Consider the following 174932-nt stretch of genomic DNA (forward strand, 5'->3'; position numbering starts at 1 on the left):
AACTTACAAATATGGGAAAGAAACCGAGTGTATCTTGTGATATGATTCAATGTTTTGAGGGGAAAGTTTATATTAAGTATAGTTTTAATGAAAAAACATATAATGAAGCTGGATTTAAAGATGCTAAATCTTATTCAGATTGGCATACTAGTGACGATTTTTCGATGAAAGAGGATATTGATAGATTAGGAAAAAAACAAAATTATTATGTATATGATTTGAAAAATAACAAACTGGACAAGTTAGATATTGAATTTCAAAGTACTTTGGAGGAATACAAAGGAATTGAAGATAATGATTGTTACTACATAATATGTGTAAAGGGTAATAAGTTGTATTATCAGGATCCGGTACTTGCGAATAGAACCATAGTTTCCTATGATTTTAATACTAAAGAGAAGAAAGAAATATTAAATGCCTACAGTATAGTTTATAAATATATAGATGATAAGATATATATGGTAAGTACATACATGAATGAAAATACTAAAGATGAAGTAATACCTAAAGCCGATTTAAATATATCGCCTAAATATTATATATACGATTTGAATAAAGAAGAATTAATAGAGCAACATTATGGAGTTGATGGAAAAATTTTGTATGTAATTGATGAGAATGATGAAGGATTATTAACATATGAGAAGGCATTTGACGAAAACTATGATTTTATAGATGAACATAGCTTTTATGAAATTCAAAAAAACAGTATAAGTAAAAAATAGAATAATAGGGGGTGCTTTATGCTTATTAAAGAATTAAAGAAAATAATATCGAATAAATGGATATTATTTTTACTTTTTGTTCTAAGTATATTTAATATATTTTTTTGCATTAATTCTCAAAGCAAAGAGTTAAAACAAAGTAATGAAAAAATAGAACAACAACAGGAAAAGATAAACAATTATTCAGAATATATTCAAAGTATGCAGGAAAATCTGAACAAAATATCTTCATTTAAAATGTTTAACGGAAAAAATAATTATCATAAAAAAAGTGCGGAAAAAGTAATCAATGCATATGATAAAGTGAAAAATGTTAAGCCTGAATTTGGAAATTATTCAGTAATTGATAATATTACAAAATTAGGATTTTCAGATGTTGTAATTTTTATAATTATTCTACAGTGTGTGGTTGTGTCTATAAATTGTGACAGAAGGAATGGTATGATGAAACTTATAAAATCCTGTAAAAAGGGAAGAGTTTCTCTAATCATTTCAAAAATAGGAGCGATAATTGTTTCAGATTTAGCTGTAGTCTTACTGATATATATTCCATTATTTGTTGCTTCTATTAATATTATTGGATGTGATATACTAAATGTCCCGATTCAATCGGTACCTGGATTTTATGAGTCAGCTTTTAATGTATCGGTAATTCAGTATTTGATTTTTTATATTGTATTTAAATATATAGCTGCTATAGCATATTCAGTTATATTATTAGTATGTGTGATATTATTTGAAAATATAGGAATATTGTATACATTAATTGGAATAATAATGACTTTATCTATATTAGCAAAACAATTTATAAATTGGGATTATAAATTAGCAGTATTAAAGATATTAAGTCCGGTAACTCTGATTGACACAACATCATTAACTTATAAATATTACAATATGAATATTTTGGAACAACCATTCAATATAACAGGCGTAGCTATAGTAACTATATGTATTTATTTCATAGCATTTGCCACAATGGGAATAATATTTTTTTCAAATAATGTTGATATAAATATCAAGCTTAAAAAAAATAACAAAGCCTTATCCCAAAAATTCAGAGTTAGAACAATGACATTTATGGAATATAAAAAAGTGTTAGTAATTAATAAGGGAATATTTATACTAATTGCATTAGCCATAACTCAGATATACATGATGAATAATATAGATACACAGATGGACGAAACACAGAAATATTATTCAGAGTATATGCAGAAATTAGAAGGAACAACAAATGACAGCAAAGATTTATATATAAAACAGGAACAGGAAAGATTTGATAATATTCAGAAAGAATATGATGAAAACACAAAACTTTATATGAATAATCAAATAAGCTATGAAAGTTTTATGATAATAAGCAGTCAGTATAGTTGGGATATATTACCTAAAGAAGCGTTTGATATGGTAAAAAATAATAACGAATATGTAAAGAAATTAAAGCGTGAGGAAAAAATAAACGGCTGGTTAATTGATGATATAGGTATAAAATATTTAATAGAACCAAAAAAGATTTATAACGAAATCATCGCATGGATATTTATGATTTCAGCTATAATTTTAATTGTAGTAAGCTGTTTTGCATATGAAAGTGAAACAGGTATGAAAAAATTGACGGATTCAATGCTTTACGGTACTGAAAAGCTTAATAAAAAGAAATGGGGTGTATCAATTGTAATAACAACATTAGCATTTGTTATTGCTAATGTGCCATTCATATTTGTAATAGTAAATAATTTTAGATTATCAGGTGTATTAGCCCCGGCAAAAAGTATGCAAATGTTTTCAGAGATTCCAATTAACGTAAATATACTTACAGTATTAATTGGAATATATTTACTTAAATACATTGTAGTTTTAATAGCGATGATTGTAATAATACTAATTTCAAAACTATGTAATGGACAGATAAAACAAATGGCAATATCTTTTATGGTTTTAGTTATTCCATTAATTGTATATCAGTTATATATAGGGTAAAGAAAAGGAAAATTAATATGGAGGGAATATAGTATGTTGGAAATAAAGGGACTTACAAAAAAATATAAAGATAAACTTGCATTGGATAATTTTACATATACATTTGAAAAAGGCGTGTATGGATTGCTAGGGCCTAACGGTGCCGGAAAATCTACTTTAATGAATATACTTGTTGATGGCATTAAAAAAAGTGGTGGTGATATTCGATATAATGGTGAGAATATTACGAAACTTGGATATAAATATAGAGATATAATCGGATATGTGCCGCAACAACAAGGAATGTATGATTCGTTTACAGCTGAAGAGTTTTTGAATTATATAGCAAATTTAAAAGGCATAAATAAAAAAGAAATTTCTGATAAAGTTACAGAAATGCTTGAGTTTGTTAATTTAGAAAATGTTAGAAAGAAAAAATTAGGCGGATTTTCAGGTGGAATGAAACAGAGAATATTAATAGCCCAGGCATTGATTAATGATCCTGACATTTTGATTTTAGATGAACCGACAGCGGGATTAGATCCAAATGAAAGAATAAGAATACGAAATTTAATAGCACAAATAAGTATAAATAAAATAGTTATTATAGCAACACATATTGTTTCGGATATAGAATTTATTGCAAATAAAATAATAATGCTTTCAGCAGGTAAGATAATCAAAAACGGCAGTCCGTCAGAACTTCTGTCAGAAATTGATGGATATGTATTTGAGGAAATGATTGAAAAGTGTAATGTTGAAATGTATAATCAGAAATATTTGGTAAGTGGACTTATGGCAGGAGCACAGCAAGTTAAAATCAGATATATATGCAATGAAAAAGCGTGTAATGGGCATAAAGTAGAACCCAATTTGGAGGATTATTATTTATATAATACAATAAAGTAGTATAGCTATTTGAAGAAAAATAGGTATATAATAAGAATAGCAGAATTATTTTGAGAATGTTATGTTGCTGTTAGTTTTTTTGTTATATAAGGTAAGTAGAAAGCATAAGAAAGTGAATCAAATGTATGAATTTATTAATGGTGCTGTCGCATTAGCGACAGCACCATATCTGTGTAGGGCAAAGCCCTGATTATGCAATTAAGTTTTATTTTTTCTAATCTATCCCGCAGGCTTTTTTTGCAAGCATATCAGCAAGATCATTATATTTGTCACCGGAATGACCTTTAACTTTACAAAATGTAATGTCAACTTTTTTCTTTGCCTGTTCATAGTATTTTTTATAGGCAATTGTGCCGGGCTTATTTGCACGCCAATCGCCTGTACACCATTTTTCTATACCGGCATAATCGTGGTAAATTGCGATATGTTTTATGCCGTGTTCTATAGCAAAATCCATTGCTGCCATTGAACCAAATATTTCACCTGAGACATTTCGCATAGAAGCGAGTTCAGGGTCATCAAAATCTTTAGAAAGATGAAATTCCTCTCCATTATAGAAAATAACACAACCATATGAAAAATGCTTTGTAGCAATATTATAACTTCCGTCTACATAAGCAACGGCTTTTACGGAATTAGAAAATGGTTTGTCATCATCTTCAACAGATTCTTTTATGACAGGAAAATCAGAATCATCAACAGAATCGTCAGATGGCATATCGAAGAGAGACATCTGCTTACTTTCCAAATTAAGATATGCGTAAGCGTCAGCCATATTTGTGAAACTTTTATACAAGGCACCGGGATATCCGTTTACACTTGCTTTACATTCATCCCACGTTTCAAATATTCCGTTTGTTCTTCCAACTTTAACAGCGTATATTTTTTTTGCCATAAAACATATTCCTTCCGTAATTATTTTGTGGTTGTTTCTAAATCCTTTTTGGATGTAGTTTTAGAAACTGATTTATCTTTAACTTTAGAAGTAGTTTCTGAATTGTTTTTAGAAGTAGTTTCTAAATTATTTTTATTAGAAGTAGTCTCAGAAGGATATTCCATATATTCTTCGCTTTCATCAGTCTCTTTACCATCTTTCCAAGGATTTCCTGCAACCGGGTCAGTAGGGTCCCAATTAGCTCTCTCATCGTTTAAGTCGATTTTTTTTACTTTTTTAATTTTTACAGGTGGAACTTCTGAATCTGAATCGTAAATTGTAACAGGAGTTCCTTTTGGACAATTATCATATATCCATTTTATTCCGTTAATGTTAAGTCTTACACAGCCAAGGGAAGCGTTGCTTCCAAGTTTATTATATTCTTCACTTTCCAAATCATCGTTGTGTGCACTGTAATATGGAATAGAATGAAGCATGATTGAACCGTTGATACGGATTGCATATTGGGCATAAGAACCATCAACCATTAGTCTCCAAGGATAATAATCGCTTGTTTTAAATGAACCTGTAGGGGTGTCTTTTACATCTTTTCCGACAGAGCACATAAATCCTTTATAAGGAATGGAGTATCTTCCGTTCTTGTCAATTCCATATATAATTACATAATTCTGAGTTCTGTTAACTCTTATCTGATAAGGAAAATCAGCATCAAAATCAATCAAATGCTTTGCAGCATCGCCTGAAGGAGCTGTACTCATCTCTTCTATGGCAGAATCAGCAGGATTGTATGATGTTGTTTCTTCAAATAAAGATGAATTTTCGGTATTTTTTGTTGTAAGTTTTTCGGTATTACTTTTATTATTCATATTTGCATCAGACCTGTGTTCGGTTATTGATATTAAGAATATGCTGATTATTGCAAATAATGCTAAAAATATTATTACAAGTACGTATTTGTTTATTGGATTATTTTTTTTCATGTGTATTAATTCTCATCTTTCAAGTTTTGTCATATACAGTAAATAGAAAGGCACATATTAATCATAATATGATGTCGGGATTAAAAGTCCCCGACTTTGAAGCCTGTTTTCTCACATAATTCTATTGTAAAAACGGAGTAATTGCAATAGGCGGATTTTGTAAATTTAATTAAATTTTATTAAATTTTATTTATGAATCTAACGTTGACTATCAAATTGTGGTTTGTTATTATTTTATAAGGGTTAGACACCACATACTTTGTTTGGTGAAAGGAGAAACACATGAGATATACAAAACAAGAAATTATTAAAATTGCAGATGAAGAAGATGTTGAATTTATACGTCTTCAGTTCACAGATTTATTTGGGACATTGAAGAATGTTGCAATAACAAGAAGTCAGTTAGAAAAAGCATTGGATAATAAATGTATGTTTGATGGTTCTTCAATTGAAGGATTTGCCAGAATCGAAGAGTCAGACATGTATTTATATCCTGATTTAGATACATTTGAAATATTACCTTTCAGACCGCATCAGGGAAAAGTTGCAAGACTTATTTGCGACGTATATAAAACAGACGGAACACCTTATGAAAGTGATCCAAGATATGTCTTAAAGAAAGTATTAAAAGAAGCAGAAGATATGGGCTATACATTTAATGTAGGACCTGAATGCGAATTCTTTTTATTCCACACAGATGACAATGGATGTCCAACAACAATTACACATGAAAATGCAAGCTATTTTGATTTGGCACCTACAGATTTAGGTGAAAATGCAAGAAGAGACATGGTTCTTAATCTTGAAGATTTAGGATTTGAAATCGAAGCATCACATCACGAAGTAGCACCTGCACAGCATGAAATTGATTTTAAATATGATGAAGCATTAAAGACTGCTGATAATATTATGACATTTAAGCTTACAGTAAAGACAATAGCTAAGAGACATGGACTATATGCATCATTTATGCCTAAGCCAAAATACGGAGTATGTGGTTCAGGAATGCATACTAATATGTCATTGTTTAAAGAAGGAAAAAACATTTTTGCAGATGAAAATGATGAAAGAGGATTAAGTAAGGAGGCTTACAGTTTCATAGCAGGTATCATGGAACATATGAGAAGCATTTCAGCAATTACAAATCCTATCGTAAATTCATACAAGAGGCTTGTACCGGGTTATGAAGCACCTACATACATTGCATGGTCAGCTACTAACAGAAGCCCGCTTGTAAGAGTACCGGCAGCCAGAGGTGTAGGTACAAGAGTTGAACTTCGTTGCCCTGACTGTGCAGCTAATCCATACTTAACATTAGCAGTATGTCTTGCAGCAGGACTTGATGGAATTAAGAGAGGATTAGTTCCGAAAGAAAGTGTACAACAGGATATTTACTCAATGACAAGTAAAGAAAGAGATGAGGCGGGAATTGAAAACCTTCCAAAGAATCTTTATGAAGCTGTTAAGGAAATGAAGAAATCTTCATTTGTTAAGGATGTTTTAGGAAAAGAAACATTTGATAAATATGTATATGCAAAAGAATCAGAATGGATGGAATACACATCTCAGGTTACAGATTGGGAAATTAACAAATATTTAGACAGAATTTAATATTATAGTTTAAACTTAAGTAGATTTTGTAACAGAAACCGGAGGAATGAACGTGGTTGGAATTATAGTAGCATTTCCAAAACCTGAGGACAGCCGGGCAATCAGAAGTTTGTTATCCCGAAATGGGTTTAATGTAGTGGCCAATTGTACTACGGGGGCCAGTGCAATAAACAGAGCTGACGATATTGGTGAAGGCATTATTATAACAGGATATAAACTGCCTGATATGTTATACAGTGATATTGTAGACAATGTAGGAAGCAGTTTTGAAGTGATATTACTTGCTTCTAAAAGCAGACTAATGGAAGATAATACCGGGGTAGCAACTCTTGAGATGCCATTAAAAGTTAGAGATTTGATTAATTCTGTTGAGATGATGGAGAATCAGATACTGGCAAAAAGACATAAGAAAAAAGGTAAGCCGGGAGCTAGGAGCCCGAAAGACCAGGCGATAATAAATCAGGCCAAGGAGGCATTAATGACGGTACAGAATTTAACAGAAGAGCAGGCCCATAGATACTTACAAAAGAACGCCATGGATAGTGGTTGTACAATGGTTGAAGTGGCAAAGATGGTTTCAGTTATGTTGTATCGCGATTAACATATATTAATTAACATTAGGAGGATTGAAAAAATGTTTAAAATTAATGAAAATTACTTGAAACTTAGGGGAAGTTATCTTTTCTCAACAATTGCAAAAAAAGTTGCAGCTTACCAGGAAGCGCATCCTGATAAAGAATTAATCAGATTAGGAATTGGAGATGTTACATTGCCATTAGCACCGGCAGTAATTGACAGCCTTCATAAAGCAGTAGATGAAATGGCATCTGCTGAAACATTTCATGGATATGCACCTGATTTAGGATATGAATTTTTGAGAAAAGCAATTGCCGACAATGATTACAAGGCAAGAGGTGTTGAGATTGCGCTTGATGAAATATTTGTAAGTGATGGTGCTAAATCAGATTCAGGTAATATTGGAGATATTTTCTCACAGGATAATAAGATTGCAGTATGTGACCCTGTTTATCCTGTATATGTAGATACAAATGTAATGGCAGGAAGAACAGGAGAATTTCTTGAAGACGAAGAAAAATGGAGTGATGTAATTTATATGCCATGCACAGCAGAAAATAATTTTGTACCTGAACTTCCAAAAGAAGCACCGGACATCATTTATCTTTGCTATCCAAATAACCCAACAGGTTCTACAATTACAAAATCACAGTTACAGGAATGGGTTGATTATGCAAATAAGGTTAAGGCAGTTATTATTTATGATGCAGCATATGAAGCTTATATTTCAGAAGAAGATGTTCCGCATACAATCTATGAATGTGAAGGTGCTAAAACATGTGCCATTGAATTAAGAAGCTTTTCAAAGAATGCAGGATTCACAGGAACAAGACTTGGATTTACAGTAATTCCTAAGGAATTAAAGCAGGGAGATGTAATGTTAAACAGCCTTTGGGCAAGAAGACACGGAACAAAGTTTAACGGAGCTCCATACATTATCCAGAGAGCCGGCGAAGCAGTTTACTCAGAAGCAGGAAAGAAGCAGACAGCTGAGCAGGTAGCTTATTACATGAACAATGCAAAGACAATTCGTGAAGGTCTTTCTGAAGCAGGATATAAAGTATCAGGTGGTGTTAATGCACCTTATGTATGGCTTCAGGTACCTGAAGGAATGACATCATGGGAATTCTTTGACTACTTATTAGAAAATGCAAATGTAGTAGGAACACCTGGTTCAGGATTTGGACCAAGCGGTGAAGGATACTTCAGACTTACAGGATTTGGAACATATGAAAATACAGTTAAGGCTATTGAAAGAATTAAGGCTTTGAATAAATAGAGGATGTATCGTAAGGTTGAAAGTATAAAACTTTAGTAAGTACAACTATAGAATAAATTGAAATAAAAATATGGACTATTAATTGATAAGTTTTCTTACAGTAGGCAGGCAAAATAGTATAGCCTGAAACTTAATAAATATTATTAATTGATAGTCCTTTTATTGTTGCTTTTGTGAAAAAAAGTAGTGAAAATAACCAAAAATACAAAAAAAGGTTGATTTTATAAAAAGAAAATTTGTATAATGTATTTAATATAGATACGTGATAAATAGTTAGTTTATTTATTTTTGTATGGAGGGTTAAACAATGGAGAGGTTTTTAGGAAATCGTAAAGATAGAGACGAAGAAGGATCAGTTATAATTCTTGTTGCAGTTCTTATGGTTGTATTTCTTGGAATGGCAGCATTAGTTGTTGATTTAGGTGCAGATTATGTGTATAAGGCAAAGATGCAGACAGCGTGTGATACTGCATCAAGAGCAGCAGCTTCAGCCTTGCCGGATACTACAAAAGCTACGGAACTTGCTAAGTATTACATGAAGGAAAATGGGTTCACGGACACAAGAAATGTGCAGGTCGAATTTCAGGACTCTAATTCAAAAGTGCAGGTATATCTTAAAGAAGAAAGAAAGACAACATTTGCAAGAGCCCTTGGTATTAAGAGTAATAAGATAAGTACGGTTGCAGTTGCTACAAAAGGTGGTTCAAGTAGTCCGAGAGGGTTTAAATATGCTATATTTTCTGGAGATAAAGATGCAACATTGAAACTTGGAGCAGTTTATAAAGTTGATGGAGCAGTGCATGCAAATGGAAAGATTTGGTCTAGCCCAGGAAGTGGATATGCATTTTCTTTTGAAGCTTCAAAAGGATTTGAAGAATTGAATTCATCGACAACAAAGATTGGCGTTAAAAATGGAGATAATGTAAATCTTTTAGATGTTACTTCTGATGAAGCTAAGAGCCATATAAATTCAAATGCACGATATGAAGAAATGCCTACTTATTTAGGAGAAAACATTGAAAAGTTAATTGTAAAGCCTTCAGTTCCGGAGAACTTTGATTTGACAATAGCTGAAGTTAATAAAAAAGGAAGTGAAGGTTATAAGAGCATTAAATATATAGGAAATGAGACGTGGTGGGGAGGCACTTGGTCATTTGGAAATGATTTGTTAATAGATAATAGTTCTAGAAGTGGAGACTATAATTTAGGAGGAGGAAAACTGATAATCAATGGAGATTTGTATATAAATGGAGATGCAAACAAAAACACTACATTATCTTTTTATTCGGGAGGAATAGAGATAAATGGAAATGTATATTGTGCTGGCAAATTAAAACTAGCCGGCTCAAAAGTACATATTAAAGGAAATGTATATTGTGTTGGAGATTTGTATTTAGAATCAGGAGATGTAAAGTTTGACTCTACATATATATATGCAAATAGTTTTACAGCCACTAATGGTTTTGTGTTGTCAGGAGCGTTGGTAACGGAAAAAAATATAAACATTACTGGTGCCATGGCACAGATAAATAGTAGTTCTGATTCTACAATGACTATGTATTCAAAATATGGAAATATAAATGGTGGACAGGCATCATCAGAATATCACGGACTTGTATTTGCACCAAATGGAGATATATCATGGTGTGGTAATTCTATTAAAATATATGGTAGCATTATTGGAAAAACAATTAGTGGAATACCGGCAGATGTTATTATTCATCCATTGGATAGAGATTTAGAATATGACACAAATAATCCTAATGGTTCAGCTACGGGTAGTGGAATAATGTTGATTAAATAGTTATATTAAAAATAACACTTTGGCAAAATGACTTGTCAAAGTGTTATTTTTTATCATCGAAAACCTGAACTTAGAAAAAATTACACCATTCATATTTAAACTCTTGTAACCTGTTCTTCTAATTCTTTATAATTCATATCGTTAGGATTTGTACATGAAAAATCATGCATGAGTCTTCCAATCGCATCATTTCCCCGATATGCTCCATTAACATATATTATATATCGTAGAGCCTGTAGGCGTTCTAAATCTTTATTGTTTTGTAGTTGTTCACTTATGCTCAATCTTTTATTACCTTTCATTATAATTGTTCTTTTGTTCATTGACAACTATATAAAAATCTAAATTATGCAGAAATAATACTTTATTACGTAGATAATTTGATTTATACCATAGTTTTCACTGGCTGTACACATACTGTATGTGTACAACTAATTATACATCACAATTTATCAAAATGTCAATAACAACAATATGTTGCGTATTGCTAGCTGGAATAATATTAAATATTAGCAGAGAAAAATAAGATTTTACATAAAAAGGTATTGCATTTAGTCGATGCAATACCCTTAAAATATTATTACTATTCAGTTTTATATTTCGTATAGTAGTCTGACCTTTAAGGCAAAGATTACATTACAATTCACTATACCCATATCCGTTAACAATGGCTTCAATTTTTTCATTTGCCTTGCACATAGGGCAATCATTGTGAGAGTAAATGTTGTATCCCGGAATATCATCTGCCTTAAACAGAGAATCGATGTGGTAACCGTCAACGTTATCAACGGCACTGAATATAGCGGATATACCCTGCAAAATTCCTCCGTAGTAAGAAACACATTCAATACAGTTCTTTACTGTAGTTCCGGTACTTGCAGAAGCAAGTAATAAAAGAACGTTTCTATTCTTAATTTCATGCTTAAGATTGTCTCTGAATATCATAAGGCCATTAGAATCATATTCAGGTGAAACGACGTAAATAGTCTTGTGTGCATTCATGGATAATACTCCGGCCTTAGTAAGTTCGCTTGCTAAGAAAGCTCCAATGACCTCGCATCCGTCCATACATACGATTGTGTCAATAGGTTTCCCCATAACGTTGTAGTAATCCTTCATTGCGACTGCAATCTGCTCAGCTTCACGTTGTCTTGTTTTCATTGTAGTCATATCAAGATAATGACTAACGTGTGAATGAGTAGTAGCAAAATGTCCCTTTATAACTTTAAGGGCAATGTTAGGATTTTTTGAAGCATAATATTTTACAATTCTTCCCTCGTCCATAATGTGTCTACCTCCTTGTAGTAACAGAGCATTATGCTCTTTATTATTTATAAAATCTGAGAAATTGTTTCTACTCAAATTTATTTGTCTCCGCTCAAAAATATACTAATATTATACATCACAAAGCTGACAAATGAAATAATTAAGTGTAATTTAAAGGTTAAAAATCGTTATAAATTTAGTGGAAATATTTAAAGGAATAATAATAAAACCTGCAATATGAATAAAAATAAAGAAATTAGTGAAACTATTTGCAAGTAATACGGTGATTATGCTATATTGAAGAGTAGATGTTTATGGTTAAATGGAGATAGTCTGTGTGTATATTATAAATTTAAAGCATATTTATTTTAGCAGAACAGACTTTTCATTGCGATAATCATAACTTAAAGGAATGCTAGAGGAGGAAGATATGGCAAATATAATTTCAGACGAGACAATAGAGTATGTTGGAATTTTAGCAAAGCTTGAACTTTCAAATGATGAGAAAGAAAAAGCAAAAAGTGATATGGGCAGAATGCTTGATTATATTGATATGTTAAATCAGTTAGATACAAGTAATGTTGAGCCAATGAGCCACATATTCCCTGTAAACAATGTATTTAGAGAAGACGTTGTTGTAAACGGTGATGACAGAGAAAATATTCTTGCAAATGCACCGGAGGAAAGAGGCGGAGCATTTGTTGTTCCAAAGACAGTAGAATAATTTACTTACAGCAAATGAAAGGATATAGTGTTATGAATTTAATGAGTTTAACAGCCGTTGAACTTGGGAAAAAGATTAAAAGCGGCGAGGTTAAAGTTGTAGATGCGGTAAATGATGCATTTGCTCATATAGAAAAGCAGGACAAGACAATTAATAGTTTTGTTACTGTAACGAATAAAGAAGAGGCATTAAAGAAGGCTGAAGAAGTTCAGAAGTTAATTGACGAAGGAAAACTTACAGGACCATTAGCAGGCGTGCCTGTAGCTATTAAGGATAATATGTGTACTAAAGGCATGCTTACAACATGTAGTTCTAAAATTTTAGGAAACTTTGTTCCTACTTATACAGCTACAGCAGTTGAAAATCTTGAAAAAGCAGGAGCAGTTATAATTGGAAAGACTAACATGGATGAATTTGCCATGGGAAGTACTACAGAAACTTCTGCATTTGGAGCAACAAAGAATCCTTGGAACACAGAACATGTACCGGGTGGTTCATCAGGTGGTTCATGTACAGCTGTTGCATCAGAAGAATGCTCATATGCTTTAGGTTCAGATACAGGTGGATCAATCAGACAGCCAAGTTCATTTTGCGGAGTAACAGGAATTAAACCAACATACGGAACGGTTTCACGTTACGGACTAATTGCATACGGTTCATCATTAGACCAGATTGGACCTGTTGCAAAAGATGTTACTGATGTAGCTACAATACTTGAAACAATAGCGGGTCACGATGAGAAAGACTCAACATCAGTTAAGAGAGACGATTATAACTTCACTGAAGCATTAGTTGATGATGTTAAGGGATTGAAGATTGGTATCCCTAAAGACTATTTTGGTGATGGATTAGATAAAGAAGTAAAAGATTCTATTTTAAATGCAGTAGAAGTTTTAAAGAGCAAAGGCGCAATCGTAGAAGAATTTGATTTAAGCCTTGTTGAATATGCAATTCCTGCATATTATGTAATTGCCAGTGCGGAAGCAAGTTCAAACCTTGAAAGATTTGACGGTGTAAAATACGGATACAGAACACAGGAATATGAAGGTCTTCATAACATGTATAAAAAGACACGTTCAGAAGGTTTTGGTGAGGAAGTTAAGCGTAGAATTATGCTTGGTTCATTCGTATTAAGCAGTGGATATTATGATGCGTACTATTTGAAAGCATTAAGAACAAAAGCGTTAATTAAAAAGGCATTTGACGAAGCATTTGCTAAATATGACGTTATCATCGCACCGGCTGCACCTACAACAGCTCCTAAGATTGGAAGCAGTCTTGCTGACCCAATTAAGATGTATCTTGGAGATATTTATACAATATCAGTTAACTTAGCAGGTCTTCCTGGAATTACAGTTCCTTGTGGAAAGGATTCTAACGGACTTCCGATAGGAATGCAGATTATTGGAGACTGCTTTAAGGAAAAGACAATCATAAGAGCAGCATACGCTTATGAACAGACAAGAGAATATGAGCATTGCCCATCAGTAGAAGCATAAGGAGTGAAGTAAATGAAACAGTACGAAACAGTCATTGGACTTGAAGTTCATGTAGAATTAGCAACAAAAACAAAGATTTTCTGCTCCTGTTCAACAGAATTCGGAGGAGCACCAAATACACATACATGTCCTGTCTGTACAGGAATGCCGGGTTCACTTCCTGTATTAAATAAGCAGGTTGTTGAATATGCAGCAGCAGTAGGACTTGCAACAAATTGTACAATCACACAGAATTGTAAATTTGACAGAAAGAATTATTTTTATCCTGATAATCCACAGAATTATCAGATTTCACAGTTATATCTTCCAATCTGTAGAGATGGATATGTAGAAATCGAAACAGAAGAAGGAAAGAAAAAAGTAAGAATCCATGAGATTCATATGGAAGAAGATGCAGGTAAGCTTGTACATGATGATTGGGCTGACTGCTCATTAGTAGACTTTAACCGTTCAGGTGTACCTCTTATTGAAATCGTATCAGAACCTGATATGCGTTCAGCAGAAGAAGTAATTGCATACCTTGAAAAATTGCGTATGATAATTCAGTATTTAGGAGCTTCTGACTGTAAGTTAAATGAGGGTTCAATGAGAGCTGACGTTAACCTTTCAGTAAGAGAAGTTGGAGCAGCTGAATTTGGAACAAGGACAGAAACAAAGAACCTTAACTCATTTAAGGCAATTGCAAGAGCAATTGAAAATGAAAGAGAAAGACAGATTGATTTATTAGAATCAGGACAGGAAGTTGTTCAGGAAACAAGAAGATGGGACGATACAAAAGAGTATTCTTATGCAATGCGTTCAAAAGAAGATGCACAGGATTACAGATATTTTCCGGACCCTGATTTGGTTCCAATCAATATCAGTGATGAATGGTTGGAAAGATTAAAGTCAGAACAGCCTGAATTCAGAGATGAAAAGAAAGAAAGATACATTGAGGAATATGGACTTCCTGAATATGACGCAAATCTTTTAACGTTATATAAGCCTTTAACAGTTTTATTAGAAGCAGCAGTTGCAAATGGAAGCAAACCAAAAGAAGCCAGCAACTGGTTGATGGTAGAAACAATGCGTCTTGTAAAGGAAAAAGGAATTGAACCTGACGAGGTTAAATTCTCTGCCGAAAACTTTAGTAAGTTCTTAAAACTTATTGATGATAACGTAATTAACAAAACAGTTGCCAAAGAAGTATTTGAGGCAATGTTTAATGATGACATAGACCCTGAAAAATATGTAGATGAACATGAATTGAAGATGGACAACAATACAGATGACCTTAAGAAGATAATCGAGGAAGTCATTGCTAACAACCCTAAGGCAGTTGCAGATTATCAGGGTGGAAATCAGAAGGCGATTGGAGCATTAGTAGGTCAGACAATGAAAGCTACACAGGGTAAGGCTAATCCGCAGATGATAAATCAGATGCTTAGAGAGTTGCTATAGTTGTCGCATTGATATATAATGCAATGGAAAAATATAAAAGTTAGTATACGTAGGTGGAGAAAAGAAAATGAATAGTATCGAGCTTCAACAAAATTGGGAAGATGATGGACTGCATGAAGAATGTGGTGTGTTTGGTATGTATGATTTAGATGGCAATGATGTTGCATCATCAATTTATTATGGATTATTTGCACTGCAGCACAGAGGACAGGAAAGCTGTGGTATTTCTGTATCAGACACGTTTGGACCTAGGAAAGTGGATTTGTTAAAAGGAATGGGACTTGTAAATGAAGTATTTAACAGCGAAAATTTGTCAAAACTTCACGGAAATATCGGTGTAGGACATGTTCGTTATTCTACAGCAGGTGAAAGTATTCCTAGTAATGCACAGCCACTTGTAATCAATTATGTTAAAGGAACATTGATGCTTGCTCACAATGGTAATTTGATTAATGCAAATGAACTTCGTGATGAGTTAGCATATACAGGAGCAATTTTCCAAACAACAATTGATTCGGAAGTTATTGCTTATCTTGTTGCAAGGGAAAGAATTAATGCAAAGACAGCACAGGAAGCAGTTACAAATGCGATGAAGAAATTAAAAGGTGCTTATGCACTCGTAATTTCAAGTCCTCGAAAACTTATTGGTGCAAGAGATCCATTTGGTTTTAAACCATTATGTATTGGCAAAAGGGACAATGCTTATATTTTAGCATCTGAAACATGTGCCCTTGATACAATTGGTGCTGAATTTGTAAGAGATGTACTTCCGGGAGAAGTTGTAACTATTGACAAAGATGGAATTAAATCAGATACATCAATGTGTCTTCCTAAAGCAAAAGAAGCAAGATGTGTATTTGAATATATTTACTTTGCAAGACCGGACAGCAATTTTGATGGAGTGAGTGTATATCATTCAAGAATTATGGCAGGAAGATTCTTAGCTATGGATTCACCGGTTGAAGCAGATATTGTTGTGGGTGTACCTGAATCCGGAAATGCAGCAGCCATGGGTTATGCAATGGAATCAGGAATTCCTTACGGAACGGCATTTGTCAAAAACAGTTATGTTGGCCGTACATTTATTAAGCCTCAGCAAAAGAGCAGGGAATCAAGTGTTAGAATTAAATTAAATGTTTTAAAAGAGGCAGTTTGTGGTAAACGAGTAATAATGATTGATGATTCAATTGTAAGAGGAACCACAAGTGATAGAATTGTTCAGATGTTAAAGGATGCAGGTGCCACAGAGGTACATGTAAGAATCAGTTCACCACCATTCTTATATGAATGTTATTTTGGAACTGATATACCATCAAGAGATCAGTTAATTGCCCACAATAGAACAATAGAAGAAATCAACGAAATAATCGGTGCAGATTCATTAGGATACCTTAGAGTTGAAAGATTAAAAGAAATCGCAGGCGGACTTGGGATTTGCACAGGATGTTTTGATGAAAAATATCCAATGGAGCCACCAAAAGAGGATATCCGTGGAGAATATATAAAATAAGGTCAAATGTTAAGGAGGAATTTATGAACGACAGATACCAAAGCCCATTATCAGAAAGATATGCAAGTAAGGAAATGCAGTATATTTTTTCACCTGATATGAAGTTTAAAACATGGAGAAAATTATGGATTGCATTAGCAGAATCTGAAATGGAATTAGGATTAAACATTACACAGGAACAGATTGATGAACTTAAGGCTCATGCAGATGATATTAACTACGATGTAGCAAAAGAAAGAGAAAAATTAGTTCGTCATGACGTAATGTCTCATGTTTATGCTTATGGTCAGCAGTGCCCTAAGGCAAAGGGAATTATCCATTTAGGAGCAACATCATGTTACGTTGGTGATAACACAGATATAATTATAATGACAGAAGCATTAAAACTTGTTAGAAAGAAATTAATTAACGTTATCAATGAACTTGCTAAATTTGCTGATAAATATAAATCTCAGCCTACATTGGCTTTTACACATTTTCAGCCTGCGCAGCCTACAACAGTAGGTAAGAGAGCAACATTATGGTTAATGGAATTAAAATTAGATTTAGACGATTTAAATTACATGATTGACAGCATGATGTTGTTAGGTTCTAAAGGAACAACAGGAACACAGGCAAGTTTCCTTGAATTATTTGAAGGAGATCATGAAAAGATTAAAGAACTTGAAAATAAGATTGCAAAGAAAATGGGATTTGAAAAATGCTTCCCTGTTTCAGGACAGACTTATTCAAGAAAGATGGATACAAGAGTATTAAACGTTGTTGCAGGAATCGCAGCAAGTGCTCATAAATTCTCAAACGATATTCGTTTGTTACAGCATTTGAAAGAAATTGAAGAACCATTTGAAAAGAATCAGATAGGTTCATCAGCAATGGCTTACAAGAGAAATCCTATGAGAAGTGAAAGAATCGCATCTCTTGCAAATTATGTTATGGTTACAGCACTTAACCCTGCTATTACATCAGCAACACAGTGGTTTGAAAGAACTTTAGATGATTCAGCAAATAAGAGATTAAGCGTTCCGGAATGCTTCCTTGCTATCGATGGAATTCTTGATTTATACTTAAATGTAGTAGATGGTTTAGTTGTATATCCAAAGGTTATTGAAAAGAGACTCATGAGTGAACTTCCATTTATGGCAACAGAAAATATTATGATGGATGCCGTTAAAGCAGGTGGCGACCGTCAGGAAATGCACGAAAAGATTCGTACACTTTCAATGGAAGCAGGAAAGAACGTTAAGGAAAAAGGCTTAGACAACAATTTACTTGAACTTATTGCAAATGACCCATCATTTAATATGAGTTTAGAAGACTTACAGAAGACAATGGACCCAAGTAAGTATGTAGGACGTTCACCTGAACAGGTTGAAGAATTCTTGAGAGATGAAATTCAGCCAATTCTTGATGCAAATAAAGAAATCTTAGGATTAACAGCAACAATTAACGTATAAATTTAGTTGTGACGTAATTGTGAATAAGTAATAAAGTCTTTAAATATTAAATAAAATGTGATAAAATCGGTTGTATGTGTGTGACACGAAATACAACTGATTTTTTCAGTTATGAAAAGAGGAGAACAAGATGTTTAAGAAAAGTTTAGCAGTGGCAATGGCTGTGATGATGACAGTATCATTAGCAGGATGCGCCGCAGGGGAAAAGATAGCAGACGCTACAGGAAAGAGAAGCGACTATGATAAATGTAAATCAAGTTACTATGGAACAGTTAAGTTAGCTGATTACGATGAATTTGAAATGTACTCAGATGAAGTTAGTTTTTCAGACGATGATGTAGATAGTGAAATTAACTCAGTGCTTGAATCAGATAAGTCATACGAAGATACAGATGAAACAGATGTTACAGATAAGTCAATTGTTGACATCAGTTATGTTGGAACAATTAAGGTAAAGAAAAAAGATTTTGCATTTGATGGTGGTACAGCAGATAACCAGACATTAGATATTGCAAACAGCTCATATATTGAAGGATTTGCTGAAGGTTTAGTTGGACATAAAGTAGGAGAAAAGGTTGAATTAAACTTAACATTCCCTGAAAACTATACAAATTCAACAAAAGATGCTGATGGTAACGAACTTAAATTAGCAGGAAAGAAAGTTAAATTTGAAGTAACAATTAATAAGATTGTAAAAGAAGTTACACCTGAACTTACAGATGATTATGTAAAGAAGAATTTAAAAGACAAATATGGTGTAGAAACAGCCGACGGCTTAAAAGAGTATTTTAAGAATCAGTTAGAAATTTCAAAAGTTGGAAGTACAAATGCATTAGCTGATTACGTTGAAAAATGTGATGTCAAAGTAGATGAAGATGGTGTAAAGAAAGAGGTTGATAAACAGCTTTCAAGCTTTAAGGATACATTAGAACAGCAGTCAATGACAATGGATGATTACCTTACACAGTATGGTAATGGAGAATCAGAAGCAGATTTAAAGAAAAAGATAAAAGAAAGCATTACAAATCAGTTTAAGACATACGCGGTTATTTGTGCAGTAGTTGAAAAATCAGGAACAGTATTAAAAGAAGAAAGATACAATAAATGGTTAAAGCAGATTGCAGCACAGAGCAAGTATGAAAAGGTTGATGACTTTATCAGTGCTTATGAACAGTACTATAAATCATATTACGGACAGGAAATTGATGCCGAAGATACATTTACAATTCAGTGCACATATCTTGACGCAATGGAAATCTTAATTGATAAAGGAAATGTTAAGGAAGGTACAAGACCAGAAGAAACAACAACAGAAGCAACAACAGCAGCAGAAGATGCATCAGTAGAAGAGACAACAGAGGCAGAAGAAACAACAGCTGAATAATTGGTGGGATTACTATAAAGGAGCGTATTACAATGAAAAAAGCTATAGCATTAACACTTACATTAGCAATGGCAGTAACAATGGCAGGTTGTGGTAATAACCAGAAGGGAACTGTTACCAGTGCCAGTGGTAAAAAGATTTCAACAGATTTAATAAAGGGTTCAATTAAACTTGCTGATTACAAAGGATTAGAAGTTTATGAAGATGAAATTAAAGTTGAAGATACAGAAGTTCAGAGTCAGATAGACAACCTTTTAAAAGAAAAGCAGGACAGCAATGTAGTTACAAAGGGTAAGGTTGTAGAATCTGATACAGTTAATATTGACTATACAGGAACAATTAAGTTAAATGGCGAAGATTTCAAATTTGATGGTGGTTCAGCAACTAATTATGATTTAGACATTGACAACAGTCAGTTTATAGATGGATTTGCAGAAGGGCTTGTAGGACATAAAGTTGGTGAAGAAGTAACTCTTAACCTTAAATTCCCTAAAGATTATTCACAGACATCTAAGGATGCAGACGGCAATGAATTAACTCTTGCAGGAAAGAAAGTCAAATTTGTAGTAAAGATTAATTCAAGAAAAGTTCTTCCTGAACTTACTGATAAATTTGTAAAAAAGAATTACAAAAAACAGTACGGAACAAAGACAGTAGATGAATTAAAGAGCTATATAAGCAATCAGCTTAGAACAAATAAAATTGTAAATGCAGTATTTAGTGATTATGTTGATAAATGTGATGTTGCAGCTTACGATGAAAAAGAAGTTGAAAGCATAGAAGATTTCAATAACAGCGCAATGGCTTCACGCCTTCAGTCTAAGTACAAGACAAATCTTGACACATATCTTAAAGCATGCAAGATGTCAAAGAAAGACTGGAACAAGAAGATGGAAGATTCAGCACAAAAAACTGCTAAGCAGGCAATGGTAATTGAAGGAATTGCAATTAGTGAAGGTCTTTGGGCATCAGAGAAAGATTACAATGCAGGACTTAAGAAAGTAGCTACATCAATGGGATATAAGTCTGTTGATGAATTAGAATCATATTTTACACAGTATCAGGCATACTATGGACAGGTTATTATTAAAGAATCAGTTGCATTTAACGAAGCTGTAAATCAGCTTATCGCAGATAATGCAAAAATATTAGAAGGTTCAAGACCGGCAGACGAGACAACAACAGAAGAAACAACAGCTGAGTAGAATAAATAAGGTTAAGGAAGTTAGATGAAGAATATATCATTAGAAAAAGTTAAGCCTCAGATTCGAATTATTTTAGAAATTGCATTTGCAATAATTATTGCAGTTGTAATTGAATTTGGGATGAACTATCCTTCCCTGACAAAAAGCTATGAAGCAGTTTTGTTTAGCAATTCAGGTGAAGTGAATGAAGATGGCGATTTAGTTTATTCACAGAATATGGACAAGGCTGTTTACGTAAACAAATTAAAAATTAAAGCTGAGACTTTGGAGAAAAATTCATACACGGTAGTGGCTACTGTTGTTAATGATTTTGGAAAGACAAAGTCAGTTGAAATTACAGATAAGGCATACCCGGAATTCGGGTATGCCTATACGAATGTTAGGGAGAAAGTTTCAAAACTCCAGGTAATATTTACTTCTCCGGAAAAAATCAATGTAAGTGAGATATCATATTCAAATAAGGCGAATTTTAACGGCTATAGAATGGCATTTTTTGCTTTAGTCATTTTCTTAGGCCTGATATTAATTTTTGAAAGAGAAATATATTTGAAAAAAGTCCAGATTTTCTATCTTATATTTGCACTTGGATTTGGAAGTCTGATTATTATGGCTTCAGGTCCTGTGTCAACGACATGGGATGAAGAAGTTCATTATAATTCAATTTACACATTAAATTTTCATCAGAAAGTTAAGTGGAATGAAGCATCAAAGTTAAATTGCACAAGAGAGGCTCCGGTAGCAAATACAAGAGAAGAGCTTAAAATGTTAAACAAGTACATGAATAACATTTCTAATAATGCATTAAAACAGCAGAAACCGGTTGGACTTATCAATAAAGGATATATAGTTTATCTGCCGATGATTGTAAGTTATCATATTTGTGAGGCGATAGGATTGCCTTATACGATGCAGTATACAATTGGAAGATTTGGAAATCTTATATTCTGTGCATTGCTTAATTGCTTTGTTATTTATGTGGCAAGGAGAAAGAAGTTACTTGTTGCTACATTAGCATTAATGCCTACTTTATTATTTCAGGCAAGTTTATACACTTATGATGGAGTAATATTTGCATGTATGAATCTTGGATTTGTACTTTGGATGAATTTAATGGATGATACAAATAATGACAAAGAAACTACATGGAAGCAGATTGCAATTGTGGCAGTATTGCTTGGCATAGGATGTATTGCGAAACCTGTATATTTTCCTGTTATGATTTTAATGGTTCCTATATTGTGGAAAATGATAAAGGACAGAGTGAAAGAATCCGCTAATGGAAAGAGGACAATAGTTCTTATAGCAGTTGCAGTAATTGCTGTGTGTATGGTTATGGCACTAATTTCCATGAGACATGTAATCATAAATTTATTACATGGTAATTCAGGTTATGGTGGAGACACCAGAGGTGGAAATACGGGAATTATCGGTCAGTTAGTTTCAATAATTAAACATCCGATAGCATTTATTAAGATGTTTATCCATGAGATATTTACTTTTGATAATTTTAGAAACTTTGGAGATAAGACGAAAAATCAGTTTTTACCAAGTAATTTAATGTTTTTAAATTTATATGGACTTGGAATGCTAAAAGATGCATGGTCATTTGTTCTATTGCCTGTTCTTGCAATGTTGTTTCTGACAAATACAGATGATGAACAAAATGAACCTAAAAATATAAAGACAATTAGAGTTGTAAATGGAATTGCAGTTGTATGTAGTGTGGCTTTGGTATGGCTTGCTATGTATCTGGCATTTACACCTATTGGAGCGGATGCAATAGAAGGAGTTCAGGCAAGATATTTTATACCGCTTTTGCTTCCGGCTGCGTACACTTTATGGAATAACAGAATTCAGATAAAGGTATCAAAGCAGCGATATTATCAAATTGTGCTAGGAGCAGCATTGGTGTTAGCCGGTGTATGCTTTTATCAAACGTTAATCTGTGGTAGATTAATATAAACTTTAGGAGGAAAAAATGAACAAAAACGAGAAAAACACAATTGGTGAATACGGTATTTACGATGCCAGTGTTCTTGGAGTACCAAAGATGCTTGTACTTGGTTTACAGCATACTTTCGCTATGTTTGGCGCAACAGTATTAGTTCCGCTTCTTACAGGGTTGGATGTTGCAACAACATTATTGATGGCAGGTTTAGGAACTTTATTATTCCACTTTATTACAGGTAGAAAAGTTCCTGCATTCCTTGGCTCATCATTCGCCTTTTTAGGTGGATATGCAGCTGTAGCCGGATTGAAGCCTGAAGGCTCAGATATTAATATGCTTCCATATGCATGCTTAGGTGTTGCTGTGGCAGGTCTTTTATATTTGGTAGTTGCAGCATTGTTTGCAATATTTGATATAAAGAAGATTATGAAATTTTTCCCACCTGTTGTAACAGGACCAATTATTGTAGCAATCGGTTTAAGTCTTGCAGGAAGTGCAGTTTCAAACTGTCAGACAAACTGGGTTATTGCTTTAATTGCATTAGGTGCAGTAATTGTATTTAACATTTGGGGAAGAGGAATGGCAAAAATCCTTCCAATTCTTTTAGGTGTATTAGTAGCAATTGTAATAGCAGTTATTTTAGCTATCACAACAGGAAGCCATGTATGGGTTGATGGAAATGAATATGTGGCAATGTTTGGAAATCCAAACTTCTTATTAGTATCAATTGATAAATGGGTTAACTTTAAAAATGCAGCATGGATTGGATTACCAATTCATGGTAATGAAATTGTATTTGGTAATGTGCCGGATGCTAAATTAGCAGTAAGTGCAATTATCGCTGTTGTTCCAATCGCTATTGCAACAATGATGGAACATATCGGAGATATTTCAGCAATCAGTGCAACAACAGAAAGAAACTTCCTTGCTAAGCCTGGTCTTAAGAGAACATTAGTAGGAGATGGTCTTGCAACAACTCTTTCAGCTTTATTTGGTGGACCGGCTAACACAACATATGGTGAAAACACAGGTGTTCTTGCTTTAACAAAGGTTTATGATCCAAAGGTAGTTGAAATTGCAGCAGTATTTTCAATCTTACTTTCATTCTCACCAAAGGTAGCAGCAGGAATTAACCTTTTACCAACAGGTATTATCGGTGGTATTTCATTTGTACTTTACGGAATGATTTCAAGTATCGGTATCAGAAACATGGTAGAAAATAAAGTTGATTTAACAAAGAGCAGAAACCTTATGGTTGCCGCAATTATTTTAGTATGTGCATTAGGTATTACATCAATTGACTTCTCAATAGGAAGCTTTGACATCAGCCTTACATCACTTGCAGTAGCAGCGATCGCAGGTATTTTATTAAATGCAATTCTTCCTGGAAATGACTATGAATTTAATGATGAAGAATTAGTTAAAAAAGAAATTGAAGAAGTTGCAGCACAAAAGGCTGAGCAGAAATAGAAACGCAGAAAAATAGATTACAGATAAATTAAAACCTTCAAAATGGGAGAAATCTTATTTTGAAGGTTTTTTATTTTGTAAAGTATGCTTTTTTGTACAAATAAAGAAATATACCGATTTTGACTTCAGTATTTGTATTGTTATATATAGGCAATGTAATTTTTAATTAAATTGATAAATCATTTTATTATATTAATGAAAAAAAGGATATATTTATTATTATTTATTATTACACGAATAATAAAATATAAAATATACAAATATATCATAGAAGAAAGCATATGTTGACAAAAATATTGCTAATGATATAATTGAATTAAAAATATATAGTAACAGGAGGTAAGAATATAATGAAAGAAAAATTGTATGGAGCGAAGAAGGTTTATTTAAAAGCTATTTGTTAAAAATGAATATGAATAAAAAAATTGATTACATAATAAAAGGGATAAATATAAAAAATGATACTAATAGTGGAACTATTAGTTGTGAAATAGCTGATAAGGCGACATATACCCCGGAATTTCTCAATACAGCAAGTAATGTAGTTGTATGTGGATTGTTTAATCAACAAGGGCAAGGAAAATATGGATTATGTTGGGCGGCATCTGTTGCAACTATAGTAAACTATAGAAATGGAACGGCATATACAGCTAAAAATGTTGCGGATAGAATGGGAATAGAATATAATACAGGTGGAACATTAGAAAATGCGTCTTTAGCATTAAATCTATATGGAGTTATGTATAAGGCAATATATAACCAAATTAGTTGGACTCTGGTAAAAAAGAATATTGATCAGAAGAGACCTATTTATGTTGCAGCAACTTCGAGTGGAAACGGACATGCGGTTGCATGTTTTGGATATAAAGTTAATAATCAGAAAAAGTATGTATATTTTTGGAATCCTGGTACACAGAGTACTTCTATTGTATTATACAAAACGGCCGGAACAACGTTTTCATATAATAATAGTGTATGGACTTGGAAATATACAGCTGCTAGAAATGGATAAGAGTAATGAAGATAAAAGTATATATATTTGGTATAATAATTATAGTTGGATATTTACTCACAGCATGTAGTAATGATGAAATAAATACAAAAAATGAAAAAACTGATAAAAATAATATTCTTAACAATAAAGAATATAATAAGATTGTTTATTGGATAGGTGGGCAAGGTATTGAAATAACTGATAAAGTAGATGTAGAAAATATAGTAGAGATTTTATCAACTGTTCCGGTGGAACGTAAAGAAAAAGCAGAAGAACGGGCAGGTGGAATTTTCTTGGATTTAATAAGTGATGGTAATCAAGAGGAAAGAATAGTAATATTAAGCGATTATATTTCTTACAATAATGAATATTATTATACAAAATATGATGTTATTCCAAGTGTTGAAGAAATTATTGAAGATGAAGCAAAAAAAAATGGACTAGAATATTTATTTGAAGATACATCGACTGGTCATCAGGGGAAAAAGAAAGTTAAGTAAATAATTTATATAATATATTTCATAAAAATAAGATAAGTATTATATTTTTATATATTATATGAATTATAAAAAAATAGTTTAAGATAACAAAAATAGATAATGTTAATATTTGTAAAAAAGATAATCGATTCGTATAATTGATTATCTTTTTTCTTGACAATTTTACAATATAACTTTAAAATAAAAATAACTTTATAATATAAAGTGAATGAAAGGAGAAGGTATGGAATTAACGCAAAAAAGAATTTACAAAGATATTGAGGAAATTAAGAACACAATTTAATGTTCAAAAAGAAACTATACAGGGCCATATAAGTTATTTTTGCTATATGGAATATTACAGGGAGTTTTATTAGTACTAAATTTATTTAGTGCGGTAATATGGGGTGCAAGTGACAATGGAGCAATGTTCAATTTCGCATCACAAATGATATGCTCAGCAATTATTGGTATATTTTATTTCCTAATATACAAGAATGAAAGAAGGGCAAGTAATAGATACTATTTATCAACTCTTAGTATCTGGGGAATATTAGCAATATCAACACCATTTATATTGTTTGCAACAAGATTAGTGCTGGCTTTAAGTAAAAGTGAATTGGTAACTGATAACTTAGTATTCTTAACAGATTATGAGAACTTAATTAATATAGTGTTAGTTTGCATTGCAATAATTACTGTTGGATATATAGTAAACAAAAGAGGGTTAGTGGGATTGGCAATTTTAATTCTGTTTTGTTTTATAACTATTAAAGTATTGCCAACTGTAAATATTTATATTAAATTAAATTTGGATAACCAATTACAAATAAGCATATCCTCCATATTTTATTGTGTAGTTAATATATTTGGATATATCGGTCTAGGTTTAATATTGTTACGTCAGGAGAAAAAAAGTGCAAATATCTAATATACCGGAAGCATTTAGTTTATCGATAAGATTAAAGTTAATAAGTTGTTTGCTTAATGGAGAAAAGACTTTTAAAGAATTAAAGCAGATTACAAAAGCTACAGATGGTAATATCAGTGTGCAATTATCCAAATTGGAAGAATGGGGATATATTGAATCGAAAAAAACTATATGCGGAAAAAGACCTAAAACAAGTTATAAGATAACAGAATTTGGAATAGAACAATTTGAAGCCTATGTTAATTTATTAGAGAAAATACTCAATGGTACTTTTATTAATAATACAGAGTGATTCATGGAAAATTGTATAAGTAAATAAGATTCTTACTAAACATTAATAGTGGTTATAATAGAAAAATAAAAACAGATAGTTGTTACAGTGTGCCAATCTTCAAAAGTTAGAACAGAAGCTAACGATTGAAAGGTGGCACTTCGTAATAAAGACTATCTGTTTTTATTTTTCTAAAGTATGCTTTTTTGATGGCGTTTTGATGTATAATTAATTTCAAAATATACGAAAAATACATAAAATGCAAGAAAGCATGGCAGGAGTAATATAACAAATGATTAATATATTAGTAGTCGAAGATGATAAACCAATTTCAGATTTAATAAAGATGAGTTTAAAAAGAGTGGGGTATTTATGTGATACAGCATTAGATGGTGAAATTGCAATAGATAAAATAAATGAAAAAACATATGATTTAATTTTATTGGATATTATGTTACCTAAAGTAAATGGTTTTGAAATTTTAGAATATATAGAACCACGTAAAATACCTGTAATTTTTCTGACAGCAAAAAATTCAGTTGAGGATAAGGTTAGAGGACTTAGAATGGGAGCAGAAGATTATATAGTAAAACCATTTGAAACAACAGAATTGTTGGCAAGAGTTGACGTTGTACTTAGAAGATATAATAAGACAGACAATGTAATTAATATAGCAGGATTGCAGATAGACATGATTTCAATGAAAGTGAGCCGCGATGGAAAGGAAATTTTGCTGACACCAAAGGAATATAATATACTGTTATTATTTGCACATAATCCAAATGTGGCACTTTATAGGGAAACAATATATGAGAGAGTTTGGGGAGAAGAATACGAATATGGTACAAAAACTGTTGATTTGCATATACAAAGATTGCGAAAAAAAGTTGGATGGCAGAAAGAATTAAAAGCAGTTAATAAAGTAGGATATAGATTAGAAGTATAGAACAAATTTAAAATAAAAGCAGGACTAGGTTACAAATGAAAAATATATTTTTAATCAAAGAAGTATAGATAAAGGATAAAGATTGGAATAACGGAATGAAATTTAGAACCAAAGTAGTTGTATGCATGATAAGTATACTTTCAATTATATTTGGTGCAGGCTCAAGTGCACTGATATTGAACTCATTTAACAGCGCATTGGATAGGGAAAAGAAAAGTGCAATCCAGTCATATGAAATGATATTAAATACACTAAAAGTAGTAAATGGTGTAGAAGCGTGGGCTGACAGCAAAGATATATCAAATACAATTAAGGAAATGTCAACTCAAAGAAATACATCATGGGCTGGAATACATATTTATACAGAAAAAAATGAATTGTATAAAGATGGAAAAATGAAAGATAAATCGGGAAGTTTATTAGAAAGTACAAAATCAAAGAAAAATGTCGACGAGAAAAGTTGCATTACAAAAGTAATAGCAGGAAATGATAAAGAAAAATATCTTAAAGTTTCAGGGGCATTAAAAGTAGGAAAAGAAAAATGTTATTTAGATGTAGCATATGATATTTCACCGATATATGAAGAAAGGGATAAACTACAGCAAATATATTATGAAGTATTTGCAATAATGATTGCTTTATGTGGAATACTTTCGTACAGCAATTCATTTATAATGACAAGACCATTAGTAAGATTGTCAAGAACATCAAAAGCAATTGCCGCAGGTAATATTTCGTATCGTTCAAGAATAAAGACAAAAGATGAAATAGGAACAATGGCAAGGGAATTTGATAAAATGGCGGACAAACTGGAAAATAATATAATTGAATTGAAGGATACAATGGAAAGTCAGAATCAGTTTATAGGAAATTTTACTCATGAACTAAAGACGCCTATGACCTCAATTATAGGATATGCGGATTTGTTACGAAGTCAGGCACTGACAATGGATGAACAGGTAGAAGCAGCAAATTATATTTTTTCAGAGGGCAAGAGATTAGAAAGATTGTCACTAAAACTATTGGACATATTTGTAACTGAAAATAGTGAGGTGAAATTGGTTTTAGTTTCGCCGGGGAAAATAGTTGAACAGTTAGTAGAAAATCTTAAAGCTGATTATTTGAAAAGAAATATTACATTAAAATATAACTACGAAAAAGGAGTCTGCCTATTAGAACCGGACCTTGTGCGTTCCCTTATAATTAATTTAATGGATAATAGTAGAAAAGCAATGACTGATAACGGGCATGGCATAATTAGTGTAGAAGTTAAAATGACAGATAGTGGTTGTTCAATTATCGTAAAGGATAATGGGAAAGGAATGCCGCCGGAAGCATTACAACACATAACAGAAGCTTTTTACAGAGTTGATAAATCACGTTCAAGAAAACAGGGTGGAGCCGGATTAGGATTGGCGCTGTGTGCAAAAATTGTAGAAGTTCATAATGGCGATATTAAATTTGAAAGTAAAGAAAATGAAGGAACAACTGTAACGGTAGAACTGAAGGGAGGAAGAGCATAAATGTGGTATAGAATTAAAACAATAGCTTTGGTTGCCATAATGATAACTGTCGGTGCTCTTTTTCCAAAAACAGTTTTAACATATCAGGATAAAATTCTTCAGGGAAAAGTATCTAAATATAACATAAATCAAATTGAATTTAAAACTGAGAATGAAATATTTAATATATTAAACAATATAGCAAATAATAATTTTTACTATTCGCGCGAAATAGTAAGTGGTATGGAAAAAAGCAGAGCTGAAATATACGAACAGGAAAAAGCATTTTTGAAAATTATAAAACAATACTGTTCTCTCGATTTAGATTTTGAGAATATAGAGTATCATAATGAATCAGCAGATTTATATATAGAGGACTCACAAAATTCAATATATGTAAATGATAATTTGAATTATGGAATATCAGGAACATCCAATGCAACTGCTAGTGATGAGAACAAAAAAAATAGTAAGATGCAGAAAAAAATTATGAGTGAAGCAACTGCAACTAAAATGGTTATATGGAATTGTAATTTAGAAGGTATTGAGGGAATTAGTATAAACATGCAGATAGAGGATGCAACAGGGCTTGTATGTGGATTTTCAATAGATTATGAAAACGTAGAATATACACCATTTTTTACGGATGTAGAGGAGATTGTAAAAGCACTTGGAAAATATTATGGAGTGGAAGCACAGATTAATAATAAAAATGACGGGCAGATAGAAATAATGTTATCTGATAATAATTCAAAAAAACAGATTATAGTGTATATGAATGCCGATAAATACGGAGTTTATTTTAATCAGTAAATGATGCCAAAACGATGCCAAAACATAGCCGTTTTTTAGAAACACTTTACTATGATGATTTAGAACAAAAAATCATAGTGAGGTGTTTTTTATGTACACAAGTGAAAATGGATACAAAATAAGAAAAGAAAAGGAAAGGGACAATAAAATAAAAAAATTAAGAAAAATTAAATTGAAAAAGTGCATAGGTGTATTAGGAATATTAATAGCATTGATTATTATTACAGGGTGTGTGAATAACTTTGGAAAATTTGTGATTACTAAAAATAATGTAAGGGCTGCAAATAAAAATGAGAAAACTATAGAAACAACTAAGCTATCTAAAAAATCAGATTGGAAATTGCTTCTTGTGAATTATCAAAATAAAATTAACAGTGATGCAAAAATTGATGTGGTGCAATTGAAGAATGGACAGGCAATAGATAAGAGATGCTATGAAGAATTACAGCAAATGATGGATGATTGCAGAGATGAAGGACTTGATCCTATTATTTGTTCATCATATAGAAGCTATAGAAAGCAAAAGATTTTATATGAACAGAAAATTTATGATCTTTTAAATGAAGGTTATTCACAAACGAAAGCAAAAAACGAAGCCGCAACCGTAGTGGCTATTCCGGGAACAAGTGAGCATGAAATCGGGCTTGCAGTAGATATAGTAGATGATAACTATCAAATGTTAGAGAACGAACAGGAGAATACACCGGTTCAAAAGTGGTTGATGAAAAACTGTTGGAAATATGGATTTATATTGAGATATCCTGAGAATAAGAAAAAGATAACAGGTGTAATATATGAACCATGGCATTACAGATATGTTGGTAAAACAGCAGCAAAAGAAATAATGAGTAAAGGAATTTGCTTAGAAGAATATTTAGATGAATAATAACAGGTTGAGAGTGAAATAGAAGAGTAAAAACAACCTTCAAAAATAGAAATGTTTCTTATCTTTGAAGGTTGTTTTATTTCTGATAATCATAAATTATATAACTTAAGTGAATCTAAAATAGTCTTAACACCATTTATAGTATTGTTGTAATTATTTGATAATTGCTCAAGATAATTAATACCTTCATCTTCAATGTGATAGTAAATTCTAGTTCTCTTTCTACCAACTAATTTAGAATATTCACTAATTTTTCCTTCATTCTCAAGCTTGTATGTAGCTGTATAAATAGTATTTTGAGAAATAGAAAGAAGTCCACCTGATTTCTCTTCAATGCTTTTAGTAATCTCATATACATAAGCATCGTGATTCTTTAAAAAAGATAAAATAAGTAATTCAGTTATTCCATTAATAAAATAATTTCGTTCAGCCACAATTACACCTACTTTCAAATGCTGTGATAAGTATAATATATTTAATTATATAAATCAATATTTTGAACAACAAATTATAGAGGTTATAAGAATAACATTGAAAGATGGCAGGCTATTCTTATTTTAAGGCTATATATTTTTTCTATATTTAAAAGTTCAAAATGTAGATACCCTTGCGAAATTTTTGTAATTGTGATAGAGTGTCTCGAGGAAAGACCACAGTTATATTGTGGCTAAATGGATGGTATTCGAAAGAAACTATACCAAAAGACAATTTCTTATATTAATAATTTGAGTGTGCATAGCCGATATTTCATTTTAGAAAATCGGACTCATTATCCCGTAACTAAGGTTAGGAGGGATGCCATGAAAATTGGATTTATAGGAGCAGGGAAAGTTGGCTTTTCCCTTGGAAAATATTTTGCTGAAAATGGTCAGAATGTTTGTGGCTATTACAGTGAATTTGAACATGATGCTGTGGAAGCAGCAGAATTTACAAACAGTAAAGAATACAAAGAAATCAATGATTTAATAGCGGATAGTGATGTGATTTTTTTGACGGTATCTGATGGGCAGATTAAGTCTGTATGGAATCAGTTGAAAAGTCAGCACATTAAGAATAAGATTATTTGTCATTGTAGTGGCGCTATGTCGTCAGATGTCTTTTCGGATATAACCGACATGAATTGTTACGGTTACTCCATCCATCCACTCTTTGCAGTAAGTAATAAATACGATTCTTACAAAGAGCTTTCCAATAGTTATTTTACAATTGAAGGTGATACAAAATATTTAGACCGGATGATTAGTCTATTTGAAAATCTGGGAAATAAAGTTATTACCATAGACAAAAAAGATAAAGTCAAATATCATGCTGCGGCAGCTGTTTGCAGTAATCTTGTGGTAGGACTTATTAACATGAGTGAAAATCTGCTTAAGGAATGTGGATTTGATGAAAAAAGTGCTCATGAGGCAATTACGCCTATCGTTATGGGAAATATCAAACATATTATTAATGACGGAACGGTTAATGCACTTACAGGACCTATTCAGAGAAATGATATAGGCACAGTAAAAAAACATTTGGAATGCCTTAATGATGATGAAAAAAGAACATATAAGGCAGTGTCTTTGGAAGTTTTAAAAGTTGCAGAGAACAGAGATAAAAATATTGATTATAGTGAGATGGAGGAAATATTAAAATGAAAACTACAGTAACAACACTTCAGAATATGAAAGCAGAAAATAAAAAAATTGCAATGCTTACATGTTACGATTATTCAACAGCAAAGCTTATGGACGAGGCAGGAGTTGATACAATTTTAGTAGGTGACTCTCTTGGAAATACAATGCTTGGTTACGAAGATACAATCAGCGTAACAGTGGAAGATATGATTCATCACTGCGCAGCTGTTGCAAGAGGGGCAAAGAACCCGTTAATCGTTTGCGATATGCCATTTATGTCATATCAGTCATCAGTATATGATGCAGTTGTAAATGCAGGTAGACTTATGAAAGAGGGACGTGCGCAGATGGTAAAATTAGAGGGCGGAAAAGAAGTTTGCCCACAGATAGAAGCTATTGTTAAAGCATCAATTCCGGTTTGCGCTCATTTGGGACTTACACCACAGTCAATTAACGCACTTGGTGGATATAAGGTACAGGGAAAGACAGAAGATGCAGCTCAGAAATTAATAGATGATGCAAGAGCAGTAGAAGCTGCAGGAGCTTCAATGCTTGTACTTGAATGTGTTCCTGAAAAGCTTGCTACAAAGATTACGGAAGAACTTTCAATTCCTACAATTGGAATTGGAGCAGGAGCAGGTTGTAGCGGACAGGTTTTGGTATATCAGGATATGCTTGGAATGTTTACAGATTACGTTCCAAAGTTTGTTAAGAATTTTGCAAATGTTGGTGAAGTAATGAAAAATGCATTCAGACAGTACAAAGAGGAAATTAACAATCAGACATTTCCTGCTGCAGAACATTCATATAAAATAGATGATGAAGTAATCGGAAAATTATATTAAAGAATTGCAAAAAGCGAATAGCCGCCGACCGAAGGGAGGGGCAATACAGAATACAGGAGGAAACAAAATGAACGAAGTTCATTTTCTATAAATGTTTCCGACGAATAGCCGCTGACCGAATGGAGAGGCAATACAGATTACAGGAGGACGAACAATGAAAGTAGTAAAAACAATTAAAGAAGTTAGAGAAAATGTAAAGACTTGGAAAAAGGAAGGACAGACAGTTGGATTTGTACCAACAATGGGATATCTTCATGAAGGACATGGAAGTCTTATAAAGAAAGCAAGAGAAGAAAATGATAAAGTTGTAGTCAGCATATTTGTAAATCCAATGCAGTTTGGACCAACAGAAGATTTGGAAAGTTATCCAAGAGATTTAGAAAAGGATAGCAAATTCTGTGAAAGCCTTGGCGCAGATTTGATTTTTAATCCTGAACCTGAAGAAATGTACAAAGATGGTTTTAGTTCATACGTTGATATGTCAGTGTTGACAGAAGAATTATGTGGACTTAGCAGACCTGTTCATTTCAGAGGTGTATGTACAGTAGTAAGCAAATTATTTAACATCGTAAACCCTGACAGAGCTTATTTTGGCCAGAAGGATGCTCAGCAGTTAGCGATTATTAAGCATATGGTACAGGATTTAAATTTTGATATTGAAGTTATCGGTTGCCCTATTGTAAGGGAAGAAGATGGACTTGCAAAGAGTTCAAGAAACACATATCTTTCAGCAGAAGAAAGAAAAGCAGCTTTAATTTTAAGCAGAACAGTTAAGCTTGGAAGAGAAATGCTTGAAGCAGGTGAAACTGATGCGGATAAGATTGTTGAAGCTATGAAGAAAAATATTGAAACGGAACCACTTGCTAAAATTGATTATGTTAAAGCGGTTGATGGCTTAACAATGCAGCAGGTTAAGAAAGTACAGAAGCCAATGCTAGTAGCTATGGCAGTTTACATCGGAAAGACAAGATTAATAGACAATACCATATGGGATTAAGCCAAGCCATGCACCTGCAAATAATTTTTTCAGATGAGAGCTTGCTCTCAAATATGAAAAAAATTATTTGCAGGTATACGGCGCAGCCGTCCATGATAAAATGCGGAGCATTTTAGAATGGGGCATGGCAGAAAAATGCAGGTATACGGCGCAGCCGTCCATGATAAAATGCGGAGCATTTTAGAATGGGGCATGGCAAAAAAAATGCAGGTATACGGCGCAGCCGTCCATGATAAAATGCGGAGCATTTTAGAATGGGGCATGGCAAAAAAAATGCAGGTATACGGCGCAGCCGTCCATGATAAAATGCGGAGCATTTTAGAATGGGGCATGGCAGACGGAATACAATGTAAAAATAAAAGCGGAAGGAAATAAAAATGCAGATAGAAATGTTAAAAAGTAAGATACACCGTGCAACAGTAAAACAGGCAGAATTAGATTATGTAGGAAGCATAACAATTGATGAGGATTTATTAGATGCAGCAGGAATTTTAGAATATGAAAAAGTTCAGATTGCTGACGTAGATAATGGAAATAGATTTGAAACTTATGCAATTGCCGGTGAACGCGGTTCAGGAATGATTTGCTTAAATGGAGCAGCAGCACATTGTGTATCATTAGGCGATAAGGTAATTATTATGTGTTATGCACAGATGACACCTGAGGAAGTTAAAGAAAACAAGCCAAAGGTTGTTTTCGTAGATGATGACAACAAAATTACAAGACTTACAAATTACGAAAAACATGGAAGATTATTTGACTTGGAAAAATAGAAAACATGGGAGATTGCCTGATTTAGAAAAATAGGATAAAATAGGGAAGAATATTTGATTTAGAAAAATAGGAGAACCGTTATGTTAAAAGGAAAAACAGTAGTGTTAGGCGTAACAGGAAGCATAGCAGCATACAAAATTGCAAGCTTGGCAAGCGCTTTAGTAAAACTTCATGCAGATGTAAATGTTATAATGACTAAAAATGCAACAAATTTTATAAATCCTATTACATTTGAATCGCTTACGGGAACAAAATGCCTTGTAGATACATTTGACAGAAATTTTGAATTTCAGGTTGAACATGTGTCATTAGCACAGAAAGCGGATATATTTATGGTGGCTCCTGCCAGTGCAAATGTAATTGGAAAGATTGCAAATGGAATTGCGGATGATATGCTTACAACAACTATTATGGCAGCAAAATGTCCTAAATATATTTCTCCTGCAATGAACACGAATATGTTTGAAAATCCTATTGTTCAGGACAATCTTAAAAAGCTAAAGGATTATGGCTATGAAGTTATTGAACCGGCAGTAGGATATCTTGCATGTGGAACTACCGGCAGTGGAAAAATGCCTGAACCTGAAGTGCTTCTTTCATATATTATGAAAGAACTAGCATTTGAAAAAGATTTGAAAGGCAAAAAGATTTTAGTTACTGCGGGTCCTACGAAAGAAAAAATTGATCCTGTTCGTTTCATCAGCAATCATTCTACAGGAAAGATGGGTTATGCAATTGCAAAAAATGCAATGCTTAGAGGTGCAGATGTAACTTTGGTTAGTGGACATACTTCTATAGAAAAACCTGATTTTGTTAAAGTTGTGGATGTCGAAAGTGCACAGGATATGTACGAAGCAGTAGCAGCTGAATTTGACAATCAGGATATTCTCATAATGAGTGCGGCAGTTGCCGATTATCGTCCGGTTAATCCTGCGGATAACAAGATTAAGAAAAAAGAAGGAGATTCTTCAATAGAATTAGAGAGAACAACGGACATCATTGGAACGCTTGCTCCTAACAAGAAAAAACAGTTTGTATGTGGATTTTCCATGGAAACTGAAAATATGCTTGAAAATTCAAAAGCAAAACTTGAAAAGAAAAATCTCGACATGATTGTTGCAAACAACTTAAAAGTTAAAGGTGCCGGATTTGGAACAGACACAAACATAGTAACAATTATTACTAAGGATGAAGTAAAAGAGTTGCCAATTATGTCTAAAGACGAGGTAGCAAATGCTTTGCTTAATGAAATAGTTAAAAAACAGAAATGAAAATAAACATATTTCAGACAAAATACTTTTAGTGTTAATACGAAAGGTATTTTTATGAATTGAAACAAACAACGGGTAAATAGCTTGACTGGCTATTTACCCGTTGTTTTATTTATTTTAATTAAGCCTGTTACCGTTAAAGTCATAATGGAATCTTGGTGACAAAGCAACTGAACCGGACAATACTTTTCTGTAGTTTTTTATAAGTGATACAGCCACAGGAACAGAATCTCTTAACATTTTTTCTAATTCAATTGTATTTTTACGACATTTCTTATTTGCCTCAGGTTCAATCATGTGACCTTTAAAAGATTTATAATGAAATGTTCCACGCATGAGAATGTCAATTATTTTTTGCTTTGGCTTTCTAGGAGCAACAAATAAATGCTTAATAAGTCGCATCCATCGCATGCATTTATGTGAAGCAATTGTTGAAAGTCCTTTATAAAATACAGCAGCACTTTTGGCGGTGGCATAATCTGTAGAAACAAGTTTGTGCATTGGGTAGCGTTCAGGTTTAAAACCATCTTTTGAAAGCAAAAGATTCTCCAAATCACCTTCAATTTCTATGTGACCGCAACCTGTTTCATTCATACTTAAATTAACATAGGGATGACAAATGCTGTCCAATGTAAAATGGCATATAAATCCCATGATATAACTGAATTCTGCACTGTGAATTCCATATTTATGTACTACATCAATGGAATTAAGCATAAATGTGTAAGCATCGGATTTGTGAAGCTTAACACCATATTGGTTAATTTTGTTCATTGAAAAGGCTCTGTAGAAAAATAGATAATCAGGGCCCTGAAGTCCAAGTCTGAATGAATTTGGATATCTTCTGATAATTTCTTTATATTCAACGGGCAAATTTTTAATTACAAGTTTGCCAAATTTGTTATGAGCATATAATGAGGGCATAGTAATTCCTCCTTCTTAAGTCTAAAACTTTTGTATAAATTCTTCTGTAGTTAGCCGCCCCAAGTTTTTCCAACCGAGTATGAGTAAACTCAAGTGGGCTTAGAAACTCCAACGTTGATACCTACGGATTGTTTCGTGCTACGCACTCTTTACCCTAGCCTCGTATAATTTTATTTTAGCACAAATTAAAAAAAAAATAACATTATGAATATTAAATTTTCATTAATAATGTATTACTCAATAAAAAAAGTTACAGAATTTGGCTATTGCAAATTGTGCAAAAGGGTGTTATTATCATATTAGAACATATGTTCGAGAAAGAGAAAGGCGGTGACACATACATGGATAGCATGGAATTGAGTAATAAATCAGACGTAATTAGTATTGACAATTTAAGTAAAGATCTTAATGATGCTACATATAATAAAACCAGCGTTATTGATGACAGTAAATTTAATACAGATTCCGTGGAAGTTAATGTTACTCATAATCTTAGCATGTCAGAGAAGTTAAGAATATTGACAGATGCTGCCAAGTATGATGTGGCGTGTACAAGTAGTGGTGTCGACAGAAGCAATAAGGGAAGTGGACTTGGAGATACTCATGCGTGTGGAATATGTCATACATTTGCGGCGGATGGAAGATGTGTGTCACTGCTTAAGATATTATTTACTAATGAGTGTATATATGATTGCAAGTATTGTGTTAACAGAGTTTCTAATGATGTGCCGAGGACAACATTTACACCTGATGAAGTTTGTAAATTAACCATAGAGTTTTATAGAAGAAATTATATAGAAGGGCTATTTTTGAGCTCGGGAATAGTTAAGAATCCTAATCATACAATGTCACTTATTTATGAAGCAATTTGGAAATTGAGAAATATACATCATTTTTATGGCTATATACATGTAAAAGTAATTCCGGGTACATCACCTGAAATTATTGAAAAATTGGGTTTTCTTGTTGATAGAATGAGTGCCAACTTAGAATTGCCAACGCAGGAAAGCCTTTCTGAACTTGCACCGAATAAGCATCATAAGAATATAATTATACCCATGAAGCAGATTAAAGATGGAATGGGTCATTTGCTTCCGGGGAAGAATGACGGATATCATTATCCAATGAAATATGGAGGCTATAAGAGTTCTAAATTTGTCCCGGCAGGGCAGAGCACTCAGATGATTATTGGAGCAACAAGAGAAACAGATTACCAGATATTAAATGTAACAGCTACATTGTATGAGAAGTTTAAACTTAAGAGAGTGTTTTATTCAGGATTTGTAGATGTGAATCATAATATAGAGGCACCATCTTTGGGAGGTCATAGCATTTTACTTAGAGAACATAGATTGTATCAGGCGGATTGGTTGTTAAGATATTATGGCTTTACGGCAGGTGAATTATTAAGCAAAGAGAAGCCTAATTTTAATATGGCGTTAGATCCTAAGTGCGACTGGGCTATTAATCATATAGAACAGTTCCCTGTGGAGATTATGAGGGCAGATTATTATACGTTGTTAAGAGTTCCGGGAATTGGTGTAAAGTCTGCAAAACGAATTGTGTCAGCAAGACGATATGGTAAGTTGGAGTTTTCTAATTTAAAGAAGATGGGTGTTGCATTAAAAAGAGCAGCATTTTTTATAACATGTAACGGAAAGACAATGATGCCTCTTAATATGAATCAGGATTATATAGCACGTTCAATAGCGGATAGTGACAGAAAGAATACTTATGCCATTGATAATAATATTACTTATACGCAGATGAATATATTTGATATGGGGGTGAACTGATGAATGAATTTAAGGAAATAACTCTTGTATGTGATGACTCATTTGATGGAATTATGACTGCTGTATATGACGGATGGGTTTTAATGCTTAAGGGTAATAAAGTAAAGATTTATCCGGGAGATGATTATGCATATGAGTTGTTTTGTGAGAACATTAATTGTAAGACTAACGTAAAGAAGGCAATTAGTGTTGCACAGGCAATTCAGCAGAAGATATCGGTTGAAGCATATGAATATGTTTTCAGGGCAGCACATCATTATGATAAGAATCGCGGGAATGCTATTTTGGAATTCCTTAAAGTGGGATTTAGAGCAGGTAGTAGAACTACTAAGATGCTTAGTGAAAATAGAGTAATGACCGTAATGGAATTGGCAAGAAAGGCTTCTAATGAGGCGAATGTATTCAGAGAAATATTAAGATTTAAAGAAATTAACGGTAAATTTTTATTTGGCACAATAAGTCCTAAGTGTGATGTTTTACTATTAATTGAGAATCATTTTACATGCAGATATCCTGAAGAAAACTGGATTATATATGATGATATTAGAAAAAAAGCGCTAGTTCACAGGTATAAAAGTGAAACAATAGTTGTATCCGGAGAAGAGCTAGATAGAGTGATTGACCAGATTGATATAGATGATGATTATGAGGAATTGTGGAAAGTATTTTTTGATGCGATAGCGATAGAAGAGAGAAGAAATGAAAAGTGTCAGATGAGTCACGTCCCTAAATGGTATAGAAAACATATGAATGAATTTAATTAAAACATTTTTAAAGTGTACTTATTAAAAAAAAAGTGCTATACTATCGAATAAGTATGGGTTATGTCGCAATGACATAATCCATAATAAAACTACTATTCAGGAGGAACTCATGAGCAAGGTAAAGAGAGTTTATGTGGAAAAGAAACAGCCATATGCTGTTAAAGCCAAGGAACTTACAGAGGATATCAAGGGTTATTTAGGAATCAACACATTGGATGCCGTAAGAGTTTTAGTAAGATATGATGTTGAGAATTTATCTGAAGACACTTATAAGAAAGCATTAACAACAGTATTTTCTGAACCACCGGTTGATAATGTTTATGAAGAAAATTTTCCGTTTAACGAAACAGACAGAATTTTTAGCGTGGAATATTTGCCGGGACAGTTTGATCAGAGAGCTGATTCTGCAGAACAGTGTGTTAAGTTTTTAAATGAAGACGAGAAGCCTGTAATTAAAAGTGCAACAACATATGTTTTAGAAGGACATATGAGCGATGAACAGTTTGAACAGGTTAAGTCATATTGTATTAACCCTGTAGATTCAAGAGAAACAGGTTTAGAAAAACCTGAAACACTTGTAACAGAATTTGAAGAACCTGCAGACGTTATTATATTCGATGGCTTTAAGGATATGGAGGAAGCACCACTTAAAGAATTATATGATTCTTTAGGACTTGCTATGACATTTAAAGATTTTCTTCACATTCAGAATTATTACAAGAATGAAGAAGACAGAGATCCTTCAATAACAGAAATAAGAGTATTAGATACATATTGGTCAGATCATTGCCGTCATACAACATTTAATACAGAACTTACAGATGTTACATTTGATGATGGATATTTTAATAGTCCACTTGTTAAGACATACGAAGAGTATATGGAAACAAGAGAAAGTGTTTTCAAGGGTAGAAAGGACAAGTTTGTCTGCTTTATGGATTTAGCACTTATGGCTATGCGTAAGTTAAAGATGGAAGGTAAATTAGACGACCAGGAAGAATCAGATGAAATAAATGCATGTAGTATTGTTGTGCCTGTAGAAGTTGACGGCAAGGAAGAAGAATGGCTTGTTAACTTTAAGAATGAAACACACAACCATCCTACAGAAATTGAACCATTTGGTGGCGCTGCAACATGTTTAGGTGGAGCAATCAGAGATCCATTGTCAGGACGTACATATGTATATCAGGCAATGCGTGTAACAGGTGCAGCTGATCCAACTAAGTCAATGAGCGAAACTTTAAAGGGTAAATTACCACAGAAGAAGATTGTTCAGGGAGCAGCTAATGGCTATAGTTCATATGGTAACCAGATTGGTCTTGCAACAGGATATGTTAAGGAAATTTATCATCCTGATTATGTTGCTAAGAGAATGGAAATCGGTGCGGTTATGGGAGCAGCTCCTAGACGTGCAGTACAGAGATTAAATTCTGACCCGGGTGACATTATCATCTTATTAGGTGGTAGAACAGGAAGAGACGGTTGTGGTGGAGCAACAGGTTCTTCAAAGATTCATACAGAACAGTCAATTGAAAGCTGTGGAGCAGAAGTTCAGAAGGGTAATGCACCTACAGAACGTAAATTACAGAGATTGTTCAGACGTGAAGAAGTAAGTTATTTAATTAAGAAATGTAATGACTTTGGTGCAGGTGGTGTATCTGTTGCTATAGGTGAATTAGCAGACGGATTACATGTAAACCTCGATAAAGTAACTAAGAAATATGCAGGTCTTGATGGTACGGAAATTGCAATTTCAGAATCACAGGAAAGAATGGCAGTTGTTGTAGATCCTAAAGATGTAGAACAGTTCTTAAAATATGCTAACGAAGAAAATCTTGAAGCAACAGAAGTAGCATATGTAACAGAAGAACCTAGACTTGTATTAGAATGGAGAGGAAAAGAGATAGTTAATATTTCAAGAGCATTCCTCGATACAAACGGAGCTCATCAGGAAACAACAGTAGAAGTTGAAATGCCGGATGAAGATAAGAACTTCTTCAAGAAACCTCAGGTTGATGATGTTAAGGAAAAATGGTTAGAAACATTATCAGATTTAAATGAGTGTTCACAGAAGGGATTAGTAGAAAAATTTGACGGCTCAATTGGAGCAGGTTCAGTATTTATGCCATTTGGTGGTAAATATCAGTTAACAGAAACTCAGACAATGGTAGCTAAGCTTCCTGTACTTAAAGGTAAATGCGATACAGTAACAATTATGAGTTACGGATTTGATCCATATCTTTCAAGTTGGAGCCCATACCATGGTGCAATTTATGCAGTAGTAGATTCTGTAGCTAAGGTAGTTGCAACAGGTGGTGATTATAAGAAGATTAGATTTACATTCCAGGAATACTTCAGAAGAATGACAGAAGATCCAAAGCGTTGGAGCCAGCCATTTGCAGCACTTCTTGGTGCATATGACGCTCAGATGGGATTTGGTCTTCCATCAATCGGTGGTAAGGATAGTATGTCAGGTACATTTAATGATATTGATGTTCCTCCAACACTTGTTTCATTTGCGGTAGATGTTGCAAAAGAAAAAGATATTATTACACCCGAATTTAAAGAAGTTGGAAGTAAGATTGTTAAATTTGAAATATGCAGAGACCAGTACGAAAAGCCAAATTACGAATGTATGATGAAGTTATATGATGCAATTCATGAAATGATTCAGAATGGAACTATAATTTCAGCATATGCATTAGATAGTAAAGGTGTTATTCCAGCAGTAAGTAAGATGGCATTTGGTAATAAGATTGGTGTTTCTGTCAGCGGACAGATTCCTGGAGCAGATTTATTTGCACCTGGATATGGTGATATAATTGCAGAAATACCTGCTGATAAGATTGATGATGTAAATGTAAGTTATGTATTAATCGGTGAAACAACAGATGATGCTACACTTAAATATGGAGAAGAATCAATTTTATTAGATGATGCAATTAAGACATGGGAAAAACCACTTGAAAAAGTATTCCCAACAAGAAGTCATAAAGACACATCAGTTATCGATACTCCTGTATACGATAAAGGAAGTGTTTATGTATGCAAGAATAAGATTGCTAAACCTACAGTATTTATTCCTGTATTCCCAGGAACTAACTGTGAATATGACAGTGCTAAGGCGTTTGAAAATGCAGGCGCAAAAGTTATTACAAAGGTATTTAAGAATCTTACACCTGAAGATATCAGAGATTCAGTAAAAATCTTTGAAGAAAGCATTAATCAGTCACAGATTATTATGTTCCCAGGTGGATTTAGTGCAGGTGATGAACCGGATGGATCAGCTAAGTTCTTTGCTACAGCATTTAGAAATGAAAAGATTAAAGAAGCTGTTCATAAACTTTTAAATGAAAGAGATGGATTAGCACTTGGTATATGTAATGGTTTCCAGGCTTTAATTAAGTTAGGATTAGTTCCAAATGGACAGATTACAGGACAGAATGAAAATTCACCAACATTAACATACAACACAATTAACAGACATGTATCTAAGATGGTTTATACAAAGGTTGTGTCAAATAAATCACCTTGGTTACAGTTAGCAGAACTTGGTGGAACATATGTAAATCCTGCTTCACATGGTGAAGGAAGATTTGTTGCACCGGAGGCATGTATTAAAGAATTATTTGCTAACGGTCAGGTTGCTACTCAGTATGTAAATGAACAGGGACAGCCTACGATGGATGAAGAATGGAATGTAAATGGTTCATATTATGCAATTGAAGGTATTACATCTCCGGACGGACGATGCTTAGGAAAGATGGCTCATATCGAAAGAAAAGGAAACTCAGTAGCTATGAATATTTATGGCGAACAGGATCTTAAGGTATTTGAAGCCGGAGTTAAGTATTTTAAATAATAAAAACACTTATATTGTAAATAATAAAAATAAACAAAATTATGGGCCCGGAGTAATCCGGGCTCATATTGAAAAGGAAGATGCGATATGAATTATTTGAAAAGTCTTAAATGGGAAATGGTAATTTATGCTTTGTTATGTATATTAATGGGCATTTTGATGATGATTTATCCAAGTAGCATATTGAATACAATTTGTTATATAATAGCGGTTATATTTTTACTTTTAGCAATAAGATATTTACTTGAATATAGAAAAAGAGATTTGATAAATGATTTTTATAAATATGAACTTGTAGTTGGAATTATTTTTATAGTTGCTGCAATATTTGTTCTTGTAAAAAAAGATTTTGTTATATCAATCATTCCGTTTATAGTTGGAATAATTATAGTGATAAGTGGAATTATGAAAATTGAAAATGCTTTGGATTTGAAAAGAATGGATTCACATTGGGTATTTTTACTTATAGTGGCAATTGTTAATGTATTATTAGGAATTGTAATATTAATTAATCCTCAGAACACAGCAGTATTTGTTACAAGAATTACAGGAATAATTTTAACATACTCAGGAGTTGTAGATTTAATTACAACATTAACTGTATCAGGTAAAATTAGAAGATGGGTAGATGATAATGCAATTATAGATACAGAAAGCAGAGATATAGATGAATAAAACCAAAAGCCTCGCAAATTGCGAGGCTTTTGGTTTTATTGGCTCTTTGTAAAGAATGGGGGTAACCCAAGTTTTATTGTGCTCCTTTTGGCACATGCTTTGAATCTTTGTAAAATATGGTGAACCCCAAGTGTATAAACATTTACTTCTTGTAATATATATCTATTTTAAAGTTTCGTATTTCTGAATAATACCTACACCTATAGGATAAGGACCTGTGTGAACAGCGGTTGTCATACCGATATCAACATTAAGTTCGTCTAAGCATTTTACTCCAAGTGTGCTTTCAGCATCTTTTAAGAATTCAGCTCCTTCCTCTTTATCATATCCCCAACCAACGTTGAAGTTGTAATCATCTTTACTTAAATTGTTGTCAGTAAAGTGCTTGTTAACAGTATCCAAAACAGCTTTCTTCAACTTAGCACGACTTCTGCCGATTCCGCCTAAACCTAATTCACCGTTTTTAAGTAAGATGATAGGTTTGATTCCTAATTTACCTGTTGCAATTGAAGCAAGCTTTCCAATACGACCACCGATTCTAAGATAATCAAGAGAACCAACAGTAAAGAAAATGATTGCTGTAGGAATTAATTTGTCAATTTTTTCAACAGACTCTTCAAAACTAAGACCGTCATTTTTCATCTTTACAATTTCATTTACTAATAATGCCTGTGTAACAGTGTTTTGCTTAGAATCAAATACTGCAATCTTTGCATCAGGGTAGTCTTCCTTAATTAAATCAGCAGCTGTTCTTGCTGAATTATAAGAACCACTAAGAACAAGAGAAATTGTTAAACATATAACAGGAATATCCTGTTTAACATATTCTAAAAATGTATCCATATATTCTTCAACTGATGGAAGTGATGACTTTGGAAAAACATTTTCATTAACAAGCCTTGTGTAAAACTCATCTCTTGTTATATCAATGCTGTCTTTTAAATAATGTTCCTGGTCAAAAGAAACAGAAAAAGGAACAACTGTAATGTCATTCTTTTCAACATATTCTTTTGATAAATCACATGCGCTATCGCTAATTATTTTATACATAAAACTAAACTCCTTAAGATAAAAGAATCTTTTGTAAAAAAACATATAGTTATCAATACTAGATGAAGTATAACACTAAACTATCATACTGGCAATAGATAAAATAATAATAACATAAAATAATGCAAAATAGCTATGAACTTTATATATTTCATTTTCTTTTACTTGCCTTGAAACGAATACATTTATTTGATATACTTTTAGATGGCGTATTCTGCCTGAAAACAGGCGGCCGGAAAGAGGTATATATGACAATTCTTATTAAGAACGGAAGAGTAATTAATCCGTCTGAGAAAATGGACAAAGTATTAGATGTCTATGTTAAGGACGGAGTAATTGTTGAAAAAGGGGAAAACATCGAAAAAGAAGCTGATAAGGTGATTGATGCTAAGGGATGTTTTGTAATGCCGGGACTTATAGACTTACATGTTCATTTTAGAGACCCAGGGCTTACTTATAAAGAAGATATAATAACAGGAAGTATGGCGGCAGCTAATGGTGGATTTACATCTGTATGTTGCATGCCAAATACAAAACCTGTTACTGACAATGCAGAAGTGGTCAGATATATTATAAATAAAGGAAAAGAAGCAGGATATACAAATGTACTTCCTGTAGGTTCTGTCACAAAAGGAATGGCAGGAAAACAAATAACAGACGTATTTGAACTTAAAGAGGCAGGTGTTTGCGCAATAAGTGAAGATGGCAAATCTGTTATGGATTCTAATGTATATCGTGATGCAATGAAAAATGCAGTTAAAGCGGATGTGCCGGTATTAGCTCATTGCGAAGATATCAATTTAGTAAATGGCGGTGTAATGAATATGGGCGACAAATCAGAAGAATTTGGAGTTAAGGGTATTAGTAACGCTGTTGAAGATATAATTGTGGCAAGAGATATTTTGCTTGCAAAAGAAACAGGGGCTAAATTACATTTGTGCCATTGCTCAACAAAAGACAGTGTAACAATGGTTAAAAAAGCAAAAGAAGACGGAGTTAAAGTTACTGCAGAAGTATGTCCACATCATTTTGCCATGAGTACAGATGATATGGATAGTGCAGATGCAAATTATAAAATGAATCCTCCACTTAGAACAAGAGAGGATGTTGACGCACTTATAAAGGGACTTAGCGAAGATGTTATGGATGTAATTGCAACAGATCACGCACCACATAGTGCAGAGGAAAAAGCAAGAAGCATAACAGAAGCACCTTTTGGAATTGTAGGATTGGAAACAGCAGTACCATTAACAGTGACTCATTTGCTTAAACCAGGATTTATCACACCTATGCAGATGGCTGAAAAGATGAGCTATAATCCTGCTAAAGTATTAGGAATAGACAAAGGTTCATTGGACGAAGGAAAAGTAGCCGATATTACAATTATCAATCCGGATGAGGAATACATTATTGATGTAAATGAATTTAAGTCTAAAGGAAGAAATACTCCATTTGGAGGAACAAAAGTATCAGGAAAAGTTAAATGGACAATTTTAGGTGGAAAGATTGTTAAGGAGCCTGAAGAAGAAAGATAAGTAAATTAATATAAAGCATAAAGGAGCAGAATAGAATGATTAACAAACTTGTAAAAAAGATTAAAGAAACAAATGCACCTGTAGTTGTAGGATTAGACCCAATGTTATCTTACATACCAAAGCACATTACAGATAAGGCATATGCTGAATTTGGAGAAACACTTGAGGGTGTGTCAGAAGCACTTTGGCAGTATAATAAAGGAATTATCGATGCAACATACGATTTAATACCTGCAGTAAAACCACAGATTGCAATGTATGAACAATTTGGAATTCCGGGATTGGTTGCATTTGACAAGACTGTAAAATATGCAAAAGAAAAGGATTTAGTAGTTATTGGAGATGTTAAAAGAGGAGACATCGGTTCAACTTCTGCCGCTTATGCAACAGGACATCTTGGAAAAGTTAAGGTTGGCAATAATACATATTCATTATTTGATGAAGATTTTGCTACAGTAAATCCTTATCTTGGAACAGATGGTATTAAGCCGTTTGTGGATGTATGTAAAGAAGAAAAGAAAGGTTTATTCATTTTAGTTAAAACATCAAATCCATCAAGTGGAGAATTTCAGGATAGAATGATTGATGGAAGACCACTTTACGAATGGGTTGGTGAACAGGTTGCTAAATGGGGCGAAGACATAATGGGAGATGACTACAGTTATGTTGGAGCTGTTGTAGGAGCAACATATCCTGAAATGGGAAAAGTTCTTAGAAAGGTTATGCCAAAGAGTTACATTCTTGTACCGGGATATGGTGCACAGGGTGGAACAGCAGACGGATTAAAACCATACTTTAATGAAGATGGATTAGGAGCAATTGTAAATTCTTCAAGAGGTATAATTTGTGCATACAAGCAGGATAAATATGCTAAATTTGGAGAAGCAAATTACGCAGATGCTTCACGTCAGGCTGTTGTTGATATGATTGAAGATATTAATTCAATTTTCTAAAATAGCTTATAATTAAAAGAGTAGTGGAATTGTATAATGCAAAAATGCATACCGGATTTCTACTCTCAAATTAAAATATACAAACACAATCTAAGAAAGGTGCTGTTTAGATGAAACATAAAGAAATCGCAAAAGTAATTTCACAGGAATCCATAGCAACAGGAGTTTACAGTATGTGGATTCAGACAAAAGATATTGCAGCAAAAGCTGTAGCAGGACAGTTTATATCTGTTTATTGTAAAGATGGAGCAAAGCTTTTACCTAGACCAATCAGTATTTGTGAAGTTAATAAAGAAGAAGGAACTTTAAGAATCGTATATAGAGTAGTAGGTGGAGGAACCACCGAAATGTCCGGATATGTGTCAGGTGATGATATTGACATTTTAGGACCACTTGGAAATGGATTTATGCAAAGAGAAGGCAAAAAAGCGATTCTTATCGGAGGAGGTATAGGTATACCTCCAATGGTTCAGTTAGGAAAAGAATTAAAAGAAATCGCAGAAGTTCAGACAGTTGCAGGATATAGAGATGAATTGTTTCTGATTGACGAACTTGAAAAAAATGGTGATGTTTATATTGCTACAGAAGATGGAAGCACAGGAACGAAAGGAACAGTTATAGATGCGATTAAAGCATGTGCTGTAACAGGCGATGTAATTTATGCGTGTGGACCAACACCAATGCTTAGAGCGATAAAAGAATATGCTTTGGCAAATGACATTGAGTGCCAGATTTCATTAGAAGAAAAGATGGCATGCGGAATTGGTGCATGTCTTGGATGTGTATGCAAGTCAAAAGAAAAAGACCATCATACAAATGTAAATAATAAACGAATTTGCAAAGACGGTCCCGTATTTTTAGCACAGGAGGTTGAATTATAATGAATACAAAGGTTAATATTGCAGGCGTTGAATTCAAAAATCCTGTTATGGAAGCATCAGGAACATTTGGTTCAGGAGCTGAATACAGCGAATTTGTAGATTTAAATAAATTAGGAGCAGTAGTTACGAAGGGTGTGGCCAATGTACCATGGCCGGGAAATCCTACACCTAGAATTGCAGAAACTTATGGTGGAATGCTAAATGCAATCGGTTTACAGAATCCGGGATTTGATTTATTTGCAAAAAGAGATATCCCATTTCTTAAACAGTTTGATACAAAGATTATTGTAAATGTGTGTGGCCATTCTACAGAAGAATATATTGATGTTGTAGAAAAGCTTGGAAACGAGCCTGTAGATATGCTGGAAATCAATATTTCATGTCCTAATGTAAAGGAAGGCGGAATAGCTTTTGGACAGGACCCTAAGGCAGTAGAAGCAATCACTAAAGAAGTTAAAAAAGTTGCAAAACAGCCAATTATCATGAAATTAAGTCCAAATGTAACAGACATAACTGTTATGGCAAAGGCAGCAGAAGCAGGTGGTGCAGATGCATTATCACTTATTAATACAATTACAGGAATGAAGATAGATGTTGAACGTCAGAAATTTGCTTTGGCAAATAAGACAGGTGGTCTTTCAGGCCCTGCAATAAAACCGGTAGCAGTTCGTATGGTATATCAGGTTGCAAATGCCGTAAATATTCCTATAATCGGAATGGGTGGAATTAAAGATGCAAATGATGCGATGGAGTTTATATTAGCCGGTGCAACAGCAGTTTCAATAGGAACAGCAAATTTTACAAATCCATTAGTAACAGAAGAAGTTGTTGCAGGAATTGAAGACTATATGAGAAGACACAATGTTGAAGATATTAATTCATTAATTGGATTAGTAAAATAATAGAGGAGGAAACAAAATGAACGAAGTTCATTTTCTATAAATGTTTCCGACGAATAGCCGCTGACCGAAGGGAGGGGGCAATACAGATTGGTAAAGGAGAAACAAAATGGAAGCGTACAAGCAGGAATTTATTGATTTTATGGTAGAAAGTGATGTTTTAAAATTTGGAGAATTCACATTAAAGAGTGGAAGAAAATCACCATTTTTTATGAACGCAGGAGGATATGTAACAGGTTCACAGCTTAAAAAGTTAGGAGAATATTATGCAAAGGCAATCCATGATACATATGGAGATGATTTTGACGTATTATTCGGACCTGCATATAAGGGAATCCCTATCAGTGTTGTAACAGCTATTGCATATAGCGAATTATATGGAAAAGATGTACGTTACTGTTCAGACCGTAAGGAAGAAAAAGACCATGGTGCTGACAAGGGAAGTTTTCTTGGAAGTAAGTTAAAAGATGGTGATAGAGTTGTCATGATTGAAGACGTAACAACATCAGGAAAATCAATGGAAGAAACAGTACCAAAGGTAAGAAATGCTGCTGATGTTGAAATCGTAGGATTAATGGTTTCATTAAATAGAATGGAAGTTGGAAAGGGTGGCGAAAAATGTGCCCTTGATGAAATTAAAGAATTATACGGATTTGATGCAAATGCAATAGTAACAATGGAAGAAGTTGTTGAACATTTGTATAATAAAGAATGCAATGGAAAAGTAGTAATTACAGATGAGATTAAGGCAGCGATTGACGAATACTATGACAAATATGGAGTAAAATAGTCGGGAGATTTTAAAGTAGTGACAAAGACTCAAAAAAGGATACGGCTTTGGGGTCGTATCCTGTTTATATTGTATTTATTATGTGCTTTGTATGTAATGTTTTTCTCTGAAAGTTTAGATAGAGAGCTGGTTAGTGATACATACAGATATAATTTAACATTATTTAAAGAAATTAAGCGCTTTTGGAATATGCGCTACACATATGGCTGGAATGTTACACTTATAAATCTGGTAGGAAATGTAGTATGTTTTCTGCCGTTTGGATTTTTGCTACCAACCATATCAAGAAAACCAATATTTAAAAATATAATAACAGTTACAATTTGGGCAATGCTGCTTAGTTTTGGAATAGAGACAGCACAGTTGCTGACAAAAGTAGGTGCTTTTGATGTTGATGACATTTTCCTTAATACATTAGGCGGATGTTTAGGATATATAATATTCAGATTAACAAAACTTCACAAACATGTTATGTAGGAGAAACAATGGCGAAAAGAAATAAAAAAGACAAAAAACAAAGAATAGCATTAAGCAGTTATACAAAGGGCGGAAGAATATCTTCGCTTATAGCACTTGAAGCTTTTATATTATTTGTTTTAACAGTTGCGTTATGCATAGTGCAGAATGGAAACGCAGGTATATATGTAGGAATTTTGGCATGGGCTATATTTGGACTTGCGCTTGCCGGATTTGTAATAGGTTTAAAAAGTTATCAGGAAGAAACAAAGTTTTTAAAATACACATATATAGGAACAATTTCTAATGCAGTAATATGGATTGGAATTTTGTGCGTATTTTTAATATATGTATGATGCCAGGGTGAAATTGTGGGAGTGCGTAGCGCGAAACAATAAAAATGATTTAGTATTTTACTTAAAAAAAATGATTTAGTATTTTACTTAAAAAAAATGATTTAGTATTTTACTAAAAAATATAAGAAAGGATGCTTTGCACAGCAGTAATGGTAAGACAATGTCGGATAAAGAAAGATTTGAAAAGCAGATGGAATTTATCAGAGAAGTAGATAAATCAAAAGAAATTTTTAGACAATCATATGTGACAAGTGGCAGTAGACATGAAAATGATGCTGAGCATGCATGGCATCTGGCTATGATGGCAATGATAATGAATGAGTATGCAAATGAAAAAGTAGATTTGCTTAGAGTTATAGAGATGGTACTTGTACATGACCTTGTTGAAATAGATGCAGGTGATACATATGCATATGATAATAAGGGAAATGAAACAAAGAGAGAGAGGGAGTTAGTTGCCGCAGACAGAATTTTTAATATACTTCCAAATGACCAGGCAAAAATGATTAGAGGACTCTGGGATGAATTTGAAGCCGGAGAAACAAAAGAAGCAAAATTTGCAATAACATTAGACAAAACTCAGCCAATAATGTTAAATGATGCTACTGACGGAAGGGCATGGATGGAGCATGGTGTAAAAAAAGAACAGATTATGGCTAGAAACAAAAAAACACCGGATGGTTCCGTCAAAATATGGGATTATTTTGAAAATATAATTAATAAAAATGTAGAAAAAGGCAGAATTAAAGAATAGCCTTTAGGAGTAAATCTATGATTAAAGAAAGATATGATATTGCTATAGAAAGAATAAAAGAAATAATTACTGAAGATACAGTAGAAGAAAAATTTCTACCTTATTTTGTTGCAGCAGCACAGTTTATACTTAAAATAGATAATTTACTTGGGCTAATAGAAAGCAAAAAGATTGAAGAGTTGACTTTAGAACAGTTGACATTCCTTAATAAAGATTTATATGAAGATGAAACGGAAATTGTATATGGAAAATGCTTCGCAAATCCTAAATTTGCAGTAGAAAAATTAGGAGAAGAATACGGACAGTTATTATGTTATGTATTTACGACAAACAGAAATATGATTTCTAATGCATTTCAGGGCAAATTAGAAGAAATAACATTGAGAATGGAATTGTTTATAGAAATATATAATCAATTTGAAGATAGAGAAAATCTTACAAAGAAATCAATTCACGATATGATTTATTCTTTTGAAAAAGATAATTCAGAAATTTTTATGACTAACAGAATAGATGAAATAATAAATCCTGAAAATGATTTTGCAGTTAAGATTGTAATGGAAAGTGATTTAGAAGATTTAAGATATTTATACAAATATGGTGAAAGTATTAGTGAAAACGAAATAGAAACAGCAAAATTTTTAAATACACTTTCACAGGAAAAAATAGATAAAATTGCAAGTGTTTATACGGAAGGATACAGACTTGGATTTATAAACACAGGAAAAGATTTATCTATTAAAAGTGCAGTAGATATAAGATATTATATTGGATTTGAAAGAATAATCCGTGCTGCCATAAAGCAGTTTGAAAATATGGGATTAAAACCGGTTATTTATAAAGGAGGATATGAATCTACCAAGATAAATAAACAGTATTGGTTTGACCATAAGTTTGATGATGCATTATTCTTTGACAAAGGTTATGTACAAAGAAAGTTAGAGGTTGCAACTACAGCATTTGAAAATAGAAAGAAAACAGCAGCACTTATGGCAGGACCGGCGGTTATAGAAGTATTTGGAGAAAATCCATTTGAGCCGGAAAATAAAAAAGAAGCTTTACAGTTAAGCAAGGAGCAACAGAAATTAAAAGTTGAATATGCAAGAGAATATACTCAGATAGTTCAAAAATATATTAAGGGCGATGAGAGAAGCTTTACGATTATTGCGTTTCCACTTCCTGAAATTGGAATGGATTATGAAGAATTATTCGAAGAAACAGTTAAAATTAACTGTTTAGATCAGGATAAATATCGCAAGGTACAGCAGAGTATAATAGATGCCCTTGATAAGGCAGATTTTGTAAGGGTCGAAGGAAAAGGAAGCAATAAGACATACATTACGGTTAATATGCATGAATTGAAAAATCCTGAAAAAGAAACTAATTTTGAAAACTGTCTGGCAGATGTAAACATTCCATTAGGAGAAGTGTTTACTTCGCCAAAACTTACAGGAACTAACGGAGTGTTACATGTGAGTCAGGTATATTTAAATGAATTAAAATACAATGATTTGGAAATTACATTTGAAAATGGATGCATAAAAGACTATACATGTAAGAATTTCGATACTGAAGAAGAAAATAAAAAGTATATAAAAGAAAATGTTATGTTTAATCATGACACTTTACCTATAGGGGAATTTGCCATAGGAACAAATACAACAGCTTATGTTATGGCAAATAAATACGATATAGTATATAAACTTCCAATTTTAATAGTGGAAAAAATGGGACCTCATTTTGCAGTAGGTGATACATGTTACAGTTGGGAAGAAGATGTTAAGACATTTAATCCTGATGGAAAAGAAATTGTAGCAAAGGAAAATGAAATCTCAGCTTTAAGAAATGAAGATTTGTCAAAAGCATATTTCAGTTGTCATACAGATATAACGATACCTTATGATGAACTTGGAGAAATTACAGCCGTAACTAAAAATGGTGAAGAAATTGTCATTATAAAGGATGGAAGATTTGTTCTTCCGGGAACAGAACTTTTAAATGAAGCTTTTGATAAATAAAATAAACATAAAAATGTAAATAAATGTAATAAAATTGTTAATTTAGTACCCCATTTATTGACGTAATAAGTCTTAACAGTTACAATGTAAGTGTTTTTATGATTTAAGAAGCCAGGGGAGGATTGTGTGAGTGCGTAGCACGGAACAATCCGTAGGCATCAAAGTTTAATACAATACTATAAGAAATTATGAAGGAGAAGAGCAATGGCAAAAGTAGCAATTGTAATGGGCAGCGATTCAGATCTGCCGGTAATGAGCAAAGCAGCAGATTTTCTTGAAGAGATAGGAATTGATTATGAAATGACAATCATCTCAGCACACAGAGAGCCGGACATCTTTTTTGAATGGGCTAAGGGCGCAGAAGAAAGAGGAGTAAAAGTTATTATTGCAGGAGCTGGTAAGGCAGCTCATCTTCCGGGCATGTGCGCAGCTTTATTCCCTATGCCGGTAATAGGTATACCAATGAAAACATCAGATTTAGGCGGAGTAGATTCATTATACTCAATCGTTCAGATGCCATCAGGTATTCCGGTTGCAACAGTTGCTATTAATGGTGGACAGAATGCAGGTATTCTTGCAGCAAAGATTCTTGCAACATCTGATGCACAGTTGCTTGAAAAGTTAAAAGCATATACAGAAAAAATGAAAAAAGACGTTGTAGCAAAAGATACAAAGTTGAAAAAAGTAGGATATAAAAACTACTAAAATTATATTAAAAAACGTAACGGTATTATATTTTCATATAATCGGTACTAAATTTTAATATGAAAAATAAAAAACATATTTATTATAATTTGTTTTTGCATTATATGATTAAAAATGATTTAAGAAACCATTTGAAAGTAAGAGGAGAAAAGAATTATGGATTACAAGAAGGCAGGCGTTGATATCGAAGCAGGTTACAAGTCAGTTGAACTTATGAAAGAGCATGTAAAAGGAACTATGAGACCTGAAGTTTTAGGAGGTCTTGGAGGATTTGCCGGAGCTTTCAGTTTAGATTCTATTAAGAAAATGGAAGACCCTGTTTTATTATCAGGAACTGATGGATGTGGAACAAAAGTACAGTTAGCTTATATTATGGATAAACATGATACAATCGGTATTGACTGTGTTGCAATGTGTGTAAATGATATTGCATGTTCAGGTGGAGAACCACTTTTCTTCCTTGATTATATCGCATGTGGAAAGAACTATCCTGAAAAGATTGCTACAATCGTAAGTGGTGTCGCAGAAGGATGTAAACAGTCAGGAGCAGCATTAGTTGGTGGTGAAACAGCAGAACATCCGGGACTTATGCCTGAAAATGAATACGATTTAGCAGGATTTGCAGTAGGTGTAGTAGATAAAAAAGATTTAATTACAGGAGAAAATATTAAACCGGGAGATGCGTTAATTGGTATCGCATCATCAGGTGTACATAGTAACGGATTTTCTTTAGTAAGAAAAGTATTTGAAATGTCAGAAGAATCACTTAATACATATTATGATGAATTAGGAAAGACATTAGGAGAAGCTTTACTTGCACCAACAAGAATTTATGTTAAAGCATTAAAGAATGTTAAAGATGCAGGAGTAACAATTAAGGGATGCAGTCATATTACAGGTGGTGGATTCTATGAAAATATTCCAAGAATGCTTCCTGATGGAGTAAAGGCAGTTGTAAAGAAAGACAGCTATGAAGTACCTGCAATTTTTAAACTCCTTGCTAAGACAGGAGATATTGCAGAAGAAATGATGTACAACACATACAACATGGGTATCGGTATGGTATTAGCAGTTGACCCTGCAGATGTAGAAAAGACAATGAAAGCATTAGAAGCTGCCGGAGAAACATGCTATGAAATCGGAAAGATTGAGGCAGGAGAAAAAGGAGCTGAATTATGCTAAGAGTTGGGGTTTTAGTTTCAGGCGGAGGAACAAACCTTCAGGCAATCATTGATGGAATTAAGAATAAAGTAATTACAAATACAGAAATCGAAGTAGTAATAAGCAATAAGAAAGATGCATATGCGCTTGTAAGAGCAAAGGAAAATGGAATTAATGCAGAATGTATTTCACCTAAAGATTTTGCTGAAAGAAAAGATTTTAATCAGGCGTTAATTGATACTTTAGATAAGTATAAATTAGATTTAATCGTTCTCGCCGGATTTTTGGTTGTATTACCTCCTGAAATGATTTCAAAATACAGAAATAAAATTATAAACATACATCCATCTCTTATTCCATCATTCTGTGGAAATGGTTTTTATGGATTAAAGGTTCATGAAAAAGCATTAGAAAGAGGTGTTAAGGTAACAGGAGCTACAGTTCATTTTGTAGATGAAGGAACAGATACAGGTCCTATAATTTATCAGAAGGCGGTAGACATTTTACCGGGAGATACACCTGAAGTGCTTCAGAAAAGAGTTATGGAACAGGCTGAATGGAAGATTATGCCACAGGCGATTAATGATATTGCCAATGGTAAAATCAAAGTTGTAGACAATAAAGTAATATATCAGTAGACAATATAAGGAGAAGACAATGAAAGTATTAATTGTTGGAAGCGGTGGAAGAGAACATGCCATTGCAAATGCAGTAGCAAAGAGTTCAAAAGTTGATAAGATTTATTGTGCGCCCGGCAACGCAGGAATTGCAGAATATGCAGAATGTGTAAATATCGGTGCAATGGAATTTGATAAGTTAGTTTCATTTGCAAAAGAAAAAGAAATTGACTTAACTGTAATTGGTATGGATGATCCGTTAGTAGGCGGTGTTGTAGATGCTTTTGAAGCAGAAGGGTTAAGAGTATTTGGACCAAATAAGGCAGCAGCTATTTTAGAGGGATCAAAAGCGTTTTCTAAAGACTTAATGAAGAAATACAATATTCCAACAGCAGGATATGAAAATTTTGATTCTCCTGAAAAAGCATTAGAATATTTGGAAACTTCAAAATATCCAATTGTATTAAAGGCAGATGGACTTGCTTTAGGAAAAGGTGTATTAATTTGCAATACAAAAGAAGAAGCAATTGAAGGCGTAAAGAGCATAATGCTTGATAAGAAATTTGGCTCAGCCGGAAATACAATGGTTGTAGAAGAATTTATGACAGGAAGAGAAGTTTCTGTTTTATCTTTTGTTGATGGGAATACAATAAAGATAATGACAAGTGCTCAGGACCATAAGCGTGCAGGAGATGGTGACACAGGTCTTAACACAGGAGGAATGGGAACATTTTCACCAAGTCCTTTCTATACAAAAGAAGTTGATGAATTCTGTAAGAAATACATTTATCAGGCTACTGTTGACGCTATGAAAGCTGAAGGAAGAACATTTAAGGGAATTATCTTCTTTGGATTAATGATTACAGAAGACGGACCAAAGGTATTAGAGTATAATGCAAGATTTGGTGACCCGGAAGCACAGGTAGTTCTTCCAAGAATGAAAAATGACATAATTGATGTATTTGAAGCATGCATCGACGGAACACTTGATAAGATTGATTTGCAGTTTGAAGATAATGCAACTGTATGTGTAGTTCTTGCAAGTGACGGCTATCCTGTAAGTTATGAAAAGGGATTTGAAATAAAAGGATTAGATACGTTTAAGGATAAAGATGGATATTATGTATTCCATGCAGGAACAAAGTTTGATGACGATGGAAAGATTGTAACAAACGGAGGACGTGTATTAGGCGTAACTGCAAAGGGAAAAGATTTAAAAGAAGCCAGAGCGAATGCATATAAGGCAACAGAATGGATAGATTTCGATAATAAGTATATGAGACATGATATCGGAAAGGCTATCGACGAAGCTTAAAAGTAAGGGAAAGAGATGAAAAAAATATGTGAGAAAGGAAAATTGCAAATCATATAAGCCTTTGATTTGCACCTTTTAAACACAAGATGCTTGTGATTAAAGGAATGGGTACGAATAATGAGAAAAAGTAAATCATTATTATTAAGTTTAATTGTGGCTGCAGGATTAACAACATTAATGGGAGCAAATGTTTTTGCCGATTCTTCTTTAAAAGAACTGACAGTTAATGGTAAAACAGATTCAGGAGATAGCACGGTAGTAAATTTAAGCCCTTCATTTTCAGAAGATGTAACTGATTATGAAGCTACAGTAAAAAACAGTGTTAAGAAATTAGACATTAATGCCGTTGCAACTGAAAGTTCAGCAAATGTAAAAGTTTCATGGGACACATTAGATGAAGGTGACAATAAGACATATGTTGAAGTGACAGATTCAAATGGTCAGAAAACTACATACACAATTAAAACAAAAAGACTTACAACAGATGAGGAAGAAACTTATAAAGAAGATACAGAAACTAAAAAAGATAGTGGAATTAAGGTTACTGTTAACAAAACAGAATTGACTATATCTTCAAAAATTAAAAAAAGTGATATTCCTGAAGGATTTGAAGAAAGCACATTTACATATAATAAAAAAGAAGTGCCTTGCATTGTAGGTAAAGTTAAACAACTCACAGCAGTCTATATGACAAATGAGGAAGAAGGCATAGCAGGATTTTATATTTATAATGAAAAGAAGGATACTTTTTATCCGATGAGAAACATTCTTATTAAGAGTAGAATGTACACTGTAGTAAGACCGGAAAAAAGAGATTCATGCCTTAAGAATTATACAAAAAAAAGAATAACAATTTATGACCAGGAAGTTAGTGCATGGGAACTTGATTCAGAAGAAAAACTGTATCTTGTATATGCAATGAACTGGGATGGAGATATAAATCTTTATTGCTATGATGATCAGGAAAAGGTATTCCAGAGATACATAGCTACAAGTGATGTTAACACACAGCTTGAGGCAGCAAATACTGCATACGGAAAATTACAGGATAAGTATAATAGTATTGTTGACAGATATAATATCTTAGTGAAAGCGATTGCAGGATTAATTATCTTAATTGTTATTCTTATATTTGCAGTGCTAAATCTTATATTGTCAAATAAAACAAAAAAGATAAAAAAGTCAAAAGATGAAGAAACTAATAATTTTGGAATCAATGTAGAAGGTCAGGATGATGATGTTAAAGCAGATGATTCTGAAAACGAAGAAAATCCTGAGACTACAGATAGTGATGATACTACAAAAGAAACTCATGAAAAGACAGAAGAAGATGAAATAGAAGAAGCTATTTCAGAAGTAAATGAGGATTTAAAATTAGCTGTGGCAATGGAAACAGGTATATTTGACAATACAGATGAACAGAATGAAGATAATGATGCTGATAATGGAATCAATATCTTAGAAGAAACAAATGAAATCGAAGAAAATGAAAATAGTATTCTGATGGAGAATGAAAAAGATATTCAGACAGAGAGTGATAAGAAAGACAGCACAGGAAAATCAGATGATGATGATGAAGATTTTGTTTTCGTAGATTAATAACAAAATAGCAAGGATCCGGAGTGTTGCAAGATGTAGCTTTCGGGTCCTTTCTGACATATAATAAAAGTATTTTTTTAATAATCACAGTTTTATTAAATTATTAAAATAATGATAATAAAGATATTTGCAAATAAATCACAAATGTCTGATACAATAAATACAGAATAGGAGGGAAAGCAATGGAGGACAAAAAATATACAAAACAGACTTTACAGGCTTTAGAATATGCAAAAGATATTGCTGTATATTTTGAGGCTGATTATATAGAAACAGAGCATCTTCTAGGTGGGCTTGCAAAGGTTACTGACGGTGTCGCTGCGAATATATTATACAATTATGAACTTGAAGCTCACGATATAATCAGGGCAATAGGCGAAGACATTACAGAGCAGGATATTTTAAAAACGAAGAGAAGAATTTCAAGAAATAATTTAAAATTTACATCCCGAAGTCAGGGAGTTTTAGATAGAGCAAAACTTGAAGCAGGAAGAATGGGAGTAAATGAAGTCGGTACAGAGCATGTTTTACTAGCAATAATTGCTGACTCAGAATGTCAGGCAAATAGAATGTTAACAAGTTTTGGTCTAAATTTAAAGAATTTATGCATAGATATTTTAAAACTTACAGATAGAGACCCTAATGAATTTAGAGCATATGTTAAGCAGGGAAGAAAAGAGCCGGTTAGAAGGTCAGATGTGCCTACATTAGAACAGTTTGGACGAGATTTAACAAGAGATGCACATGAAAAGAGATTAGACCCTGTAGTAGGAAGAGAAACAGAAATCCAGAGAGTTATACAGGTTTTAAGTAGAAGAACAAAGAACAACCCATGTCTTATAGGTGAACCGGGTGTAGGTAAGACAGCAATCATAGAAGCAATTGCACAGAAAATTGAAGCAGGTGAAGTTCCTGAAACAATGCTTGATAAGAGAATATTTATTCTTGATTTGACTAGCACAGTTGCCGGATCAAAATACAGAGGTGAATTTGAGGAAAGAATTAAGAGGATAATAAGTGAAGTTCAGGCAGCAGGCAATATTATTCTTTTTATTGATGAAATTCATACAATCATAGGGGCCGGAAGTGCAGAAGGCTCTATGGATGCTTCAAATATATTAAAGCCATCACTTGCAAGAGGTCAGATACAGATAATTGGAGCAACAACAATAAATGAATACAGAAAAAATATCGAAAAAGATGCAGCATTAGAAAGAAGATTTCAGCCTATAATGGTGGATGAACCATCAGTAGAAGATACAATTACAATTTTAAATGGTTTGAAAGAGACTTATGAAAAATATCATAACGTTGTAATCTCAGAAGAAGGAATTGATGCAGCAGCAAAATTATCTGAAAGATATATTAATGACAGATACCTTCCTGACAAGGCAATTGATTTAATTGATGAAGCATGTGCAAAGGCAAGACTTAAAGGAACACCAAAAACAAAAGCAGTTATTAATGCTGAAAACAATGTGGAACTTTACACAAATATGTTGGAAGACTCCATAAAGAAGGGTGACTTTAAGACGGGAAGCGAAGCTAAGATTAATTTAGACAAAGCAATGACTAAGTTAGATAAAGTTACTGAAAAATGGAACACAAATAAATATGAAAATAAACCTGTAATAGGTGAAAGTGAAATAGCGGAAGTTGTTTCAATGTGGACCAGAATTCCGGTAAGCAAATTAACAAAAGATGAGACAAAGCATTTGATTAAATTAGAGGAAGTTCTTCATAAGAGAGTGGTAGGTCAGGATGAAGCAGTAAAAGCTGTAGCCAAGGCTGTACGAAGAGGAAGAGTAGGATTGAAAGATCCAAACAGACCTATTGGTTCATTTTTGTTTTTAGGACCTACAGGTGTAGGAAAAACAGAATTGTCAAAAGCACTTGCAGAATCTGTATTTGGTTCAGAAGAAGCAATTATCAGGGTAGATATGTCTGAGTACATGGAAAAGCACAGCGTTTCTAAAATGGTAGGTTCACCTCCGGGATATGTAGGATATGATGAAGGTGGACAATTAAGCGAAAAAGTAAGAAGAAATCCATATTCAGTTATACTATTTGATGAAATTGAAAAAGCACATCCGGATGTATTTAACATATTACTTCAGGTACTTGACGATGGTCACATTACTGATTCTAAAGGAAGAAAAGTAAGCTTTAAAAATACAATTCTGATTATGACAAGTAATGCCGGTGCTTCAAGAATTATGGAACCTAAAAAATTAGGATTCAATTCAGAAGAAAATGAAAAACAGGATTATGAAAAAATGAAAGCAAATGTCATGGAAGATGTTAAACGAATTTTCAGACCTGAATTCATAAACAGAATTGATGATATTATTGTGTTCCACAGTCTTGGAAAGAATGAAGTAGGAAAGATTGTAAACATCATGCTTAACCAGTTTAAACACAGAGTAAAAGAGCAGATGGATATAGATATCAGATTTGCAGATTCTGCCAAAAAGTATATAACACAGGAAGGTTATGACAAGAAGTATGGGGCAAGACCACTTAGAAGAATGATTCAAAATAAAATTGAAGATACATTGTCAGATGAAATATTAAATGGAAATGTTACAAATGGAGACAGTATTACTATTTTAGTTAGAAATAAAGAGGTTATTATTCTAAAGAAATAATTGAACGAATAGTGATAAATTTGTAATAAAAATTTAATAAATTATATACGACTTTTGGAAGAAAAAAACGGACAAGTATGTTATAATGAAAAAAACACTAGGACGCCTGACGGAATTAACGGGCGAAAATAACAGGAGGATAAGATGGCAGTAGTAAGCGAATTGATTAGAAAAGAAAGCGATGGTTCTATTAGCTTTGGTGATTATACATTAGATAAGAAGACAAAGCTTGCAGATTTTGAAGTTGCAGGTGATATGTACAAAGTAAAGACTTTCAATGAGATTACTAAATTAGAAAGAAACGGAATGTTTGTATATGAATCAACACCGGGAACAGCAGTAAATGCATTCAAAGCAACAGCTGATGAAGTAAGTTTCTTTGTTGAAGGATTAGGACAGACTCAGATAACACTTGAATTAACAGCAGAAAAAGAATATGAAGTTTTCATCAGCAATAAAGCAGTTGGAAAGATGAAAACTAACTTAGGTGGAAAGCTTACAATTAGTGTAGATGCTGATAAAGAAGCTGTAACACACGTAAAAGTTGTAGCAATTTAATAATCAATAAGCACAATAATAAAATAAAAATAAACTAAAAAAGTGTCAAACAACATGACACTTTTTTTGTTATACGCAATGAGCCAAATACTATCTGCTTTTTGCTTGCAAAAAAAGCAGATAGTATTTGGCGAATGCATAATCACTGAGAAGAAGCGAAGCGGATTCGAAGTGATTACATGGCGGAGCCATGGGTATAACAAAAAAAGATAAAGAGTAAGAGTTGGCGAATGCATAATCACTGAGAAGAAGCGAGAGTTTTAAAGCCCGGAAGGTGAAGCAGGATAAATTTGAATAAAGAGCATTTGCCGCCGTCGGTTCAAATCTTTCGCCATATTCTGACAGAAACCAATGGTTTCGAAGTCAGAATGTGGCGGAAGATTTAGAACCGCTACGAGCGGCAAGCAGCGCGAGCGTACTTTAGTCAAAATTATCCTGCTTCACCCCCGGGGAATGAAAAAGGAGAAATATGGCAAAAGGAAAGACAACAGCATTTTTTTGCAAAGAATGCGGATATGAAACAAGCAAATGGTTAGGACAATGTCCGGGATGTAAAGAATGGAACACATTTGTAGAAGAATTAGTCACAAAGAAAACAAAGGGACTTACGGGAAGAAATATACTTGAAAGTAAACCGGTAGCAATAAATGAAGTTGATGCAGCAGATGAAGAAAGAATTTCAACAGGATTTTCTGAATTAGACAGAGTGTTAGGTGGGGGTATTGTGCCTGGAGGAATGGTACTTGTAGGTGGAGATCCGGGTATTGGAAAATCAACGTTATTGTTGCAGGTATGCAGAAACCTGTCAAATGATGGAAAAAAAGTGCTTTATATATCAGGTGAAGAATCAGTTAAGCAAATAAAATTAAGAGCAAACAGAATAGGAAAATTTAATGACAAAATGCTTCTTTTGTGCGAAACAAGTCTTGATACCATAGAAGAACAGATAAAAGTATGTAATCCGGATATTGTTGTTATTGATTCGATTCAGACAATGTATCGTGAAGAAGTAGGTTCGGCACCGGGAAGTGTAAGTCAGGTAAGAGAATCTACAAACGCTCTCATGCAGGTCGCAAAGGGAAGTACAATTCCAATGTTTATAGTAGGTCATGTAACAAAAGAGGGGGTTGTGGCAGGACCAAGAGTGTTAGAGCATATGGTAGATACAGTTCTTTATTTTGAAGGAGACAGACATGCTGCTTACAGAATTATAAGAGGTGTAAAGAATAGATATGGTTCTACAAATGAAATAGGAGTATTTGAAATGAGAAGCGAAGGATTAGAGCAGATACTTAATCCTTCAGAATTTATGCTTGAGGGAAGACCTACAGATGCTTCGGGTTCAGTTGTAGCCTGCCTCATGGAGGGAACACGCCCTATTTTAGTGGAAATACAGGCACTTCTAACAAGAAGCAATTTTGGTATGCCGAGAAGAACTGCGGTGGGAACTGATTATAACAGAGTAAATCTTTTGATGGCAGTTTTAGAAAAAAGAATTGGAATTCAAATGGGAGACTTCGATGCTTATGTAAACGTTGCAGGCGGAATGAAAATATCAGAACCCGGTCTTGATTTAGCGCTTGTAATTGCCATGCTTTCAAGTTACAAAAACAGAGTTATTGAGGCAGATACAATATTTTTTGGCGAGGTAGGTCTGGCAGGTGAAATAAGAGCAGTTGCAATGACAGATCAAAGAGTTGCTGAGGCAAAAAAATTAGGATTTAAACGCTGTGTTCTTCCAAAGGTATCAATGGATAGCTTAAAAGATACTAGTGGAATAGAATTAATAGGCATTAGTAATGTAAAAGAAGCACAGGATTTAGTTTGAAGTAACTAAAAGAGTTAATAAGGCAAAATTTATAGAATAAAAGTTAAAATTACAAATTAGCAATATATACGATAGAAATTAATAATTAATTTTGAATAAGATAATAATTAATTGTTAAATAATAATATTAGTAAATTGCACTCGGAATTTTAATACAATAAAGTTGAGAAATGTCACATATTAATGTATAATATTTTGTGCGGTTCTAAATAATATGTACATTATGCATTAAATTTGTGAACTTATAAAGTAACAAAACAGATAAATGAAGGGAGAGTACAATGAGACAAAATGTAAAACGAACAATTGCATTTGCTGAAACTGTAGCAATGATTGCAACATTGACAGTAGGAATTACATTTGGCAACGCAACACAAGTAAAGGCGGATATAACATCCAGAACAAATAATATTCATATTGATACTTCAATTCCAATTTCGTCTCAGGGTGAAACAGTAGGTTATGAATTTACAGTTGAAAAAGATGGGTACTATATGTTGTACACACAGGGAGAGGATGATACATACGGAACTTTGTATGTAAAGGAAGGAACAACTTGGAAAGAACTTATCCATGATGATGATGGTGATGACGGCGATTCAAACAACTTTCTTTTAACAGCTACATTATATAAGGATAAAGAATATAAGATAGATGTTAGAGAATATGATAATAACAATTTTAGCACAGAATTATTTGCAACAGAATATACACCAATAATTAATGGGGTAAATTGTAGTTCTAATGTATATGCCAGGGTAGGTGATACAGTTGAATTGAAAACATATGCTGAAGATCAATATGGAAATTATATTGAGGATTTAGGAGATCTTGGAATAACATATAGATGGTATATGGAAGATGATGAGACAAGTAAAATTGACGAGTTAGGTACCGGAAGTTCTTATACAGTTAACAACGTAACGGAGCATATATTTAATGAAGTTACATACAAAGTTGATTGGCGTTATGGCGAATATAATGATACGCTTGAGTTTTATATATATGATATAGAATATTCTTATAAAATTAACTCAGATAATAGTGGCAATATATACGCAAGCCAGGGAGAATCTGTTTCATTAAATATTAAAGTTGAAAATTATAAAAAAGAAGAAGTTGACCCGGATGAAGAGGGAATTACTTGTACTTGGTATAAATGTAATGATGATGAAAGAAAAGAAATAGGAAAAGGAAAAAGCTATACAATTGATAGCGTTGAACAAAATGATTTATATGATGAAGATTCAAATATAAGATATCGTTGTATAATCAAAAAAAATGATAAATTTATTGATGCAACTACATTTTATATTTACGACAGAGTTTATGCATATGAAACACAGAGTATATGGATAAGAACAATGGCAGGACAGAGTTGTATACTTGAAGCTAATGTTGCTAATGCAGAAACATATAATGAAGTTAATCCTGCAAATGAAGGAATAACTGTAAAATGGTATAAGTATACAGGAAAGAGATATTATGATAGTGGCAATGACGATTATTATTATGAATATGGTGATCCTGTGGAAGTTTCTTCAGATGGATTTATTTTATTAAACAATTTATCTGAAAAAGATTTTTATAGAAATGGCGATACAAGTACATATTGGACATATGCAATCTATAAAAACGGGAAAAAGATAGATGAATCAGATGCACATATTAGTAAAGAAGATGCTGATTTTTCAGGTGTTACTGAAATGAAAGTTGTATATGCAAATGAAGGAAGTTCAGCGACACTTGTTCCGGACGTTTACGAAAATGGAACAAAAGTATCATTTAATAAAAATTATATATGTGAATGGTCAAATGAAAAGGATGAAAATCTTGGAACAAAATTAGTTTATGACATAAGTAATGTAACAGCAACTAATATTTATTCATATCAGAATCCTGTTTCCTATTATTGTGATGTTTATAAGGTAAGTTATGATGGAGATGGAGAGTATAGAGAGCGTATTGGATATACAAGATTTATTATTGTTAGAGGTAACTCACAGATAAATCAGCCAAATCAACCGAACCAATCAGGTCAGCCAACAACATTACCGGGACAGAATAATGTAACAACACCGACAACAAACAATACAGTAGGCAATGCAGCAAAAGATACAACAATTAAAGAGACAGTTAAAGGAAATGTTTTAAAAGCCGGTAAAGAAAGTATAAAGATTTCTATTAAGAAAATCGCAAAAGCAAAAGGATATCAGGTACAGGTTTCTACTTCAAAGAAATTTAAAAAGAAAGTAACAATTACTAAATTAACAAAGAAAAATAGCATTGTTATTAAGAAATTAAAGAAAAAGAAACAGTATTTTGTAAGAACAAGATCATATACAATTGTTAAAAAGAAAAAGAAATTTGGTAAATGGTCAAAAGTAAAAGCTATTAAAACAAAATAGAAAAATGTTTATAAAGTAGTGTCGGTATAAAAGAAAATAATTAAATTTATTTTCGGAAATATATTAATGCCAATACGGCAAGCTGAATTATAAACTTATAAAATGAAACCTTCAGTGTCATTTGAGCACTGAAGGTTTTTTACAAGGTGTTGTTTATGAAATTAAATTTAAATAAGTTTATGTAAAAATAAAAAATCGTGTTAAAAACACGATTTTTTTATAACAGGGGTGGAAGGAATCGAACCCTCCTCTGGAGTTTTGGAGACTCTTATTCTACCGATGAACTACACCCCTAAAGGTTGCTGTGCGTTAAGCACTTGATATTTATATCACAAATAGAGAATATTGTCAAACAAAATATTAATAAAAGTGTTTTTATTAATTTGAATAAAAAAATAACACCTGCCTATAAAATAAAGGGTTGCATAATAAAAACAGTTCAATTACAATGAGAAAGAAGAAAGAAGTCGTTAAATTCCTAATATAATTATATCAAATACCTTCATATTTTATTAGAGACCCCAATCAATTAACGAACTTCTTTAAAATAATGAGCGTTTGCAATCGAAAGATTTGTGAATGCTCATTTTCTTTTGGCGTTATTTATACATATTATTTATTTAAATTATTGAGATTATATATTGTAAAATGAAAGATTAGATAATGAATGTTTTCTGTTTATATTATTACTTATGTCTAAAAATTTTTACGTGAAGTTTATTTAAATAAAAGATTAGATAATACTAATATTTATTATTATATTCTATGGAAAGAAAGTGCCAAATTTGATATTATATACATAGAGACTTTTAAGGAGAGAAAAGGAATGTACGATACTGTAGCATATATATACAAGGATTATCGAATTGAATTTAAAGAAGAAGGGTATCATGTGTACGGAGAGGCTTTTTATCCGGGAGAAGTTTTGCCGGTTGGAACAATTACAGGACATTCATATAACTCTAAAGACGAAAATGATATTTCACATATGAAAGACAATTCACTTCATATTGATATGCTTATTGTAAGTGAAAAGCATAATGGAAAAGGGGTAGGTTCAACCCTTATGAAGATGATGATGTTGTATGTTGAAAAAAGAAAATTTAAACATGTTACTACGAATCCAACTCCGATAGATGGGAGAACTACAAAGCAGTTGGAAAAATTTTATCATAAATTTCATTTTAGCACAGGTATTATGATAAAACGAATTGAATTTGTAGATGACAAGGATATGTTTGAGTTAGATAGTGACGAGAATAGCGAGGAAGAATTCGAGACTCAGAAGATAAAAAATATTAACCACGATGTAGAAAAAGCCGTAAGTTCACAGAAGTCCGGCAGTTATCAGGAGGAAGAAGTTATTGAAGGACTTCAGCCTGTTGAAAAAATTGAACTTAAAGAAAATATACAGGCAGCGCTTAGAGTATTAGACGAGGAAGCTCATAAAATAGAAATGAAAAAAGTTATGCTTGAAGAGATATCTAATGCGAACGGAATAGAAGAATCTTTATATGAGTTAGAACAGGATGTTGAATTAAAACAAGAAGCTACTAATAAAAGAACGGCTTCTGATAATGTTAAAATATCTTTAAAACAAGATGACAATAAGAAAAAACAGAAACTAAAGACTGAATGCAAGATAAGCGATAAATTGGAAGATGATTTTACTAAAGAGGGAAAAGACGATTATGCAGAGCATTTAAAAGAAAAAACGGGCTCAGAGGAAAAGGCAGCTTCACAAGTTAACCATATTCCGAATTCTTACAATATTGGTATATTGACAACGATCTATTATGTAGAGGAAAGATTGCCAAAGAAGAGCGATATTCTTGATATAAGCTCAAGATTTGTAGCAAAGAAAGCTTATTTTGAACAGAAAGGTCACAAAGTTACTTCTGTTAATTCCATAGATTTAACAGAATTTAATGATGAGAGTTTTGATGTTGTACTTGCAGTTGAACCTATGGATAAATTAAAGACAAAAGAAGAACAGGTGTCATTTCTTAAAGAAGCATACAGAGTGTGTAAAGTAGGCGGAAGAGTTTTCGTTTCATTTACTTCTAATGATATGATGCTTGCAAATGAAATTTTAAATTACGATCCTGATTTTCTTAAATCTGAAAATGTAGACAAGAAAACAATGAAGATTCTTCATGGAAGTAAAACTACATTTACCATAGATGAGATGGAAGATGTAATTCATTCAAGCGGAATGGAATTTACAAATAGATTTGCCATGGATGGAATAGGTTCTATGATGACTGAACAAATTGATGCAATGAATGATAGTCAGTTTAATAAATGGATGAGTTATCATTTATATGCGTGTGAGAAAGAACATGGAATAGGATACAGTTCATCAATTGTTTATATAATTAAGAAGATAGACTTAAGTGTTTAGAATAATTAAGAAAAAGAACTTAACTAAAGATGAGAAAAATAGACTTAAATTTTTACAACAAAAATGAATTTAAGTGATTAGAATCATCGAGGTAAAAGTATCAACATCAAAGAAATTTGCTAAAAAGACAACAAAAACAGTAGATGCAAAGAAGTTATCTGTTACAGTTAAGAAGTTACAACCAAATAAAAAATATTTTGCAAAAGTAAGAGCGTATGTTATCGTTAATGGAACAAAAGTATATGGCAAATATTCAAAGGCTGTAAAGATTAAGTTAAAGTAAGACTTGAAAAATAAGTTGTATTGAAAACTAAATTGTAAATGTAAAATATTATATTTCAAGAGCTGTCGTATTTATGCGGCAGCTTTTTTTTAACCAAATTCAATCTAATTCAAAAAAATAGAGATTTTTTTGCAAGATTATGATAAAAATAGTGTATAAGTTAATGTACGTACAAAATCCTTAAGGAGAACAAAGAAGTGACAGATGAAAGAATTTTAAAGTTGCTGATAAATAAAGACGAAAAAGCTCTTTATAAATTATCGGGAAAATATGACAAGTTACTTAGTTACATTATTTCAAATATTGTGGGAAACAGACCGGAAGATGTAGAAGAATGCCTGAATGATACTTATTTTAAGGTATGGAAAAATGCACATAAAATCGATTTAAAAAAAGCATCACTTAAGACATATTTGAAATATGTAGCAAGAAATACTGCGATTAACAGAATAAGAGATTTAAGCAAAGATGAAATAATGCTTGAACATGGGGACGCGGAAGAAATGCTTAAAAATTATGTTTCCATAAGCAAAGGACCTGAAGACAGGGCAATGATTGAAGAAGATGTAAATTTGCTTAAAAATATATTAGATGATTTAAAACCAAGAGAAAAAGAATTGGTTATTAGAAAATATTTTTACATACAGAGTTCCAAAGTGATAGCGCAGGAAATGAATATGGAAGTTACGACGGTAGATTCATATTTATCAAGGCTTAGAAAGAAAATGAAAAAGGAATTCCAGAGGAGAGAAGAAAGTTATGAGTAATCCAATAATTGAAAATGCGATTTTTGAAAGCAAGTTAATTGATTTATTTAGTAAAATAGATATAAGTGAAGTTGAAACAGATTATCCGGACGAAGATATTGAAAAGTTGAAATTTGAAGAAACACTATTTGAAAAATGGTGGAATAATAAAAAAGTAAGAAGAGTTACTGAAGTGGGTGTGCTTGCAGCATCCCTTACAACAGGAATAATTGTTGCAATCAGAGTTATCCACAAAAAGCGAAAGGCTGCATAACAGTGAATCAATAAGATATTAAAAAAATTAAAAAAATAAAAAAAATAAAATTTTGCAAAAAAATTGCAAGGTTTTATTTTTTTTTGTGTATAAGTATATGTCCGCGTTAAAAAAGTGGAACAAAAAGAAAAGAGGAATTAAAAAATGGTAGAAAAGATTATTGAATTAGCAAAAGAAAATTTAAGTATTGATGGAGAAATTACAGCAACAAGTTCTTTCAAAGAAGATTTGGAAGTAGATTCATTAGACTTAATGGAATTAGTTATGGCATTAGAAGATGAATTTAATGTAGAAATTCCATCAGAAGAATTACAGAATATCAAGACAGTTCAGGATGTTGCTGACTATTTAACATCAAAAGGCGTGGAGGCATAAATGAAAACAAGAATAACAGAATTGCTTAAAATTAAGCATCCTATTATTCAGGGAGGTATGGCATGGGTAGCTGACCATCATTTGGCAGCTGCTGTGTCAAATGCCGGAGGACTTGGAATTATAGGTGCGGCAAATGCTCCAGCAGAAGTAGTTAGAGAGGAAATAAGAAAGACAAGAGAATTAACAGATAAGCCTTTTGGGGTAAATGTAATGCTTCTTAGTCCATCAGCAGATGAAGTTGCAAAAGTAGTTGTTGAAGAAAAAGTTCCCGTAGTTACAACAGGTGCAGGAAATCCTGAAAAATATATGGAAATGTGGAAAGAAGCAGGAATAACTGTTATTCCGGTTATTGCTTCTGTAGCGATGGCAAGAAGATTAGAAAGAACCGGAGTTGACGCGGTTATCGCAGAAGGATGTGAATCAGGCGGCCATATTGGTGAATCAACTTCAATGACTTTAATACCACAGGTAGCTGATGCGATAGAAATTCCTGTAATTGGAGCAGGTGGCGTAGGCGATGGAAGAGGCATGGCAGCAATGTTTATGTTAGGTGCTGAAGGAATTCAGGCAGGTACATGTTTCTTAGTGGCAAAAGAAACAAATATTCATGAAAATTATAAAAATAAAGTTTTAAAGGCAAAAGATATTGACTCGGTTGTAACAGGAAGAAGCCATGGACATCCGGCACGTTCATTAAGAAATAATATGACAAGACAATATGTAAAAATGGAAAATGAAGGTGCAGGATTTGAAGAATTAGAATATCTCACATTAGGCTCGCTTAGAAAGGCAGTGCAAGATGGAGATACACAGAATGGCTCTTTTATGGCAGGACAGATAGCAGGACTTATACACGAAACGAAAAGCTGCAAAGAAATAATTGAAGAAATGGAAAATCAGGCAGAAAAACTTTTGAAATTATAAAAAATTAATTGAAATTTTTTGAACAAAAAAATAAAAGTAAGTGTGTATCAAATAAAAAACATGAATTATAACTCAAAGTTAGGAGGAAACATGGGAAAGACGGCATTTATTTTTCCGGGACAAGGTGCTCAGTATTTTGGAATGGGAAAAGATTTTTTTGATAAATATGAAGATAGTAAAAAATATTTTGAAGAAGCATCTAAGATTCTTGGATTTGATATGGAAAAGATGTGCTTTGAAGAAAATGAAGATTTAAACAATACACAGTATACACAGGCAGCAATGTTTACAGTATGCGCAGCAATTTTACAACAGATTGAAAAAACAGGAGTAAAGCCTGACGTGTGTGCAGGATTAAGTCTTGGAGAATATGCAGCCCTTTATTCATGCGGAACAATTACATTTGAGGATGCGGTTTATCTCCTAAGAAAAAGAGGAATGTTTATGGATGAAGAAGTTCCGGATGGTAAAGGAACAATGGCAGCAGTGCTTGGAATGGATGCAGATAAAATTGATGATATTTGCAAAAATACAGAAGGAGAAGTGGCAGTTGCAAATTATAATTGTCCGGGTCAGATTGTTATAACAGGTGAAACTGATGCAGTAGAGAGAGCTTCAAAAACTTTAGCGGAAAATGGAGCAAAGAGAGTTTTGCCACTTAAGGTAAGCGGACCATTTCACTCTGCCATGCTAAAAGGGGCAGGAGATAAGCTGGAAAAAGAATTGAAAAATGTTGAGTTTAAAGAACTTAAAATGCCGTATGTGGCAAATTGTAATGCAAGTTACATATATGATAATTCACAAATAAAAGAACTTCTAAAAAAACAGATTTCATCACCTGTAAAATTTATGCAGAGTGTTGAAAAAATGATAGATGATGGAGTTGATACATTTGTTGAAATAGGACCGGGGAAAACACTTTCTAAATTTGTTAAAAAAATCAATAAAGATGTAACGGTAATAAATATTGAAAAAGTGGATGATTTAGAAAAACTGAAAGGATTAGAAATATGTTAAGTAATAAAGTAGCAATTGTTACAGGAGCTTCCAGAGGAATAGGCGCTAAGGTGGCAAAGACATTTGCTGAAAATAACGCAGTTGTAATAGTAAATTATGCAGGCTCTAAGGAAAAGGCAGAAAATGTTGTTGACGAAATTATTAAATCAGGGGGAAAAGCAGAAGCTTATAAATGCAATGTAGCCTCATTTGATGAAGTAAAAGAAATGATGGAATATGTTGTAAAAACTTATGGAAGAATAGACATTCTTGTAAACAATGCAGGGATTACAAAAGATAATCTTTTGCTCAGAATGTCAGAACAGGAATTTGACGATGTAATAGATGTTAATTTAAAAGGAACATTTAATTGTATGAAAAATGTAACAAGACAAATGATGCGACAAAAAAACGGAAGAATAATTAACATGTCTTCAGTAGTTGGAGTTCATGGAAATGCAGGACAATTAAATTACAGTGCTTCAAAAGCAGGAATAATAGGAATGACTAAATCGCTTGCAAAAGAAATGGCTTCCAGAAATATAACTGTAAATGCAATTGCACCCGGATTTATTGAAACTGATATGACGGGTCAGCTGGATGAAAATGTGAAGAAACAGATTTTATCAGGAATTCCGGCTAATTGTCTTGGTAATGTAAATGATATTGCACAGACGGCGTTGTTTTTGGCATCTGATGGAGCAAGATATATTACAGGACAGGTTATCGGAGTAGATGGAGGTATGGGAATTTGAAACGAAGAGTAGTAGTAACCGGATTAGGAATAATATCACCAATTGGTAATGACATAGATACATTTTGGGAAAATGTGAAAAAAGGAACAGTAGGAATCGGAGAGATAACAAAATTTGATACTACGGATTTTAAGGTAAAACTTGCAGCAGAAGTTAAAGATTTTGATGCTACAAAATATATGGATAAGCGCGAAGCAAGAAGAATGGAATTGTTTTCTCAGTATGCAGTAGCAGCGGCAAAACAGGCAGTTGAAGATTCAGGGCTTGATTTGGAAAAAACAGATAAAAACAGAATGGGTGTTTCTATAGGCTCAGGAGTTGGAAGCTTGCAGGCGATGGAAAGAGAACATAAAAAGTTACTTGAAAAAGGACCGGGAAGAATTAGCCCGATGTTAGTTCCGATGATGATTACAAATATGGCAGCAGGAAATGTGGCAATTCAGTTTGGCTGTAAAGGCAAGTGTTTAAACATCGTAACTGCATGTGCAACAGGAACACATTCGATAGGAGAAGCATTCAGATACATTCAGTATGGTGATGCAGATATTATGCTTGCAGGTGGAACGGAAGCATCAGTTTGCCCAATAGGAGTGGGCGGATTTTCAGCACTTACAGCACTTTCAACACAGGAAAATCCTTTAAGAGCTTCAATCCCATTTGACAAAGAAAGAAGTGGATTTGTTATGGGTGAGGGTGCAGGAGTTGTTGTATTAGAAGAATACGAGCATGCAATAAAGCGCGGAGCAAAGATATATGGTGAAGTTGCAGGATATGGAGCAACATGTGATGCATTTCACATTACATCACCTGCCGAAGATGGTGAAGGTGCAGCAAGGGCAATGATGCTTGCTATGGAAGATGGAAATGTGAAACCTGAACAGGTTGAGTATATAAATGCACATGGAACAAGCACACATCATAATGATTTATTTGAAACAATGGCAATTAAAAAAGCATTTGGTGATAAAGCATATGATTTAAATGTAAATTCAACAAAGTCGATGGTAGGTCATATGTTAGGTGCAGCAGGGGCTGTGGAATTTATCGTATGTATCAAATCGGTTATGGAAGATTACATCCATAAAACAGCAGGCTTTAAAGTAAAAGATGAAGAATTGGATTTAAATTATACACCTGAGGCTGTTAATAGAAAAGTAAATTATGCCATAAGTAATTCATTAGGTTTTGGTGGACATAACGGCAGCATAATGGTTAAAAAATTTGAAGCATAATAGTTGAAAAAAATAAATGATTATGATTATGAAAAGGAAATTAAAATGAATTATGAGCAAATAGAAAAGCTGATAGATAAGGTTAATAAATCAAAAATAACAGAATTATCAGTTGAAGAAGGAAATTTTAAATTAAATATAAAGGCAGAACAGAGCGTGGCAATGGCAGCTTTAACAGTTCCCGGCAATTTGCCTGATGCAAATGTAGAAACTATTAGAACTGTGGGCGTGAATGAAAATGAAGGACAAAGTGATGATTTAGAAGAAATAAAAAGTCCTTTGGTTGGAACGTTTTATGCGGCAAGAGCTGAGGGGGAAGAACCGTTTATTAAGGTGGGAGACAAAATAAAAAAAGGTCAGACAATAGGAATCATTGAAGCCATGAAACTAATGAATGAAATTAGTGCAACATGTGATGGCGTAGTTGAAGAGATTCTGGTTGAAAATGAAGATTTAGTAGAGTATGGACAGGTAATCGTAAAAGTTAGCAAATAAGAAACTGTATTAATTAGAAGATTAGAAAAGTGAAGAATCGCTTTATAGAAATAATGAATCTTAAATGCTAAAAAAGTTGCGCATTTGCAACAGAATGGAGATTAATATGTTAAACACAAAGGAAATAATGGATATAATTCCTCACAGACAGCCGTTTTTACTTGTAGACAGAATAGAAGAAATGGAAGTAGGAAAGAGAGCAGTAGGAATTAAATGTGTAAGCTATAATGAACCGTTTTTTGCAGGACATTTTCCGGATCAGCCTGTAATGCCGGGAGTGCTTATTATTGAAGCAATGGCACAGGTAGGAGCTGTCAGTTTATTATCAGACGATAAATATAAAGGAAAAACTCCTTTATTTGGTGGAATTAAAAACGCTAAATTTAGAAGAAAAGTTGTTCCGGGAGATGTGCTTAGAATGGAAGTGGAAATGACTAGAGTGCGTGGACCACTTGGTATAGGTGAAGGAAAAGCGTATGTAGATGGAGAGCTTTGCGCACAGGCAGAACTTGTATTTGCAATACAGTGAAAATGTTGTTAGTCGAAAAGGAGAAAGTAGATGTTTGAAAAAATTCTAGTAGCAAATCGAGGCGAAATCGCTGTTCGAATAATAAGAGCTTGTAGAGAAATGGGAATTCAAACAGTGGCAGTTTGCTCAGAAGTAGATAAAGATGCACTTCATGCACAACTTGCGGATGAATGTGTGTGTATTGGTTCTTATAAATCAAAAGATAGTTATTTAAATATAGAAAAAATATTAAGTGCAGCAATTGCTACAAAGGCAGATGCGATACATCCTGGATTTGGTTTTTTATCAGAAAACAGCAAATTTGCAAAAATATGTAATGAATGCAATATAGAATTTATCGGGCCTTCAGTAGAAAGTATGATAAATATGGGAAATAAATCTATAGCAAGACAAACTATGATTAAAGCAGGAGTACCTGTAGTTCCGGGAACAAATGAGCCTCTTACAGATGCTTATCAGGGAAAGAAAATAGCTGACGAAATAGGTTATCCGGTAATAGTAAAGGCAGTTTCCGGCGGTGGCGGAAAAGGTATGAGGGAAGTAAAAAAAAGCGAAGATTTTGTAGAATTATTTGAAACTGCAAAAAAAGAAACAGAAATTGCCTTTGGTGATGACCAGATGTATATAGAAAAATTTGTGGAAAATGCAAGACATATCGAATTTCAGATTATAGGGGACAAATTTGGAAATGTATTACAACTAGGAGAGCGAGATTGCAGTATTCAAAGAAGACATCAGAAGTTAGTTGAAGAAACTCCTTCGGTTGTTTTAAAAGAAGAAGTAAGAAAGAAAATGGGAGAAGCGGCAATTAAAGCCGCAAAGGCTGCAAAATATTACAGTGCAGGAACAATAGAATTTTTGCTTGATAAAGATGGTGAACATTTTTATTTCATGGAAATGAATACAAGAATTCAGGTAGAACATCCTGTGACAGAAATGGTGACAGGAATTGATTTGATAAAAGAAATGATAATGGTAGCAGCAGGTGAAAAACTTACAATGACACAGAACGATGTAAAACATTCGGGATGTGCAATAGAGTGTAGAATAAATGCAGAAGACCCTGACAATCATTTTATCCCATGCCCGGGTACTGTAAATGAACTACATTTCCCGGGAGGAAATGGAATACGGGTAGATTCCGCATTGTTTCAAGGGTACAAAATTCCTTCGTGCTACGACTCGATGGTGGCAAAAATAATAGTTCACGGCCACGACAGAAAAGAGGCCATTGAGAAAATGAGAAGTGCGCTAGGGGAAGTTGTAATTGATGGGATAAAAACGAATTTAGATATGCAGTATGAAATTATTAATTCAAATGAATTTGCCAAAGGGAATGCACTGGAAATCAACAGACGTTTGGAGGATAGAGGCTAAAAATCATTGCAATGAATAGTCATGTGCTAAAGACAATAAAGATTATGGCGCCCGGGGATAGAGATAAAAATGGGTTGTAAAAATATGGATGCTTTGAGATCAGAGGTTAAAAAATGTTAAAAGAAATGTTGAAAAAAACTCCGAAAAGAATAGTAAAGAATGAAAGCAGCAAATCAAATGTTCCTGATGGAATGTTTATGCGCTGCCCTAAATGTAAAGAAATAATCTATTCTGAGGATTTAGTGGCAAATAAATATGTATGCCCTAAATGCGAACATTATTTCAGAATTAATGCAAAGCAAAGAATAGAAATGGTGTTAGACAGGGGTAGCTTTGTAGAATGGGATAAGGAAATTGTAACGGACAATCCATTACAGTTTCCAAATTATATTGAAAAAATAGAAAAAGCACAAAAGTTAACAGGGCTTGATGAAGCTGTAATTACAGGAAAAGGAACAATTAAAGGAAAAGAAGTTGCTATTGGAGTAATGTCTGCGGATTTCATAATGGGAAGTATGGGAAGCGTAGTAGGAGAAAGAATTACAAGATTATTTGAGAAAGCAACTGAAGAAAAATTACCGGTTGTTATGTTTTGCTGTTCAGGTGGAGCCCGTATGCAGGAAGGCACAGTGTCTCTTATGCAAATGGCAAAAACGAGCCAGGCAGTTAAAAGACATGATGAAGCAGGACTTTTATATGTTTCAGTATTAACTGACCCAACAACAGGAGGGGTTACGGCGAGTTTTGCAATGCTTGGAGATGTAATAATTGCTGAACCGGGAGCATTGATTGGTTTTGCCGGACAAAGAGTAATTGAGCAGACAATTCATCAGAAACTTCCTGAAGGATTTCAACGGGCAGAATTTTTATTGAAACACGGATTTATAGATAAAATTGTGACTAGAACAAGATTGAAGAAAACATTGGAATTTCTTATTTTATCTAATTAAGCAAAGCGAAAGGGCATAGAAATGGAACAAATACTTACGCCATGGGAGCGCGTTAAAATAGCCAGAGATAAAGACAGACCATATAGTTTTGATTATATAAATGAAATATTTGACAGATTTTTAGAATTACATGGTGACAGATTTTATGGAGATGACGGAGCAATTGTAGGTGGAATTGGTGAAATCAATGGCAGCTATTTTACGATAATAGCTCAGCAAAAAGGAAGAAATGTAAAACAGAATATTACCAGAAATTTTGGTATGCCATCGCCTGAAGGATACAGAAAAGGAATCAGACTTATGAAGCAGGCAGAAAAATTTAACCGCCCAATTATTTGCTTTGTAGACACGCCGGGAGCATATCCGGGAATTGAGGCAGAGGAAAGAGGACAGGGAGAAGCGATTGCAAAAAGTATATTTGAAATGTCAGGACTAAAAGTTCCGGTTCTTACAATAGTTATAGGCGAAGGAGGAAGCGGAGGAGCTTTGGCAAATGCAGTGGCAAATAAAGTTTTAATGCTTGAGAATGCAATGTATTCAATACTTTCTCCTGAAGGATTTGCAACAATTCTTTGGAAAGACGGTTCAAGAGCGGATGAAGCTGCAAGCGTGATGAAATGCACATCTCATAAATTGCTTGAACTAGGTATAATTGATGGGATTATTGAAGAAGAACAGCAGGCATCACTTGAAAATGTAAATATAATAGCTGAAGAAATAAAAAAAGAAATTTTAAAGTTTGCTGATGAGTACAAAGACAAAAATCCTGAATATATCAGAAATCAAAGATATGAAAGATTCAGGCAAATGTAATATATGAATTCAAAAACATAAATAGCAGAGTTGGAAAATAAAAAATCGAAAACATAAATAGTTGAGTTGAAAAAAACGGAAAAATAAAACATTACACAAATTTAGGCAAACTAAATATGGAGATATAAATGAAATCATTAAAAATTGGAGAATTAGAGGCAAAAATTCCACTCATTCAAGGTGGAATGGGCGTTGGAATAAGTCTTTCAGGACTTGCCGGGGCAGTGGCGCTTGAGGGAGGAATAGGTGTAATAAGCACGGCACAAATAGGTTATAAAGAGCCTGACTGGGATAGAAATCCGATAGAAGCAAATTTGAGGGCAATAAAAAAAGAAGTAAAGAAAGCAAAAGAAATCAGTCATGGTGGAATAATTGCGACGAATATAATGGTTGCGACAAAATTTTATGATAAATATGTTAAAGCTGCAATCGATGCAGGCGTTGATATGATAATATCCGGAGCCGGACTTCCACTCAATTTGCCTGAACTTGCAAGGAAAAGTAAAGTGAAATTAGCACCGATAGTTTCATCTAAAAAGGCTGCGCAAATCATATTTAGAAGATGGGAGAGAAATTATAACACGACTCCTGATTGCGTTATAGTTGAAGGACCAAATGCCGGTGGACATTTAGGATTTAAACCGGATGAAATTGAACAATATAATGTATGCCGAAATGACGAACCAGAAAATACAGACAAGTATAATAAAACAGAAACGAATAATATAAATGTATGCCAGAAAGCAAATTCTGTTAATTTAGAATTTGATAATAGGGCAAAAACAAAATTATACTCAGATGAAATAAAAGATATTATAGATTTTGTACACACATATGAAGAAAAATGTGAAAAAGATATTCCGGTTGTTGTTGCAGGAGGGATATATGATAAAGCGGATGCAGATTGTATATTCGAATTAGGTGCATCAGGAATTCAGGTGGCAACTCCATTTGTCGCCACAAAAGAATGTGATGCCCATGAAAATTACAAGATGGCATATGTGAATTGTAAAAAAGATGATATTGAAATAATAAAAAGTCCGGTTGGAATGCCGGCAAGAGCAATAAACAACAAATTTCTTAAAAGGGTTAAGAAAGAGGGGAGAATTGCACCTATAAAATGTCATCAATGTGTATCTACATGCAACATGTTAGAGACACCTTATTGTATCACGGATGCTTTGATAAATGCCGTAAGTGGAAATGTTGATGAAGGCTTAATATTTTGTGGAGCGTATGCATATAAAATTAACGATATATCAACAGTAAAAGATATTATAAAAAATTACTTTTAAATATGCTATAAGCAGTAAAAGATGTTAAAAAAAGTGGCTTTATAGGCAGTTAAATAGGCAATTTTAACAAAATTATTTTTCAACAGAACATACGGTTGTATTTTCTCACTGTTAAGATATAATTATGATGTGATAGGTATGTATAGTAAGAAAAGTATACAAACTTATATCATTTTTTTACTTGAATTCTAATATACTTATGAAAAGAATATGGTGAGTGCGAATGGAGAACAACAAAAAAGACAGATACGAGAGTGTAAGTGGAAAAGGATACAAATCAAAGAAACCTGTAAAGAAGAGAAAAAGAAATAAGCCTGTTTTTTCTAATTTGAAAAAATACATAGGAATAGTTATAGGAATAGTATGCATAGCTTTGGTGGCAATATATGTAAATGGAACGGTTTATTATACAACTCATTTTTACAAGGGAACACATATTAACGGAATAGATGTATCTAAATTGACAGCAGATGAAGTTGAAAATGCTATAAAGGATTATGAACTTACAATTACTGAAAGAGGTAAAGAAAAGTCAGCTACATATATTGAAACTCTTGCAGGAAAAGATATTGATATGAAAGTAGTTTCAAGAGAGTCATTGGACAATCTTGTAAAAGAGCAGAATCAATTTGTTTGGTTTACTGCAACCGGTACAAATCATGAAGAGAAGCAGATGATAGAATATGATAGCGACAAACTTGCTGAATTTGTAAAGAACTTAAAAGGTTTAGATTCTAAATATGCTGATAAGCCGACTAATGCATCTATATCTGATTATAATAACGGATATACAATAGTTGAAGCTAAGCAAGGGAACTTTCTTAATAAAAAGAAAACAATTGAGTGCCTTGAAAATACTATTTCTTCTTTAAAAGAAAAAGTTGATTTGGATAAAGAAGGATGTTATCGCGTGCCTAATATTGCATCTGACAGTGAACAGCTTACAACAGTTTTAAATCAGTTAAATAAATACACGGGAACAACAATTACATATAATTTTGGTGATACTCAGGAAGTCGTTGACGGAAGTGTTATTTCAGGTTGGCTTGTTGTTGATGGAAATAATGTTTCATTAAGTAAGGAAAAAGTTGATGAATTTGTTGACTCAATACGAAAGAAGTACGACACAATTTTCTCAAACAGAGAATTTAAAACAACATATGGAAAGACTGTAAAAGTTAATGGCGGTGATTACGGTTGGTGGCTTAATACAGCTAAGGAATCTGAGGGCTTAATGCAGCAGATTGAAAATGGTGAAAGCGGTGAAAGAAAGCCTGTTTATTACCAGGAGGCTGCAAGTCATGGCAAAAAGGATTATGGAGATTCATATGTAGAAATTAATTTGACTTCACAACATTTGTTTGTATACAAAGATGGTCAGAAAGTTTTAGATACTGATTTTGTTTCAGGAAATGTTTCTACAAATCATGGAACACATACAGGTACTTATGGAATTACATACAAGGAAAGATATTCAGTGCTTGTAGGTGAAACATATGAGTCAACAGTATCATATTGGATGCCATTTGATGAAGATATAGGAATGCATGATGCAATATGGAAAAGTCAGTTTGGAAGCAATTTCTACAAAACAGATGGTTCTCATGGTTGTATAAATCTTCCATATCTTACTGCAAAAAAGATTTATGGATATGTTGAAAAAGGAACTCCTGTAATTGTATATGAACTTCCGGGAACAGAATCCGGCTCAGTTACATACCAGAATTCTTCTGAAATTGCTCAGGCTGCAATTGAAGCAATTGATGCCATCGGCACTGTAACTAAGAACAGTGGCGATACAATAAAAGATGCAAGATACATGTACAACAAAATCAACTCAGATGCTAAAAAATATGTAACTAATTATGACAAGTTACAGGCAGCTGAGAAGAAATTTAAAGAATATAGTAATTAGAGTAGTATTATGGCAATTGCTATTTTAATATAGGAGTTAAAGCAACATAATGGAAATTACTATTTGAATATAGGAATTTGAATGTGATTATAGAGAGCACTCCATTCTAAGAAACAAGTTATTATAGATTGACTTGAATATCTTAGAATGGAGTGTTTTATTATGTTTCAAGTGATTGAAGTGTACCATATAAGTTGGAACACTTTCGCCATGAAACAATCCACAATATTCCAAAAAACCCAAAAGCTTTTAATTATTCAAATTAACATGAACTCTTCCTTATAAATGATATTTGTGGTAAAATACAAAAGATGTAAATATAAAAATACAATTGAGAAGAAATTACGGATGTGTTTAGATAAAAAGAATAAATACGTAACAAACAAAAAGTCTATAAAATAAACACATCAAAACAATACTTCACAAGTAATAACAATAGGAGATAAAAAGATGGCTGAGAGATACGAAGATATATTAACACTTGAAAATAATCAGTGGACTTACGGATGTCCTGTCCTAATAGAGGGAGGCGTATTGCAGTATGACACTGTAAGCGAAAGAAATCTTTTAACAATTAATTTTATGAATATCTGTGATGCTGTTTTGTCAGAAGTAGATTTGACAATTTATGCATCAGATGAAGCAGAAGAAAATATATTAGAAATTGAGCATCAGTATTTGAAACTCCATTTAGAGCCGGGAGCAAAATTTGGAAATAATGTACATTTGCCAATAGAAGATAAAGAGGCAAAGAAATTTAAATTAAAAATAACCAAAGTTGTATGCGAAGATGACGGAAGTGAATGGATAAAGGATGATATATTTGAAGCACATCCTGAGATAACTAATCCTGAAGAATTTGGACAAAAGATGGATCAGGAATACGAAGACAAATACAATAAATGCGAAGAGTTGATTGTATTAGAGGATTCCGAAAATCTTAAAAAAGTTGTAGAGATTCTTGAAACATTAAGATGGTACAAGAACTGTGAAGAAATGTACGATTATGCTAAGAGAAAATATGATATAACTCTTAGAACAGAGAAAAGAAAAAAACGTGAAGGCGAAAGAAAAGATGCACGCAAGAAGAAACAGAAAATGGCAGCAGCAATTGCAGCTTGTATTGCCAGCGTAGCAGTCATAATATTCGCAATAGTTTACCTTACAGTAATCGGACCAAATCATCAGGTTAAAATTGCTAAAGAATACAACAATCAGGGTGAATTCCAGAAAGCAATTGAAATTTGTGAAAACCTTCATGGATTTGGAAACAGTAAAGAAGTATTAAAGGAAGCAAACTATCAGATTGGATTTCTTGCATTTAACCAGCAGGATTTTGAAACTGCATTAAAGTATTTTGAAAAAACAACAGGCTACAAAGGAACAAATAATTTACTTTCACAGTCTTACTACAATTTAGGACAGCAGTCAGCACAGGGTGAACAGTATGAAGTAGCATTGGATTATTATACAAAAGGATATAATACAGCAACAGAAGATAAAGTAAAACTAAATTGCCAGACAGGAATAGCATTAGCACAGTATAAATTAGCTTATGTAACAGAAGCATGGTCAACAATCAATGCCGTTTATGAAGCAGATAAAAATGTAAAAGCAGCATACGATGAATACGGATACGCTTATGCAATGAAAGTTTTATCAGAAGGAAATGTAGACGAAGCAACTGCAGTATTTAAGTTAATAAAAGGATACGCAGATAGTGCAGCACAGTATGGCAAGATTATTTATGAAAAGGCTGTTCCGGTTGCAGAAGCAGGAGATTTGGCTTCAGCATTAAGCACATTAAAAGAAGTTAAAGATGATTATGAACCGGCTGGAAAACTTTATAAAGAAATGGACGAGTTTATAGCAGCAAGTTCTAACTGGGTTGGAAACTGGAAAATGAAAGGTGACCAGGGTGATTACACAATGACAATAAGCACGTTATTGTATAAAGGAGAGTTGTGTCTTCATGTAACTGACACATATTTAGATTATGATAAAATCATAAGCACGAAAGAAAAGGTTAGAAAAATTTATGTTGCATCTGAAAGAGTTGAGTACAAATTAAAAGATGTTCATAATTATAAAATCATTCTTACAAGAGAAACTTCTAAGAAAATCAAGAGAGTTTTATCTTATGATGGAGCATCATATATAAGAAAATATAAGAAAACAAAATAATAAACATAATGAATGGGGCTGTTGTGCTAATTAAAGTTAGTGTAACAGCCCTATAATAAAATAAATAATTTGAGGGAAGAAATGAAGAAAAGAATATATTCAATAATTATAGCTGTGGTGCTTATGCTTTCGTCTATAGCAGCACCTACCAAAGTATCAGCGTTAGAAATTCCATACAGAGTAGATGTAACAAAATATACATCAGACGAAGCAAATGCCTCAGCGCAAATTAGGGAACAGGTAAAGGCACACGCAAATACAGTAACAGTATATGTAAGAACAAAAGACAAAGATTTGTATGCAGTATTTAATCGAATATGGAATAATGCATTTGCAGAAACTACAAATCCGGACGAAGGAGATTATTTATATTGGCAAATGTCAAGCATGGCAGCAAGCTACAACGCCCTTATGCGTAAAGAGAAGGGAAGCAATACATATTATACAAAATACACAATTAATGTAGATTACTTTATTTCTTTAGAACAGGAACAGATGTTGACACAAGAATTAAATATAATAAATGAGAGTTTTGGTTTCACGGAAACAACAACAGATTATGAAAAAGTAAAAACTATCTATGATTATATTTGCCACAATGTAACATATGATTACAGCGATAACAATATGAAATTTACGGCTTATGCAGCAGTGACTACAGGTAAATCAGTATGTCAGGGATATGCAACTCTGTTTTACAGATTGGTAAAAATGCAGGGGATTTCATCCAGAGTGATAGCAGGCCATGGAACAAATACAGATGTATATCACGGATGGAATATAGTTAAACTGGGAAATCTGTATTACAATGTGGATGCAACATGGGATGCGGCAAATTACAAACTTGGTCATCCATATGAATATTTCTTAAAGGGAGATGTATTTGAAGACCATACACGAAATGACGATTACAAGACCAAAAGTTTTTATGCTACATATCCTATGGCTGCAGATGATTATGTAGAAGGAGTTGAAGCTGTTGCATCGGCTGAAACAGTTAATTCAACATTTACAATGAATAAAACATCAATTAAGAAACTGACAAGAAAAAAAATCAGTTTTAATAAAATTGCAGAAGCGACAGGATATGAAATTCAATATTCGACAAATAAAAAATTTGCCTCAAAGAAAAAAATGACAACAACAAAGACAATATGCAAATTTAGCAAATTAAGTAAAAAGAAAACATATTATTTTAGAGTACGTGGTTACAGAAAAGCAGGTAGTGGAAAAATATACACTAAATGGTCGACAGTTAAAAAAATAAAGAAAATAAAGAAAATAAAGAAATAATTATATGGATGGAGATGACAATGGAAATATTAGATGTGGTTGATGAAAATGGAAATCCGATAGGAGAAACAGTTGAAAGAACTGTAGCACATAAAACGGGAGTAAGACATAGAACGTCTCATGTGTGGGTGGTTCGCAAAAACAATGGAAGTATGGAAATTCTCTTGCAGAAAAGAAGTAAAAACAAAGACTCGCATCCGGGGTGTCTTGACTGCTCAAGCGCAGGACATATTCCGGCAGGAGTGGATTTTATTCCGTCTGCAATTAGAGAACTCAAGGAAGAGCTTGGAATTGATGCTAAAGAAGACGAGTTTGTGTATTGTGGGCAAACGGTAGGGAAAAGAACAAATGTATTTTACGGCGAAGAATTTATAGATAATCAGGTAAGTAACATCTATTATATAGAAAGAAATATGGAAGCTGATAAATTCAATATACAAAAAGAAGAACTAGAGTCCGTTGTATGGATGAAATACGATGACGCAGTTTTAATGGTAAAAAATAACACAATACCAAATTGTATTAAAATGGAAGAGTTAGAGATGCTGGGAAAGGAAATTAAATAAATAATTATTGCGATAAAATAAACGCCGTTTAAGAAATTATTGAAATATTTGAATAATAATAAAAATGTTTCGATAACTTTTTAAATGGCGTTTTATAATGTTTGCGATAACATTTAATACGCTTACTTGTGCAAAATCACAAAAATAGTAAAAACATTTTTATGATTGAAAAGATAAAAATGTTTTAAATTGTGCATAATGAACAAAATATATGACTATAAATTGTTGAATAATATGATAAAAAACAGTAAAATAGTGAGTAAAATGGAAAAAGTAAATAAAAAGTATACAACTATAACTATGGGTAATTGAAAAAACTGTTTTAATTTGGTAAAATTATCTAAGGAAATGGAAAATCAGTATATGATTTGACAGAATATTTTAACTGAAAGGGGAAAAAACATGAATGTTATTTCAAAGAAGAAACAAGGAATAATCGCAATAATATGTGCGATAGCAATGGTTGTAACATCACTTACGATTTACAATCCAAGAGAGGTAAAGGCTGATAGTGAGTATAAAGATTTGTCATATACTCAAATAGGAGAAAAAGATTATTGGGTAGCTGCAGGAAATGACGGTTTTCCGTTCCAAACGGTTGAAGATCAGGGTGATAAGTTCTTGATTATTCCTCAAGTTGCACAAGGCACAAAACCTATTTGGCCTAATTTTACAGATGTTACTTTAAATGGAGAGAAATTTGATCAGGCAGCCGGTGCAGGAATTTATATTAAGTATGCTGATTTAAAAGAAAATTATTATAATATATATGAGGGTACTAGTGCTGTAGATAACCATAGATTTCAGATAATTATTAAAGCAGGAAATCCATCAAGTGGTGGTGAAGAAGGTATAGAAAAACCAGCAGCACCGACAAACTTTAATATTGTATTTAATGAAGAAGATAAAACATGCACAGTTTCATTTGATGAGGTTGAAGGAATTACAACATATAATTTTTATGTTGGATCAAGAAAAATAGGAACAGTTCCAGAAAACAAAACTTTTAATATTTCAGATCTCAATGTTGAAGAAGGAAAAGAATATACTTTTGGAGTTACTTCTGTAAATACTGAAAATATTGAATCAATTAAAGCAACAACAAAATATACTGTGCCTGTACTTAGTGCACCGGCAGCACCAACAAGCTTAGTTGCTAATATTAATAATTTAAAAACAGATTATACAATAGCATTTGCAAATGTACAAGGAGCAACAAGTTATAAGTTTTATTTGAATGGAAAATATATAAAAGATATTTCTAATGGTGGAATAGTTACATTTGAAGAACTTGGATTAGAACCAGAAACAGATTATACATTTGGTGTAACGGCAGTAAACTCAAAGGGTGAATCAAAGATGTCTACCATAAAGGTAAAAACACCTGAAATAAAAGCAGACGATGTACCGGCAGCACCACAAGGATTAGTTTTTGAACTTAATAATTCAAAAACAGGTTATTTAATAAAATTTGCAAATGTACAAGGAGCAACAAGTTATAAGTTTTATGTAGATAGAACGTTTAAGAAAGAAGTAGCGGCAAGTGGTGAAACAATAACAATAGATGAATTAGGAATAGAATTAGGTAAAACATATAAGTTTGGCGTTTCTGCAGTAAATTCAAATGGCGAATCTACTGTATCTGAATTAGAAGTGCAGGTGCCTGCAATAGAATATGCAATAACATTAGATGGTAAGAAAATTACAGATATATCTTATGGAAATACATATAAATTGAGTAATAATGAGCAGGGTTACTATGATGTTGATAAAAAAGTAGCATATGCTCCTGAAACAGTTATTACAGTAAAAAGTGATATGAACCTTATGAGCATTGATTTAAATGTTGAAATGCAAAATGGAGCAAGTATTAGATTTAAAGATCCAACAGGTTTAAGATTCCAGACAAAAATCACATCAAATAATAATCTTAGTTTAGATGAAATACTTAATAACGGAACTGTTATAAAAACAGGAACAATCATTACTACTTCAACAATTTTAGGTGAAAATGGAGTTGTAAACGATGAATTTGTAAAAGATAATAGTAAATTAAAATTGGATATCACAAATAGTGGATGGTATGGAAATACAGTTGGAACATTCTGTGGATCAATTGTAAACATTGCAGAATCAAATTATACAACAGATTTTGTTGGTGTCGGATATGTTACTATTAAATATACTAATGATAATGTTAAACCTAAAACAATATATGCATCAAGTAATAATATTAGATCCGTTGCAACAGTTGCTCAGAATATTATAAATGATACAACAACAACAGAAAGATATGAAGGTAAGACTTACTATGAATATTTACAGGGTAAAGGATTATCTGCTATCGTAGATAAATATGCTGGAGTAGCAAATAAGGATAATAAGTAATTTGATGGAGGTAAATCTTAATGAAGAAAAAATATATAAGTCCGGAAATGGACATAATAGAATTTGATACAAAAGACGTAATAACTACAAGTGGTATCGGAGGAACTGAAGGTGCTGCTAATGAAGGACAAGTTGATGATGCGGGAAATATCATCTGGTCAGACTTCTATTAAAATATAACCACTAAGCAAAAAGGTGCTTTCCTTTATCGGAAAGCACCTTTTTAATACAAAGATATAAAGAAATTTTAAGGATTGTTACATACTACGAACTCTTGCAATCCTAATAAATACATACAACAAAGGAGGAGGCGGATGAAAGGTAATTTAAAAAAATCAGTTGCAGTTTTACTTACAGCAACAATGGTAGCAACACCGATTACAGCACCTGAAAGTACGAAAAAAGTTCAGGCAGAGCAGTTAGGAAGTATTGCTAAGGAAGTAACAGGTACATGGTCTTATTGGGATGGAAATAAAGATGTTGTACAGACAAACAAAATGTTGTTAGATAAGTTGCCAACAAGGGCAAATCAGGGAACTTACAGATTTACAACAGACAATTATGATGCAAACACAAATGCAATAGATGTTGGTGGTTTCTCATCATCAATGTTGTGGAATTATAATACATCTGCATTTGGGGAATGTGTTTATGCAATACCAATGTCATATTGTGGAACCGCAAATGGAATGTATGTGTCAAAACCATCTACTTTGATTATAAAAGATACATATACACAGACTGTTGTAATGTCGATGAACAGTATGGGAACAATGTCTGATTTTATTGTAGGTACAGACTATACATTTGCAAGTACAAAAGTTGATAAATCAGATGAGTGGTTAACAGACGTTGTAATGGAAAATGCAAATGATTCATCACAGTATTTGAAGACAACAATGGTTCAGGGAAGTCCGTTTGCATATTTTGAAGTATCAGGTGGAAACACAATTACATTGCAAAGACCAAGAACACTTCCTAGTGAAGTGGCATATTATAATGGCACAACATTAGAAGATTCAACACAGTTAATTATCAGAGTATATGATAATGCAGATTTAATATCAGGATATAGTGATTATGATTACTATGCAGTATATTTGCCTGAAGGTACAAAAGTATCACAGGCAGATGCAACAGCAAAATATGCTGATAATAAAATGGGTGATTTGACATTTACATTACCATCAGACAGAGCTTATATGTCTATGGCTTGGTTAATGGAATCAAATGGAAAGAAGGATGCAGATGCGCAGGAAGTTAAAGATGCATTTGCACCATATGCTTATAATTTTATAACAGGTACAAAAACATCATTTACACAGAATGGTGCTGAAATTAAGACAACATACAAATATACAGTTGATAAAAAGGCTGAAAGTACAGCAGATGGTACTGTAATGGGAATTTTGCCACATCAGTATAAGAATATGAGTGGATATGACTACATGGACTATACTGCAAGAACAATCAGAGGAACAATGAAGTATTTGATTGGTGATTCTTATCAGACTACATTACAATATACAGGAATTCTTCCAACATTACCGGGTATTGATGAGTCAGACAAAGCTACACTTCAGGGATATGTAAATGATTTTATGGATGTACATGGTCCTACAGATGATGGTGGACTTACAAAAGAGTCATATGAAGTAAACACATACGACACAGGTAAGAAATTGAATCGTGCAATTCAGGTTATGGAAGCAGCAGAAGCTTGTGGAGATACACAATCAGCTGATAAATTATTAAAAGGCATAGAAAATGAATTGGCTGATTGGTTTACAGCAGATGGTGAAGATGATGACAAATATTTTTACTATGATAAAGAAGTAGGAAGTTTATTTGGATTCCCTCAGGCTTACTATACAGTAGATGGTATGACGGATCATCATTTCCATTACGGATATTTTGTAAATGCAGCAGCACAGGTAGCAATGCGTGATGCTGAATTTATAAAGAAATATGAAAATGTTATCAATGAGATAATTGGAGATTTTGCAACTTATGAAGAAAATAATTCAAATTCAAGATATCCATTTTTAAGATATTTTTCAACATATGAAGGACATTCATGGGCATCAGGTCATGCAAACTTTGGTGATGGAAATAACCAGGAATCAAGTTCAGAAGCAATTAATGCATGGGCAGGACTTATTTTATATGGTCAGGCTACAGGTAATAAAGAATTGACATCACTTGGAATGTACTTATATGCAACAGAAGTATCTTCAGTAAATTGCTACTGGTTTGATACTGATGGCGATATTTTAGATGAACAGTATACAGAAGGAAAAGGCGAAAACGCTAAATATAGTCAGGCATCAATGGTATGGGGTGGAAAATACACTTATGCAGCATGGTGGACTGATGAACCTTTACAGATACAGGGAATTAACATTTTACCTATGACTCCTGCTTCATTTTATGCAGCAGCTAATAAGGACTTCATTTTAACAAACTGGAAAACAGCAGAAAGAAATGAAAAGAATTATAATGGTAAAAATGAAAAAAATCCAAAGCGTTGGAATGAAATTTGGAGTGAATATCTTGCAATGGCAGACCCTGACAAAGCATTGGAGTATTTTGATGAACAGTGTGACCCGGAAGCAGGTGAATCAAAAGCACATGCATTTAACTGGATTATGGCAATGCAGAAAAATGGTACACCTGATTTGACAGTTACAAGTGATAATCCGCTTGCATGTGCATTTAAAAATGCAGACGGCGAAATGACATACACAGCTTATAACACAACAGATGAAGATGTTAAAGTTTCATTCTCAGATGGAACAGAAATAGTTGCAAAACCACATTCAATGACAACAACAGGCGATGGAGAAGTCACAACAAAATCAACATATAAGGTTGAACATTATTTGTCAGATGGAAATGGAAATTACAATCTTTTTAATACAGAAAAGAAGTCAGGAAAGATTGGAAATGAAGTAACAGCTGTAGCAATTACATATCAGGGATACAAATTTAATCCTGAAGTAGAGGGCACAGTTCAGAGTGGCGTAATTGCAGAAGATGGTTCACTTGTATTGAAACTTTACTATGATATTACAGAGATAGAAACAACTAAGGAGTATGAAGATGATAGTGAATATACGTCGCTTGGAGTATCTAACGGAGTTGAAATTTCATATAGAGTGCTAAGAAATGATTTCAATGCAGGTGTCAAATTATTGGATGCAAATGATACATTTTACATGGAATATCAGGGAATCTATACATCAGAAAATACGAATGCTTATTTGAATAAAAAGTCATTAAGTACGCTTAACGGAGTATTCAAATTTTCTGTTAAAAATACGTTGACTGAAAATACATATAACACAATTAAACTTGTTAGTGGCAATAAGCAGGTTTATATTCTTGTAAAATATGGAAAGCCTACTACAGCTCCTGATTTATCAGATTATGAAAGTGAACAGGAAGAAACAACAGTTGATGAAAATGCACCTACAGATGCAACAGGCCTTGTTTTAGGAACGCCTGCAGATAATGTGATTTCAGTTACATTTAGGGCAACACAGGAACAGAATGATAAAGGTCAGTTGTACAATGTATATGTTGATGGAACATTAAAATTATCATCAGTTGCAGCAGGAAATTATACAATTGATAAGATTTATGCCGGAACCCGTACTGTAGAAGTCAAAGCAGTATTAAATGGAAAAGAGTCAAAAGGTATTTCTTCAACAATAAAAGTTACAGGTGAAAAAGAACCAACAACTAAGCCGGAAACAACTACTAAAAATGAAGTGACAACAACTAAGTCAGATAATCCTGGTGAGACAACAGGAAAGGGTGAAACACCTGGTGAAGTGACAACAAACAATGGACAGGGCGAAACAACAAAAGCTCAGTCATCAGATACAACAACTAGGAAAGATGATTTTGCTAAGACAACAGTTACAAGTCAGGATACAATAAATGGCCAGAATCAGGCAAAGGCTGTAAAAGTTAGCAAAGCAAAGATTAAGAGTGCAAAAATTACAAAGAAAGCATCTGTAAAGAAGTTAATAATTACAGTTAAGAAAATTAACAATATTTCAGGCTATCAGGTAAAACTTTCATCTTCAAAGAAATTTGCCAAAAAAGCTACAATGACAAAACTTGTTAAGAAAAATAAGAAATCTTATATCTTTAAGGTTTCAAGTAAAAACTTAGCAAAAGCAAAGAAACTTTACGTTAAAGCCAGAGCATATAGAATCGTTGATAATAAACGTATCTATGGCAAATGGACTAAGAAAAAAGTTGTTAAGAAATAAGAAGTTTAAGAATAAAAAATTTCTAGAAATAAAAGTTGTTTAGAAATTAAAAATATAGTGTAAATAATTACATAATTACAAAAAATATAGAATAGTGCCATGCTTCATTGCAAGATGGCACTATTTTATTTGCCAATTCTCGGATTATAAATAAAATGCTTGAAATATCTCATACAGTATGTATAATTGAAAGAAACACATACAATAAGCAACTAATACTACTTTAACGAGGAGGTATAAAGGTGGGAATAAACAGAAAGTATAAAGACAGGATTTTTTGCATGCTATTTGGATATACGAAGTATAAGAAAAACTTACTTGAATTATTTAATGCACTGAATGGAACGAATTACGAAGATGAGAATGAACTTGAAATTAACACAATTGAAGACACCATATATATGGGAATGAAAAATGACGTGTCGTGCATCATACAAAGCAATATGGCAATGTATGAGCAACAAAGCACGTGGAATCCGAACATGCCTCTAAGAGGAATTCTTTACAGCGCAAGACTATTTTCAAAATACATAAAGGCAAATAAGCTTAACATATACAGCGAAAAGCTTATAAAAATACCGACGCCGCAGTATTATGTATTTTACAATGGAAAGAAAAAACTAGGGGATAAGGTAATATTGAAACTGTCAGACGCATTTTCAGCATTACAGAACGAAGGTCAGTTTGAATGGACAGCAACAGTGCTTAACATAAACAAAGGACATAATGAAGAATTATTATCCAAGTGCCAAATTTTAAAGGAATATGTTATACTTATAGACAGAATCAATGAAAATCAAAAGAAGTATGACTCGGTGGAAGAAGCAGTTGAAAATGCAGTGTCCTACTGCATAAAAAATAACATATTACAAGACTTCCTAACAGAGCATAAGGCGGAGGTAATTATGAGTTTGTTAACGGAATATGATGAAGAAGAAACGATGGGCTATGTAAGGCGGGATGCGTACCGTGATGGAGAAAAGGCTGGAATAGAGCAAGGATTGAAGCAAGGATTGAAGCAAGGTGAAATGTTAATGTTAATATCTATGGTAAATAAAAAGATGCAAAAAGGAAAAAGCATTGAAGAAATCGCTGAAGATTTAGAAGAAGATAGGGAAACGATAGAAAAAATAGTTAAAGTAATAGAAGAAAACGGACATGACATCAATGCAGAAAAAGTGTATGAGATGATAAAAGGTAAATAAAAAAACAGAAATTTGAATAATGGTGTTATAATTATTAATGAAATAATAAATTTATTAATAAAACTTACAAGAAAGTATAATATTATTAATAAATAATTATCGATGCAAAGATAACATAATAATTGCTTTGAATTAATCGCAATTATAATTGTGGTATCATAATAAATATTTTACAAGGAGGCAGTTAATAATGAATGACGATAAGATGATTGATGACATCGTAGCAATGCTTGATGCAGGAGTGGCTAAAGGACAGGGACATATTAATGTAAAGGTTGAGGACAAGAATGCAACTGAAAAAGAAATTGTTAATGGAACAGCAGACTGCTCTATGAATTCAATGGCTTGTGCTGTGCCAACAATGATTTTGGATGATGACGATGAATTTGAACTATAAAAGAAGTGGTGAATAATTGAAAGTGGAAAATAAGGAAAAAGCAAAAAAAATAGCAAAATTCATATGCAGATATATAGTTATTACTTTTGCTGCCTGTATATATGCAGTAGGAATTTCTATGTTTTTAGACCCTAACAATTTGGCACCCGGAGGCTTGACAGGTGCGGCAGTAATTTTGACAAGAATTATACCAATAACATTAGGTACTTTAATTGTGATTATGAATATACCTATAATGATTTTAGGTGCATGGAAATTTGGAGCAAGATTTACGTTGTCAACATTATACACTCTTGTAGTTTCATCAGCATTTATGGAAATATTTGAGAGAATGGGATATGTTGTAACACACGATAAGATTTTAGCAGCATTAGTAGGTGGAACTTTAATGGGAGCAGGAATGGGACTTTGTCTTAGAATGGAAACCACGACAGGCGGTATCGATATAATAATTAAAGTTTTGCGTCAAAAATACAGGCAGGTTAAATCCGGTGAAATGTATTTGATAATTGATGGACTTATTTTAGCAGCGGCAGCATTATATTTTAAAGATATAGAAGTGTCAATGTATGCAGGAGTTGCGATTGTTATATCGACTTATATTTTGGACAAGGTTTTATATGGAAGCGATGAAGCAAAGTTAGTTTATATAGTAAGCAATAAGCGAAAAATAATAGCTACAAGAATGATGGTCGAACTTAATATGGGTGTCACATTGGTCGAAGGAAAGGGCGCATATAATATGGAAAATACAGAAGTTATTATGTGCGTTATGCATAAACAGAATCTTACAAAGGTAAGAAATCTTGTAAGTGAAGTTGATCCGGAAGCGTTTATGATAGTTTCTTCCGCTACAGAAGTGTTTGGTGAGGGATTTAAAGGACACACGGATGTGGAAATGTAAAGAAAAAACTTAATTTTGTAAGAAATTAAAATAAATTTAGTAAAATTTTGTTTACAAATAACAAAAGTATGCGATAAAATAAAAAAGTATTTTTTCTAATAAGAAAGAAATTATTTTTTATGATGGAGGAACAAAGCAAATGAAGAAACTATTAAGTTTAGTGCTTGTGTGCGCAATGACAATAGCCCTTGTTGGTTGTGGTCAGAAGGCAGAAAGAGTTGACAATGGTTCAGGTAGTGATAAGAGCTCAGCTAAGAAGATTGGCGCAATTCTTCTTGGAGATGAAACAGAAGGTTACACATTAGCTCATATTAACGGAATCAAGGAAGCAGCTAAAGAATTGGGAATATCTGACAGTGATATTGTATGGAAGTACAACATTTCTGAATCAGATGAAGTTAGTAAGGCAGCAGACCAGTTAGTAGCTCAGGGATGTAAATTAATTATTTCTAATTCATACGGACATCAGGATTATATGTATGCAGCAGCTCAGAAGTATACAGATGTTGATTTTGTAGCTATGACAGGTGATTATGCAGCAATTTCAGGATGTGACAATTTCTACAACGCATTTACAAAGGTATACGAATCACGTTATGTATCAGGTGTAGTTGCAGGTATGAAGATTGCAGAACTCGTTAAAGAAGATAAGATTCCGGCAACAGGATATGATGCAGATGGAAATGTAAAAGTTGGTTATGTTGGTGCATATCCATACGCAGAAGTTGTATCAGGTTATACAGCATTTTATTTAGGAATTAAATCAGTATATGATAAAGTAGCAATGGAAGTAAGTTATACTGATTCATGGTTTGATATTGAAGGTGAAGGTGCAGCAGCTGAATCATTAATGGCCGACGGATGTGTTATCATCGGACAGCATGCAGATTCGACAGGGGCTCCAAGTGCAGTTCAGGCAGCACAGGATAGCAGTAACACAGTAGCATTCTCAGTTGGATACAATGTAGACATGTTAGACGTAGCTAAGACAGCAGCTTTAACAAGTGCTACAAATAACTGGGCAGCATACTATACAACATTATTCAAGGCTTATGAAGATGGAAAAGAAATTCCTCAGAACTGGGCTGAAGGATATGATGTAGATGCAGTAGCAATCACTAAATTAGGTGATTCTTGTGCAGAAGGAACAGCAGATAAGGTTGCTGAAGTAGAAGCAGCGTTAAAGGATGGCTCATTACATGTATTTGATACATCTAAATTCACAGTAACAGGAAAGAATGTTAAGAAGAATGAGGACAATGGTTTAGACCTTGAAATTGATGATAACGGAGCTGTTACATCAAATAAGATTGATTTATCAATCATTGATTTTGCAACAGGAGATGTAACATACAAGGGAGATACAGTTGAAGCAATCGTAAAAGATGACAACGGTGCAACATACTTTGATGAATCATCATTCCGTTCAGCTCCATATTTCCAGATTAGAATTGATGGAATTACAGAATTGAATAAGTAATCAAATCAGACATAATTATATAAGACATAAAAGGGAACTGTCGCTTTAGCGGTTATTAAATATAAATCGTTGAAGCGACAGTCCCATTTTTACAAAGAAAATCTAATGATGCAAGGAGAAACAAAAGTGGAACAAAAATATGCTGTTCAGATGAAAAATATAACTAAAACTTTTGGTCATGCTATTGCAAATGATAATGTAAGTATTGACTTAGAGTACGGTGAAATTTTATCTCTATTAGGTGAAAACGGAAGTGGGAAAACAACTCTTATGAACATGCTTTCAGGTATTTATTTTCCTGACAGCGGAAAGATATTAATAGATGGAAAAGAAGCAACAATTCGTTCGCCACATGATGCAATGGAACTCGGAGTGGGAATGGTTCATCAGCATTTTAAATTAGTTGATGTATTTACAGCTGCCGAAAACATAATATTAGGTTTAAAAGAAAAAGAACCGCTTAAAAATGTAATAGATAAAATAAAAGAAATTTGTGATAAATATGGATTTGAAGTAGACCCAAATCAGAAAGTATATAATATGTCAGTTGCACAGAAACAGACATTAGAAATAGTAAAAGTATTGTATCGTGGTGCAAATGTTTTAATACTTGACGAACCTACAGCAGTATTAACTCCACAGGAAACAGAAAAGTTATTTAAAGTAATGCGTAATATGAAAGAAAATGGAAAATCAATTATTATCATTACGCATAAACTTAACGAAGTATTAGAGATTTCTGATAAAGTTGCCATTTTAAGAAAAGGCGATTATGTAGGAACAGTAGAAACAAAGGATGCTACAGAACTTTCACTTACAGAAATGATGGTGGGAGAAAAAGTAGAACTAAACATAGAAAGACCGGAAGTGGAAAATAAAGAGGTAAGACTTGAAGTTTCACATTTAAGTTGTAAAAGTCCGGATGGAATTAATATATTAGACGATGTATCATTTGATGCTTATAGCGGTGAAATATTAGGAATTGCCGGAATTTCAGGATGCGGTCAGAAAGAATTGTTAGAAGCAATTGCAGGACTACAAAAAACAGAAGATGGTAGCAAGATAACATATGTTAATCATCAGGGAGAAAAAGAAAGTCTTTTGGAAAAGTCACCAAGACAGATTAGAGAATGTGGCGTTGCTTTATCATTTGTTCCTGAAGACAGACTTGGAATGGGACTTGTAGGTTCAATGGGAATGCCTGAAAATATGCTTTTGAGAAGTTATGATGAAGGAAAGAAATTTTTCATATCAAATAAAGAACCTAAAAAACTTTCTGAAAGAATTAAACAGACTTTAAATGTTCAGACAACAAGCATAAATGCCCCTGTAAGAACAATGTCAGGTGGAAATGTTCAGAAAGTATTAGTAGGAAGAGAAATTGCAAATGCACCATCTGTTTTAATGACGGCATATGCAGTTCGTGGACTTGATATTAACACATCTTATACAATTTATGATTTATTGAATGAACAGAAAAAGAAAGGTGTAGCAGTAATCTACGTTGGAGAAGATTTAGATGTATTGCTTGCCTTATCAGATAGAATTCTTGTTTTGTGTGGCGGAAAAGAAAATGGAATTCTTGATGCAAGAAAAACAACAAAAGAAGAAGTAGGATTACTTATGACAAATTTGCAGAATGGAGGTGCCGACAATGAGTAATAAGCCAAATCAGGTAACGAAAGTAAAGGAACCTCTTGTAAGAGTAACAAAAAGAGACATAATACCAACATGGCAGAAGTGGGCAGTAAGACTTATAGCAATTTTATTATCCCTTGTAGTAGTTACAATATTTGTATTCAGCCTTACGGGAATTGGACCGGGAGAAACATTCGGTCTTATGTGGGAAGGTGTATTCAGCAATATGTACTATAGAAAAGGAACGATTTTCTTTACTGCAAAATTGCTTTGTATAGCAGTAGCGCTTGCACCTGCATTTAAAATGAAATTCTGGAATATCGGCGCTGAAGGTCAGGTGCTAATGGGTGCTTTATCAACAGCGATAGTAATGGTTAATTTTTCAACATTATCAACACCGTTATTATTTACAATTATGATTGTTTCATCAGTTGTAATGGGTGCAATCTGGGGATTGATACCTGCAATTTTTAAAGCAAAATGGAATGTAAATGAAACACTTTTTACTTTAATGATGAATTACGTTGCAATGCAGTTAGTTGATTATTATTACAACATATGGAAAGGCTCAAAGGCTTCTCTTGGAATGCTTAATCCTGGAACAAAAGCAGGATACCTTCCCGAATATAATGGAAGTTCAAATAGCATAATTGTAACAGTTGTATTGATAATAACCGTATTAATGTATATTTATTTAAAGAAGACAAAACATGGTTATGAAATAGCAGTAGTAGGTGAATCAGAAAATACAGCGAGATATGCAGGAATTGATGTTAAGAAAGTAATTATCAGAACAATGCTTATTTCAGGTGCAGTATGTGGTATCTGTGGATTTTTAACAGTATCGGGTCAGGACCATTCAATTGCATCTGATTCAACAGCAGGTGGTTATGGTTTTACGGCCATTATCGTAGCATGGCTTGCAAAATTTAACACAGCAATAATGATAGCAATTGCGTTACTTATAGTATTTCTTGAAAAAGGAACAGCTCATATCGCAGATACGTTTGTAGGATTTGATGCAAATGCTTCTAAGATTGTAATTGGTATTGTATTATTCTTCATAATTGGAAGTGAATTTTTCATTAATTATAAATTAAACTTCCCTAAAAAAGAAAGTAAGGAGGCGTAATCAGATGGCAAATTTAATATCATGGATTAATATTGCGGTAGTGTTTGGTTCAATAGTATTATTTGGCGCTGTTGGCGAAACCCTTACGGAAAAAGCAGGAAATCTTAATTTGGGAACACCGGGTATTATGTGTATGGGAGGAGCTTTCGGCTTTGTTGGAGCTTATCTTTATGAAACATCAGTTGGAAATCCAAATGCGTTTATGTGCATATTAGTTGCTTTAGGAACAGCATTTATAGTTTCAGCATTAGGCGGACTTATTTATAGTTTCCTGACAACAACTCTTCATGCAAATCAGAATGTAACGGGTTTAACACTTACAATATTTGGTGTTGGTCTTGGAAAATTCTTTGGAACATATGTAATTCCAAAGGGAGCAGTATCAACAAAGGCTGATTTTGCTACAAAGATTTTTAGAGCAAGAATACCATTCTTAAGTGATAAATTAGGTGTAGTCGGTGATATATTATTTTCATATGGATTTATGATGTATCTTGCATTAATAGTTGCCATCTGTGCAACATTGTTTTTAACAAAAACAAGAACAGGATTAAATCTTAGAGCAGTAGGTGAAAATCCGGCAACAGCAGATGCAGCAGGAATTAACGTAACAAAATATAAATATATTGCAACATGTATTGGCTCAGGAATTACAGGTCTTGGTGGCGTTTACTACATTTTAGATTACAGTAAAGGAACATGGGCTACTGCATCAGGAACAGCGATTGAAAGCCTTGCATGGCTTTCTGTAGCATTGGTAATATTTATCAGATGGCGTCCGGTTCATGCAATATGGGGTTCATATTTATTTGGATTATGCTATTGGGCATATCAGTTCCTTCCAAAAATAATTGGTATAAAGGTAAATACAGACCTTGCAAAGATGATTCCTTATGTAATTACAATACTTGTTTTAATTATTTCAAGTATGCGTAAGAGCAAAGACAATCAGGCACCTGCAAGTCTTGGATTATCATATTTTAGAGAAGAAAGATAGTAAAATACAAAGCATAAATTGTTTATAAAGTGATGTAAACACATGTTTTGAAATATATTTAGAAAATAGTATAAAATATTTAATATAAAGTTATACAAGAGCTATTGTGCAAAACTAGTAAAGTTGCACAATAGCTCTTTTTATGTGAATAGAATATTGTACGAAAGTACATAAGTGATTGCTAACGATAACATTGTTAAAAAAATAACAATAAAACAATTTTTGAAAAATGATTTTATATATGAAAATTGCTTAAAAAGCCGTTAAATAAAGGGTTTTATAAAAAAACAAAATAACAATAAATGAAATGAAAATATTGAAATTTTGCACAAAAATAAAAGCAGTTTTATGCTGTGCGTTGGTTGTTATTACCAAATTTGAGTGATAGAATATACATTATGTAATATAAAACATATAAAGGGACCAGAGGGGTCTAAGAAAAGAAGGGAGTTACAAAATGAAAAGGAACTTGAAAAAATTTATTTCTATGCTGTTAGTGTTAACAATGATTTTTACATCAATAACAGTAAGTAATACTACAGCAAAGGCAGATGAGGGATTGGTACAGTTGACAAGCTCTAAGACAAGTTTAAGTGGACAATCAACAAAAGGAACTGTTGCTTGGGTATCATCAGATATCATAGGAACGTTAATTAATAAACCTCATGAGTTTTGTGGTTTTTTAATAGCAGGAACTGACCATGATGGATGGGGAAGAATTGGAACAACACATCCGTTATATAAAAAAGGAGTTTTGGCTATTCCATCAAAATGGGGAGATACAGCAAGTATGTCTGTTAGTAAAATGGATGAAGAAGATACAAGTATTAATCTTGTTGATACAGGCGCATTTGCAAACATAAAAGATGAAACTGGTAATGCAATGTTTGGCGGAGATTGTATAGCTATTGATGAATCTATTTTTGATATTGGAGATTCAGAGCAGGGAACTTTTAAAATAAAAGCTACAAGTGTGGCAGGAAACGAAGTTTCTTTTAGTGTTATAGTAAAAAAATATGAACATATTGCAAATTATAAATTGAATTTACATCAGACAGAAGGACAAAATGCAGGACAAGCAAATTTTAGATTTGATTGGAACAAAATTGATGGCGCTGCAAAATATAAATTGACATCACTTAATGCAGATGGTACAGAAGTGCATAGCGAAATAATAAGTACAAATTTATTTGAATATTATTCAGCAATTACAACAGAAACTGTAGGAGAAACATATACAGTTACTGTTACAGCGTTAGATAATGATGGAAATGCAATAAAAAATCCAGATGGGGAAGATGTTACAGAAAGTATAATAGTTAATAAGAGATATATGGCACTAGAAAATCCTGACCAGACACAAGAGTTATCAGATGATGATAAAGCAACATTGGCAGCTATCGAACCGGAAAAAATTGCAGATGATGACTGGATTGCATTAAATGGAATATCAAATAATGGATCTAAAGTGTATGCATCAACAATAGAAGGAATGGGACGAGAGGAATTAAGAGGCTTCCACAATGGTGGAAATCCAAATTACAATAGAGCAGATGCTGAATATTTTAAAAATATGGATATATTTGGATTCTTAACTACGGGAACAAATGCTTCAACACTTATAATAGACAACAAAGAATATATTAATCCAACATACAAAAAAAATAAAGAAGTATTGGTTGGTAACGATTGTATATATATTAATCAGGAATTAATAAATGCAGGTGTAGGCGAAACTGAATACCATAAAATATGGGCAAAAGGAAGTAACACAGTACCGTTTGCAATTAAAGTAGTTGGACCATCTAAGGCAATTGATCCTGATGCACCGGCTAAACCGGTTGGATTGGTAGTGAGTGAGACGAATCCATACTATTATTCTTGGGGCGCAGTTGAATGCGATTATTATAATATATATGTAAATAATAAATTTGTTGGTGAATCAACAAATGCTAATTATGATGTAGTAAACTATTTATCTGATAATAATTTCGCAGCAGGAGCATATAAATTTGGAGTTAGTGTTGTTAAAGATGGTCATGAGTCAGAAATTACAGAAGCTGACTTGATAGTTACAACAGTTAATGTAACAATAGGAGAAAAAGTAACACCAGCGGTTAAAGGTGGAACATTCACATTCCCAACTGACGCAACAGGTTATGATTTGAATGGTGAACTTTATGCACCAGGCTCAAAATATACAGTAACAAAAGATGTAACATTTGAAGCAGTTGATATCAAGGCTACAATGGATACAAGAGCAGGAATCAGATTTTCAAAAGATAATCCGGGATTAAGATTCCAGACTACAATAACAGCAACTAAAGCAGGAACTGCAACAAATGATTTTGAAAAGTATATTTCAGAAGAAGGCACATTAATTACAACAAGTGAATTAAATACAGAAAAAGGAAATCCAACTATTGAGTCAGATTCAGTTTATACAGTAGGAAAAGATTTAATACAGATTAAGAATAATGGTTGGTATAATGGACAGACAGGAGTATATTATGGCTCTGTTGTAGGCATCAAGAATTACACAACAAACTTTATTGCAAGATCTTATGTTGCTGTTAAATATGCAGATGGAACAGTAAAGAATATTTATTCAGATATGAGTGGAGTAAGAACTGTACAGCAGGTTGCTCAGGCAATAAAGAATGATAAAAGAGTTAACGAAACAACAGGAAAAACTTACTATGAATCTTTATCTGAAGTAAATAAATTAATTGTAGATGAATTTGCAGGAACAGAAACATCTACAGAACAGTAATTAATGGGAGGCATTAAATGAGAAAATTATACACAAGTCCTGAAATGGAAATAATAGAATTTGATACAAAGGACGTAATAACAACAAGTGGAATAAATGGATTTGGTGATTCTGCTAATAGTGATGTAGATGCAGAAGGAAATCTTATTTGGTCAGATTTATATTAAGATTTAGAGTTAAAACTAAGTGGCAAAGTCTCAGAAAGAGGCTTTGCCATTTTTTTTAATATATAAAATAATAAAGAAAACCCCCTGAAATCTTCTATTTATCCCTAATTTGTGGTAAAATAAACAACATATGCGAAAATATGAAGAAACATAAAACAATGGGAGAAGAGAAATGGCAACATTAAAGGACGCAAAAAGAATTGTAATTAAAGTGGGAACATCAACATTAACTCATTCAACAGGTAAGACAAATATCAGAAGAATGAAAGCGTTAGTTGCGGTGATTTCGGATATTGTAAATTCTGGTATTGAGGTGGCACTTGTAACTTCAGGAGCGATTGGTGTAGGCGTAGGAAAATTAGGATTAAAGGACAGACCGACAGATACAGCAGGAAAGCAGGCAGCAGCTACTGTAGGACAATGTGAATTAATGTTTATGTATGACAAGATGTTTGGCGAATTTGGTCATGCAACAGGTCAGTTCCTTATTACAAAGAGAGACGTTGAGCATGAAGAATGTCATAACAATTTGATAAATGCATTTGAAAAGACATTTGAATATGGAGCAATTCCGATTATTAATGAAAACGATGCAGTAGCAGTAGAAGAAATTGTGTACGGTGATAATGACAGTCTTTCAGCCATTGTTGCTAAATTAGTTAAAGCAGATGCGTTATTAATATTAACAGATATAGATGGATTGTATGATGATAATCCTAATGAAAATGAAGATGCAAGAATTATTCCTGTGGTGGAAGAAATTACAGAAGGATTATTTGAAATAGCAGGAGGAAAAGGCTCTAAGTTTGGAACAGGTGGAATGATTACTAAACTTATTGCAGCACAGATTGCAACAGAAGCCGGCATTGATACAATTATAATTAACGGATTTGATGCAGATAACATTTATAAGGTATTAGAAGGACATCAGGTTGGAACTTTCTTCGTTGCTAAGAACAGAAAGTAAATTATGGAGGGCTAAGATATGTTGGAAGAATTGGGTGTAAAGGCAAAAGAAGCTGAGCGTAAACTTAGCGTTGCCACAACAGAAGAAAAAAATAAAATTCTTACTGCAATTGCTAAAGCTTTGATTGATAATACAGAAAAAATCGTAGAAGCTAATGCAATTGATTTGGAAAATGGAAAGAAAAACGGTTTGTCAGATGGAATTCTTGACAGACTTATGCTTAATGCCGACAGAATAAAAGGAATGGCAAAGGGCGTAGAAGATATAGTAAAACTTCCTGACCCGGTTGGTAAAATTTTAAATACGACAGTAAGACCTAATGGTCTTAAAATAGAAAAGGTTTCAGTTCCTTTAGGAGTAATAGCTGTAATATTTGAGGCAAGACCAAATGTAACAAGTGATGCTGCAGCTCTTTGCCTTAAGTCCGGAAATACAGTAATTCTTCGTGGAGGAAAAGAAGCCATCAATTCAAATAAGATGATTACATCAGCTATGCGTGATGCGGTTAAAAGCGTAGGCATGAATGAAGACGTAATTCAGTTAGTTGAAGATACAAGCAGAGAAAGCGCTACAGCGTTAATGACAATGAACAAATACGTTGATGTGCTAATCCCAAGAGGTGGTGCAGGTCTTATTCAGGCAGTAGTTAGAAATGCAACGGTTCCTGTAATAGAAACCGGAGTTGGTAACTGCCATATTTATGTTGATAAAGATGCAGATTTAGATAAGGCAGTAGATATAGTGTTTAATGCAAAAACTCAGCGACCATCGGTTTGCAATGCAGCAGAAAGTCTTTTGATACATAAAGATGTTGCAAAGGAAGCTCTTACAAGAATTAAACAGAGACTTGATACAAAGGATGTTGTTTTGATAGGCGATAAAGATTCAAGAGCAATTGCTCCTGATATAAAAGAAGCTACAGTTGATGACTGGGGCACAGAATATCTCGATTATAAAATGTCAGTAAAGATTGTAAATAATGTGGATGAGGCAATTGACCATATTTACAAATACAGCACACATCATAGTGAATGTATCGTTACTGAGAATAAAGAAACAGCAGAGAAGTTCTTAAATGAAGTAGATTCAGCGGCTGTTTATGTAAATGCAAGTACAAGATTTACAGATGGTGGAGAATTTGGATTTGGAGCTGAAATTGGAATTTCAACTCAAAAGCTTCATGCAAGAGGACCTATAGGGCTGCCTGAACTGCAGTCATTTAAATATAAAATATATGGAAAAGGTCAAATTAGATAAAGTACAATAGTCAAAGTATAAAGGATTTGTATAAAGTTTATTAATGCCACAATTTAGTAAATCGAAATACAGCGTTGAAGAATTTTACTTCAATTTTACAAAATACGGTGGTTTTACAAAATATTCATAAATTGTTAAATTATTAATTTTATAATAATAGACATGGTGTTTATTATTGAAAATTATTAGATAGCAGGTTTTTGTTATGAACAGATTAAGAAAATCAGATATGATTACAGCATGGCAAAAAATATATAGAATTTAGAAGTTTTTCAGGAGGATGGTTATGGATGATATAAAAGAAACGACTGTTACTGAAGAAAAGAAAGAAATTGTAGAACAATATAAGAAGCTATTATTTATAGTAAATCCTAAGGCAGGTCAGAAGAAGAGAGAAGATATACTGGTAGATGTTATTAATATTTTTAATGACTATGGTTATGAAGTGTTAATAAAATTTACAAGAAGAGAAAAGCATGCTACAGAGATTGTGAAAGCTCTCGGTAGTCAGGCTGATATGATTGCCTGCATGGGTGGAGATGGTACATTAAATGAAGTTATGGCGGGAATGCGTTCAGCCAGACTTAAAAAACCGTTAGGATATATACCGGCGGGTTCAACAAATGATTTTGCAAACAGTCTAAATTTGCCATCAGACCCTGTTGAGGCAGCAAAGCATATGATGACTCATAAAGCAAAATATATAGATATTGGAAAATTTAATGACAGATATTTTGTCTATACGGCATCGGCAGGAATATTTACAAAAGCCTCATATTCAGCACCACAGAATATTAAAAATCTGCTTGGACATTTTGCTTACGTTTTAGAGGGAGTTAAGGATTTAACTCAGGTTAAGCGAATGAAATTAAAGATTGAAAATGAAGATGAAGTAATCGAAGGCGAATACATATTTGTGGCTATTTGTAATGCCACATCAATTGGCGGTGTAATGACAATTGATGAAGGAAAAGTTGATTTTGCAGATGGATTATTTGAGTTATTGCTAATTAAATATCCGAAGGATTTAATCGAACTTGGAATAATTATAAATGAACTTACAAATCAGATATATGATAAACATATCAGATTATTAAAAGTTTCAAAACTTAAAATTTCAGACAGCAGTGATATTGACTGGTCACTGGATGGAGAAAAAGAGGATGGCAGAAAGAACATGAAATTCAGGGTCATCCACAATGCAGTTAAATTAGTATATTAAAGAATATATGAAAGGCGAGATTTGAAGTAGTTAGAAAGTTAGTAAGAAAAGGAGTGTACAATAATGACATTAAACAAAGAAGACATGAAAGCACTTACAGATAAGTATGCAAAAATGTGTGGGGAAAATGATACAGTTGAGCAGAATTTATTTGCAGAATACGGTGTAAAAAGAGGTCTTAGAGATATAAATGGAAAAGGTGTTCTTACAGGAATTACAAATATTTCACGTGTTGAATCTACACAGATAATTGATGGAAAATCAGTTCCATGCCCGGGTAGATTATTTTACAGAGGTTATAATATAAAGGACCTTGTAAATGGATTTATTGCAGAAGACAGATTCGGATTCGAAGAGACAGCATATTTATTGCTTTTTGGTAAATTACCTAAAAAAGATGAAATAGAAGATTTTAGCAAAATGCTTTCAGCACAAAGAAAATTACCTACAAACTTTGTAAGGGATGTAATTATGAAAGCACCAAGTGCTGATATTATGAATTCTTTGACAAAGAGTATACTTACATTAGCATCTTATGATAAGAATGCATCCGATACATCAGTTGAAAATGTAATTCAGCAGAGCGTCAAACTTATTAGTACATTTCCGATGATGGCTGTGTATGGATATCATGCATATAATCACTATCAGTGTGGAAAGAGTATGTACATTCACAGACCGCTTCCGGGACTTTCTACAGCAGAAAATCTTTTAAGAATGCTTAGACCTGATAAGAAATATACACATTTAGAGGCTAAGGTTCTTGATTTAGCTTTAGTTTTACATATGGAACATGGTGGTGGAAATAACTCGACTTTCACAACGAGAGTTGTTACTTCATCAGGTTCAGATACATACGCAACAATTGCAGCAGCTCTTTGTTCTTTGAAGGGACCAAGACATGGTGGTGCAAATGTAAAAGTTGTTGATATGTTCCAGGATATTAAGCATAATTGCAAACATTATGATGACGAACATGAGATTAAAGAGTATTTAAGAAAAATACTAAATAAAGAAGCATTTGACAAAAAAGGTCTTATATATGGAATGGGTCATGCGGTTTATTCGGTATCTGACCCTAGAGCAGAAGTATTTAAAGGATTTGTTGAACAGCTTGCAGAAGAAAAGCATAGACAGAAGGACTTTAAATTATATAGCATGATTGAAAGATTAGCACCTGAAGTAATTGGCGAGGAACGTCATATTTATAAGGGAGTTAGTGCAAATGTCGATTTCTATAGCGGACTTGTATATAGCATGTTGGATATTCCTAAAGAATTATATACACCAATATTTGCAATCGCAAGAATTGTAGGATGGAGTGCACATCGTATCGAAGAAATAATTAATGCTGATAAGATTATGAGACCTGCTTATGTAAGCAACTGTGCTTTTAATGATTATATAGAAGTTGAGGACAGATAGAAGGTAGAGTTATGCAGTTAACACAAAGTGATATTGAAAAAATAAAAGAAGAAATAGAACATAGAAAAATCGTAGTTCGAAAGGAAGCGCTTGAAGATGTTAAGGTTGCGAGGGCACAGGGAGATTTGAGCGAGAATTTTGAATATAAGGCAGCAAAACAATTTAAAAATAAAAATGAAAGCAGAATTCGATATTTAGAGAAACTTCTTAAAACTGCAACTATTATTTCAGATGATTCTAAAGAAGATGAAGTAGGTTTGAATAAAACTGTGGACATTTATTTTGAAGAAGATGATGAAGTGCTTACTTACAAAATAGTAAGTACAATGAGAGGTGATTCCATGAGTGGACGAATCAGTAATGAATCGCCTATCGGAAGAGCACTTATGGGACATAAAGTTGGAGACAGAGTGGAAGTGAAAGTTAATGACAATGTAAGTTATTTTGTTGTAATTAAGAAAATCGAAAATACCGGAGAAGAAGAAAAAGATAATATACGAAGCTTTTAATATGAAACTGTTACATTAAGACGTTGGAATATATATTTAGTTAAGTAAAATCATTTGAGTGTTAATGATATGACAAAACTACGATATTTTTATTTATTTCAAGGTCTTGGTGCGGCAGTTTTTTTTAATGATTGATAAATTTTGTGAAAGGGCAGGAGAATATGAGAAATAGCAAACAGAAGTTAAAACTGTTATATCTTATACAGATTTTTGATGAATATACGGATGAAGAACATGGAATAACTATGAGTGAGATAATAAAGAAGCTGGATGATAATGGCATCAAAGCTGAACGAAAATCAATATACGACGATATAGAACAACTTGGAACTGTAGGATATGAAATAGTAACTGAAAAATTAAATAGGGAAACAGTATATAAAACAGTAACAAGAAAATTTGATGTTTCTGAATTAAAAATGTTAGTAGATGTAGTGCAGGCGTCAAAATTCATATCAAAAAAAGATAGTGAAGAGCTTATTAAGAAATTAGAAGGATTTACAAGTAAATATGAAGCTAAGAAACTGCAACGTCAGGTTTATGTGGCAAATCGTGTGAAAGCTATTTCAAAAAGTGGTTACTACAATATAGACGCCATTCATGATGCAATATATGAAAATAAACAGATTGCATTTGATTATTATATGTGGAACACAAAAAAAGAACTTGTTATAAGAAATGACGGAAATAAAACGGATATAAGTCCGTGGGCTTTGTCTTGGGATGATGAAAATTACTATATGGTAGCATTTGATTCAGCAAAACAGAGTATAAGACATTATCGTGTGGACAAAATGAAGGATATTAAAATTTTAAATAAAGAAAGAGACGGCAAAAAAGAATTTGAAAAATTTGATGCTGCAAAATATACAAAGCAGACATTTGGAATGTTTACCGGAAATATTAAGAATGTACAGATGGAATTTGATAACAGTTTAGTAGGAGTAGTGGTAGACAGATTTGGTACAGATGTAATGATAATTCCAAAGAAAGATGATAAATTTACAATTAATGTGGATGTGTCTGTAAGTTCAATGTTTTACAGCTGGGTAGCGGGATTTGAAGATAAGGTTAAGATACTTGGACCGCAGGAAGTTGTAGATGGTATGAAAAATATGATAGAAAAACTTAGTAATCAGTATAAATACTGATGGATAGTAATAAGAAATGACTGAAAAATATTGGGAGGATTAAATGGAAGGAGCATTTGAAGTAATAAAAGATTTACTTGGTGGATTATCATGGGACAGAGAATCGGTTTATGCAAGATTGAGTCAATGTATTGATAGTGCTATAAGGAGTAGTCTGGTAATTGTGTTGTATAAAGAAGGGAAAGAAGAACTTATATTTGCAAATGATATGTTCTACGAAAATATAGGTGAGGACAGGGATGGATATGAATATAAAGAAGCTGATATTAAAAAGAGAATAAAGCCTGAAAATAAGGTGGTTAAATATGAAAAATGTGTTGAAAAATCGATGCTTACAGGTGAGACTCAGGAAATCATATATCAGTTTGAAAGGTATGATGGAAAGGTGATATGGGTAAGAAAAAGATTTGCAGCTATTTGCAATGAAGGAGAATATATAATCGTATCTGTAGCCACAAATATTACTAAAAGTATAGAGATAAGCCGGCAGATTGAGATTGAAAAAGATAGATTTCAGAAAGTAATTGAGCAGACGGATTTAGCAATAATAGAATGGGATTATTATAATAATACATTTTATTCGACAGAGTCATATAAGAAATATAAAATGAGTGAGGGAAATCAGGACCGTATTTTTAAGAAAAAATCGATTATTGGCTACACTCATCCGGATGATGTAGAAAAAATGAAAAAATTTGTATCAAATTGTATTTTGACACCAGGTAAAATGGAATGCATTGTAAGACTTAAACTTATTGATGGTACTTATAGCTGGAGCAAAATAACGGTTGTTTCAGAGTATGACATAGATGGAAATAAAATGAAGACATTAGCAATTATAGCTGATGTAAATGAGGATATGGAACGCCGGAAAAAAGTAAGAATCGCAGTAGATATAGTAAATACTTTGGCGGCAAATGAGTATGAGGAAATATTTACAATTAATGCATTTACAGGTGAACCTGTAGTTTATAAAGAAGGCATATCAAAAGTTATAGAGGAACAAAATAAAGTAGGATTTAAATTGGGTGTTGAAAACTATATGAAAACTTATTGTATGGATGAAAATCCTGAACAAACAGCTAAAGAATTGAATCTTGATTATGTAAAAGAACAACTTGAAAATAATAATACATATCAGAAAATTTATTCAATAATGGATGAAAATAATAATATAAAAATGAAAAGGGCGTTTTACACATATTTAAATAAACACAAAGATACTATTGTGTGCACAATAATGGAAGTAGGAAAATAATATGAGTGTAAATAGAGAATTGAATAGTATGGAGAAAAGACGTGATACTATTTTGGATGATGACAATGAAAATGCTATAAAATTAAATGATGAAGATCGAAATACAATCACAAAGAATAAATCTAAAGATAAATTACTCAAGAAAACATGGGTGGTATGTCTTCTTGCAATGGTGTGCTGTTTCCTTTGGGGCAGTGCATTTCCATGTATAAAAACAGGCTACAGAATGCTTGATATTAAATCAGGAGAATATGCCTCACAAATATTATTTGCGGGTATAAGATTTGCATTAGCCGGTATTTTAGTAATTGTAACTAACAGCATAATACGAAGAAAAGTAATTCTTCCAAAGAAACCGGGATACATTTTTACGCTCAGTATATTCCAGACATCAGGACAGTACCTGTTCTTTTATATAGGAATGGCGCATACGACAGGAGTACGTAGTTCTATTATTACAGGTTCAGGTGTATTTTTAGCAATTGTGGTAGCGGCTTTTATTTTCCATCAGGAAAAATTGAATGCAACTAAGATAATAGGTACGTTGATTGGATTTGCAGGAGTTTTAATTGTAAATATAACAGGAATAAATGGTGGCGGACAATGGTCATTTATGGGAGAAGGATTTATATTTCTTGCAGCGATTTCGTCCGCATTTTCATCTTCATTTATTAAGAAATTTTCAAATGACGCTGATGTTGTAATGCTTAGTGGATATCAGTTTTTTTCAGGTGGAGTAATTTTGGCTGTGATTGGCAAACTGCTTGGAGGAAATGTAGTTATTTCAACTCCTAATGCTGTTATAATGATTATTTACATGGCATTTATTTCGGCGACAGCATATACAATATGGAGTATATTATTAAAATTTAATACGGTATCAAAAGTTTCTGTATACAAATTTATGAATCCTGTTTTTGGAGTTATTCTTTCAGCTTTATTTTTACCGGGAGAAAGCAGCCAGATAGGTGGACAGGTTATTGTAGCACTGATGTTTGTATGTGTAGGAATTGTGATTGTAAATAACGTTCAAACACACCAATAAATTTGCAAAAAAAGTAACGAAATTATGCAGATTAACAAGTTTTACATTGTTATAGTCAATTGTTTTTAGTATAATAGAGTTTATCAGTTTAAAGTGTTAGCGTAAATACTGCTAAAATTTATTACATAAGGAGATAACATAATGAGCGTAAAGGAAATGATTTTAGACTCAAAGCATGAGTGTATGAGCCGGGACGAGATGGCAGCACTTCAGGGAGAGAGACTTGTTGATTTAGTAAACAGAGTTTATAACAATGTACCATTCTACACAAAGAAGATGAAAGAATTAGGTGTAGAACCCGGTGATATTAAAGGAATTGAAGATATTGTTAAACTTCCATTTACCACAAAGGAAGATTTGAGAAATAATTATCCATTCGGACTTAGAGCAGTACCGCAGTCAGAAATTGTACGTGTACAGGGAACTTCAGGAACAACAGGTAAGCTTACTATAGTGCCATATACACAGAAGGACATTGATGTATGGGCAGAATGTGTAGGAAGATGTATGACAATGGCAGGACTTACAAAGGAAGATGTAATTCATGTATGCTATGGTTATGGTTTGTTTACAGGTGGACTTGGAATGGATTTTGGTGCAAGAAGAATTGGCGCTATGACGGTTCCTATGTCTGCAGGAAATACACAGAGACAGATTATGTGTATGGAAGATTTTGGCGCAACAGCTCTTACATGTACACCATCATATGCTTTGCATCTTGCAGAAACAATTACAGAGATGGGCAAGGTTGATGATATGAAATTAAAAGTCGGAATTCATGGAGCAGAGCCTTGGACAGAAGAAATGAGAAAGAAAATTGAAGACATTTTACATATTGAATGTTTTGATATTTACGGATTATGTGAAATTACAGGACCGGGTGTTGCAATGGATTGTAAACAACACAATGGATTACATATTAACCATGACTTCTTCTATCCGGAAGTACTTGATCCTGTTACAAATGAATCGGTAGGAGACAATAATTTAGGTGAACTTGTATTTACTACTTTAGTAAAGGAAGGTATGCCGTTACTTAGATATAGAACTAAAGATTTAACAAGCATTGACCATTCTACATGTGAATGTGGAAGAACAACACCTAGAATTTCTAAATTCAAAGGACGTACAGATGACATGAAGGTTATTCGTGGTGTAAATGTATTCCCAACACAGGTTGAAACAGCACTTTTATCAATGGGCGGAGATATTTCTAACCATTATATGATGATTGTAGACCGTGAAAATAATACAGATAAACTAACAGTAATGGTTGAAGTAAATGAGAATCTCTTCTCAGATGAAATTAGCAAGTTAAATGATTTGAAGAAGAAGGTTGGAGCTAAATTAAAACAGGCTTTAGGTATATCTGCTGAAATTAAATTAGTAGAACCTAAGACAATTCAGAGAAGTGAAGGTAAAGCAGTAAGAGTAATTGATAATCGTAATTTGTAATAGCAGGAGATAACGGATATTTATAATAATAAATAATAAGTTTTTATTATAAATAATCGTAATCTTAATCGAAATCGTAATTTATAGGAGGTAATTTTATGGCATTAAAACAGTTGACAGTGTTCCTTGAAAATAAAGAAGGACATTTAAATGATGTATTAAAGACTTTGGCAGACAATGATGTTAACATTATTGTAGCAGCCTTAGCGGAATCAGCTGATTTCGGAATATTAAGAATGATTGTTCCAGAACCTGAAAAGGCTAGAGAAATTTTAAAGAATGCAGATTTTTCTGCAAAATTAACAGAGGTACTTTGTGTAAGCGTTCCTCATAAAGCAGGTTCACTTGCAAAGACTTTAAAGGTTCTTGCAGATGCTAATGTAAATGTAGAATATATGTATGCATTTTCAAGTGGAATCAACGCAGCAGCAGTTATTAAGACAAAAAATGTAAATGTAGCTACAAAGGTTCTTGAATCTGAAGAATTTGAATTCTGGGATGAAGAAAAAATCAAAGATATTAGTGAACAGTAGGATAGTTTAACAATTTAAAAAGCATTGTTAAATTGTTAAATGGAAAGCAATAATGTGCATAAAAGTATAAAGAAACTAAAAAAGTTTTAATAATTGAGAGAACGATAGTACATAAAAAGAAACTAAAAAAGTTTTATTAATTCAAAGAACGATAGTACATAAAAGAAACTAAAAAGTTTTATTAATTCAAAGAACGATAGTACATAAAAGAAACTAAAAAGTTTTATTAATTCAAAGAATTAAAGTATGTATAAAAGAGACTTAAAAAAATACGGATGACTTGCAAAAGACAAATTTGCCGGATATTTTAAGTCTCTTTTTAATGCTCTTAATGATTTTTTATTCTGTATTTTGTTATTAAAAGTGTTTATATAAGTAATATTTGCAATAGTGTTTGAGTGGAGTTTTAACTCCGAAGTTAGTTTAGATTGTTCCGTAAATTTTTCAAATAAAAGTGTACCATATAAGTAAGGACACATCTGCCATGGCACAAAACTAATTCAATGAAAATAATTATATTTTTTACGGAATATATCGAAAAAATAATATATATCCGTAAATTGGTTTACATAATGAAAAAGTAACTTATTTATATTATGGTTTTCCACCCCAATAAAAAATATTAAATTTCCATATTATAGTTTCTTTATATAAATATTAAATTCCTAAAATTTAGTTTCCATAATAAAAAATAATAATCATATATTAATTGCTCTATATAATGAAAAAATAGTGATTATACATAATTTGATTAGCATAACAAAAAAAGAAATTTTTGCCTTGAAATAAACGAAAAGTTAGCTTTCACTATATATAGTGCAAAATAAAATTTAACATTATATAGAATTGTAAAATAAATGATTGTATAATTTTCTTATGATATTTGATTCTGTATAACAATACAGTTAGTAACAACGGAGATGTCATATTTTGAAAAAGATATGTTAAGTAGTACAAAATGTACAGAAGGGTGAGGTGTAAATATGAATATTTGGCATGATATTAATCCGGAAAGAATTCAGCCATCAGATTTTATTGCAACTATTGAAATTAGCAAAGGAAGCAAGAAAAAATATGAATTAGATAAGGAAACAGGTTTGATTATACTAGACCGTATCCTGTATTCATCAGTTCATTATCCTGCTAATTATGGATTTATTCCACGAACGCTTGGAGATGATAAAGATCCGCTTGATGTGTTGGTATTATGTTCAGAAGAAATAGAACCAATGTCACTTGTAAGATGTTATCCGATAGGTGTTATGTATATGACTGATAATGGGGATAATGACGAAAAGATAATTGCAATTCCATATGGCGACCCAACATATAACGGATATGTGGATATACAACAATTACCAGAACATATATTTGCGGAAATAAAGCACTTCTTTAATGTATATAAAGATTTAGAGGGAAAACAGACTGCTGTTAAGGAGTTTGGCGGACCTGTTGAGGCTGCTAAAATAATATATCAATGTTTGGATAATTATAATGAAAAATATGGGAAAAAAGATGAATAGTCTGCTATGAAACAGATTCAACTTGCTTTGAAAATAATTAAATTGATTTGAAAAATAGAGATTCATTTTGTTTTACAAATAACATATTTTAAAGGTGGTAAGATTATGATTAATGAAAGAATTTCAGCCCTTAGAAATTTAATGGAACAAAATAAAATTAATGCTTATGTAATTCCGACAAGTGATGAGCATGGTTCAGAATACTTGAGTGACCATTTTAAAACGAGAGAATATATGTCAGGATTTACAGGCTCAGCAGGAACATTGGTAGTTACAATGTATGAGGCGCTATTATGGACTGATGGAAGATACTTTATTCAGGCAGCAGAACAACTTCAAGATAGTGAAATTAAACTTATGAAAGCCGGAGAAGAAGGGGTGCCTTCTGTAGAAGAATATTTAAAGAAGAACCTTATTGAGGGCAGTGTAATAGGATTTGACGGACAGACAACTAATGCAAGACAGGCAGAAAAATTAGCTGAAATTTCAGAAATGAAAATAAAGAGTGACGTGGATTTGGTTGGAGAAATATGGAGTGACAGACCTGCTATAGAATTTAAACCTATATGGAGATTAATGGATAGATATGCAGGAGTTTCTTATCCTGAAAAAGTAGCTAATATAAGAAAAAGAATGGAAGAGGAAAAAGCGGACACATTACTTTTGACATCGTTAGATGAAATTGCATGGGTTACAAATATCAGAGGTGATGATATTGAGTATAATCCGGTATGCTTTTCGTATATGGTAATTACAAAATATGATAGTCTGTTATTTGCAAATACAAAATCATTTGATGAAAAAACAATATACCGTCTTTCGGAAGAAGGGGTTAAAATTAAAGAATATGATGAAATATATGATTATGTAAAAGTTATTCCTGAATATACAACATTATGGTTAGATAAAACAACAACAAATTATAGTATTTTACGTTCCATAAAACCGGAAGTAAAGATTATAGATAAATTTTCACCTGCATTGCATTTGAAAGCAATCAAAAATAATGTGGAAATTGAAAATATGATTAATGCTCATATAATGGATGGCGTTGCAGTGACCAGATTTATTTATTGGTTAAAACATAATGTAAGCAAAGAAAAAATGACAGAAATATCTATTGCAAATAAATTAGAAGAATTTAGAAAATCATGGAAAACATATTTGGCACCAAGTTTTGAAACTATAGTAGGATATGCAGACCATGGCGCAATAGTTCATTACAGCGCAACTAAAGAAACAGATTATGAAGTTAAAGCAGATAATTTTGTTTTAATTGATTCAGGCGGACATTATGTAGAAGGAACTACAGATATAACAAGAACAATAGCCCTCGGAAATATATCTACAGAGCAGAAGAAGATGTATACAGCTGTTCTTAGAGGAAATTTGAAGCTTGCAAATGCAAAATTCTTATCAGGATGTACAGGAGTATCACTTGATTATGTTGCAAGACAACCACTGTGGGAAATCGGATATGATTATAGACACGGTACAGGTCACGGTGTCGGTTATCTTCTTAATGTTCATGAGCAACCGAATGCATTTAGATATATGTTAAGAGAAAATGTTGAAGAAAATGCAGAATTTAAACCGGGAATGATTACTTCAGATGAACCTGGCGTTTATTTGGAAGGACAATATGGAATAAGGCTCGAAAATCTTTTGCTTTGTGTTGAAAAACAGGTGACTGAATACGGACAGTTTTTGGGATTTGATACACTTACATTAGTTCCATTTGATGTAGACGCTATAGATGTAAATATAATGTCTGACTATGAAATACGCCTTTTAAGACAGTATCATAAACTTGTTTATAAAAAGATTTCTCCATATCTTAATATTGAGGAACAGGAATGGTTATACGAAGTATGTATGGAAATTTAAATATATTTTTGTATAATAATGACTAAATTATGTGCGTGGCAGCATTTTTACTTGATACGTTTATTGCAGGTCCGTTAGCTAAAAAATAGCATTCAAACTTGTAAATCCTAAGGAAGATAAACCAATATTTATTATTTTAGCAATATCAGTGCTTTCTGTTTGGCTTATGTGTCCGATGATGAGCTTTGTTGCTATAGTTTTAATAAAACGCGCTTTCGGAACACAGATTATATCAGTATGGATTCAGACAACTGTAATTAATTTCCCAATAGCATTTTTCTGGCAGTTATTTGTAGCGGGGCCACTTGTAAGAACAATATTTGGAAAAATGTATAAATAGAAAGTTGTAGCAAGAAATAATAACTAATAATGATGACTGTGACAAAAAAGATAGTGAAATAGAAAAACAAAGGCATGTGAATAAGCAGACGTGATTGAACAAATTATCATATAATGAAAGAAAAGGCACAGAAGGGAAAATTCTTACTGTGTCTTTTGTGTTGTATGGCAATACATATAAAGACGGAATTACTTGTAAACATACAAGTAGACAAGTGTTAACAAGGTGGTTTTCATTGAATGCAGAGATTTGTTAGTGTATAATAAATTCTAGGAAACTGCGGAAAATTATAAATGGAAAAAGATAGACGAGGTAAATCGAAGGATGAAATTATATCATGGAAGTAATGTAGTTGTACAGAATCCTAAAATTTTAGAAAAAAAACGAGCATTAGATTTTGGAGCAGGATTTTATCTTACATCAAGTAAAGTGCAGGCTATTAGTTGGGCAAAATCTGTCGCTAGGAGAAGAAGAATAGGAAATGCTATTATTAATGAATATAATTTTGATGAAAAGATAATAAATGACTTGAAAATTCTAAAATTTGACAGTGCGGATGGAGAATGGTTAGATTTTGTAGTAGCTAACAGAAAAGAATTACCTATTGAAAATAAATATGATTTGGTAATAGGTCCGGTTGCAAATGATTCTACATTAGATGTTATTAATGATTATATGTCAGGACGATTTTCAAAGAAAATAGCAGTAGAATTATTATTGCCACAGAATTTGACGGATCAATATGCATTTTTAACAGAAAAGTCGCTGCTGTCATTGATGTTTGAAAGGAGTGGACAGATATGAAATTAAGTGCAGATAGAATTATATTTTTTGACAAATACGTAGGCAAACTTATTGTAGAAAAATACGGATTGGCTGATAAAGAAGCTATACGGTTGTTTATTAGTTCAGAAACATACCAAATGCTTCTAGATACTGAAACAGAATTGTATAAAATGAGTCCTTATGTTTTATTTGATATGTGGGAAAATGAAAAAGTTACTGGAGAACCAAGAAACTCACAATATATAAGAGGTGAATAACATTGAGTAAAGAATCGGATTTTTTTGTATATTTATTAGAGCATTATGCAAACTATAAGAACACAACGGCAGAGAAAATATTAAAGATTTTAGATGAAAAAGAATTGACAGATTATGTATATGATATGTATGAGATATATCATTCGGAATCATTAGATAATGCATTTAATGATATTGATAGTCTGATAGAAAAAGGAAAAACGGCATGGTAATAAGCAGACGTGATTGAACAAATTATCATATAATGAAAGAAAAGTCTCAACGAAGCTTTAATGTATCGGGCAAATATTCAACATAATAAATTCACTTTTTGCATACATTATAAAAAAAGATGATGTAAAAGGCGAGAAGTGAAAGAATATATTGAAGAAAGAACGATTGAAATAGCAAATTATATTATTGAATGCAATGCTACTGTAAGACAGGCAGCAAAGACATTTGGTGTAAGTAAAAGCACGGTACATAAAGACTGTACAGAACGGTTAGGCAGGTTAAATCCAGGATTGGCAAAGCAGGTTAGGAAAGTTCTTGATGTAAATAAGTCGGAACGTCATATTAGAGGTGGACTTGCAACAAAAGAAAAATACGCACATAATCATGCATGAAGAAATAAAAGCCATTTAGTTATGGCTTTTATTTGATTATGACAATAAAAAACCACATCTTACGATGTGGTGTTAATTTCGGGGGACCTGGCGGGAATTTCACCCACCAGGTTGAGTATGAAAAACTTAAAAATACGTCATTATAGGGTATGACGTATACAAACTATGCTGCACTACCTAAGTAGTACTCTATTATGTTACGGTACATATATGAACGAAATATGAACGCGATGTAAATAAATTTTTAAATGCAAAAAAAATAAAACATACTTTAATTTTTGTATAAAATTGTATATAATATTTGTGCGGGAAATCGTGATTAATACGGGATTGAAAGATGTATAACGCGTTTATTTTTTACAACAACTTTTAATCTGTCATAAATATCCAATTTTAAAAGGAGAAAGATATGTTTGATACAGACATTGGAATAGATTTAGGTACAGCAAGTATCTTAGTATATATAAAAGGAAAAGGTGTGGTTTTAAAAGAACCATCAGTTGTTGCTATAGATAGAGATACGGATACTATAAGAGCAATTGGAGAAGAAGCAAGATTAATGATAGGAAGAACACCTGGAAATATTGTTGCGGTAAGACCTCTTAGACAGGGAGTGATTTCTAATTATTCAGTTACTGAACAGATGATAAAGTATTTTATTCAGAAAGCTGTAGGAAAACGTTCTTATAAGAAACCAAGAATTAGCATTTGCGTTCCTAGTGGAGCAACAGAAGTTGAAACTAAAGCTGTAGAGGATGCATCATTCCAGGCAGGGGCAAGAGAAGTATTTATAGTGGAAGAACCGTTAGCAGCTGCTATTGGTGCAGGAATAGATATTTCAAAACCATGTGGAAATATGGTGGTTGACATAGGTGGTGGAACAACAGATATAGCAGTTATTTCTTTAGGTGCTACTGTTGAAAGTACTTCTGTAAAGGTTGCGGGAGATGATTTTGATGATGCGATAGTCAGATATATGAGAAAAAAACACAATCTTTTAGTAGGAGAAAGAACTGCTGAAGAAATTAAAATCGGAATAGGTACATGTTTTAAGAAAACAGAAGTTAAGAAGATGGAAGTAAGAGGTAGAAACCTTGTTACAGGTCTTCCTAAGATTATAGAAGTTACATCAGAAGAAGTTGAAGAAGCTTTAAGAGAAGCGACAACACAGATTGTTGAAGCTATTCATGGAGTGCTTGAAAATACACCTCCTGAACTCTCAGCAGATATTGCGGTAAGAGGAATTGTTCTTACAGGTGGTGGTTGTCTGTTAGACGGATTAGAAGAATTGATTGAATCTAAGACGGGAATCAATACAATGACAGCTGAAGATCCGATGACTGCGGTCGCTATTGGTACAGGAAGATACTTAGAAGTTATGGATGAAATGAACCAGGAAAAATAATAGATAATAAGGCTGTCTGGAAAAGGCAGCCTTTTAAATTAAAAGGAAAAGATATGTCGATGAAAACTATTACCGGATATGTAGAAATAATTACATTTAGAAATGAAGAAAATGGCTATACTGTTTTAACTATGTCTGTGGGAAAAAAAGATGTAAAAGTAACCGGAGTATTTGGATATATTGGTGAAGGGGAATATATCGAAGTAAAAGGCGAGGAAGTATTTCATCCTGTTTTTGGTGAACAGATAAAAATGAAATCGTATAAAACAATTCCGGCAAATGACGAATATTCAATTAGAAAATATTTAGGGTCAGGAGCAATTAAGGGGTTAGGTCTTGCTCTTGCGGACAGAATCGTAGACAAGTTTAAAGAAGATACATTTAGAATAGTTGATGAAGAGCCTGAAAGATTAGAAGAAGTCAGAGGAATAAGTTATAAGAAAGCCATGGATATTGCAAGCCAGATTCAGGCAAAAAAAGATATAAGAGACGCAATGATATTTTTACAAAAATACGGTATTTCGTCGGCGATGAGTCTTAAAATTTATAATTATTATGGCGAAGAAATTTATCAGATTATAAAGAAAAATCCATACCGCATTGCTGATGAAATACGAGGAATAGGATTTACAACAGCTGATGAAATAGCTAAGAGGGCAGGAGTGGAAGTTAATGCTTCTATTCGAGTTAAAAGTGGAATGGTATATGCACTTTCTAAAGCATCAGAGTCAGGGCATACATATTTGCCAAAAGAAAATCTAATTCAGGCAACCATTAGTTTGCTTGGATTAAGAGATCAATATCAGAATGCTGATGGTACATATAATATGGATTTGTTAGATAACTATTTTATTGACCTTGTAATGGAAAAGAAACTTATTGTTAAAGAAATCAATGAAGTACAGGCTGTATTTTTGTCTACATATTATTACACGGAAATGAATGTGGCAGGAATGCTTCTTGATTTGGATTTATCAATGCCGGCGGATGAATTTGTGGAAAGTGTAAAATTAGATACCATCCAGAGAAAAAATAATATTGTACTTGATGATTTGCAAAAAGAAGCGGTTATGGCTACGCAAAGCAATGGAGTGGTAATTTTAACAGGTGGACCGGGAACGGGAAAAACAACTACAATTAATGCGATTATACAAATGTTTGAAAGTGATAATTTGGAAATCCGCCTTGCGGCGCCTACAGGAAGAGCAGCAAAACGAATGACTGAAACTACAGGTTGCCAGGCGCAGACAATACACAGGCTGCTTGAAATAAACGGAAGTACCGGAACAGATGATTCATTGGATATGGACGCTAAGTTTGAAAGAAATGAAACAAATCCAATAGAAGCAGATGTAATTATAATAGATGAAATGTCGATGGTTGATATTTTCCTTATGCATTCTTTGCTTAAGGCTGTAGCTCATGGAACAAGACTTGTTCTTGTAGGGGATATTAACCAGCTTGCAAGTGTCGGACCGGGAAATGTATTAAAAGATATCATTGATTCCGGAAAATTTAAAGTGGTAACGCTTAATAAGATTTTTAGACAGGCGGGTGAAAGCGGAATAGTAACAAATGCCCATAAAATAAATGAAGGAAAAGCAGTTGAACTAGACAATAGCACGAAAGATTTCCTTTATATAAGAAGAAATACACCTCAGGAGGCTTTGAACGCAACAATAGGTCTTATAATGACAAAACTTCCTGACTATGTAAAATCAACACCACAGGAAATACAGGTTCTTACACCTATGAAGAGTGGAATTCTTGGTGTTGAGAATATGAATGTTGAATTGCAAAAATATATTAATAAGCCGGACAAATATAAAAAAGAACATGAATTTGGCAAATATATATTTAGAGAAGGCGACAAGGTAATGCAGATAAAAAACAATTATCAAATTGAATGGGAAGTTAGATTGCCTAATGGAGCCTGTATCGATTCAGGAAAAGGTGTATTTAATGGAGATTTGGGAATTATAAAAAATATGAATAACGATTCACAGATTTTAGAAGTTGAATTTGATGAAAATAAAATGGTGACATATACATTTAGGGAAGCGGAAGAATTAGAACTTGCATATGCAATAACTATTCATAAATCTCAGGGTAGTGAATATCCGGCAGTTATCATGCCTCTTGTTACAGGGTATCAGCAACTTATGACGAGAAATCTATTGTACACCGGAATAACAAGAGCGAAAAGTTGTGTATGTATTGTTGGAAGAGAAGATACATTTCAAGGTATGATTAAAAATGAAGACCAGCATAAAAGGTATTCAGGATTACAATGGCAGTTGCAGACATTTGAAACATATAAAGAACCTGTAGAGAATGACAAATAGAACGGCATAAGTGCTGTGTCGATTTTTGGTGATTATACATTCGGCAATTGTAGAAAATGACAAATAGAACAGTATGAGTTAATGGAATAATGTTGTAAATATGCAAATAATAAACAAAATAGAAATATTAAGAAAGGAAAATAAATATAAATTTTAATTAATATTATAATGCTTTGCTAGAGTTTATTTTATAAAACCTGGTTTATTATTGGAAATTTATTGAGTTAAATACATAAATACATAATATAAGATTATTTGAATTAATTAAAAAAAGATTTACGTAGGAAATGAAGGAGAAGATTTTAAATGTATTTTTCCCTAGAACCTGTCCGGTATGTGGGGAAGTGGTCAAAGGACAGGACAAATTTGTATGTGACAAATGCAAGGGTAAAGTGTTTTACATGAAAGAGCCTAAATGTGCAAAATGTGGAAAAAGTCTTAAAGAAGACGGCACATTGTGCAAAGACTGCAGAGAGCATAAGCATGCATATGAAAAAGGCGTGTGTCTTTTTCAATATGCAGGTGGAATAAAAGAATCCATGTATAGATTTAAATATAAAAATGCCAGAGAATATGGAGCGTATTATGGATGGGAGACTGCAAAGCGTTATGGAAAATTATTTGAACAATGGGGAATTGACTGCATAATGGCAGTGCCGGTTTCTAAAAAGAAGGAAATAAAGAGAGGATATAATCAGGCGTATGTATATGCCAAAGAAATTTCCCGATATACGAAAATACCTATTGATAAAAAATGCCTTGTGCGAGTTGAGGATACAAAGCCGCAAAAGGAATTTGTAGGAATTGCAAGAAAGAAGAACGTTGAAAATGCATTTGCTATATATGAGGAAAAGGCAAAAGAATATAATAAGGTATTATTGGTGGATGATATTTATACGACAGGTAGTACTATAGATGCGTGTACACGGGTCCTTAAGGCGGCAGGCGTTAAAGAAGTATATTTTGTATGCATAAGTGCCGGAGTGTTGTAACCTTAAAAAACAGCCACCTTAAAAATAGCCTTAAAAAATATCTTGACGCTATATACAGATTATGTTATATTAATCAAGCGAGGACTAGGTCTTTTTTTTTTGCAGAAAAAATGACTTAAAACAAGATACAAAAAATGATTATAAATAAAGTGGAGGTTAAGCCATGAGAACAAGAATTACATTAGAATGTACAGAATGCAAACAGCGTAATTACAATACTACAAAGGATAAGAAGAGTCATCCGGACAGAGTAGAAACAAAGAAGTACTGCAAGTTCTGTCAGAGACACACAATGCATAAAGAAACAAAATAGTCAGTTTTATATAATGGAGGGATTAAGATGGGAGAAGCATCTAACAAGTCAAAGGGCTCTGTAAAAAAATGGTTTGCAGGCTTGAAGGCTGAATTCAAAAGAATAATCTGGCCAACAAAAGCATCCGTTATAAGACAGACTGTTGTTGTAACAGTGATCACAGTTATTTTAGGTGTTCTTATTAGCTTAATTGATCAGCTCATTCAGTTTGGGTTGGATCATATTATAGGATAAGAATAAAATAATGAAGAGGTGATTATATGTCAGAAGCAAATTGGTACGTAGTTCATACTTATTCAGGTTATGAAAACAAAGTAAAGACTAATATTGAACAGACAATTGAGAATAGAAAATTGCAGGATCAGATATTAGAAGTATCAGTTCCGATTCAGGAAGCAGTTGAAATTAAGAATGGTGTAAAAAAAGTTACACAGAAGAAGATGTTTCCGGGATATGTACTCATTAATATGGTTATGAATGATGATACATGGTACGTTGTTCGTAATACGAGAGGAGTTACAGGATTTGTAGGACCGGGATCAAAACCTGTTCCACTTACTGATGCAGAAATGCTCTCACTTGGAATTAACAAGGGTCCGGTTACTCTTGAATTCTCAGAGGGAGATACAGTTGCAGTAATCAAGGGCGTATGGGAAGGCACAGCAGGTGTCATTAAGCGCATTGATGAAAACAGACAGACAGTCACAATTAATGTGGACATGTTTGGTAGAGAAACTCCGGTAGAATTAGATTTTACTGAAGTTAAAAAGATGGATTAGAACCATTTGGTTTTAATAGATTGCTTTACATATTTGTAGAGCAGTGGGAGGGATTCCCGATAATACCACAAATTTTAGGAGGTGCCGAAAGATGGCAAAGAAAGTAGAAGGATACATTAAATTGCAAATCGAAGCTGGCAAAGCAACACCAGCACCACCAGTTGGACCAGCACTTGGTCAGCATGGTGTAAACATCGTTCAATTCACAAAGGAATTCAACGCAAGAACTGCAGATCAGCCGGGAATGATTATTCCAGTTGTAATCACAGTATACCAGGATAAGAGTTTTAGTTTTGTAACAAAGACTCCACCTGCAGCAGTTTTATTAAAGAAAGCATGTAACATCCAGAGCGGAGCTGGTAACTCACTTAAAGAAACAGTTGCTACTATTTCTAAAGCAGATATCCAGAAAATCGCTGAAACAAAGATGCCGGATTTAAATGCAGCTAGCATTGAAGCAGCAATGAGCATGATTGCCGGAACAGCTAGAAGTATGGGAATCAAAGTTGAAGACTAATTTTCGTAGATAAATAATATCGCGAACAACAAAAAGTTATTAAACGACTTATGTTGTAATTTAAAATGAATTGAGAAATGTGGGAGGTTTATCCGTTATTACCACAAGGAGGTTTAAATGAAAAGAGGAAAGAAGTATTTAGACGCAGCTAAGTCAATTGACAGAGCAGCTCAATATGACACAGAAGAAGCAATTGCATTAGTTAAGAAATCAGCTACTGCAAAATTTGATGAAACAATAGAATGTCACATCAGAACAGGATGTGATGGACGTCACGCTGACCAGCAGGTTCGTGGTGCTGTTGTATTACCACACGGAACAGGTAAGACTGTTAAGGTTTTAGTTTTCGCTAAGGGAGACAAGGTAGACGAAGCATTAGCAGCTGGTGCAGATTTCGTAGGCGGAGATGAATTAATTCCAAAGATTCAGAATGAAGGATGGTTCGACTTTGACGTAGTTGTTGCTACTCCTGACATGATGGGTGTTGTTGGTCGTTTAGGACGTGTACTCGGACCTAAGGGATTAATGCCAAACCCTAAGGCTGGAACAGTAACTATGGACGTAACAAAGGCTGTTAACGACATCAAGGCTGGTAAAATTGAATACAGACTTGACAAGACAAACATCATCCACGTTCCAGTTGGAAAAGCTTCATTTACAGAAGAACAGTTAACAGATAACTTCAACGCATTAGTTGATGCTTTAAACAAAGCTAAACCAAGCGCATTAAAGGGACAGTACTTCAAGAGCGTAACTCTTACATCTACAATGGGTCCTGGAGTTAAGTTAAACGTTGCTAAGTTAAGCAATTAATTAACAAATATAGATTAATACAATCTGATTGTTATTAATTAATAAAATTATTGACAATTCAATAATTGTGTGCTAGTATGCACAAAGTGGTTAATACCAATTGCCGAAGACAGTAGGTGACATTAGTCGTAAATCATAAGATGCCTACCGAGGGATAAGAATTTTTAATGACTTATACACCTCTCTGTCTAGGCAGAGAGGTTTTTATATTGAAAATCTATTCGGCTTAATGTTTGGTTGAACCTAATTTTAATAAGGAGGCAAAACATTCATGGCAAAAGTAGAAGTAAAGAAACCTATAGTAGACGAAATTGCTGAATTACTTAACGGTGCTGCAACAGCAGTTGTAGTTGATTACCGTGGTCTTACTGTTGAACAGGACACAAAGCTTCGTAAACAGTTAAGAGAAGCTGGTGTTGTATACAAAGTATACAAGAACACAATGATTAATTTCGCTATTAAGGGAACAGAATTCGAAGGTCTTGCTGAATACTTAGAAGGACCAACAGCTATCGCTATTTGTAAAGAAGATGCTACAGCAGCAGCTAGAGAATTAGCTAAATTCGCTAAAGACGCTGAAGCTCTTGAAATCAAAGCAGGTGTAGTTGAAGGTGTATGCTACGATGCAGCAGGAATTGCTCAGATTGCAAACATCCCATCAAGAGAAGTACTTATTTCAAAGTTACTTGGATCTATGCAGTCACCAATTACAAACTTCGCTCGTGTTATTAAGCAGATTGCTGAAAAGAACGAAGAAGTTGCATAAATCTGAATTATCAGGTTTTTATTGACTGAACGAAAGTTCAAAGAATTAATTAATTTATTATATGGAGGATTAAACAATGACAACAGCAGAAATCATTGAAGTAATTAAAGGTTTATCAGTTTTAGAATTAAACGATTTAGTAAAAGCATGTGAAGAAGAATTTGGCGTATCTGCAGCAGCAGGTGTTGTAGTTGCAGCAGCAGGAGATGCTGGAGCAGCAGCTGAAGAAAAGACAGAATTCGATGTTGAATTAACAGAAGTTGGAGCTAACAAGGTTAAAGTTATCAAGGCTGTTAAGGATGCAACAGGATTAGGACTTAAGGAAGCTAAAGAAGTAGTTGATGGAGCACCTAAGGTAGTTAAAGAAGGAGTTTCTAAGGAAGAAGCTGAAGCTCTTAAGGCAGCTCTTGAAGAAGTTGGAGCAGTTGCTACAATTAAATAATTATCGCGAAGCTTTGAGCAAAGCGACGTAACATAAAAAGAGATAGGTTCTATTATGCTTGCATAAATAAGAACCTATCTCTTTTTATGTTACGCGGCATTCTGCGAATGCCGCGTGCTAATTGATTTGCGAAGAAAATCAATTAGAGGAACGAGCTTTTAGAAAAACAGCGAATGCCGTGTGCTAATTGATTTACGAAGGAAATCAATTAGAGGAACGAGCTTTTAGAAAAACAGCGAATGCCGTGTGCTAATTGATTTACGAAGGAAATCAATTAGAGGAACGTATTACAAAAAAGGCTCTTTGTCTAGCATTGGGGTAATCTCTTATATATATCGTGTGTAATTCTGCAATAAAATTTAAAAAATGGTAAAAACATCAAAAAAGTCGTTGACATATAGATAAGTTTATGCTAAAGTGTAGAGTGCTTTATTGTGAAAATAGGGGTAATTTGCGCCCTATTGAATAAACAAAAAGACAAATTTTAGACAAGGGGTGAAATGTCGATGGAGAAAAAGAGAATCCGTCCTGTGAAATCAGGTAGAAGCCTTCGTATGAGTTATTCTAGACAAAAAGAAGTTTTGGATATGCCAAATCTTATTGAGGTACAGAGAAATTCTTATGAATGGTTCCTTAGTGATGGACTAAAAGAAGCGTTAGATGATATCTCTCCTATTGAAGACTACAGCCAGAACTTAAGCCTTGAGTTCGTTGACTTCAAGTTATGTGTTGAAGATAAGAAGTATACGATTGAGGAATGTAAAGAAAGAGATGCAACATATGCAGCTCCTTTAAAAGTAAAGGTTAGACTTCATAACAAGGAAACAGGTGAATTTACTGAACATGATATATTTATGGGTGATTTGCCTTTAATGACAGAAACCGGTACATTCGTAATTAACGGTGCAGAACGTGTAATTGTCAGTCAGTTAGTACGTTCTCCTGGAATTTATTATGGTGTAAGTCATGATAAAGTTGGTAAAGAAATCTTTACATCAACTGTAATTCCTAACAGAGGTGCATGGTTAGAATACGAAACAGATTCAAATGATATATTTAGCGTTCGTGTGGACAGAACAAGAAAAGTGCCTGTAACAGTTCTTATTAGAGCTTTAGGAATAGGTACAAATGCAGAAATTATTGACTTGTTTGGCGAAGAACCTAAACTTCTCGCAAGTTTTGAAAAAGATCCATCAGAAGGATATCAGGATGGTCTTTTAGAACTCTATAAGAAGATTCGCCCAGGTGAACCTTTAAGTGTAGATAGCGCAGAATCATTAATTACAGGTATGTTCTTTGATTCAAGAAGATATGATTTGGCTAAAGTTGGACGTTATAAATTCAACAAGAAGCTTGCATTAAAGAACAGAATCAAAGGTCATGTACTCGCTGAAGATGTAGTAGATGCTACAACAGGTGAAGTACTTGCAAGCGCAGGTGACCGAGTAACAGAAGAAATGGCAATTAAGATTCAGAACGCAGCAGTACCAGCAGTTTGGATTCAGACTGAAATTAGAAATGAAAAAGTTCTTTCTAATATGATGGTAGATATTAATAGCTACGTTGATTTTGATTGCACTGATTTAGGCGTTAATGAAGCAGTATTTTATCCGGTTCTTGAAGAAATACTTCAGGAAAATGATACAGAAGAAGATCTTAAGGATGCAATTTCAAGAAGAATACATGAATTGATTCCTAAGCATATTACAAAGGAAGATATTTTAGCATCTATCAATTACTGTATGAATATCGAATGCGGTATTGGTACAGCTGATGATATTGATCATTTAGGAAACAGACGTATCAGAGCCGTAGGCGAATTGCTTCAGAACCAGTACAGAATAGGTCTTTCAAGAATGGAAAGAGTTGTTCGTGAAAGAATGACAACACAGGATCTTGAAGGAATTTCACCTCAGACTTTAATTAATATAAAACCAGTAACAGCAGCTGTGAAGGAATTCTTCGGAAGTTCTCAGTTATCACAGTTTATGGATCAGAATAACCCACTGGGTGAGTTGACACATAAGAGACGTCTTTCAGCGTTAGGACCTGGTGGTCTTTCAAGAGACCGTGCCGGATTCGAAGTTCGAGACGTACATTATACTCATTATGGTAGAATGTGTCCTATTGAAACTCCTGAAGGTCCTAACATCGGTTTGATTAACTCATTTGCAACTTATGCAAGAATTAATGAATATGGATTTGTAGAAGCTCCTTACAGAAGAGTTGATAAGTCAGATCCATCAAATCCAAGAGTAACAGATGAAGTTGTATATCTTACAGCTGATGAAGAAGATAATTATACAGTAGCACAGGCTAATGAACCACTTGATGAAAATGGATACTTTATCCATAACAACGTATCAGGTCGTTACAGAGAAGAAACATCTCAGTTCCCTAAGAAGAGAATTGATCTTATGGACGTTTCTCCTAGAATGGTATTCTCTGTTGCTACATCAATGATTCCGTTCTTGCAGAACGATGATGCTAACCGTGCGTTGATGGGATCTAACATGCAGCGTCAGGCTGTTCCACTTATGACAACAGAAGCTCCTGTAATCGGTACAGGTATGGAAGCAAAAGCAGCTGTTGACTCAGGTGTATGTGTTGTCGCTAAACGTGCCGGTGTAGTTGAAAGAGCTACTTCAAAGGAAATTACTATTAAGTATGATGATAATGGAGAAAAGGAAACATATCATCTTTTGAAATTCCAGAGAAGTAACCAGGGTAACTGCTATAACCACAGAACAATCGTATTTAAGGGTGATCATGTGGAAGCAGGAGAAGTTATTGCCGATGGTGCATCAACATCTAATGGTGAAATCGCACTTGGAAAGAACCCATTAATTGGTTTCATGACATGGGAAGGTTATAACTACGAAGATGCTGTTTTACTTAGCGAAAGATTAGTACAGGATGATGTTTATACATCAATTCATATAGAAGAATACGAAACAGATGCAAGAGATACAAAACTTGGACCTGAAGAAATCACAAATGATGTTCCGGGTGTAGGTGATGAAGCACGTAAAGACTTGGATGAAAGAGGTATCATCAGAATTGGTGCTGAAGTTCGTGCCGGAGATATTCTTGTTGGAAAGGTTACACCAAAGGGTGAAACAGAACTTACACCTGAAGAAAGACTTTTAAGAGCTATCTTTGGTGAAAAGGCAAGAGAAGTAAGAGACACATCACTTAAAGTGCCACATGGTACTTCAGGTATCGTTGTAGATGCTAAAGTATTTAAGAGAGAAAATGGAGATGAATTAGCTCCTGGTGTAAACGAATCAGTTCGTATTTACATCGCACAGAAGAGAAAGATTTCAGTTGGTGATAAGATGGCCGGACGTCATGGTAATAAGGGTGTAGTTTCACGAGTATTACCAGTTGAAGATATGCCATTCCTTCCAAACGGAAGACCACTTGATATCGTACTTAACCCATTGGGTGTACCTTCTCGTATGAATATTGGACAGGTGCTTGAAATCCACTTTAGTTTAGCTGCTAAGGTATTAGGATTTAACATTGCTACTCCGGTATTTGATGGCGCGGATGAAAATGATATTATGGATACTCTCGAATTAGCTAATGATTATGCTAATATGGAATGGGGAGATTTCAAAGAAAAATATAATGATACATTACGTGAAGATGTAATGTCTTACCTTGAGGAACATCTTGACCACAGAGAAGAGTGGAAGGGTGTACCAATTTCAAGAAATGGTAAGGTAAGATTAAGAGATGGTAGAACAGGTGAATATTTTGATAGCCCGGTTACAATCGGATTCATGCATTACCTTAAACTCCATCACTTGGTTGATGATAAGATTCATGCACGTTCAACAGGTCCTTACTCACTTGTTACTCAGCAGCCACTTGGTGGTAAAGCTCAGTTCGGTGGACAGAGATTTGGTGAAATGGAAGTTTGGGCGCTTGAAGCTTATGGCGCATCATATACTCTTCAGGAAATCTTAACAGTTAAGTCTGATGATGTTGTTGGACGTGTTAAGACATATGAAGCAATTATTAAAGGTGAGAATATTCCACAGCCTGGAATTCCAGAGTCATTTAAGGTTCTTTTGAAGGAACTTCAGTCACTTGCCTTAGATGTTAAGGTATTAGATGAAAATGACGAAGAAGTAGAATTAAAGGAAAGCATTGATTATGGTGAAACAAACATAAATGCAATTATTAACAACGATAGAAACTTTAATTCAAATAAAGAAAATGCCAATGATTTTGAAAAAGCTGGTTATACAACACAGGAATTCGTTAACGAAGAACTTCAGGCAGTTGGCGCATCAGAAGATGTTTCTAGTGACGACAACGAGTAGTAGAAGGGAGATTTGATCATGACAGATAACAACATTAGTGAACAGGTGGCATTTGACAAGATTAAAATCGGTCTTGCATCACCAGAAAAGATCAGAGAATGGTCAAAGGGTGAAGTAACAAAACCAGAGACAATTAACTACAGAACTTTAAAGCCTGAAAAGGACGGATTGTTTTGTGAAAAAATCTTTGGACCTAGCAAAGACTGGGAATGTCATTGTGGAAAATATAAGAAAATCAGATATAAAGGTGTCATTTGTGACAGATGTGGTGTTGAAGTAACTAAGGCCAGCGTTCGTAGAGAGCGTATGGGTAGAGTTGAACTTGCAGCTCCTGTATCACACATTTGGTACTTCAAGGGTATCCCATCGAGAATGGGATTAATCCTTGATATATCACCAAAGGTATTGGAAAAAGTATTGTACTTCGCATCGTACATTGTACTTGATCCAATGGATACAAATCTTGAGTACAAGCAGGTTTTATCTGAAAAAGAATTCAGAGAAGCTTATGAAGAATATGCAGGAAAATTCAGAGTAGGCATGGGTGCTGAAGCTATTAAAGAATTACTTGCAGCTATAGATTTGGATAAAGAAGCTGAAGAACTTAAAGCAGAGTTATTTGAAGCAACAGGTCAGAAAAAGACTAAGATTGTTAAAAGACTTGAAGTTATGGAAGCTTTCAGAAGTTCAGGAAACAAACCTGAATGGATGATTCTTGATGTAGTACCTGTAATTCCACCTGACTTAAGACCTATGGTACAGTTAGATGGTGGTAGATTTGCTACATCAGATTTAAATGATTTATACAGAAGAATCATAAATAGAAATAACCGTCTTAAGAGACTTCTTGAATTAGGAGCTCCGGAAATCATTGTTAGAAATGAAAAGAGAATGCTTCAGGAAGCTGTAGACGCGTTAATCGATAATGGTAGAAGAGGAAGACCTGTAACAGGTCCTGGAAACAGAGCTCTTAAATCATTATCAGACATGCTTAAAGGTAAGCAGGGACGTTTCCGTCAGAACTTACTTGGTAAGCGTGTTGACTATTCAGGACGTTCAGTTATCGTTGTAGGACCAGAACTTAAGATTTATCAGTGTGGTCTTCCAAAAGAGATGGCTATTGAATTGTTCAAACCATTTGTTATGAAAGAATTAGTGGCAAATGGAACAGCACACAATATTAAGAGTGCTAAGAAGATGGTAGAAAGATTACAGACAGAAGTATGGGATGTATTAGAGGATGTAATTAAAGAACATCCGGTTATGCTTAACCGTGCCCCTACACTTCACAGACTTGGTATTCAGGCATTTGAACCTGTTTTAGTTGAAGGTAGAGCTATTAAGCTTCATCCACTTGTATGTACAGCTTATAATGCCGACTTCGATGGTGACCAGATGGCCGTGCATCTTCCATTGTCAGTAGAAGCACAGGCAGAATGTAGATTCTTATTATTGTCACCAAACAACTTATTAAAACCATCAGATGGTGCACCTGTAGCAGTTCCTTCACAGGATATGGTACTTGGTATTTACTATTTGACAATGGATAAATATGTTGATTATTCAGATGATGAGAAACTTGTTAAGACATTAGAAAAGGCAAAAGTTTACGAAGATGAAGACAGTATCAGAAAAGAATTAAATGATGGAAAAATTGATGTTGATTCAATGATTAAATTCCATGCAGATGACAGAGTTGTAATTTGTAAAACTATTGACGTTTTAGGACGTAGCTTTAGCAATGAAAATCAGGCAATTCTCGCATATGAAAATGGAGAAATTACTCTTCACCAGAAGATTCGTGTAAAGAGAACTGTATACAACAATGAAGGTAAGGAAATTACAGGTGTTGTTGATGCGACTCTTGGACGTTTAATATTTAATGAAATCCTTCCACAGGATTTGGGATTTGTTAAGAGAGAAACAGATGAAGACTTCCTTAAATTAGAAGTTGGATTCCACGTAGGAAAGAAACAGTTGAAACAGATTCTTGAAAAAGTAATCAATAACCATGGCGCAACAAAGACTGCTGAAGTTTTAGATGATATCAAGGCTATGGGTTATAAATTCTCAACAAGAGCTGCCATGACAGTTTCAATTTCTGATATGACAGTACCTGCAGCTAAACAGCAGATTTTAGATGATGCTGAAGAAACTGTAGAAAAGATTACAAAGAACTATCGTCGTGGTTTCTTAACAGATGAAGAAAGATACAAAGAAGTAATTACAACATGGCAGAAAGCCGATGATGAAATTACAAAAGCCCTTCTTACAGGACTTGATAAATATAATAACATCTTTATGATGGCTGACTCTGGTGCCCGTGGTTCTGATAAGCAGATTAAACAGCTTGCCGGTATGCGTGGTTTGATGGCCGATACATCAGGTAGAACTATCGAGTTGCCTATTAAGTCAAACTTCCGTGAAGGTCTTGACGTTTTGGAATACTTCATTTCAGCTCATGGTGCTAGAAAAGGTATGGCAGATACAGCGTTAAGAACAGCCGATTCAGGATACTTAACAAGACGTCTTGTTGATGTATCACAGGATTTAATTATTCGTGATGTTGACTGTTGTGAAGGAAAGGCAATTCCATTTATGGAAATCGAAGCTTTCACAGACGGCGGTGAAGTAATTGAAAGTCTTGAAGAAAGAATTACAGGAAGATATTCTGCAGAAACAATTTATGATGCAGAAGGAAATATCATTGTAAAAGCAAACCACATGATTACACCAAAGCGTGCAGCAAAGGTTGTAGCTACAGGTGTAGACAAGGTTAAGATTCGTACAATTCTTACATGTAAATCACATGTAGGTGTATGTTCTAAGTGTTACGGTGCTAACATGGCTACAGGTCAGTCAGTACAGGTTGGTGAAGCAGTTGGTATTATTGCTGCTCAGTCAATCGGTGAACCTGGTACACAGCTTACAATGAGAACATTCCACTCAGGTGGTATCGCTGGAGATGATATTACACAGGGTCTTCCTAGAGTAGAAGAATTATTTGAAGCTAGAAAGCCAAAGGGTCTTGCTATTATTGCTGAATTTGGTGGAAGAGCTGAAATTAAAGAAAATAAAAAGAAACGTGAAATTGTTATTACTAATGATGAAACAGGCGAATCAAAGACATATTTGATTCCTTACGGTTCAAGAATTAAGATTCTTGACGGTGCAATCCTTGAAGCAGGTGACGAACTTACAGAAGGTAGTATAAACCCACACGATCTCTTAAAGATTAAGGGACTTCGTGCAGTTCAGGATTATATGATTCGTGAAGTACAGAGAGTTTACCGCTTACAGGGTGTAGAAATTAATGATAAGCACGTTGAAGTAATTGTACGTCAGATGCTTAAGAAGATTAAGGTTGACACAGCAGGAGATTCAGAATTCCTTCCAGGTACATCAGTTGACGTTCTTGATTTCAATGAAACAGTAGAACGTTTGCAGGAAGAAGGAAAAGAAGTTCCAACAGGTACTCAGGTAATGCTTGGTATCACAAAGGCCAGCCTTGCTACAAATTCATTCTTATCAGCAGCTTCATTCCAGGAAACAACAAGAGTTCTTACAGAAGCAGCTATTAATGGTAAGGTTGATCCACTTGTAGGTCTTAAGGAAAACGTAATCATTGGTAAATTAATCCCTGCAGGTACAGGTATGAAGAGATACCGTTCTGTAAAATTAGATACTGATGACAATATTGCAAATGCAATAAACGATGATGATGTTTTATCATTCTCAGAAGATGAAGAAATTACATCAGAAGACGTTGTTGCGGTTAGCGAAGATACAGAAGAATAAAAAAATCAAAAGCAATATACTTGCATTTGATAATATAAAAGACAGTTCGTAACCATCCTGTCTATAAACAAAACTAAGGATTTAATTTATGAAAAAAAGAGCGCCTTAGTGTGCTCTTTTTTTGTTACGAACTATAAAACATCTGCTGTACGAGTGGTGATTATAGTTTAAATAAGTATATTATAAAGTGCTGTTTGATAAAGGAGCAATTAATTATGGTAGAAGGTTTTAATCCTGTAAGATATTCAATTATTAAAGGTAAATGTCCAAGAGAAATAGTAATGCTTGTTGGAAATGGGTGTAAATGGCGTAAATGCAGATTTTGTGATTATCATTTAGACTCAAGCCCTGACAAAGAATTTAATTATAAAATAAATAAAGCTGAACTTGAAAAAGTGACAGGAATGTTTGGTGAACTTGAAGTAATAAATTCAGGAAGTTTTGTAGATTTAGATGGAAATACAATTAAAATGATTAAGGATATTTGCGTAAATAAAAAAATAAAAAAAATTCATTTTGAATGTCATTGGATTCATAAAGATGAAGTTAAAGAATTTAAAAAGGAATTTATGGATTTGGGAGTAGAACCTGTAATTAGACTCGGATTAGAAACTTTTGATTATGACTTTAGAGAAAATTATCTTGTTAAAGGAATAGATGAAAAAAATCCGAAAATAATAGCTGAATATTTTGATGAAATTAATTTGCTTCAAGGAATAGAAGGACAAACAGCCGAATCTATGATTTGGGATATAGAAATGGGCTTAAAGCATTTTAAACGTGTATATGTAAATATTATGACAGAAAATAAAATGCCGATAAAGCCTGATAAAATGGTTATTGAGCAATTTAGAACAAAAGTATATCCACGATTTAAAGATAATGATAAAGTGGATATTCTATTAGAAAATACAGATTTTGGAGTTGGAGAGAATAAATGTTAAATGAAATTTTATTAATAGGTTCAATAATTGTAATTTATGGAATGACGCTTGTATTGTATAGAATTTTTGGAAAACAGGGATTATATACATTTACAATAATTGCAACAATAGGCGCTAATATCGAAGTTTTAATAGTTATTAATGCATTTGGAATGGAAATGACATTAGGAAATGTGTTATTTGCTTCTACATTTTTAATAACGGATATAATAAGTGAAATATATGGAAAAAAAGATGCTAAACTTGCGGTATATTTGGGTATATCTACATCAATTGCTTTTATAATTTTGTCGCAGTGGTGGCTTCAGTATATCCCTGCAGAAAGCGATTTTGCGATGCCTGCAATGAAGACAATTTTTTCAAATACACCAAGATTAATGCTTACAAGTATGATTGTATATGCCATAGTACAGCAATTTGATGTGTGGGCATATCATAAATGGTGGGAATTTACTAAAAAGAAGTTTGGTAATGAAAGAAAATATTTATGGATTAGAAACAATGGTTCAACACTTGTATCACAGTTCTTAAATAATCTATTATTTTCACTTGGTGCATTTTGGGGAATACATTCAACATCAACAATAATAAAAATTGTAATTTCCAGTTATGTGATATTTATTGTAACAAGCCTTGCTGATACACCTTTTGTATATTGTGCAAGATTGATTTATGATAAAAATAAAGAAAAAGATAAATTTAAAAAGTAAAGATTAAATGTACATGTGATGTAAGAAAAAAATAATATAATATATAAAAATGGTGCCTTATAGATTGAAAGAACTTTTAGTTTGAAACAATCTGTAGGGCATTTTTTGTGTGCTGATTATGTACAAAATTCTAAGCAATTAAAAATATTATTTTTACTGAATTACTATATGAAAGATTTTAAGCAATTAACATTAATGCTATTTTTTGATAAAAAAGAGAACTAAATATACCGACAATACAGCAACAGATTATTATTACAAAATAACATCTTATGTAAATAATCAGGAATCGGGTTTATCAGATTCTATTTCAGAAAATTTGTTATGTAATGCTTACAGGAAGTCCTGGAATTTCTCATGTAGTAAATTATTCAGGGTGAGCTGCAACATATGTGGGACAAAGACAGAGTCTTACTTTATACGGTTCAGGTTTGGCATTGCCAACTATTAAATTAATTAACAGTTTAACATATTAAAGCGTTAACTATTGAAAATAATGTGCAATTTGCTTATAATACTCTTTATATGCAGTTAGTTAAAGTGCTTTCGAATTTATTAATTCAATCCAGATAACACATAAATGCATAAAGAACAATTTATGAAAAGGAAAGAAAAAAGATGAAAGATACGCTTGAAATCAGATGGCACGGACGTGGAGGACAAGGTGCCAAAACAGCAGCTTTGCTTTTAGCAGAAGTGGCGTTTAAAACAGGTAAATATGCTCAGGGTTTCCCTGAATATGGTCCTGAAAGAATGGGTGCGCCAATTACTGCTTACGACAGAATAAGTGATTCAGAAATTCGAGTTCATTCGAATATTTATGATCCGGAATTTGTAGTTGTAGTTGATGAAACTTTATTAGAGATTGTCGATGTTACAGCAGGTCTTAAAGAAGATGGAGCAATTCTAATTAATACTGCAAAAAGTAAGGAAGAAATATTACCACTGTTAAAAGGATATAAAGGAAAAGTTTACACAGTTGATGCCAGAAAGATTTCAATGGAAACTCTTGGTAAAAATTTCCCTAATACACCAATGCTTGCAGCTATAGTAAAGGTTACAGGAGTAATCGATGATGAAACATTCTTGAATGAGATGGAAGGTTCATTCAAGCATAAATTTGCAAGAAAACCTGAAGTAATTGAAGGAAATATGCAAGCTCTTAAGGTAGCTTTAAGGGAGGTTAAATAAATGGCAAAGACAGATATAACAAAGTTAGGAACTGATGTAGCATGGCAGGATGTTACAAGAGGTAACACAGTTGTAGGTTGCGGAACAACAAAGCAGTTTGTAACAGGTGACTGGACAAATGTAGCACCTGTTATAGATGAAGAAAAATGCAAACAGTGTTTATTATGCGTACCTTGTTGCCCGGATAGCGCAATTCCGGTAAAAGATTACAAGAGATGTGCAATAGATTATGATCATTGTAAAGGATGTGGAATTTGTGTTAAAGCATGTCCATTTGGAGCAATAAAGATGGAGGTGAAGAAGAATGCCTAAGAAAGTACAGATGTCAGGAAATGAAGCAGTTGCAAATGCTTTAAGACAGATTAATCCGGATGTATTTCCAATGTTTCCGATCACACCATCAACTGAAATTCCACAGTATTTTGCAAATTATGTATCAAATGGATTAGTTGATACAGAATTTATTACAGTTGAAAGTGAACATAGTTCAATGTCAGCAGCAATTGGTGCATCAGCAGCAGGAGCGAGAGCATTGACAGCAACATCATCTGCAGGACTCGCATTTATGTGGGAAGTATTAGGTGTTGCAGCATCTCATAGAGTACCTGTCGTATTAGCAGCAGTTTGTAGAGCTCTTACAGGCCCTCTTAACATTAACTGTGATCATTCAGATACAATGGGAGCAAGAGATTCAGGTTGGATTCAGTTATATGCTGAAACAAATCAGGAAGCATATGACAATATGGTTATGGCTTACAGAATTGCAGAACATAAGGATGTTATGTTACCAATTATGATTTGTCAGGATGGATTTATTACAAGTCATGCTGTAATGAATATGGAATTACTTGATGATGATGTAGTAAAGAATTTCGTTGGAGAATATGAGCCGGAAGATTATTTGCTCAATCCAAATGAAACATATGCAGTAGGACCATATGCCATCACTGATTACTATATGGAATCAAGAAAAGCACAGGCTCATGCAATGGAAAATGCAAAGCAGGTAATTAAAGATATTGCAGAAGAATTTGAAAAAATATCAGGACGTAAATACGGTCTTATTGAAGAATATAGAATGGAAGATGCTGAATATGCAGTTGTTATTATAGGTTCAGCTGCAGGAACAACAAAGGAAGCAATCGACCATATGAGAGAAAATGGTGAAAAGGTAGGTCTTATAAAAGTAAGATCATTCAGACCTTTCCCTGGAGAAGAAATTGCAGCTTCACTTAAAAAATGTAAGGCTGTAGCAATAATGGACAGATCTGAAAGCTTTTCAACAAATGGAGGCCCATTAGGAGCAGAGACAATGCAGGCAATGTACACAGCAAGATGTACAGCTCTTACAATTGATATCATGTATGGTATTGGTGGACGTGATGTTACAGTTGATGACATGATTAATGTATATGATACATTAAAAGACATCGCAGCAACAGGAGAAACAGGTGACGTTTACAGATACATGGGATTAAGAGATAAGGAGGCAAAATAAATGGGTTACAATTTTAAAGAAACAATGAATAAGCCTGAAAGATTTGCTCCCGGTCATAGAATGTGTGCAGGTTGTGGAGCTACTATAACAGCAAGAAACGTTCTTAGAGGACTTCATGAAGGTGATAAGGCAGTTATTTCATGTGCAACAGGATGTTTAAATGTATCGTCATTTATGTATCCATATGTAGCATGGGAAGACAGTTATATACATAGTGCATTTGAAAATGCAAGTTCGACAATGAGTGGTGTTGAAGGTGCATATAAGGCTTTAAAGAAAAAAGGGAAATTAAAAGAAGATTATAAATTCATTACATTTGGTGGTGATGGTGGTACATATGATATCGGTATCCAGTCTCTTTCAGGAGCAATGGAAAGAGGAACAAATATGACGTATGTATGCTACGATAATGGAGCATATATGAATACCGGTACACAACGTTCATCAGCAACTCCAATGTATGCGGATACAACAACAACACCTGTTGGACCAAAATGTAAAGGTAAAGCACAGTATAGAAAAGATTTAGCAGCAATACTTGCAGCACATGACATTCCATACGTTGCACAGACAACTTTACTTCAGGGATTTAAAGATATGCATGTTAAGGCTGAAAAAGCTATCTATACAGATGGACCGGCATTTTTAAATGTTATGTCACCATGTCCTACAGGATGGAAATATAAAGCTGACGAAATAATGGAAATATGTAAGTTAGGTGTAGAAACTAATTACTGGCCATTATTTGAAGTGATTGATGGCAAATGGATTTTGAATTATGAACCAAAGAAGAGACTTCCAATTGAAGAATTTTTAAGAACACAGGGAAGATTTAAACATTTGTTTAAACCTGAAAATGAACACCTGATTGAAGAATTCCAGAAGGAAGTTGACAGAAGATGGGATGATTTGTTATTCAAATGTAGCAGATAACAGTATGAAAAATGCTGTTGTAAAATTACACAAAATGGTGTAAATTAAGATAGATTAATATTGACATATAAAGGCTGCCAAAAATAGAGAATATAATTTCTGTTTTTGACAGCCGATTTTTCTGAAGGAAAGAATAGGAATAAGATGGAATTTGAATTTAATCGAGAAAAAAGCAGTTTCATAAAAGTTTTAAAAGGAAAATGCGAAAAAAATGCATTAAAGTGCAGTGTTGAAGATAATAAAATAATGATTGAAACATTTGATAATTCAGAAGGAAAGTTAGAAGATGCTATACCGGCAGTTTTTAAAGGAACAATTGAAGCTAAAGAAAATAAAACATCAATTAAAGGAAGATTTACAAACGGATTTTATTTGACAACATTAGTAGCGGTAGCAGCGATATTAATAATTGCAAGATTATCATGGTCAATATATCAGAAACAATTGGACAATATTATTATGTGTGCCATAGCTACTGCAATATTAGTAATTGTTTGTGTAGTTGTTAACATTAAAGGAAAAAAATCAAAAGAAAGAATAATAACTTTGTTAAAACAGTTACAATAAAGTTAATAAAGTATGAAACAAGGATGGGTATATTGCCTTTTGAAATCTGTTTGTTATAATGATATGAAAAAAGTATTTGTTGAATTATACAAGAAATGATTTTATTGACTTATACTCGTATAAATACAAAAAATAATTTTATTGACTTATGTCCGTAGAATGGTAAAAGGAATAATTAGTAATGAATAATAAAGTAAGTTCAGCTACAAAAAATATAATAATGGTATGCTTAAGTAACGGTCTGACTATTTTAGTTGGTCTGTTTATGGGATTTATTTTGCCAAAGAATATTAGTGTTGATAGTTATGCAAATTATCAGATTTATAATTTATATATAGCGTATGCGGGGTTCCTTCATTTTGGACTTGTAAACGGAATATATATTAAGTATGGAAAATATGATTATGAAGATATTCCATACAGTAAGTTTAAAGCATTTTTTAAAAGCCTGATAGTAATTCATATAATTTCTGCATTGGCGTTGTTAGCATTTGTTATATTTGCAAGTGGTGGAAATGATATAGATCAAAGAATTGCATATCTTTTTGTAATAGTTAATATTCCGTTGATTAATATTAAATGGTTCTTTTCATCTATAAATCAATTTACAAAGAGATTTGTTATAGACAGTTATCTTACAATAACTCAGAATATTTTAAATGTTGTAGCAGTAGGATGTATTATAGCATTTCATCTGTACACATATTTAAGTATTTTAATATTCACAACAATAATGAATTTTGTATGTATGAGTTTGTCTATATATCAAAATAAAGAAATTATACTTGCAAAATCAGGAAAAGTTCAGTTATCCGAAGTTGGTGGATTAATAAAAACAGGTTTTTTCCTGATGCTTAGTGAGTTTGTTGGAATTATTATTTTAGGAATAGACAGTATATTTGTACAACAGTTTATGCCTAAATATACATTTTCAATGTATCAGTTTGCGGTTTCAATAGTAAGTCTTGTATTTACAATGGTAACGGTTGTTACAAATCTTGTATATCCATATCTTGTTAGAGCGGATGAAAATAAATATGGATTATATTATACGATGCTTAGTGATGTGGTATCTGTTGTTTCAGCAGCAGCAATGGCGGCATTTTTTGCAGCAAAATTTATCATACAATTATGGATACCTAAATATAATGATAGCATTCCTATAGTCGCAATTTTGTTTGGAACTATAGTATTCAGAATTTTAATAATGTTAGTATGTGGAAATTATTTTAAAGTACTTAAGATGATAAAGGAATACACTGCTAACAACATTATGGCAATTACCATAGGCTTTGCGTTTGATGTAATAGCATTGATTGTGTTTAATGATTCATGGTACATTGCGTTAGCAAGTCTTGCGTCATTTATAGTATGGTATTTAATTACAGATAGAAAATTTATAAAGCATTTTAAATTGAAAGTTAAGGATTGGATGCCAAGATATTTTTATATCGTAGTAAGTTTAGGGGCATTTTATTTCTTTGCAAATCATGATTGGGTAGTAAGTATTTTTGTCTATGGAATATTTACGGTTATATTTGGAATAGCATGCTTTGCAAAATATATAAAAGTAATAAACGAGATGAGAGTAAAATAAACTTGACAATAAACGGATGACAAATTAGTATATTAGTAAGTTCCAAAGGCGGTAACCCGGAGTCGGGTTGCCGCTTTTTGTGTTTATGGTAAAAAAAGAAAAAGGAAGGGAGTATGCTTATGAAAGGATTTGCAAAGACACTGGGAGATGTTTTGTCAACAATTGACGGAATTGTATGGGGACCAATTATGTTATGCTTATTAGTTGGAACCGGAGTAATTTTAACTATCAGAACAAGAGGATTAGGATGGAGAAATTTAGGCTATGCCCTTAAGTCGACACTTAGTAAAGAAGCAAGAACAAAAAGTAGAGGAAGTGGAGATATTTCACCATTTTCAGCTCTGACAACAGCGCTTGCAGCAACAATTGGTACCGGAAACATCGTAGGTGTTGCTACAGCCATGGTATCAGGTGGACCCGGAGCATTAGTATGGATGTGGTTGTCGGCAGCATTTGGAATTACATCAAAATTTAGTGAATGTATGCTTGCAATTAAGTACAGAGAAGTAAATGCTAATGGGGAAATGTCAGGTGGTCCTATGTATACAATGAAAAAGGCATTTAAAAATAAAAAGATTGGAGCAGTACTTGGTTGGGTGTTTGCCTTATTCGCTGTAATAGCATCATTTGGAATAGGAAATCTTACACAGGCAAACTCGATATCAGAGTCATTAAAATCTACATGGAACATCCCGACAAATGTTGTTGGGGTAATTCTTACAATTTTAGCTTTAATTATAATTGTAGGTGGAATCAAATCAATATCAAAAGTATCACAGGTTGTAGTACCTGCAATGGCAATATTTTATGTAATAGCAGGTTTAGTGGTAATTATAATTAATATAGAAAATGTTCCCGCAGGATTGACAGCAGTTTTTCAATCTGCAATAGGGATACAGCCACTTGCAGGAGGAGTAGCAGGAACAATTACAGCTTCAATGATGAACGCAATGAGATTTGGTGTAGCAAGAGGTGTTTTTTCAAATGAAGCAGGTATGGGCTCAGCTGCCATAACTGCAGCAGCAGCTACAACAGATAACCATGTAAGACAGGGATACATAAATATGACAGGAACGTTTTACGATACAATAGTTGTATGTACTATTACAGGATTATGTATTGCAAGCTCAGGTGTACTTGGAACAACAGATGCATCAGGAGAATTAGTATCTGGAGCTGCCTTGACAATTGCAGCATTTAGTACGGCTTTAGGTAAATGGGGAGCTTACCTTGTTACAATAGGAATTGCATTATTTGCATTTTCAACAATACTTGGATGGGAGTATCATGGAGAAAAAGCATTTGAATATATTTTGGGAACACACAAATACAACATGATTTACAGAATATTATTTTCTTTAATTGCATACATAGGAGCTACAACAACATTACAGATTGTATGGGATTTCTCAGATATAGCCAATGCGCTTATGGCTATTCCGAACTTAATATGTCTTCTTGCTTTAAGCGGTGAAATTGCAAAAGATATGATAGAATTTCAAAAAGTAATTAAGGCAGAGAAAAATAAGTAATAGAATATTATTATTGAAATATGAATAAAATGCAATGTTTTGTATCATAATAAATGAAAAAATAGTTTAAAATTTTTAGAAAAGAGAGATAAAAAGTAATAAAACAGGGCCAAATTTATATGCGTTTATAAAATGCAATAAATTTGGCCTTAAAATATAATAGGCATAATTTGTAAATAAATGTTTCAAATGGTATATATGTGTGTTATACTCAATGGGTGAATTTATTTACCAAAAAAGAGAAAAGGAGGAGAAAGGTATGATTCAGAGAAGAAGTATTGCAATGTGCATAATTCTTTCGCTCGTAACATGTGGGATTTACGGAATATATTGGTTTGTTGTTTTAACAGACGATGCGAACACATTATTGCCGGATAACAAAGGATTGAACAATACATCAGGAGGTGTAGCATTCTTGCTTTCACTCGTAACATGTGGAATATATGGTCTTTATTGGGCTTATAAGCAGGGTGAAAAGATTGACGAAGCAAAAACAGCAAGAGGAATTATGTCAAGTAACTCAGGAATTATTTATTTGTTATTGACTATTTTTGGATTCGGAATTATTGCAGAAGCTTTAATGCAGAATGAATTAAACAGCATGGCGTTTTAATAATAAATTAAATAGTATGGTGTTTAAAAATGAATTAAATAACATGACATTTAATTTATAAAAAGTTACAATGTATGAAAATATCGAAAGAAATTAACAATTTTTACATTTTTATAAAGAAAAGTATCGAAAATTAATTTTTTAAATGATATGTTGACAAAAAAATATAACACATATATAATGGCATAGTATGCGAACAGGCATATTATGCCTTTTTGCTACAAATAAATGTGATTTACACATAATTCTAATAACAGGAGGTGAAAAAAGGATGCCTACATTTAACCAGTTAGTAAGAAAAGGACGTCAGACTTCAGTTAAGAAGTCAACTGCTCCAGCATTATTAAAGAGCTATAACTCTTTAAACAAGAAGATGAATGATACAGCTTCTCCACAGAAACGTGGTGTTTGTACAGCAGTTAAGACAGCTACACCTAAGAAGCCTAACTCAGCTCTTAGAAAGATTGCCAGAGTACGTCTTTCAAATGGTATTGAAGTAACAAGCTACATTCCAGGTGAAGGTCATAATCTTCAGGAACATAGCGTTGTACTTATCCGTGGTGGTAGAGTAAAAGATTTACCAGGTACAAGATACCATATCATCAGAGGTACACTTGATACAGCAGGTGTTGCTAAGAGACGTCAGGCCCGTTCTAAATACGGCGCTAAGAGACCAAAAGACGCTAAGTAGGAAAGGCTTTTATAAGCCAATCACAGGTTGAATGATTTTAGTGCCGGTTATTAGAATTATTACAGGGTAGAGTTTGACACGAAAGTTAAACTTTGCGGTGTTAGAAATAGAGTCTAAAGCCGTGCGCAAGGACACAACTTATGTGAGTACCGAAGATCTAATCGCAGGAGACTCACAAGTGAGGAAACCTGCAAAATCTAAATTTGTGAATATTTTAGGCAAATTTAGGAAAAATTGATTAAGGAGGGAAGTAACATGCCACGTAAAGGACATACTCAGAAAAGAGAAGTATTAGCAGATCCAATGTACAATAACGTAGTAGTTACAAAGCTTATCAACAACATTATGTTAGATGGTAAGAAAGGCGTAGCTCAGAAGATCGTATACGGAGCTTTTGATAGAGTTGCAAACCAGACTGGTAAAGATGCAATCGAAGTTTTCGAAGAAGCTATGAACAACATCATGCCAGCACTTGAAGTTAAAGCAAGACGTATCGGTGGTGCAACATACCAGGTTCCTATTGAAGTTAGACCTGAAAGAAGACAGGCTTTAGGACTTCGTTGGATTACATTGTATTCTCGTCAGAGAAGTGAAAAGACAATGGAAGAAAGATTAGCTAACGAAATCATGGATGCTGCAAACAATACAGGTTCTTCAGTAAAGAAGAAAGAAGATATGCATAAGATGGCTGAAGCAAACAAAGCATTTGCTCACTATCGTTTCTAATAAAACTGTAAGTGTTACAAGACAGGTTGCATAGCAATAACTGTTTTGTAACAAATATACAGTTTTAATTTTAAATTCATGCAAATGAACAATAAATTAAGGAGGAAAAAACCTTGGCTGGAAGAGAATATCCACTAGATAGAACAAGAAACATTGGTATTATGGCTCATATCGATGCCGGTAAGACTACATTAACAGAACGTATCTTATATTATACTGGTGTAAATTATAAAATTGGTGAGACTCATGATGGCGCTTCTACAATGGACTGGATGGAACAGGAACAGGAAAGAGGTATCACAATTACTTCAGCTGCTACAACATGCCACTGGACATTAGAAGATCATCACAAACCAAAAAAAGGTGCGTTAGAACATCGTATCAACATTATTGATACTCCCGGACACGTTGACTTTACAGTAGAAGTTGAGCGTTCACTTCGTGTATTAGATGGTGCTGTAGGTGTATTTGATGCTAAAGCAGGTGTTGAACCACAGTCAGAAAACGTATGGCGTCAGGCTGACACATACAATGTACCTCGTATGGCATTCATCAACAAGATGGATAAAATGGGTGCAGATTTCTTTTATTCAGTTCAGACAATCATTGATCGTTTGGGCAAGAATGCAATCCCAGTTCAGATTCCAATCGGTAAAGAAGACGATTTTGCCGGATTAATCGATTTATTTGAAATGGAAGCATATTACTATAAAGATGATAAGGGTGAAGATATCGAAATCACAACAATCCCTGATGACTTAAAGGATCTTGCTAATGAATGGCATGACAACCTTGTTGAAAAGATTTGTGAATTAGATGATGACCTTACATTAATGTATCTTGAAGGTGAGGAACCATCAATTGAAGAAATGAAGAAGGTTCTTAGAAGAGCTACAATCGCTTGTGAAGCAGTTCCTGTATATTGTGGATCAGCTTACAAGAACAAAGGTGTACAGAAGATGTTAGACGGTGTTATCGAATACATGCCAGCTCCAACAGATATCCCTGATATCACAGGTGTTGATGAAGATGGTAACGAAGTAGTACGTCATTCATCAGATGATGAACCTTTTGCAGCTTTAGCATTCAAGATTATGACTGACCCATTCGTAGGTAAGTTAGCATTCTTCAGAGTTTACTCTGGTACAATGAACTCAGGTTCATATGTATTAAATGCTACAAAGGGTAAGAAAGAGCGTGTTGGACGTATCGTACAGATGCATGCTAACAAGCGTACAGAAATAGATAAAGTATATTCAGGAGATATTGCAGCTGCTGTAGGTTTCAAGTTGACTACAACAGGTGATACAATCTGTGATGAACAGCATCCTGTAATTCTTGAATCAATGGAATTCCCAGAACCAGTTATCGAGCTCGCAATTGAGCCTAAGACAAAGAATGACCAGGGTAAGATGGGTGAAGCTTTAGCTAAATTAGCTGAAGAAGATCCTACATTCCGTGCTCACACAGATCGTGAAACAGGTCAGACAATCATCGCTGGTATGGGTGAACTTCACTTAGACGTAATCGTAGATCGTCTTCTTCGTGAATTTAAGGTAGAAGCTAACGTTGGTGCACCTCAGGTTGCATACAAGGAAACATTTACTAAGGCAGTTGACGTTGATAGCAAGTATGCTAAGCAGTCAGGTGGTCGTGGTCAGTATGGTCACTGTAAAGTTAAGTTTGAGCCAATGGATCCAAACGGTGAAGAACAGTTTAAGTTTGAATCTACAGTAGTTGGTGGTAACATTCCTAAGGAATATATCCCAGCTGTTGGAGAAGGTATCGAAGAAGCTGCACAGTCAGGTATCATCGCAGGATTCCCAGTACTTGGTGTACACGCTACAGTATATGATGGATCATACCATGAAGTCGATTCTTCAGAAATGGCATTCCACATTGCAGGTTCTATGGCATTCAAGGATGCTATGGCTAAGGCAGATCCAGTATTACTTGAGCCTATCATGAAGGTTGAAGTAACAATGCCTGAAGAATACATGGGTGATGTTATCGGAAGCTTGAATTCAAAGCGTGGACAGATTGAAGGTATGGATGACATCGGTGGCGGTAAGATCGTAAGAGCTTTCGTTCCATTGTCAGAAATGTTTGGTTACTCAACAGAACTTCGTTCTACAACTCAGGGTCGTGGAAACTACTCAATGTTCTTTGAAAGATATCAGGCAGCTCCAAAGTCTGTTCAGGAAAAAGTTGCTTCATCAAGAGCAAAATAATATATTGATTTAGATTATTAATTTAACTTAAAGGCTTGAAAATATTCCCATTATAAAATATAATGGGAACTAAGCCTATGTAAAGACGACCATTAGGTCAGTTATTAAAATATTTTATTATTAGGAGGATTATCAAAAATGGCAAAAGCTAAGTTTGAAAGAAACAAACCACATTGTAATATTGGTACAATCGGACACGTAGATCATGGTAAAACAACATTAACAGCTGCTATTACTAAAGTTCTTTCTGAAAGAGTTGAAGGTAACGAAGCTACAGATTTCGAAAATATCGACAAAGCTCCAGAAGAAAGAGAAAGAGGTATCACAATCTCTACAGCTCACGTTGAATATGAAACAAAGAAGAGACATTACGCTCACGTTGACTGTCCAGGACATGCTGACTATGTAAAGAACATGATCACTGGTGCTGCTCAGATGGATGGTGCTATCCTTGTTGTAGCTGCAACTGACGGTGTTATGGCTCAGACAAAGGAACATATCTTACTTTCACGTCAGGTTGGTGTTCCTAAAATCGTTGTTTTCTTAAACAAATGCGATATGGTAGACGATGATGAATTACTTGAATTAGTAGAAATGGACGTTACAGAAATCCTTGAAGAATATGGATTCGACGGAACTCCAATCATCAAAGGTTCAGCTCTTAAGGCTCTTGAAGATCCATCATCAGAATGGGGCGACAAGATCATGGAACTTATGGACACAATTGATGATTACTTCCCAGATCCACAGAGAGATACAGATAAGCCATTCTTAATGCCAGTAGAAGACGTATTCACAATCACAGGTCGTGGTACTGTTGCTACAGGTAGAGTAGAACGTGGTGTTCTTCATATGAACGACGAAGTTGAAATCGTTGGTGTTAAGGAAGAAATCCAGAAGACAGTTGTAACTGGTATCGAAATGTTCAGAAAGCTTCTTGATGAAGCTCAGGCTGGTGATAACATTGGTGCTCTTTTAAGAGGTATCAACAGAGACCAGATCGAAAGAGGTCAGGTTCTTGCTAAACCAGGTTCAGTAACATGCCATAAGAAATTTACAGCTCAGGTTTACGTATTAACAAAAGATGAAGGTGGACGTCATACTCCTTTCTTCAACAACTACAGACCACAGTTCTACTTCAGAACAACTGACGTAACTGGTGTTTGTGAACTTCCAGCTGGTACAGAAATGTGCATGCCTGGTGACAACGTAGAAATGACAATCGAACTTATCCACCCAATCGCTATGGAACAGGGTCTTGGATTCGCTATCCGTGAAGGTGGACGTACTGTAGGATCAGGACGTGTTGCTACAATCATCGAGTAATACAATCTGAAAATAGATTTGTTATCGTAAGATAACGTTGTGTCCAAACGTAAGATACCCGTAGAACTTCGGTTCTACGGGTTTTTCTGTTGCCTGGAAATATATAAAAGAGCGGAAAAGAATAACGAACAGTATAGAAAAACGGTTGCCGGGAGAGTGTCCTGACAACCGTTTGTGATAACAAAATGATAACAAAATCCTGAAAGCGGATTGACAAATTTGAAATCAATGCTATACTACCACTATAACAAAGTTAGCAATAGGCTCTGGTTCGATTCCAGATATCGCCACCATATTAGGAATTCTTTTGAGTTCTATGATTTCGGGAATAGTATATGACATCGAAAAGTGCATTTACAAGAAAGGAATTGATATTATGAAAAAAGAAATCTTATTAGTAGGTCTGGGTATTTGCGGCGATATGGTGTAATGGTAGCATGGAATGATAAGCAATTCCCCCAGACCACCAAAAAGAAAGAGCTCTTCGTGAGCTCTTTTTCTTATGCACAAAATTAAGTCAGATCATATGTCTTGATGTCATTGCCTTCAGTGCCCTTCTTAACGATAGTATGGCAACCTATCGTAGTTCCCATAGCGCGCAGTTTCCATTCTTCCTGGGTAGCATTTAGCTTATCCAGTTCTTCTTGTCTTTTATATTTATCTTCAATAGCTAATATTTCAGCTTTTTCCTTTTCATAGACATTTTTAAATTGACACCATTTCCTGAAAAAGTCCTGCATTGTAGGATTATCGAATGTCAGCGCAACCTTCTGATCAGGTGTTTCAGCAAGTGAGAGGTTCACCGAATCATCAATAGAAAACAACAGAGAGAGTACATCTCCGACTGTTTCAATATTAAAATCCAGAAAAACACTTACGTTTAATCCCAGTGCAGTTGCTATCTTTTCTAACTGATCTGGTTTTGGATTCCGGATTCCAAGCTCATATTTTCTAATCGTACCTACGTTAATGCCGGACAGCTCGGCTAATTGTATCTGACTGTATCCTCTAAATTCCCGGAATGCCCGGATTTTTTTGCCAACCATAATGCTGCCTCCTTAATAATATTTGTGCTTCTATTCTAGCACAAAAGTGAATGATACAAAAGAGTGAGATTTAACAAATTCCTGATACGCAAGCAATAGGTATGGAATGAAAAAAATAAATTCGCAAATGTTTATTGACAAATTCACAAAAGGGAATTATTATAAGAGAACAATAAAAGAGTCACAAAAGTGACTTGAAAGGAGGACGCTATGAGAACTAATTATATGATGAATGTTGATGATGTCATGGAAGAATTAGGTGTGAAACGCAGTAAAGCATATTCTATTCTTAAGCAGCTCAATGATGAACTGGCAAAGGAAGGATATGTAGCAGTTCGTGGAAAGATTCCACGTCCCTACTGGGAAACAAAATTTTATGGATGCTCTCAGAGAGTAGTATGAAGGAGGATTTAAGATGTCAGCTTACAAGGACAAAACACAGGGAACCTGGTATGTGAGCTTCCGTTATATTGACTGGACAGGAAAGAAAACGCAGAAGCTGAAAAGAGGGTTCAAGACAAAGAAAGAAGCATTAAATTATGAAAAGGAATTCATAAGAAAAACTGCAGCGGATATGAAGATGGAGATGAACAGTTTTATTCAAGTCTATTTTGAAGATAAAAAGAATGAACTGAAAGAAAATTCAATCCGTAATAAGCAACACATGATGAACAAGCACATTGTTCCGTATTTTGGAACAAGAAAAATGAATGAGATTACACCAGCAGAGATTATCCAGTGGCAGAATACCATTCAGGAAAAAGGATACAGCAAGACTTATGAGCGTATGATCCAAAATCAGTTAAATGCACTGTTTAATCATGCACAGAAAATTTACAATCTGAAGGAAAATCCATGTAAGAAAGTAAAAAAGATGGGGAAATCGGATGCAAATAAGCTGGAATTCTGGACGAAAGCAGAATATGACAGATTTATTGCCGGGATTGAGCCGGGGAGTGAAGATTATCTGATATTTGAAATTCTGTTCTGGACAGGAATCAGGGAAGGAGAACTTCTGGCATTGAGTCTTTCAGACTTTGATATGAGTGGTAATCTTTTGCATATCAATAAGACTTATAACCGGATCAGGAAAAGAGATGTGATTGATACTCCAAAAACAGAAAATTCAGTCCGTACCATTGATATTCCTAATTTTCTTAAAGAAGAGGTGCAGGAGTATGCGAAGAAGCATTATGGATTTCCGGAAAATCAGCGGTTATTTCCGATTGTGGCGAGAACACTGCAGAAACGGCTCAAGAAATATGAAGCATTGACCGGTGTAAAACCAATCAGAGTGCATGATATCCGTCACAGCCATGTAGCATATCTGATTTATCAGGGTGTAGAGCCACTGATCATCAAGGAAAGACTGGGGCACAAAGATATTCAGATGACATTAAACACTTATGGTCACCTGTATCCGTCACAGCAAAAAAAGGTAGCTGAGATGTTGGACAACAAACGTTAAATAAGGAGGAAAAGACACATGAAAACAAAGAAAGTAGTCAGAAAAATATTTGATACGCTCAATTATAGTAAGAAGCTGAAGATAAGTTCCATTTTACCGGATCGAGATTCGGATTATGCGATTCTTCTTGAATTAGAGGATGGAAGCAAATTTGAAATTATCATTATCCCAACAAGGAGATTTGTGTAAGGAGTGGAGCTATGACTACTGACAGACAAAAAGAAAAAGCCCAGACAAAATATCTGAGCAAGTTCTCTGATAATCAGATTCACTGATATACCATCTTGGCAGATTTAGTATATCACGAATTGAAAGATACAACAATTCCCGAATATCTGTTCATCAGAGACTTGCCCGGAGGGGCAGGAGGTAGAAGTGACATTATTTGAACAGGTAAAAGAATGTGTGACAGCCAGACAGGCTGCGGAGCATTACGGGATTAAAGTAAAAAGAAATGGAATGGCGTGTTGTCCGTTTCATAAAGACCGACACCCAAGTATGAAGGCAGATAAAATATATCACTGCTTTGCATGTGGAGTGGGCGGTGATGCGATAGATTTTACAGCAAGGTTATTTGGAATATCACAGTATGAAGCTGCGAAAAAGCTGATAGAAGATTTTGGACTGGATATAAAAGTCGAAGACAGAAACAAATACAAAAGGACGCACCAAAGCAGGAATACTTTGATATCAAAGAAACCTAAAGTTCTGATGATCAGAGAAAAACTGGAGCAGTGGTTGAAACATGCAATTGACGTGCTGATCAGATATCTGAAATGGATTCAGTTCTGGAAAGAGTTTTACAGACCAGAACCGGAAGAAGAATGGCACGAATTATTTACGGAGGCATTGGCAAATGAAAGAAAGATAAATGACTATCTGGACGTGCTGATGTTTGGAACAGGAGAAGAGATTGTAGAGTTTTTCAAGACGAAGAGAAGGGAGGTTGAAAAAATTGAAGAAAGAATTAACGAATATCAGCGAGGAGTCCTTGATGGAATTAGAAGATATTGTGAACGAGGAGATGCTTACAACAGAAGATGTCAATGATATGTTGGAGCATACGGATAAAGGAAGAACAAAGCAGACAATCAGAAATTGTGTAACCGTATTACAAAAAGATCCAGTGCTGAAAAAAGCGATTAAACGAAATGAGCTTTCTGGAAGAATGGACATTGTGAAAGAGGTGCCTTGGGAACGGAGAAATAACAGTTCTACGGTTACAGATACTGATGAAAATAATCTGAAAATGTATCTGGAAGAAAATTATGAACTGACAAGTGAGCGTGTGATCAAAGCAGGAGTAGATATTGTTTCCAATGAAAATAAATATCATCCAATTAGAGATTATCTGGAAAGTCTGGTCTGGGACGGGAATTCCAAGAATAGAAAATATGCTTCCGTATTTTCTGGGAGCAGAAAAGAGTAAATACACAATCGGAGTAATGAAAATGCACATGCTGGCAGCGATTTCAAGAATTTATGAACCGGGAATAAAGTATGATATTATGCTGTGTCTGGTTGGAAGTCAGGGAGCCGGAAAGTCCACATTTTTCAAATATCTAGCGATAAAAGAAGAATGGTTCAGCGACAATCTGGATCATTTGGATGATGAAAATATTTACAGAAAACTGCAAAATCACTGGATTATCGAAATGGGAGAAATGAAGGCAACTATCACAGCAAAGAATATTGAACAGATAAAATCGTTTCTGAGCAGACAGAAAGAAACTTATAAAGTACCTTATGAAGTTCACCCAGAAGACAGACCGAGACAGTGTGTATTTTGCGGTACTTCAAATGATCTGAATTTCCTTCCGCTGGACAGAACCGGAAACAGAAGATTTGCTCCGGTGATGACAGATATGTCGAAAGCAGAAGTTCATATTCTAGACAATGAGGCAGAGAGCAAAGCCTATATCGAACAGGCCTGGGCGGAGGCAATGGTACTGTATCGACAGGGAAATGTGTTCTTAGGATTTACAAAGGAAATTGAGGAAGAGGCAAAGCGTCTGCAGAAAGAATTTATGCCGGAAGATACCAATGCCGGAATCATACAGGCATTTCTTGATGACTACGATGACGATTATGTATGTACAAGAATTCTGTTCGATGAAGCGCTACATCGAACCGGAGAAATGAAACAGTGGGAAGGTAAAGAGATTGCAAATATTATGAACAATGCGATTGAAGGCTGGAAACCACATGGTACACATCGGTTCGGAAAGGAATATGGAATACAGCGGTCATGGAAACGGATGGAAGATTCGGTGAAGAAAGATAAAGACGGATTTATGGAAGTACCGGAACAGTTGGAAATACCGTTTGAGTAAAGATTATTGTAAACGATGTAAACGGAACTTAAAGAAAAACTTAAAAAGTTAACTTTTAAAATCTTTTGAAGCCCGTTTACAAATTCCGTTTACAGACAGGAATGGAGCAGAAAATAATGAAACAGGGAAGATTAGGATATAACAGCAGTAATGGAAGATATGGATTATTATCATCAGACTTATGGATTGATACAGGATTTCACTGCGGAGAAGGACTGGAAGTGCTGGTAGATGATGAATGGGTACAGACCAGAATGGAGATGAATCTGGCAAGAGAATGGTATCTGGTAGGGACACCTTATTGTGGAGATCTGGAATATGTGCAGGCGAGGATACCAGAATAAAACAGATCTATGATCCACTTCGGTCGGTGCAGAACAGACGTCCATAAGGACGTTATGCCCCCGGCAGGGCGCAAGGGGACTTTTGATGGACGGTACGGCTGTCGAAAGTGCTTTTGCGTTACTTTTGACAAAAGTAACAAAACCGCCGTATCCGGCGAAAGTTTCTTAAATATCGCCATGTCTGGCGTAAATAAAAATTATGTGCCATATCTGGCACTCAAACAGAAAAGAGGTGAGAAAATTTATGATGAAACGAACAATCAGTGGCATGATCGGAGCCGGTTCACTGGCTCATAACAGACGGGATTTTGTAGCAGAAAATGTAGATCCGGACAGAGTACAACTGAACATTTGTTATAAGAATGAGAATCTGAAGGAAGTTTATAAAGAGCTGTTTGACGATGCGGTTGAGAGATATAATGTCGGGAAAAGAAAGGACCGGAAAATTGCAAATTATTATGAAAAAATCCGACAGGGCAAACAGGAGAAGCTGTTCCATGAAGTAATATTCCAGATTGGTAATCGTGAGGATATGGCAGTGGGAACGTCAGAAGGAAATCTGGCTGTAAAGGTACTGGACGAATATGTGAAAGACTTCCAGAAACGGAATCCGACACTTCGGGTATTTAGCTGCTATCTGCATCAGGACGAAGCTACTCCGCATCTGCATATTGACTTTGTTCCTTATGTGACCAACTGGAAGGGAAAAGGAATGGATACCAGAGTTTCACTGAAGCAGGCATTGAAAAGTCTTGGATTTCAAGGTGGAAATAAGCATGATACAGAACTGAATCAGTGGATAAATCATGAAAAGGAAGTGCTGGCTGAAATCGCAAAACAGCATGGAATTGAATGGGAACAGAAAGGCACACATGAAGAACATTTGGATGTTTACAATTTCAAGAAAAAAGAACGCAAAAAGGAAGTGCAGGAACTGGAGCAGAAAAAAGAAAATCTGACAGTGGAGAATGAAGGATTGACTTCTCAGATTGCAGAAGCAAGGGTAGATATTAAGCTACTGGAAGAAGAAAAAATTCAGTTCCAGAAAGATAAAGAGATAGCGGAAAAACGTGCGGAGAAAGCAGAAACGGAATTGAAAAAACTGGAAGACAGAAGAGAATTCCTGCAACCAGTGATGGATAATGTCAGTAAGGAAATAAAAGAATATGGAATGATCAAAACATTTCTGCCGGAAGCTACAGCATTGGAACGTGCGGTAACTTACCGGGATAAGAAAATAAAACCATTATTCATTGAAATGAAAAACAAAATCGGTGCGATGGCTGCACAGGTGAAAGAACTCACAAGAGAAAGAGATAGTTGGAAAAGTAAGTTTCAGAAGAAAAAGCAAGAGCATGAAAAAACAAAAAAGGAACTGGCAGAAGTTCAGAAAGATTATCAGAAATTATCTAGTGAGAAAGAAATACTGTAGGGAATTGCAGACAGATATAACCGACTTTTACGCATGTTGGGGAAAGATATGGTAGAAAGACTGGTACAGGACGATATACGAATCCAGGAGGAACTTGAAGCGAGAAAACAGAAAGAGCAGATGCCGAAAAAAATAGGTGACCGCATACAATGGGCAAGAGAACGAAGTGAAGAATACAATGCACAGATAAAGAAGAACAAAACAAAATACAGAGGAATGGAGTTGTAAGGATATGAAGAAACAGATTTATGATGAAAAGAATGGACTGAGCTACACATTGTATGGAGATTATTATTTTCCAGACCTGGAAATCAATGAGGAAGAACCTACATATGGGAAATATGGAATAATGCGAAAACAGTTTTTGAAGGAACACCGGAGTGCCAGGTATCAGTATCTGGTACTGACCGGGAAATTGACGGAGCATCTGAATCAAGTCGATAAAGAAACAAGAGAAAAAGTTGAGATGCTGGTGGAACAGATGGCTGAACGGTGGGGCGTGACGGAAGAACTGAAGTTGCAGGATCAGATGGAATGGGTGAGGAGGATGAATAATATTAAGAATGTGGCAGAAGAAATAAGTAAGCAAATAATATTCAAGTAAATATAATAAAATATTGAGTTATTTTTTCTCTTTTGGTATGATAAAGATGAATATCTATGCAGAAAAGAAGGGAAAGAAAATGTCATATGATTTTGAAAATAAAAAGATAAATGCAAATGTACGCACTGGTGAGTTATTTCAAATTCATGGAATGCAAGATTATTATTTAGGAGTAACATTTAGATACCATGCAAAAACTTGGAATGGATGCGTGCCTATAAAATCAAAATATCAGGGGACAGATATACCACGTACATATGAAGATGTAAAAGAGTGGGTATTACAATGTTACACGGAATTGGATCCAGGAAGAAATGATGTATGGCAAAATGAACAACGGCATTATTGGGAAAATAGACAGGCTTTTGATACGCAAGCTGTTTTTGATGCACTAAATGGGAATGATGTTATGACTAAATGGCAGTGTAGAAAATGTGGTCCGGTACCACAAGCAAATCCACAACCTGCAGCAAGAATAAAAAAACTGCGCGAAAGTGGTACTATATTGCGACTATGAAAAAAGATTGTCCGACGTGTGGGAAAAAGGAATTTTATGATTTATTAATTAGACTTCCTCGAAAAGCAGCGGATAATGAAAAAAGATTTTCTATTTCTACAAGCCTTCAGAATAAAATAAAAAACGTTTTACCATTAAAAGATGCTTGTTTTGATTCACCACAGACTGCTTCAGAATTGGTTATAGATCATAAATTCCCTTCTTCACGTTGGGTAAATGGAGAAACCGTGAATGAAACAAATATGTCAGAAGAAGAAATAAAGAAAAAGTTTCAATTATTGACAAACCAGACAAATCTTCAAAAAGAAAGATATTGTAAAAAATGTGTATCGGAAGGAATAAGAGGAGACTTTTTTGGGATAAAATGGTTTTATGAAGGCGATGAACAGTGGAGAGGATCATCAAAAGCTGATGAGAATGGTTGTATCGGTTGCTGTTGGTATGATTTAATAGAATGGAAAAATCAATTTAACAAATATTTGAAAGAAAAAGAATAAAATATATTGAAAAACGAACGTATGTTTGGTATGATGAAAGCGTGCTAGCATATGCAGGTTTTTGTATATTCAAATTTAGGAAAGGAGAGGGCGCAATGATAAAAACAGTTGGAAGTATATGTTCAGGAATAGAAGCAGCTTCCGTTGCTTGGAAGCCACTAGGGTTAGATTTTAAATGGTTTTCAGAAATTGCACCATTCCCATCAAGAGTATTAAATGAAAAATTTCCACAGATAATAAATCTGGGGGATATGAATAACATTCCGGAAGAATTGATAAACGAAAATATATGTGCACCAGACCTTATATGTGGAGGAACACCTTGCCAAGCATTTTCATTGGCAGGTGGAAAAAGAGGGTTGAATGATGAAAGAGGAAATCTGACATTAAAGTTTGTTGATATAATAGAAGCAAATGATAAAGTTAGAAAAGAGAGAAAGCAAAATCCAAGTATCGTATTTTGGGAAAATGTTGAAGGAGTTCTTACGGATAAAACAAATGCATTTGGATGTTTGATTTCATCATTAGCCGGTTTAGATAAAGCAGTTGAAATGAAGAAATGGCCTAATGCAGGAATATTAGAAGGGGAAAAAAGAAATGTTGCTTGGAGAGTTTTAGATGCTAAGTATTTTGGCTTGCCACAGCAAAGACGAAGACTATATGTTTTGGCTGGAGGAAAAGACTTTCACCCAGAGGAGATTTTATTTGAACTGCATAAGGGTGAGTTTGTAGAGTATCCAACAGGAGATTTAACATTTGAAAAAGAAGGACATTCTTTTGAAGTGTTTCGAGAATATTCAGATTGCCTATATTCAGCTTATGGAACAAAGTGGAATGGTAATGCAGCAGCATATAATGGATCATTGTTTGTTGTTCAGGACGAAAAAATAAGAAGACTTTCGCCACTTGAATGTGAGAGGTTAATGGGCTTCCCGGATGAGTATACTAATATTAAAGGCGCAAAACGAACGAATAGATATCAAGCTATAGGTAATTCGTGGGCCGTTCCAGTGGTGCAATGGATCGGAAAAAGATTAGTTTCATATGAATTAACAGAGAGCATCTATAAAGAAAAGAAAAAATATATTGATGAATCGATGATTAATGAGTATCAAAATGCTATTTTATATGATTTCAGTAAAGGAATTATTGATGTTGGAGCGATGAAGCTTAATTGTACTGAACAGCCAGAAAAATGTGAATTTAGATCATTAAAAGACATTATTTCTGGGGATGCACCTAAAGAAATTTTTATTTCACCAGTTGGGTGTTATGGAATTATCCGTAGAAAACAGGAAAGAAATTTGAGCATTAATAGTAGGTTGGAAAAAGCATTACTTAAAGGTGCTAGTGGAATGACAAAAGAAGAGATAGAAAAACGATCTCGGATACAAAAAAGAGGAAAGCATAGTCAAGATAATAAAAAATTAGCCTATGCTTAAAATTAAAATAAGGCATATATTGAATTGACAAAAGATGTTGTAAATTTGATGTATGTCTTATTTATTTATAAAGAGATTTTGAAGAATAAGTAGGAGGAAAAACATGAGTATAGAAGCCGGTGGAGCATTTTCCGGAAAACTTGAAAGCATAGATGGATTAAAATTAAATAATAGAGCGGAAATACATATTAATAAATATTATCAAGGGATAATTACGCTTTATAGAGTTTCAAGAAAAATTGTGAATATGGCGCAAGAAAAGATTGAGTATTTGGTAATTAAACTAGAAAATGAAGAGAAGATAACTGCAATTGGGTTAAATTTTAAATCGGCTTCTGGAGGAGTTAACAATTGTTTTAAACTTGAATTGCAGGCGGATATATTGTTAAAAGGAAAAATGGCTTATGCTAATACTTCTAAATTTCAAGAGATATATTTTGAAATAACGGAAGGAAATGAATTGATAGGTTTATGTCCGTACGATGTAAATAAAAATTATGAAGATATTATATTTTGCCGTAAAATTGATATACCAATCAATGTGGAAAATAGAAGTGTCCAATTGGAAAATGGAGAATTGATATTTGGCGTTTATCCGAAATATCAATATAGTAAAGAAGCGTTGTCCATTGGATTTGCACATCGTATTACATGGAAATTTAATTCAGCCATAGACATAGAAAATATAAGGGAAAATTTGTATATAATAACAGACTTTTTTTCGGTATTGGCAGGAGAAAGTGTTACAATTAATGCTTTGAATTGTGTGGATTGTGATAAGTTGGTAGAAGTTATGGGAATCTGTAATTTTCCAAAAGAAAAATTAAATATATTGAAAAATGATACAATAGATTATACATCTTTTAAAAGAAGCTCCTTATATAAAATAACTGATTTTCAAAATTTAGAACAAGCATTAAGATATTGGTTTTCTAATTACGAAAAGATATATAATGCACAACAAGCATACGGAAGAATTTTGTTGGATGAGGAGTTGAAAATTGTTACAACAAATAAATATTTAGCTGCAATGCAATTGATTGAAGGATACACTCAAGCATACGCAGATGAAGAAAAAGAAATCAAAGAATTTGAGGAAAAAAAGAATGAATTGATTAGTAAACTTGAAAGTAAAGAAGAAAAAGAGTTAGTTGAAAAAGGCTTGGGATATTCAGGTATATCTTTTAGAAAAGCAGTGAAGGATTATTTGCACAAAGGTTATAATCTTTTTGAAGAAATATCTAAAAAGAAATTTGTAGAGAAAAAAGAAAAACTTATAGATGATATAGTGCATGATCGAAATTATTACACGCATTCTTCGAATAGAATATCTGCAATAATGAAATTTGATGATCTGTTAAATGTTTCTAATTTTTGCAAGGAATTATATAGAATTATAACTCTGCGAGATATGGGTCTTGCCATAGAGACTATTAAGCTTAGGTCGAGAAATAATCGAACCTTTTTTGCATTGATGAAAAAAATAATGGACATTGAGATTGAAACTGATGATCTCAAACTTACAGAGTTTGATAAGGCGATGCATTCTTTTTCGGATAGTAAATAGCGTGATAACATCATGATAACAAAATCGCCCAAAACTATACGGACACATCGGAAAATCCGGATTTTCCCACACAAATCACACGAAAAATCACCATTTGCACACCGCAATACATTGGTCTGATATCGTGAAGGTGGTAGAACAGTAGGTTCAGGTAAGGTTGCTACAATTGTTGAATAATCAACGTTATCAATGAATAGAGCGCAAGCTCACTATAAATAAAGAAAACCACGGTCGTGTTTACACGAAACCGTGGTTTTCCTTTGTTTATAGGGCTCGCAGGCATTCTATGAATGCCGCGAGCTTATTGATTACGGAGTAATCAATAAGATATGCTTGTGTGAATGATGGGCATTCCCGAAATTTTCGGGGATGCCTTTTCTACGTCATAGAGAGAAATGAGGAGTTAATGGCGTCAAAATGGCGTCACGAGAGGAAATGTATGGTTTTATTCTTGGGAGAATGGTATAATTTTAGGGGAAGATTTGATTGATAAATATGAGTTTGTGGAGAAAAAGGATGAAAATATTAGTAATAGGTGGTACTAGATTTTTTGGAATACATATGGTAAATGAACTTTTAGAAAAGGGGCATGATGTTACTATTGCCACAAGGGGAATATCTTCTGATGAATATGGCGACAAGGTAAAGAGGATTATCCTTGAAAGGACAAATGAAGAAAGTGTGAAAGAAGCATTATCAGGTGTGCATTATGATGTTGTTATTGACAAAATTGCCTATTGTTCGAATGATATAAAGTATGTGATGGAAGCTGTAGATTGTGATAAATATATGTATATGTCCAGTACATCTGTATATGAACCTAAACATATGAATACGATGGAATCTGATTTTGATGGAACATCAAAAGAGCTTATTTGGTGTGACAGATTTGCTTTTCCGTATGAACAAATAAAACGGCAAGCGGAGTATGCTTTGTGGCAAAAATACTCTAGTCGCAATTGGATTGCGGTAAGATATCCTTTTGTAATAGGCAAGGATGATTATACGAAAAGATTATTATTCTATGTCGAACATGTAATGAAGTCTATTCCTATGAATATAGATAATTTGGACTATCAGATGGGCTTTATACGTTCCGATGAAGCAGGGAAATTTATGGCTTTTCTGGTTGATAAAGAGGTCAAAGGAGCAATTAATGGAAGTGCTGAAGGAACTATTTCTATAAGAGAGATAATTGATTATGTTGAAAAGAAAACAGGTTCCAAAGCAATTATTGACAAAGGAGGGGAAAACGCTACATATAACAGGAAACCGGAATATAGTATAAATACCGAAAAAGCACAAGCGTTGGGATTTCAGTTTTCGGTACTTCATGATTGGATATATGAACTTTTAGATTATTATATTGAAGTTACCAAATAAAAATTGATAAAACTGAAAAAGGAGATTGACTATGAAAAATTATAATCAAGTTTATGTTAAAAATAGTTTTGATGCAGCAAAAATTTATTGCAAGGCATTTGGAGCAGAGATTACTAGAGCATTTATAAACAAGAACAACACTGCTTATGAACATCGCGAGTTGAAAAAGGGTGTGGTAATGTGTGGCGATTGCCTAGACATGGAAAAATGTCAGATGGTTGGAATGATTATCTCAAATAACCCCGATGCTCTAAAAAATCTGAGGGGATAGACTACATATCAGTTTGTCGAACTGATAAAAAATTTATTTATGTGAAAAGTGTAAGCGGTGGATGGCAAGTGTAAAAAGTAAGCAATGATTTCATTGAAAGAGGAGTTAGATGGTTAATTATTATTTAAATAAGAAAATGGATGCGATGCAATTGAGCGAACTGCGTAAATTTGTTGGGTGGAATACAATGGAAAGTTCTTTAAATAATCCAAAATTACAGTGTTTTCTTTCTGTGAGTGCTTATGAGGGTGACAGACTGGTAGGATATGTGGAAGTCGTATCTAATGGGGTTACTGATGCCTACATACAGGATTTGATGGTTCATCCGGAAATGCAAAATCAAGGGTTCGGAACACAGATGATGAGTATGGTAATCAAAGAGATTAGAGAACGAAATATTTATATGCTTTCAGTAATATACGGAGAAGAAAAACTAAAGGAGTACTATGAGAGATTTGGATTTTTCTCAATGCTTTGTGGACAAATGCAGTTGAGGGATGAGGAGTGAAGGGATATACTGCTAAAAATATCTATATCTCGAAAGGAAGTAAGAAAATGATTAAATGGATATTTTTTGACTTAGGATCAACTTTGATAGATGAAAGTGAATGTGCAGAATATAGAACACAAGAATTGCTAAAGCAACCTAACGCACCAAAGAGAGAAACGTTAGAACATCGCATGATAGAGCTTGCTTCACAAAATCGGTTGCCGTATAAAGATGCTGCTAAAGAATTTGGATTGGAAACGATAAAATGGCCAAAGCATTTAGAAAAAGTATATAAAGGTGTTCCTGAGCTGCTTGAAAAGTTGAGAGACAAATATCATTTAGGTATCATTGCTAACCAAAGTATGGGAACAGAACAGCGTATTATACAATATGGTATTCGCCAATATTTTGATATTATCATATCTTCAGCCGAAGTTGGAATATCTAAGCCTAATCTAGAAATATTTCAGATGGCGTTAGATAAATCAGGGTGTATTCCAGAAGAGACTTATATGATTGGAGATAGACTAGATAATGATATCGAACCAGCATCACAAATTGGAATGCATACAATATGGGTGAAACAAGGCTCTTTTGCTTATGGAAACTTAGAGCTGATACAATATCAGCCTGAACATATAGTAAATAATATTACAGAGATATTGGAACATTTATAGTTTTCACATCAGTGATTCTATATGATGAAACGAAACATCATTAAAATTAGAATTTGTAGGTGGATCTTTGTGACAACAGGAATTATGATATGTAGTTTGATTTTTTTAGCATATATGGATGCGGTTGAGTTTAGGACAACTACTGCGTTATTGAATTCGCAAATGCACATGATATGATTTTACTATAATGAATCATCAGGAGGTTGCTATGTTATATTTACCAGAAAACTTAAAGAAATACCGTATATTAAAAAATCTTACGCAAGAGGATGTTGCAGAGTATTTGGGGATTACCCCGCAAAGCGTTTCGAAATGGGAACGTGGGCATTCCCATAGTTAAAGATACCACACCCAATATCACAAACTCACGCTTAAACAATATTTCTTAGTCAACCACATACAATAACAAATACAAAAAAGCTGGAAGCAGACTTAATTTTGCTCCCAGCTTTTCTTTATTGTTTTGATGAAGTCGTTCAATGATACTTGTTTTTGCCATCTGCTTACATAATGTGCATACTTGTCACTTGTGTTCTGATATATCTGTCCCTCTTATTGCCTAAACTCATATTAAGGGTGTGATATATCCAAGTGCAATAGCCTTGTTATAGGCTTCGATAGCATTTTTAGCCCCCAGCTTATCATAGATGCTTTGGATATGGTTGTAAAGTGTCCGTTCACTGATATACAGTTCTTGAGCTATTTCATGCTTTGTTTTCCCTGTTCCAATCGCCTTAATAATTTCCGCTTCACGATCTGTCAGGGGATTTAATAAAGGGGGCGTAGTGGATTTGTGACCTTTACTAATAGCTGTAAGTTTTTTTACCAGCTCATCAGCAGAAGCCGACTTGTCAATATAACTTACAGCACCTCTTTTAAGTGCCTCCTGTCTATAAACCGGCATATCATAAGAGGATAGCATAGCCACTTTTGTTTTTGGGTTTTTGTTATATATTTTTTCTATCAGGTCAATGCCAGAATTTTTTGACTGATCTCTTAGGTTAACATCCAATAATACAATGTCCCATTCGTCTACGGAAAGAATATTCCAAAACTCTGTTTCATTACTTACATAGTGACAGATTGAGATTGCGTCCCAATCTTCCAGAAGTTTGCTTAAACTCTCTCCAAATATCCTGTGGTCATCAAATAGTAATATCTTCATTTTTTCTCCCCAAAACTGCCGTTGCAGTTAAAATACCATCTTTCTCTAAATACTGAATGTTACCACCATTCCCATTTATCAACACCGTCAAGAACAGCATGCCACCTTTGGAAGAAAGAATATTTTCAATGTCATTTGGTTTCGCTCCATCATTTTGACAGGTAATTACGAGTTTACTTTCTTCATTTAACGCGATTTCCAAATGGATAAAAGTAGCGGCAGCGTGTTTATAAACATTGTTGACAAGCTCTTTGATTATCTGCATAGTCTGTTCCAAACTGTTATCTTTTTTCAAAGCAATCCTTGCTTCGCTGTCAATGGTAAAATCTATAAATATATTTTTCTTTGGGTACAGCTTCTTAATGGCGTCAAGCATATATTCAATATGTTCCCATGAAGCATACCCCGAAAAGATATTAGACGAATAGAAATTCATCATATTTCTTATTCGCAGTTCCAAATCAGATAATATCCTTTTTGTTTCATCAATAGCTGGTGAGCGAAGCGACAGAAGATTTTTGGCACCTCCAATATCTTGAAGCACATCGTTGTGAAGTAGCATTGAAAAATCTTCCCTCTCACTTGCAATATAGTTCGTTAATTCATAATACTTTGTCAGCTCGTTGTAACGAGCTTCCATGTCGCCAAGATGAATGACAGCAAAAGCCTCAAATAAAAGCATTATAAGCTGAAAAAATACATTGACTTGCAGGGTGGACAAATCAAAGCAATAAAGTACGATTGTAAGCAAAGGAATCATGAAAACAAGGACATATCTTGCTTTCCTCTGGGCAATCGGAAGAATATTAACCTGTTTCAAATTTATATATTTATAATCAAGGAAAATTCCCACGAACATTCCAATTAACATAGTTACCGCAGGTAGAATTCGGAAATTGAAAAACGACAGTATGATAGACGCAATTCCAAACAGCAAGCGAACCATTTTTCCCCGGCTTGCGTCAGTTCTTACCAGCATTATTCCGATAATCAATGCAAAAACCAGAAATGCACCCGTGTATAAGGTGGAAAATCCATCATACATCAGCGCCGCAATAAAGGAAACAGAAAGCAGGTTCCAGCCACATTCAGATATTGTTGCCTTTCGCCGTGATGTCATTACATGTAGATAGAGCAGATTGAAATAACAAAGCAAGACGGCAATCGACAATAAGTTGATGGCTCCGTCATTCGCAATTCCTTTATGTGTTCTATCCAATATAACCCATAAAGTCACAATACCCGCATGAAGAAACAGATACGGATAGAAGCGTTTATCCTGCATAGACCCCCCTCCTTTCAGCTAAAATTCATTATGTTAGTAATATGATGATACGATCCGTTCTTTAGTCATCAGACATAAACCACACGCAGTCAAAACTATTATACTCACTGGAGAAAATAGTAGCAACACCCACACATTATTCGTTTTCATAAATATCCCACATTTTAAGAAAACCAGCAAAATATGAAGCAGTGTTGCAAAGATAGGAATACTCTTAAACCAGTTCATATTTCTAATCCAGAGAATCAAAACATTTATAAATGCCGAATACAATATGCTAAGGATCAGAAAATAGGTGCCTGATAACAAGATAAGGTTTGGCAGACGAATGGAAATCATCAAAAGCAGAGGAAACAAAAGAATCAGCGTTCCAATCCATAGTGATAGCAGATTCTCTTTAACAATACTTGAGATTTTAATACCATTAGCAAGTTTCCATTCTATTCTCTTTGTAATTTTTTCTTGCTGCAACATATCCTTGCTTATTTCTCCGGCAAAAAAGATAAATAAGCACAGGTAGCCATCAAGCATAAAATACTTTATATCAACGCCAAATACAATGTTCTCTGAAATATCCCCAAAGTTCATCAGAGAGATTATGCCGAAGATAGTTGCTACCGCACTCATAAATATAAAATTCCAGTTCAATACCCTTTTAAGGTTTAAGGTTATCAAACCCATTCGCCATCCCTCCTGATAACTGTTTCGTTGCTCATGTGCCGAGTCTTAAAGAAACTTAATAGTGCAAACATCATGCAAAGTGCAACATCAACCACAATAATCAAATAGTCAATTCCTATATGATGTTGATTCACAAGCTCTGTAATTCGTTCTGCCGACATCGCAATCAAATAAACCAGTGCAAAATTACCAAAGAACAGAACATTTTTGAACAGTTTTACTCGTTTCACATCCAGTACAATGATATTCAAAGCGACAATCTCACAAAAACTAAGTACAAGAATACTAAGATAAACGCATACGATCCGCCCAAAGCTCATTGTCCAGTCGGTAAAGTAATAGCAACTCATAAAAACAAAGAACGGGATAATACCAGAAAAGCGGAAAATCTGTACCGAATACTGTTTTATAATCTCTTTTACCGCAATTCCAGAAGCTGCAAAAAATTCAATTCTCCGGCTTAACTTATCCTTTGCTGTCAAATCTACAATCATAGCACCGGATTGCAGGGAGGTAAGACCCAAAATAACCGCATAGAGCATTAAGACTAAATAATCCTCTCCCTTAGACTGCAAGGCGTCCATCTGCATTGCAAAGCTCATAAAAGTTGCCAGAATGGCAACAATCGCAGTATCAATTAGGAGGCTTTTGCTTCTGGTAAGATAGTAGACTGCGCCTTTTCCCATGTTACTCATACCGATTGCCCTCCTTAATAAAGATTTCTTCCAATGATTGTCCTTGCATTTCTTGAATACCCTTATCAAACAGCAATCTGCCATTTTTAATCATAGATACATCATCAGCGCACTTTTGAATCTCGCTAAGGTCATGTGAAGTGATAATAACCGTTTTTCCGTCAGCTTTTAGAGCCTCTATCAAACTACGGATTTCTACTCTGGATATGGGGTCTACACCCGATGTTGGTTCATCCATGAGCAGAATATCCCGTCCCATCATAATCACAATCAAAAGGGACAGTTTTCTTTTCATTCCTTTAGAATAAGTGCTAACACGCTTTCCTAAATGCTCGGTCAATCCTAATTGCGTACAATAACTGTCTGAACGATCATTTATTTCAAATCCAAAGTATTTCCCAAAAATTCTCAAATTTTCAAGACCAGTCTGTTCTTCATACAGATAGTCATTTTCAAGCTCCATTGCATATTTCCCTGCAATGTTGATTGTCCCTGCATTTGGCTGGTATACCCCTGTAATCAAGCGTAGCAGTGTTGTCTTTCCAGAACCGTTCGGGCCAATAATCGCATGGATTGTATTTGCTTTTACATTCAGGCTAAAATTCTCAAACAAAACTCTGCCACCAAAACCTTTTTTTAAGTTCTTTACTTCAATCGCATTTTGAATCTCAGACATATTTTTTGCTCCTTTCATTTGGTGCTCCACCATATAGGTATAGTGTATAAAACGAAGAAGCATTTTGCATGAGTAATTACTGCAATTTCGATACTGCCATCAGGCAAATGTCACAGAAACCTCACAACGAGAAAAAATTTAGTATTCAGTCAGCTTCACAATTACATTACTCTGCTGATACAGCCAGTCCGTAAATTCTTTCGGGCTGGCCGTTCCTGTTTTTACAGCCTTTTTTCTCTGTAAGGCTTCTTTCTTAAAGTCGGAAAAGGCAGCCTGTATTTTTTCCAGACGGTCAGCCGGAAAGCCTGCGGTATTTTTTACCCGGTTTATTTTGTTGCGCCAGTTCTGGCATTCATTTTTATAAAGCAGGTCATAGTTATTTTCTCTTGCCCTCTCGTCAAATTCCCGCTTGTTTTGAAGTGCCTGTGCTTTTCGGCACTTGTCGCTGCACAGCTCATACCGCTGGCTCTTTGCCAGAAAATATTTCCCGCAGACCTTGCACCGCCGGAAGCAAAGCCCCCAGTCATTCAGCCTGTTCAGATAATAGGTAATCAACGGGTAGAGGGACGCATAGGCAGACACACATTCTTCTGTGCGCCGGTTGTCCGGTAACCAGAGGTCAAGCCGGGTATCTTCTGACGGTGCGCCTTTGAAATAAAGGCTGCCAGCTTGAAAATGTTTCGGTTTTCCTGTCTCCCTGTCAAAGCTCATGGCTTCGTTATGGAATACCCCGGTCAGGCTGCTCATTTTATCCATGAAGCGGTCACAGGCAGCGTTACGGTCACGGGGTTCTCTGGCAAGCAGATAGCTGTTCCAGATACGGAACGCCACATACATTTTCAGAGGGTCATTGCTAAGATATTTTCCCCAGAGAAATTCGCTTGCCGTCTGCTCCAGCTCCGGCTGTTTCCGTCGGTTGGAGTGGAGGGCTTGCCGCAGCGGAGAAAGCCCGTATAAGTTCCAATCTCTGTCCGTGTCACGCTCAAAGTTTATCAAAAAAGTTCCCAGCGGGCGTGTCATATCACAAAGCACCTCTGCGTTTTGGCTCCCGTTCAGCCGGAAGCGGATCTGCTGTTCTTCCCCAATCAAAATCCGCTCTTTCATTTTCTTCCTGTCCAGCGTCAGGACAAACAAAATCCTCTCAAAACATGGCTCATGCCGTATAAACTGATTCTCCATCCCTATCCCCTGCCTTTGTTTATGGTAATTATATAATTCAGTTATATCAGTTACACTCATGGTATCGCAGAATCATTGTTTTGTCAAGGATAGTACGCTATGATGATTGCGGTTGGTAATTTCGTACCGCACAGTACCTTGACAAGTGAATGACCGTCCAAAAAGGATATGACCGGCAGGAGAAGTGACGCATCCGGCGCACCAATGCAGGGAAACACCGCAGGAATGGGGCAGGAAAACGGCTTTTGGGGAGAGCGGCAGCAGGAAGCATTTTAACCTATTTGATTTATGGGAGGAACAGAATGAACGATAAAAAGAGATTGAACAGCTACGAGGATTTACCGCTGGTTCTGGATGTGGCGGACATTCAGCGGATTATGGGAATTTCAAGAGCGAGCGCCTATGAGCTGGTACACACCCCCGGCTTTCCGGCGTTCCGCAGGGGGAGGCTTATCAAGGTCAGCAAAATTGCTTTCTTTGAATGGATGGCAAAAGGCTCCGAAACCGTACCGGGAAGCGACAAATAAGCGTGAGGTATCATTCCCTGACTGCAATACTGCCGCACTTTCCAAAGGGGCATACAGAGAGAAAAAACCTTAAAAATGATACCGAGACGCTACACCAAAACAGCCTATCTGCGTACATCAGATAGAAACGGAGAAAGGAGCCGGTTATGGCAAGAATGAGCAACAAGCGGCGGCTGGAATGGTCTTTCTTCTTAAATGACCGCAGCCGTATCACTTACAACGAACTGTGCCGGAAATGCCAGCACGAATGTAAACAGAGCTTCCGGGCGGTTGTGGTTGACTGCCCGAAGTATCTTTCCAAGCGTTCCAAGAAAAAGGACAAGACTGCCGGAAACGGAAAAATCCCTTAGGAACTAAGGGCGCACTTCTATACATAGTCTAAAGACCATGTATCGTGCGTCCTGCGGAGCTTACCTCTGCCGCTGATAAAATCAGCAATCCGAGGTCTGCGTTCGCTTCGCTCCGACAAGGCGGCTGCACCCCCTTGCGCCGCTAAAGCGGCTATCCCCTGTGTACCCGCCGCAAAGAGAAATCCGCTCTGCGGTTTTCCCTTTTCATCGGGTTTTATAGAAGCACTGACACACGGACTGTCTGCGGATGGTCTTTCTTTATCTTATCAGCAAAGGATGTGAGAACATGGAAAAATCTTTGGAACAGTTGAAGCAGGAATATGAAAAAACCACTGTCCTGCTGGAACAGGAAAAACGGAAAATGCAGCGTTTGAAAAACCGGCAGGCGTATCTGGAAAGCGGTTCCCGGAAACAGAGGACGCACCGGCTGATTACCCGTGGGGCAGCTATTGAGAGCATTGCACCACAGACAAAGGAGCTATCCGAAGCGGAATTTTATTCCCTCATGGAAAGCATTTTGAATCTGCCGCAGGCGGAGCATTTCATCCGGTCTGCCGCAGAGAACCACGCCCGTATTTCCGGGCAGGAGAAAGGCGGTGACTAAGGATAGCACTTTATCATTTTTCAATCGCACAGATCAAGCGCAGCGCCGGTCAGAGCGCCATTGCCAGCGCAGCCTACCGAGCCGGGGAGCGTCTTTACAGCAGCTACTATGGAGAAGTCAGCGACTACACCAAAAAGGGCGGCGTGATCGCTTCGGAAATCATGCTGCCGCCCCATGCGCCGGAAATATATCTTGACCGGGCGACCCTCTGGAATGCTGTGGAGAACTGCGAGAAACATCCAAAAGCACAGCTTGCCTATTCCTTTGATATTGCCATGCAGAATGAATTGACGCTGGAAGAAAACATGGAGCTGGCGAGGAAGTTCGTACAGGAGCAGTTTGTGACAAAAGGCATGATTGCCGACCTTGCTTTTCACAGCCCGGAGAAAGAGGACGGCGGCATCCCTAACCCGCATTTTCATGTGATGACAACCATGCGCCCTTTGAACCCGGATGGCACATGGGGACAAAAACAGCGTCGGGAATATCTTCTTGATGAAGATGGAAACCGAATCCGGGATAAAAACGGCGATTATATGTTTAACGCTGTCCATACAACAGACTGGCATGAGCCGGAAACGCTGGAACACTGGCGGGAGCAGTGGGCGGCTGCCGTTAATACAAAATTTGAGGAAAAAGGGCTGGATGTGCGTATCGACCACCGTTCCTATGTGCGGCAGGGGCTTGACCTGATACCTACTGTCCACGAGGGAGCTAATGTCCGGCAGATGGAAGCAAAGGGCATCCGCACCGAGAAAGGGGAACTGAACCGCTGGATTAAAGCCACCAACCGGCTCATGCAGGATGTGAGGAAGAAGATCAAAGCCCTGTTTGTCTGGATGGCAGAGGTAAAAGAAGAACTTTCCAAACCCCAGACACCGAGCCTTGCCGACCTGCTGATCGCTTATTACAACCAGCGCAACGCAGGGGCATGGAGCAATAAAGCCAGAACCGGAAACTTAAAGCAGTTTGCCGAAGCCGTCAATTATCTGACGGAAAACAAGCTGCTCACATTAGAGGATTTGCAGGAGCGTCTTTCCTCTGTCAGTGAAGAATTTGAAGCATTAAGCGGCTCCATGAAAAAGAAATCTGCCCGGATAAAGGAATTGCAGGAATTGATACGGGAGGGCGAGAATTACCAGCGGCTAAAACCTGTCCATACGGAATTGAACAATATCAAGTTTAAGAAACAGAGGGAGAAATTTGAAACATCCCACGATGCGGAGTTACGGCTGTTTTATGCCGCCCGCCGTATTCTGAAAGAAAAACTGGACGGAAAACCCATTGCCCTGAAAGCATGGAAACAGGAATATGCACAGTTAAAAACAGAGTATGCCGAACTGTCTCCGCAGCACAAGCCACTCCGGGAGGAAGTCATACGGCTGCGGCAGGTGCAGAACGCCGTAGATACCGCACTGCGCCGGAGGGAGCAGCCACAGGCAGTACAGAGAAAGAAACATGAGATGGAGCTATGATATAACCGGCAGCTTTACCGCTACCGGTATTTTTATGGAGGGAGTATTTGAATGTATTTGAAGCGGTGAAACAGTCTGTTACCACCCGGCAGGCTGCTTCATTCTATGGAATCCGGGTGGGAAGAAACGGCATGGTCTGCTGTCCATTCCACAATGACCGCACGCCCAGCATGAAAGTGGACAGCCGCTTTTACTGCTTCGGCTGCGGGGCTTCCGGGGATGTGATCGACTTTGCCGCTTTGCTGCATGGATTGGGGAAACGGGAAGCTGCGGTCAGGCTTGCGGAGGACTTCGGCGTTTCCTATGAGAAATCCGGCAATGCGCCGCCAGATAGGAAGCGTCACAACAGGTCACAGCCCCGACAAAAATCAGCGGAGCAGAGATTTCAGGAAACGGAACGGTATTGTTTCCGGGTGCTATGCGATTATCTGCGCCTGCTGGAGCATTGGAAAACAGCACACGCCCCACAGCCGCAGGATGCCATCTGGCATCCTCTTTTTGTGGAAGCGTTGCAGAGGATAAGCTACACAGAATACCTTTTGGATATTTTGTTATACGGAGAAATAGAAGAAAAAGCGGCATTGATCGCCGCACAGGGAAAGGAGTGTGTCGGCTTGAACAGCGAATTTCAGAGCTTGCGCGGAAACGCA

163 protein-coding genes, 1 tRNA gene, 1 pseudogene and 1 other annotated feature (1 of these 166 only partly in view) are annotated in these 174932 nt (G+C 34.1%); of the genes and pseudogenes, 150 read left to right on the top strand and 15 right to left on the bottom strand.

Annotated features, from left to right (window positions below; translation table 11 throughout):
* The 3 genes in view from CCC31_RS01935 to CCC31_RS01945 are tightly spaced (at most 33 nt apart) and all read left to right on the top strand, a layout consistent with a single transcriptional unit that may run on beyond the window.
* A protein-coding gene (locus CCC31_RS01935; RefSeq protein WP_290849207.1) for a hypothetical protein crosses the window boundary here: on the top strand, positions 1-725 show its 3' portion. It extends 583 nt beyond the left edge of the window; 725 of the gene's 1308 nt are visible here — the last part of the coding sequence; the start codon falls outside the window, past its left edge; the stop codon is at positions 723-725.
* Positions 726-743: 18 nt separating this feature from the next.
* Positions 744-2708: a hypothetical protein gene (locus CCC31_RS01940; RefSeq protein WP_290849209.1), complete on the top strand. Its 1965-nt coding sequence runs from the start codon at positions 744-746 to the stop codon at positions 2706-2708.
* Positions 2709-2741: 33 nt separating this feature from the next.
* The gene (locus tag CCC31_RS01945; RefSeq protein ID WP_118565355.1) at positions 2742-3596 is read left to right on the top strand and encodes an ABC transporter ATP-binding protein; all 855 of its coding nucleotides are present in this window, start codon (positions 2742-2744) and stop codon (positions 3594-3596) included.
* A gap of 214 nt (positions 3597-3810) precedes the next feature.
* Here CCC31_RS01945 and CCC31_RS01950 read toward each other — a convergent pair whose 3' ends face one another.
* Entirely contained in the window at positions 3811-4491 is a 681-nt protein-coding gene (locus CCC31_RS01950; protein ID WP_022089731.1) for a ribonuclease H family protein, read from the bottom strand.
* A gap of 20 nt (positions 4492-4511) precedes the next feature.
* Entirely contained in the window at positions 4512-5471 is a 960-nt protein-coding gene (locus tag CCC31_RS01955; RefSeq protein WP_290849212.1) for a L,D-transpeptidase, read from the bottom strand.
* A gap of 282 nt (positions 5472-5753) precedes the next feature.
* On the opposite strand from CCC31_RS01955, the gene CCC31_RS01960 reads away from it, so the two are divergent.
* The 4 genes from CCC31_RS01960 to CCC31_RS01975 all read left to right on the top strand — a co-directional run bounded on the left by CCC31_RS01960 (position 5754) and on the right by CCC31_RS01975 (position 10741).
* Positions 5754-7082, top strand: a complete 1329-nt coding sequence (locus CCC31_RS01960; protein ID WP_117908717.1) for a glutamine synthetase family protein — start codon at positions 5754-5756, stop codon at positions 7080-7082.
* A 136-nt stretch (positions 7083-7218) separates the two neighbouring features.
* A complete protein-coding gene (locus CCC31_RS01965) occupies positions 7219-7683 on the top strand; it encodes an ANTAR domain-containing protein (protein WP_290849214.1) in 465 nt (154 codons plus the stop codon).
* Between the two features lie 33 nt (positions 7684-7716).
* Positions 7717-8937 carry an LL-diaminopimelate aminotransferase gene (locus CCC31_RS01970; protein ID WP_290849216.1) on the top strand — a complete coding sequence of 407 codons (1221 nt, stop codon included), beginning with the start codon at positions 7717-7719 and terminating at the stop codon, positions 8935-8937.
* Positions 8938-9244: 307 nt separating this feature from the next.
* The gene (locus tag CCC31_RS01975) at positions 9245-10741 is read left to right on the top strand and encodes a Tad domain-containing protein (protein WP_290849219.1); all 1497 of its coding nucleotides are present in this window, start codon (positions 9245-9247) and stop codon (positions 10739-10741) included.
* A 95-nt stretch (positions 10742-10836) separates the two neighbouring features.
* Here CCC31_RS01975 and CCC31_RS01980 read toward each other — a convergent pair whose 3' ends face one another.
* Complete coding sequence (locus CCC31_RS01980) at positions 10837-11043, bottom strand: hypothetical protein (RefSeq protein WP_290849547.1); 207 nt, start codon at positions 11041-11043, stop codon at positions 10837-10839.
* A gap of 334 nt (positions 11044-11377) precedes the next feature.
* The gene (locus tag CCC31_RS01985) at positions 11378-12025 is read right to left on the bottom strand and encodes a phosphoribosyltransferase (RefSeq protein ID WP_022089738.1); all 648 of its coding nucleotides are present in this window, start codon (positions 12023-12025) and stop codon (positions 11378-11380) included.
* A 412-nt stretch (positions 12026-12437) separates the two neighbouring features.
* On the opposite strand from CCC31_RS01985, the gene gatC reads away from it, so the two are divergent.
* The 17 genes from gatC to CCC31_RS02070 all read left to right on the top strand — a co-directional run bounded on the left by gatC (position 12438) and on the right by CCC31_RS02070 (position 31463).
* Positions 12438-12731 carry an Asp-tRNA(Asn)/Glu-tRNA(Gln) amidotransferase subunit GatC gene (gene gatC / locus CCC31_RS01990; RefSeq protein ID WP_290849222.1) on the top strand — a complete coding sequence of 98 codons (294 nt, stop codon included), beginning with the start codon at positions 12438-12440 and terminating at the stop codon, positions 12729-12731.
* A gap of 32 nt (positions 12732-12763) precedes the next feature.
* Positions 12764-14230, top strand: coding sequence for an Asp-tRNA(Asn)/Glu-tRNA(Gln) amidotransferase subunit GatA (gene gatA, locus CCC31_RS01995; protein WP_290849224.1), 1467 nt, complete (start codon positions 12764-12766; stop codon positions 14228-14230).
* A gap of 12 nt (positions 14231-14242) precedes the next feature.
* Positions 14243-15670, top strand: a complete 1428-nt coding sequence (gene gatB / locus CCC31_RS02000; RefSeq protein WP_117908733.1) for an Asp-tRNA(Asn)/Glu-tRNA(Gln) amidotransferase subunit GatB — start codon at positions 14243-14245, stop codon at positions 15668-15670.
* A 67-nt stretch (positions 15671-15737) separates the two neighbouring features.
* Positions 15738-17180 carry an amidophosphoribosyltransferase gene (gene purF, locus CCC31_RS02005; protein WP_290849227.1) on the top strand — a complete coding sequence of 481 codons (1443 nt, stop codon included), beginning with the start codon at positions 15738-15740 and terminating at the stop codon, positions 17178-17180.
* A gap of 23 nt (positions 17181-17203) precedes the next feature.
* Positions 17204-18634, top strand: a complete 1431-nt coding sequence (gene purB, locus CCC31_RS02010; protein ID WP_022089743.1) for an adenylosuccinate lyase — start codon at positions 17204-17206, stop codon at positions 18632-18634.
* A 130-nt stretch (positions 18635-18764) separates the two neighbouring features.
* Positions 18765-20018 (top strand): FKBP-type peptidyl-prolyl cis-trans isomerase, encoded by a 1254-nt coding sequence (locus CCC31_RS02015; protein ID WP_290849229.1) that lies wholly within the window; start codon positions 18765-18767, stop codon positions 20016-20018.
* Between the two features lie 32 nt (positions 20019-20050).
* The gene (locus CCC31_RS02020) at positions 20051-21223 is read left to right on the top strand and encodes an FKBP-type peptidyl-prolyl cis-trans isomerase (RefSeq protein ID WP_022089745.1); all 1173 of its coding nucleotides are present in this window, start codon (positions 20051-20053) and stop codon (positions 21221-21223) included.
* 24 nt (positions 21224-21247) lie between these two features.
* Entirely contained in the window at positions 21248-23185 is a 1938-nt protein-coding gene (locus CCC31_RS02025; protein ID WP_290849232.1) for a DUF2142 domain-containing protein, read from the top strand.
* A gap of 16 nt (positions 23186-23201) precedes the next feature.
* A complete protein-coding gene (locus tag CCC31_RS02030) occupies positions 23202-24641 on the top strand; it encodes a uracil-xanthine permease family protein (RefSeq protein WP_022089747.1) in 1440 nt (479 codons plus the stop codon).
* A gap of 412 nt (positions 24642-25053) precedes the next feature.
* Positions 25054-25653, top strand: a complete 600-nt coding sequence (locus CCC31_RS02035; protein WP_158574507.1) for a C39 family peptidase — start codon at positions 25054-25056, stop codon at positions 25651-25653.
* Positions 25654-25658: 5 nt separating this feature from the next.
* A complete protein-coding gene (locus CCC31_RS02040; protein ID WP_022089749.1) occupies positions 25659-26135 on the top strand; it encodes a hypothetical protein in 477 nt (158 codons plus the stop codon).
* Between the two features lie 322 nt (positions 26136-26457).
* Positions 26458-27045 carry a hypothetical protein gene (locus CCC31_RS02045; protein WP_022089750.1) on the top strand — a complete coding sequence of 196 codons (588 nt, stop codon included), beginning with the start codon at positions 26458-26460 and terminating at the stop codon, positions 27043-27045.
* Positions 27032-27337 (top strand): transcriptional regulator, encoded by a 306-nt coding sequence (locus CCC31_RS02050; RefSeq protein ID WP_022089751.1) that lies wholly within the window; start codon positions 27032-27034, stop codon positions 27335-27337. Before CCC31_RS02045 ends, CCC31_RS02050 begins: the two co-directional genes overlap by 14 nt.
* Before the next feature lie 271 nt (positions 27338-27608).
* Positions 27609-28262 carry a response regulator transcription factor gene (locus CCC31_RS02055; protein ID WP_022089752.1) on the top strand — a complete coding sequence of 218 codons (654 nt, stop codon included), beginning with the start codon at positions 27609-27611 and terminating at the stop codon, positions 28260-28262.
* Positions 28263-28357: 95 nt separating this feature from the next.
* Positions 28358-29785 (top strand): HAMP domain-containing sensor histidine kinase, encoded by a 1428-nt coding sequence (locus CCC31_RS02060; protein WP_290849237.1) that lies wholly within the window; start codon positions 28358-28360, stop codon positions 29783-29785.
* Positions 29786-30577: a hypothetical protein gene (locus CCC31_RS02065; protein WP_290849239.1), complete on the top strand. Its 792-nt coding sequence runs from the start codon at positions 29786-29788 to the stop codon at positions 30575-30577.
* Between the two features lie 91 nt (positions 30578-30668).
* On the top strand, positions 30669-31463 hold the full coding sequence (locus CCC31_RS02070) for a M15 family metallopeptidase (protein WP_290849241.1): 795 nt from the start codon (positions 30669-30671) through the stop codon (positions 31461-31463).
* 89 nt (positions 31464-31552) lie between these two features.
* On the opposite strand, the gene CCC31_RS02075 is transcribed toward CCC31_RS02070, so the two are convergent.
* A complete protein-coding gene (locus CCC31_RS02075) occupies positions 31553-31897 on the bottom strand; it encodes a PadR family transcriptional regulator (protein ID WP_290849243.1) in 345 nt (114 codons plus the stop codon).
* A 366-nt stretch (positions 31898-32263) separates the two neighbouring features.
* Between CCC31_RS02075 and CCC31_RS02080 the strand changes: the two genes are divergently transcribed.
* The 6 genes from CCC31_RS02080 to coaBC all read left to right on the top strand — a co-directional run bounded on the left by CCC31_RS02080 (position 32264) and on the right by coaBC (position 36969).
* Entirely contained in the window at positions 32264-33103 is an 840-nt protein-coding gene (locus CCC31_RS02080; RefSeq protein WP_290849245.1) for a Rossmann-like and DUF2520 domain-containing protein, read from the top strand.
* The gene (panB, locus tag CCC31_RS02085; protein ID WP_022089759.1) at positions 33100-33927 is read left to right on the top strand and encodes a 3-methyl-2-oxobutanoate hydroxymethyltransferase; all 828 of its coding nucleotides are present in this window, start codon (positions 33100-33102) and stop codon (positions 33925-33927) included. The genes CCC31_RS02080 and panB overlap by 4 nt, the downstream gene beginning before the upstream one ends.
* A 154-nt stretch (positions 33928-34081) precedes the next feature.
* Complete coding sequence (panC, locus tag CCC31_RS02090; protein WP_022089760.1) at positions 34082-34924, top strand: pantoate--beta-alanine ligase; 843 nt, start codon at positions 34082-34084, stop codon at positions 34922-34924.
* 117 nt (positions 34925-35041) lie between these two features.
* Positions 35042-35299: a hypothetical protein gene (locus tag CCC31_RS02095; RefSeq protein WP_290849248.1), complete on the top strand. Its 258-nt coding sequence runs from the start codon at positions 35042-35044 to the stop codon at positions 35297-35299.
* Between the two features lie 2 nt (positions 35300-35301).
* A complete protein-coding gene (panD, locus tag CCC31_RS02100; protein WP_022089761.1) occupies positions 35302-35697 on the top strand; it encodes an aspartate 1-decarboxylase in 396 nt (131 codons plus the stop codon).
* Positions 35698-35778: 81 nt separating this feature from the next.
* A complete protein-coding gene (coaBC, locus tag CCC31_RS02105) occupies positions 35779-36969 on the top strand; it encodes a bifunctional phosphopantothenoylcysteine decarboxylase/phosphopantothenate--cysteine ligase CoaBC (protein ID WP_290849250.1) in 1191 nt (396 codons plus the stop codon).
* Between the two features lie 117 nt (positions 36970-37086).
* On the opposite strand, the gene CCC31_RS02110 is transcribed toward coaBC, so the two are convergent.
* Positions 37087-37893 carry a zinc dependent phospholipase C family protein gene (locus CCC31_RS02110; RefSeq protein WP_117908755.1) on the bottom strand — a complete coding sequence of 269 codons (807 nt, stop codon included), beginning with the start codon at positions 37891-37893 and terminating at the stop codon, positions 37087-37089.
* A 497-nt stretch (positions 37894-38390) separates the two neighbouring features.
* Here CCC31_RS02110 and CCC31_RS02115 point away from each other — a divergent pair, with 497 nt between their 5' ends.
* From CCC31_RS02115 to CCC31_RS02130, 4 genes are all read left to right on the top strand, one after another.
* Positions 38391-39689, top strand: coding sequence for a putative DNA modification/repair radical SAM protein (locus tag CCC31_RS02115; protein ID WP_290849543.1), 1299 nt, complete (start codon positions 38391-38393; stop codon positions 39687-39689).
* On the top strand, positions 39689-40453 hold the full coding sequence (locus CCC31_RS02120; protein ID WP_117908757.1) for a TIGR03915 family putative DNA repair protein: 765 nt from the start codon (positions 39689-39691) through the stop codon (positions 40451-40453). Before CCC31_RS02115 ends, CCC31_RS02120 begins: the two co-directional genes overlap by 1 nt.
* Before the next feature lie 109 nt (positions 40454-40562).
* Positions 40563-44315, top strand: a complete 3753-nt coding sequence (locus tag CCC31_RS02125; protein ID WP_290849251.1) for a phosphoribosylformylglycinamidine synthase — start codon at positions 40563-40565, stop codon at positions 44313-44315.
* Positions 44316-44402: 87 nt separating this feature from the next.
* Positions 44403-44990, top strand: a complete 588-nt coding sequence (locus CCC31_RS02130) for a DUF308 domain-containing protein (RefSeq protein WP_118565335.1) — start codon at positions 44403-44405, stop codon at positions 44988-44990.
* A 162-nt stretch (positions 44991-45152) separates the two neighbouring features.
* Here CCC31_RS02130 and CCC31_RS02135 read toward each other — a convergent pair whose 3' ends face one another.
* Positions 45153-46040: a DegV family protein gene (locus tag CCC31_RS02135; RefSeq protein ID WP_290849253.1), complete on the bottom strand. Its 888-nt coding sequence runs from the start codon at positions 46038-46040 to the stop codon at positions 45153-45155.
* Positions 46041-46288: 248 nt separating this feature from the next.
* Here CCC31_RS02135 and CCC31_RS02140 point away from each other — a divergent pair, with 248 nt between their 5' ends.
* From CCC31_RS02140 to CCC31_RS02225, 18 genes are all read left to right on the top strand, one after another.
* Positions 46289-47575, top strand: a complete 1287-nt coding sequence (locus CCC31_RS02140; protein WP_118565333.1) for a dihydroorotase — start codon at positions 46289-46291, stop codon at positions 47573-47575.
* 35 nt (positions 47576-47610) lie between these two features.
* Positions 47611-48528 carry an orotidine-5'-phosphate decarboxylase gene (pyrF, locus tag CCC31_RS02145; RefSeq protein ID WP_022089770.1) on the top strand — a complete coding sequence of 306 codons (918 nt, stop codon included), beginning with the start codon at positions 47611-47613 and terminating at the stop codon, positions 48526-48528.
* 110 nt (positions 48529-48638) lie between these two features.
* Positions 48639-49409 carry a dihydroorotate dehydrogenase electron transfer subunit gene (locus CCC31_RS02150; protein ID WP_117908767.1) on the top strand — a complete coding sequence of 257 codons (771 nt, stop codon included), beginning with the start codon at positions 48639-48641 and terminating at the stop codon, positions 49407-49409.
* Positions 49409-50311, top strand: a complete 903-nt coding sequence (locus CCC31_RS02155) for a dihydroorotate dehydrogenase (RefSeq protein WP_117908769.1) — start codon at positions 49409-49411, stop codon at positions 50309-50311. The genes CCC31_RS02150 and CCC31_RS02155 overlap by 1 nt, the downstream gene beginning before the upstream one ends.
* A 106-nt stretch (positions 50312-50417) precedes the next feature.
* Positions 50418-51098, top strand: coding sequence for an orotate phosphoribosyltransferase (gene pyrE, locus CCC31_RS02160; protein ID WP_022089773.1), 681 nt, complete (start codon positions 50418-50420; stop codon positions 51096-51098).
* 18 nt (positions 51099-51116) lie between these two features.
* Entirely contained in the window at positions 51117-51575 is a 459-nt protein-coding gene (locus tag CCC31_RS02165; protein ID WP_022089774.1) for a VanZ family protein, read from the top strand.
* An 8-nt stretch (positions 51576-51583) separates the two neighbouring features.
* Positions 51584-51910, top strand: coding sequence for a hypothetical protein (locus CCC31_RS02170; protein WP_022089775.1), 327 nt, complete (start codon positions 51584-51586; stop codon positions 51908-51910).
* A 136-nt stretch (positions 51911-52046) separates the two neighbouring features.
* Positions 52047-52664 (top strand): HD domain-containing protein, encoded by a 618-nt coding sequence (locus CCC31_RS02175; protein ID WP_347497651.1) that lies wholly within the window; start codon positions 52047-52049, stop codon positions 52662-52664.
* Positions 52665-52681: 17 nt separating this feature from the next.
* Positions 52682-54682: an aminopeptidase gene (locus CCC31_RS02180; RefSeq protein ID WP_290849256.1), complete on the top strand. Its 2001-nt coding sequence runs from the start codon at positions 52682-52684 to the stop codon at positions 54680-54682.
* A gap of 204 nt (positions 54683-54886) precedes the next feature.
* Positions 54887-55387, top strand: a complete 501-nt coding sequence (gene purE / locus CCC31_RS02185; RefSeq protein WP_022089778.1) for a 5-(carboxyamino)imidazole ribonucleotide mutase — start codon at positions 54887-54889, stop codon at positions 55385-55387.
* Positions 55388-55543: 156 nt separating this feature from the next.
* Positions 55544-56569: a phosphoribosylformylglycinamidine cyclo-ligase gene (purM, locus tag CCC31_RS02190; RefSeq protein WP_117908777.1), complete on the top strand. Its 1026-nt coding sequence runs from the start codon at positions 55544-55546 to the stop codon at positions 56567-56569.
* Entirely contained in the window at positions 56563-57186 is a 624-nt protein-coding gene (purN, locus tag CCC31_RS02195) for a phosphoribosylglycinamide formyltransferase (RefSeq protein ID WP_117908779.1), read from the top strand. Before purM ends, purN begins: the two co-directional genes overlap by 7 nt.
* 19 nt (positions 57187-57205) lie before the next feature.
* Entirely contained in the window at positions 57206-58480 is a 1275-nt protein-coding gene (gene purD, locus CCC31_RS02200; RefSeq protein WP_290849259.1) for a phosphoribosylamine--glycine ligase, read from the top strand.
* A 117-nt stretch (positions 58481-58597) separates the two neighbouring features.
* Entirely contained in the window at positions 58598-60079 is a 1482-nt protein-coding gene (locus CCC31_RS02205) for a cadherin-like beta sandwich domain-containing protein (protein ID WP_290849261.1), read from the top strand.
* 182 nt (positions 60080-60261) lie between these two features.
* Positions 60262-62727, top strand: coding sequence for an ATP-dependent Clp protease ATP-binding subunit (locus tag CCC31_RS02210; RefSeq protein ID WP_290849263.1), 2466 nt, complete (start codon positions 60262-60264; stop codon positions 62725-62727).
* A gap of 144 nt (positions 62728-62871) precedes the next feature.
* Positions 62872-63285: an endosialidase gene (locus tag CCC31_RS02215; protein WP_290849265.1), complete on the top strand. Its 414-nt coding sequence runs from the start codon at positions 62872-62874 to the stop codon at positions 63283-63285.
* Between the two features lie 469 nt (positions 63286-63754).
* Positions 63755-65113 carry a DNA repair protein RadA gene (gene radA, locus CCC31_RS02220; protein WP_290849267.1) on the top strand — a complete coding sequence of 453 codons (1359 nt, stop codon included), beginning with the start codon at positions 63755-63757 and terminating at the stop codon, positions 65111-65113.
* A 281-nt stretch (positions 65114-65394) separates the two neighbouring features.
* Positions 65395-67521 (top strand): hypothetical protein, encoded by a 2127-nt coding sequence (locus CCC31_RS02225; RefSeq protein ID WP_290849269.1) that lies wholly within the window; start codon positions 65395-65397, stop codon positions 67519-67521.
* 223 nt (positions 67522-67744) lie between these two features.
* Here CCC31_RS02225 and CCC31_RS02230 read toward each other — a convergent pair.
* A tRNA-Trp gene (locus tag CCC31_RS02230) sits at positions 67745-67815 on the bottom strand.
* 532 nt (positions 67816-68347) lie between these two features.
* Between CCC31_RS02230 and CCC31_RS02235 the strand changes: the two genes are divergently transcribed.
* From CCC31_RS02235 to CCC31_RS02600, 75 genes are all read left to right on the top strand, one after another.
* Positions 68348-69925 carry a bifunctional GNAT family N-acetyltransferase/class I SAM-dependent methyltransferase gene (locus tag CCC31_RS02235; protein ID WP_118565324.1) on the top strand — a complete coding sequence of 526 codons (1578 nt, stop codon included), beginning with the start codon at positions 68348-68350 and terminating at the stop codon, positions 69923-69925.
* A 73-nt stretch (positions 69926-69998) separates the two neighbouring features.
* Positions 69999-70208, top strand: a complete 210-nt coding sequence (locus CCC31_RS02240) for a fibronectin type III domain-containing protein (protein ID WP_117908793.1) — start codon at positions 69999-70001, stop codon at positions 70206-70208.
* Between the two features lie 197 nt (positions 70209-70405).
* Positions 70406-70975, top strand: a complete 570-nt coding sequence (locus CCC31_RS02245) for a sigma-70 family RNA polymerase sigma factor (RefSeq protein WP_022089921.1) — start codon at positions 70406-70408, stop codon at positions 70973-70975.
* Positions 70968-71228, top strand: a complete 261-nt coding sequence (locus CCC31_RS02250; protein ID WP_022089920.1) for a hypothetical protein — start codon at positions 70968-70970, stop codon at positions 71226-71228. Before CCC31_RS02245 ends, CCC31_RS02250 begins: the two co-directional genes overlap by 8 nt.
* Before the next feature lie 144 nt (positions 71229-71372).
* Positions 71373-71603, top strand: a complete 231-nt coding sequence (acpP, locus tag CCC31_RS02255) for an acyl carrier protein (protein WP_022089919.1) — start codon at positions 71373-71375, stop codon at positions 71601-71603.
* Positions 71604-72527: an enoyl-[acyl-carrier-protein] reductase FabK gene (fabK, locus tag CCC31_RS02260; RefSeq protein WP_290849275.1), complete on the top strand. Its 924-nt coding sequence runs from the start codon at positions 71604-71606 to the stop codon at positions 72525-72527.
* A 90-nt stretch (positions 72528-72617) separates the two neighbouring features.
* Positions 72618-73544, top strand: coding sequence for an ACP S-malonyltransferase (fabD, locus tag CCC31_RS02265; RefSeq protein WP_147585586.1), 927 nt, complete (start codon positions 72618-72620; stop codon positions 73542-73544).
* The gene (gene fabG / locus CCC31_RS02270; RefSeq protein ID WP_117908802.1) at positions 73538-74278 is read left to right on the top strand and encodes a 3-oxoacyl-[acyl-carrier-protein] reductase; all 741 of its coding nucleotides are present in this window, start codon (positions 73538-73540) and stop codon (positions 74276-74278) included. Before fabD ends, fabG begins: the two co-directional genes overlap by 7 nt.
* Positions 74275-75510: a beta-ketoacyl-ACP synthase II gene (fabF, locus tag CCC31_RS02275; protein ID WP_117908804.1), complete on the top strand. Its 1236-nt coding sequence runs from the start codon at positions 74275-74277 to the stop codon at positions 75508-75510. The genes fabG and fabF overlap by 4 nt, the downstream gene beginning before the upstream one ends.
* 45 nt (positions 75511-75555) lie before the next feature.
* A complete protein-coding gene (gene accB, locus CCC31_RS02280; protein ID WP_022089914.1) occupies positions 75556-76005 on the top strand; it encodes an acetyl-CoA carboxylase biotin carboxyl carrier protein in 450 nt (149 codons plus the stop codon).
* A gap of 106 nt (positions 76006-76111) precedes the next feature.
* Positions 76112-76534, top strand: a complete 423-nt coding sequence (gene fabZ, locus CCC31_RS02285) for a 3-hydroxyacyl-ACP dehydratase FabZ (protein ID WP_022089913.1) — start codon at positions 76112-76114, stop codon at positions 76532-76534.
* A gap of 30 nt (positions 76535-76564) precedes the next feature.
* Positions 76565-77911, top strand: coding sequence for an acetyl-CoA carboxylase biotin carboxylase subunit (locus CCC31_RS02290; RefSeq protein ID WP_290849281.1), 1347 nt, complete (start codon positions 76565-76567; stop codon positions 77909-77911).
* 113 nt (positions 77912-78024) lie between these two features.
* The gene (accD, locus tag CCC31_RS12660; RefSeq protein WP_336306597.1) at positions 78025-78861 is read left to right on the top strand and encodes an acetyl-CoA carboxylase, carboxyltransferase subunit beta; all 837 of its coding nucleotides are present in this window, start codon (positions 78025-78027) and stop codon (positions 78859-78861) included.
* A gap of 15 nt (positions 78862-78876) precedes the next feature.
* Positions 78877-79674: an acetyl-CoA carboxylase carboxyltransferase subunit alpha gene (locus tag CCC31_RS12665; RefSeq protein WP_363347401.1), complete on the top strand. Its 798-nt coding sequence runs from the start codon at positions 78877-78879 to the stop codon at positions 79672-79674.
* Positions 79675-79802: 128 nt separating this feature from the next.
* Positions 79803-80969: a nitronate monooxygenase family protein gene (locus CCC31_RS02300; RefSeq protein ID WP_117908810.1), complete on the top strand. Its 1167-nt coding sequence runs from the start codon at positions 79803-79805 to the stop codon at positions 80967-80969.
* A 223-nt stretch (positions 80970-81192) separates the two neighbouring features.
* Complete coding sequence (locus CCC31_RS02305) at positions 81193-82884, top strand: L,D-transpeptidase family protein (RefSeq protein ID WP_290849283.1); 1692 nt, start codon at positions 81193-81195, stop codon at positions 82882-82884.
* Positions 82885-83334: 450 nt separating this feature from the next.
* Positions 83335-85068, top strand: a complete 1734-nt coding sequence (locus CCC31_RS02310) for a tetratricopeptide repeat protein (RefSeq protein WP_290849285.1) — start codon at positions 83335-83337, stop codon at positions 85066-85068.
* An 81-nt stretch (positions 85069-85149) separates the two neighbouring features.
* The gene (locus CCC31_RS02315) at positions 85150-86361 is read left to right on the top strand and encodes a transglutaminase domain-containing protein (protein WP_290849287.1); all 1212 of its coding nucleotides are present in this window, start codon (positions 85150-85152) and stop codon (positions 86359-86361) included.
* Positions 86362-86381: 20 nt separating this feature from the next.
* Complete coding sequence (locus tag CCC31_RS02320; protein WP_290849289.1) at positions 86382-86927, top strand: NUDIX domain-containing protein; 546 nt, start codon at positions 86382-86384, stop codon at positions 86925-86927.
* A gap of 402 nt (positions 86928-87329) precedes the next feature.
* Positions 87330-89315 (top strand): hypothetical protein, encoded by a 1986-nt coding sequence (locus tag CCC31_RS02325; RefSeq protein ID WP_290849291.1) that lies wholly within the window; start codon positions 87330-87332, stop codon positions 89313-89315.
* A 20-nt stretch (positions 89316-89335) separates the two neighbouring features.
* Positions 89336-89488, top strand: coding sequence for a hypothetical protein (locus CCC31_RS02330; protein ID WP_022089903.1), 153 nt, complete (start codon positions 89336-89338; stop codon positions 89486-89488).
* A gap of 141 nt (positions 89489-89629) precedes the next feature.
* A complete protein-coding gene (locus tag CCC31_RS02335) occupies positions 89630-93598 on the top strand; it encodes a glycosyl hydrolase (RefSeq protein ID WP_290849294.1) in 3969 nt (1322 codons plus the stop codon).
* A gap of 242 nt (positions 93599-93840) precedes the next feature.
* The gene (locus CCC31_RS02340) at positions 93841-94803 is read left to right on the top strand and encodes a hypothetical protein (RefSeq protein WP_290849296.1); all 963 of its coding nucleotides are present in this window, start codon (positions 93841-93843) and stop codon (positions 94801-94803) included.
* 190 nt (positions 94804-94993) lie between these two features.
* Positions 94994-95200 (top strand): hypothetical protein, encoded by a 207-nt coding sequence (locus tag CCC31_RS02345; RefSeq protein WP_117908826.1) that lies wholly within the window; start codon positions 94994-94996, stop codon positions 95198-95200.
* A 22-nt stretch (positions 95201-95222) separates the two neighbouring features.
* On the top strand, positions 95223-96104 hold the full coding sequence (locus tag CCC31_RS02350; protein ID WP_243003005.1) for a YitT family protein: 882 nt from the start codon (positions 95223-95225) through the stop codon (positions 96102-96104).
* Between the two features lie 139 nt (positions 96105-96243).
* Positions 96244-97584: a BMP family ABC transporter substrate-binding protein gene (locus CCC31_RS02355; RefSeq protein WP_290849299.1), complete on the top strand. Its 1341-nt coding sequence runs from the start codon at positions 96244-96246 to the stop codon at positions 97582-97584.
* A gap of 126 nt (positions 97585-97710) precedes the next feature.
* Positions 97711-99246: an ABC transporter ATP-binding protein gene (locus CCC31_RS02360; RefSeq protein ID WP_147585602.1), complete on the top strand. Its 1536-nt coding sequence runs from the start codon at positions 97711-97713 to the stop codon at positions 99244-99246.
* Positions 99239-100354, top strand: coding sequence for an ABC transporter permease (locus CCC31_RS02365; protein ID WP_290849301.1), 1116 nt, complete (start codon positions 99239-99241; stop codon positions 100352-100354). The genes CCC31_RS02360 and CCC31_RS02365 overlap by 8 nt, the downstream gene beginning before the upstream one ends.
* 4 nt (positions 100355-100358) lie before the next feature.
* Positions 100359-101351 carry an ABC transporter permease gene (locus CCC31_RS02370; RefSeq protein ID WP_290849303.1) on the top strand — a complete coding sequence of 331 codons (993 nt, stop codon included), beginning with the start codon at positions 100359-100361 and terminating at the stop codon, positions 101349-101351.
* A gap of 457 nt (positions 101352-101808) precedes the next feature.
* Positions 101809-104124 carry a hypothetical protein gene (locus CCC31_RS02375; protein ID WP_290849305.1) on the top strand — a complete coding sequence of 772 codons (2316 nt, stop codon included), beginning with the start codon at positions 101809-101811 and terminating at the stop codon, positions 104122-104124.
* A 17-nt stretch (positions 104125-104141) separates the two neighbouring features.
* Positions 104142-104291: a hypothetical protein gene (locus CCC31_RS02380; RefSeq protein ID WP_158562628.1), complete on the top strand. Its 150-nt coding sequence runs from the start codon at positions 104142-104144 to the stop codon at positions 104289-104291.
* A gap of 172 nt (positions 104292-104463) precedes the next feature.
* Positions 104464-105258, top strand: a complete 795-nt coding sequence (gene proB / locus CCC31_RS02385) for a glutamate 5-kinase (protein ID WP_178514990.1) — start codon at positions 104464-104466, stop codon at positions 105256-105258.
* Between the two features lie 18 nt (positions 105259-105276).
* On the top strand, positions 105277-106515 hold the full coding sequence (locus CCC31_RS02390) for a glutamate-5-semialdehyde dehydrogenase (protein WP_290849310.1): 1239 nt from the start codon (positions 105277-105279) through the stop codon (positions 106513-106515).
* A gap of 286 nt (positions 106516-106801) precedes the next feature.
* Positions 106802-107737, top strand: a complete 936-nt coding sequence (locus CCC31_RS02395; RefSeq protein WP_290849313.1) for a YegS/Rv2252/BmrU family lipid kinase — start codon at positions 106802-106804, stop codon at positions 107735-107737.
* A gap of 63 nt (positions 107738-107800) precedes the next feature.
* On the top strand, positions 107801-109162 hold the full coding sequence (locus tag CCC31_RS02400; RefSeq protein ID WP_290849315.1) for a citrate/2-methylcitrate synthase: 1362 nt from the start codon (positions 107801-107803) through the stop codon (positions 109160-109162).
* A gap of 11 nt (positions 109163-109173) precedes the next feature.
* The gene (gene greA, locus CCC31_RS02405; protein ID WP_117908846.1) at positions 109174-109671 is read left to right on the top strand and encodes a transcription elongation factor GreA; all 498 of its coding nucleotides are present in this window, start codon (positions 109174-109176) and stop codon (positions 109669-109671) included.
* A gap of 161 nt (positions 109672-109832) precedes the next feature.
* Positions 109833-110822 (top strand): WYL domain-containing protein, encoded by a 990-nt coding sequence (locus CCC31_RS02410; RefSeq protein WP_022089888.1) that lies wholly within the window; start codon positions 109833-109835, stop codon positions 110820-110822.
* 43 nt (positions 110823-110865) lie between these two features.
* Complete coding sequence (locus CCC31_RS02415; RefSeq protein WP_117908848.1) at positions 110866-112080, top strand: PAS domain-containing protein; 1215 nt, start codon at positions 110866-110868, stop codon at positions 112078-112080.
* 1 nt (position 112081) lies between these two features.
* Positions 112082-113125: a DMT family transporter gene (locus tag CCC31_RS02420; protein WP_290849319.1), complete on the top strand. Its 1044-nt coding sequence runs from the start codon at positions 112082-112084 to the stop codon at positions 113123-113125.
* A 141-nt stretch (positions 113126-113266) separates the two neighbouring features.
* Positions 113267-114580, top strand: a complete 1314-nt coding sequence (locus CCC31_RS02425; RefSeq protein ID WP_118565305.1) for a phenylacetate--CoA ligase — start codon at positions 113267-113269, stop codon at positions 114578-114580.
* 98 nt (positions 114581-114678) lie between these two features.
* A complete protein-coding gene (locus CCC31_RS02430; RefSeq protein WP_290849322.1) occupies positions 114679-115113 on the top strand; it encodes an amino acid-binding protein in 435 nt (144 codons plus the stop codon).
* A gap of 983 nt (positions 115114-116096) precedes the next feature.
* The gene (locus CCC31_RS02435) at positions 116097-116636 is read left to right on the top strand and encodes an inorganic diphosphatase (protein ID WP_117908854.1); all 540 of its coding nucleotides are present in this window, start codon (positions 116097-116099) and stop codon (positions 116634-116636) included.
* A gap of 105 nt (positions 116637-116741) precedes the next feature.
* Complete coding sequence (locus CCC31_RS02440) at positions 116742-118523, top strand: aminopeptidase P family protein (protein ID WP_118565304.1); 1782 nt, start codon at positions 116742-116744, stop codon at positions 118521-118523.
* Between the two features lie 178 nt (positions 118524-118701).
* Positions 118702-118863, top strand: a complete 162-nt coding sequence (locus CCC31_RS02445; RefSeq protein WP_290849325.1) for a DUF2798 domain-containing protein — start codon at positions 118702-118704, stop codon at positions 118861-118863.
* A gap of 324 nt (positions 118864-119187) precedes the next feature.
* The gene (locus tag CCC31_RS02450; RefSeq protein WP_022089881.1) at positions 119188-119667 is read left to right on the top strand and encodes a DUF3990 domain-containing protein; all 480 of its coding nucleotides are present in this window, start codon (positions 119188-119190) and stop codon (positions 119665-119667) included.
* Positions 119664-119906, top strand: coding sequence for a hypothetical protein (locus tag CCC31_RS02455; protein WP_022089880.1), 243 nt, complete (start codon positions 119664-119666; stop codon positions 119904-119906). The genes CCC31_RS02450 and CCC31_RS02455 overlap by 4 nt, the downstream gene beginning before the upstream one ends.
* 2 nt (positions 119907-119908) lie before the next feature.
* Positions 119909-120118, top strand: a complete 210-nt coding sequence (locus tag CCC31_RS02460; protein WP_022089879.1) for a DUF3791 domain-containing protein — start codon at positions 119909-119911, stop codon at positions 120116-120118.
* A 138-nt stretch (positions 120119-120256) separates the two neighbouring features.
* On the top strand, positions 120257-120511 hold the full coding sequence (gene spoIIID / locus CCC31_RS02465; RefSeq protein ID WP_022089878.1) for a sporulation transcriptional regulator SpoIIID: 255 nt from the start codon (positions 120257-120259) through the stop codon (positions 120509-120511).
* 409 nt (positions 120512-120920) lie between these two features.
* Positions 120921-121916 (top strand): rod shape-determining protein, encoded by a 996-nt coding sequence (locus tag CCC31_RS02470; RefSeq protein WP_117908860.1) that lies wholly within the window; start codon positions 120921-120923, stop codon positions 121914-121916.
* A gap of 59 nt (positions 121917-121975) precedes the next feature.
* Positions 121976-124261: an ATP-dependent RecD-like DNA helicase gene (locus CCC31_RS02475; RefSeq protein ID WP_290849330.1), complete on the top strand. Its 2286-nt coding sequence runs from the start codon at positions 121976-121978 to the stop codon at positions 124259-124261.
* Between the two features lie 287 nt (positions 124262-124548).
* On the top strand, positions 124549-125253 hold the full coding sequence (locus CCC31_RS02480) for a ComF family protein (protein ID WP_260978446.1): 705 nt from the start codon (positions 124549-124551) through the stop codon (positions 125251-125253).
* A gap of 163 nt (positions 125254-125416) precedes the next feature.
* The gene (rpmG, locus tag CCC31_RS02485) at positions 125417-125566 is read left to right on the top strand and encodes a 50S ribosomal protein L33 (RefSeq protein WP_022089874.1); all 150 of its coding nucleotides are present in this window, start codon (positions 125417-125419) and stop codon (positions 125564-125566) included.
* A gap of 27 nt (positions 125567-125593) precedes the next feature.
* Complete coding sequence (gene secE, locus CCC31_RS02490) at positions 125594-125800, top strand: preprotein translocase subunit SecE (protein ID WP_022089873.1); 207 nt, start codon at positions 125594-125596, stop codon at positions 125798-125800.
* A 26-nt stretch (positions 125801-125826) separates the two neighbouring features.
* Positions 125827-126345: a transcription termination/antitermination protein NusG gene (nusG, locus tag CCC31_RS02495; protein ID WP_022089872.1), complete on the top strand. Its 519-nt coding sequence runs from the start codon at positions 125827-125829 to the stop codon at positions 126343-126345.
* Between the two features lie 91 nt (positions 126346-126436).
* Positions 126437-126862: a 50S ribosomal protein L11 gene (gene rplK / locus CCC31_RS02500; RefSeq protein ID WP_022089871.1), complete on the top strand. Its 426-nt coding sequence runs from the start codon at positions 126437-126439 to the stop codon at positions 126860-126862.
* A 117-nt stretch (positions 126863-126979) separates the two neighbouring features.
* Positions 126980-127675, top strand: coding sequence for a 50S ribosomal protein L1 (gene rplA / locus CCC31_RS02505; RefSeq protein ID WP_022089870.1), 696 nt, complete (start codon positions 126980-126982; stop codon positions 127673-127675).
* Between the two features lie 85 nt (positions 127676-127760).
* Positions 127761-127891: a sequence feature (ribosomal protein L10 leader region), on the top strand.
* 55 nt (positions 127892-127946) lie between these two features.
* Entirely contained in the window at positions 127947-128441 is a 495-nt protein-coding gene (gene rplJ / locus CCC31_RS02510) for a 50S ribosomal protein L10 (protein ID WP_022089869.1), read from the top strand.
* Between the two features lie 76 nt (positions 128442-128517).
* Positions 128518-128883, top strand: coding sequence for a 50S ribosomal protein L7/L12 (gene rplL / locus CCC31_RS02515; protein WP_022089868.1), 366 nt, complete (start codon positions 128518-128520; stop codon positions 128881-128883).
* Between the two features lie 506 nt (positions 128884-129389).
* Entirely contained in the window at positions 129390-133217 is a 3828-nt protein-coding gene (locus CCC31_RS02520; RefSeq protein WP_117908864.1) for a DNA-directed RNA polymerase subunit beta, read from the top strand.
* An 18-nt stretch (positions 133218-133235) separates the two neighbouring features.
* Entirely contained in the window at positions 133236-137015 is a 3780-nt protein-coding gene (gene rpoC, locus CCC31_RS02525) for a DNA-directed RNA polymerase subunit beta' (RefSeq protein WP_022089866.1), read from the top strand.
* A gap of 215 nt (positions 137016-137230) precedes the next feature.
* The gene (locus CCC31_RS02530) at positions 137231-137959 is read left to right on the top strand and encodes a radical SAM domain protein (protein ID WP_022089865.1); all 729 of its coding nucleotides are present in this window, start codon (positions 137231-137233) and stop codon (positions 137957-137959) included.
* Positions 137953-138669 (top strand): queuosine precursor transporter, encoded by a 717-nt coding sequence (locus CCC31_RS02535; RefSeq protein ID WP_022089864.1) that lies wholly within the window; start codon positions 137953-137955, stop codon positions 138667-138669. Before CCC31_RS02530 ends, CCC31_RS02535 begins: the two co-directional genes overlap by 7 nt.
* 618 nt (positions 138670-139287) lie before the next feature.
* Positions 139288-139860, top strand: coding sequence for a 2-oxoacid:acceptor oxidoreductase family protein (locus tag CCC31_RS02540; RefSeq protein ID WP_022089863.1), 573 nt, complete (start codon positions 139288-139290; stop codon positions 139858-139860).
* Positions 139861-140172, top strand: coding sequence for a 4Fe-4S binding protein (locus tag CCC31_RS02545; protein ID WP_022089862.1), 312 nt, complete (start codon positions 139861-139863; stop codon positions 140170-140172).
* Entirely contained in the window at positions 140165-141358 is a 1194-nt protein-coding gene (gene porA / locus CCC31_RS02550; RefSeq protein ID WP_117908868.1) for a pyruvate ferredoxin oxidoreductase, read from the top strand. The genes CCC31_RS02545 and porA overlap by 8 nt, the downstream gene beginning before the upstream one ends.
* Positions 141359-142291 carry a thiamine pyrophosphate-dependent enzyme gene (locus tag CCC31_RS02555; protein ID WP_117908870.1) on the top strand — a complete coding sequence of 311 codons (933 nt, stop codon included), beginning with the start codon at positions 141359-141361 and terminating at the stop codon, positions 142289-142291. It abuts the gene before it with no gap.
* A gap of 144 nt (positions 142292-142435) precedes the next feature.
* Entirely contained in the window at positions 142436-142858 is a 423-nt protein-coding gene (locus tag CCC31_RS02560; protein ID WP_290849357.1) for a hypothetical protein, read from the top strand.
* A 181-nt stretch (positions 142859-143039) separates the two neighbouring features.
* Positions 143040-144455 (top strand): hypothetical protein, encoded by a 1416-nt coding sequence (locus CCC31_RS02565; RefSeq protein WP_290849358.1) that lies wholly within the window; start codon positions 143040-143042, stop codon positions 144453-144455.
* A 119-nt stretch (positions 144456-144574) separates the two neighbouring features.
* Positions 144575-145987 (top strand): sodium:alanine symporter family protein, encoded by a 1413-nt coding sequence (locus CCC31_RS02570; protein ID WP_117909043.1) that lies wholly within the window; start codon positions 144575-144577, stop codon positions 145985-145987.
* A 259-nt stretch (positions 145988-146246) separates the two neighbouring features.
* Complete coding sequence (locus tag CCC31_RS02575) at positions 146247-146600, top strand: DUF4234 domain-containing protein (protein WP_022089856.1); 354 nt, start codon at positions 146247-146249, stop codon at positions 146598-146600.
* A gap of 271 nt (positions 146601-146871) precedes the next feature.
* A complete protein-coding gene (rpsL, locus tag CCC31_RS02580; RefSeq protein WP_022089855.1) occupies positions 146872-147291 on the top strand; it encodes a 30S ribosomal protein S12 in 420 nt (139 codons plus the stop codon).
* A gap of 255 nt (positions 147292-147546) precedes the next feature.
* The gene (rpsG, locus tag CCC31_RS02585; RefSeq protein ID WP_022089854.1) at positions 147547-148017 is read left to right on the top strand and encodes a 30S ribosomal protein S7; all 471 of its coding nucleotides are present in this window, start codon (positions 147547-147549) and stop codon (positions 148015-148017) included.
* Positions 148018-148130: 113 nt separating this feature from the next.
* Positions 148131-150248, top strand: a complete 2118-nt coding sequence (gene fusA, locus CCC31_RS02590) for an elongation factor G (RefSeq protein WP_117908880.1) — start codon at positions 148131-148133, stop codon at positions 150246-150248.
* 138 nt (positions 150249-150386) lie between these two features.
* A complete protein-coding gene (gene tuf, locus CCC31_RS02595) occupies positions 150387-151574 on the top strand; it encodes an elongation factor Tu (RefSeq protein ID WP_147585615.1) in 1188 nt (395 codons plus the stop codon).
* Positions 151575-151881: 307 nt separating this feature from the next.
* Positions 151882-152004, top strand: a complete 123-nt coding sequence (locus CCC31_RS02600; protein WP_287630750.1) for a hypothetical protein — start codon at positions 151882-151884, stop codon at positions 152002-152004.
* 82 nt (positions 152005-152086) lie between these two features.
* Here CCC31_RS02600 and CCC31_RS02605 read toward each other — a convergent pair whose 3' ends face one another.
* A complete protein-coding gene (locus tag CCC31_RS02605; RefSeq protein ID WP_055260936.1) occupies positions 152087-152620 on the bottom strand; it encodes a helix-turn-helix transcriptional regulator in 534 nt (177 codons plus the stop codon).
* A gap of 210 nt (positions 152621-152830) precedes the next feature.
* On the opposite strand from CCC31_RS02605, the gene CCC31_RS02610 reads away from it, so the two are divergent.
* The 18 genes and pseudogenes from CCC31_RS02610 (at position 152831) to CCC31_RS02695 (ending at position 165985) form a co-directional block, all read left to right on the top strand.
* Complete coding sequence (locus CCC31_RS02610; RefSeq protein ID WP_118236029.1) at positions 152831-153022, top strand: DNA-binding protein; 192 nt, start codon at positions 152831-152833, stop codon at positions 153020-153022.
* Between the two features lie 13 nt (positions 153023-153035).
* Positions 153036-154088, top strand: coding sequence for a site-specific integrase (locus CCC31_RS02615; RefSeq protein WP_055056241.1), 1053 nt, complete (start codon positions 153036-153038; stop codon positions 154086-154088).
* 18 nt (positions 154089-154106) lie between these two features.
* Complete coding sequence (locus CCC31_RS02620; RefSeq protein WP_165854697.1) at positions 154107-154277, top strand: hypothetical protein; 171 nt, start codon at positions 154107-154109, stop codon at positions 154275-154277.
* Positions 154278-154463: 186 nt separating this feature from the next.
* Positions 154464-155138, top strand: a complete 675-nt coding sequence (locus CCC31_RS02625) for a CHC2 zinc finger domain-containing protein (protein ID WP_118236028.1) — start codon at positions 154464-154466, stop codon at positions 155136-155138.
* Positions 155113-156421 (top strand): annotated as a pseudogene (locus tag CCC31_RS02630) (virulence-associated E family protein). Before CCC31_RS02625 ends, CCC31_RS02630 begins: the two are co-directional and overlap by 26 nt.
* Before the next feature lie 116 nt (positions 156422-156537).
* Positions 156538-156765 carry a DUF5348 domain-containing protein gene (locus tag CCC31_RS02635; RefSeq protein ID WP_055066584.1) on the top strand — a complete coding sequence of 76 codons (228 nt, stop codon included), beginning with the start codon at positions 156538-156540 and terminating at the stop codon, positions 156763-156765.
* A 244-nt stretch (positions 156766-157009) separates the two neighbouring features.
* Complete coding sequence (locus CCC31_RS02640) at positions 157010-158197, top strand: plasmid recombination protein (protein ID WP_290849389.1); 1188 nt, start codon at positions 157010-157012, stop codon at positions 158195-158197.
* A gap of 48 nt (positions 158198-158245) precedes the next feature.
* Positions 158246-158425 carry a hypothetical protein gene (locus CCC31_RS02645; RefSeq protein WP_290849392.1) on the top strand — a complete coding sequence of 60 codons (180 nt, stop codon included), beginning with the start codon at positions 158246-158248 and terminating at the stop codon, positions 158423-158425.
* 4 nt (positions 158426-158429) lie between these two features.
* The gene (locus CCC31_RS02650; protein WP_118236024.1) at positions 158430-158801 is read left to right on the top strand and encodes a TnpV protein; all 372 of its coding nucleotides are present in this window, start codon (positions 158430-158432) and stop codon (positions 158799-158801) included.
* Between the two features lie 79 nt (positions 158802-158880).
* Complete coding sequence (locus tag CCC31_RS02655; protein WP_290849394.1) at positions 158881-159318, top strand: hypothetical protein; 438 nt, start codon at positions 158881-158883, stop codon at positions 159316-159318.
* Positions 159315-159815 (top strand): hypothetical protein, encoded by a 501-nt coding sequence (locus CCC31_RS02660; RefSeq protein ID WP_290849396.1) that lies wholly within the window; start codon positions 159315-159317, stop codon positions 159813-159815. Before CCC31_RS02655 ends, CCC31_RS02660 begins: the two co-directional genes overlap by 4 nt.
* A gap of 95 nt (positions 159816-159910) precedes the next feature.
* The gene (locus CCC31_RS02665) at positions 159911-161257 is read left to right on the top strand and encodes a DNA cytosine methyltransferase (protein ID WP_118236022.1); all 1347 of its coding nucleotides are present in this window, start codon (positions 159911-159913) and stop codon (positions 161255-161257) included.
* A 103-nt stretch (positions 161258-161360) separates the two neighbouring features.
* Positions 161361-162824: a HEPN domain-containing protein gene (locus CCC31_RS02670; protein ID WP_118236021.1), complete on the top strand. Its 1464-nt coding sequence runs from the start codon at positions 161361-161363 to the stop codon at positions 162822-162824.
* A gap of 516 nt (positions 162825-163340) precedes the next feature.
* Positions 163341-164207 carry an NAD-dependent epimerase/dehydratase family protein gene (locus CCC31_RS02675; protein WP_290849399.1) on the top strand — a complete coding sequence of 289 codons (867 nt, stop codon included), beginning with the start codon at positions 163341-163343 and terminating at the stop codon, positions 164205-164207.
* A gap of 31 nt (positions 164208-164238) precedes the next feature.
* Complete coding sequence (locus CCC31_RS02680) at positions 164239-164478, top strand: hypothetical protein (RefSeq protein WP_118565298.1); 240 nt, start codon at positions 164239-164241, stop codon at positions 164476-164478.
* A gap of 109 nt (positions 164479-164587) precedes the next feature.
* Positions 164588-164986, top strand: coding sequence for a GNAT family N-acetyltransferase (locus CCC31_RS02685; RefSeq protein WP_290849402.1), 399 nt, complete (start codon positions 164588-164590; stop codon positions 164984-164986).
* A 47-nt stretch (positions 164987-165033) separates the two neighbouring features.
* The gene (locus CCC31_RS02690) at positions 165034-165645 is read left to right on the top strand and encodes an HAD family hydrolase (RefSeq protein ID WP_243053233.1); all 612 of its coding nucleotides are present in this window, start codon (positions 165034-165036) and stop codon (positions 165643-165645) included.
* Between the two features lie 208 nt (positions 165646-165853).
* Entirely contained in the window at positions 165854-165985 is a 132-nt protein-coding gene (locus tag CCC31_RS02695; protein WP_290849406.1) for a helix-turn-helix transcriptional regulator, read from the top strand.
* Positions 165986-166210: 225 nt separating this feature from the next.
* Here CCC31_RS02695 and CCC31_RS02700 read toward each other — a convergent pair whose 3' ends face one another.
* The 6 genes from CCC31_RS02700 to CCC31_RS02725 all read right to left on the bottom strand — a co-directional run bounded on the left by CCC31_RS02700 (position 166211) and on the right by CCC31_RS02725 (position 171326).
* On the bottom strand, positions 166211-166810 hold the full coding sequence (locus tag CCC31_RS02700; protein ID WP_118347094.1) for a response regulator transcription factor: 600 nt from the start codon (positions 166808-166810) through the stop codon (positions 166211-166213).
* Positions 166791-168095, bottom strand: a complete 1305-nt coding sequence (locus CCC31_RS02705; RefSeq protein ID WP_118347096.1) for a hypothetical protein — start codon at positions 168093-168095, stop codon at positions 166791-166793. The genes CCC31_RS02700 and CCC31_RS02705 overlap by 20 nt, the downstream gene beginning before the upstream one ends.
* A 33-nt stretch (positions 168096-168128) precedes the next feature.
* Positions 168129-168776: a hypothetical protein gene (locus CCC31_RS02710; protein ID WP_118719088.1), complete on the bottom strand. Its 648-nt coding sequence runs from the start codon at positions 168774-168776 to the stop codon at positions 168129-168131.
* The gene (locus CCC31_RS02715) at positions 168767-169471 is read right to left on the bottom strand and encodes a hypothetical protein (protein ID WP_118347100.1); all 705 of its coding nucleotides are present in this window, start codon (positions 169469-169471) and stop codon (positions 168767-168769) included. The genes CCC31_RS02710 and CCC31_RS02715 overlap by 10 nt, the downstream gene beginning before the upstream one ends.
* Complete coding sequence (locus CCC31_RS02720; RefSeq protein WP_118347102.1) at positions 169464-170165, bottom strand: ABC transporter ATP-binding protein; 702 nt, start codon at positions 170163-170165, stop codon at positions 169464-169466. The genes CCC31_RS02715 and CCC31_RS02720 overlap by 8 nt, the downstream gene beginning before the upstream one ends.
* Before the next feature lie 120 nt (positions 170166-170285).
* Positions 170286-171326 (bottom strand): DUF6076 domain-containing protein, encoded by a 1041-nt coding sequence (locus CCC31_RS02725; protein ID WP_118719090.1) that lies wholly within the window; start codon positions 171324-171326, stop codon positions 170286-170288.
* 302 nt (positions 171327-171628) lie between these two features.
* Here CCC31_RS02725 and CCC31_RS02730 point away from each other — a divergent pair, with 302 nt between their 5' ends.
* The 5 genes from CCC31_RS02730 to CCC31_RS02750 form a co-directional block, all read left to right on the top strand.
* Complete coding sequence (locus tag CCC31_RS02730; RefSeq protein WP_005362423.1) at positions 171629-171853, top strand: helix-turn-helix domain-containing protein; 225 nt, start codon at positions 171629-171631, stop codon at positions 171851-171853.
* A 146-nt stretch (positions 171854-171999) separates the two neighbouring features.
* Positions 172000-172203, top strand: a complete 204-nt coding sequence (locus tag CCC31_RS02735) for a hypothetical protein (RefSeq protein ID WP_004614949.1) — start codon at positions 172000-172002, stop codon at positions 172201-172203.
* A 286-nt stretch (positions 172204-172489) separates the two neighbouring features.
* Entirely contained in the window at positions 172490-172807 is a 318-nt protein-coding gene (locus tag CCC31_RS02740; protein WP_182436539.1) for a DUF3847 domain-containing protein, read from the top strand.
* A 59-nt stretch (positions 172808-172866) separates the two neighbouring features.
* Entirely contained in the window at positions 172867-174282 is a 1416-nt protein-coding gene (mobQ, locus tag CCC31_RS02745; RefSeq protein WP_118749566.1) for a MobQ family relaxase, read from the top strand.
* Between the two features lie 47 nt (positions 174283-174329).
* On the top strand, positions 174330-174932 hold a 603-nt coding region (locus CCC31_RS02750), incomplete at its 3' end, for a CHC2 zinc finger domain-containing protein (RefSeq protein WP_290849534.1).

The organism is Eubacterium sp. LMAG:50, from assembly GCF_008680265.1.
GTDB lineage: Bacteria > Bacillota > Clostridia > Lachnospirales > Lachnospiraceae > Eubacterium_U > Eubacterium_U album.

Excerpts from the sequence above, each read along its gene's own strand:
- CCC31_RS02705 (WP_118347096.1), bottom strand. The coding sequence starts at position 168,095 with ATGCAGGATAAACGCTTCTATCCGTATCTGTTTCTTCATGCGGGTATT.
- CCC31_RS02110 (WP_117908755.1), bottom strand. The coding sequence starts at position 37,893 with ATGCCCTCATTATATGCTCATAACAAATTTGGCAAACTTGTAATTAAA.
- greA (WP_117908846.1), top strand. The coding sequence starts at position 109,174 with ATGCAGTTAACACAAAGTGATATTGAAAAAATAAAAGAAGAAATAGAA.
- CCC31_RS02690 (WP_243053233.1), top strand. The coding sequence starts at position 165,034 with ATGATTAAATGGATATTTTTTGACTTAGGATCAACTTTGATAGATGAA.
- accB (WP_022089914.1), top strand. The coding sequence starts at position 75,556 with ATGAATTATGAGCAAATAGAAAAGCTGATAGATAAGGTTAATAAATCA.
- fabK (WP_290849275.1), top strand. The coding sequence starts at position 71,604 with ATGAAAACAAGAATAACAGAATTGCTTAAAATTAAGCATCCTATTATT.
- CCC31_RS01950 (WP_022089731.1), bottom strand. The coding sequence starts at position 4,491 with ATGGCAAAAAAAATATACGCTGTTAAAGTTGGAAGAACAAACGGAATA.
- CCC31_RS02640 (WP_290849389.1), top strand. The coding sequence starts at position 157,010 with ATGATGAAACGAACAATCAGTGGCATGATCGGAGCCGGTTCACTGGCT.
- CCC31_RS02450 (WP_022089881.1), top strand. The coding sequence starts at position 119,188 with ATGAAATTATATCATGGAAGTAATGTAGTTGTACAGAATCCTAAAATT.
- CCC31_RS02435 (WP_117908854.1), top strand. The coding sequence starts at position 116,097 with ATGAATATTTGGCATGATATTAATCCGGAAAGAATTCAGCCATCAGAT.
- tuf (WP_147585615.1), top strand. The coding sequence starts at position 150,387 with ATGGCAAAAGCTAAGTTTGAAAGAAACAAACCACATTGTAATATTGGT.
- gatB (WP_117908733.1), top strand. The coding sequence starts at position 14,243 with ATGAAACAGTACGAAACAGTCATTGGACTTGAAGTTCATGTAGAATTA.
- CCC31_RS01970 (WP_290849216.1), top strand. The coding sequence starts at position 7,717 with ATGTTTAAAATTAATGAAAATTACTTGAAACTTAGGGGAAGTTATCTT.
- CCC31_RS02150 (WP_117908767.1), top strand. The coding sequence starts at position 48,639 with ATGAAACATAAAGAAATCGCAAAAGTAATTTCACAGGAATCCATAGCA.
- CCC31_RS02740 (WP_182436539.1), top strand. The coding sequence starts at position 172,490 with ATGGAAAAATCTTTGGAACAGTTGAAGCAGGAATATGAAAAAACCACT.
- CCC31_RS02210 (WP_290849263.1), top strand. The coding sequence starts at position 60,262 with ATGGAGGACAAAAAATATACAAAACAGACTTTACAGGCTTTAGAATAT.
- CCC31_RS02440 (WP_118565304.1), top strand. The coding sequence starts at position 116,742 with ATGATTAATGAAAGAATTTCAGCCCTTAGAAATTTAATGGAACAAAAT.
- CCC31_RS02645 (WP_290849392.1), top strand. The coding sequence starts at position 158,246 with ATGGTAGAAAGACTGGTACAGGACGATATACGAATCCAGGAGGAACTT.
- CCC31_RS02020 (WP_022089745.1), top strand. The coding sequence starts at position 20,051 with ATGAAAAAAGCTATAGCATTAACACTTACATTAGCAATGGCAGTAACA.
- CCC31_RS02015 (WP_290849229.1), top strand. The coding sequence starts at position 18,765 with ATGTTTAAGAAAAGTTTAGCAGTGGCAATGGCTGTGATGATGACAGTA.
- panD (WP_022089761.1), top strand. The coding sequence starts at position 35,302 with ATGCAGATAGAAATGTTAAAAAGTAAGATACACCGTGCAACAGTAAAA.
- CCC31_RS02070 (WP_290849241.1), top strand. The coding sequence starts at position 30,669 with ATGTACACAAGTGAAAATGGATACAAAATAAGAAAAGAAAAGGAAAGG.
- CCC31_RS02115 (WP_290849543.1), top strand. The coding sequence starts at position 38,391 with ATGTCAGAGAAGTTAAGAATATTGACAGATGCTGCCAAGTATGATGTG.
- CCC31_RS02095 (WP_290849248.1), top strand. The coding sequence starts at position 35,042 with ATGGGGCATGGCAGAAAAATGCAGGTATACGGCGCAGCCGTCCATGAT.
- CCC31_RS02445 (WP_290849325.1), top strand. The coding sequence starts at position 118,702 with ATGAGCTTTGTTGCTATAGTTTTAATAAAACGCGCTTTCGGAACACAG.
- CCC31_RS02725 (WP_118719090.1), bottom strand. The coding sequence starts at position 171,326 with ATGGAGAATCAGTTTATACGGCATGAGCCATGTTTTGAGAGGATTTTG.
- purF (WP_290849227.1), top strand. The coding sequence starts at position 15,738 with ATGAATAGTATCGAGCTTCAACAAAATTGGGAAGATGATGGACTGCAT.
- purN (WP_117908779.1), top strand. The coding sequence starts at position 56,563 with ATGCTAAGAGTTGGGGTTTTAGTTTCAGGCGGAGGAACAAACCTTCAG.
- porA (WP_117908868.1), top strand. The coding sequence starts at position 140,165 with ATGCCTAAGAAAGTACAGATGTCAGGAAATGAAGCAGTTGCAAATGCT.
- CCC31_RS02130 (WP_118565335.1), top strand. The coding sequence starts at position 44,403 with ATGAATTATTTGAAAAGTCTTAAATGGGAAATGGTAATTTATGCTTTG.
- purE (WP_022089778.1), top strand. The coding sequence starts at position 54,887 with ATGGCAAAAGTAGCAATTGTAATGGGCAGCGATTCAGATCTGCCGGTA.
- CCC31_RS01955 (WP_290849212.1), bottom strand. The coding sequence starts at position 5,471 with ATGAAAAAAAATAATCCAATAAACAAATACGTACTTGTAATAATATTT.
- nusG (WP_022089872.1), top strand. The coding sequence starts at position 125,827 with ATGTCAGAAGCAAATTGGTACGTAGTTCATACTTATTCAGGTTATGAA.
- purB (WP_022089743.1), top strand. The coding sequence starts at position 17,204 with ATGAACGACAGATACCAAAGCCCATTATCAGAAAGATATGCAAGTAAG.
- CCC31_RS02520 (WP_117908864.1), top strand. The coding sequence starts at position 129,390 with ATGGAGAAAAAGAGAATCCGTCCTGTGAAATCAGGTAGAAGCCTTCGT.
- CCC31_RS02330 (WP_022089903.1), top strand. The coding sequence starts at position 89,336 with ATGAAGAAAAAATATATAAGTCCGGAAATGGACATAATAGAATTTGAT.
- CCC31_RS02635 (WP_055066584.1), top strand. The coding sequence starts at position 156,538 with ATGAAACAGGGAAGATTAGGATATAACAGCAGTAATGGAAGATATGGA.
- CCC31_RS02535 (WP_022089864.1), top strand. The coding sequence starts at position 137,953 with ATGTTAAATGAAATTTTATTAATAGGTTCAATAATTGTAATTTATGGA.
- gatC (WP_290849222.1), top strand. The coding sequence starts at position 12,438 with ATGGCAAATATAATTTCAGACGAGACAATAGAGTATGTTGGAATTTTA.
- purM (WP_117908777.1), top strand. The coding sequence starts at position 55,544 with ATGGATTACAAGAAGGCAGGCGTTGATATCGAAGCAGGTTACAAGTCA.
- CCC31_RS02390 (WP_290849310.1), top strand. The coding sequence starts at position 105,277 with ATGTTGGAAGAATTGGGTGTAAAGGCAAAAGAAGCTGAGCGTAAACTT.
- CCC31_RS02470 (WP_117908860.1), top strand. The coding sequence starts at position 120,921 with ATGTTTGATACAGACATTGGAATAGATTTAGGTACAGCAAGTATCTTA.
- pyrF (WP_022089770.1), top strand. The coding sequence starts at position 47,611 with ATGATTAACAAACTTGTAAAAAAGATTAAAGAAACAAATGCACCTGTA.
- CCC31_RS02155 (WP_117908769.1), top strand. The coding sequence starts at position 49,409 with ATGAATACAAAGGTTAATATTGCAGGCGTTGAATTCAAAAATCCTGTT.
- CCC31_RS02610 (WP_118236029.1), top strand. The coding sequence starts at position 152,831 with ATGAGAACTAATTATATGATGAATGTTGATGATGTCATGGAAGAATTA.
- acpP (WP_022089919.1), top strand. The coding sequence starts at position 71,373 with ATGGTAGAAAAGATTATTGAATTAGCAAAAGAAAATTTAAGTATTGAT.
- CCC31_RS02685 (WP_290849402.1), top strand. The coding sequence starts at position 164,588 with ATGGTTAATTATTATTTAAATAAGAAAATGGATGCGATGCAATTGAGC.
- CCC31_RS02080 (WP_290849245.1), top strand. The coding sequence starts at position 32,264 with ATGAAAATTGGATTTATAGGAGCAGGGAAAGTTGGCTTTTCCCTTGGA.
- CCC31_RS02030 (WP_022089747.1), top strand. The coding sequence starts at position 23,202 with ATGAACAAAAACGAGAAAAACACAATTGGTGAATACGGTATTTACGAT.
- CCC31_RS01945 (WP_118565355.1), top strand. The coding sequence starts at position 2,742 with ATGTTGGAAATAAAGGGACTTACAAAAAAATATAAAGATAAACTTGCA.
- CCC31_RS02205 (WP_290849261.1), top strand. The coding sequence starts at position 58,598 with ATGAGAAAAAGTAAATCATTATTATTAAGTTTAATTGTGGCTGCAGGA.
- CCC31_RS02545 (WP_022089862.1), top strand. The coding sequence starts at position 139,861 with ATGGCAAAGACAGATATAACAAAGTTAGGAACTGATGTAGCATGGCAG.
- CCC31_RS02615 (WP_055056241.1), top strand. The coding sequence starts at position 153,036 with ATGTCAGCTTACAAGGACAAAACACAGGGAACCTGGTATGTGAGCTTC.
- CCC31_RS02370 (WP_290849303.1), top strand. The coding sequence starts at position 100,359 with ATGGCAAATTTAATATCATGGATTAATATTGCGGTAGTGTTTGGTTCA.
- CCC31_RS01975 (WP_290849219.1), top strand. The coding sequence starts at position 9,245 with ATGGAGAGGTTTTTAGGAAATCGTAAAGATAGAGACGAAGAAGGATCA.
- CCC31_RS02425 (WP_118565305.1), top strand. The coding sequence starts at position 113,267 with ATGAGCGTAAAGGAAATGATTTTAGACTCAAAGCATGAGTGTATGAGC.
- rpmG (WP_022089874.1), top strand. The coding sequence starts at position 125,417 with ATGAGAACAAGAATTACATTAGAATGTACAGAATGCAAACAGCGTAAT.
- CCC31_RS02215 (WP_290849265.1), top strand. The coding sequence starts at position 62,872 with ATGGCAGTAGTAAGCGAATTGATTAGAAAAGAAAGCGATGGTTCTATT.
- CCC31_RS02575 (WP_022089856.1), top strand. The coding sequence starts at position 146,247 with ATGATTCAGAGAAGAAGTATTGCAATGTGCATAATTCTTTCGCTCGTA.
- gatA (WP_290849224.1), top strand. The coding sequence starts at position 12,764 with ATGAATTTAATGAGTTTAACAGCCGTTGAACTTGGGAAAAAGATTAAA.
- CCC31_RS02365 (WP_290849301.1), top strand. The coding sequence starts at position 99,239 with ATGAGTAATAAGCCAAATCAGGTAACGAAAGTAAAGGAACCTCTTGTA.
- CCC31_RS02170 (WP_022089775.1), top strand. The coding sequence starts at position 51,584 with ATGGCGAAAAGAAATAAAAAAGACAAAAAACAAAGAATAGCATTAAGC.
- CCC31_RS02335 (WP_290849294.1), top strand. The coding sequence starts at position 89,630 with ATGAAAGGTAATTTAAAAAAATCAGTTGCAGTTTTACTTACAGCAACA.
- CCC31_RS02380 (WP_158562628.1), top strand. The coding sequence starts at position 104,142 with ATGAGAAAATTATACACAAGTCCTGAAATGGAAATAATAGAATTTGAT.
- CCC31_RS02480 (WP_260978446.1), top strand. The coding sequence starts at position 124,549 with ATGAAGGAGAAGATTTTAAATGTATTTTTCCCTAGAACCTGTCCGGTA.
- CCC31_RS02730 (WP_005362423.1), top strand. The coding sequence starts at position 171,629 with ATGAACGATAAAAAGAGATTGAACAGCTACGAGGATTTACCGCTGGTT.
- fabG (WP_117908802.1), top strand. The coding sequence starts at position 73,538 with ATGTTAAGTAATAAAGTAGCAATTGTTACAGGAGCTTCCAGAGGAATA.
- panB (WP_022089759.1), top strand. The coding sequence starts at position 33,100 with ATGAAAACTACAGTAACAACACTTCAGAATATGAAAGCAGAAAATAAA.
- CCC31_RS02135 (WP_290849253.1), bottom strand. The coding sequence starts at position 46,040 with ATGTATAAAATAATTAGCGATAGCGCATGTGATTTATCAAAAGAATAT.
- CCC31_RS02475 (WP_290849330.1), top strand. The coding sequence starts at position 121,976 with ATGAAAACTATTACCGGATATGTAGAAATAATTACATTTAGAAATGAA.
- coaBC (WP_290849250.1), top strand. The coding sequence starts at position 35,779 with ATGTTAAAAGGAAAAACAGTAGTGTTAGGCGTAACAGGAAGCATAGCA.
- purD (WP_290849259.1), top strand. The coding sequence starts at position 57,206 with ATGAAAGTATTAATTGTTGGAAGCGGTGGAAGAGAACATGCCATTGCA.
- CCC31_RS02700 (WP_118347094.1), bottom strand. The coding sequence starts at position 166,810 with ATGAAGATATTACTATTTGATGACCACAGGATATTTGGAGAGAGTTTA.
- CCC31_RS02375 (WP_290849305.1), top strand. The coding sequence starts at position 101,809 with ATGAAAAGGAACTTGAAAAAATTTATTTCTATGCTGTTAGTGTTAACA.
- CCC31_RS02025 (WP_290849232.1), top strand. The coding sequence starts at position 21,248 with ATGAAGAATATATCATTAGAAAAAGTTAAGCCTCAGATTCGAATTATT.
- CCC31_RS02305 (WP_290849283.1), top strand. The coding sequence starts at position 81,193 with ATGGAGAACAACAAAAAAGACAGATACGAGAGTGTAAGTGGAAAAGGA.
- CCC31_RS02410 (WP_022089888.1), top strand. The coding sequence starts at position 109,833 with ATGAGAAATAGCAAACAGAAGTTAAAACTGTTATATCTTATACAGATT.
- CCC31_RS02455 (WP_022089880.1), top strand. The coding sequence starts at position 119,664 with ATGAAATTAAGTGCAGATAGAATTATATTTTTTGACAAATACGTAGGC.
- CCC31_RS02555 (WP_117908870.1), top strand. The coding sequence starts at position 141,359 with ATGGGTTACAATTTTAAAGAAACAATGAATAAGCCTGAAAGATTTGCT.
- CCC31_RS02670 (WP_118236021.1), top strand. The coding sequence starts at position 161,361 with ATGAGTATAGAAGCCGGTGGAGCATTTTCCGGAAAACTTGAAAGCATA.
- CCC31_RS02400 (WP_290849315.1), top strand. The coding sequence starts at position 107,801 with ATGACATTAAACAAAGAAGACATGAAAGCACTTACAGATAAGTATGCA.
- CCC31_RS02655 (WP_290849394.1), top strand. The coding sequence starts at position 158,881 with ATGTCATATGATTTTGAAAATAAAAAGATAAATGCAAATGTACGCACT.
- CCC31_RS02570 (WP_117909043.1), top strand. The coding sequence starts at position 144,575 with ATGAAAGGATTTGCAAAGACACTGGGAGATGTTTTGTCAACAATTGAC.
- CCC31_RS02680 (WP_118565298.1), top strand. The coding sequence starts at position 164,239 with ATGAAAAATTATAATCAAGTTTATGTTAAAAATAGTTTTGATGCAGCA.
- CCC31_RS02225 (WP_290849269.1), top strand. The coding sequence starts at position 65,395 with ATGAGACAAAATGTAAAACGAACAATTGCATTTGCTGAAACTGTAGCA.
- panC (WP_022089760.1), top strand. The coding sequence starts at position 34,082 with ATGAAAGTAGTAAAAACAATTAAAGAAGTTAGAGAAAATGTAAAGACT.
- CCC31_RS02345 (WP_117908826.1), top strand. The coding sequence starts at position 94,994 with ATGAATGACGATAAGATGATTGATGACATCGTAGCAATGCTTGATGCA.
- rplL (WP_022089868.1), top strand. The coding sequence starts at position 128,518 with ATGACAACAGCAGAAATCATTGAAGTAATTAAAGGTTTATCAGTTTTA.
- CCC31_RS02250 (WP_022089920.1), top strand. The coding sequence starts at position 70,968 with ATGAGTAATCCAATAATTGAAAATGCGATTTTTGAAAGCAAGTTAATT.
- pyrE (WP_022089773.1), top strand. The coding sequence starts at position 50,418 with ATGGAAGCGTACAAGCAGGAATTTATTGATTTTATGGTAGAAAGTGAT.
- radA (WP_290849267.1), top strand. The coding sequence starts at position 63,755 with ATGGCAAAAGGAAAGACAACAGCATTTTTTTGCAAAGAATGCGGATAT.
- CCC31_RS02120 (WP_117908757.1), top strand. The coding sequence starts at position 39,689 with ATGAATGAATTTAAGGAAATAACTCTTGTATGTGATGACTCATTTGAT.
- CCC31_RS02065 (WP_290849239.1), top strand. The coding sequence starts at position 29,786 with ATGTGGTATAGAATTAAAACAATAGCTTTGGTTGCCATAATGATAACT.
- rplJ (WP_022089869.1), top strand. The coding sequence starts at position 127,947 with ATGGCAAAAGTAGAAGTAAAGAAACCTATAGTAGACGAAATTGCTGAA.
- CCC31_RS02605 (WP_055260936.1), bottom strand. The coding sequence starts at position 152,620 with ATGGTTGGCAAAAAAATCCGGGCATTCCGGGAATTTAGAGGATACAGT.
- proB (WP_178514990.1), top strand. The coding sequence starts at position 104,464 with ATGGCAACATTAAAGGACGCAAAAAGAATTGTAATTAAAGTGGGAACA.
- CCC31_RS02055 (WP_022089752.1), top strand. The coding sequence starts at position 27,609 with ATGATTAATATATTAGTAGTCGAAGATGATAAACCAATTTCAGATTTA.
- CCC31_RS02415 (WP_117908848.1), top strand. The coding sequence starts at position 110,866 with ATGGAAGGAGCATTTGAAGTAATAAAAGATTTACTTGGTGGATTATCA.
- CCC31_RS02035 (WP_158574507.1), top strand. The coding sequence starts at position 25,054 with ATGAATAAAAAAATTGATTACATAATAAAAGGGATAAATATAAAAAAT.
- CCC31_RS01980 (WP_290849547.1), bottom strand. The coding sequence starts at position 11,043 with ATGAAAGGTAATAAAAGATTGAGCATAAGTGAACAACTACAAAACAAT.
- CCC31_RS01960 (WP_117908717.1), top strand. The coding sequence starts at position 5,754 with ATGAGATATACAAAACAAGAAATTATTAAAATTGCAGATGAAGAAGAT.
- fabD (WP_147585586.1), top strand. The coding sequence starts at position 72,618 with ATGGGAAAGACGGCATTTATTTTTCCGGGACAAGGTGCTCAGTATTTT.
- CCC31_RS02660 (WP_290849396.1), top strand. The coding sequence starts at position 159,315 with ATGAAAAAAGATTGTCCGACGTGTGGGAAAAAGGAATTTTATGATTTA.
- CCC31_RS02710 (WP_118719088.1), bottom strand. The coding sequence starts at position 168,776 with ATGGGTTTGATAACCTTAAACCTTAAAAGGGTATTGAACTGGAATTTT.
- rpsL (WP_022089855.1), top strand. The coding sequence starts at position 146,872 with ATGCCTACATTTAACCAGTTAGTAAGAAAAGGACGTCAGACTTCAGTT.
- CCC31_RS02420 (WP_290849319.1), top strand. The coding sequence starts at position 112,082 with ATGAGTGTAAATAGAGAATTGAATAGTATGGAGAAAAGACGTGATACT.
- CCC31_RS02675 (WP_290849399.1), top strand. The coding sequence starts at position 163,341 with ATGAAAATATTAGTAATAGGTGGTACTAGATTTTTTGGAATACATATG.
- CCC31_RS02355 (WP_290849299.1), top strand. The coding sequence starts at position 96,244 with ATGAAGAAACTATTAAGTTTAGTGCTTGTGTGCGCAATGACAATAGCC.
- CCC31_RS02540 (WP_022089863.1), top strand. The coding sequence starts at position 139,288 with ATGAAAGATACGCTTGAAATCAGATGGCACGGACGTGGAGGACAAGGT.
- secE (WP_022089873.1), top strand. The coding sequence starts at position 125,594 with ATGGGAGAAGCATCTAACAAGTCAAAGGGCTCTGTAAAAAAATGGTTT.
- CCC31_RS02140 (WP_118565333.1), top strand. The coding sequence starts at position 46,289 with ATGACAATTCTTATTAAGAACGGAAGAGTAATTAATCCGTCTGAGAAA.
- rpsG (WP_022089854.1), top strand. The coding sequence starts at position 147,547 with ATGCCACGTAAAGGACATACTCAGAAAAGAGAAGTATTAGCAGATCCA.
- CCC31_RS02650 (WP_118236024.1), top strand. The coding sequence starts at position 158,430 with ATGAAGAAACAGATTTATGATGAAAAGAATGGACTGAGCTACACATTG.
- CCC31_RS02560 (WP_290849357.1), top strand. The coding sequence starts at position 142,436 with ATGGAATTTGAATTTAATCGAGAAAAAAGCAGTTTCATAAAAGTTTTA.
- accD (WP_336306597.1), top strand. The coding sequence starts at position 78,025 with ATGTTAAAAGAAATGTTGAAAAAAACTCCGAAAAGAATAGTAAAGAAT.
- CCC31_RS02620 (WP_165854697.1), top strand. The coding sequence starts at position 154,107 with ATGAAAACAAAGAAAGTAGTCAGAAAAATATTTGATACGCTCAATTAT.
- CCC31_RS02695 (WP_290849406.1), top strand. The coding sequence starts at position 165,854 with ATGTTATATTTACCAGAAAACTTAAAGAAATACCGTATATTAAAAAAT.
- CCC31_RS02720 (WP_118347102.1), bottom strand. The coding sequence starts at position 170,165 with ATGAAAGGAGCAAAAAATATGTCTGAGATTCAAAATGCGATTGAAGTA.
- CCC31_RS02565 (WP_290849358.1), top strand. The coding sequence starts at position 143,040 with ATGAATAATAAAGTAAGTTCAGCTACAAAAAATATAATAATGGTATGC.
- CCC31_RS02315 (WP_290849287.1), top strand. The coding sequence starts at position 85,150 with ATGAAGAAAAGAATATATTCAATAATTATAGCTGTGGTGCTTATGCTT.
- CCC31_RS02290 (WP_290849281.1), top strand. The coding sequence starts at position 76,565 with ATGTTTGAAAAAATTCTAGTAGCAAATCGAGGCGAAATCGCTGTTCGA.
- CCC31_RS02430 (WP_290849322.1), top strand. The coding sequence starts at position 114,679 with ATGGCATTAAAACAGTTGACAGTGTTCCTTGAAAATAAAGAAGGACAT.
- CCC31_RS02125 (WP_290849251.1), top strand. The coding sequence starts at position 40,563 with ATGAGCAAGGTAAAGAGAGTTTATGTGGAAAAGAAACAGCCATATGCT.
- CCC31_RS02735 (WP_004614949.1), top strand. The coding sequence starts at position 172,000 with ATGGCAAGAATGAGCAACAAGCGGCGGCTGGAATGGTCTTTCTTCTTA.
- CCC31_RS02715 (WP_118347100.1), bottom strand. The coding sequence starts at position 169,471 with ATGAGTAACATGGGAAAAGGCGCAGTCTACTATCTTACCAGAAGCAAA.
- CCC31_RS02395 (WP_290849313.1), top strand. The coding sequence starts at position 106,802 with ATGGATGATATAAAAGAAACGACTGTTACTGAAGAAAAGAAAGAAATT.
- CCC31_RS02530 (WP_022089865.1), top strand. The coding sequence starts at position 137,231 with ATGGTAGAAGGTTTTAATCCTGTAAGATATTCAATTATTAAAGGTAAA.
- CCC31_RS02320 (WP_290849289.1), top strand. The coding sequence starts at position 86,382 with ATGGAAATATTAGATGTGGTTGATGAAAATGGAAATCCGATAGGAGAA.
- CCC31_RS02300 (WP_117908810.1), top strand. The coding sequence starts at position 79,803 with ATGAAATCATTAAAAATTGGAGAATTAGAGGCAAAAATTCCACTCATT.
- CCC31_RS02325 (WP_290849291.1), top strand. The coding sequence starts at position 87,330 with ATGAATGTTATTTCAAAGAAGAAACAAGGAATAATCGCAATAATATGT.
- rplA (WP_022089870.1), top strand. The coding sequence starts at position 126,980 with ATGAAAAGAGGAAAGAAGTATTTAGACGCAGCTAAGTCAATTGACAGA.
- CCC31_RS02310 (WP_290849285.1), top strand. The coding sequence starts at position 83,335 with ATGGCTGAGAGATACGAAGATATATTAACACTTGAAAATAATCAGTGG.
- CCC31_RS02665 (WP_118236022.1), top strand. The coding sequence starts at position 159,911 with ATGATAAAAACAGTTGGAAGTATATGTTCAGGAATAGAAGCAGCTTCC.
- CCC31_RS02180 (WP_290849256.1), top strand. The coding sequence starts at position 52,682 with ATGATTAAAGAAAGATATGATATTGCTATAGAAAGAATAAAAGAAATA.
- fabZ (WP_022089913.1), top strand. The coding sequence starts at position 76,112 with ATGTTAAACACAAAGGAAATAATGGATATAATTCCTCACAGACAGCCG.
- CCC31_RS01940 (WP_290849209.1), top strand. The coding sequence starts at position 744 with ATGCTTATTAAAGAATTAAAGAAAATAATATCGAATAAATGGATATTA.
- CCC31_RS02060 (WP_290849237.1), top strand. The coding sequence starts at position 28,358 with ATGAAATTTAGAACCAAAGTAGTTGTATGCATGATAAGTATACTTTCA.
- CCC31_RS02040 (WP_022089749.1), top strand. The coding sequence starts at position 25,659 with ATGAAGATAAAAGTATATATATTTGGTATAATAATTATAGTTGGATAT.
- rpoC (WP_022089866.1), top strand. The coding sequence starts at position 133,236 with ATGACAGATAACAACATTAGTGAACAGGTGGCATTTGACAAGATTAAA.
- CCC31_RS02235 (WP_118565324.1), top strand. The coding sequence starts at position 68,348 with ATGTACGATACTGTAGCATATATATACAAGGATTATCGAATTGAATTT.
- rplK (WP_022089871.1), top strand. The coding sequence starts at position 126,437 with ATGGCAAAGAAAGTAGAAGGATACATTAAATTGCAAATCGAAGCTGGC.
- CCC31_RS01985 (WP_022089738.1), bottom strand. The coding sequence starts at position 12,025 with ATGGACGAGGGAAGAATTGTAAAATATTATGCTTCAAAAAATCCTAAC.